The sequence below is a fragment of the Nocardia sp. NPDC003979 genome (assembly GCF_053605015.1).
The window spans coordinates 170,202-400,887 of the sequence record NZ_JBSGIJ010000005.1; the positions used below are offsets into that span (position 1 = coordinate 170,202).

Annotated in this window: 195 protein-coding genes and 3 pseudogenes (2 of these 198 only partly in view); 103 read left to right on the forward strand and 95 right to left on the reverse strand. The window is 66.7% G+C overall.

Going from position 1 to position 230,686, the window contains the following annotated elements; genetic code table 11:
* The 9 genes from ACWEVR_RS13215 to ACWEVR_RS13255 form a co-directional block, all read left to right on the forward strand.
* A protein-coding gene (locus ACWEVR_RS13215; protein ID WP_067636798.1) for a YceD family protein crosses the window boundary here: on the forward strand, nucleotides 1-222 show its 3' portion. 465 nt of this gene lie to the left of the window's left edge; the window shows 222 of its 687 coding nt (coding positions 466-687); the start codon falls outside the window, past its left edge; it ends in the stop codon at nucleotides 220-222.
* Nucleotides 223-224: 2 nt separating this feature from the next.
* Nucleotides 225-407, forward strand: a complete 183-nt coding sequence (gene rpmF, locus ACWEVR_RS13220) for a 50S ribosomal protein L32 (RefSeq protein ID WP_022565580.1) — start codon at nucleotides 225-227, stop codon at nucleotides 405-407.
* Nucleotides 408-429: 22 nt separating this feature from the next.
* Nucleotides 430-1,149 carry a ribonuclease III gene (rnc, locus tag ACWEVR_RS13225; protein WP_225279164.1) on the forward strand — a complete coding sequence of 240 codons (720 nt, stop codon included), beginning with the start codon at nucleotides 430-432 and terminating at the stop codon, nucleotides 1,147-1,149.
* A 1-nt stretch (nucleotide 1,150) separates the two neighbouring features.
* Nucleotides 1,151-2,059 (forward strand): bifunctional DNA-formamidopyrimidine glycosylase/DNA-(apurinic or apyrimidinic site) lyase, encoded by a 909-nt coding sequence (mutM, locus tag ACWEVR_RS13230; protein ID WP_452467132.1) that lies wholly within the window; start codon nucleotides 1,151-1,153, stop codon nucleotides 2,057-2,059.
* Nucleotides 2,060-2,121: 62 nt separating this feature from the next.
* Nucleotides 2,122-2,703: a dihydrofolate reductase family protein gene (locus tag ACWEVR_RS13235; protein ID WP_067636794.1), complete on the forward strand. Its 582-nt coding sequence runs from the start codon at nucleotides 2,122-2,124 to the stop codon at nucleotides 2,701-2,703.
* Nucleotides 2,704-2,705: 2 nt separating this feature from the next.
* A complete protein-coding gene (locus tag ACWEVR_RS13240) occupies nucleotides 2,706-3,734 on the forward strand; it encodes a PHP domain-containing protein (protein ID WP_452467133.1) in 1,029 nt (342 codons plus the stop codon).
* Nucleotides 3,735-3,820: 86 nt separating this feature from the next.
* Nucleotides 3,821-5,365, forward strand: coding sequence for a substrate-binding domain-containing protein (locus ACWEVR_RS13245; protein ID WP_452467134.1), 1,545 nt, complete (start codon nucleotides 3,821-3,823; stop codon nucleotides 5,363-5,365).
* A gap of 372 nt (nucleotides 5,366-5,737) precedes the next feature.
* The gene (locus ACWEVR_RS13250) at nucleotides 5,738-6,901 is read left to right on the forward strand and encodes a glycosyltransferase family 4 protein (RefSeq protein WP_452467377.1); all 1,164 of its coding nucleotides are present in this window, start codon (nucleotides 5,738-5,740) and stop codon (nucleotides 6,899-6,901) included.
* The gene (locus ACWEVR_RS13255; RefSeq protein WP_452467135.1) at nucleotides 6,898-9,036 is read left to right on the forward strand and encodes an amylo-alpha-1,6-glucosidase; all 2,139 of its coding nucleotides are present in this window, start codon (nucleotides 6,898-6,900) and stop codon (nucleotides 9,034-9,036) included. Before ACWEVR_RS13250 ends, ACWEVR_RS13255 begins: the two co-directional genes overlap by 4 nt.
* A gap of 44 nt (nucleotides 9,037-9,080) precedes the next feature.
* Here ACWEVR_RS13255 and ACWEVR_RS13260 read toward each other — a convergent pair whose 3' ends face one another.
* From ACWEVR_RS13260 to ACWEVR_RS13275, 4 genes are all read right to left on the reverse strand, one after another.
* Nucleotides 9,081-9,950, reverse strand: coding sequence for a potassium-transporting ATPase subunit C (locus ACWEVR_RS13260; RefSeq protein ID WP_452467136.1), 870 nt, complete (start codon nucleotides 9,948-9,950; stop codon nucleotides 9,081-9,083).
* Nucleotide 9,951: 1 nt separating this feature from the next.
* On the reverse strand, nucleotides 9,952-12,078 hold the full coding sequence (gene kdpB, locus ACWEVR_RS13265; RefSeq protein ID WP_452467137.1) for a potassium-transporting ATPase subunit KdpB: 2,127 nt from the start codon (nucleotides 12,076-12,078) through the stop codon (nucleotides 9,952-9,954).
* Nucleotide 12,079: 1 nt separating this feature from the next.
* A complete protein-coding gene (gene kdpA, locus ACWEVR_RS13270; RefSeq protein WP_452467138.1) occupies nucleotides 12,080-13,750 on the reverse strand; it encodes a potassium-transporting ATPase subunit KdpA in 1,671 nt (556 codons plus the stop codon).
* A gap of 82 nt (nucleotides 13,751-13,832) precedes the next feature.
* On the reverse strand, nucleotides 13,833-13,961 hold the full coding sequence (locus ACWEVR_RS13275; protein WP_281201968.1) for a hypothetical protein: 129 nt from the start codon (nucleotides 13,959-13,961) through the stop codon (nucleotides 13,833-13,835).
* Nucleotides 13,962-14,061: 100 nt separating this feature from the next.
* Between ACWEVR_RS13275 and ACWEVR_RS13280 the strand changes: the two genes are divergently transcribed.
* The 7 genes from ACWEVR_RS13280 (at nucleotide 14,062) to ACWEVR_RS13310 (ending at nucleotide 20,596) form a co-directional block, all read left to right on the forward strand.
* A complete protein-coding gene (locus ACWEVR_RS13280; RefSeq protein ID WP_452467139.1) occupies nucleotides 14,062-16,584 on the forward strand; it encodes an ATP-binding protein in 2,523 nt (840 codons plus the stop codon).
* A 4-nt stretch (nucleotides 16,585-16,588) separates the two neighbouring features.
* Nucleotides 16,589-17,329 carry a response regulator gene (locus tag ACWEVR_RS13285; protein ID WP_452467140.1) on the forward strand — a complete coding sequence of 247 codons (741 nt, stop codon included), beginning with the start codon at nucleotides 16,589-16,591 and terminating at the stop codon, nucleotides 17,327-17,329.
* Between the two features lie 149 nt (nucleotides 17,330-17,478).
* Nucleotides 17,479-17,925 (forward strand): OsmC family protein, encoded by a 447-nt coding sequence (locus ACWEVR_RS13290; RefSeq protein WP_067636773.1) that lies wholly within the window; start codon nucleotides 17,479-17,481, stop codon nucleotides 17,923-17,925.
* Nucleotides 17,926-17,941: 16 nt separating this feature from the next.
* Nucleotides 17,942-18,220 carry an acylphosphatase gene (locus ACWEVR_RS13295; RefSeq protein ID WP_067493403.1) on the forward strand — a complete coding sequence of 93 codons (279 nt, stop codon included), beginning with the start codon at nucleotides 17,942-17,944 and terminating at the stop codon, nucleotides 18,218-18,220.
* A gap of 25 nt (nucleotides 18,221-18,245) precedes the next feature.
* The gene (locus ACWEVR_RS13300) at nucleotides 18,246-18,950 is read left to right on the forward strand and encodes a hypothetical protein (protein ID WP_452467141.1); all 705 of its coding nucleotides are present in this window, start codon (nucleotides 18,246-18,248) and stop codon (nucleotides 18,948-18,950) included.
* Nucleotides 18,950-20,113 carry a glutathionylspermidine synthase family protein gene (locus ACWEVR_RS13305; RefSeq protein ID WP_452467142.1) on the forward strand — a complete coding sequence of 388 codons (1,164 nt, stop codon included), beginning with the start codon at nucleotides 18,950-18,952 and terminating at the stop codon, nucleotides 20,111-20,113. Before ACWEVR_RS13300 ends, ACWEVR_RS13305 begins: the two co-directional genes overlap by 1 nt.
* A 27-nt stretch (nucleotides 20,114-20,140) precedes the next feature.
* Entirely contained in the window at nucleotides 20,141-20,596 is a 456-nt protein-coding gene (locus tag ACWEVR_RS13310) for a DUF350 domain-containing protein (protein ID WP_067636770.1), read from the forward strand.
* 130 nt (nucleotides 20,597-20,726) lie between these two features.
* Here ACWEVR_RS13310 and ACWEVR_RS13315 read toward each other — a convergent pair whose 3' ends face one another.
* Nucleotides 20,727-21,194: a DUF1707 SHOCT-like domain-containing protein gene (locus tag ACWEVR_RS13315; protein WP_452467143.1), complete on the reverse strand. Its 468-nt coding sequence runs from the start codon at nucleotides 21,192-21,194 to the stop codon at nucleotides 20,727-20,729.
* Nucleotides 21,195-21,438: 244 nt separating this feature from the next.
* On the opposite strand from ACWEVR_RS13315, the gene smc reads away from it, so the two are divergent.
* Complete coding sequence (gene smc, locus ACWEVR_RS13320) at nucleotides 21,439-25,167, forward strand: chromosome segregation protein SMC (RefSeq protein WP_452467378.1); 3,729 nt, start codon at nucleotides 21,439-21,441, stop codon at nucleotides 25,165-25,167.
* Between the two features lie 3 nt (nucleotides 25,168-25,170).
* Here smc and ACWEVR_RS13325 read toward each other — a convergent pair whose 3' ends face one another.
* Nucleotides 25,171-26,073 (reverse strand): NmrA/HSCARG family protein, encoded by a 903-nt coding sequence (locus tag ACWEVR_RS13325; RefSeq protein WP_452467144.1) that lies wholly within the window; start codon nucleotides 26,071-26,073, stop codon nucleotides 25,171-25,173.
* Nucleotides 26,074-26,196: 123 nt separating this feature from the next.
* Here ACWEVR_RS13325 and ACWEVR_RS13330 point away from each other — a divergent pair, with 123 nt between their 5' ends.
* Nucleotides 26,197-26,973 carry a TetR/AcrR family transcriptional regulator gene (locus ACWEVR_RS13330; RefSeq protein WP_452467145.1) on the forward strand — a complete coding sequence of 259 codons (777 nt, stop codon included), beginning with the start codon at nucleotides 26,197-26,199 and terminating at the stop codon, nucleotides 26,971-26,973.
* Between the two features lie 4 nt (nucleotides 26,974-26,977).
* Here ACWEVR_RS13330 and ACWEVR_RS13335 read toward each other — a convergent pair whose 3' ends face one another.
* A complete protein-coding gene (locus ACWEVR_RS13335) occupies nucleotides 26,978-27,367 on the reverse strand; it encodes a DUF2237 family protein (RefSeq protein ID WP_019048221.1) in 390 nt (129 codons plus the stop codon).
* Nucleotides 27,368-27,522: 155 nt separating this feature from the next.
* Between ACWEVR_RS13335 and ftsY the strand changes: the two genes are divergently transcribed.
* From ftsY to ffh, 6 genes are all read left to right on the forward strand, one after another.
* Nucleotides 27,523-29,085 carry a signal recognition particle-docking protein FtsY gene (gene ftsY, locus ACWEVR_RS13340; RefSeq protein WP_452467146.1) on the forward strand — a complete coding sequence of 521 codons (1,563 nt, stop codon included), beginning with the start codon at nucleotides 27,523-27,525 and terminating at the stop codon, nucleotides 29,083-29,085.
* Between the two features lie 295 nt (nucleotides 29,086-29,380).
* On the forward strand, nucleotides 29,381-30,745 hold the full coding sequence (locus ACWEVR_RS13345; RefSeq protein ID WP_452467147.1) for an ammonium transporter: 1,365 nt from the start codon (nucleotides 29,381-29,383) through the stop codon (nucleotides 30,743-30,745).
* Between the two features lie 5 nt (nucleotides 30,746-30,750).
* Nucleotides 30,751-31,089, forward strand: a complete 339-nt coding sequence (locus ACWEVR_RS13350; protein WP_067493492.1) for a P-II family nitrogen regulator — start codon at nucleotides 30,751-30,753, stop codon at nucleotides 31,087-31,089.
* Nucleotides 31,090-31,166: 77 nt separating this feature from the next.
* Entirely contained in the window at nucleotides 31,167-33,599 is a 2,433-nt protein-coding gene (locus ACWEVR_RS13355; protein WP_452467148.1) for a [protein-PII] uridylyltransferase, read from the forward strand.
* Between the two features lie 133 nt (nucleotides 33,600-33,732).
* Nucleotides 33,733-34,047 (forward strand): hypothetical protein, encoded by a 315-nt coding sequence (locus ACWEVR_RS13360; RefSeq protein WP_225279181.1) that lies wholly within the window; start codon nucleotides 33,733-33,735, stop codon nucleotides 34,045-34,047.
* Nucleotides 34,048-34,102: 55 nt separating this feature from the next.
* Nucleotides 34,103-35,656: a signal recognition particle protein gene (gene ffh, locus ACWEVR_RS13365; protein ID WP_452467149.1), complete on the forward strand. Its 1,554-nt coding sequence runs from the start codon at nucleotides 34,103-34,105 to the stop codon at nucleotides 35,654-35,656.
* A 177-nt stretch (nucleotides 35,657-35,833) separates the two neighbouring features.
* On the opposite strand, the gene ACWEVR_RS13370 is transcribed toward ffh, so the two are convergent.
* The gene (locus tag ACWEVR_RS13370; protein ID WP_452467150.1) at nucleotides 35,834-36,625 is read right to left on the reverse strand and encodes a 3-oxo-5-alpha-steroid 4-dehydrogenase; all 792 of its coding nucleotides are present in this window, start codon (nucleotides 36,623-36,625) and stop codon (nucleotides 35,834-35,836) included.
* 100 nt (nucleotides 36,626-36,725) lie between these two features.
* Between ACWEVR_RS13370 and ACWEVR_RS13375 the strand changes: the two genes are divergently transcribed.
* The 7 genes from ACWEVR_RS13375 to trmD all read left to right on the forward strand — a co-directional run bounded on the left by ACWEVR_RS13375 (nucleotide 36,726) and on the right by trmD (nucleotide 41,605).
* Nucleotides 36,726-37,526 (forward strand): nuclear transport factor 2 family protein, encoded by an 801-nt coding sequence (locus ACWEVR_RS13375; RefSeq protein WP_452467151.1) that lies wholly within the window; start codon nucleotides 36,726-36,728, stop codon nucleotides 37,524-37,526.
* Between the two features lie 162 nt (nucleotides 37,527-37,688).
* Complete coding sequence (locus ACWEVR_RS13380) at nucleotides 37,689-38,783, forward strand: metal-dependent hydrolase family protein (RefSeq protein WP_452467152.1); 1,095 nt, start codon at nucleotides 37,689-37,691, stop codon at nucleotides 38,781-38,783.
* Between the two features lie 147 nt (nucleotides 38,784-38,930).
* Nucleotides 38,931-39,515 (forward strand): Uma2 family endonuclease, encoded by a 585-nt coding sequence (locus ACWEVR_RS13385; protein ID WP_452467153.1) that lies wholly within the window; start codon nucleotides 38,931-38,933, stop codon nucleotides 39,513-39,515.
* Nucleotides 39,516-39,713: 198 nt separating this feature from the next.
* A complete protein-coding gene (gene rpsP / locus ACWEVR_RS13390; RefSeq protein WP_067988968.1) occupies nucleotides 39,714-40,154 on the forward strand; it encodes a 30S ribosomal protein S16 in 441 nt (146 codons plus the stop codon).
* The gene (locus tag ACWEVR_RS13395; protein WP_056811833.1) at nucleotides 40,154-40,396 is read left to right on the forward strand and encodes an RNA-binding protein; all 243 of its coding nucleotides are present in this window, start codon (nucleotides 40,154-40,156) and stop codon (nucleotides 40,394-40,396) included. The genes rpsP and ACWEVR_RS13395 overlap by 1 nt, the downstream gene beginning before the upstream one ends.
* Nucleotides 40,397-40,921, forward strand: a complete 525-nt coding sequence (rimM, locus tag ACWEVR_RS13400) for a ribosome maturation factor RimM (RefSeq protein WP_067496205.1) — start codon at nucleotides 40,397-40,399, stop codon at nucleotides 40,919-40,921.
* A gap of 3 nt (nucleotides 40,922-40,924) precedes the next feature.
* The gene (trmD, locus tag ACWEVR_RS13405) at nucleotides 40,925-41,605 is read left to right on the forward strand and encodes a tRNA (guanosine(37)-N1)-methyltransferase TrmD (RefSeq protein WP_357394914.1); all 681 of its coding nucleotides are present in this window, start codon (nucleotides 40,925-40,927) and stop codon (nucleotides 41,603-41,605) included.
* Here the strand turns inward: trmD and ACWEVR_RS13410 are convergent.
* Nucleotides 41,602-41,970 (reverse strand): VOC family protein, encoded by a 369-nt coding sequence (locus tag ACWEVR_RS13410; RefSeq protein WP_067496209.1) that lies wholly within the window; start codon nucleotides 41,968-41,970, stop codon nucleotides 41,602-41,604. The genes trmD and ACWEVR_RS13410 overlap by 4 nt on opposite strands.
* 135 nt (nucleotides 41,971-42,105) lie before the next feature.
* Complete coding sequence (locus ACWEVR_RS13415; RefSeq protein WP_452467154.1) at nucleotides 42,106-42,945, reverse strand: LuxR C-terminal-related transcriptional regulator; 840 nt, start codon at nucleotides 42,943-42,945, stop codon at nucleotides 42,106-42,108.
* A gap of 84 nt (nucleotides 42,946-43,029) precedes the next feature.
* On the opposite strand from ACWEVR_RS13415, the gene ACWEVR_RS13420 reads away from it, so the two are divergent.
* The 16 genes from ACWEVR_RS13420 to ACWEVR_RS13495 all read left to right on the forward strand — a co-directional run bounded on the left by ACWEVR_RS13420 (nucleotide 43,030) and on the right by ACWEVR_RS13495 (nucleotide 59,273).
* Nucleotides 43,030-44,643, forward strand: a complete 1,614-nt coding sequence (locus ACWEVR_RS13420; protein ID WP_452467155.1) for an AMP-binding protein — start codon at nucleotides 43,030-43,032, stop codon at nucleotides 44,641-44,643.
* The gene (locus tag ACWEVR_RS13425) at nucleotides 44,643-46,256 is read left to right on the forward strand and encodes an AMP-binding protein (protein WP_452467156.1); all 1,614 of its coding nucleotides are present in this window, start codon (nucleotides 44,643-44,645) and stop codon (nucleotides 46,254-46,256) included. Before ACWEVR_RS13420 ends, ACWEVR_RS13425 begins: the two co-directional genes overlap by 1 nt.
* A gap of 88 nt (nucleotides 46,257-46,344) precedes the next feature.
* Complete coding sequence (locus tag ACWEVR_RS13430; RefSeq protein ID WP_452467157.1) at nucleotides 46,345-47,493, forward strand: alpha/beta hydrolase family protein; 1,149 nt, start codon at nucleotides 46,345-46,347, stop codon at nucleotides 47,491-47,493.
* 65 nt (nucleotides 47,494-47,558) lie between these two features.
* Nucleotides 47,559-49,943: a Tex family protein gene (locus tag ACWEVR_RS13435; protein WP_452467379.1), complete on the forward strand. Its 2,385-nt coding sequence runs from the start codon at nucleotides 47,559-47,561 to the stop codon at nucleotides 49,941-49,943.
* Between the two features lie 21 nt (nucleotides 49,944-49,964).
* Nucleotides 49,965-50,855: a hypothetical protein gene (locus tag ACWEVR_RS13440; protein ID WP_452467158.1), complete on the forward strand. Its 891-nt coding sequence runs from the start codon at nucleotides 49,965-49,967 to the stop codon at nucleotides 50,853-50,855.
* Between the two features lie 160 nt (nucleotides 50,856-51,015).
* Complete coding sequence (rplS, locus tag ACWEVR_RS13445) at nucleotides 51,016-51,357, forward strand: 50S ribosomal protein L19 (RefSeq protein WP_019048201.1); 342 nt, start codon at nucleotides 51,016-51,018, stop codon at nucleotides 51,355-51,357.
* 86 nt (nucleotides 51,358-51,443) lie between these two features.
* Nucleotides 51,444-52,208 carry a signal peptidase I gene (lepB, locus tag ACWEVR_RS13450; protein ID WP_370465683.1) on the forward strand — a complete coding sequence of 255 codons (765 nt, stop codon included), beginning with the start codon at nucleotides 51,444-51,446 and terminating at the stop codon, nucleotides 52,206-52,208.
* 19 nt (nucleotides 52,209-52,227) lie between these two features.
* On the forward strand, nucleotides 52,228-52,932 hold the full coding sequence (locus ACWEVR_RS13455; protein ID WP_452467159.1) for a ribonuclease HII: 705 nt from the start codon (nucleotides 52,228-52,230) through the stop codon (nucleotides 52,930-52,932).
* A gap of 46 nt (nucleotides 52,933-52,978) precedes the next feature.
* Nucleotides 52,979-53,284, forward strand: coding sequence for a DUF2469 domain-containing protein (locus tag ACWEVR_RS13460; RefSeq protein WP_011210678.1), 306 nt, complete (start codon nucleotides 52,979-52,981; stop codon nucleotides 53,282-53,284).
* A gap of 96 nt (nucleotides 53,285-53,380) precedes the next feature.
* The gene (locus ACWEVR_RS13465; RefSeq protein WP_452467160.1) at nucleotides 53,381-53,737 is read left to right on the forward strand and encodes a YraN family protein; all 357 of its coding nucleotides are present in this window, start codon (nucleotides 53,381-53,383) and stop codon (nucleotides 53,735-53,737) included.
* A complete protein-coding gene (locus tag ACWEVR_RS13470; protein WP_452467161.1) occupies nucleotides 53,737-55,245 on the forward strand; it encodes a YifB family Mg chelatase-like AAA ATPase in 1,509 nt (502 codons plus the stop codon). The genes ACWEVR_RS13465 and ACWEVR_RS13470 overlap by 1 nt, the downstream gene beginning before the upstream one ends.
* Nucleotides 55,242-56,408, forward strand: coding sequence for a DNA-processing protein DprA (gene dprA, locus ACWEVR_RS13475; RefSeq protein WP_452467162.1), 1,167 nt, complete (start codon nucleotides 55,242-55,244; stop codon nucleotides 56,406-56,408). Before ACWEVR_RS13470 ends, dprA begins: the two co-directional genes overlap by 4 nt.
* Before the next feature lie 498 nt (nucleotides 56,409-56,906).
* Nucleotides 56,907-57,830 (forward strand): tyrosine recombinase XerC, encoded by a 924-nt coding sequence (locus ACWEVR_RS13480; protein ID WP_452467163.1) that lies wholly within the window; start codon nucleotides 56,907-56,909, stop codon nucleotides 57,828-57,830.
* Nucleotides 57,831-58,153: 323 nt separating this feature from the next.
* Nucleotides 58,154-58,519, forward strand: coding sequence for a YidH family protein (locus ACWEVR_RS13485; protein WP_067636537.1), 366 nt, complete (start codon nucleotides 58,154-58,156; stop codon nucleotides 58,517-58,519).
* Nucleotides 58,516-58,827 carry a DUF202 domain-containing protein gene (locus ACWEVR_RS13490; protein WP_452467164.1) on the forward strand — a complete coding sequence of 104 codons (312 nt, stop codon included), beginning with the start codon at nucleotides 58,516-58,518 and terminating at the stop codon, nucleotides 58,825-58,827. Before ACWEVR_RS13485 ends, ACWEVR_RS13490 begins: the two co-directional genes overlap by 4 nt.
* A gap of 77 nt (nucleotides 58,828-58,904) precedes the next feature.
* Entirely contained in the window at nucleotides 58,905-59,273 is a 369-nt protein-coding gene (locus ACWEVR_RS13495) for a hypothetical protein (RefSeq protein WP_452467165.1), read from the forward strand.
* Between the two features lie 17 nt (nucleotides 59,274-59,290).
* Here the strand turns inward: ACWEVR_RS13495 and ACWEVR_RS13500 are convergent, their stop codons facing one another.
* Genes ACWEVR_RS13500 through ACWEVR_RS13510 form a run of 3 tightly spaced genes read right to left on the reverse strand, consistent with a single transcriptional unit; the run spans nucleotide 59,291 to nucleotide 60,669 of the window.
* Nucleotides 59,291-59,812, reverse strand: a complete 522-nt coding sequence (locus ACWEVR_RS13500) for a DUF1990 family protein (RefSeq protein ID WP_452467166.1) — start codon at nucleotides 59,810-59,812, stop codon at nucleotides 59,291-59,293.
* Nucleotides 59,813-59,863: 51 nt separating this feature from the next.
* Nucleotides 59,864-60,400: a M23 family metallopeptidase gene (locus ACWEVR_RS13505; RefSeq protein WP_452467167.1), complete on the reverse strand. Its 537-nt coding sequence runs from the start codon at nucleotides 60,398-60,400 to the stop codon at nucleotides 59,864-59,866.
* A gap of 11 nt (nucleotides 60,401-60,411) precedes the next feature.
* On the reverse strand, nucleotides 60,412-60,669 hold the full coding sequence (locus tag ACWEVR_RS13510; RefSeq protein ID WP_452467168.1) for a hypothetical protein: 258 nt from the start codon (nucleotides 60,667-60,669) through the stop codon (nucleotides 60,412-60,414).
* Nucleotides 60,670-61,496: 827 nt separating this feature from the next.
* Here ACWEVR_RS13510 and rpsB point away from each other — a divergent pair.
* From rpsB to ACWEVR_RS13535, 5 genes are all read left to right on the forward strand, one after another.
* Nucleotides 61,497-62,378 carry a 30S ribosomal protein S2 gene (gene rpsB, locus ACWEVR_RS13515; RefSeq protein ID WP_067496258.1) on the forward strand — a complete coding sequence of 294 codons (882 nt, stop codon included), beginning with the start codon at nucleotides 61,497-61,499 and terminating at the stop codon, nucleotides 62,376-62,378.
* A gap of 108 nt (nucleotides 62,379-62,486) precedes the next feature.
* Complete coding sequence (tsf, locus tag ACWEVR_RS13520) at nucleotides 62,487-63,311, forward strand: translation elongation factor Ts (RefSeq protein ID WP_067496261.1); 825 nt, start codon at nucleotides 62,487-62,489, stop codon at nucleotides 63,309-63,311.
* A 219-nt stretch (nucleotides 63,312-63,530) separates the two neighbouring features.
* Entirely contained in the window at nucleotides 63,531-64,259 is a 729-nt protein-coding gene (gene pyrH, locus ACWEVR_RS13525; RefSeq protein ID WP_067636525.1) for a UMP kinase, read from the forward strand.
* Between the two features lie 49 nt (nucleotides 64,260-64,308).
* Nucleotides 64,309-64,866 (forward strand): ribosome recycling factor, encoded by a 558-nt coding sequence (frr, locus tag ACWEVR_RS13530; RefSeq protein WP_452467169.1) that lies wholly within the window; start codon nucleotides 64,309-64,311, stop codon nucleotides 64,864-64,866.
* A gap of 149 nt (nucleotides 64,867-65,015) precedes the next feature.
* On the forward strand, nucleotides 65,016-65,888 hold the full coding sequence (locus ACWEVR_RS13535) for a phosphatidate cytidylyltransferase (protein ID WP_067636749.1): 873 nt from the start codon (nucleotides 65,016-65,018) through the stop codon (nucleotides 65,886-65,888).
* Nucleotides 65,889-65,893: 5 nt separating this feature from the next.
* On the opposite strand, the gene ACWEVR_RS13540 is transcribed toward ACWEVR_RS13535, so the two are convergent.
* Nucleotides 65,894-66,262, reverse strand: a complete 369-nt coding sequence (locus tag ACWEVR_RS13540; protein WP_452467170.1) for a LapA family protein — start codon at nucleotides 66,260-66,262, stop codon at nucleotides 65,894-65,896.
* Nucleotides 66,263-66,363: 101 nt separating this feature from the next.
* Between ACWEVR_RS13540 and ACWEVR_RS13545 the strand changes: the two are divergent.
* Nucleotides 66,364-66,921 (forward strand): annotated as a pseudogene (locus ACWEVR_RS13545) (23S rRNA (adenine(2503)-C(2))-methyltransferase RlmN); the annotation flags it as partial.
* 55 nt (nucleotides 66,922-66,976) lie between these two features.
* Nucleotides 66,977-68,485, forward strand: a complete 1,509-nt coding sequence (locus tag ACWEVR_RS13550; RefSeq protein ID WP_452467171.1) for a recombinase family protein — start codon at nucleotides 66,977-66,979, stop codon at nucleotides 68,483-68,485.
* 313 nt (nucleotides 68,486-68,798) lie between these two features.
* Here the strand turns inward: ACWEVR_RS13550 and ACWEVR_RS13555 are convergent, their stop codons facing one another.
* From ACWEVR_RS13555 to ACWEVR_RS13565, 3 genes are all read right to left on the reverse strand, one after another.
* Complete coding sequence (locus ACWEVR_RS13555; RefSeq protein WP_452467172.1) at nucleotides 68,799-69,056, reverse strand: hypothetical protein; 258 nt, start codon at nucleotides 69,054-69,056, stop codon at nucleotides 68,799-68,801.
* Nucleotides 69,057-69,154: 98 nt separating this feature from the next.
* The gene (locus ACWEVR_RS13560) at nucleotides 69,155-69,349 is read right to left on the reverse strand and encodes a hypothetical protein (RefSeq protein ID WP_452467173.1); all 195 of its coding nucleotides are present in this window, start codon (nucleotides 69,347-69,349) and stop codon (nucleotides 69,155-69,157) included.
* 109 nt (nucleotides 69,350-69,458) lie between these two features.
* Nucleotides 69,459-69,647 (reverse strand): hypothetical protein, encoded by a 189-nt coding sequence (locus tag ACWEVR_RS13565; RefSeq protein ID WP_452467174.1) that lies wholly within the window; start codon nucleotides 69,645-69,647, stop codon nucleotides 69,459-69,461.
* 381 nt (nucleotides 69,648-70,028) lie between these two features.
* On the opposite strand from ACWEVR_RS13565, the gene ACWEVR_RS13570 reads away from it, so the two are divergent.
* A complete protein-coding gene (locus ACWEVR_RS13570; RefSeq protein WP_452467380.1) occupies nucleotides 70,029-72,911 on the forward strand; it encodes an nSTAND1 domain-containing NTPase in 2,883 nt (960 codons plus the stop codon).
* Between the two features lie 137 nt (nucleotides 72,912-73,048).
* The gene (locus ACWEVR_RS13575) at nucleotides 73,049-73,336 is read left to right on the forward strand and encodes a hypothetical protein (RefSeq protein WP_452467175.1); all 288 of its coding nucleotides are present in this window, start codon (nucleotides 73,049-73,051) and stop codon (nucleotides 73,334-73,336) included.
* A 122-nt stretch (nucleotides 73,337-73,458) separates the two neighbouring features.
* Here the strand turns inward: ACWEVR_RS13575 and ACWEVR_RS13580 are convergent, their stop codons facing one another.
* Both ACWEVR_RS13580 and ACWEVR_RS13585 read right to left on the reverse strand, forming a co-directional pair.
* A complete protein-coding gene (locus tag ACWEVR_RS13580) occupies nucleotides 73,459-73,830 on the reverse strand; it encodes a hypothetical protein (RefSeq protein ID WP_452467176.1) in 372 nt (123 codons plus the stop codon).
* A 355-nt stretch (nucleotides 73,831-74,185) separates the two neighbouring features.
* Nucleotides 74,186-74,716, reverse strand: a complete 531-nt coding sequence (locus tag ACWEVR_RS13585; RefSeq protein WP_452467177.1) for a hypothetical protein — start codon at nucleotides 74,714-74,716, stop codon at nucleotides 74,186-74,188.
* A gap of 610 nt (nucleotides 74,717-75,326) precedes the next feature.
* Between ACWEVR_RS13585 and ACWEVR_RS13590 the strand changes: the two genes are divergently transcribed.
* From ACWEVR_RS13590 to ACWEVR_RS13630, 9 genes and pseudogenes are all read left to right on the forward strand, one after another.
* A complete protein-coding gene (locus ACWEVR_RS13590; protein ID WP_452467178.1) occupies nucleotides 75,327-75,650 on the forward strand; it encodes a hypothetical protein in 324 nt (107 codons plus the stop codon).
* Between the two features lie 38 nt (nucleotides 75,651-75,688).
* The gene (locus ACWEVR_RS13595; RefSeq protein ID WP_452467179.1) at nucleotides 75,689-77,263 is read left to right on the forward strand and encodes a relaxase/mobilization nuclease domain-containing protein; all 1,575 of its coding nucleotides are present in this window, start codon (nucleotides 75,689-75,691) and stop codon (nucleotides 77,261-77,263) included.
* Nucleotides 77,260-78,927: a hypothetical protein gene (locus ACWEVR_RS13600; protein ID WP_452467180.1), complete on the forward strand. Its 1,668-nt coding sequence runs from the start codon at nucleotides 77,260-77,262 to the stop codon at nucleotides 78,925-78,927. Before ACWEVR_RS13595 ends, ACWEVR_RS13600 begins: the two co-directional genes overlap by 4 nt.
* Nucleotides 78,928-79,054: 127 nt before the next feature.
* Nucleotides 79,055-80,407, forward strand: coding sequence for a helix-turn-helix domain-containing protein (locus tag ACWEVR_RS13605; protein WP_452467181.1), 1,353 nt, complete (start codon nucleotides 79,055-79,057; stop codon nucleotides 80,405-80,407).
* Nucleotides 80,385-81,710 (forward strand): restriction endonuclease-related protein, encoded by a 1,326-nt coding sequence (locus tag ACWEVR_RS13610; protein ID WP_452467182.1) that lies wholly within the window; start codon nucleotides 80,385-80,387, stop codon nucleotides 81,708-81,710. The genes ACWEVR_RS13605 and ACWEVR_RS13610 overlap by 23 nt, the downstream gene beginning before the upstream one ends.
* Nucleotides 81,707-85,057 (forward strand): hypothetical protein, encoded by a 3,351-nt coding sequence (locus ACWEVR_RS13615; protein WP_452467183.1) that lies wholly within the window; start codon nucleotides 81,707-81,709, stop codon nucleotides 85,055-85,057. The genes ACWEVR_RS13610 and ACWEVR_RS13615 overlap by 4 nt, the downstream gene beginning before the upstream one ends.
* A pseudogene (locus ACWEVR_RS13620) lies at nucleotides 85,054-85,716 on the forward strand (pPIWI_RE module domain-containing protein); the annotation flags it as partial. The gene ACWEVR_RS13615 and the pseudogene ACWEVR_RS13620, both read left to right, overlap by 4 nt.
* Before the next feature lie 106 nt (nucleotides 85,717-85,822).
* Nucleotides 85,823-87,853, forward strand: a complete 2,031-nt coding sequence (locus tag ACWEVR_RS13625) for an RNaseH domain-containing protein (RefSeq protein WP_452467184.1) — start codon at nucleotides 85,823-85,825, stop codon at nucleotides 87,851-87,853.
* A gap of 70 nt (nucleotides 87,854-87,923) precedes the next feature.
* Nucleotides 87,924-88,055 (forward strand): hypothetical protein, encoded by a 132-nt coding sequence (locus tag ACWEVR_RS13630; protein WP_278262841.1) that lies wholly within the window; start codon nucleotides 87,924-87,926, stop codon nucleotides 88,053-88,055.
* A gap of 64 nt (nucleotides 88,056-88,119) precedes the next feature.
* Here the strand turns inward: ACWEVR_RS13630 and ACWEVR_RS13635 are convergent, their stop codons facing one another.
* The 6 genes from ACWEVR_RS13635 to drmD form a co-directional block, all read right to left on the reverse strand.
* Nucleotides 88,120-88,773 carry a hypothetical protein gene (locus ACWEVR_RS13635; RefSeq protein WP_452467185.1) on the reverse strand — a complete coding sequence of 218 codons (654 nt, stop codon included), beginning with the start codon at nucleotides 88,771-88,773 and terminating at the stop codon, nucleotides 88,120-88,122.
* A 278-nt stretch (nucleotides 88,774-89,051) separates the two neighbouring features.
* Nucleotides 89,052-89,780: a DISARM system phospholipase D-like protein DrmC gene (gene drmC / locus ACWEVR_RS13640; protein ID WP_452467186.1), complete on the reverse strand. Its 729-nt coding sequence runs from the start codon at nucleotides 89,778-89,780 to the stop codon at nucleotides 89,052-89,054.
* Nucleotides 89,755-91,764 carry a DrmB family protein gene (gene drmB, locus ACWEVR_RS13645; RefSeq protein ID WP_452467187.1) on the reverse strand — a complete coding sequence of 670 codons (2,010 nt, stop codon included), beginning with the start codon at nucleotides 91,762-91,764 and terminating at the stop codon, nucleotides 89,755-89,757. Before drmB ends, drmC begins: the two co-directional genes overlap by 26 nt.
* Entirely contained in the window at nucleotides 91,761-95,378 is a 3,618-nt protein-coding gene (gene drmA / locus ACWEVR_RS13650) for a DISARM system helicase DrmA (protein ID WP_452467188.1), read from the reverse strand. The genes drmB and drmA overlap by 4 nt, the downstream gene beginning before the upstream one ends.
* On the reverse strand, nucleotides 95,375-99,355 hold the full coding sequence (locus ACWEVR_RS13655) for an Eco57I restriction-modification methylase domain-containing protein (RefSeq protein WP_452467189.1): 3,981 nt from the start codon (nucleotides 99,353-99,355) through the stop codon (nucleotides 95,375-95,377). The genes drmA and ACWEVR_RS13655 overlap by 4 nt, the downstream gene beginning before the upstream one ends.
* A complete protein-coding gene (gene drmD, locus ACWEVR_RS13660) occupies nucleotides 99,352-102,510 on the reverse strand; it encodes a DISARM system SNF2-like helicase DrmD (RefSeq protein ID WP_452467190.1) in 3,159 nt (1,052 codons plus the stop codon). Before drmD ends, ACWEVR_RS13655 begins: the two co-directional genes overlap by 4 nt.
* A gap of 179 nt (nucleotides 102,511-102,689) precedes the next feature.
* Between drmD and ACWEVR_RS13665 the strand changes: the two genes are divergently transcribed.
* Entirely contained in the window at nucleotides 102,690-103,691 is a 1,002-nt protein-coding gene (locus tag ACWEVR_RS13665) for an ImmA/IrrE family metallo-endopeptidase (protein WP_452467191.1), read from the forward strand.
* Entirely contained in the window at nucleotides 103,688-104,227 is a 540-nt protein-coding gene (locus tag ACWEVR_RS13670) for a hypothetical protein (protein WP_278262833.1), read from the forward strand. The genes ACWEVR_RS13665 and ACWEVR_RS13670 overlap by 4 nt, the downstream gene beginning before the upstream one ends.
* A gap of 122 nt (nucleotides 104,228-104,349) precedes the next feature.
* On the opposite strand, the gene ACWEVR_RS13675 is transcribed toward ACWEVR_RS13670, so the two are convergent.
* The 5 genes from ACWEVR_RS13675 to ACWEVR_RS13695 form a co-directional block, all read right to left on the reverse strand.
* A complete protein-coding gene (locus ACWEVR_RS13675) occupies nucleotides 104,350-105,057 on the reverse strand; it encodes a hypothetical protein (protein WP_452467192.1) in 708 nt (235 codons plus the stop codon).
* Nucleotides 105,058-105,074: 17 nt separating this feature from the next.
* Nucleotides 105,075-106,436, reverse strand: coding sequence for a glutaredoxin domain-containing protein (locus ACWEVR_RS13680; RefSeq protein ID WP_452467193.1), 1,362 nt, complete (start codon nucleotides 106,434-106,436; stop codon nucleotides 105,075-105,077).
* A 595-nt stretch (nucleotides 106,437-107,031) separates the two neighbouring features.
* A complete protein-coding gene (locus tag ACWEVR_RS13685) occupies nucleotides 107,032-107,235 on the reverse strand; it encodes a hypothetical protein (protein ID WP_452467194.1) in 204 nt (67 codons plus the stop codon).
* A 221-nt stretch (nucleotides 107,236-107,456) separates the two neighbouring features.
* Nucleotides 107,457-107,984 (reverse strand): hypothetical protein, encoded by a 528-nt coding sequence (locus tag ACWEVR_RS13690; RefSeq protein ID WP_452467195.1) that lies wholly within the window; start codon nucleotides 107,982-107,984, stop codon nucleotides 107,457-107,459.
* 387 nt (nucleotides 107,985-108,371) lie between these two features.
* The gene (locus ACWEVR_RS13695) at nucleotides 108,372-108,821 is read right to left on the reverse strand and encodes a hypothetical protein (protein ID WP_452467196.1); all 450 of its coding nucleotides are present in this window, start codon (nucleotides 108,819-108,821) and stop codon (nucleotides 108,372-108,374) included.
* Between the two features lie 402 nt (nucleotides 108,822-109,223).
* Here ACWEVR_RS13695 and ACWEVR_RS13700 point away from each other — a divergent pair, with 402 nt between their 5' ends.
* Nucleotides 109,224-109,736 (forward strand): hypothetical protein, encoded by a 513-nt coding sequence (locus ACWEVR_RS13700; protein WP_452467197.1) that lies wholly within the window; start codon nucleotides 109,224-109,226, stop codon nucleotides 109,734-109,736.
* A 188-nt stretch (nucleotides 109,737-109,924) separates the two neighbouring features.
* On the forward strand, nucleotides 109,925-116,377 hold the full coding sequence (locus tag ACWEVR_RS13705) for a helicase-related protein (protein ID WP_452467198.1): 6,453 nt from the start codon (nucleotides 109,925-109,927) through the stop codon (nucleotides 116,375-116,377).
* 258 nt (nucleotides 116,378-116,635) lie between these two features.
* Here the strand turns inward: ACWEVR_RS13705 and ACWEVR_RS13710 are convergent, their stop codons facing one another.
* From ACWEVR_RS13710 to ACWEVR_RS13790, 17 genes are all read right to left on the reverse strand, one after another.
* A complete protein-coding gene (locus ACWEVR_RS13710) occupies nucleotides 116,636-117,679 on the reverse strand; it encodes a hypothetical protein (RefSeq protein ID WP_278262826.1) in 1,044 nt (347 codons plus the stop codon).
* A gap of 143 nt (nucleotides 117,680-117,822) precedes the next feature.
* The gene (locus tag ACWEVR_RS13715; RefSeq protein WP_452467199.1) at nucleotides 117,823-120,144 is read right to left on the reverse strand and encodes a WXG100 family type VII secretion target; all 2,322 of its coding nucleotides are present in this window, start codon (nucleotides 120,142-120,144) and stop codon (nucleotides 117,823-117,825) included.
* A complete protein-coding gene (locus ACWEVR_RS13720) occupies nucleotides 120,141-120,491 on the reverse strand; it encodes a type VII secretion target (protein ID WP_278262824.1) in 351 nt (116 codons plus the stop codon). Before ACWEVR_RS13720 ends, ACWEVR_RS13715 begins: the two co-directional genes overlap by 4 nt.
* A gap of 16 nt (nucleotides 120,492-120,507) precedes the next feature.
* On the reverse strand, nucleotides 120,508-121,104 hold the full coding sequence (locus tag ACWEVR_RS13725) for a DUF3558 domain-containing protein (protein ID WP_452467381.1): 597 nt from the start codon (nucleotides 121,102-121,104) through the stop codon (nucleotides 120,508-120,510).
* A gap of 11 nt (nucleotides 121,105-121,115) precedes the next feature.
* Nucleotides 121,116-121,511: a hypothetical protein gene (locus tag ACWEVR_RS13730; RefSeq protein ID WP_452467200.1), complete on the reverse strand. Its 396-nt coding sequence runs from the start codon at nucleotides 121,509-121,511 to the stop codon at nucleotides 121,116-121,118.
* A complete protein-coding gene (locus ACWEVR_RS13735; RefSeq protein ID WP_278262822.1) occupies nucleotides 121,508-122,290 on the reverse strand; it encodes a hypothetical protein in 783 nt (260 codons plus the stop codon). The genes ACWEVR_RS13730 and ACWEVR_RS13735 overlap by 4 nt, the downstream gene beginning before the upstream one ends.
* Nucleotides 122,287-123,933: a hypothetical protein gene (locus ACWEVR_RS13740; protein WP_452467201.1), complete on the reverse strand. Its 1,647-nt coding sequence runs from the start codon at nucleotides 123,931-123,933 to the stop codon at nucleotides 122,287-122,289. The genes ACWEVR_RS13735 and ACWEVR_RS13740 overlap by 4 nt, the downstream gene beginning before the upstream one ends.
* An 822-nt stretch (nucleotides 123,934-124,755) precedes the next feature.
* Nucleotides 124,756-125,544: an ABC transporter permease gene (locus ACWEVR_RS13745; RefSeq protein ID WP_452467382.1), complete on the reverse strand. Its 789-nt coding sequence runs from the start codon at nucleotides 125,542-125,544 to the stop codon at nucleotides 124,756-124,758.
* A 170-nt stretch (nucleotides 125,545-125,714) separates the two neighbouring features.
* Nucleotides 125,715-126,110 (reverse strand): hypothetical protein, encoded by a 396-nt coding sequence (locus ACWEVR_RS13750; RefSeq protein WP_452467202.1) that lies wholly within the window; start codon nucleotides 126,108-126,110, stop codon nucleotides 125,715-125,717.
* 31 nt (nucleotides 126,111-126,141) lie between these two features.
* On the reverse strand, nucleotides 126,142-128,058 hold the full coding sequence (locus tag ACWEVR_RS13755) for a TOMM precursor leader peptide-binding protein (RefSeq protein ID WP_452467203.1): 1,917 nt from the start codon (nucleotides 128,056-128,058) through the stop codon (nucleotides 126,142-126,144).
* The gene (locus ACWEVR_RS13760) at nucleotides 128,045-129,895 is read right to left on the reverse strand and encodes a hypothetical protein (RefSeq protein WP_452467204.1); all 1,851 of its coding nucleotides are present in this window, start codon (nucleotides 129,893-129,895) and stop codon (nucleotides 128,045-128,047) included. Before ACWEVR_RS13760 ends, ACWEVR_RS13755 begins: the two co-directional genes overlap by 14 nt.
* Nucleotides 129,888-131,300, reverse strand: a complete 1,413-nt coding sequence (locus ACWEVR_RS13765) for a SagB family peptide dehydrogenase (protein ID WP_452467205.1) — start codon at nucleotides 131,298-131,300, stop codon at nucleotides 129,888-129,890. The genes ACWEVR_RS13760 and ACWEVR_RS13765 overlap by 8 nt, the downstream gene beginning before the upstream one ends.
* Nucleotides 131,300-132,394: a lantibiotic dehydratase C-terminal domain-containing protein gene (locus tag ACWEVR_RS13770; protein WP_452467206.1), complete on the reverse strand. Its 1,095-nt coding sequence runs from the start codon at nucleotides 132,392-132,394 to the stop codon at nucleotides 131,300-131,302. The genes ACWEVR_RS13765 and ACWEVR_RS13770 overlap by 1 nt, the downstream gene beginning before the upstream one ends.
* The gene (locus tag ACWEVR_RS13775) at nucleotides 132,391-133,398 is read right to left on the reverse strand and encodes a thiopeptide-type bacteriocin biosynthesis protein (protein ID WP_452467207.1); all 1,008 of its coding nucleotides are present in this window, start codon (nucleotides 133,396-133,398) and stop codon (nucleotides 132,391-132,393) included. Before ACWEVR_RS13775 ends, ACWEVR_RS13770 begins: the two co-directional genes overlap by 4 nt.
* Nucleotides 133,395-136,163 (reverse strand): lantibiotic dehydratase, encoded by a 2,769-nt coding sequence (locus ACWEVR_RS13780; RefSeq protein ID WP_452467208.1) that lies wholly within the window; start codon nucleotides 136,161-136,163, stop codon nucleotides 133,395-133,397. The genes ACWEVR_RS13775 and ACWEVR_RS13780 overlap by 4 nt, the downstream gene beginning before the upstream one ends.
* Nucleotides 136,164-136,220: 57 nt before the next feature.
* Nucleotides 136,221-136,391: a thiomuracin/GE37468 family thiazolyl RiPP peptide gene (locus ACWEVR_RS13785; RefSeq protein WP_452467209.1), complete on the reverse strand. Its 171-nt coding sequence runs from the start codon at nucleotides 136,389-136,391 to the stop codon at nucleotides 136,221-136,223.
* A gap of 671 nt (nucleotides 136,392-137,062) precedes the next feature.
* Nucleotides 137,063-138,541: an AMP-binding protein gene (locus tag ACWEVR_RS13790; protein ID WP_452467210.1), complete on the reverse strand. Its 1,479-nt coding sequence runs from the start codon at nucleotides 138,539-138,541 to the stop codon at nucleotides 137,063-137,065.
* A gap of 71 nt (nucleotides 138,542-138,612) precedes the next feature.
* Between ACWEVR_RS13790 and ACWEVR_RS13795 the strand changes: the two genes are divergently transcribed.
* Nucleotides 138,613-140,196, forward strand: a complete 1,584-nt coding sequence (locus ACWEVR_RS13795; protein ID WP_452467211.1) for a (2,3-dihydroxybenzoyl)adenylate synthase — start codon at nucleotides 138,613-138,615, stop codon at nucleotides 140,194-140,196.
* Nucleotides 140,193-141,392: an FAD-dependent oxidoreductase gene (locus ACWEVR_RS13800; protein WP_452467212.1), complete on the forward strand. Its 1,200-nt coding sequence runs from the start codon at nucleotides 140,193-140,195 to the stop codon at nucleotides 141,390-141,392. The genes ACWEVR_RS13795 and ACWEVR_RS13800 overlap by 4 nt, the downstream gene beginning before the upstream one ends.
* Here the strand turns inward: ACWEVR_RS13800 and ACWEVR_RS13805 are convergent.
* Nucleotides 141,386-142,624: a cytochrome P450 gene (locus ACWEVR_RS13805; protein ID WP_452467213.1), complete on the reverse strand. Its 1,239-nt coding sequence runs from the start codon at nucleotides 142,622-142,624 to the stop codon at nucleotides 141,386-141,388. The two genes, ACWEVR_RS13800 and ACWEVR_RS13805, sit on opposite strands and share 7 nt — an antisense overlap.
* Before the next feature lie 112 nt (nucleotides 142,625-142,736).
* Here ACWEVR_RS13805 and ACWEVR_RS13810 point away from each other — a divergent pair, with 112 nt between their 5' ends.
* Both ACWEVR_RS13810 and pabB read left to right on the forward strand, forming a co-directional pair.
* Complete coding sequence (locus ACWEVR_RS13810) at nucleotides 142,737-143,690, forward strand: ferritin-like domain-containing protein (RefSeq protein WP_452467214.1); 954 nt, start codon at nucleotides 142,737-142,739, stop codon at nucleotides 143,688-143,690.
* Between the two features lie 36 nt (nucleotides 143,691-143,726).
* Entirely contained in the window at nucleotides 143,727-145,874 is a 2,148-nt protein-coding gene (gene pabB / locus ACWEVR_RS13815; protein ID WP_452467215.1) for an aminodeoxychorismate synthase component I, read from the forward strand.
* Here pabB and ACWEVR_RS13820 read toward each other — a convergent pair.
* The 36 genes from ACWEVR_RS13820 to ACWEVR_RS13995 form a co-directional block, all read right to left on the reverse strand.
* Nucleotides 145,763-147,040 (reverse strand): condensation domain-containing protein, encoded by a 1,278-nt coding sequence (locus ACWEVR_RS13820; protein WP_452467216.1) that lies wholly within the window; start codon nucleotides 147,038-147,040, stop codon nucleotides 145,763-145,765. The two genes, pabB and ACWEVR_RS13820, sit on opposite strands and share 112 nt — an antisense overlap.
* A gap of 20 nt (nucleotides 147,041-147,060) precedes the next feature.
* Nucleotides 147,061-147,801, reverse strand: coding sequence for a thioesterase II family protein (locus tag ACWEVR_RS13825; protein WP_452467217.1), 741 nt, complete (start codon nucleotides 147,799-147,801; stop codon nucleotides 147,061-147,063).
* The gene (locus ACWEVR_RS13830; protein ID WP_452467218.1) at nucleotides 147,798-148,892 is read right to left on the reverse strand and encodes a Gfo/Idh/MocA family oxidoreductase; all 1,095 of its coding nucleotides are present in this window, start codon (nucleotides 148,890-148,892) and stop codon (nucleotides 147,798-147,800) included. The genes ACWEVR_RS13825 and ACWEVR_RS13830 overlap by 4 nt, the downstream gene beginning before the upstream one ends.
* The gene (locus tag ACWEVR_RS13835) at nucleotides 148,889-150,034 is read right to left on the reverse strand and encodes a hypothetical protein (protein ID WP_452467219.1); all 1,146 of its coding nucleotides are present in this window, start codon (nucleotides 150,032-150,034) and stop codon (nucleotides 148,889-148,891) included. Before ACWEVR_RS13835 ends, ACWEVR_RS13830 begins: the two co-directional genes overlap by 4 nt.
* The gene (locus ACWEVR_RS13840) at nucleotides 150,031-155,259 is read right to left on the reverse strand and encodes an amino acid adenylation domain-containing protein (protein ID WP_452467220.1); all 5,229 of its coding nucleotides are present in this window, start codon (nucleotides 155,257-155,259) and stop codon (nucleotides 150,031-150,033) included. Before ACWEVR_RS13840 ends, ACWEVR_RS13835 begins: the two co-directional genes overlap by 4 nt.
* Nucleotides 155,256-160,868 carry an amino acid adenylation domain-containing protein gene (locus tag ACWEVR_RS13845; RefSeq protein ID WP_452467221.1) on the reverse strand — a complete coding sequence of 1,871 codons (5,613 nt, stop codon included), beginning with the start codon at nucleotides 160,866-160,868 and terminating at the stop codon, nucleotides 155,256-155,258. Before ACWEVR_RS13845 ends, ACWEVR_RS13840 begins: the two co-directional genes overlap by 4 nt.
* Nucleotides 160,869-160,882: 14 nt before the next feature.
* Entirely contained in the window at nucleotides 160,883-161,914 is a 1,032-nt protein-coding gene (locus ACWEVR_RS13850) for a methyltransferase (protein WP_452467222.1), read from the reverse strand.
* A 16-nt stretch (nucleotides 161,915-161,930) separates the two neighbouring features.
* Entirely contained in the window at nucleotides 161,931-162,215 is a 285-nt protein-coding gene (locus ACWEVR_RS13855; RefSeq protein WP_452467223.1) for a phosphopantetheine-binding protein, read from the reverse strand.
* A 40-nt stretch (nucleotides 162,216-162,255) separates the two neighbouring features.
* Complete coding sequence (locus ACWEVR_RS13860; protein WP_452467224.1) at nucleotides 162,256-163,893, reverse strand: AMP-binding protein; 1,638 nt, start codon at nucleotides 163,891-163,893, stop codon at nucleotides 162,256-162,258.
* Entirely contained in the window at nucleotides 163,890-164,579 is a 690-nt protein-coding gene (locus ACWEVR_RS13865; protein WP_452467225.1) for a methyltransferase domain-containing protein, read from the reverse strand. The genes ACWEVR_RS13860 and ACWEVR_RS13865 overlap by 4 nt, the downstream gene beginning before the upstream one ends.
* Complete coding sequence (locus tag ACWEVR_RS13870; RefSeq protein ID WP_452467226.1) at nucleotides 164,576-165,544, reverse strand: alpha/beta hydrolase; 969 nt, start codon at nucleotides 165,542-165,544, stop codon at nucleotides 164,576-164,578. Before ACWEVR_RS13870 ends, ACWEVR_RS13865 begins: the two co-directional genes overlap by 4 nt.
* 28 nt (nucleotides 165,545-165,572) lie before the next feature.
* Entirely contained in the window at nucleotides 165,573-166,730 is a 1,158-nt protein-coding gene (locus ACWEVR_RS13875) for a cytochrome P450 (protein WP_452467227.1), read from the reverse strand.
* Nucleotides 166,731-166,857: 127 nt separating this feature from the next.
* A complete protein-coding gene (locus tag ACWEVR_RS13880; RefSeq protein WP_452467228.1) occupies nucleotides 166,858-167,619 on the reverse strand; it encodes an ABC transporter permease in 762 nt (253 codons plus the stop codon).
* Entirely contained in the window at nucleotides 167,616-168,380 is a 765-nt protein-coding gene (locus ACWEVR_RS13885; RefSeq protein ID WP_452467229.1) for an ABC transporter permease, read from the reverse strand. The genes ACWEVR_RS13880 and ACWEVR_RS13885 overlap by 4 nt, the downstream gene beginning before the upstream one ends.
* The gene (locus tag ACWEVR_RS13890) at nucleotides 168,377-169,339 is read right to left on the reverse strand and encodes an ATP-binding cassette domain-containing protein (RefSeq protein WP_452467230.1); all 963 of its coding nucleotides are present in this window, start codon (nucleotides 169,337-169,339) and stop codon (nucleotides 168,377-168,379) included. The genes ACWEVR_RS13885 and ACWEVR_RS13890 overlap by 4 nt, the downstream gene beginning before the upstream one ends.
* Nucleotides 169,340-169,362: 23 nt before the next feature.
* Nucleotides 169,363-169,863 carry a hypothetical protein gene (locus ACWEVR_RS13895; protein WP_452467231.1) on the reverse strand — a complete coding sequence of 167 codons (501 nt, stop codon included), beginning with the start codon at nucleotides 169,861-169,863 and terminating at the stop codon, nucleotides 169,363-169,365.
* Nucleotide 169,864: 1 nt separating this feature from the next.
* Complete coding sequence (locus ACWEVR_RS13900) at nucleotides 169,865-170,257, reverse strand: VOC family protein (RefSeq protein WP_446225102.1); 393 nt, start codon at nucleotides 170,255-170,257, stop codon at nucleotides 169,865-169,867.
* Between the two features lie 61 nt (nucleotides 170,258-170,318).
* Complete coding sequence (locus ACWEVR_RS13905) at nucleotides 170,319-172,019, reverse strand: carbamoyltransferase family protein (protein WP_452467232.1); 1,701 nt, start codon at nucleotides 172,017-172,019, stop codon at nucleotides 170,319-170,321.
* Nucleotides 172,020-172,056: 37 nt separating this feature from the next.
* On the reverse strand, nucleotides 172,057-173,382 hold the full coding sequence (locus tag ACWEVR_RS13910; RefSeq protein ID WP_452467233.1) for a ParB/RepB/Spo0J family partition protein: 1,326 nt from the start codon (nucleotides 173,380-173,382) through the stop codon (nucleotides 172,057-172,059).
* 617 nt (nucleotides 173,383-173,999) lie between these two features.
* Nucleotides 174,000-174,374, reverse strand: coding sequence for a hypothetical protein (locus ACWEVR_RS13915; protein ID WP_452467234.1), 375 nt, complete (start codon nucleotides 174,372-174,374; stop codon nucleotides 174,000-174,002).
* Nucleotides 174,375-174,755: 381 nt separating this feature from the next.
* Nucleotides 174,756-175,346, reverse strand: a complete 591-nt coding sequence (locus ACWEVR_RS13920) for a DUF4913 domain-containing protein (RefSeq protein ID WP_452467235.1) — start codon at nucleotides 175,344-175,346, stop codon at nucleotides 174,756-174,758.
* A gap of 53 nt (nucleotides 175,347-175,399) precedes the next feature.
* Nucleotides 175,400-177,124: a type IV secretory system conjugative DNA transfer family protein gene (locus ACWEVR_RS13925; protein WP_452467236.1), complete on the reverse strand. Its 1,725-nt coding sequence runs from the start codon at nucleotides 177,122-177,124 to the stop codon at nucleotides 175,400-175,402.
* A complete protein-coding gene (locus ACWEVR_RS13930; protein ID WP_452467237.1) occupies nucleotides 177,124-177,861 on the reverse strand; it encodes a hypothetical protein in 738 nt (245 codons plus the stop codon). The genes ACWEVR_RS13925 and ACWEVR_RS13930 overlap by 1 nt, the downstream gene beginning before the upstream one ends.
* A gap of 25 nt (nucleotides 177,862-177,886) precedes the next feature.
* Complete coding sequence (locus tag ACWEVR_RS13935) at nucleotides 177,887-179,497, reverse strand: hypothetical protein (protein ID WP_452467238.1); 1,611 nt, start codon at nucleotides 179,495-179,497, stop codon at nucleotides 177,887-177,889.
* On the reverse strand, nucleotides 179,494-180,990 hold the full coding sequence (locus tag ACWEVR_RS13940; RefSeq protein ID WP_452467239.1) for an SCO6880 family protein: 1,497 nt from the start codon (nucleotides 180,988-180,990) through the stop codon (nucleotides 179,494-179,496). The genes ACWEVR_RS13935 and ACWEVR_RS13940 overlap by 4 nt, the downstream gene beginning before the upstream one ends.
* Nucleotides 180,991-181,063: 73 nt before the next feature.
* Nucleotides 181,064-182,707 carry a hypothetical protein gene (locus ACWEVR_RS13945; protein ID WP_452467240.1) on the reverse strand — a complete coding sequence of 548 codons (1,644 nt, stop codon included), beginning with the start codon at nucleotides 182,705-182,707 and terminating at the stop codon, nucleotides 181,064-181,066.
* Complete coding sequence (locus ACWEVR_RS13950) at nucleotides 182,704-183,393, reverse strand: hypothetical protein (RefSeq protein WP_452467241.1); 690 nt, start codon at nucleotides 183,391-183,393, stop codon at nucleotides 182,704-182,706. Before ACWEVR_RS13950 ends, ACWEVR_RS13945 begins: the two co-directional genes overlap by 4 nt.
* A 14-nt stretch (nucleotides 183,394-183,407) precedes the next feature.
* Nucleotides 183,408-184,160: a hypothetical protein gene (locus tag ACWEVR_RS13955; RefSeq protein ID WP_452467242.1), complete on the reverse strand. Its 753-nt coding sequence runs from the start codon at nucleotides 184,158-184,160 to the stop codon at nucleotides 183,408-183,410.
* Between the two features lie 16 nt (nucleotides 184,161-184,176).
* On the reverse strand, nucleotides 184,177-184,620 hold the full coding sequence (locus tag ACWEVR_RS13960) for a hypothetical protein (protein WP_452467243.1): 444 nt from the start codon (nucleotides 184,618-184,620) through the stop codon (nucleotides 184,177-184,179).
* The gene (locus ACWEVR_RS13965) at nucleotides 184,617-184,904 is read right to left on the reverse strand and encodes a hypothetical protein (protein WP_452467244.1); all 288 of its coding nucleotides are present in this window, start codon (nucleotides 184,902-184,904) and stop codon (nucleotides 184,617-184,619) included. The genes ACWEVR_RS13960 and ACWEVR_RS13965 overlap by 4 nt, the downstream gene beginning before the upstream one ends.
* A gap of 12 nt (nucleotides 184,905-184,916) precedes the next feature.
* Nucleotides 184,917-185,465, reverse strand: a complete 549-nt coding sequence (locus ACWEVR_RS13970) for a hypothetical protein (protein WP_452467245.1) — start codon at nucleotides 185,463-185,465, stop codon at nucleotides 184,917-184,919.
* Nucleotides 185,462-186,094, reverse strand: coding sequence for a hypothetical protein (locus tag ACWEVR_RS13975; RefSeq protein WP_452467246.1), 633 nt, complete (start codon nucleotides 186,092-186,094; stop codon nucleotides 185,462-185,464). The genes ACWEVR_RS13970 and ACWEVR_RS13975 overlap by 4 nt, the downstream gene beginning before the upstream one ends.
* The gene (locus ACWEVR_RS13980) at nucleotides 186,094-187,167 is read right to left on the reverse strand and encodes a C40 family peptidase (protein ID WP_452467247.1); all 1,074 of its coding nucleotides are present in this window, start codon (nucleotides 187,165-187,167) and stop codon (nucleotides 186,094-186,096) included. Before ACWEVR_RS13980 ends, ACWEVR_RS13975 begins: the two co-directional genes overlap by 1 nt.
* A gap of 167 nt (nucleotides 187,168-187,334) precedes the next feature.
* Entirely contained in the window at nucleotides 187,335-188,597 is a 1,263-nt protein-coding gene (locus tag ACWEVR_RS13985; protein ID WP_452467248.1) for a cutinase family protein, read from the reverse strand.
* Nucleotides 188,597-189,994 (reverse strand): hypothetical protein, encoded by a 1,398-nt coding sequence (locus ACWEVR_RS13990; RefSeq protein ID WP_452467249.1) that lies wholly within the window; start codon nucleotides 189,992-189,994, stop codon nucleotides 188,597-188,599. The genes ACWEVR_RS13985 and ACWEVR_RS13990 overlap by 1 nt, the downstream gene beginning before the upstream one ends.
* The gene (locus ACWEVR_RS13995; RefSeq protein WP_452467250.1) at nucleotides 189,991-190,161 is read right to left on the reverse strand and encodes a hypothetical protein; all 171 of its coding nucleotides are present in this window, start codon (nucleotides 190,159-190,161) and stop codon (nucleotides 189,991-189,993) included. The genes ACWEVR_RS13990 and ACWEVR_RS13995 overlap by 4 nt, the downstream gene beginning before the upstream one ends.
* A 781-nt stretch (nucleotides 190,162-190,942) precedes the next feature.
* On the opposite strand from ACWEVR_RS13995, the gene ACWEVR_RS14000 reads away from it, so the two are divergent.
* The 3 genes from ACWEVR_RS14000 to ACWEVR_RS14010 are packed head-to-tail and all read left to right on the forward strand — an operon-like array spanning nucleotide 190,943 to nucleotide 193,892.
* Nucleotides 190,943-191,371: a hypothetical protein gene (locus ACWEVR_RS14000; RefSeq protein WP_452467251.1), complete on the forward strand. Its 429-nt coding sequence runs from the start codon at nucleotides 190,943-190,945 to the stop codon at nucleotides 191,369-191,371.
* Entirely contained in the window at nucleotides 191,368-192,534 is a 1,167-nt protein-coding gene (locus tag ACWEVR_RS14005; RefSeq protein WP_452467252.1) for a DUF6545 domain-containing protein, read from the forward strand. Before ACWEVR_RS14000 ends, ACWEVR_RS14005 begins: the two co-directional genes overlap by 4 nt.
* A gap of 2 nt (nucleotides 192,535-192,536) precedes the next feature.
* Nucleotides 192,537-193,892: a cytochrome P450 gene (locus ACWEVR_RS14010; RefSeq protein ID WP_452467253.1), complete on the forward strand. Its 1,356-nt coding sequence runs from the start codon at nucleotides 192,537-192,539 to the stop codon at nucleotides 193,890-193,892.
* A gap of 18 nt (nucleotides 193,893-193,910) precedes the next feature.
* Here the strand turns inward: ACWEVR_RS14010 and ACWEVR_RS14015 are convergent, their stop codons facing one another.
* Together ACWEVR_RS14015 and ACWEVR_RS14020 are read right to left on the reverse strand one after the other, a co-directional pair.
* On the reverse strand, nucleotides 193,911-194,315 hold the full coding sequence (locus tag ACWEVR_RS14015; protein WP_452467254.1) for a hypothetical protein: 405 nt from the start codon (nucleotides 194,313-194,315) through the stop codon (nucleotides 193,911-193,913).
* Nucleotides 194,312-194,983, reverse strand: a complete 672-nt coding sequence (locus tag ACWEVR_RS14020) for a helix-turn-helix domain-containing protein (RefSeq protein ID WP_452467255.1) — start codon at nucleotides 194,981-194,983, stop codon at nucleotides 194,312-194,314. The genes ACWEVR_RS14015 and ACWEVR_RS14020 overlap by 4 nt, the downstream gene beginning before the upstream one ends.
* Before the next feature lie 332 nt (nucleotides 194,984-195,315).
* Here ACWEVR_RS14020 and ACWEVR_RS14025 point away from each other — a divergent pair, with 332 nt between their 5' ends.
* The 4 genes from ACWEVR_RS14025 to ACWEVR_RS14040 all read left to right on the forward strand — a co-directional run bounded on the left by ACWEVR_RS14025 (nucleotide 195,316) and on the right by ACWEVR_RS14040 (nucleotide 198,145).
* A complete protein-coding gene (locus ACWEVR_RS14025; RefSeq protein ID WP_452467256.1) occupies nucleotides 195,316-195,552 on the forward strand; it encodes a helix-turn-helix transcriptional regulator in 237 nt (78 codons plus the stop codon).
* Between the two features lie 134 nt (nucleotides 195,553-195,686).
* Nucleotides 195,687-196,418, forward strand: a complete 732-nt coding sequence (locus ACWEVR_RS14030; RefSeq protein ID WP_452467257.1) for a hypothetical protein — start codon at nucleotides 195,687-195,689, stop codon at nucleotides 196,416-196,418.
* A 120-nt stretch (nucleotides 196,419-196,538) separates the two neighbouring features.
* Nucleotides 196,539-197,645, forward strand: coding sequence for a 23S rRNA (adenine(2503)-C(2))-methyltransferase RlmN (rlmN, locus tag ACWEVR_RS14035; protein WP_452467258.1), 1,107 nt, complete (start codon nucleotides 196,539-196,541; stop codon nucleotides 197,643-197,645).
* 110 nt (nucleotides 197,646-197,755) lie between these two features.
* On the forward strand, nucleotides 197,756-198,145 hold the full coding sequence (locus ACWEVR_RS14040) for a hypothetical protein (protein WP_452467259.1): 390 nt from the start codon (nucleotides 197,756-197,758) through the stop codon (nucleotides 198,143-198,145).
* Nucleotides 198,146-198,555: 410 nt separating this feature from the next.
* On the opposite strand, the gene ACWEVR_RS14045 is transcribed toward ACWEVR_RS14040, so the two are convergent.
* Nucleotides 198,556-199,164 (reverse strand): hypothetical protein, encoded by a 609-nt coding sequence (locus ACWEVR_RS14045; RefSeq protein WP_452467260.1) that lies wholly within the window; start codon nucleotides 199,162-199,164, stop codon nucleotides 198,556-198,558.
* Between the two features lie 890 nt (nucleotides 199,165-200,054).
* Here ACWEVR_RS14045 and ACWEVR_RS14050 point away from each other — a divergent pair.
* A complete protein-coding gene (locus ACWEVR_RS14050; RefSeq protein ID WP_452467261.1) occupies nucleotides 200,055-201,047 on the forward strand; it encodes a hypothetical protein in 993 nt (330 codons plus the stop codon).
* A 234-nt stretch (nucleotides 201,048-201,281) separates the two neighbouring features.
* Here ACWEVR_RS14050 and ACWEVR_RS14055 read toward each other — a convergent pair whose 3' ends face one another.
* A complete protein-coding gene (locus ACWEVR_RS14055) occupies nucleotides 201,282-201,641 on the reverse strand; it encodes a hypothetical protein (protein WP_195029011.1) in 360 nt (119 codons plus the stop codon).
* A gap of 237 nt (nucleotides 201,642-201,878) precedes the next feature.
* Between ACWEVR_RS14055 and ACWEVR_RS14060 the strand changes: the two are divergent.
* The 5 genes and pseudogenes from ACWEVR_RS14060 to ACWEVR_RS14080 all read left to right on the forward strand — a co-directional run.
* A pseudogene (locus ACWEVR_RS14060) lies at nucleotides 201,879-202,448 on the forward strand (radical SAM protein); the annotation flags it as partial.
* A 72-nt stretch (nucleotides 202,449-202,520) separates the two neighbouring features.
* The gene (locus ACWEVR_RS14065) at nucleotides 202,521-202,943 is read left to right on the forward strand and encodes an uL11 family ribosomal protein (RefSeq protein WP_452467262.1); all 423 of its coding nucleotides are present in this window, start codon (nucleotides 202,521-202,523) and stop codon (nucleotides 202,941-202,943) included.
* Between the two features lie 73 nt (nucleotides 202,944-203,016).
* Entirely contained in the window at nucleotides 203,017-204,606 is a 1,590-nt protein-coding gene (locus ACWEVR_RS14070) for a serine/threonine-protein kinase (protein ID WP_452467263.1), read from the forward strand.
* A gap of 77 nt (nucleotides 204,607-204,683) precedes the next feature.
* A complete protein-coding gene (locus ACWEVR_RS14075; RefSeq protein WP_452467264.1) occupies nucleotides 204,684-205,808 on the forward strand; it encodes a serine/threonine-protein kinase in 1,125 nt (374 codons plus the stop codon).
* Nucleotides 205,809-205,851: 43 nt separating this feature from the next.
* Nucleotides 205,852-206,802 carry a LysR family transcriptional regulator gene (locus ACWEVR_RS14080; RefSeq protein WP_452467265.1) on the forward strand — a complete coding sequence of 317 codons (951 nt, stop codon included), beginning with the start codon at nucleotides 205,852-205,854 and terminating at the stop codon, nucleotides 206,800-206,802.
* Between the two features lie 55 nt (nucleotides 206,803-206,857).
* On the opposite strand, the gene ACWEVR_RS14085 is transcribed toward ACWEVR_RS14080, so the two are convergent.
* Entirely contained in the window at nucleotides 206,858-207,127 is a 270-nt protein-coding gene (locus ACWEVR_RS14085) for a DUF2631 domain-containing protein (RefSeq protein ID WP_067636515.1), read from the reverse strand.
* A gap of 95 nt (nucleotides 207,128-207,222) precedes the next feature.
* Between ACWEVR_RS14085 and dxr the strand changes: the two genes are divergently transcribed.
* From dxr to ACWEVR_RS14110, 5 genes are all read left to right on the forward strand, one after another.
* Nucleotides 207,223-208,416, forward strand: a complete 1,194-nt coding sequence (gene dxr, locus ACWEVR_RS14090; RefSeq protein ID WP_452467266.1) for a 1-deoxy-D-xylulose-5-phosphate reductoisomerase — start codon at nucleotides 207,223-207,225, stop codon at nucleotides 208,414-208,416.
* A 62-nt stretch (nucleotides 208,417-208,478) separates the two neighbouring features.
* The gene (locus tag ACWEVR_RS14095; RefSeq protein ID WP_452467267.1) at nucleotides 208,479-209,675 is read left to right on the forward strand and encodes a M50 family metallopeptidase; all 1,197 of its coding nucleotides are present in this window, start codon (nucleotides 208,479-208,481) and stop codon (nucleotides 209,673-209,675) included.
* Between the two features lie 215 nt (nucleotides 209,676-209,890).
* Nucleotides 209,891-211,045 (forward strand): flavodoxin-dependent (E)-4-hydroxy-3-methylbut-2-enyl-diphosphate synthase, encoded by a 1,155-nt coding sequence (ispG, locus tag ACWEVR_RS14100; protein WP_181696838.1) that lies wholly within the window; start codon nucleotides 209,891-209,893, stop codon nucleotides 211,043-211,045.
* 80 nt (nucleotides 211,046-211,125) lie between these two features.
* Entirely contained in the window at nucleotides 211,126-211,980 is an 855-nt protein-coding gene (locus ACWEVR_RS14105) for a GNAT family N-acetyltransferase (protein WP_452467383.1), read from the forward strand.
* A 65-nt stretch (nucleotides 211,981-212,045) separates the two neighbouring features.
* Entirely contained in the window at nucleotides 212,046-213,836 is a 1,791-nt protein-coding gene (locus tag ACWEVR_RS14110) for a penicillin-binding transpeptidase domain-containing protein (protein ID WP_452467268.1), read from the forward strand.
* On the opposite strand, the gene ACWEVR_RS14115 is transcribed toward ACWEVR_RS14110, so the two are convergent.
* On the reverse strand, nucleotides 213,830-214,021 hold the full coding sequence (locus tag ACWEVR_RS14115) for a hypothetical protein (RefSeq protein WP_067496292.1): 192 nt from the start codon (nucleotides 214,019-214,021) through the stop codon (nucleotides 213,830-213,832). The genes ACWEVR_RS14110 and ACWEVR_RS14115 overlap by 7 nt on opposite strands.
* A 210-nt stretch (nucleotides 214,022-214,231) precedes the next feature.
* A complete protein-coding gene (locus tag ACWEVR_RS14120) occupies nucleotides 214,232-214,729 on the reverse strand; it encodes a peroxynitrite isomerase (RefSeq protein ID WP_452467269.1) in 498 nt (165 codons plus the stop codon).
* A 113-nt stretch (nucleotides 214,730-214,842) separates the two neighbouring features.
* Here ACWEVR_RS14120 and ACWEVR_RS14125 point away from each other — a divergent pair, with 113 nt between their 5' ends.
* The 3 genes from ACWEVR_RS14125 (at nucleotide 214,843) to ACWEVR_RS14135 (ending at nucleotide 217,664) form a co-directional block, all read left to right on the forward strand.
* Entirely contained in the window at nucleotides 214,843-216,189 is a 1,347-nt protein-coding gene (locus tag ACWEVR_RS14125; protein ID WP_452467270.1) for a TIGR03118 family protein, read from the forward strand.
* A gap of 129 nt (nucleotides 216,190-216,318) precedes the next feature.
* Nucleotides 216,319-216,783, forward strand: coding sequence for a DUF4254 domain-containing protein (locus ACWEVR_RS14130; RefSeq protein WP_452467271.1), 465 nt, complete (start codon nucleotides 216,319-216,321; stop codon nucleotides 216,781-216,783).
* A gap of 56 nt (nucleotides 216,784-216,839) precedes the next feature.
* Nucleotides 216,840-217,664: a thioesterase domain-containing protein gene (locus ACWEVR_RS14135; protein WP_452467272.1), complete on the forward strand. Its 825-nt coding sequence runs from the start codon at nucleotides 216,840-216,842 to the stop codon at nucleotides 217,662-217,664.
* A gap of 7 nt (nucleotides 217,665-217,671) precedes the next feature.
* On the opposite strand, the gene ACWEVR_RS14140 is transcribed toward ACWEVR_RS14135, so the two are convergent.
* Nucleotides 217,672-218,553: a helix-turn-helix domain-containing protein gene (locus ACWEVR_RS14140; RefSeq protein ID WP_067636503.1), complete on the reverse strand. Its 882-nt coding sequence runs from the start codon at nucleotides 218,551-218,553 to the stop codon at nucleotides 217,672-217,674.
* A 388-nt stretch (nucleotides 218,554-218,941) separates the two neighbouring features.
* Between ACWEVR_RS14140 and ACWEVR_RS14145 the strand changes: the two genes are divergently transcribed.
* The gene (locus ACWEVR_RS14145) at nucleotides 218,942-219,301 is read left to right on the forward strand and encodes a DUF4254 domain-containing protein (RefSeq protein ID WP_067496462.1); all 360 of its coding nucleotides are present in this window, start codon (nucleotides 218,942-218,944) and stop codon (nucleotides 219,299-219,301) included.
* Nucleotides 219,302-219,304: 3 nt separating this feature from the next.
* Here ACWEVR_RS14145 and ACWEVR_RS14150 read toward each other — a convergent pair whose 3' ends face one another.
* On the reverse strand, nucleotides 219,305-220,027 hold the full coding sequence (locus ACWEVR_RS14150) for a GntR family transcriptional regulator (protein ID WP_067636502.1): 723 nt from the start codon (nucleotides 220,025-220,027) through the stop codon (nucleotides 219,305-219,307).
* A gap of 97 nt (nucleotides 220,028-220,124) precedes the next feature.
* Here ACWEVR_RS14150 and ACWEVR_RS14155 point away from each other — a divergent pair, with 97 nt between their 5' ends.
* The 6 genes from ACWEVR_RS14155 (at nucleotide 220,125) to ACWEVR_RS14180 (ending at nucleotide 226,026) form a co-directional block, all read left to right on the forward strand.
* Nucleotides 220,125-221,252 (forward strand): TIGR03364 family FAD-dependent oxidoreductase, encoded by a 1,128-nt coding sequence (locus tag ACWEVR_RS14155; protein WP_452467273.1) that lies wholly within the window; start codon nucleotides 220,125-220,127, stop codon nucleotides 221,250-221,252.
* 8 nt (nucleotides 221,253-221,260) lie between these two features.
* Nucleotides 221,261-221,941 (forward strand): phosphonatase-like hydrolase, encoded by a 681-nt coding sequence (locus ACWEVR_RS14160; RefSeq protein ID WP_452467274.1) that lies wholly within the window; start codon nucleotides 221,261-221,263, stop codon nucleotides 221,939-221,941.
* A 28-nt stretch (nucleotides 221,942-221,969) separates the two neighbouring features.
* Complete coding sequence (locus ACWEVR_RS14165) at nucleotides 221,970-223,049, forward strand: 2-aminoethylphosphonate ABC transporter substrate-binding protein (protein ID WP_452467275.1); 1,080 nt, start codon at nucleotides 221,970-221,972, stop codon at nucleotides 223,047-223,049.
* Between the two features lie 28 nt (nucleotides 223,050-223,077).
* Nucleotides 223,078-224,265 (forward strand): ABC transporter ATP-binding protein, encoded by a 1,188-nt coding sequence (locus tag ACWEVR_RS14170; RefSeq protein ID WP_452467276.1) that lies wholly within the window; start codon nucleotides 223,078-223,080, stop codon nucleotides 224,263-224,265.
* Between the two features lie 67 nt (nucleotides 224,266-224,332).
* Nucleotides 224,333-225,226 carry a 2-aminoethylphosphonate ABC transporter permease subunit gene (locus ACWEVR_RS14175; RefSeq protein WP_452467277.1) on the forward strand — a complete coding sequence of 298 codons (894 nt, stop codon included), beginning with the start codon at nucleotides 224,333-224,335 and terminating at the stop codon, nucleotides 225,224-225,226.
* 2 nt (nucleotides 225,227-225,228) lie between these two features.
* On the forward strand, nucleotides 225,229-226,026 hold the full coding sequence (locus ACWEVR_RS14180) for an ABC transporter permease (RefSeq protein WP_452467278.1): 798 nt from the start codon (nucleotides 225,229-225,231) through the stop codon (nucleotides 226,024-226,026).
* Nucleotides 226,027-226,062: 36 nt separating this feature from the next.
* Here the strand turns inward: ACWEVR_RS14180 and ACWEVR_RS14185 are convergent, their stop codons facing one another.
* Nucleotides 226,063-226,827 carry a glucose 1-dehydrogenase gene (locus tag ACWEVR_RS14185; protein WP_452467279.1) on the reverse strand — a complete coding sequence of 255 codons (765 nt, stop codon included), beginning with the start codon at nucleotides 226,825-226,827 and terminating at the stop codon, nucleotides 226,063-226,065.
* A gap of 105 nt (nucleotides 226,828-226,932) precedes the next feature.
* Nucleotides 226,933-227,526 carry an MmyB family transcriptional regulator gene (locus ACWEVR_RS14190; protein ID WP_452467280.1) on the reverse strand — a complete coding sequence of 198 codons (594 nt, stop codon included), beginning with the start codon at nucleotides 227,524-227,526 and terminating at the stop codon, nucleotides 226,933-226,935.
* Between the two features lie 293 nt (nucleotides 227,527-227,819).
* Between ACWEVR_RS14190 and ACWEVR_RS14195 the strand changes: the two genes are divergently transcribed.
* Together ACWEVR_RS14195 and ACWEVR_RS14200 are read left to right on the forward strand one after the other, a co-directional pair.
* Nucleotides 227,820-229,709 carry a hypothetical protein gene (locus ACWEVR_RS14195; RefSeq protein WP_452467281.1) on the forward strand — a complete coding sequence of 630 codons (1,890 nt, stop codon included), beginning with the start codon at nucleotides 227,820-227,822 and terminating at the stop codon, nucleotides 229,707-229,709.
* A 122-nt stretch (nucleotides 229,710-229,831) separates the two neighbouring features.
* Nucleotides 229,832-230,686 carry the 5' portion of a hypothetical protein gene (locus ACWEVR_RS14200; RefSeq protein WP_452467282.1) on the forward strand. 759 nt of this gene lie beyond the right edge of the window, so 855 of the gene's 1,614 nt are visible here — the first part of the coding sequence; the start codon lies at nucleotides 229,832-229,834; the stop codon falls past the right edge of the window.

The window sequence follows — 230,686 nt, forward strand, 5'->3', positions numbered from 1 at the left end:
CCGGACTGCGCGGGCCTGTGCCCCGAATGCGGTGTGCGGATGGCGATTGCCGGTCCCGATCATGGGCATGAGATACTGGATCCCCGCTGGGCCAAGTTGGCATCGTTCGCCACCGAGGCGCCCGGCACCGGCGATCCCGCCGAGGGTTCCACCCCCCAAGACCGATCCGCTCCCGGGGCAGACGACGCCCGTGTGGTCAGCGAAAACCAAGAGGAGAAGTAGCCGTGGCTGTTCCCAAGCGCCGGATGTCCCGTTCCAACACCCGGTCGCGGCGCAGCCAGTGGAAGGCCGTCGCGCCGACCCTGGTGACCTGCCCGAACCGTGCCTGCGGTGAGAAGACCCTCCCGCACATCGCGTGCCCGTCCTGCGGTACCTACAAGGGCCGCCAGGTCACCGCTGCTGTCTGATCGTCCGATCAAACGTAGCGACGTGACCGATCACGCCAGTCTCCTCGCCGCCCTCGGTGTCGACGTACGACCGGAGCTTCTGCGCCTCGCGCTGACGCACCGGTCGTACGCGTACGAGAACGGTGGCCTGCCGACCAACGAGCGCCTGGAATTCCTCGGCGACTCGGTGCTCGGCCTGAGCATCACCGAACGCCTCTACACCGAGCACCCGGAGAAGTCCGAGGGTGAACTCGCGAAGCTGCGCGCCAGTGTGGTGAACATGCACGCGCTCGCCGAAGTGGCGCGTGGCCTCGGCGACGGCGGACTCGGTCAATACCTGCTGCTCGGCAAGGGCGAAGAGCTCACCGGCGGCCGCGACAAGCCGAGCATCCTCGCCGACGGTATGGAGTCGCTGCTCGGTGCGGTGCACCTCGAGCACGGCATCGAGGTCGCGCGTGGTGTGGTGCTTCGCCTGTTCGCCGATCTCCTCGAGCGCGGTCCACGCATGGGCGCGGGCCTCGACTGGAAGACCAGCTTGCAGGAACTCACCGCCGAACGCGGTCTCGGCGTGCCCGCCTACGAGATCACCTCCACCGGCCCGGATCACAACAAGGAGTTCACCGCCACCACGGTGATCGCCGGGAATCCGTACGGTTCGGGTGTCGGCCGCTCCAAGAAGGAAGCCGAGCAGAAGGCCGCCGGTGCCGCCTACAAGGCGCTCACCGAGAAGACCGCCGCCGCGGACGAAGCCGCCCAAGCCTGACGTGCCCGAACTTCCCGAAGTCGAGGTGGTGCGGCGCGGTCTGGCCGAGCACGCCGTCGGCCGGGTCATTAAGGACGTGACCGTCACCCATCCGCGTGCTGTGCGCAGGCATGTGGCGGGTCCGGCCGACCTGTCCGCGCAGCTCACCGGGCTGCGCATCGACGCCGCCCACCGTCGCGGCAAGTACCTCTGGCTCACCTTCGACGAAGCCCGGCCGCACCGGACCGGCAGCGGCGACACCACGTCGGCGGCCGCAATGGACCTGGCCTTGGTCGTGCATCTGGGGATGAGCGGTCAGATGTTGGTTCAGCCCGCCGCGGCGCCCGTCGAGAAGCACGCCCACATCCGGGCGACCCTCGACGACGCTGCCGAATTGCGGTTCGTCGACCAGCGCACGTTCGGCGGGTGGTCGCTGGCCGGTCTCGTCGAGGTCGACGGGAGCGTCGTCCCCGACACGGTCGCCCACATCGCCCGCGACCCGCTCGATCCGCGTTTCGATCGCGAAGCTGTCGTCGCCGCGATTCGGGCAAAGAACACCGAGATCAAACGGGTGCTGCTCGATCAGACCGTGGTCTCGGGCATCGGGAACATCTATGCCGACGAGGCCCTCTGGAGGGCAGGCTTGCACGGCACCCGCATCGCCGCGAGCCTGACCCGCCCCGCGCTGCGCACCCTGCTCGACGCCGTCACCGCCGTGATGACCGAGGCACTGGCCGTCGGCGGCACCTCCTTCGACGCGCTGTATGTGAACGTGAACGGCGAATCCGGGTATTTCTCCCGGTCACTGGCCGCCTACGGCCGCGAGAACGAACCGTGCGACCGGTGCGGTGCGCTGCTGATCCGTGAGCAATTCATGAATCGCTCGTCGTTTTCCTGTCCGACGTGTCAGCGGAAGCCTCGTCGGCGCTGATCGCCGCGCGATACCGTTTCCCTGACAGATCTGCCGCAGGTGGGGTCCCCAGGAGGACGGGTATGCGCAAGCTGACGTATTTCGTGGCATCGACGATCGACGGCTTCATCGCCGCCGAGGACGGGTCGGTGGACTTCTTCCCGGTTGGCGGTGATCACGTGCCATCGATCATCTCGCAATACCCGGAGACGCTGCCGACCAAGGTGCGCGAGGCGCGCGGGGTCGCGGCGGGCAATATCTACTTCGACACCGTCATCATGGGGCGCAAGGCCCACGACTTCGGGGTGCGCACCGGCACCGCGAGCCCGTACGAGCATCTGCGCCAGTTCGTCGTGTCGACCACGATGCCCGAGCCGCCGGCACCCGGTGTCGAGGTGATCTCGGGCGATCCGGTCGCGGCGGTACGCGATCTCAAAAAGCAAGCAGGCCTGGGCATCTGGCTCTGCGGTGGCGGTGAACTCGCCCAGACCCTGCTGCCCGAGATCGATCAGGTGTTCCTGAAGCTGTATCCGGTGCTGCTCGGTACCGGCAGGCCGCTGTTCGGAGGGGGGATGAAACTGCCCGAGCCCGAACGCTTCCGGGTGATCACCAGCCGGGTGTATTCCGACGGTGTCGCCTTCCTCAAATACGGCCGGATCCGATAGCGATGACGGGCCTCGATCCGGTTGCCGCCCTGCGCGAGATCGCGTTCTGGCTCGAACGATCGCGCGCCCAGACCCATCGCGTGAAGGCCTACCGGCGGGCCGCCGACGTGGTCGAGGGGCTGTCGGAGGTCGAAAGATCCTTGCGCGCGGCCGAACACAGCTGGCAGGACCTGTCCGGTATCGGACCCAAGACCGCCACGGTCATCGAACAGGCCTGTGCCGGTGAGATCCCCGCCTACCTGGCCGACCTGCGCGCCGCCGCCGAACCCATCGGCCCTGCGGGCGAACCCCTGCGCACCGTGCTGCGCGGTGACCTGCACACCCACTCCGACTGGTCCGACGGCGGCAGCCCGATCGGCGAGATGATGCGCATGGCCGCCGCACTCGGCCACGAGTACTGCGCGCTCACCGACCACTCGCCGCGCCTGAAAGTCGCCAACGGGTTGTCCGCCGAACGGTTGCTTCGTCAGCTCGACGTGATCGCCGAACTCAACGACGAACTCGCCCCCTTCCGCATCCTCACCGGCATCGAGGTCGACATCCTCGACGACGGCACCCTCGACCAGCGCGCCGACCTGCTCGAACGGCTCGACATCGTGGTCGCCAGCGTGCACTCGCACCTGCGCGACGACAGCGCGACCATGACCAAACGCATGGTCTACGCCGTGGCCGACCCGAATGTCGATGTGCTGGGCCACTGCACCGGCCGGCTCGTGGAAGGCGGGCGCGGCACCCGCCCCGAATCCCGGTTCGACGCCGAACTCGTCTTCGAGGCCTGTCGCAAGTACGGCACGGCTGTGGAGATCAACAGCCGCCCCGAACGCCGTGACCCGCCCGGTCGACTGATCGACCTCGCCGTCGAGGTCGGCTGCTACTTCAGCATCGACACCGACGCCCACGCACCGGGCCAACTGTCCTGGCAGGGCTACGGATGCGAACGTGCCGTCGCGCACGGGGTGACGGCGGAGCGGGTCGTCAATACGTGGCCGCTGGACGACCTGCTCGCCTGGACGGCGGAATCCGGTGGGTGAAGGTTTGCCCAACAGCTGATGTCGGCGGCCGGGCGACGGGTTTCCCTCTGATACAACTCGATTCGGACGAGTTGCGTGGGGGACTGGTGAACTTTCCGATCGAGATCGTGCTGTCGGTGCTCGGCGTGGTGGTCGCGGTCGCGACCTTCCTGCGGCAGTTCGTGTTCCCCGGTTACAAACGCATCGGGTTCCGGGTGCAGATGGACACCCCGGTGACCGGGCAGATCCAGTTTCCCCCGCCGAGTTCGCCGGGCGAGGTCGATGTCACCGGGGCATTGCGCAATCTGCAGACAGGGGCGCCCGGCGGCGACGACTTGGAATTGCACAAGTTGTCGCTGGCACTGGTGCGCATCGAGAATGTCGGGTCGCTGCCCATCGAAAAGGACGATTACGCCCTTGCCGACCCCGCGCTTCCGAAAGCCGGTCTGCACCTGACATTTCCGGGCCGTCAGGTGGTCGCAGTCGCGGTCACGGAACTGGATGGCGTCTACGCGGGCAGCCTCGGGCCGGAGTCGGGAATAGGTTGGCGCAACGTCGATGCGGGCGACACGCTCGAAGGCATCGTCGACCTGCCGAAGGCGCCGATCGACCGTAAGGGCCACTACAAGATCCTCGCCGTCCTGAACAACAAACGCGGGCTCGCCGCGTTCGACAAGCCGACGCTGACGGGCCTGCGCGGTAGTGCGCAGCGGGCGAAAACGACGCGCAGCGGATCGCGATCGTGGCCCTTGATCGCGCTGAGCGTCTTCCTGCTGATACTCGTCCTGGTCCAGCTCGGCGTCGCGCTGACGCGCACCGACCCACCACCGAGCTACTGCGCCGACGGCAACCTCACCCTCGTCGGCTCCACCGCCATGGAGAAGATGGTCCGCGAGGTCGCCGAAAACTACGAAACGCACTGTTCCGGTGCCGACTTCGCCTTCGATTTCGCCGGTACCAGCGACGGTCTGCGTGTCCTCGACAAACCGGAGCAAGCACCGAACACCGTCGCCATCGGTGAGGGCCCCAAGCGCGACACCTTCCCCGATCTGTTCGAAACACCCTTCGCGGTGGCGCCGTTCGCCGTCGTCACCCACCCGGACCTCGGCATCGCCGATCTGTCGACCGCACAGATCCAGCGCTTGTTCCGCGGCGAGATCGACAACTGGCGAATGCTCGGTGGTCCGGATCTGCCCGTGGTCGTGGTGGATCGCCAGCACGGGTCGGGGTCGCGGTTCGCCCTCGAAGCCCGGCTGCTCGACTGGCAGCGCCCGCTCTACCATCCCGAATTCTGCGCGGGCAGATCGCGACTGGTGCACTGCGAGGTCGGCTCGACCGGGGAGATGGCCGAGGTGGTCGCCGCGACGCCGGGCGCGGTGGGCTATCTCGAGGCGACGACGGTCGGCGAGGGGTTGCGAGCGGTGACCATCAACGGTCAGGCCGCGACCAAAACCCATGTGGCCGAACGCAGCTACCCGTTCTACTCGGTGGAATTCGCCTTCCACGACTACCCGGGCGGCAACATGCCCGCCGGATCGCTAGCCGCGAAATTCGTCGACTATCTCGTCTATGGTGACGGGCGGCTCGTCGTCGCCGAATTCGGCGGCATCGCCTGCCTGGAGTTGGCCAAGCGATCAGAATGCGAACCGTAATCGAAGTGTGCTGATCGGTCGCTCAGTGCGCCGCGGCCGCCGGTTGACCGCGGCGCGACTCGGCCGTGACAATTCTCTGTACGGCGTAGACCGGCCGTGACGGCGGAATCTGCTGTCGCGGCAGGGAATCGCGTACAACAAAACCAGCAACATGCTGGTTTACTTTCCGGTAGCGGGGTACGTTCCTTGACGGCCCCTCTGATCAGGCGGGCACCCCAGCGGTGCGCTCCGCGCCTGGCCAGGCCAACCATGCCCCATGGACGGCGGTGAAGCTCTCGGTCTCCACCCCGCCGAGGCGGCCATCTCTTGTTCGCGCAAGTGTTGCGAGGTTGTGTCCCTGGAAGGAAGGTCATGAGTACAGATATGTCGGCAATGTCGCCGACCGGGTTCTCCAGTTCTGATCTCTATTCGATCGAGCACAATGGTGGCCCACTGCGAATTGCGATGGTCGTGCCACCGTATTTCGATGTTCCCCCCAAGGCGTACGGCGGGGTGGAAGCTGTTGTCGCCGAATTGGTCGATTCCCTGTGTGAGCGCGGCCATCACGTCACCCTGTTCGGTGCGGGTGAGGCCGGTACCAAAGCGAATTTCGTCCCACTGTGGGAACGGATCGTGCCCGAGCGGCTCGGCGATCCGTTCCCGGAGGTGGTCCACGCACTGCGCGTGCGCCGCGCGATCGAGCGACTGGCCGACACCGAGGGCATCGACCTGGTGCACGACCACACGTTCGCCGGACCGCTCAACGCCCCCGCCTACGCCAATCTCGGCCTGCCGACCGTGGTCACCGTCCACGGCCCCGTCCAGGACGACTGCTACCGCTACTACCGCGAACTCGGTGAGGAGTGCTCGCTGATCGCCATCAGCGATCGGCAGCGTGAACTGGCGCCGGATCTGGGCTGGGCCGGTCGCGTGCACAACGCGCTCCGTCCGGATCAGTGGCCCTTCCAGCCGGAGAAGGACAACTACGCGCTGTTCCTCGGCCGCTTCTCGATGGACAAGGGCCCGCACCTGGCCCTCGACGCCGCCCACGAGGCCGGTATTCCGCTGATCCTGGCGGGCAAGTGCTCCGAACCGCCGGAAAAGGCCTACTTCGAGGAATACGTGCGCCCCCGGCTCACCGCGGACGATCATGTATTCGGCCTCGCCGACGCGACCGCCAAGCGTAAACTGTTGGCCGGAGCTCGGTGTCTGCTGTTCCCCATTCGCTGGGAGGAGCCGTTCGGCATGGTGATGATCGAGGCAATGGTCTGTGGCACACCGGTTGTCGCCCTGCGCGGCGGCGCGGTGAGCGAGGTGCTGGTCGACGGTGTCACCGCGCGCATCTGCGAGGATCCCGCCGAACTGCCCGCCGCGATCCACGAGGTCGCCACCTACGACCCGGCCGCCTGCCGGGCGCACGTGGAGGCCAACTTCGGCGCCGACACCCTCGGCCGTGGCTACGAACAGGTGTACCGGGAAATTCTGGCGCGCACCACGATCGGATACGGCAACGCCTTCGCGATGCCGTCCGTCGCGGCGACCACCGGGCGCGCATGAGCCACAGCGACGCGCAGCCGAGCCCGACTCCGCTGAACGCGGGTGAACCGGCCGGGCTCGGCGGCCACGGCGGCAATGTGACCCTGGTCGAGGGCGGCACCTTCTGCCTCTCGGATCGGCTCGGCGACGTGGAGCCGGGCAAACCGCAGGGTTTGTTCTTCCGTGACGCGCGGGTCATCTCGCGCTGGGAACTGCTGGTCGACGGCAAGAAGCCCGAGCCGCTGTCGGTGCTGAGCCCGGAGGCCTTCGCGGCGCGTTTCGTGCTGCGCAGGCCGCCTCAGGCGGGCATGGCCGACAGCACCCTGCTCGTGGTGCGCGACCGGCTCGTCGCCGAGGGCATGCACGAGGTGATCACCCTCGAGAACATGAGCCGCGAAGCCACCGCGGTCGTGCTCGAGGTACACGTCGACGCCGACTTCGTCGACCTGTTCTCGGTGAAGGAGGGCCGTGCGGGCGGGCGCCGCGCGGAGATGACCACCGCCGACGGCGAACTGCTGCTGCACGACCGCGCCGACCTGGCGCGCGGGCTCGCCCTCACCTCGACGGTGGAGCCGATGGTGCTGCCCGGCACCATGATCTGGCGCATCGTCGTGCCCGCCGGCGGTCGCTGGCAGACCGAGATCGCGGCCCAGCCCGCGGGCGCGGCCCAGCGCCCGCCGATGCAGGGCTCGGTGGGTGAACGCTACCGGGCGAGCGAACCGGTGAAGAAGATCCAGGCCTGGCGGGCCACGGCCACCGACATCACCAGCGATTCCCTGATGCTCAACCGGATACTGCGACGCAGCGAGAGCGATCTCGGCGCCCTGCAGATCCACAGCGATTCCGGGACCGGCCGGCCGTTCGTCGCGGCGGGCGCGCCCTGGTTCATGACCCTGTTCGGTCGCGACTCGTTGCTCACCGCCTGGATGTCGCTGCCGCTGGAAACCGACCTCGCCCTCGGTACGCTGCAGCAGCTGGCCGAATTGCAGGGCGAGACAGTGGATCCGCTGGTCGAGGAGGAACCGGGCCGCATCATGCACGAGATGCGGCGTGGCCCGGCCGTCGGACAGGTCCTCGGCGGCCAGATCTACTACGGCACGGTCGACGCCACCCCGCTGTTCGTGATGCTGCTCGCCGAATGTCTGCGCTGGGGCGCCGATCCCGCGTCGATCGCCACCCTGCTGCCCGCCGCCGACGCCGCCATCGGCTGGATCACCGATTTCGGTGACCGCGACGACGACGGTTTCGTCGAATACGTGCGCGCCACCGACCGCGGACTCATCAACCAGGGCTGGAAAGACAGTTTCGACGGCATCAATTTCGCGAGCGGCCAGCTCGCGCAGGCGCCGATCGCACTGTGCGAGGTGCAGGGCTACGTCTACGCGGCGCTGCTGGCGCGCGCCGAACTCGCCGATGCCTTCGACGACGAACCGCTGGCCCGCAAGATGCGCGAACGCGCCGTCGCCTTGCGCACGAAATTCGCCGAGCAGTTCTGGCTACCCCAGTGCGGTTGGTACGCCGTGGCCTTGGACGGGAACAAGCGTCAGGTCGACGCGCTCACCAGCAACGCGGCACACTGCCTGTGGTCGGGAATCGCCACCGACGAGCATGCCGAGATCCTGATCCGGCATCTGTCCTCGCCGGAGATGGACTCCGGATTCGGTTTGCGCACACTGGCTTCCAACATGGGTGCCTACAACCCGATGAGCTACCACTGCGGTTCGGTGTGGCCGCACGACACGGCCATCGCGGTGGCCGGGCTCATGCGGTACCAGCACGTGCCGGGCGCGATCGAACTGGCCACCCAGCTCTCGGCCGGGTTGCTCGACGCGGCAGCGGCTTTCGACGGCCGCCTGCCGGAGCTGTTCTGCGGTTTCCCCCGTGGACGCTTCGCCGCACCCGTGCCGTACCCCACCTCCTGCTCCCCGCAGGCCTGGGCCAGCGCCGCGCCGCTGCTGCTCATCCGCTCCTTCGTCGGCATCGACCCGGACGTCCCCGCCAAGACCCTGACGGTTCGTCCGCGCGTCCCCGCCTCGTGGGGCATCGTGCGCCTGGCCGATTTCCGGCTCGGCACCGACACGATCGACATGGAAGTGCGTGGCACCGAGATACTCACCGCGAGCCTGCCCGAGGGTTGGGAACTGGTGATCGAGTAGCGCGACGATGCGCCGGGAACCCCTGTGGTGCCCGGCGCATCCGTTCAGCGCGACAGCGGGAACTGGTCGTCCAGTGCGAGATTGAGCTCGAGGACGTGCACGCGCGGTTCTCCGAGGAAGCCGAGCGTGCGACCGTGGGTGTGCTCGGTGAGTACCGCGCGCACCTGCTCGGGGGAAATGCCGCGCGCCCGGGCCACCCGGTCGACCTGGATGGCGGCGTATTCGGGGGAGATGTGCGGGTCGAGGCCGCTGCCGCTCGCCGTCACCGCGTCGGCGGGTACCGCCGGGTGGTCCGGTGCCTCACCGCGGAGGGGAACGAGCACACCCGTCGAGTAGTCCTCGCCGGTTCGCGCGCATTCCACCGCGACACCACGGAAGGTGGCGGTGAAGGGGCGCGTCGGACACGGCTCGTTGACGCTGACCACCCGCTCCGGCCGCGACACGTCACCGTCGGCATCGCGTGGACCGAGTACCGAGACAACCGCGCCCACACCGCTTTCCGTGCAGAACTGACGACGGCCGTCGACCCCCTCACGGTCGCCGACCTCCATGGAACGCGCGCAGACGGTGGTGAGCAGGCTGGTCCGGTCGTTCGTGTCGACGATGTCTTCCGGGCCGAGATTGCTCGCGGCGGAGGCGAGCGGGTCGTAGCCCTCGCCCGCCGCCGACGGACGGCTCTGGAAATACTGCCCGAGGGCGGTGCCGTCGGCATCGGTGAACGACTGCCCGATCAGGCTCGAGCCCACCAGCCTCCCGTCCCGCTCGACGAGCGATCCGGCGGCTCGGTGATCCAGACCGGGCAGCTGGGCGATCGTGAAAACCGCAAGGGGATAGATGATTCCGATGATCGCGGTGAGTACCAGCAGGGCACGCAGGGCGGCCAGGTGCTGGCGGAACCAGGTCGAAGTACGCATGTCAGGACATCCCGGGAAGGAGTTGGACGAACAGATCGATGACTTTGATGCCGAGGAACGGCGCGACGATGCCACCAAGCCCGTAGACGGTCAGGTTGCGGCGCAACAGGACCGAGGCGCTGCTGGGCCGGTATCCGACGCCGCGCAGAGCCAACGGGATGAGTGCGACGATGACGATCGCGTTGAAGATCACCGCCGACAGGATCGCCGACTGCGGACTGGCCAACCGCATGATGTTCAGCGCGTCCAAGCCGGGGAACAACGGCACGAACAGGGCCGGAATGATCGCGAAGTACTTGGCGATGTCGTTGGCGATGGAGAACGTGGTGAGCGCCCCACGGGTGATGAGCAGCTGTTTGCCGATCTCCACGATCTCGATCAGCTTGGTCGGATCCGAATCCAGATCGACCATGTTGCCCGCCTCTTTGGCCGCCGAGGTGCCGGTGTTCATCGCCACGCCGACATCGGCCTGAGCCAGGGCGGGAGCATCGTTGGTGCCGTCGCCGGTCATCGCGACCAAGCGGCCACCGTCCTGTTCCTTCTTGATGAGAGCGAGTTTGTCCTCCGGTGTCGCCTCGGCGAGGAAGTCGTCGACGCCCGCTTCGTCCGCGATCGCCTTGGCGGTCAACGGGTTGTCGCCGGTGATCATCACCGTGCGGATACCCATCCGCCGCATTTCGTCGAAGCGTTCCCGCATGCCCTGTTTGACCACGTCTTTGAGATGAACGACGCCGAGCACGCGGGCGGTGCCGCCGTCGACCTCACCGACCATCAGCGGTGTTCCACCGGACGCGGAAATACCGTCGACGATGGTGGACGCTTCGGCCGGTACCGAACCGCCCTGCGCGCGAACCCATTCGGCGACGGCACCGGCCGCGCCCTTGCGCAAGCGGCGCCCGTCGGCCAGATCGACGCCGGACATGCGGGTCTGGGCGGTGAACTCCACCCAGACGGCGCCCGACAGTTCGCCCGCGCCTCGCTCGCGCAGGTTGAACACTTCCTTGGCGAGGACGACGATCGAGCGGCCCTCCGGGGTTTCGTCGGCCAGGCTCGACAACTGCGCCGCATCGGCCAGCTCGTCGTCGAGAACGCCTGGCACGGTGACGAATTCGGCGGCCTGGCGATTGCCGAGGGTGATGGTTCCGGTCTTGTCCAGCAGCAGCGTGTTCACATCACCCGCCGCCTCCACCGCACGTCCCGACATGGCGAGCACATTGCGCTGCACCAGCCGATCCATCCCCGCGATACCGATCGCCGAGAGCAGGGCACCGATGGTGGTGGGGATCAGGCAGACCAGTAGCGACACCAGCACGATGCCGGTGATGCCGTCGCCGTCGAGCGCCAGGGTGTCGGCCACGCCCGGATTGTTGGACTTCGAGAAGATCGCCAGCGGCTGCAAGGTCGCGACCGCGAACACGAAGATGATCGTCAGCGCGGCCAGCAGGATGTTCAGCGCGATCTCATTGGGCGTGCGCTGCCGGTTCGCGCCTTCCACCAGGGCGATCATCTTGTCGATGAAACTGGCACCGGGTTCCTGGGTGATGCGGACGACGATGCGGTCGGAGAGCACGGTGGTGCCGCCGGTGACCGCCGAACGGTCGCCACCGGATTCACGGATCACCGGCGCCGATTCACCGGTGATCGCGGATTCGTCCACCGACGCGATGCCCTCGACCACATCACCGTCGCCGGGGATCACCTGGCCGGCCTCCACCACCACGAAGTCACCGCGACGCAGTTCGGGGGCGGCGACCCGCTGCTCGACGATCGGGGCGCCCGGTGTCCAGTCGGTGAGCCGACGGGCGACGGTGTCGGTCTTGGCTTTTCGCAGGCTCTCGGCCTGCGCTTTGCCGCGCCCCTCGGCGACGGCCTCGGCCAGATTCGCGAAGACCACGGTGAGCCACAGCCAGGCGACGATGGCCCACGCGAAGAACGACGGTTCGGCGACCGCCAGCACGGTCGACCACGCCGCGCCGATCTCCACGATCAGCATGACGGGGTTCTTCCAGAGGGTGCGCGGGTCGAGTTTGCGGATTGCCGCGGGCAGCGCCGTGCGCAACAGCGTCGGGTCGAGGACGGCACGGGCGGGCTGCTCGGTGCGCGGGGAAGCGAGGGTGGGAACGGACATGTCAGTGGATTCCTTCGGCGAGCGGCCCGAGCGCGAGGGCGGGCAGGAAGGTGAGCGCGACCAGGATCACCGTCACCCCGACCACCAGGCCGACGAACTGCGGCCGGTGGGTGGGCAAGGTACCGACCGAGGCGGGCGTGTGGCCCTGCGCGGCCAGCGAACCGGCCAGCGCGAGCACGACGATGATCGGGACGAACCGGCCGAGCAGCATGGCCAGCCCGAGCGCGGTGTTGAACCAGGTGGTGTTGCCGGACAGCCCGGCGAAGGCGGAACCGTTGTTGTTGGCGGCGGAGGTGAAGGCGTACAGCACTTCCGACAAGCCGTGCGGTCCGCTGTTGAGCATGCTGTCGCGCGGCCCGGGCAGGGCCGTCGAGACCGACGTCCCGACCAGCACGATCAGCGGGCTCACCAGGAAATACGTGGCGGCGAGCTTGATTTCGCGCGGCGTGATCTTCTTGCCGAGGTATTCCGGTGTGCGCCCGACCATCAGGCCCGCGACGAACACCGTGACGACGGCCAGGATCAGCATGCCGTAGAGGCCCGAACCCACCCCGCCGGGCGCGACCTCGCCCAGCTGCATGTTCACCATGGTCACCAGGCCACCGAGGCTGGTGTAGGAGTCGTGGAAGGAATTCACCGCACCGGTCGAGGTGAGGGTCGTCGCCCCGGCGAACACGGCCGAATCGGCCACGCCGAAGCGGGTTTCCACCCCTTCCATCGACGCGCCGACCGCGGTGGGAACGGTTCCGTGGTGTTGCGACTGGAACGCGATGAGCAACGAAACACTCACCAGCGCGATGGTTCCCATCACCGCGACGATCGCGTAGCCCTGCTTCGTGCTGCCGACCATGCGCCCGAAGGTGCGTGGCAGCGAGAACGCGATCAGCATCAGCGCGAAGATCTCCACGAAGTTCGTCCACGTGGTCGGGTTCTCGAACGGGTGCGCGGCATTGGCGTTGTAGAAACCGCCGCCGTTGGTGCCGAGTTCCTTGATCGCCTCCTGGCTCGCGACGGGACCGCCGGTGATCGTCTGCACACCACCGCCGAGGGTCTGCGCCACCTGGTCGTGCAGGTGGAAGTTCTGGATCACTCCGCCTGCCACCAGCACGACCGCGACGACGAACGCGAGCGGCAGCAGGATGCGCAGGGTGCCGCGCACCAGGTCGACCCAGAAATTGCCGAGCTCACCGGTGCGGTGGCGGGCGAAACCACGCACCAGCGCGATGGCGACCGCCATGCCGACCGCCGCCGACACGAAGTTCTGCACAGTGAGCCCGGCCATCTGCACCAGGTGGCCCTGGGTCGATTCGCCGGAGTAGTTCTGCCAGTTTGTGTTGGTGACGAAACTGACCGCGGTGTTCCACGCCAGCGCCGGGGTCATCTCGGTGCCCGGATCGTTCAGATGCAGCGGCAGTGCGCCCTGGACCAGTTGGAAGAAGAACAAGCCGAGCACGCCGACGGCCGAGAAGGCCAGCACACTGCGGGCGTACACCGGCCAGGTCTGCTCCACGTCGGGGTGCGCGCCGATCGCGCGGTAGATCAACCGCTCGGCACGGGAATGCCGCTCGCCGCTGTACACCCGGTACATGTAGTCACCGAGCGGCACGTGCGCCAGTGCCAGCGCGAGCACAAGGGCCGCGAGGAAGACGATCCCCGCTGTTGTCGTGGTCACTAGAACCTCTCGGGGAAGAGCAGGGCCGCCACCATGAACACGGCGACACCCGCGGCGAGCACCAGACCGACCAGATTCGCGATCACAGCTTCTCCAGCCCGCGCTGGATCAGGCCCAGCAGGGCGAAGACCGCCACGGTGAGCACCGTGAACACCACCACAGACATGTCCGACCTCCTCGCGCCCCACCGTGGGGCGCCGAGCCGAGTCAAGGCCTTCGGATGGGTGGCGCGGGCATTCCTTACGGATCCTTAGCGCGCTCCGGCGCCGCCTTTGCGGGTTGTTGACGGTGCCCCGGGCGATGATGAACCGGTGAAACGCGGTCGACTACGCATCTACCTGGGTGCCGCACCCGGCGTCGGCAAGACCTACGCCATGCTCGGTGAGGCACACCGGCGGCTCGAGCGTGGCCGCGATGTGGTGGCGGGCGTGGTGGAGACCCACGGGCGAGCGAAGACCGCCCAGCTGCTCGACGGGATCGAGCGCATCCCGCCGAAGGCGGTGCGTTACCGGGGCACCGAACTGCCCGAGCTCGACGTCGACGCGGTGCTCGCCCGCAGGCCCGCCGTGGTGCTCGTCGACGAACTCGCCCACACCAACGCGCCGGGCAGTGCGCACGAGAAACGCTGGCAGGACGTGGAGGCGATTCTGGACGCGGGGATCGACGTGATCTCCACGGTGAACGTGCAGCACCTCGAGAGCCTCAACGATGTGGTCGCCCAGATCACCGGCATCGAACAGCGCGAGACCGTACCCGACGCGGTGGTACGCGGGGCGGACCAGGTCGAACTCGTCGATCTGACGCCGGAAGCGCTGCGACGCAGGCTTTCCCACGGCAACGTCTACGCCGCGGACAAAGTCGACGCGGCCCTGCGGAACTACTTCCGCCCCGGAAACCTCACGGCCCTGCGCGAACTCGCGCTGCTGTGGCTGGCCGACCAGGTCGACGCGGCACTCGCGAAATACCGGGCCGACCACGACATCACCGAGCTGTGGGAAGCGCGCGAACGCGTGGTCGTCGCGGTGACCGGTGGCCCCGAATCGGAGACCGTGGTACGCCGGGCCGGGCGGATCGCCTCGAAATCCAGCGCGGAACTCGTTGTGGTGCATGTGGTCCGGGGCGACGGTCTGGCCGGAGTGTCCACGCAACGGCTGGCGCGGCTGCGCGAACTCGCCGCCGCGCTCGGCGCCTCGCTGCACACCGTCACCGGCGACGACGTGCCGACCGCCCTGCTGGAATTCGCACGCGAGGTCAACGCCACGCAGCTGGTACTCGGCACCTCGCGGCGCTCACGCTGGGCCAGGATTCTCGACGAGGGCATCGGCTCCACCGTGGTGCAACGCTCCGGCAAGATCGACGTGCACATGGTGACCCACGAGGAAGCCAACCGTGGGGTCCGGCGCAATCCGCTGCGCACACGCCAACCGGTTGTCGCCTGGGTGGCCGCCCTGCTCGTGCCCACGCTGGTGAGCGTGCTCTGCTGGGCGGTGCTCGACCGGCATCTGCAACTCGGTGGGCTCAGCGCGATGTTCTTCGTCGGGGTCGTCGCGGTCGCGTTGCTCGGTGGGGTGCTGCCGGCGATCGCCTCGGCCCTGCTGTCGGGACTGTTGCTGAACTGGTTCTTCACCACGCCGCGCTACAGCCTCACCATCGCCGAACCGGACAACTTCGTCACCGTGGTCGTGCTGTTGATCGTCGCGGTGGCGGTGGCGGCGCTCGTCGATCTCGCGGCGAAGCGAACCAGGCAGGCGCGCAAGGCATCCCGCCAGGCCGAGCTGCTCACCCTGTTCGCGGGGGCGGTGCTGCACGGCGCCGATCTGCCGCGTCTGCTCGAACAGGTCCGCGAGGTCTACGGGCAACGCGCGGTGAGCCTGCGCTGCGGTGACGAAGTGATCGCCTCGGTCGGAGCGGACCCGCCGCATCGGATCGCCGACGCGGAGACCGCGATCGAAGCGGGCGACGCGACCAGCCTGCTGCTGCTGGCCGGGCATCCGCTCGATCCGGGGGAGCGGCCGGTGCTCAACGCGGTGGCGAACCAGGCCGTCGGCTTGGTGCGTCAGCAGCGCCTCACCGAAGAGGCGGGGGCGGCGGCCGCGCTGCTCGAAGCCGACCGGTTGCGACGCGCGTTGCTGTCGGCGGTGAGCCACGACCTGCGCACACCGCTGGCCGGGGCCAAGGCGGCGGTATCGAGTCTGCGCAGCGACGACGTGGAGTTCTCACCCGAGGACACCGGCGAGCTGCTCGAGGCCATCGAGGAATCCGTCGACCAGCTCACCGCCCTCGTGGGCAACCTGCTCGATTCGTCGCGCCTGGCGGTCGGGGTGGTCACCCCGCAGACGCGGCAGGTGTATCTGGACGAGGCGGTGCATCGGGCGCTGGTCAGCGTGGGGATGGGCACGAGGGGGCTGCGGCGCGCGGCGATGGACCGGGTGACGGTGGAAGTAGGTGAGATCTCGGTGTCGGCCGACAGCGGATTGCTCGAACGAGTGCTGGCGAATCTGCTGGACAACGCCCTGCGCCACGCCGGACGCGACACGCCCGTGCGCGTGACCGCAGACCGCGTGGGCGACCGGGTCGTCGTCGCGGTCGTCGACACCGGGCCGGGCGTGCCCGCGGGCAGCGAGGAGCACCTGTTCGAACCGTTCCAACGGCTCGGGGACCGCGACAACACCACCGGCGTCGGCCTCGGGCTGTCGGTGGTCCGCGGCTTCGCCGAGGCCATGGGCGGTACCGTCCACGCCGAACCCACGCCCGGCGGCGGACTGACCGTGCTGCTCGACCTGCCTGCCGGTGCGTCTGCTTCGACCACCCCCGCCGCGCGACGAGAAAAGTGAGGACATGAGCAACTCATCGGGGACGGACGCGCCGCAGCCCGGCGAGTCCCGGTCGACGGGGTCCGCCACCCGCGTGCTGGTGGTCGACGACGAACCGCAGATCGTGCGCGCCCTGCGGATCAATCTGTCGGTGCGCGGGTACGAGGTGTTCACCGCGGGCAACGGCGCCGCCGCATTGCGCGTGGCCGCGGAGAAGCAGCCGCACGTGGTCGTCCTCGACCTCGGCCTGCCCGATCTGGACGGGATCGAGGTGCTGGCCGGGCTGCGCGGGTGGACCTCGGCACCGGTGATCGTGCTCTCGGCGCGCACCGATTCGGCCGACAAGGTGGAGGCGCTCGACGCGGGCGCCGACGACTACGTCACCAAGCCGTTCGGGATGGACGAACTGCTGGCACGGCTGCGGGCGGCGGTCCGGCGCGGTGCGGGGGCGGCCGACGAGGCGGAACCGGTGGTCGTCACCGACTCCTTCACCGTCGACCTGGCCGCCAAACAGGTCACCAAGAACGGCGCACCCGTCCACCTGACCCCCACCGAATGGGGAATGCTCGAGATGCTGGTCCGCCACCGCGGGAAACTGGTGGGCCGCAAGGAATTACTGCGCGAGGTATGGGGCCCGGCCTATGCCACCGAAACCCACTACCTGCGGGTCTATCTCGCCCAGCTGCGCCGCAAACTCGAGGACGACCCCGCCCACCCCCGCCACCTGCTCACCGAACCAGGCATGGGCTACCGCTTCCAAGAATGACAGTCGGCTCGTGACTTCGTCGGCACATGGGTAACTCGTCGGGCACGTTCGTCACTCGAGCCCCATTCACGCAGGTCCGGTACGTGACTTTCGCGGCACTTGCCGGTCGGCATGAGTCGCGGGGAGGCGGGCATGCCAGGATCAGGCCTATGGCAGTTGAGCAGAACGCACCCGTGACCACCGCGCCCGTCGAACTGTGGGTCGAGCGCACCGGAACCCGGGCCTACACCGGACGCAGCAACCGTGGCGCCGAAGTACTGATCGCCTCGCAGGGTGTGCCCGGCGCGTTCACCCCCGGTGAGCTGCTGAAGATCGCCCTCGCCGCGTGCACCGGGCTCAGTTCCGACCTGCCGCTCTCGCGTCGCCTCGGCGACGACTTCGACGCGACCATCCGCGTCTCCGGCGACGCCGACCGCGAGAACGAGCTGTACCCGCAGCTCGACGAGGTGTTCGAGCTCGACCTGTCCGAACTCGACGAAGAAGCCCGCGAACGGCTGCTCGTCACCGTGCAGCGCGCCGTCGACAAGGTGTGCACCGTCGGCCGCACCCTCAAGGCGGGCACCAAGGTGACCTTGAACTTCGACATCGACGCCTGACCGGCGAGGAGCCGCTGTGACCGAACCTGTCCGACTGTCCGCGTGGGTCCACGGGTACGTCCAGGGCGTGGGTTTCCGCTGGTGGACCCGCTCGCGTGCACTGGAACTCGGGCTCACCGGGTACGCGCGCAACCACGCCGACGGACGGGTCCACGTGGTGGCCGAGGGACAACGAACCTCGGGCGAGAAGTTGCTGGAACTGCTACGGTCCGGCAAGGCGCCTGGGCGGGTCGACCTGGTTGTGGAAAGCTGGGAGCCCGCGCGCGGTGACATGACCGGATTCGAGGAGCGGTAGAAGTGACTTCGGGGGTTAGGCGGCAGTGAGCACACACAACCCTGGTTCGCCCGACCAGCCGGACGAGCCGGGCGGATCCTCGCCCTGGACGCCGCCCGATCCCGGCGCGGGCTGGACGCCACCCGAGCAACCCGCCCGCGCGACACCGCCCACGTGGCCGCCGCCACCGCAGCAACCTCCGGAACCCCGCCCCGGCCGGATGTCCAGGCAGGAACCAGGCGTCACCCAGCCTCGCCCGCCGACGGTCGCCGAGGCACGGGCGCGCGAGAAGGCACGCAAACAGGCCGAGCAGGCCGAACGGGCCGCCGCCGAAGCCGCGGAAGCCAAGCGCCGCACCAGGAAACGGGTGATGATCGGCGGTGTCGCCGTGGTCGGTGTCGCGGCCCTCGTCGGCGGCGGCTACCTCGCCTACCGGGCGGTCAACGCGCCCGAACAGGTCACCGCCTCCTGCGTGCAGATCGACCAGAACGGCCAGGAGGTCGTCGTTCCGGACGAGCACTGCGGCGACGGCAAGACCAACTTCCGCAGCGACAGCTCCGGTGGCATGGGCAGCCTGATCCTGCTCGGCTGGCCGCAGTACCGCTACCACTACGGCGGCAACGCCACCATCGGCCGGCCGCCGAGCGGAGGGACCTCGGTGAAACCACGCAACGCCGAGATCAAGACCAAGTCCGGCACCACCGTTCAGCGCGGTGGCCTGGGCAGCAAGTCCGGCGGGAGTGGGTCTTAGTGCGACGTGTCGCGAGTACGCCCCGGCCGGGCTGGCAGCAGATCATCGAGAGCCAGGGACTCGTCTACGGCGTGCCCGGCCGCGATGCCAGCGGTCAGCCGCGGCCCTACTGGGACGAATCGGTGCACTACGAGTTCTCGATGGACGAGATCCTCGCGCTGGAAGCCGATGTGGAACTGCTGCAGTCGATGTGCCTGCACGCGGCCGAACACGTGGTGCTCACCGAGCGGTACGCCGATTTCGGTCTGCCCGAATGGAGTTGGGGCCCGATCGCCGAATCCTGGCGGCGCAGCGACCCTTACGTCTACGGCAGGTTCGATCTGCGCTACGACGCACGCCGTCCCGCCAAACTGCTCGAGTACAACGCCGACACCCCCACCTCGCTGCTCGAGGCGGCCATCATCCAATGGCACTGGTTGCAGCAGGTGTATCCCGGTGGCGACCAGTGGAATTCACTGCACGAGAAGCTGGTGGAGCGGTGGGGCGAGCTGCGTGACGTGCTGCCCGGTACCGAACTGCACTTCACCTGGTCGGGCGCCGACGCCACCGGCGAGGACAACGTCACCACCGCCTACATGCAGGAAACCGCCGCCGAAGCGGGCTTCGACACCGTCGCGCTGCCGATCGAGGAGGTCGGCTTCGACACCGACCTCGGCCGCTTCGTCGACCTGGCCGAGGCGCCGATCGAATCGATCTTCAAGCTGTACCCCTGGGAATGGATACTCGACGACGACTTCGGCAAACGTGTCGTCGCGAGCATCCCGCAGACCGCCTGGATCGAACCACTGTGGACCACCCTGCTGAGCAACAAGGCGCTGCTGGCGATCCTGTGGGAGATGTATCCCGGCCACCCGAACCTGTTGCCCGCCTACCTCGACGACCCACACGAGCTCACCGAATACATCCGCAAACCCAAGCTCGGCCGCGAAGGCGCCAACATGACCATCGTCGGTCCCGGCATGGAGACCGCGACCGGTGGGGTGTACGGCGCCGAGGGCTTCGTCTACCAATTGCTCGACCCGCTCCCGGAATTCGACGGCATGCGTCCCGTGCTCGGGGCGTGGGTCGTCGGTGACAACGCCGCCGGGCTCGGTATCCGCGAGACCGCGGGCCTCATCACCGATGACGGCGCCGCGTTCGTCCCGCACCGCATCGTCGACTGACCACAACACTGTTTCGAAAGGACCACGATGACCGCCCTCGCCCTGGAATCGGGTTATTGGAGTGCGCTCGGTGAAGGCGTCGGCGCCATCATCCTGTACTGCCTGATCGGCCTGATCCTGATGCTGATCGGCTTCTTCGCCATCGACCTGACCACCCCCGGCAAGCTGCGCGACCTGGTGATCGCGGGCAAGCCCAACGCGATCATCGTCTCGGCCGCGGGCATGATCAGCATGGCGTTCATCGTCGTGTTCGCGGTGCTGGCCACCGATCCGGGCGCCAAACTGACCCAGGGACTGATCACCGCGGTCGTGTTCGGCCTGGTCGGCATCGTCGCGCAGGTGATCTCGGTGCGCGTGGTCGAGAAGGTCACCGGCATCGACATCGGCCGCACCCTGCACGCCGACACCTACACCCCCGAGGTCCTCGTCGTGGCCGCCGCCCACTTCGCCCTCGGCCTGGTGGTGGCCTTCGCCATCCTCTGACCCGCCTCCCCGGATATTCAGGCCGGACTCAGGTGTGACAAGGCTTGCGTCGGCGGCCAGACGAGGTAGCGGGTCACGGTAGCCCGTGCCCGGTGAGTTACCCATGTCCTTGCGCGCGGCGGTCGTTGCGTCAGTGAGGATTGATGTGCTTCAGCTGCTTTTGCAAGTGCCGTAGGTGGGTGGCGGTGCCCGGCTGGGCTTCCCAGCCGGTGACCACGCGGAACAGCAGGACCGCGCCCCACGGGCCGATCACCCACATCGGCCAGAAGTAGGTGAGTTCACCTGCGGTCAGCGAGATCAGGCCCCAGATGACCAGCACGATGATGCTCACACCGAGCCAGCTGCCCGCTTCGATGCGCTGCCACACGGGGATGCGCGGCGCCTGCTTCGGTGGGGTGGCGGGCTGCTTGTCCGGGAGGGTCGGCAGGTCCGACAGGACGAGGGCGAGGTCGTCGCGGGTGGTGGTCGCGTAGACCTTCGCGACGCGCTGGTCGTACTCGGCCAGATCGAGCCTGCCGTCGGCCAGGTGGGTGCTCAACTGGGCCACGATCGCATTGCGCTCGGCATCGGACGCGCGCGTGCCGGGGGTGATGTCCATACCGACAACCTCTCGTTCACCAAACACAGTGATCTGCTGGTACCAAGCGTCCACCCTCCACTGTGTAATGTCAACCCTTCGTCCACCGACCGGCCGGAGGTTCACGGCGCCACGACGGCGATCGGATAGGCTCACGCGAGCACACGGGCGGCAACACAGCCCGGTGCGATGTTCCAACCGCAGGCCGCGTGTCTTGCCCTCTCGCACCTAGGTCTGGCCAGAACTCCCGGAGAGGCGGGTGGCGTTGCATCTGAAGAGCTTGACGCTGAAAGGGTTCAAGTCTTTCGCGTCCGCAACCACGTTGCGCTTCGAACCCGGTATCACCTGTGTCGTCGGGCCCAACGGGTCGGGCAAGTCCAATGTCGTCGACGCGCTCACCTGGGTGATGGGCGAGCAGGGCGCCAAGGCGCTGCGCGGCGGCAAGATGCAGGACGTCATCTTCGCCGGGACCAGCGGACGTGCACCCCTCGGGCGTGCCGAGGTGACGCTGACGATCGACAACTCCGACGGCGCGCTGCCCATCGACTACGCCGAGGTGTCCATCACCCGCCGCATGTTCCGCGACGGCGCGGGCGAATACGAGATCAACGGCAGCAGCTGCCGCCTGATGGACGTGCAGGAACTGCTGTCGGACTCCGGTATCGGGCGCGAGATGCACGTGATCGTCGGACAGGGTCAGCTCTCGGCGATCCTCGAGTCGCGGCCCGAGGACCGTCGCGCGTTCGTCGAAGAGGCCGCGGGCGTGCTCAAGCACCGCAGGCGCAAGGAGAAGGCGGTCCGCAAGCTCGACGCGATGCAGGCCAATCTCGCCCGCCTCACCGACCTCACCACCGAATTGCGCCGCCAGCTCAAACCGCTCAGCAGGCAGGCCGAGGTGGCGCGGCGCGCCCAGACCGTGCAGGCCGACCTGCGCGACGCCCGGCTGCGCCTGGCCGCCGACGACCTGGTGACCCGGCGCGGCGAACTCGAGTCGCAGCTGAACAAGGAGGCCTACGCGCGCGAGCAGCAGATCAACGTGCAGTCCGAGCTCGACGCCGCCAATGCCGCGCTTGCCCAGCAGGAGTTCCAGTTGTCGCGGCTGAGCCCGAGCGCCGAGGCGGCCGCGCAGACCTGGTTCCAGCTCTCCGCGCTGGCCGAGCGCGTCAACGCGACCATCCGCATCGCCGCCGATCGCGCCCGCAACCTGCACACCGAGGCACCCGTGGGCACCGGCCGCGACCCAGAACAGCTCGAAGCCGAGGCCGACCGGATCGAGGCCGAGGAAGCCGAGCTGCGGTACGCGGTGGAGATGGCCGCCGAAACCCTCGAGGCCGCGCGGGAAGCGCTCGCCGACCGTGAACACGCCGCCAAGGCCGCCGAGCAGGCACATCTGGCCGCTGTGCGGGCCATCGCCGACCGTCGCGAAGGGCTGGCGAGGCTCTCGGGTCAAGTGGAGACACTGCGCACCCGCGCGCAGTCTGTGGACGCCGAAATCGCGCGGCTCTCGGTCGCCATCGCCGATGCCCGGCACCGCGGCGAGGCCGCCCAGGCCGAATACGACACCGTGCAGGACGAACTCGGCGAACTCGACGCGGGGGAGAAGGGGCTCGACGCCCAGCACGAACACGCCGTCGCCGCCTTGGAACTGGCCGACGAACGGGTGCGTGAACTGCGCGAACAGGACCGTGAGGCGAGCAAACTCGTCGCCCGGCTCGGTGCCCGCATCGAGGCGCTCGAGATGAACTTGGCCCGTAAGGACGGCGCCGCCTGGTTGCTCGAACACGGTGTGAGCGGCGTCGGCGACCGGCTGTCGGGCCTGCTGCGCGTGGAAGCGGGATTCGAAGCCGCCCTCGCCGCCTTGCTCGGCCCGCTGGCCGACGCGATCACCGCCGACACCGCCGCGGCCGCCGATGCGGCTGTGCGCGAGCTGCGAGCGGGTGACGGTGGTCGGGTGGCATTCGTCTTCGCTACCGCGAGTTCGGCCTCGTCCGCTGCTGAGAGCGGCTCGTCGGCGGGCGAGACTGTGATGCGCGATCTTGCCGATGCCGGGAGTAGTTCGGTGGGGTCGGGTCGAGGTCGTGCGCTCTCGGCAGACGCTGAGCGTGCGCCGCTGCCCGGAGGGGCCAGGTGGCTCGCTGATGTCGTCGACGGTGCCGCGCAGGTGCGGCCCGCGTTGGCCGCGCTCACCGCAGGTGTTGTAGTCGTCGACGATCTGGCAGCTGCCACGGCGCTGGCCGCTGAGCGACCGGAACTGCGGGTCGTCACCCGTGACGGTGACCTGGCCGGGTCGGGCTGGGTCATCGGTGGTTCCGAGCGGATGCCGAGTCAGCTCGAGATCCAGGCCGACATCGACGCCGCCACCGCCGAATTGGCCGCCGCGCAGCGCCGGGCCGAAGAACTCGAGGCCGCGCTGGCGGGTGCGCTCGCGGAGCAGACCGATCGGAAAGAGGCCGCCGACCACGCGCTGATGGCGCTGCACGAATCCGATCAGGCGCTGCTGGCCATCTACGACCGGCTCGCCCGAGTGGGGCAGACCGCGCGCGCCGCGCAGACCGAGGGCGAACGACTCACCGCCCAGCGCGCCGAGGCCGAAGCGACCAGGGAGAAGTCCCTCGCCTCCCTCGCCGAGCTCGAGGACCGGCTGCGCCACGCCGAAACCGAGCACGACGACAGCGACGACAGCTACGGCACCGCCGGAACCGAGACCGCCGGACGGGCCCGCGAGGAAGCCGCGGCCGCGCTCGCCGAGGCACGGACCATGGAGGTCGAGGCACGGCTGGCGGTGCGCACCGCCGAGGAGCGCGCGGAATCCGTTCGAGGCAAAGCGGATTCGTTGCGTCGCGCCGCACGTGCCGAACGGGAAGCGCGGGCGCGGGCCGAACGGGCGCAGGCCGCGCGCAGGCAGGCGGCCGCCGTCGCGGCGGCGGTGGCCGAGTCCGGTGCCAAGATCGCGAAGGAACTCGAGCAGGTGGTGGCCGCTGCCGCCGCCCGCCGCGACGAATTGGTCCGGCGCCGTGGGGAAGTCGCGTCCGCCGTGGAGCAGGTCAAGGAACGGGCACGCGCCCTCAACACCCAGCTGGCCCAGCTCACCGACGCCGTGCACCGCGACGAAGTGGCCAAAGCCCAAGCGGCGCTGCGCATCGAACAGCTCGAGACCACCATCTCCGAACAGTTCGGCATCGCGCTGGCCGACCTGGTCGCCGAATACGGTCCCGATGTGCCGCTGCCGCCGTCGGCGCTGGAGATGCAGGAATACGAGGACGCCAAGGAGCGCGGCGAGCAGGTCACCGCGCCGCAGCCGATGCCCTACGACCGCGCCACCCAGGAGCGCCGCGCCAAACGCGCAGAGAAGGACCTCGCCACCCTCGGCAAGGTGAATCCCCTTGCGCTGGAAGAGTTCGCGGCCCTCGAAGAACGCTACAACTTCCTGGCCACACAGCTCGAGGACGTCAAGAACGCTCGCAAGGACCTCCTGGATGTGGTCGCCGAGGTCGACGCCCGCATCCTGCAGGTGTTCACCGAGGCCTACGCCGATGTGGAACGCGAGTTCGTCGGGGTGTTCGCCAAACTGTTCCCCGGCGGTGAGGGCCGGCTCGTGCTCACCGACCCGTCCGACATGCTCACCACCGGCATCGAGGTCGAGGCCCGGCCGCCGGGCAAGAAGGTCAAGCGGCTGTCGCTGCTCTCCGGTGGCGAGAAGTCGCTGACCGCCGTGGCGCTGCTGGTCGCCATCTTCCGCGCCCGCCCGTCCCCGTTCTATGTGATGGACGAGGTGGAGGCCGCCCTGGACGACACCAACCTGCGCCGCCTCATCGGCCTGTTCGAACAGCTGCGGGAGAAGAGCCAGCTGATCGTCATCACCCACCAGAAGCCGACCATGGAGATCGCCGACGCCCTCTACGGCGTGAGTATGCGCGGCGACGGCATCACCCAGGTGATCTCGCAGCGGCTCACCCGAGCCGCCGCCCCGGTCGAGGCGTCCGCTCCGGCCTGACGATCACGTCGTCCCGTCCATCTGGGCGGCGATGCGGTCGGCGCCGCCGCGCGCCAGCCAGTCCGGCAGGCTCGTCAGGCCCGGGTGGAGGGCGCGCAGGGCTGCCAGATCGGCGTGCCAGCCACCGGTTTCGCGGATGAGCCGCCAGGTGTTGGCGAGCTGGGGTCCGATCGCCGCGGCCTCGGCTTCGGTGACCTCGCGGTAGTGGATCGGCCGGCCAGTGGCGACCGAGATGGCGGCGGCCGCCTCGATGGGCGTGATCGCCTCGCCGGCCAGCTCCAGTTCACGACCGTGCCAACCGTCCGGGTCCGCGAACGCGAGCGCGGCGAAGGCGGCGATGTCGTCGAGCGCGATCATCTGCAACGGACGGTCGGCCGGGAACAGGTGGCGGTGCTCCCCACCTGCCCCGATGCCGTCCACCGGTGAGCCGTGCATCAGGTAGTTCTCCATGAACCGCACCGGCCGCAACAGGGTGTAGCGCAACCCCGCCGCGCGGATCGCGTCCTCGATCCGGCGCTTGCCCTCCTGCCCCCACGACTCGGCCGGGCCCATGGTGGCGATTCCGGAGAACACGAGCTGGTCGACGTCGGCAGCGCGGGCCGCCTCGATCATCGCGATACCGCGGCGGGCTTCGTCACCCGCAGTCCACCCGCTCGGCCCGTAGTCGGCGGGCGGGACGAGGAATACAGCCCGAGCGCCTTTCGCCGCGACGCGCAGCGAGGCGGGGTCGTCGAAGTCGCCGACGACCAGTTCGGCACCCGCCTCGGCCAGGTCGCGCGCGGCGGGGGAGTGCGGGTCACGCACGAGCGCGCGAACCCGGTGGCCGTCGGCGAGCAGCCTGCGGGCGGTGACGCCACCCTGCTTGCCGGTCGCGCCGGTGATCAGGACGGGAAGTGCTGACGTCATGGCGGAGGAGCTCCGTTTCGTGATCGATCCTGTGTCTACAATCGGGCCGGACGACCCGCATTGCGGACGGTACGGATGCGCCGACCCGGTATGCCACGTCCGAAGTGGGGAAGGCGTAACGAAATGACGGTCCGAGACGGTACGGAACCGGCGGTGCGGGCCGACGCGCGCCGCAACCGGGCACTGATCCTGGCGGCCGCTCAGCGCGCCTTGGCCGAACGCGGCCCCAGCGTCTCGCTGATGGAGGTGGCCCGCCGTGCGGGTGTGGGCGCGGGCACTGTCCACCGCCATTTCCCCACGAAGACCGCGCTGCTGGAAGCGGTCATGCAGGAGCGGGTCGACGGGCTGGCGGCGCTGGCCGCCGAACACCTGACCGATCCGGACCCCGGCGCGGCCTTCTTCGCCCTGTGCACCCATGTGATCGTGACGACGCCGGGCAACAAAGACCTCTGCGACCTGGTGCAATCCGACGACGGCTGGCCTCGCGCGCTGCTGCGCGGCGCGGGCGAGCGTTTCCACCGCGCCCTCGGTGTGCTGCTCGTCGCGGCCCAGCGTCAGGGCGCGGTCCGCGCGGAGGTGACCGTCACCGACGTGCTGGACATCTTCACCGGATGTGTTGCGATCCAACGCCATCGGCAGACCGGCGAACCCGTCGCACCGGCCGTCGCGCTCATCCTCGATGCGCTACGGACGCCGTCCTCGGCCGTAACGGAACTCGCGAAAACCGACCGTGACGAAACGGCGAGAAGTAGCGAAAGCCCGGCGCCGTGCCCCGTCTGCCGAGCACCGGTCCACCGGCCGGCGGTCGGCAGACCGGCTCGCTACTGTTCCCCGGCCTGCCGTCAGAAGGCCCACCGGCTCCGCAGCGCGTCGAACTCCCCGCGGCTGCGCCGCGCGTGAGCGTCTACAGCAGGTCGCTGACGTCGTCGGGGACGTCGACGGCGTATTTGCGCAGGATGTCCATCGAGATGACCTCGAGGGCATTCTCGTGGGTCGCGGCCAGGACCACCGGCGCGGCGACACCGTCCTCGTGGGCGTGCAGCCACCGGACCGCGACCACGCACCAGCGGTCGCCCGGCTGCAGGCCGGGAAAGTTGTTCTCCGGGCGCGGGGTGCTGAGGTCGTTGCCGATGGATGCCTGATGTTCCAGGAATTCCGCCGTCACCACGGTGCACACGGTGTGGCTGCCGAGATCCTCCGGACCGGTGCTGCAGCAGCCGTCCCGGTAGAAGCCCGTGAGAGGATCGGTGCCGCACTCTTCCAGCGGCCCCCCAAGCACGTTTCGATCGGTCACTCCGCCGATCCTATGGGTGAAACGCCAGAAGTTCCGCAGGACAACGAATCTGTAGTGTTTCCGCCGATCGGCGAACACCTCCGAAAAGCACGTCCGACCCGCCGGGACGACGCCGCCGACGTGCCGCGACGAGGCAGCCGAATAGACTCGGCCGAGTGAGTTCGCAAGCGTGGATCCTGATCGCCGCGATCGCCGCCGTGCTGCTGGTGGCGCTCGTCGCGGGTTTCGTCCTGTACAAGCGCCGCCAGATTTCGCTGGCGCCGCCCGAGCCGGACAAGGAGTTGACGGACCGCTCCGGTGGTTACACGGCGTCCGGCGGATTCAGTTTCACCCAGGGCGGGTCGACGGCTACCGCGCCGCGTCCGGAACCCCTGCCGCGCGTCGAGCGCACCGACACCGAGGGGCAACCGCACGTCGGTGACGACGCCGCCGTCCCCCGCGACGCCCCGCGCCGCAATATCACCGATGTGCCGCTGCCCGAGGGCGACGTGTCGGTCGAGGAGCCGGTGGTCGTCCCCGACGACGCCTCCTCGCTCACGACTCCGGTAGCGCCCACCGAACCCGCGCCGGACGCCACACCCACGACGGCCCCGCCCGCCGAGACCGCGCCTACCGACACCGCGCCGACGACCGACGCGCCTACCGAGGTCGCGCCGACCGAGACGCCGAAGACCGCGCCCGCGCCGAAGGTCACCCCGGCCGACACCGCGCCACCTGTCACTCCGGCACCCGAAGCGCCGAGCACCGCCCCGGCCCAGCCCGAGGTCACCACCGAGATCGAGGAGATCGACCCGACCACCGGTCGACTCGTCCGCCTGCGCGGTCGCCTCGCCCGCTCGCAGAACGCCGTCGGCAAGAGCCTGCTCGGCCTGCTCGGCGGTGGCGACCTCGACGAGGACTCCTGGGAGGAGATCGAGGACACCCTCGTCCTCGCCGACATCGGCACCGCGAGCACCGCCGCCATCGTCACCCGGCTGCGCGAGGAGATGGCCGCGCGCAGCGTGCGCACCCCCGAACAGGCCCGCGCCGCCCTGCGCGACGTGCTCATCGAGGCGCTGCGCCCCGAGCTCGATCGGTCCATCCACGCGCTGCCGCACGGCGACAAACCGGCCATCCTGCTGGTCGTCGGCGTGAACGGCACCGGCAAGACCACCACAACCGGCAAGCTCGCCCGCGTGCTCGTCGCCGACGGCCGCCGGGTCCTGCTCGGCGCCGCCGACACCTTCCGCGCCGCCGCCGCCGACCAGCTGCAGACCTGGGGCGAACGGGTGGGGGCCGAAACCGTGCGCGGCAAGGAGGCCGCCGACCCCGCCGCCGTCGCCTTCGACGCGGTGACCGCGGGCATCGACCGCGGTGTCGACGCGGTCCTCATCGACACCGCGGGTCGCCTGCACACCAAGACCGGCCTGATGGACGAACTGGGCAAGGTCAAGCGCGTGGTGGAGAAGAAGGCCGAGGTCGACGAGGTGTTGCTGGTCCTCGACGCCACCGTCGGCCAGAACGGCCTGATGCAGGCGCGCGTCTTCGCCGACGTCGTCGACATCACCGGTGTGGTGCTCACCAAACTCGACGGCACCGCCAAGGGCGGCATCGTGTTCCAGGTACAGCACGAACTCGGTGTTCCGGTGAAGCTCGTCGGCCTGGGCGAGGGCGCCGACCATCTGGCCCCGTTCGAACCGAGCGCCTTCGTCGACGCCCTGCTCGGCGGCACTTCCTAGCACTACGACACTGCCCGCCCGGCCACCGCGAATCGGGCGGGCAGTGCTGTGTCCAGGGCACGTGCGCACCGGCGACCCGCCGCGCGAACGGGCGGCAAACCGCACCTGCGTCCCGACCTCACGGTGAGCTGCCAAGCTGTGGCGAAACTCGCGAAACCTGGTGGCAACACAAGTGGCCGATCCGTTCACGCAGGTGAAACACCACAGCTCAACGGATGAAACACCAAGTCGCGACCCTTCTGTACAGGTCCTTTTTGCCGTCATCGGCGAGGCCCGAGATGAGGAGGAAGACAAGGTGGCATTTCCACTGATCGGTACACCGGACACCGGTGATACCGCTTGGATGCTGGCGTCGGCAGCGCTCGTGCTGTTGATGACGCCGGGTTTGGCGTTCTTCTACGGCGGTATGGTCCGCGGCAAGAACGTGCTGAACATGATCATGATGAGCGTCTCGGCCATGGGACTGGTCACCGTCCTGTGGTGTCTATACGGGTTCTCCATGGCGTTCGGCGAGGACAAGGGCAACCTGATCGGCGACCCGCTCCAGTACTTCGGTCTGAAGAGCATCTTCGGTGGCACCGCCGCCGATTCCCCGGGCATCCCGCTGTTCACCGCGACCCCGGAGGACCCGACGGCCCCGATCACCTCGGGTATCCCGCTCACGGTCTTCGTGGCCTTCCAGCTCATGTTCGCGATCATCACGGTCGCCCTCATCTCGGGTGCGGTCGCCGACCGCCTGAAGTTCGGTTCGTGGCTCGTATTTGCCGGAATCTGGGCCACCGTCGTCTACTTCCCTGTCGCGCACTGGGTGTTCGCCTTCGACGGCTACACCGCCGAGGCCGGCGGCTGGATCGCCAACAACCTCAAGGCCATCGACTTCGCCGGTGGCACCGCGGTCCACATCAACGCCGGCGCCGCCGGTCTGGTGCTGTGCCTCGTCCTGGGCAAGCGCAAGGGCTGGCCCAAGACCCCGTTCCGTCCGCACAACCTGCCGTTCGTGATGCTCGGCGCCGGTCTGCTGTGGTTCGGCTGGTACGGCTTCAACGCCGGTTCGGCCCTCGGCGCCAACGGCATCGCCGGTGCCACCTTCCTCACCACGACCATCGCCACCGCCGCGGCGATGATGGCCTGGCTGCTCGTGGAGAAGATCCGCGACGGTCACCCCACCTCCCTCGGCGCCGCCTCGGGCATCGTCGCGGGTCTGGTCGCCATCACCCCGGCCTGTTCCTCGGTGAACGTGATCGGCGCCCTTGCCATCGGTGTGGTCGCCGGTGCGCTGTGTGCCCTGGCCGTCGGCCTGAAGTTCCGCTTCGGTTTCGACGACTCGCTCGACGTGGTCGGCGTCCACCTCGTCGGTGGTCTGGTCGGCACCTTGATGGTCGGTCTGGTCGCTACCAGCGAAGCTCCGGCGGGCGTCACCGGCTTGTTCTACGGTGGTGGAGTCGAGCAGTTGAAGCTGCAGGCTGTCGGTGCCTTCGTGGTTCTGGCCTACTCGCTGGTCGCCACGGCAATCATCGCCTACGCGATCAAGTTCACCATCGGCCTGCGCGCCAGTGAAGAGGCCGAGGCCGCGGGTCTCGATGAGTCCGAGCACGCGGAAACCGCTTACGATTTCGCTGCTGTGGGTGGCACGGCACGCTCGCTCGTCAAGGAGGCATGACGAACATGAAACTGGTTACGGCAATCGTCAAACCGTTCACGCTCGAAGACGTCAAGACCGGGCTGGAACAGGCAGGCGTGCTCGGCATGACCGTCAGCGAGGTCCAGGGTTACGGCAGGCAGAAGGGCCACACCGAGGTCTACCGCGGTGCGGAGTACTCCGTCGACTTCGTGCCGAAGGTGCGCGTCGAGGTCGTCGTCGACGACGCGTCGGTGGAGAAGGTCGTCGAGGTGATCGTCGAGGCCTCGCGCACCGGCAAGATCGGTGACGGCAAGGTGTGGGTGACCCCGGTGGACACGATCATCCGGGTCCGCACCGGCGAACGCGGTACCGACGCACTGTAATTCGCCGCAGTCGCACGGCGAACGATCGAGCGGCCCCGCTCCTACCGGATTCGGTCGGGGCGGGGCCGCCCGCATGAATGGGTGGTGGGGCAGTGGAACAGCGCAAGGGTGGAACACAGAACAACGCGGCGGCCGACCTGGTGAAGGCCAGAGCGGCGCTGCTCGAGGGAGCGGGCACCCGCAATCCGCGGCTCGACCCACAGGCTCTGCGGGCCGCGCTGGTCGACCTGTTCGACCTGTGGCTCACCAGTAAGGGCAACGAACTCGGCATCACCCCCGACAGCGGGCTGGCTCTGGTGGCCGTGGGCGGCCTCGGCAGGCGCGAGATGCTGCCCTACTCCGATCTCGATCTGGTGCTGTTGCACGACGGGGTCGACCAGTCCGTGGTGGCCGAGGTGGCCGACCAGCTCTGGTATCCCCTGTGGGACGCCCACATCAAACTCGACCACAGCGTGCGCACGGTGCCGCAGGCGCTTCGGGTGGCCGCCGACGACACCATCGCCGCGCTCGGCCTGCTCGAGGCCCGCCACATCGTCGGCGACGAGGATCTGAGCAACCTGCTCATCGGTGGGGTGCGCCGGGAATGGCGCACCGGCATCCGTTCCCGCTTCGACGACCTCATCGCCCAGGCGAACGCCCGCTGGCAGCGCAGCGGCGAGATCGCCCACCGCGCCGAACCCGATCTGAAGAACGGTCGCGGCGGGCTGCGCGACATCCAGCTGCTCGATGCTCTCGCCATCGCCCAATTGACAGACGCCGTACCGGGTTTGGGGCCCGAGGTGCCCGGCGGCGGCCTGAAACAGGCGCACCGCCGCCTGCTCGACGTGCGCACCGAGCTGCACCGCGTGGCCGGTCGCGCCCGCGACCAGTTACGCGCACAGGACGCCGATGAGATCGGCGCCGCCCTGCGCATCGGCGACCGGTTCGACCTGGCCCGCACCCTCACCGATTCGGCACGCACGGTGAGCTATTCGACGGACGTGGGACTGCGCACCGCCGCGAACGCGCTGCCACGGCGCGGACTGGCCCGGCTGCGCCGCCTCCCGGTGCGGCGCCCGCTCGACGAGGACGTGGTCGAGCACGCCGGTGAGGTGGTCCTCGCCCGCGACGCCCGCCCGCAACGCGACCCCGGCCTGATCCTGCGCGTCGCCGCCGCCTCGGCCCAGACCGGGCTGCCGATGTCGGCGACCACCCTCAACCGGCTCTCCGAAGATGCCCCCGAACTGCGCGAACCCTGGCCCAAGGATGCACTCGACGACCTGCTCGTACTGCTCGGCGCGGGTCGAGGCGCGATCGACGCGGTGGAGGCCCTGGACCGAACAGGCCTGTGGGGCAGGCTCTTTCCCGAATGGGGTGCGGTCCGCGACCTACCCCCGCGCGACGCGCTGCACACCTGGACCGTCGACCGCCACCTCATGGAAACCGTCGCCTACGCCACCGGTCTCAGCACCCGCGTCGCCCGTCCCGATCTGCTGATCCTCGGCGCCCTGCTGCACGACATCGGCAAGGGACGCACCGGCGACCACAGCGTGGTCGGGGCCGAACTGGCCACCCACATCGGGCGCAGGCTCGGCCTGTGGCCCTCGGACGTGCGAACCCTCAGCGCCATCGTGCGCCACCACCTGCTGCTGCCCGACACCGCCACTCGGCGCGACCTCGACGACCCGGCCACCGTCGGCCACGTGGTCGACGCGCTCGGCGGCGACGTGGGTCTGCTCGAATTGCTGCACGCTCTGGCCGAAGCCGACTCGATGGCGACCGGTCCCGGTGTGTGGGGCGACTGGAAGGCCTCGCTGATCGGCGAACTGGTGCGCCGGTGCCGGCTGGTGATGGCGGGAGAGCCGCTGCCGCAACCGGAACCGATCGACCCCGACCTGGTCGCCAAGGCGGAAGCCGGCGGTGTGCATGTGACGCTGAGCGCGGGGGAGGGCAAACACACCCACGTAGTCACCGTCATCGCGCCCGACGAGCCGGGTCTGCTCGCCGACGCGGCGGGCGTGCTGGCGCTGCATTCGCTCCGGGTGCTGTCGGCCTCGCTCGGCGGAGTGGGCGAATCGGCGATCAACACCTTCGTCGTCACCCCCAAGTTCGGCGACCCACCCGACGCGGGTCTGCTCCGCCAGGAACTGATCCGGGCCATCAGCGGTGCGCTGGATCTGCAAGCGGCGCTGGCGAAACGCGAGACCGAGACCGTCGGCCGCTACGCGCGTGCCCAGCCACGCCTGATCTGGCAGTCCGCACCCGCACCGGGACAGGTGATCCTGGAATTGCGCGCCGAGGACCGGGTCGGGTTGCTCAGCAGGCTCGCGGGCGCGTTCGCCGCGGCGGGCGCGAATGTGCGCTGGGCCAAGGTGGTCACGATGGGCACGGCCGTGGTCGACGCGTTCTGCCTCGAACTCGGCGACGCCGACAGCCCCGCCCTGCGCGAACGGATCGAAAAGGCCGTTCTGGACGTGGTTCCCCGCCCGGCACCCCCGCCGCAGCCCACCGACATCGGTTCGGACGCCTGAAACGTTAGGACACGGTTTACTCACCGATTGCTATCGGGTTGCTACGTATTGGTTACTCGCTGCCCGATAAGTCGAAACACGACCTATAGCATTCGAAAGGTCCGGCTGTCACTCGTTCGAGGGGAGCTGATCCGTGGCTATCGAAGTCGTCTCCGCATCGATGATGACCAGCGACGCGACCGCGCACATCGCGCGCTGCGTCGGCGGTGACCTGTGGGTGGTTTCGTGGTTGCCGGGCCGCACCCTCACCGGTGCTCAGGCCCTGGCCGCGATGACCATCGCCTCGACCACCGCCCACCACACCGATTCCGCCGAATCCGAGTGGAACCGGATCGAGGCGCTCTCGCGTGAGCTCGGCCTCACCGGGCGCGAGGCGGTGTACCTGGTCAACATCGAGAACCACGAATTGCGCCGCACCGCGCCACCGCACGTGCGCTCCGGGGAATAACACCCATTACCCTGGGAGGGCAATAGAGGTCCCTTTCAGATCAGGAGCGCGATCGGTGTTCGAATCCCTGTCCGACCGGCTTACCGGTGCACTGCAGGATCTGCGCGGTAAGGGGCGGCTGTCACCGGCCGACATCGACGCCACCGCGCGCGAGATCCGCCTCGCCCTCCTCGAAGCCGACGTGGCGCTGCCCGTGGTGCGCGGGTTCATCGCCAATGTGAAGGAACGCGCCAAGGGCGCGGAGGTCTCCGCGGCGCTCAATCCGGCCCAGCAGGTCGTCAAGATCGTCAACGAGGAACTCGTCGCCATTCTCGGTGGTGAGACCCGGCGCCTCAACCTGGCAAAGAACCCGCCGACGGTCATCATGCTGGCCGGTCTGCAGGGTGCCGGTAAGACCACCCTCGCGGGCAAGCTCGCCAAATGGCTCAAGGGTCAGGGTCACCAGCCGCTGCTCGTGGCCTGTGACCTCCAGCGTCCCGGCGCCGTCACCCAGCTGCAGGTCGTCGGTGAGCGCGCGGGCGTGCCCGTGTTCGCCCCGCACGGCGGCACCTCCATCGGCGGTGGCGAGAACCCGCTCGGCATCACCGCCGCCGACCCGGTCGCGGTCGCGGCGGGCGGTATCGAAGAGGCCAAGGCCAAGCAGTACGACGTGGTCATCGTCGACACCGCCGGTCGCCTCGGCATCGACGAAGAACTCATGCGCCAGGCCGCGGGCATCCGCGATGCCGTGAAACCCGACGAGACCCTCTTCGTGCTCGACGCGATGATCGGCCAGGACGCGGTGAGCACCGCCGAGGCCTTCCGCGACGGTGTCGGCTTCACCGGTGTGGTGCTCACCAAGCTCGACGGTGACGCGCGCGGTGGTGCGGCGCTGTCGGTGCGCAACGTCACCGGCGCGCCCATCATGTTCGCCTCCACCGGTGAGAAGCTCGAGGACTTCGACGTCTTCCACCCCGACCGGATGGCCTCGCGCATCCTCGGCATGGGCGACGTGCTGACCCTCATCGAGCAGGCCGAACAGGTCTACGACGCCAAGCAGGCCGAGGAGACCGCCCGCAAGATCGGCAGCGGTGAGCTCACCCTCGAGGACTTCCTCGACCAGATGCTCGCCATCCGCAAGATGGGCCCGATCGGCAACCTGCTCGGCATGCTGCCCGGCGCGGGTCAGATGAAGGACGCGCTCGCGGCGGTCGACGACAAGCAGCTCGACCGCGTGCAGGCCATCATCCGCGGTATGACCCCCGCCGAGCGCGACAACCCGAAGATCATCAACGCCTCCCGCCGGCTGCGCATCGCCAACGGCTCGGGCGTGCAGGTCTCCGAGGTCAACCAGCTCGTCGACCGGTTCTTCGAGGCGAAGAAGATGATGGCCATGATGGGCCGTCAGATGGGCCTGCCCGGCGGGCGCCGCGGCAACACCAAGAAGGGTAAGAAGGGCAAGAAGGGTGGGCGCGGGCCCACGCCGCCGAAGATGCGCGGTGGGTTCCCCGGTATGCCCGCCGGTATGCCGCCGGGGATGGATCTGTCGCAGATGCCGCCCGGTCTCGACCAGCTGCCGCCCGGTCTCGAAGGAATCGACCTGTCCCAGCTGAAGTTCCCCAAGAACTGAGCTGTGTTATCGGAGCGCTGGCGCGCTCGAGTCGGCGGCCCCTGAGGTCCCGACGATCAGGCACCGTGGCTTGCTCCTTCGTCGCCTACGCCACGGCGCCTGATCGTCGGGACGGCCGCCGACCGCCGCTTCGCGGCGTCCCCTCCTCGGGGTCGGGGAGTGCGGGGGCCGGTTTGGTCAGAGCAGCTTGGGGATCAGGGCTTTTCGGTTCGGTGGGTAGTCTGCGAACTTCTCGCGGTACCAGCGGTGCGTGGCGAAGGCGCGTGGCACCAGGTTGCCCGCGGTGATCAGGAAGATCGCCACGCCTGCCAGCGACCAGGTGAGCAGTGCGAACCCGGCCCACGCGATCAGCTCGCCGAGATAGGCCGGGCTGCTGACGAAGCGGAAGCCGCCGCCGTGCGGGACGCGGTACTCGGCGGCGCCCGGGTCGTTCTTGTCCCGCAGATTCCGCACGATCGACTCCGACCGCACCAGCAGCGCGAACCCGCCCAGGTACACGACCAGCCCGATCAGGAAACGCGGGTCGGTGAGCCAGGCGGTGCCGTACTGGTTCTTGTAGTCGTTGCTGAAGAACGCGCCGTTGAGATAGCCGTGCAGCGCCGTCACGAACACGCCCGCCCCGACCACCGACACATTGAAGGTGCTCTTCTTGCCCGGCACCTGCCGGATCGACAGCGGGAAGAACCAGCCGCGATTGCCGTAGTGCAGCACCCAGATGGCGGCCAGCACCAAGGGGACGGGCTCGAAGCGGTCGGGTCCGCTCAGATAGAACACCGCGAACACCACGGTCGCGGGCAACTCCATCAACCACCAGCCCAGCTTCGGGTTCAGATTGAAGCCCACCGCGTTCGAGGCGAAGCGGCCGTACGGGCTCTGCGCGAACAGCCCGCCGACGATGACGAACGCGGCGAAGCCGAACGCGATGGTCAGCACCGTGTCGTAGGTCGTGTTCCCGGTGTACCAGTCCATCGAGATCCTCTGTCCAGGCGTCCGGCACTATCGCCGACGCAAAACTAGAACACGTTCTATCATGGATCGCGCAGGGGGAACGCGACAATGGAGGACGCAGATGCCGGTCGATCGGACCGCTGAAGACCTGCTGGCGGCGGTGCTCGCATCCCCGCGCGCCGTGGCGGCCCACGACAAGACCGCCTGGGTCGGGTTGTTCGCCGAGCAGGCGGCGGTGCACGACCCCTACGGCTCGCGCGCGCACATCGGGCCCGAGGCGATCTCGCGCTTCTACAACGTCTTCATCGCGCCCAACACCATCGCCTTTCGCGTCGAGCGCGACATCGTCGCCGGGCACACAGTGGTGCGTGACCTGCACATCGAGACGACCATGTCGACGGGTGCGACCGTTGTCGTGCCGATGCATCTGCGCTACGACCTGGTGGCGTCCGATGGTGGGTGGCGGATCATCCGGCTCGCCGCGCACTGGGAGTTGGGGGTGATGGTCGCGCGGTTGATGCGGACCGGGTCGGCCGGTGTGCTCGCGGGGGCGAAACTCGGTCCGCAGTTGGTCGGGGAGCTCGGGGTTGGTGGGGCGATGGGGATGATGCGGGCTTTGCGTGGGGTGGGTGGGCACGGGAAGCGGATCGTGCGGGGGTTGTTCGTCGCGGCGGCTCGTGGGGACTCGGGGCGGGTTCAGGAGTTGCTCGGGCGGGCGAATGTGCAGGTGGCGTCGGGGGACACGTTGAGCCCTGCGCAATTCGGGGAGATGGTGCGGTCTATGCAGTGGGACAAGATGATCGCGGCCGGGCGGACGGTGAGTGTCAGTGTGCGGATGGGGGAGTCGGGTGGGGTGGTGTTCGTGGACTTCGCGGCGGGCTCTTCGCGTATAGAGAGTGTGACGATCTACCTCGACGGGTGAGTTATTTGGAGTGAGGATGGTGAGTGTGAGGGGGTAGCAGCTTGTGTGGTGGGGGTGACCGGCTCGAATGGGGTCGTGTAGCGGACTGGGAATGCGGTTTCGGTGGGTTCGGGGTGGGGGGTTGGCGGTAGGTTGGGGGCAGGCTGACGTCTGGAGGTTGGTGTGCATCTGCGTGGTGTGGTTCTTCCCGGTGATCAGGAGCTCGACCTCTGGGTGGTCGACGGTGCGGTGACGTTCGAGCCGGTGGCGGGGGCCGAAACCCTCTGTCGCACAGGGTGGATCGTGCCGGGTCTGGTCGACGCCCACTGTCACGTCGGTATTCGCTACGGCGGTGGGGACGAGACGCGCGAGGGTGCGATCGAGCAGGCCGAGACCGAGCGCGACGCGGGCGCGCTGCTGCTGCGTGACGCCGGCTCACCGATCGACACCCGGTTCATCGACGAGCACGCCGAACTGCCGCGCATCATCCGCGCGGGGCGCCACATCGCGCGGCCCAAGCGCTACATCCGTGAACTCGGCATCGAACTCGACGACGAACGCGACCTGCCCGAGATCGTCGCCGAACAGGCGCGCTTCGGCGACGGGTGGGTCAAGATCGTCGGCGACTGGATCGACCGGTCGGTGGGGGACCTGCGCCCGCTGTGGAGCGACGACATCCTGAAACAAGCGATCGACGCCGCGCACGCCAACGGCGCCCGCGTCACCGCCCATGTCTTCGGCGAGGACGCCCTGCCCGGCCTCATCAATGCCGGCATCGACTGCCTCGAGCACGGAACCGGCCTCACCGACGACACCATCGAACTGATGCTGGCCAACGGCACCGCGCTCGTGCCCACCCTCATCAATATCGACACCTTCCCCGGCATCGCCGACTCGGCGACCAAATTCCCCGTCTACGCCGCCCACATGCGCGACCTGCACCGCCGCGTCCGCGACACCGTCGGCAAAGCCCACGAGGCGGGCGTCCCGATCTACGCAGGCACCGACGCGGGCGGCTCCATCCGCCACGGCCGCATCGCCGACGAGATCGCCGCCCTCACCGGCGCGGGCCTGTGCCCCCACGACGCCCTCGGCGCCGCCTCCTGGAACGCTCGCACCTGGCTCGGCCGCGAATCCATCACCGAAGGCGCCCCCGCCGACTTCGTCGTCTACGCCGACGACCCCCGCACCACCCCCGCCGCCCTCACCGACCCCCTCTGGGTCGTCCTCCGCGGCATGGTCGTCAAAACCCCCAACCCGGTCACCGGCCACCGCTGATCGCAACATGAGGGTCCGGGTTGCGTAACGCGCTGGTCGGCCCGCGTAATCGCTACACTTGACAGTGCCCCGTCGCAGGTGCCGATGCCGTGGGGAACGTGTCGGAGTTCGAGTGGCCATCAATGGTGCACAGGGAGGTCGGACGAAATGACCATGAGCGCCGAGGTTTCGATGATCCACCCGTTGGGCCCGACAACAGTGGAAGACTGGCTTGCCGAACAGCAGCCGGTGGATGGATCGCGACTCGAACTCATCTGGGGGTACCTGCACATGACGCCGCCGCCGGGTGGTTCGCATCAATATGCGTCGTTCGAGCTGGCCGTGATGTTGCGGGATGCGCTGCAGGCATCCGAACGGTCCGACCTCCACGTTCTGCCCGCTGTGGGCGTTCGCATCAGCACGCCGCTGCGGACCGCCGTCATCCCCGACATTTCCGTTATCGCGGGAGAGATCGGTCATGTCAGCTTCGCGGCCGAGGACGTTCTTCTCGCGGTCGAGGTCTGGTCGCCCGGCAACACTCGTGAGGAGCGAGACACGAAGATCGCGTCCTACGCCTCGGCGAGAATCCCGAATCTGTGGATTGTCGAGTTGCCGATCGGAAAACCGCCTCGATTCTGGGGCTACAGCCTGGGCGAGAGCGGATACCGGCAGGAAGTCTTCGCAGACAACGGGGAAACGGTGAAAGCGCCTGGACCGGTGCCGGTCGTCATAGATACCTCACAGTTGCGCTGAGGCGGCGCCGGTCGAGCCGATTTCAGCTGCGCTCGGCCCGTCTGGCACAATGGACCACCGTCCTCCCTGGACAGTGTCAGCCCGTCTCCGGTTACGTACCGCGCGGCGGTCACGCACTTCATGCGCGAAACCGGACCCGCAGACCATGTGGGTCGCCGAATCGCGTGGTGACCAAACTACTGAAAGAGGCAGATCAGCATGGCTGTTCGCATCAAGCTCACCCGTCTGGGCAAGATCCGCAACCCGCAGTACCGCGTCGTTGTCGCCGACGCCCGCACCCGTCGTGACGGCCGCGCCATCGAGTCGGTCGGCAAGTACCACCCGAAGGAAGAGCCCTCGCTGATCGAGATCGATTCCGAGCGCGTGCAGTACTGGCTGTCCGTCGGCGCGCAGCCGACCGAGTCCGTGCAGCGTCTGCTGGAGATCACCGGCGACTGGCAGAAGTTCAAGGGCCTGCCGGGCACCGAGGGCACCCTCAAGGTGAAGGCCGCCAAGCCGTCCAAGCTCGACCTGTTCAACGCCGCGCTGGCCGCCGCCGACAACGAGCCCGTCGCCGAGGCCGTCACCCCGAAGAAGAAGGCCGCCAAGAAGGACGAGGCCGCCGCCGAGGAGACCGCCGCCACCGAGGCTGCCGAGTAATGACTGCCGTTGTTGCCGACGCCGTCGAACATCTGGTTCGTGGCATCGTCGCCAACCCGGACGACGTCCGCGTCGAGCTGCTCACCGGCCGTCGTGGACGCACCGTCGAGGTGCATGTCCATCCTGAAGACCTGGGCAAGGTGATCGGTCGCGGTGGTCGTACCGCGACCGCGCTGCGCACCCTGGTCGCCGGTATCGGTGGCCGGGGCATCCGGGTCGACGTGGTCGACACCGACGCCTAGATGGAACTCGTCGTAGGTCGGGTCGCCAAGTCGCACGGTGTGCGCGGCGAGCTGGTCGTAGAGGTGCGCACCGACGAACCGGATGTCCGGTTCGCTCCCGGTGCGACCCTGCACGGCCGCATGCCGAAGTCCTCGGCGACCCGTGAGTTCACCGTGAAGTCGGCCCGAGAGCACTCGGGCCGGCTTCTGGTCTTCGTCGACGACGTCGACGACCGCACCGCCGCCGACGCACTGCGCGGCATGCTGTTCGTCGTCGACAGCGAGACCCTGCCGCCGTCCGACGACGAAGACGCCTTCTACGACCACGAGCTCGAAGGTCTGCGCGTCGAACTCGAAGACGGCACCGTTGTCGGCAAGGTCACCGAGGTATTGCATTCCGCCGCAGGCGAATTGCTGTCGGTGCGCGCCGCGGACGACGGCCGCGAAATTCTGATTCCCTTTGTCACCGCCATCGTGCCGACCGTGTCGGTCGCCGACGGTCTGGTGGTCATCACCCCGCCCGAGGGCCTGCTCGATCCGGAGTAATTCGTGCAACTCGATGTCGTCACGATCTTCCCGGAGTATCTCGAGCCGCTGCGCACAGCGCTGCTCGGCAAGGCCGTCGACAAGGGCCTGATCTCGATCGGTGTGCACGACCTGCGCCGCTGGACCCACGACGTGCACAAGTCGGTCGACGATTCGCCCTACGGCGGCGGCCCCGGCATGGTCATGAAGCCCACCGTCTGGGGCGACGCCCTCGACGAGGTGTGCCCCGACGACGCGCTGCTCGTCGTCCCCACCCCGGCCGGGGTGCCCTTCACCCAGGCCACCGCCCAACGCTGGTCTACCGAAAAACACCTGGTGTTCGCCTGCGGCCGCTACGAGGGCATCGACCAGCGCGTCTTCGACGACGCCGCCCGCCGCGTGCGCGTCGAAGAGGTGAGCATCGGCGACTACGTGCTCATCGGCGGCGAGGCCGCGGTACTGGTGATGACCGAGGCCGTGGTCCGCCTGATCCCCGGCGTACTCGGCAATCAGCAGTCACACCAAGAGGATTCGTTCTCCGACGGCCTCCTCGAGGGTCCCAGCTACACCCGCCCGGTGTCCTGGCGCGATCTCGAGGTGCCGCCGATCCTGCTGTCGGGCGATCACGCGAAGATCGCCGCCTGGCGTCGCGAGCAGTCGCTGCGGCGGACCCGCGAGCGCAGGCCCGACCTGCTGCCCGACTAGTTCGCCATCACCCGCGTGGTGATGCAGAACGGATGCCCGGCCGGGTCCAGCAGTACCCGCCAGCGCGGATCCTGTTGCACCGGTGCGGGTGTGGCGCCCACCGCCAGTGCGTGCTGTTCACACAGATCCAGGTCGGCGTCGGCCGCGAGGTCCAGGTACACCGCGGGCGTGCCGGGCCATTGCGGCGGGTAGTAGCCCTCCACGTACTGTGCCGCGATCGTCAGTCCCGACGGTATGCGGATACCGACGCTGTGCTCGTCGTTCCACAGGACGCGGCCGCCGAGCAGCCCCAGGTAGAAACGGGCGAGAGACTCGGGGTCGGCGCAGTCGAGGGAGAGGCCGGCCAGCTGAAAAGGCTCCGTCATCGGATCGACGGTACCGGTCGGATTCCGCGCCGAGATTGTTTTGCGCTAAAGACATTTGGGTATCACTTGGGGTTGTTCGTTGTGTGATCGTCCAGAACGAGGATTGCTGGTTCCGTCCGGAAACAGGTGCGTGGCTCAGGGCAGCAGCCCGTACCGCCGTGCGGTCACCACAGCTTCCTGACGGGTGCCCGCGTCGAGCTTGCTCATCGCGTGCCGCAGATAGCTCTTCACCGTCTCCGCCCCGAGTGAGAGCCGAAGCGCCACTTCCTGATTCGTGCAGCCGAGGGCCACCTGGGCGAGCACGTCGATCTCGCGCCGCGACAGCCGAGGGGCTTCGTCGACGGGTGCCCCGGTCATCACGGCGGCCAGTCGTGCCGACACACCCGCCAGCCGAGCACGCAGCGCGGCATCGTCGACGGCGGCCGACATGGCACGCAGTTCGGCGTGGATCTCGCGCAGCTCCTCGGTCGCCGGTGTCGCGGCGACCGGTTCCGCGAGCTCGAGCAACCGCACCCGTCGATCCACCTCGTCGCGCACGGCGATCTCGTTCGCCAGCCGCCTGCCCGCCGCCATGATCACGTCGGCGGTGCGATCACCGAGGGGGCTCGCGCCGCGGGTGGCCGCGTACAGCACCGCGCGCGGCCGGTCCCCGACCACGACCGGCACGGCGATCACCGAGCGCAGCCCCTCGCCCGAGACGGCCGCGTCGTAGTCGTGAGTGATGGTGGGCGCGCGGCGGTAGTCGGCCACGGCCGCCGGTCTGCGGTATTCCATCGCCTGCCCGCCGAGGCCGGATGTACGCAGCACCGACAGCCCGCGCAAACCGGTGGTGACGGTGCCGACGAACTCGGTGAGCAGCAAGGTGTCCTCGTCGACGGGGCCGCCGAACACCACCGGTACGTTCGCCCGGCGCGACACCCAGCGGATTTCGGCGCGCAGGGCGTCGCCGTCGCGGGGACGCAACAGGGAACTCATGGATCACCCCTTTTCGGGGGTAGTGGCGAACGTGAGGTGTGCCACATTCTATGCGAGACCGGCACGGTGTTGAGGAGAACTGCGATGAGTACCGACCTGGACGCGCGGGTGCGCGACCTGCTCGACCGATACGACGGCCCCGATGTGTGCGCGGCCGAGCTGCTGTGTGATGGGCATCCGGGCGATGCGATCGCGTTCACCGTTGTCGAGGCCGATCTGAGCTCCCACGACCTGACCTTCGGTGAGCTGCGCGAGCGTTCGGCCCGGTTCGCCGCCGTGCTGGCGGGCCGCGGTGTCGGCCCGGGCGACCGGGTGGCCACCCTGATGGCCAAGTCCGCCGACCTGGTGGTGGCGCTGCTGGGGATCTGGCGTCGTGGTGCGGTGCACGTGCCGTTGTTCACCGCCTTCGCGCCGCAGGCGATCGAGTTCCGGCTCGCGGCGGCCCGTGCGCGGGTGGTGGTCGCGGACGCCGATCAGGTGCCGAAACTGCTTACCGCCGAAGGGGTTTCCGGTCGATCCCTCGTCGTCGTCGGTGACGAGGTGCCCGGCACCTTGTCGTTCCGGGAATTGCTGAAAGCACACGAGCCCGACGACCCGCGCGCCGCAGCGGTGGCGGTCGGTGGCGACGGTCTGCTGGTTCAACTGTTCACCAGCGGCACGACCGGAAATCCCAAGGGGGTGCCCATTCCGGTGCGGGCGCTGGCCTCCTTCCACGCCTATCAGGAGTTCGCGCTGGATGTGCGTGGTGACGACGTCTACTGGAATGCGGCCGATCCCGGCTGGGCTTACGGGCTGTACTACGCGATCCTGGCGCCGCTGGCCACCGGGGTGCGCAGCCTGTTGCTGCACGCGGGGTTCTCGGCGCAGCTGACCGGGGAGGTGCTGCGCCGGTTCGGTGTCACCAACTTCGCCGCCGCACCCACCGTCTACCGGGCGTTGCGTGCCGAGGGTGTGCGGGAGATCGCGCTGCGCCGCGCCTCCTCGGCGGGCGAGCCGCTCACCCCGGAGGTCGTCGACTGGTCGCGCGACGCGCTCGGTGTCGCGGTGCGCGATCACTACGGCCAGACCGAGCACGGCATGGTCGTCTGCCACGCCTGGCACCCCGACCTCGACGTCGACGCCCCAGCCGGTTCGATGGGCAGGCAGTTGCCGGGCTGGGCGTGCGCGGTGCTCGCCGAGGACAGCGACACCGAGGCTCCGGCCGGGGAAATCGGCCGGGTCGCCATCGACACCGACCACAGCCCGCTGCTGTGGTTCCTCGGCTACCTCGACGATCCCGAACGCACCTCGGCACGGTTCACCGCCGACGGCCGCTGGTACCTCACCGGCGACGTCGGTGCCCGCGACGCCGACGGGTTCTTCCGGTTCAGCGCCCGCGACGATGACGTGATCATCATGGCCGGATACCGGATCGGGCCGTTCGAAGTGGAAAGTGTGCTGGTGATGCACCCACGGGTCGCCGAGGCCGCCGTCGTCGGCATGCCCGACGACCTGCGCGGCGAGGTGCTCGAGGCCTTCGTGGTGCCGCGCGAGGGCGTCGACGGCGACGACGACCTGGTGGCCGAGTTGCAACAGCTGGTGAAGGACGAATTCGCGGCCCACGCCTATCCGCGACGGGTACATTTCGTCGCGAGTCTGCCCAAAACGCCCAGCGGGAAAGTGCAGCGGTTCCTGCTGCGCGGCAAGGAGACCCGGTGATGTCCGAACTCAGTTACGCCTGCGGCCCCGCGAGCACCCCGCTGCTCGGCGACACCATCGGCGCGAATCTCGCCCGGACCATCGCCGCCTATCCCGATCAGGAAGCCCTCGTCGACCGGACGACGGGCCGGCGCTGGACCTATCGCGAAGTGGGGACGGCCGTCGACGCCGTCGCGACCGGACTCGCGGCCCGCGGCATCGGGCGCGGTGACCGGGTGGGCATCTGGGCACCGAACTGCGCCGAGTGGTATCTCGTGCAGTACGCGACGGCCGCGCTCGGCGCGATCCTGGTGAACATCAACCCCGCCTACCGCAGCAGCGAACTCGAATACGTCCTCGGGCAGGCCGGGGTGCGGGCGCTGATCGCGGCCGCGGAGTTCAAGTCCTCGAACTACGTGGCGATGATCGAGCAGGCCCGTCCGAATTGCCCTGCGCTGGAGCAGGTTCTGATCCTCGGCACACCCCAGTGGCGGGAAGTGGCCGAGACGGCACCGGACCCGCAACGCTTGGCCGCCATCGCGGCGACCCTGTCGGCCGACCACCCGATCAACATCCAATACACCTCGGGCACAACAGGTTTTCCCAAGGGTGCGACGCTGAGCCACCACAACATCCTCAACAACGGCTACTTCGTCGGCGAGCTGTGCGGTTACACCAGCGCCGACCGGATCTGTGTGCCGGTTCCCTACTATCACTGCTTCGGCATGGTCATGGGCAACCTCGCTGCCACCTCTCACGGTGCCGCGGTGGTGATTCCGGCGCCGTCGTTCGATCCGGCCGCCACGCTGGCCGCTGTCGCCGCCGAACGATGCACCTCGCTCTACGGTGTGCCGACCATGTTCATCGCCATGCTCGCCGAGCTCGACAACGGTGCGTCCCAAGACCTTTCGAGCCTGCGCACCGGCATCATGGCCGGTTCACCGTGTCCGGTGGAGGTGATGAAGCGGGTGATCGACCGGATGGGGATGGCCGAGGTATCGATCTGTTACGGCATGACCGAGACCAGCCCTGTGTCCACCCAGACTCGCCGCGACGACAGCATCGAACGCCGCACCGCCACCGTCGGCCGCGTCGGACCGCACCTCGAGGTGAAGGTGGTCGACCCCGACACCGGCCGGACGGTGTCGCGCGGCGAACCCGGCGAGCTGTGCACCCGCGGCTACTCGGTGATGCTGGGCTACTGGGACCAGCCGGACAAGACCGCCGAGGCGATCGACGCCGCCCGCTGGATGCACACCGGCGACATCGGCGTGATGGACGACGACGGCTACCTCTCGGTCACCGGCCGCATCAAGGACATGGTGATCCGCGGCGGCGAGAACATCTACCCCCGCGAGATCGAGGAATTCCTCTACACCCACCCCGACATCGTCGACGCCCAGGTGATCGGCGTCCCCGATGAGAAATACGGCGAAGAACTGATGGTCTGGGTGCGCCTGCGCGAGGGCGCCGACCCACTCGACGCCGACACCCTGCGCGACTTCTGCACCGGCCGCCTCGCCCACTACAAGATCCCCCGCTACGTCCATGTGGTGGAGGAGTTCCCGATGACCGTCACCGGCAAGGTCCGCAAGGCCGAAATGCGCGAACTGTCCAAGGATCTCCTCGGCTGACGCGCCCTTTGTTAGCGTGACACGACGGATCGGGTGCTCCTTCCCGCCGCGTAAGGACCTGGGGGACAGAGTGATCCGTTGCGTTTCGATGGTTATGGCGGTGATGTGCGCGCTGGTCGCGTCCAACGGTGCGACCAGCGCCGCCGCGCCCGGCGTGAGCATGCTGCCCGCTCCCGGTGGTGCGCTGCCGGTCGGCACCACCACCCTGCACCTGGTCGATGCGACCAGACCCGACCCGTTCGTACCCGACCGGGACAGGGAACTGATGGTGTCGGTGTTCTACCCGGCCACCGCCACCGAGGCGCACCCACCGGCGCACTACCTGTCGACCGAGCTGATCGTGGACCTCGAGCAGCGACTCGGCGTCGAGCTACCCGGCATCCTCACCCATTCCCGGCGCGACGCTCCCGCTCGTGCGGGCAGCCGGTATCCGGTGGTGCTGTACTCACCGGGCGCAGGCGTGTCCAGGATCCTCGGAACCGGGCTGGCCGAGGACCTGGCGTCGCGCGGTTACGTGGTGGTCACCGTCGATCACACCTATGAAACCGGTCCGGCAGTCGAGTTCCCCGGGGGGCGACTCGTCCGTCCCGCCGAGGCGCCCAACGGATTCGACACCGTCATCCGCGAAAAGTACATCGCCGCACGGTTGTTCGACTTCCGCTTCGTTCTCGACGTGCTCACCCGGCTCGCGGCGGGGGAGAACCCGGACGCCGAGCAGGACCCGCTGCCCGGCGATCTGGGCACGGTTCTCGACTTGGACCGGGTAGGGGCCGTCGGCCATTCCTCCGGCGGCTACACCGCCGTGGAGGCCATGCACACCGACCGGCGCATCGACGCGGCCGTCGACCTGGACGGACAGCTCGGTGTCGACGCGGCGTTCGGCCGCGCGGTCACCGAGGGCACGGACCGGCCGACGCTGGTGCTCACCAGCAGCCAGATCGAGGAGGTCGGTGACGCGAACCCGTCGTTGGATGCGTTCTGGCGCACCGGCACCGGGTGGAAACGTCATCTGGCTGTGACGGATTCGGCGCACTACGACTTCACCGACATGCCCTCGCTCGTTCCCGCCGCCGCGAAACCGGCCGCCGCTCGCTATATCGGCACGATCGACTCCGATCGGATGGCCACCCTCGTGCACGGCTGTGTGGCGGCCATGTTCGACAAGTTCCTGCTCGAGCGGCCCGACACTCTGCTGGATCGCCCGATCACCGATCCCGAGCTCACGACGGTGCGCTGACCTGGGATCGAGCCGGGTGTCGGCGGGGAGCTGTAGTCTCTGCGGCTGTGACGACAGCGCCCGAGATCGCCCGTTCGACGTCGAACGGCACTCCGACCGACAGCACGACCATCCTGGCCAGCGTGGGCAGGCGGATCGCCGACGAATTGGGGGTGCGTGAGACGCAGGTCCGCGCCGCCGTCGAACTGCTCGACGGTGGTTCGACGGTCCCGTTCATCGCGCGCTACCGCAAGGAGGTCACCGGCGGCCTCGACGATGCCCAGTTGCGTCAGCTCGAAGAACGGCTCGGCTACCTGCGCGAGCTCGACGAGCGACGCGGCGCCATCATCGAATCCATCCGCGGCCAGGGCAAACTCGATCCGGCCCTGCACGAGCAGATCATGCTCGCCGAGACGAAGGCCCGCCTCGAAGACATCTACCTGCCCTACAAACCCAAGCGCCGCACCAAGGCCCAGATCGCGCGCGAGGCCGGGCACGAACCCGTGGCCGATGCGCTCATCTCCGACCCGACCACCGACCCCGCGAACTACACCGCCGAGCAGCTCGACGGCGCCCGCGCGATCCTGGTGGAACGCTTCGCCGAAGACGCCGACCTGGTCGGTGAACTGCGCGAAATGATGTGGAACCGGGGCCAGGTCACCTCGACGGTTCGTGCGGGCAAGGAAGAGGCGGGCGCCAAGTTCGCCGACTATTTCGAGTTCAGCGAACCGTTCCACAAGCTGCCCTCGCACCGGATCCTGGCGCTGCTGCGCGGGGAGAAGGAAGAGGTGCTCACCCTGCACCTCGAACCCGACACCGAAGAACCCGAACCCGGGACGCGCACCGTCTACGAGGGCCGCATCGCCAAGGCCTTCGGCATCGCCGATCAGGGCCGCCCGGCCGACTCCTGGCTGCTCGACACCGTGCGCTGGGCCTGGCGGACCAAACTGCAGGTGAGCCTCGGTATCGACACCAGGATGCGGTTGCGTCAGGCCGCCGAGAAGGACGCCGTCGACGTCTTCGCCGCCAACCTGCGCGACCTGCTGCTCGCCGCGCCCGCGGGTACCCGCACCACCATGGGCCTTGACCCCGGCTACCGCACCGGCGTGAAGGTCGCGGTCGTCGACGCCACCGGTAAGGCCGTCGCGACCGAGGTCATCTACCCGCACAAGCCGCAGGGGCAGACCGAGAAGTCCCTTGCCGTGCTCGCCGCGCTGGTCGCCCGGTTCAACGTCGAGCTCATCGCCATCGGTAACGGCACCGCCTCCCGTGAAACCGATGCCCTTGCGACGGAATTGATCTCGCGCATCCCCGAGAACAAGCCGACCAAGATCGTGGTCTCGGAAGCGGGCGCGTCGGTGTACTCCGCCTCGGCCTATGCCTCCGCGGAACTGCCCGACATGGACGTGTCGCTGCGCGGTGCGGTGTCGATCGCGCGCCGCCTGCAGGACCCGCTGGCCGAGCTGGTGAAGATCGATCCCAAGTCGATCGGTGTCGGTCAGTACCAGCACGACGTGTCCGAAACACTGCTGGCGCGTTCGCTGGGCGCCGTCGTCGAAGACGCGGTGAACGCGGTCGGTGTCGACGTGAACACCGCCTCGGTGCCGCTGCTGGCCCGCGTCTCCGGTGTGTCCTCCTCGGTCGCGGAAAGCATTGTGGCCCACCGTGATCAGAACGGCCCGTTCCGCAGCCGCACCGCGCTGCTCGAGGTGCCGCGGCTGGGGCCGAAGGCTTTCGAGCAGTGCGCGGGCTTCCTGCGGATCCGCGGGGGTGAGGATCCGCTCGACACCTCCGCGGTGCACCCCGAGGCCTACCCGGTGGTCCGCCGGATCCTCGAGCGAACCGGTAAGCCGATCGCCGAGGTCATCGGCAACACCTCGGTGCTGCGCTCGCTGCAGCCGGTCGAGTTCACCGACGAGAAGTTCGGTGTGCCCACCGTCAGCGACATCATCGCCGAGCTCGAGAAGCCCGGCCGCGACCCGCGCCCGGAGTTCAAGACCGCCGAATTCGCTGCCGGCATCGAGAAAGTCGCCGATCTGAAGCCGGGCATGGTGCTCGAGGGTGTGGTCACCAACGTGGCCGCGTTCGGTGCGTTCGTCGATGTCGGTGTGCACCAGGACGGCCTCGTGCACGTCTCGGCGCTGTCGCACACCTTCGTCAAGGACCCGCGCGAAGTGGTCAAGTCCGGTGACGTGGTGAAGGTGAAGGTCCTCGAGGTCGATGTCGCCCGTCAGCGCATCGGGCTCACCCTTCGGCTCGATGACGAACCGGGCAAGCCCGCCACGGGGGACAATCGTGGAGGCGGTGCGCCGCGTGGCCAAGGTCGCCCCCAGGGTGGTCGCGGCCAGGGCGGCGGCCGCGCGCAGGGCCGGGGTCAGGCGCAACCGCGCGGCGGCAATCAGCGCAAGCCGGCTGCCGAACCGACCGGTTCGATGGCCGAGGCGCTGCGCCGGGCCGGTTTCGGCAAGTAGGTCGACGACAGGGCGGGCGGCATGCGACGGTGGCTCGAAGACGATGTGATCGCGCACGGCCGCCTGCCCCTGCTCTGTTTCCTGCTGGGGTTCATCCTCGGTTTCGTGGTGATCCGGGTCAGCGTGCGCTTGATCCGCGCGCAGGTGAAGTGGTGGCCGGGCAACCTCAAAGCCGGTGACACCCACATCCACCACATGGTGTTCGGCGTCATCACGGTGCTGCTGTCGGGCATCGGCTTGATCGCCACCGCCGAGGACTCCACCCAGGTCACCTCGAGTGTGCTCGCCGCCTTCTTCGGCATCGGCGCGGCGCTGGTGCTCGACGAGTTCGCGCTGATCTTCTACCTGCGCGATGTGTACTGGGAGGAGCAGGGCCGCACCTCGGTGGACGCGGTGTTCGTCGCGCTGGCCGTGACGGGGTTGCTGCTGCTCGGGGTGCAGCCGGCGACCTTCCTCGACTACGACGATTTCCGGGAGTCGGCCGGTGTGGGGGTGCGCGTCGGCATCGTCGTCACCGTGGCGATCAATCTCGTCCTGGCGGCCGTGGTGATCGCCAAGGGCAAGATCTGGACCGGGTTGTTCGGCATGTTCTTCACGCCGCTGCTGCTGGTGGGCGCGATCCGGCTGAGCCGCCCGGGAGCGCCGTGGGCGCGGTGGCGCTACGGGCACCGACCCAAGACGATGTCACGCGCGATCGCCCGGGAGCGGCGCTATCGTCGTCCGGCGATCCGGGCCAAGATCTTCATCCAGGATCTGATCGCCGGGAAGCCCGACGTCGAACACGCGCGCACCGCCGCCGAGGTCGAGTTGCGGCGCAAGGTCGTCGCGGCCCCGCCCGCGCCGCCGCCGCACCCGCACCTGCTGCCTCGCCGACGGGCCGAAGCCGGTTCCGGCAAGCCCGCCGAGGAGTGACCGGCGCCGCCCGATTTCAGTCGTGACCACCCTGTCTGGCACAATGAACCGGTTGCCTTGGGCGAGTCATGTCCGGGAGCACCCCTGTACTGAGCACGAACCGGTCGAGCGCGAGCCGCCAGGTTCCTCTGTTCGCGCGAAGAATCCGAAAAGGTGGAAAATGAACACCCTTGATTTCGTCGACGAGAAGTCGCTGCGTAGCGATGTCCCCGACTTCCGTCCCGGTGACACCCTGAACGTGCACGTGAAGGTCATCGAAGGCTCGAAGGAGCGCATCCAGGTCTTCAAGGGCGTCGTGATCCGGCGTCAGGGCGGCGGCATCGGCGAGACCTTCACGGTCCGCAAGGTGTCCTTCGGTGTTGGTGTCGAGCGCACCTTCCCCGTGCACAGCCCCAACATCGACCACATCGATGTCGTGACCCGTGGTGACGTGCGTCGCGCCAAGCTGTACTACCTGCGCGACCTGCGCGGCAAGGCCGCCAAGATCAAGGAAAAGCGCTGATCTTCCGGTAGCTCTTTCCGGCACAGAATCTTTGACAGTAGCCCGGCACCCGACTCACGTCGGGGCGCCGGGCTACTCTGTTCGGCGTGGCAGACGAAAGTGGGTCGGTGTCGGTGTCCGATTCGGGCGACGAGGGCAAGCGGCGCAGGAAAAAGGCCGACGACAAGAAGCAACGGCCGTTCTGGCAGGAACTGCCGATACTGGTCGTGATCGCGGCGGTGATCGCCGCCCTGATGGTCACTTTCGTCGGGCGGCCCTACGTGATCCCGTCGCAGTCGATGGAGGACACACTCCAGATCGGCGACCGCATCTACGTGCAGAAGATCAGCTACTACGGTTCCGAGCCGGGCCCGGGCGATGTGGTGGTGTTCGTCGGCCCCGAATCGTGGAACGGGCACTACAAGTCCATCCGCTCCGACAACGCGGCCATCCGCGGTGTGCAGAACTTCCTGTCCTACTTCGGCCTGGTTCCGCCCGACGAGAACGATCTCGTCAAGCGCGTGATCGCCGTCGGCGGGCAGACCGTGCAGTGCTGTGACCCGCAGGGCCGGGTGATGGTCGACGGGAAACCGCTCGATGAGCCCTACATCAAGAAGGACTACCCCTGGTTCACCGACCGTCCGAACGCCGTGTACCCGGCCGGGCGGATGTTCGGGCCGGTGAAGGTGCCCGAGGGGCATCTGTGGGTGATGGGTGACAATCGCAACGAGTCGGCCGATTCCCGCGCTCATGTGAGCGACGATCTGCAGGGCACCGTCCCGGTCGACAACGTGCGGGGCAAGACCGTGTTCAAGATCTGGCCGCCCGGCCGGATGGGCCCGGTGAGCTCGCAGAATCCGCAGGACAACTAGACACGGGGACAATCGAACTGTGGGGCAGGATCGGACCAGCTGGCCGCCGCGGGTGGTGATGCGCCGGGCGGGTGGCCTACGCACGCTGGAGGCGGCGCTCATCCGCGGTGGCCTCGGCCCGGTGGCCGGTGTCGACGAGGCCGGGCGCGGGCCCTGCGCGGGACCGCTGGTGGTGGCCGCGTGCCTGCTGGCGCCCAAGGCCTACGACAAGCTGGCCGGGCTCGACGACTCCAAGAAACTCACCGAGGCGGCCCGTGAGGAACTGTTCCCGGTGGTCAAGCGTCTCGCGCTGGCCTGGAGTGTGGTGGTGGTCCCCGCCTGGGAGATCGACGCCATCGGCATCCACGTCGCCAATATCGAGGGGATGCGTCGCGCGGTCGCCCACCTCGGCCGCACCCCCGGCTACATCCTGACCGACGGATTCAAGGTCCCCGGCCTGCCCGCGCCCTCGCTGCCCGTGATCGGAGGCGACGCGTCCGCGGCGTGCATCGCGGCGGCCAGCATCCTGGCCAAGGTCACCAGGGACCGCATGATGGTCGAGCTCGACGCCGAGCTGCCCGGCTACGGTTTCGCCGCGCACAAGGGCTACAACACCCCCGAGCACACCGCGGCTCTGCGCGCGCTCGGTCCGAGCACCGAACACCGCCGATCTTGGCGGAATGTGCGCGAACTCGAGGTGCCGGACGGTAGCCGGGTGGCTACCCGCGCGGCTCATGCGCGATGATGTGATCAATGAACGCGGCGCTGCTAGCAGGAGGATGTCCCACCCGATGAGTGCTGAGGACCTCGAGAAGTACGAAACCGAGATGGAACTGTCGTTGTACCGCGAGTACAAGGACATCGTCGGCCAGTTCTCGTACGTGGTGGAGACAGAACGGCGCTTCTACCTGGCCAATTCCGTCGAGCTGCGGCCACAGAACGCCGACGGCGAGGTCTACTTCGAAGTGCGGATGAGCGATGCCTGGGTGTGGGACATGTACCGTCCCGCCCGCTTCGTCAAGCACGTTCGGGTGATCACGTTCAAGGACGTCAATATCGAGGAGCTGGAGAAGCCCGACCTCCGTTTGCCCGAATAAGGGGGAGTTGTCCCCAGGGGCGAGTTATCCACAGGTTTTGTGTTTCCGCAGGTCGTGGTCCCGGCGTAGATCCGCGCCGGGACCACGCTTGCATGCGTGACTGACAAACAGGCGCTCGGCGCATACGGGGAGAAGCTGGCCGCGCAGTATCTGTGCGAGGCCGGGATGCAGATCGTCGCCCGCAACTGGCGATGCCGGTACGGGGAGCTGGACCTGATCGTCCAGGACCCATCGGTGACGGCGTTCGTGGAAGTGAAGACACGGTCCGGCCTCGGCTTCGGCAGCCCGGCCGAGTCGGTCACCTTCGGTAAACAGCAGCGGATCAGGCGATTGGCGTTGCTGTGGCTGGCCGAACAGGACGGGCCGTGGCGGCGCATCCGGTTCGACGTGGTCTCGGTGCTCGTCCCGCGCGGCCACAAGCCGGTGATCGAGCACCTGACAGGGGCGTTCTGATGGCCCTCGGACGGGCGCTGTCGGTGGCCGTGACCGGTGTCGACGGGCAGCTGGTGGAGATCGAGGCCGATATCGGCCAGGGCCTGCCGTCGGTGAATCTTGTCGGGCTGCCCGATACGGCCCTGCAGGAGTCACGCAACAGAGTGCGCTCCGCGGTGGCGAATACGGGGGAGAAGTGGCCAGACGGACGGGTGATTCTGGCGCTGTCTCCGGCGACGCTGCCGAAGGTCGGCTCGGTCTACGATCTGGCGCTCGCCGTGGCGGTGCTGGACGCCTCCGGTGCGGTGCCGGGCGACAAGCTCGTGAAAACCGTGCTGCTGGGCGAGCTCGCCCTCGACGGGCGGGTACGCCGGGTTCGCGGTGTGTTGCCCGCCGTGATCGCGGCACGCAATGCGGGCTGCCCGACCGTCGTGGTGCCCGCCGAGGCGGTGGCCGAAGCCGGACTGGTCGAGGGCGTCGAGGTGCTCGGTGCGACGAGTCTGCGCGCTGTGGTCGCCTGGTTGCGGGGTGAAGGGACCCTGCTGGAACCCGACGGTGTGGTGCCGGGCGTCCAGGTGCCGTGTGGGGACCTCAGCGATGTCGTCGGCCAGGACGAGGCGCGCTGGGCGCTGGAGGTGGCTGCGGCGGGTGGTCACCATCTTCTGCTCACGGGACCACCGGGGATCGGTAAAACCATGTTGGCGCAACGTCTTCCGGGGTTGCTGCCGCCGCTGTCGGAGGCCGAGTCGCTCGAGGTGACGGCAATTCATTCGATGGCGGGATCGTTGACGGCCGAACAACCGTTGATGACGCTCGCGCCGTTCGTAGCGCCCCATCACTCGACATCGGTGACCGCCATGATCGGCGGTGGTTCCGGTATGGCCCGGCCCGGTGCGGTCAGCCGGGCGCATCGGGGAGTGCTGTTCCTCGACGAATGCGCCGAGATCGGCACCAAAGTGCTGGAGGCACTGCGTACTCCGCTGGAAGAGGGCGAGGTGCGGATCGCCCGGCGTGACGGTGTGGCTCGCTATCCGGCGCGGTTCCAGCTCGTGCTTGCGGCGAATCCGTGTCCGTGTGCGCCCGCCCGTGATGTCGACTGCATCTGCGCGCCTCTCGCTCGCCGCCGCTATCTCGGCAAACTGTCGGGTCCACTGCTCGATCGCATCGACATCTGGGTGCAGATGCGTGGTCAGGCGGGGGCCGCTTTCGGTGACCAGCATTCCGAGACCAGTGCTGTCGTCGCGGCACGGGTTGCCGAAGCTCGGGCACGTGCCGCGGAGCGGTGGAGCGCGGACGGTTGGGCGACCAATGCCGAAGTGCCGGGTCACATTCTGCGTCAACGGTTCCGATTGCCCGCCGACGCGATCGCGCCGATCGAGACCGCGCTGCGGTTGGGGCGGATGTCGGCGCGCGGTGCCGACCGGGCGGTGCGCGTGGCCTGGACGGTTTGCGATCTGCGCGGTGGGGAGCTGCCCAGCGTGCAGGATGTGCTGTCGTCGTTGAACTTCCGTCAGCGGGGCGGGCAGTGACGGGGCCGAGCGCGGTGGGCACCGTCGACCTCGATGTCGATGAACGTCGGCTGGCGTGGGTGTACCTGTCTCGGGTGGTGCAGGGTCCGTGTGCGCCTTTGTCGGCGCTGATCGCCTCGGTCGGGGTCTGCGAGGCGGCGCGGGCGGTGCGCGAGCACGAGTTGCCTGCCGCATTGCGCGGTCCCACCGCCGCGCGGCGTGAAATAGACTCGGCTGCCAGAGATCTCGAGGCCATACAGCGAATCGGTGGCCGGGTCATCACGCCTGATGACGACGAGTGGCCAGGCTGGCGAATGCTCGGTCTCGACCAGCTCGACACCGACCGCGATCGGGAAGCCGCCGTGCCTCTCGTGCTGTGGGCGCGCGGACCGCTGTCGCTGCGTACCGCATCGGAACGCGCTGTGGCAGTGGTCGGTTCACGATGCAGCAGCGGGTACGGGATGCAGGTGGCCGGCGAGATCGCCTGTGATCTGGCCGGACGCGGCTGGACCATCGTGTCCGGTGCGGCCTTCGGTATCGACGCGGTCGCCCACCGGGCCGCACTCGCCGTCGGCGGGCCCACCGTCGCTGTCCTGGCCTGCGGCGTCGACCGCCCCTACCCCGCCCAGCACGACCGGTTGCTCGCCGCCATCGCCGACAGCGGTCTGGTCGTCAGCGAATACCCACCCGGCGTCGCCGCCCAGAAGCATCAGTTCCTGGCCCGCAACCGGCTCATCGCCACCCTGGGAGATGGCGTACTCGTAGTGGAAGCCGGATTGCGCAGCGGCGCAAGGAACACCGTGAAATGGGCGCGCCGCCTCGGTCGCCCGGCCATGGCGGTTCCCGGCCCGGTCGGGTCGGCGTCGTCGGTGGGATGTCACCGCATGATCCGCGAAGGCGAGGCGTTGCTGGTCACCCGCGCCGAAGACGTCGTCGAGGAAGCGGGCCCCCTGCGCCTCCCCGTCGGCGAAGGCGTGCCCACCGACCCGGCCCACCACCTACGCGGCGCCGAAGCCGAGGTCTACGCCGCCCTCCCCACCATCGGCTCCCGCCAACCCCGCGACCTGGCCGGCCAGTGCGGCCTCGACCTGGCCACCGTCCGCGCCGTCCTCCCCAGCCTGGAACTGGCCGACCTGGTCGGCTGCGATTCCGAGGGGTGGTTCCGCACCCGGCGCCCGGGATAACCGGCTCGTCGAGCTCCGTCCATGTCGGACATCACTACCCGCGGACCAGCCGAGCGACCCTGATTTGCGAGGAATAGGGGTGTACGTCCGGTAGCGGACAGCTGGGCGTTGGTGGTCTCGCCATTCGGGTATCTGGCGGCCCGGGGCGGTGCGGCTGTTGAGCGGGAGGGCGCCAGTCCATGCCTGGATGGATGGGCGCTGGTACCAGTGCAGGGCCTCGAGGGCGAGGGCGGTGCTGCCGCCTCGTCGGCCAGGTGACCGCAGCGTCCTAGGCGCCGATATCCCCCTATCGGGATAGCGGCGGTGCCTGGTCGACGTGTGGGCGCGGGCGGAATGTGGAAGCGCGAGAGCGACGTGTCCGAGGAGGCGGTGCTTGTCGGCGGTGTGATCGCTCGGGTCACCGCCGCTGCCACTCGTCGACTCAGAGGTGTAGGTGGTGTGTGAGGGTGTGCGGCGTGGTGGGTTGCGTGAAGGAGGGGGAGGGGTGACGGTTGGGGGATGGACGTGTTGCCCGAGGATTTGACTGCTTTGCTCGGGGAGTTCGGGCGGCATCTGCGGCTGGGTCGGAATCGGTCGGCGCATACGGTGCGGGCTTACGTGGGGGATGTGCGGTCTCTGCTCGAGCATCTGTACGCGCGGTCGGCGGATGCGGCTTTGCGGGAACTCGATCTGGGAGTGTTGCGGTCGTGGCTGGCCGAGCTGGCAGCCGGTGGGGCAGCGCGGACCACGCTGTCGCGAAGAGCCTCGGCGGCACGGACTTTCACCGCGTGGCTCACCGAGACGGGGCGGCTGGACATCGATCCGGGGCTGCGGTTGCAGGCCCCCAAGGCGCACCGTGTGCTGCCTGCGGTGCTCGGTCGTGAGCAGGCCGCACAGGCAATGGACGCGGCGGAATCCGGTGCGGCACAGCAGGACCCGATGGCCCTGCGTGACCGGTTGATCGTGGAGCTGTTGTATGCCACGGGCATCCGGGTGAGCGAACTGTGCGGCCTCGACCTCGACGACATCGACCGTGAACGCCAACTCGTCCGGGTACTCGGCAAAGGCAACAAGGAGCGCTCGGTGCCCTTCGGTGCTCCGGCCGAGGCGGCCCTTGTCGCCTGGCTGCGTGCCGGCCGCCCCGCCCTGGCCAACGAGCGTTCCGGTCGCGCACTGTTCCTCGGCCAGCGTGGCCGCCGCCTCGACCAACGCCAGGCGCGGACCGTCGTCCACGACGTTGTCGCCGCCATCCCCGGCGCCCCCGACATGGGCCCCCACGGCCTGCGCCACACCGCCGCCACCCACCTCCTCGAAGGCGGCGCCGACCTGCGCGTGGTTCAGGAACTCCTCGGCCACGCCAGCATGGCGACCACCCAGCTCTACACCCACGTCTCCGTCGAACGCCTCAAACGAGTCCACGACCAAGCCCATCCCCGCGCATGATCGCTACGCCGGCGCCGCATCCCGCGATGCCACGTCGACACCCAACCGCGGTGAACAAGCACATTCGACCCGAATACTCGACCTGTCGGTTGCCGACTCTCAGCCTGATCGGCCGTTGGCCGCGAGCGTTGCACATTGTGCGGACGATGAGCTCCTCGGCGATCCAGCGTCGTTGCCGGGCACCGATGGGAAGCGCGTCGGTGAGCACGACACCATCGATGGCGCACAGCACCGACTCGAGGACGTGAAACCGGTCAGGCACACTGGTCGCTTCACCGGGGATGGGCTGTCGGGGGCGCATGATGGGTGGCGGAGGTGATGGGATGACATTGCCCGAGGTCGGGGCCGAATCCGAGGACGGGGAGGGTGAGGTCGACTATCGGTTCACGCTCGCCAACGAGCGGACATTTCTGGCGTGGATCAGGACCGCACTCGGCCTGCTCGCCGGCGGCGTCGCGGTGCACACCCTTGTTCAGCCACCGCGATTGGCGGGGTTCGCCGGTGTGATCACGCTGGCCTGCCTGGTGATGTCACTGGCCGTCGCGGTGGGCGCGTATCGGCACTGGCGTCGGGTGAATCGCGCGATGCTGGCCGGTGGGCCGTTGCCGGGCACGGTGCTGGTGCCGGTGCTGTCGGTCGGCGTCGCGGTGATCGCCGTACTCGTCTGTGTGGCGGTCGTACTGTCGTGACCGCGCCGACCCTCGCCATGGAACGCACCGCGCTCGCGTGGCGGCGCACCGCCCTGGGCGCGGCTGTCTGTGCGCTGCTCTTCGCGCACGAGGCGACCACCGAGGACGGCATGTGGATCGTTTTTCCCTGCGCCGCCGCCACCGCGGCCGTGCTGCTCGCCGGTCTGGGCTGGTATCGCGGTCGGTCGCTCGGCGGGGGCCGCTCGGCGGGCGGACACCGGCTGGTGTCGATCACCACCCTCGTGGTCACGCTCGTCGTCCTCATCGCCGTAGCCGAGGTCCTGGTCGGTGGCCGATACGCATCATGACGCCGATCGAACAACCGCCCAGTCGGCCACAGGAACTCGATCGACGGGTACCGAACAGGCAATTAGAGTCGACTCTCATGACCGCAGGATCACCGGACCAGCCCCTCACCGCGTTGCGGGATCGCCTGCGCACCGCACTGAAGCCCGCGATGAAAGCCAGGGATCGCAGCGCGGTCTCGGCGCTGCGATCAGCCCTGGCCGCGATCGACAACGCCGAGGCGGTCGACGTCGGCGACGCGAAAGCCGGTGCGCTGGAAGACAGTGCCGTCGGCCTCGGCGCCGCCGAAGCCCGCCGCCGGGAACTCACCGAGGACGACATCGTCGAGATCGTCCGCCACGAGATCAACGAAAGACGCATCACCGCAGGGGAATACGACCGCCTCGGTGCGGTGGACCAGCGCGACCAGATGACCGCGGAAGCCGACGTGCTTAGCGCCTTCCTCTGACGACCGGCCCGCGTGGGTCAGTTTTCGGTATTGCTCGGCAATGTGCGGAGGTAGCGGCGGGCGAACCAGTGTTGCAGCAGGCGCGCGACCGGCCCGCCCAGGCGGGTGTACCACGCGGCGGGTGTCGAAAACGCGGTGACCAGCCCGTACACCGTGTCGTCGGCCGGGTCGTATTCGACCGCGAACAACTCCTCGCCCCGTTCGGGATGCCCGGGCAACGTGCCGTAGGCGAACCCGCGGCGGTTCGGTTCGTCGAGCACGTACACCACCCGGCACGGCGCATTGATGCCGAGCGGCCCGGCGCCGAGACGGACCGTCAATTCGGTCCCCTCCCTTGCTGTTTCGGAATCGGCGCGCTGGAAAATGCCGACTCCCTTCTGCATCCCGAAGGCGAGGATGTGAGTCCCGGCCCGATCGAACAGCTCGCGACCCCGTCCTATCGGTCGCCGGAGCCTGAACCGGTGGTAACCGGCAGGCAGCGTGGTCGCGCGGGTCGCGCCGACGTCGGGATAGGTGAAGGGCGTTGATTCTGCGGGCACAGTATCGATTGTGGCCGGTATTCCCTGCGGCTCCGTGCCGGGTCGTCGAGGTCACAGTGCCCGGTTCAGCGGCTCGAGGCGTACCGGGACTTCGTGCAGCAGACCCAAGGGGTCGATGTATTCGCGGCGGCTGTGGATGCTGGATTCGCGGCGGACACCCCAGTGCAGGCAGGCCGGTACCGGGCAGCCCTCGTGCCCGGCAACCAGGGTGCCGATCGGGGTGCCGCGACTTATCCGGACTCCTACTTTTACCTGCGCCTGCACGGGTTCGTATGTGGTGCGCAGACCACCCTCGTGGTCGATCGACACCACAGGTTTCCCGGCGACCGTGCCCGCGAAGACGACGATCCCTTCGCCCGCTGCCAGAACCGATTGACCTTCGGCGCCTGCCAGGTCGACCCCGCGATGACCCGGCAACCAATTGCGCTCCGGTTTGTCGAACCGCCGTTCCACCGCCGGACGTGGGCGCAGCGGCCAACCGAACGGTCCGGTTTCCACCGCCCCGACCGGCGCCGCCCCACCCGCGACCATCGTCAGCACGAGGACGGCACCCGAAATCCAGGCATACGGACGAACCCGGCTCGCCATCGTCGAGCGCCTCAGCGATGGAGTCGTGGTGCGGGCGCGCGCTGAGGCACCAGCACGCGCACGAGTTCGCGCAACGCGGCAGGCAGGTCGGCCGCCGAACCGCTCCCGCCGCGCACCCGGATCTCGAGCTCCGGCGCGGAACCCCGATCCTTCTCCGGCCGCGCCCGCTGCTGGGCAGGCGCCGCCGATCCGAGATCGTGCACGGTCACCCGCACCGGAACCGGCGCCGGAACCAGCGACCCCTTCGGCATCTCCCCGGGCCGCAGCATCGGTGCCTTGCCACAGGCACCGGGTCGCCGCACCGGCACCCGCTCGCCGCCGTCGACCGGACCTTCGACACCGTCACACCCCGCCGGAATCCCGGCACCAACACCTCCCTCGGCGCCCGCCGTGGCACACGGGCTGCCGGCAGCGTCGACCCCGGTAGGCCGTGACGCGATCGGGCCCGGCACCACGATCACAACGACGGGCCCAGGCGCCGCTCTCTCATCAGGCGGAGGCGGTGCGGCAGGCACCGAGCCCGGTGCCGCCGCTCGGGACCGTGGGGAAACGACCTCCCCGTCACCCGGTGGTTGCGCGAGGACAGCACACACCGGTGCTGGATGACCGGCCGCCGGCGCCGCTACACCCACCGCGCAGAGGAGAGGAAAGGTGGTGATCAGGACACGCGTCAATGTGTTCATGGCACAACTGTCGACCCCGCGATCCCTGAGCGGGACAACGATTTCCCGATTGTGGACAACTCCGGCACATGTGGATATCGCGCACTTCACCACGAAAATCCCCGGTCGGCGAGCAGGGCCGATTTCGGCCCTGGCCCGTCGCCGCGTAGACTGAACGAGCGGTTTGTGCTCAGCAGCAACACGTGTGCTCGGCACGGACCGACTTCGCGCGCCACCCGTGCTCGTCCATCCGGTCGTCGCTCGCAACGCAGACGGTCCGCGAGGGCATGTCAGCGCGAGTTCTCCAGCGGATGAACAGTGAAATCGCCGGCTGGTCCCGATCACATCGATCGGGTCCGGTGGTTTCGGTGGCGCCAGGGCAGTCGATCGCCGATCGGCTGCGTCAACCGGCAACGAAAGAGGGTACGGGAGCTATGGCTGTCGTAACTATGAAGCAGCTGCTCGACAGCGGCGCGCACTTCGGGCACCAGACTCGTCGGTGGAACCCGAAGATGAAGCGGTTCATCTTCACCGACCGCAACGGCATCTACATCATCGACCTGCAGCAGACGCTGACCTACATCGACAAGGCCTACGAGTTCGTCAAGGAGACCGTCGCCCACGGTGGCACCGTTCTCTTCGTCGGCACCAAGAAGCAGGCACAGGAGTCGATCGCGGCCGAGGCGACTCGCGTCGGTATGCCCTACGTCAACCAGCGCTGGCTGGGTGGCATGCTCACCAACTTCTCGACCGTCCACAAGCGCCTGCAGCGCCTGAAGGAGCTCGAGGCCATGGAGCAGACCGGTGGCTTCGAGGGTCGCACCAAGAAGGAAATCCTCATGCTCACGCGTGAGATGACCAAGCTGGATCGCACCCTCGGTGGTATCCGCGACATGGCCAAGGTGCCCTCGGCCATCTGGGTCGTCGACACCAACAAGGAGCACATCGCCGTCGGCGAGGCTCGCAAGCTGAACATCCCGGTCATCGCGATCCTGGACACCAACTGCGATCCCGACCTGGTCGACTACCCGATCCCGGGTAACGACGACGCGATCCGTTCCGCCGCTCTGCTCACCAAGGTCGTCGCCTCCGCGGTGGCCGAGGGCGTGCAGGCCCGCGCGGGCCGCGCTTCCGGCGATTCGAAGCCCGAAGCCGGCGCAGGCGAGCCCCTCGCCGAGTGGGAGCAGGAGCTGCTGGCTCAGGCGACCCCGGCCGCTGAAGCCCCCGCCGCCGAGGCCCCGGCCGCCGAGACCCCGGCCGAAGCCGCTGCCGAGGTGAAGGCCGACCCGGCCCAGCACACCCCGGCCGACTTCTGAGCTGATCGGTAGCTCTACGTTCACCTTGCCGGCCCTTCTGAGTTCAGAAGCGGTCGGCAAGGTGGTGTTAACACCCAAGCACCCCACACACGAGGAGGCTCGCCCCCGATGGCGAACTACACCGCTGCTGATGTGAAGCGGCTCCGGGAGCTCACCGGCTCCGGCATGATGGACTGCAAGAACGCGCTGGCCGAGTCCGACGGCGACTTCGACAAGGCCGTCGAGGTCCTGCGCATCAAGGGCGCCAAGGATGTCGGCAAGCGTGCCGAGCGCGCCACCGCCGAGGGTCTGGTCATCGCCAAGGACGGCGTCATGATCGAGATCAACTCCGAGACGGACTTCGTCGCCAAGAACGCCGAGTTCCAGGAGCTGGCCGACGCGATCGTCACCGCGGCCGCCGCTGCCAAGCCGGCCGATCTGGACGCCCTCAAGGCGCTGAAGCTGGACAACAGCACCGTCGACGAGGCCGTGCAGGCGCTGGCCGCCAAGATCGGCGAGAAGCTGGAACTGCGTCGCGTCGTGTCCTTCGACGGCCCGGTCGCCACCTACCTGCACAAGCGTGCTTCGGACCTGCCGCCCGCCGTCGGCGTGCTGGTCGAGTACGAGGGTGAAGGCGACGCCGCCGCCGAGGCCGCTCGCGCCGCGGGCATGCAGGTCGCCGCGCTCAAGGCGAAGTACCTGACCCGCGACGAGGTGCCCGCGGAGACCGTCGAGAACGAGCGCCGCATCGCCGAGCAGACCGCGCGCGAAGAGGGCAAGCCCGACGCCGCACTGCCGAAGATCGTCGAAGGCCGCGTCAACGGCTTCTTCAAGGATGTCGTCCTGCTCGAGCAGGCCGCCGTCACCGACTCCAAGAAGACCGTCAAGGCCCTTCTGGAGGACGCCGGCGTGACCGTGAAGCGTTTCGCGCGCTTCGAGGTCGGCCAGGCCTGATCAGGCCATCCGACGCCCCCGATGCGCTGAGCATCGGGGGCGTTTTGCCGTGTGCCGCCGACGCGCGGACCGACCCGGCGCGGGCCGCGCGCGAGGGGGTCTTGTGTGGTGGCGGTAACCGGATAAGGCAGGATGGATGCCGCTCTGCCTTGCTGTGCGGCCTGCTCCGCGCGCCCGCAGTTCGAACCGATCTCACCTCGCCGAAGGAGACGAACACCCATGACCGACCCGGGTAACGACCGCCCTGGATATCGCCGGGTGCTGCTGAAGCTGGGTGGGGAGATGTTCGGTGGCGGTGGTGTCGGGCTCGATCCCGATGTCGTGCAGACCGTGGCCGAACAGATCGCCGAGATCGTCGAGACCGGCGTGCAGGTGGCCGTGGTGATCGGTGGCGGCAACTTCTTCCGCGGCGCCGAGCTCGAGGAGCGCGGCATGGAACGCGCCCGCTCGGACTACATGGGCATGCTCGGCACCGTGATGAACAGCCTTGCGCTACAAGACTTCCTGCAGCAGCAGGGGGTGGATACGCGCGTGCAGACCGCCATCACGATGGGCCAGGTCGCCGAGCCGTACCTCCCGCTGCGCGCCAAGCGGCACCTGGAGAAGGGGCGCGTGGTGATCTTCGGTGCGGGCATGGGCATGCCCTACTTCTCCACCGACACGACCGCGGCCCAGCGTGCGCTCGAGATCGGCGCCGACGTGGTGCTGATGGCCAAGGCCGTCGACGGTGTGTTCGACGCCGACCCACGGGTCGACGACAACGCAAGCATGTTCACCGAGATCACCCACAAGGAAGTGATCGAGAAGGGTCTGAAGGTGGCCGATGCCACCGCTTTCAGCCTTTGCATGGACAACCAGATGCCGATGCTGGTGTTCAATCTGTTGATCAAGGGCAATATTGCTCGTGCGGTCGCCGGTGAACCCATCGGCACCTTGGTTCGGTCCTGACCCCGCACTCGCGGACGATGACGATGACGACGCTGTGGAGGAACCGGTCGTGATTGATGAAGCGCTCTTCGATGCCGAGGAGAAAATGGAGAAGGCCGTCTCGGTAGCGAAGGACGATCTGGGCAGCATCCGCACCGGGCGCGCCAACCCGGGCATGTTCACCCGGGTCCTGGTCGACTACTACGGCACGCCGACGCCGATCACCCAGATGTCCAGCATCACCGTGCCCGAGCCGCGCATGGTGGTGATCAAGCCCTACGAGCAGAGCCAGCTCGGCCCGATCGAGAACGCCATCCGCAACTCCGATCTCGGCGTGAACCCCACCAACAACGGTGACATCCTGCGCATCACGGTCCCGCAGCTCACCGAGGAGCGGCGCCGCGAGATGGTCAAGATGGCCAAGGGCAAGGGTGAGGACGCCAAGGTCTCGATCCGCAACGTCCGTCGCAAGGCGATGGAAGAACTCGGCCGGATCCAGAAAGATGGTGAAGCGGGCGAGGACGAGGTCGGGCGCGCCGAGAAGGAGCTCGACAAGACCACCGCCAAGTACGTGGGCCAGATCGACGAGCTGGTCAAGCACAAGGAAGCCGAACTGCTCGAGGTCTGAGCGCAGATCTCGCCAGTCCCGCTCGTGCGGGGGATGAACGGAACGACGAGTTGAGCGACGGGACAATCGTGGCCGAAGACGCCGCCGCCACAGGTGCGGCACCGGAACCGGAATCGCCGCCGGACACGGTCGAGCCGACCGGTGCGGCCGTGGCAGGGGACGAACCCGGCGCGGCCGTGCCGCAGGAACAGCCGAAGGCTCCGGCATCGCGGGCGGGTCGCAACCTGCCCGCGGCGCTGGCGGTCGGCTTGGGCCTCGGGTTGTCGCTGATCGCGATCCTGTTGTTCGTCCCGAAGGTGTTCATCGGCGTCGCCGGTGTCGGTGTCGGCGTGGCCATGTGGGAGGTCACCAAGCGGCTGCGCGAAGCCGACGTCCTGGTACCGCGCATCCCGTTGCTCGTCGGCGGACAGGCGGTGTTCTGGCTCGGCTGGCCGTGGGGTGCGAGCGGGGTGCTCGGTGCGTTCGCCGCGACCGCGCTGACCTGCATGGTCTGGCGCCTGTTCGATCACGGCCTGAGTACCGCGCCACGGAACTTCCTGCGCGACACCGCGATCGCGATCTTCACGCTGTCCTGGATCCCGCTGCTCGCGGCCTTCTCGACGCTGCTGCTGCTCGAACCCGACGGCAACCTGCGGGTGCTCACGTTCATGATCCTCGTCGTCTGCTCCGATGTCGGCGGTTACGTCGCAGGCGTGCTGTTCGGCAGGCATCCGATGGTGCCCGCGATCAGCCCGAAGAAGTCGTGGGAAGGGTTCTGCGGTTCGCTGGTGTTCAGCGTGATCGGTGGTCTGCTCACCGTCACCCTGCTGCTCGAGGCCAACTCGATGATCGGTGTGGTGCTCGGCGTCGGCCTGGTGGTCGTGGCGACCCTCGGCGACCTGATCGAATCGCAGATCAAGCGCGAACTCGGCATCAAGGACATGGGCACGTTGCTGCCAGGGCACGGCGGGATCATGGACCGGCTCGATTCGATGCTGCCCTCGGCGTTCGTGTCGTGGCTGGTGCTCAGCGCGTTGATCTGAGGTTCTCAGGGTTGCCGGGCGGCATGGCGCAACTGCAGGATGCGGATGCCGCCGACCAGCCCCATCACCAGTGCGCCGAGGATCACCGACAGCAGCACCATGATTCCCAGCGGTAGCGAGAAGCTCCAGAACAGCAGCGTCACCTGCACCTTGTCGAGGTTCTGCAGGATGAAGATCAGCAGAATGATCCCGAAGATCGCGGCAGCGAGCAGCGCCATCCACGTGTAGCCGGTGCGCGACCGCACCAGCGCGTCCGGCTTCGGTCGCTTGACGGGTGTGTGCTTGGTCGGCGCATGCTCGGGTTCTCGGCCGGCGGTGGGCTCGGGCTCAGGCTCGCGCGCCGGTGGCGTGCCTGATTCTGCGTTCGTGGACATACCTCGATCATGGCCGACCGCTATCACCGCTGCACGCATCTTCTCGATAACGGCGCCCGGCGTGGCGGCCCGGTCGCGGCGTTTGGGACAATGGAGGAATTATGGCCACCTCCCTGCCCCTCGTGTTCGATGCCCCGCGTCGCGGTATGCCGCCGCGCCACCTCGCCGACCTCGACGCGGACGAGCGCAAGGCCGCGGTGCAGGAGCTGGGCCTGCCGAAGTTCCGTGCCGATCAGCTGGCGCGCCAGTACTACGGCCGCCTGCAGTCCGATCCGGCGCAGATGACCGATCTGCCCGCCGACGTGCGCGAGAAGGTGGGCGAGACGCTGTTTCCGCCGCTGCTCGACGTGGTGCGTCACCTGGCCTGCGACGAGGGCGACACCCGCAAAACGCTCTGGCGCGCCCACGACGGCACGCTGCTCGAGAGCGTGCTCATGCGCTACCCCGACCGCAATACGCTGTGCATCTCCAGCCAGGCGGGCTGCGGCATGGCGTGCCCGTTCTGTGCGACCGGGCAGGCGGGGCTCACCCGTAATCTGTCGACCGCCGAGATCGTCGACCAGGTGCGCGCCGCGGCCGCCGCCCTGCGCGACGGCGAGGTGCACGGTGGGCCCGGCCGTTTGTCCAACATCGTGTTCATGGGCATGGGTGAACCGATGACGCCCGTTTGACAAATGCTCTGACCTGCGGCAATACTGCCTCACCGTGGTTAATGTGCTTTACGCCGAGCGGATCAGTCTCGATCGCAAGGAGAGGACTACCGACTCGATCGAGCGGCAGCATGCCAAGCTGGAGATGCGCCGCGAAGAGGAGTCTCGGTTGCGTCCAGTGACCGTCGTCGGTCACGCGGTTGATCGCTCGGTCTCCGGCGATGTCGACATGTTCGACCGCCCCGACCTCGGCCAGTGGCTGAATGAGGAAAGGCGCGACCGCTGGGATGAGCTATGGGTGACAACCCAGGACCGGCTATCCCGAAATGACGTGCATTTCTTGGCGTTCGTATTCAAGGTTCTCGAGTGGGGAAAGACCCTCGTCGTTCTCGACGACCCTTCGCTCGACCTCCGCACGCCAGAAGGTAGGTTGATCGCCCACGCCAAAGCGCTCGGTCCGGCCAAGGAGCTCGCGCGGATTCGTGCGCGAATTGCCGAGAGCCACGAGACCAGGCGCTACACCCGAGCGTGGCCCGGCGGGGTTCCGACCTACGGCTATGTCACCACGAAGGTGATCTTGGACGGCAATCCCCGGAAGGTGCTTCAGCTCGATGAGTACATGTGTTCGGTTCTTCATGAGATGCGACGCTGGATGGTTGAGGGCGAGGATACGATCAAAGGTGTTTGGGCCAAACTGAATGCTCGAAAAGAGCTCACGGCGAAAGACCGGTGGCGACTGTCGATCGGGCAACCTATCAAGAACGGTGTCGGTGAAGTTTGGTCGCCATCGTCGGTTTCGAATCTGCTGACTTCCCCGGCATTGTTGGGGCAGAAACTTCACAACAGGAAACCGATGTTCAACCCGGACGGTTCGCCGCTTATCATTGCCGACCCGGTTTTCGACAGAGAGGAATGGGCTACGCTGCAGGCGGCGATCATGGCGCGCCGACGTTCGCCTTATCGAAAGTATGGTGCATCGCCACTCTTGGGGGTAACGTTCTGCGGCCGATGCGAAGCCTCGGCAACACATGTTGCGACGTTCCGGAATGAGGATGAGGCACCACGATATCGGTACTACAGGTGCACCAATCAGAAGCTGGAAAGGCCGTGCCCTGGCATCAGCAAGAAGGCGGCTGAGGTCGAAGAGATTGTTGAACGAGTCTTCCTGCAAGAAGTCGGTGACATCAATGTCGCCACCAAATCCTGGATTCCAGGGGAGGATCACGCCGAGGAGTTACAGCGAGTCCGTGCTGCTATTTCACGGCTGGAGAATGAACGTGATACGTCGCTCGGCTGGGATGAGGAGGACGAAGAAGCCTACGTAACCCGCAAGGCCCGTCTCGTAGCTCGTAGAAATGAGCTCAAGGCCAAGCCGAGTCGTCCATCTGGATGGGCATACACTGACACCGGTCAGAAATATCGCGATGCCTGGGAGATGGCGGACGAACAGGGCAAGAGGAAACTCTTGGTCGACGCGGGCGTGCGGTTCATCATCAACGGACCGGATGACTACGACGTCATAGTTCCGGACGACATCGCTGCCCGGCTCCAAGCTGTATCCGCAGTCGCGTAAGCGCGTACTGCACTCACTCCGCATCGCGTACCGAATTGGCAACGACCTTGTGCTCCGACCAGGTCCGGCTGTAGTCGATGGCGCCCAACGGCGGCCCGAATTTGCGGGAGCTCCTCGTGCGGTGCGCGCCCCTGCCGACGGCGGCGAAGGTTCGCTGCGCCGCTTTCGGCGAACGCCTCTGACTCGGCCGTGAGTCCGGTATGCGGTTTGAAGGTGACACGGAGAGTGGGCTGGTAGCCCGGCGGCTTGGTCGGATCGGAGTTGTCCTGATCCGACCAAGCCGACAGCTAGAGCTGGGGTAAGGGTGTGGAAATCAGGAGGTCAGGATGGTGTACCAGCCGGGCGCCCACCCGTTGTATCCGGGAGAGTGGTGGCATCCTCGGACGAGGTGCCAGCCCTGACCGATCTGGTAGCTTTCGAACGCCCGGCATTCGTGCTCGGTGTCGAAGCGGAATTCCAGACCGCCGGTCTGCGCTTGCGCGGTGGCGACGACGGCGGTGCTTTCGATGATGGTGATGCCGAAGGTGGCGCTGAGGGCGATCATGGCGGCTGTGGCGAGGGATTTGAACATTGTGGCTCCTGTGGTGATCGGTTGGTGAGGGTGGGGCGGTGCTGGATCGTGTGATCCAGCACCGCTTTTGGGATCTACTTCGGGAGAGGTACGAAGCTCTAGCCCGGCTGGCACCCGATGTGGGTCACGGTGCCGGGGGTGCAGGGCGGCAGCGCGGAGCCGGTGTTGGTTGCCTGAGCGATCGTGTGCACGATGTCGACGAGGGGGTCCGCGGTGGCGGTGGGCGCGGCCAGGGCGAGCCCGATTCCGGCGGTGAGGATGGCTTTGCCGACAAGGTTTCGTGCGAGCGTCATTTCGACTCCTACGGTGTAGAGGGATGTGCGGGTACGCCGTCGGCGCGGTGGCGTCGGTCGGCGACAGGGGGTGCGGGGGCTGGGCGGCGAGCCCAGCCCCCGCGATCGGTCAGCGGACTTCGCGGCCGTTGACGCGGATTTCCTTGGTGCGGTCGCCGTCGCGGAAGGCAACCTTGGTGGGGTTGCCGAAGGCGTCGGTACCGGTGACGGTTCCCTTGCTGCCAGCGCCGACGGAATCGCGGACGATGCCGCCGAGATCCTTGTTGGCGACGACCTCATCGCCCTTCTTGTAGCCCATCTCGGGTCCTCCTTGCTGGTGACTCCGCGGTGCGGAATCTGGTTGGGTGCCGCCGCTTTCGGTGGTCGGCTCGTTCAGATTGACCGGCGGTCGGAGGGGGCGTCCAGCGTTCGCCGCCTATACATACACGTCCATACGCCCAGGTCAGCGCCATAATGCCGGTGAGCAGCGGCAAGTTGGGACGGCAACGGCGGAACGCGGGCGGGCATGTGCGGGAGGTGACGCGGAGCGGCGATCGCCCTCGCGCGGGGGGCGGTGATCATGGTGTGCGTTCGGTGGATCAAGCCCGGGGCGGTCGTGTTCAATGGCGGGGTGAACGATGGGGGCGGGGACTCGCCGGATTTCGATGCGGCACAGATCGAATCGCGAGAGCAGTTCGGCATGGTGATGCGAGCTGTCAGGGAACTGTCCGGGTTGTCGATCCGTCGGGTCGCCAAGACCTCCGGGGTTTCTCACGGGACGTTGAGTGGGTGGTTCGGCGGCACCGCTGTTCCAGCGAGGGACGCGGCCCCGCATCTCGCGCGGGTGCTCGAGGTTTGTGGTGCCGCTGATCAGTTCGAGGTGTTGTGGGCGGCGGCGAACCGGGTTCGTGACATCCCGCGCCCGACCCGGCCGAAGAATTCGCCGTATCGCGGTCTCGAGTCGTACCGGCCAGAAGACGCTGAGTTGTTCTTCGGTCGCGACGATCTCGTCGCTGAACTCGGTGCGCGGGTTGTCGCGGGGCTCACGGGGGAGGGGCCGCTGCTGATCGGTGTGCCGGGGGCATCGGGGTCGGGCAAGTCGTCGGTGTTGCAGGCGGGGTTGCTGGTTGTGTTGGCGAAGCTGAATCGCCCGGCCTGGCGGATGGTTCCGGGCACCGACCCGGGTGACGCGTTGAGCAAGGCGCTCGAGGCGCTCGGTGATCGAGATCAGGGCGCGGTCCTGATCGTCGATCAAGCCGAGGAGCTGTGGACCTACACCGAATCCGCGAAGAAGGACCGTCCGGCGTGGTCACCGGCACAATTCGTGCAGCGGCTGGTCGATCTGACCGAAACCGGTGTCGTGGTGGTGTTCGCGCTGCGGGTGGACTTCTTCGCGCGCGCCTTCACGATCCCCGCGCTGGAGCGAGCGTTGACCACCGACGCGGTCCCGGTCGGCCCCATGAGCAAAGAACAGTTGAAGGAGGCGATCACCAAGCCCGTCGAAAAGCTCGGAGGTGTCGAGCCCGCTCTGGTGGAGGTGCTACTCGACGAGCTCGCCGTCGCCGGTGGTGGGGCGCACGATCCCGGTGCTTTGCCGTTGCTCTCTCATGCCCTGGACCGGACTTGGGCCAAGCGCAGGACGATGACGCAGCTCACCGTGGCGCACTACCGCAGTACCGGCGGGATCCGGGAGGCGATTGGGAGATCGGCGGAGAACGTCTGGGATGAACTGGACGCGGATCAACGCAGGGCAGCAGAGCGGCTGTTCGCCCGGGCAGCGCGCCGCGGTGACACCGGGTTGGTTCGGATCCTGATCCGGCCGACCGAACTGGATTGGCCCGATGTCGGCCGCGAAACAACTGAGCTGGTGATCGGCGAGTTCGTCACCGCTCGACTGTTGACAACGACCGATGACGGTGTGCAGATCACCCACGAAGCGTTGCTGCACGCGTGGAAACGGTTGCGGGACTGGATCGACGAGGACGCCGCAGGCCACGCGCTGCACCTGCGATTGGCTGAACTCACCCGCATGTGGGACCCGGCCGACCCGTCGACCTTACTCAGTCCCGCGCGCACCGCGGAGTATCAACGCTGGCAGACCGACCCAGGTCAGCGCCGTTGCCTCACTGTGGCCGAGAGTGAATTCGTCGCGGCGAGCGCCGCCCACCATGCGGCAGAGCGCGAGCGAGAACATCAACAGGCTCTGCGCGAACGCCGCCAGGTCCGCCGCCGCCAGATCTGGGCCGGTGCTGTGCTTCTCGTCGTCGTGCTGTTGGTAGGTACGGTCGTGCTGGTAGTGCGGGCACGATCCGAAGCGGTGGTTGAACGCCAGGCGATTTGGTCGGGGACGTTAGCCCAAGCAGCCGAACGCCACGGCGCCATGAGGGACCCCGATCCGTTGGACCTGCAGCTCGCTTTGGCCAGTTACGAGGTGTCTGCGCGCGAAGACGTCGCGAACCTGATCGAGCAGCGATGGGATGGGGCGCGTCGATGGCGTAGCGGCATCAAGGTGAATGCCGCCGCAGTGACCCAAGATTCGTCGCTTCTGGCGTTGACCGACGGCACCACGATCAAGGTCACCGACCGCCGCCGCCCGCGAGACGGCACCCATTACGCCCAGGTCGATGCGCCGGTGCTGGGCGGGCGAATCAGTGCGATCGCGTTTCGGCCTCGCACCCATCTGCTGGCCGCCGCTGCGGGGACCGAAGTGGTCCTGGTCGATGTCGATGCACCCGAACAAATCCTTAGATTGCCGGGGCCGACCGGGTCTGTTCGTGATCTGGCGTGGGATCCGACGGGGACCGAGCTGGCCGCTGCCAGCGACGCCGGGGTGATCCGTTGGCGCTTCGACGGTCGGACATGGCAGCGGGCTGATGCCCTCAACGCCGCGCTCGCGGTCGACTACAGCGCGGACGGTCGGCAGCTCGCTGCGGTCAGGTCAGATGCATCGGGCGTCGAACTCTGGGAACGCGATCATGCGACGGGTCACCTACGAGTGCTCGCCCCGATCGTGTTGGCCGTGCCGGGCGACACCATGCCGGACAGTGCGGGCGGGTCGCCTCGGCCGCAGGGAATCACGGACATCTCATTCCCAAGATTGTCCGAAACACCCTTCAAGCCGGTGCTCGTCATCGTGACAGCGCGTGATTACACCGAGCTGGTCACTGACCAGCAGGAGGTAATTGGTGTGCTTATGGCGGGTGTGAGCACCAGACTGGCAGCGGGCGCCCCCGGATTCGCCGCAGGGATCACTAAGGGCGCGGGCCGCATCAGTGTGTATGAGTTTTTCGGTGTCGGCCTCTCAGACCCAGTGGATTCGGTGTCGGCGGGCAGCAGTGAGTACGAACTCCAGGCCGCGGGCGCCGCAACTTCCTCGATTGCGGTCGCCGACGAGGGCGAGACGTTCATCGTGACCACGCAGGACGGGATGGTCTACGAGTGGCAAGAACCCATGCCACCGCCTGATCCAACTGTGTCTGTCGAATCGGTACGCGCGGCGATCTGCGCGGACTCGGCAGGACTGATCACGGCGGAGGAGTGGCAGACCATGCTGCCCGAAGTACCGTTTCAACCGTTCTGCTGATCCCGCAACTACGCTGAAAGACCGGCTGCACCTTGGTGACGAGGTCCGCAATGGGTGTTCGACAACGGTACCGCCTTCGTTGGGTGCGGAGACGGTGCCTACCCAGGTGGTAGGGAATTGCGCGGGAGCGCCATGCTGTGTCGTTTGCTGAGCACCTCGATCACACCGCGGGTGTGATGGACGGAATGTGCGCAGCGGGCAGTGCGGTCGACTGGTTCATCGGCGATCTCGCGGCACTGGGTAACGGCCTTGCCGTCGAGGCCGAGCAATCGGGCGATTGCGACCACGGTTCGATATTCCTCGGGTCCGTCGTGCATCGCCAACGGTGCTGGTCGCGTGGCGGCTTCCCAACGTTCTGCGAAGGCGTCGAATTCGTCGCGGTCGAACTCCTGGGCGGGAGTGCCTCCACCCAGGCCCGTGCGTGAGTGGGTTGTTGGGTTTCGGAAAGTCGGGACGGCCCAACCAGTTGTTGCGAATCGAACCGTAGTTGCGTCCGTGTAGAGCGGCCCATTCCTTCAATGTGATCAGTGTTTCCGCGCGCTCACTGTTATCGGCCGGTCTCGGGCTCGTCCGCGTCGTCGTCGTTGTACCAGTCGTCGGGGACGCCATCGGTCCACACCACGGCCTTGGCGAGGTGGTCCCAGGTTGCGTGCGCGAGAGCTTGCGCGCGTTGTTCTGTTTCGTCTTTCTTGTCGAGGCGAGCGCCTGCTGGGATGCGCCAGAGTTCGGCGCGGAAGTCCCACGCGGAGCCGGAAATCTGCGCCGAGGAGCTGACCTCCTCTGCTGCCCAGGCGCGTGCTTCGTCCTCGGAAGTGAAGTCGGTTTCCTCCATCAGCCACCGGTTCTGGCCGGGCGGGACGCTGGAAAGGTTCACGTAGAAGCGATCGTGATTTGCGATTGCTGCGATGGGCGGGTGCATCGGTATGCCTTTCGTGCTGTGCGAGTGGGATCGAAGAGTTCGGGGGCGTGGGGCCCAAAGTTGCTGGTTGCTGAGGTCGTGCCGCCTTCGTCGGTCAGGATGCGATTCAGAATCCAGCCGACGGCATCGGTGCGATACAGGCACTCCGGGGGCGACCGGCCGTCCACGAGCGGTGCGAGCGCTTCGAATTCCTCGGCCCGCTCGCTGGAGAGCACCCCGAACAGTCTGGTCCCTCGGCGGTGTGGTGGTGTCGGTGATGCGCGCCATGGTGAGGATTCTCCTTCTTGGTGAGTGCCCAGTGCTCGAATGCGCCGTACCGGACCGCCTGGGCGTGGGTGTTGGTACGGCGCATTCGTCAGCTTCGTGCCCGGGTGCCGGACGGTGTGTTTATGTCGGCAGCGTTCCGCGTCGACTTCGCGTCGGCGGATCGACCCCCGGAACCGCTGGGGGCCGGATCGGATTGCGGTGTGGCGCGCGGCGCTACCGAGACCTTCGGCGAGGCGGCCCCGGCGTCGGCCTTCTCTGTCGACGGCGGAGTCAAGGGTGCCTTGGCGGCGGTAGTTGATGTCGGGGACGGGCGGGGTTGAGGTCTGGTCTTCGCTCGCTTGGTCACGGCGCGGATCGCTGCGGTGGGCTTGAGGCCGATCCGTTCCAGGGCGTCCGGTTCGGCGCCAGCGTTTGTGGCCGCCGCGTAGGCAGCTGCCGCGGCGGCTTCGGCGGACTCCTCTTCGGCGATCAGCCGTGCCGTCTCGGTCTCGCGGTTCTCGGATGCGCGCTGCCATTCGCCGACCTTCACCGCGAGTTCGCCGATGCGTGTCTCCATGTCGTCGTCGATAATCGCGCGGCGATATGCGCTCAAGGCGTGGGTTGCCGTCTTCTTCACCATGGGTCGTGCCTCCTTGCCCGTGATCACTAATGGACCGACAGCACCTAGTGTATCGAAAGTATCGAAAGGTGGACCGTGGCGGTCGCGGGCGCGACATGGCTCGCTCGGTGAGCGTTGCCGGGCCGGTCTCGCCGCCTGTTTTGTTGGGGACTGGTGTGTCGTCGGAACCACGCGATGTGGGTGGACTCCGGCCGGGGCGCGCGGGCGGGCGGTCTTGTCGCGCAACGCTCCCGCGCATGGGTATCGGCGCGTTCGCTGGGGCGTCCGGTCGTGAGCCGCAGGGCCTTGACCGGCGATTCGGGTGAGCAAGATATCCCAAAAGTGGCCACTTTTGGGTTGCGCCCAGGGGTGGGCGCAAGACACACTCGAAGTGGTTCGAATGTATCGAAAGGCTCTAGAGCATCTAGAGGCTCCGATGTCTCCAGCCCTGCGGGATGGAGACATCGGCATGTCCGGCAGGGGGCTGCCGGACCGGAGAGCGCCGCTGGGCGCTCGGTAGACGAAGGGACGAGAAGTGTCTCCGAAGAGTGGGCAGGGCCATCGGCCCCACGCGGCGAAGCCGCGGTCGATCAGTCGACGGTCGACGTACGCGCCGGCCGAATGGGCGCTGGTGACCGCGGCGGCGGCCACGGTCGGACTGCGGCCCGGCGCGTTCATCGCCAAGGCCGCCGTCGGTGCGGCGCGTGCGTTCGCGGCGAAGCGCAACGGAGCGGCAGTTCGCACCAGCGGCCAAGTGGAGATCCTGATCGCCGAGGTGCGCGAGCTACGCCGATTGCTCGGCAACGTTGCGGGCAACGTGAACGATGTCGCTCGCCACGCGAACTCCACCGGCGAACTCGGCGACAACGCCGACGCCGTGCTGACCTACACCCGCAAGATCAACAGCCGGATCGATGTCTGGTTGGTCGAACAACTTCGGCACGGCGCGGTGTGATCGGCAAAGCGATCCGGGGATGGGACGGGCAAAGACTCGTGCGGTACTTGTTCTCGCCGGGCAAGTACAACGAACACACCAACCCCCGCGTGATCGCGGCGTGGCAGTCCGACCCCGACGCCCTACAACCGCTGTGGGTCGGGCCTGGCGACTGCGACTTCGCGCCAGGCGAGATCAGCAAACTCGCCCGGCAGGTCACCGTGCTCTCGGACGCGATCGGGCTGCCCACTCAACAGCCCGAGCCCGGCCAGCCGGGCTACACCAAGCACGGCTACATCTGGCACCTGCCCGTTGCCATCGGTGCCGAGGACGGCGAACTCGACCAACAGACCTGGCGCCGCATCGCCGAGGACATGCTGCACGAGACCGGCATCGCGAAAGCGGGCGACGCCGGGGCGTGCCGGTGGATCGCGGTGCACCACGGCAAATCCGTCGACGGCAACGACCACATCCATATCGCGGCCGTGATGGTCAGAGCCGATACCGGCAAACGGTTCTATCCCGACAACGACTGGAAAGCCGTGCGCCGAGTCGCCCGTCGCTGGGAAGAAGCGCTCGGGTTGCGGCTGACCGCCATCGACGATCCGATGGCGGTACCGACCCCGACGCGCGGCGAACAGGAGAAGGCCCAGCGTCGTCAGGCCGCCGGCGACGAGGGCATGCTGCGCGCGACACCTGGTGCCGCAGCGCGGACCCAGTTACGCCAGTTGATCACCGAGTCGGCCGCTATCGCGACCACCACCGACGAGTTCCTCGCCCGGCTCCGCGGCGCCGGCGTGCTCGTCGACCTCAAGTACGACGGCACCGGGCAGATCACAGGATGGGCAGTCGCGGCTCCCGGCGACGTGTCGGCTAAGACCGGCGCACCCATCTACTTCGCACCCAGCCGACATCTCGGTGCCGACATGTCCTGGCCACGAGTCACCGCCCGCTGGACAACGCATGCCACCTCCGGCGCCGCACGCACTGGGACCAACGACGAGATAGTCCGCGAGGCGCACACGGTGCTGGCCGACAGCGCCGACCGCGTGCGGGCGGTCACCACTGCCGTGCGCGGCGAGCGATCCGATATCGCGACGGTGGCCCGCGAGTTGCACGACGTCATCGGCAGTTGGGCCTCCATCGCCGATGGTGCCGCGCGCCAGGGCCCTCTCTCACAGGCGACGTGGACCTTCGACCGCGCGGCGCGCACACGGCACGGTTTGACCGCGGTCCCCGCCGGGCGGCTCGCCGCCGAACTACGTGCGATCTCACGCGATCTCGCTGCGGTTCGGATGCTGACCGGGCGTGGTCTGCAACGAGACCCGAGCGTGCAGCTCGGCCTCGCAGTTGCCGACCTGCTCCTCGAGATCGCTGCATGGCATCAACAACACCGGCGCATCACCGCCGCCCGCAGTGCCCGCGAAGCCGCACACCTCGTCCGCGCCCACGGTGAAGCCACCGGCACCGTCCCCGACCAACTCCCACCGCAGTGGGTGCCAGCGAACACGCACACCTCCACCGCGCCGCAGCGTGGCCCCGCTGCTCGACCAGGCGTCCGCCCCGAACAACCCGCAGTACACGGGTTCCGTGAATCACCGCACCACCCAACCAGGAAAGAACACCGACGATGAACGAGCCGATCATTGAACCGCCCGTGATGGGCATCCCCCGCGAGGACACCATGCGTATCGCCTTGGCAGTACGCAGCCTGTCCGGCGTACTCCGCCAACTGCGCGAGCAGCGTGGTCGCTCCGCGTGGGACGACGCCGAGAACGTCGCCCGCAAGAACGCGGTCCTCGATCGCCACGCGGTCACCAAGTTCAGCCCTACCGATGCCGACGAATGGAATGCCGCAGAGAAGGACGGGCGCATTCGCGCCGAACGCCACCCCGATACCGGAATGACCATCCGGGTAGCCCCGCTCTCGCACGGGCGGTTCGGAGTCCAGGCCGGATGGATGGACAACCACGCCGAGGCCGTGTTCGGCTCCGAAGAACTCGCCAACCGAGTCATCGACTGGCTGCGAAACAACGGCTCCGCCGAAGCGGTCGACGATCTGCGGCGCAACGCCGACGAACTACACGCCACCTCCCGGGCTCGACACCAGACCCTGCGAGACGTCGAGCTGGCACAGGCGCGCATGTGGGCCAAGGAACACGAAACGGACTGGTACCGCTGGTGGGAGCAGAGCTACGCCGCTGCCGACACCATCGACGGGCGACGCCTCGACGAAAACGAGATCATCCGCAAATGGGTCGACGCCACCGGCGGCAGGACAGACTCACTCGTGGGAGTGGCACGGAAATGGCTCAAGCAGCACGACCCCGAATGGGGCCACAACTGGGAGACCGAATACACGAACTGCGACACCCGTGACGGCCGCCGCAGTCTCGAAGACGAAGTAGTCCGACGCTGGCGCTCGCAATCTCGCACTGCCTCCGGGCGCGGAACCGACACGGGCAAGGCGACCGCCGAGTCCGGTGAACAAGAACGCGATCGGCAGAATCAGCGCACCCCGACGCCGTTGGCGGACCGACTGCGCGGGCGTGTGCCCGATCAGATTCTCGATGACCCACGCTGGCACGTCGCCGAGGACCAGTACACCGTGCTCACCGCGCAGGGCGCCGATCCGGAGATCCTGATCGAGTCGGTCGCCACCATCGACTTCGACAGCGGCCAGATCCGTGCTCCCAGCGGGTACGCCGCGTGGGTGATGCGCGAAGCCGTGAAGAACCGCGATGCGGGCAACACCCACGCTCGCAGCGAAGAAGACGCCCGACTTTCGGTAGCCGAGGAATGGCTCACCACCGCCGATCCCGAGTCCCCATTCGATCGAGCACGCGCCGCCCAGCTGGTTGGCGAGATCAACGACCAGTTCGATTCCCTACTGGCACGCAAGTATCCGGGCATCCTCGATGGCGACGCCGACGAGGCTCAGTTCGATCGAAACGAACCAACCGCCGACGATGCTCATACTTACGAGAACGCGAGTGCCACGCCCGCCACCGACGTGAACGGCAACACCATCTTCGTCGTGGACGGTGAAGGCACGGCCATCCCCGTCTCGTTCGTCGAGGCACCGCAACCGGAGGTCGGGACGCACTCAGAAACAGTCGATCGCCGCGCCGACGCCGGTCGCGAAGGTGGCCCGGCATCCCTCACCGTGCCGGCAGCGGCCCACGCCCCCTTGACCCCGCCTGAGCAGGACCAAACGAACACCAAGTCCCGTCGGCCAACCCCACCACCGGCCAGGCCAGCAGCAGCTGCCGCTCGACACCGGCCCCGGACACACTGACGGTATCGGGCTCGGTGTCGATGCGAACGCAAGTGACCAGGGACGTTCGAATGGCCGAATTGGTGATTGCAGCCAAATTCTCAACTCCGAGCGAATCGCCGTCGTCAACCGGTCTCCCGTCCAGCATATGGTGAGCTACCAGCTAGTGCAGGTTGAGCAGGGGGCGGCCACGGCGGGCATCCTTGCAGTCGAATCATTGTTCGCCTTATATGGACAGGTGGCGTCGTCTCTTCGTCGTATCAATTCCGCGCGCTTGCGGGCGTGTCGGGATGCGATGGGTTTGAGCCGGTCGGCCTTGGCGCAACGGTGTGGGGTGTCGGAGCGGTTGATCTACTTGTATGAGACTGGTGCGCGTTCTCCATCGCCCGCGCGACTGGCGGAACTGGCCGCAGCGCTGGATTGCGAGATTGCTGCCCTGATGGGCGAACGGTCAGAACGCGGGACATTGGTTGACCTGCGATACGCCGCAGGCTTGACACTGGCCGAGTTGGCGCGAGTGTTGCTGCGGTCGGATGCTGGGCGTGATCTCCGGGTATCGGCATCGAAACTGTCGGAGCTGGAGCGGGGTCGGCCAGTGCGCGATCGCCGGTGGCGGGATGTGAATGAGACCGGCCGCCTGCTTGCACCGCTCGCGCGGGCGTTCGGCGTGCCTGCGCGAATGGTGCTCGACGCGTGGATGCGCTCGCGTCCTGATGAACCCGCGCCTGCGAGCCCGCCGCCGGCAACGCGCCCACCGTCACGGTCAGCAGTAGCAATGTGGGAGTCGTTGAACGAGCGCCAGCAGCAGTTTCTCGCGGAGATCATGCGCGATGATCGGATGACCGAGACCGAGATGTGGATGCGCAGATTGCAGCGCTTGCCAGTGCCGCCGCCTCGGGAGTGGCGCAAACTGCCGCTGGCTCTGGATTCGTCATCTGCCGGTGTCGGCTACACCCGGCTGCAAGAGCGGCTGCGGTCGCGTGGGGTGCACGATTCGGGGGTCGGGTCGACGGTGTACGCGCTCGAGCGCCGGGGTCTGGTGGTGGTGTCGGAGGATGTTGTGCAGCATCCAGTGGCCGGTTCAGTTCGGCGGGTGATGGTCGAGATGACTCGTCAAGGCCGGGCCGCGGCTCGGGCTGGTGTAGGCGAGCCTCGGGAGCCCGATCCCGCGCCGCATCTGCTCTCGGAGTGGCTGTGGGGTGTCCTGGTGCGCGTTGCTGCGGCTGAACCGGACGGTCTCGCCGAGGATCGGCTGGCTGGGCGCTCGGTGTTCTACCTCGGTGTCGGATATCGCGGCAGGTCAGGCAGCAGGCCGAGTCGGGGGTTCGTGGATTCGGTTCCAGTTGTTGCTGCTGGTGGTACTCATGTGGCCGAATATCGTTGGCAGTTGACCGATCTCGGTCGCAGACACGTGGTCGAGTACCTCGACACCTATCGAAACGTGTATCCGGCCGTCGATACTGCTGGGTTGGCGTCGTTTGATCGCGACCGCCCGATCTGATCGCCTGACCTCCCCGGCGAATTCGGTGACTTCTTGTCGGTGCCCGGGCGTAGTGTGCCCGCTCGTGACCAGAGTCCTGAGGGATCAGACGCAGACAGGAATCGACGACATCACGGTGCGCTCGCGCGTCCTACGCGCGGCACTACGCGCCGCGGAAGCTCAGACGGTGCCAGGTATCGGTCCGGTAGACCGATTGAAGGTGCTCAGAGAGTGTCACGGTGAGGTACTCGCTGTCCGAGGTCCGGGCAGTCCCTTGTCATTCGCGGATTTCCGGTGGGCTGTCGCTGAGGACCTGGCGCGTCTGCTTCCCGAAGGGGTGGCGTCGGGCGAGTTCGAGCAGCTGTCCAGTATTGACCAGGGGCAGATAGACCCGGCGGCATTCGACCTCGCTCTCGAAGAGCAGATGGTCCTGAAGCATGTGCTGAAGAAGGCGCGTAGCTCCGGCCGGCTGTCCAGTAGGTCCGAGCTGCAGTCGGAGATCGAACAGGAGATGGTCTACACCTATCTGCGCAAACCGGGGGAACAGCGCACTTACGAGGCGGGACGCCGCGCATTGATCGAGCACCCGTACTACCCAGCCGAAGACCTGTGCGATCTTCCGATCCCGGTCTCGGTCGGGGAGTACTACCAACCGGTTCCCTACGGTTCGCAGTATCGCGGCTGGTGGTTCCCGTGTCCGATCTGCCGTTGGCCGATGCGCATCACCGCGGGCGCCGACCGCCACGTCCGCCGCGCCCAGTGCTGGCATCAGCCACACACCGACATGGGCGCCATCTACCTGATCGACTCAACTCTCAAAGAGCGTGCGCCTGAACTGATTCCCGATCACGCCGTCGACTCTCCGGAAGGACCGTTGTCGATACTGCATCCCGATACGGGCACGATCCCGGTAGCGCTCCCCGCTGAGGGGTATCGGGCCCTGGTCCGTGGAGTATGGCGGTACACCACGATTCCTGGAATCCCGGAGATTGCCCTGTATCTCGCGCTGAAGGCGCGGGGTTTGCAGGTCGAGTTGTGGCCCGGGCTGGATGCCTACGATCTGCGCGTCGTAATCGGGGAGAAATCGTCGGAACGGGTATACGCGGTCGACGTCAAGGATTTCACCAGTGCGAGGACCCTCGGTGAGTTGATCCATGCTCAAGAAGGTGATGCGGGAGGTGCCAACTGGCTGGTCGTTCCCGACCACCGCGCCGCTCAGCTGCCGTTGCTGTCGGGAGTATGCGAGCGGTACGGGCTACAGGTGGAGACGGCAACCGGTTTCGCCGAGCGGGTCTGTGCGGAGGCGGGGGTGATTTGGTCGTGAGTGAGCCATCGGTTCAGGAGACGGCGGTACTGGCGGCTCTGGCATTGGCTGCGCACTATTTTCCACAGTCTGTCGCCGGGGACGACAGGGTTGCGGCGCCGTTCGATCAAGCAGCGTTTCTGTTGTCGGGCAAGTTCCGGGCGTGGAACCGGTGGTCGGAATTGCCGCATGAGGAGAGACAGCGTATCGCGGGGGTGTACAAGATCGCTCCGGTTGCGTTGTCCGATCCTGCGAAGTTTGCGATAGCCGCGCGGATGACTCTGGCGCCGCTGACCGTCGACAGTGATGGCGACCCGCCGCTGGCCCTGTTCGAACTGGTCGGGGACTCGCCATATACAGCGACTGCTGCGGTCCCGCGCGTCGGCGGCGATCTCTTCGGATTCGTCGATCGCCGTATCGCACGGTTTCGCCGACCCAGCGCTCGCCCGAAGCCGATCCCGTTCGCCGGCCCCGGAATCTGGACCGCCGCTGAGGTCTTCGACAAAAAGGCCGGGCTGATCCGCGGACAGGTGACTATCCCGGAGTTTCCTCAGTTCACCGAGGCATTCGGCCACGACCGGCTTCCGGCGGTCGTGACTGCACCCTACCTGTCCGAGGTGTTGATTCCGACTGCGGAACTCCTTGGTCTCGCGACCAAGATCGATACTCGGCTCCATGAGCCGTACCTGTTCGATGTCCTGAACGGTCTTTTCACGGCGTTGCAAACCACCGACACCGTCTCTGCAGCCGACATGCTAGCCCTCGCGTCGGGAAGCACGCAGATACTCAACGCCCCCACTGGGACTGGCAAGAGTGTCCTCGTGCGGGTCCTGGCCGCATGGTTCGCCAAGAACAACCTTCGCGTCGCGGTAGTGCTGCCCGACATCACCGCCTGCCTGTCCACCACGGACAAGATCCAGAAAGATCTGGCCTGCCTGTACCAGATGCAGGAGTTCGACCACGAACCGACATGTGCGCACCTGATGTCGTCAGGCGGAATGCTGGATCGCGCGGACACGTTGGCGTCGTTGATCACCGAAGACGCTGATGCTCCCGGGCAATGGGGCGGGCGGGCAGACCGAGACCTCAACGCCCTGTCATACGGATGTGCTCTGGAATCACACATCGATGCCGCAGCCCCATATCCCCCCGGACGAGAACCCTGCCTGTCGCTGCACACGCAGGGCGTCGGCGCCGCGGCCTGTCCTTGGATTCCGACGTGTGGAAAGTTCACCCCTGTCTACCAAGCGTGCGAGGCAGATGTCGTAGTCATGAACCATTTCATGTTCATGCAAGGCAACCTCCGCATCGGAGTGAATCTCGATGGACGGCCGATTCGGCGGATGACCGCCGCTGAGTTCGCATTGCGGACCTGCCATACCGTTCTCATCGACGAGATCGATCAATTCCAGTGCCGTGCCATCGACAAGTCGACCAGCGATATCTCGTTGCATTCGAGGCGGCATTGGTCAGCGGTCCCGCAGGAGTTCGATGTCGATGCGAAGCGGATGCCGATCGCCGACGAGCACGACCTGCTGCCGTCGGTCAGCCAGGTTCGCCTGATGGCGGAATTCCTACTCTTGAGCATCTGCCAGAACGCCTTGAGCTTGCATGCGACCGAAGACGAAAGAGCCCGCCACCGAGTACCTGATCAGACCAGTACACGCTGGCACCTCGCCCGGGGTCGTGACCGCCGACTGATCCGCTTGCTTTTTCCGGACCTGGACTGTAGCTCCGATTCTGAGGTACCCGAGGACCTCTTCCCCAAAATCGATGCCTTGCTCCCTGGCCGGTACGGCGAACCCGGTTCAGCACCCCCGGGATCGGGGTTGCGCCTGCAGCCGGAGTGGCCACAAATCAGAGAATCCCTCAGCGCCCTCGTCGCGCCGCGCGGGAGGCACCTGCTCGATGCGGTGAAGATGGAGCTACACAAGCTGCTCGACGATCGGATCAAGGACCCGCACGACAGGGCAATGGCGGTCAACCTGCTCGTCACCCGCACCGCGATGGTCGAACTGGATGAAGCCTTGGCCGAACTCCAGCAGAAGGCGCACGGCCACCGCGGATCGGGTTTGCAGTCTGCGCACAAGATCGTCGAGAAGCTGCAGTCCTCGGCGATGATGACGGCATTTCCACAGGGAATGCTGGGCCGGTCGATCACCGGCTACCGAGTCACTGGGCTCGACGACAGAGAGCGCAACGCCGAACTCGTCGCACAGACGATCGCCGGCGACCCCCACACATTCACTGCCGAACTGGGCGGTCTGGTATCGCTGACACTCGCGGGTCATGAGCGACCCGTGATGGGCTTGTCCGCCACTGCCTACTTCCCGCAAGCAGTTCGCGAACATCTGCACGCCCCGGTGAAGTGGTGGATGACCGATGCGCAGGCCAAGTCGATCCGGGCCAAGCGTCACCGCATCGACTACAGCGAGGATCATCCTCTCGTTGGCGAACCGATCCACATCTCCGGCATCCACGCCAGCCGCAAGAAGGACGCGTTGATCGAGCTGGGCAGCCAGCTCTACGATCTCAAGATCCATCGTGAGCTGGAAACCGCGCGGAAGAAGGACCCGGGCCGTGACCACGTCTTGGTGGTGGCGAACTCGTACGAGCAATGTGGATGGATTGCCCAGGGCATTGCACGAGCAGGACGGTTCGGCGGAGGTCTGTGTGTGGCGGTTCGCACTGAGGACCGCAATCGCACGGACCTCGACTTGCCCAAGTCCAGCATCGCGACCCGGTTGACCAAAGAACAGTTCGAAGAGTTCCCTAGTCACGGCAATATCCTGGTCGTCCCGCTATCCGTCGTCGCCCGCGGACTGAATATCGTCAGCGGCACCCGATCTGCGGTTAGATCGGTGTACTTGTGTGTCCGACCGCTGGCCGACCTGAGCGAACCTGCCGAAATGTACGGCAGCATCAATGCCGCGGGTATGAACGCTCTGCCACCGGGCGGCAGCGCCGACCCTGTCGCCGCCCTGCGGCATGCGGCCGAAGCGGCCTCCGACCGTGTGACGCTGCTGCTGCGCAATCCACCCCAGTTCACCTCGATGTACAAGACCCTGCAGGAGGAGATCGTCGCGGGAATCGTCATCGATCTGATCCAGCTCGCCGGACGGGCGCGACGAGGGGGCACCGAAGCAGTACTGCATCTGGTCGACTACGCGTTCGAGGCCGACGCCTGGAGCGCGGATCTTCCCAGCATCTTGCGTCGCATTCACGCCAAATGGCCACCGGACGTGCGGCAAAGAATGAACGATCTCTACGGGGAAGCGCTCAATGCGTTCCTATCCTATGCGGGGATAGACCCCGCAGCCCCGGTCATCTCCGCCCTGCCACACATTGACCCTGAAGAGGAATCGTGACTCGATTCGATCGTGCACCCGGCAAGTACCTCGACTCGTTGGCGTTCCGGTGCACCCCAGAACTCGTCGGCGACGCAACCGTTCACGTCCGCCACCTCGACCCCGAAACCGCGAAGCTGTGGAACGACTTCGACAACCAGTGCAAACAACGGTACGGAAACGAATCCGCGCAAGCCCCCTACTCGATCGCCACCCTCGTGCTCAGCATGATCAGCGGCGGATACGTCCATTTCGACCCTGCCCGCCGCGACCCGTTCCTCGCATCACGCCAGCCACTGTCGCCCAAGTCGCTGCGGCGCGCGTTCACCCTCACCCACGGACTCGCGCTCGGCGTAGACGTTGACAGTATCGACCTCGCTCAGCCGCCGGAGCTCGCCTCACGTATCGCCGACACCATCGAGGTCAGCCATCATCTGGCCGAGCACCTCGTACCGATCGCTGGCGAGCAGCCACAGGTTCCGAACTGGGTATACCGTACAGTCGCATGGGATCTCGCCGAACGCCTCGCCGCAGAACCATGGGCGATATCTGACAACCGCAAGATCGCATTGCGGCCCGACACCACGGGCGGGCTGGTCGCCCTCGACCAGCCATGGGAAAATGACCAACGCGGACGATTCGCGCTCTCCCGCACAAGTTTGCAGCTGATTACCGTCCCACATCTCGTGCACCCGGTGCTCATCGCCACCTCACGAGTCACCCGGATATCGGACTCGCTGATCTTCTGCCGCACCGCTCTGGCCGACCGCGGTCCCGGGTCGCCCCGTGCTGGAGGTATCGCTCAACGGTCGCGGCGGCGCCCGCACTGTCAACCATCTCGCGTTGCAGGCACTGAGCCGCCTCGAGATGAACCGCTCCATTCTCGACTCCATGGCAACGCGATCGAAGCAGGAACAAGCCTTGCGCGCCAAGGCGAAGGAAGAGGACAAGCGTGTCCGGTTTCCGCGCGAGCGCCCCGATCGGATTTGGCCGATCCTACCGAAGAATCGGCAGTTCCCCATCGGCGTCGGCGTCGGCATGCACCACATGAGGATGCTCCGACAACACTTCATCGAGATCTTCGGTGATGCAGCACAGCAGCCAGAGATGGTCGAAGTCGGCAGTCCCATGCCGCATCGGCCCAACGACGCGGAACGAATCTCCACCGACGAGTACAGGCGCCGCAAAGAAGAGAAGGACAGGGGCGAATACGAGGGTCCCCTTCGTCCGAAGGGGCCTCTCCTGCCGACCCCTGAAGACATACTCGCAGCTGTCGAAGAAGCAGGTTTCGACACGCTACGAATCGCGTGCCTGTGGTATCGGGACGAGGCACGGATGCGGATGCTGAACCGGCTGGTCAAGGCATTCGGTGTCGACACCGCGGCGCTGGATCCCTCCGATGCCTCGGTGCTCGACCTACATCGAGGCCGTATCACTGCAACCTTCCACCGTGCGCCAGACTTGCTGGAGCCTGGACCGGTCAACGGCCGAACAGCCGCTCTGGAATCCAGCGGAGTCCTAGTCGCCGCTGACGGCGGTACCCTGGTCGGCGCCTGGTGCGAAACTGAGTACCCGTCGGCAGGACAGGACTCCGAAGGTAGCAAAGACGCCGCTGTACTCGACGATCTCGACGCGAAACAACAGACCCGCCGACTGTTCGGAGAACGCGATATCGCCAACCAGTACCTGCTCGGCGTCGATCCCGACGGCAACATCATCACCCCGAAGGCCGATGACCACCCCGCGATGCTGGCGCTTCTCGACCTCTACCGCAGTCTCGGCATTGTCGACCAGAGATTTGCCAACGCGCTTCCCGAGAGCACAATCGACTACCCGGTTGACCAGATCGCGCATGTCGGTTTCCATATCCGGCAGCAAAATCGGCGCCCCGGTGAGTACGGCCAACCGAAAGTCGTCATCACGGCTGCGGCCTTCGTCCCACCCACCGTGGCGGGTGGTGTGTGGACGATGCTCGGTTGGTCCTCGACCCGACCCGAATGGCAGCCCTATCGACTTGCCCAGACCGCCTTCCACGCCACCGCATACCCCCAACCCAACCGAGAGAAAACGACATACCGGCAACGATGGGACGGCGCCGCAATGCAGATCGAATGCGCCCTCAGCGATCTCGCAGAGGAACTTGCCGGGACCTCGTACGTTGTCACCGTCGATGAACAGGCCAGTCGTCGTATGTGGGATGGACTCCACAACGTACACCAAGGCACGAACCCGGAGTACGGAGATACCCGCTACCGCCATCCCGGAGCATCCTTGCCGGATGACGAACGACCCGACGCCGTCATCCGGATAAACCTCGATCGAGAACGGGTCATTCCGGCGGTCGGAACCACCCAAGTGTTCAAAGAGCAAGGTAAGGAACCGAAGACATCCCGCACCACCAGAAAGCTGTACCGGGTCACCACCGATTTCGGCACACCGGTGTGGGTCCTGTCCAACGTTCCGCTAGCGTTCGACGGCCAGAGCGGAGGTCGGTTCGGTGAGCACTACACGCGATGGGACTCCGCGCGGTCGGTGTACTCCGACAATCCGAAGGAACGCCGGAAGAGCGAGATGCCACAGAACTGGTACTCCATGACAACCACCGAGATCTACCCGATGTTCGCGGCGCCCCATGTCGATCTGCAGGCGCTGGCCATCACCACGGCCAACCTGTGCCACCAAACCATGGCTTGGACCGACCGGGCTCGATACCCCGCGCCGCTGCACGCTGCCAAGAAGATGGACGAGGACCATCCCCAATACCGCCGCTCCGCGACCCCCGCCGAACCAGAAGGTGAGGAGGCCGAAGACGATTGAACCGCCTGGTGATGTGTCGACCTGCACCCCGTAGGCGGGCCGCGCCCGCACCGGATTAGGTTTCGAGGCGATGCCGACGGGGTTCGTCAACCAGCAGCTCGCCCGGAACCTGGCCCGTACGACTGTGGAGGGCCAGGAGAACACGGTGCAGGCATTCACCGCCTACGTCAACGCGTTCCCGTGGCAGTGGACACGGCGATGATCGACGAATGGCCCGGTGGGGTGCGCCCGGACTGCGCAGTCTGGGCGCACCTCAGCAGATCGCGCTAGATTCCGCGAACCTGGCGCAGCCGACTCCAGGCGACCCGCTCCATGACGTATCCCAGAGAACCTGGTTTGGACTCCCACGCTCCACCGCCCAGGAGTGATCGTCGCCCGGTCACGAGGTGTGAGCACTCGTAGATGAACGACTCCCAACCGAGCGGCGAGGTTGGGAGATTCGCGTCTTCCTCAGTGCCGAGTGACCATTCAGGCTCGCGGGCCACCGCAATCCACAGATCGAAAGCGCCCTCGGCAGCGAGGCGGATCGCCGGGGACTCGATCACCACCCGGAACCAACTGTCGATCTCGTCCAGGCGTTCGGCATCTGCGATGCGCTGGCGCTGTGCGGCCTGCCACAGCAACTGGTCGCCAAGTCGCTTGCGCAGACCGGCGGCCCCGCTTCCGCTGCCGTGATAGTGAACGAGGTCCGTCGCGGGATCGACCCACGCGTACACCCCTCCGGCTGCGGGGATTTCGACTGGTTCGGTGACCTTGCGCCAATGAAGCTGGGTGAGTTCGCGGACCGCGACGAACTTGATCGCCGGTATGCGCGCTGTTCCCGCGAACTCTTCGAACTTCGAGAACACGTCGTTCCTTCTACCTCTCCTCGACGAGCGACTGAGGCCGTTCCTCAGCCCTGCGGGAGCAGGCGTGAACAAGCTAGCAGTGCACTACGACATTGATCGTTCTCGCGGGCGGATCTGCGAGGACGATCTCGAATTGCCCGCGCCCGTCGTCGCCCTCGGCTATCACCACAAGACCCCTACCGCGGCGGCCGATAGCCTCCGGCCACAGGCCCGGAACCCTCCGGCTGGGCACCACGTCGCGACAGTTGGTTACGAGATTCCGCCGGTCTTCCCATATGCCGAGTGGAACTATGAGGTGTGTCGAGCAAGTCCGAAGCGCCTCCGACCGACTACGTGAGTTCGTTCGCATTTCAGACGCGTTCGTACACAGTTTGCTCAGCCGATCGGAGTTGCTGCTCAATAGCTTCGGTCAGCGTGGGGTTCTCCACGATCAAGCCGAACTCGATGTTGTGATGTTCGGCACTGTGGGAGAAGTTGGCGCTGGTGACCAGCAGTATGCGGTGGTCGATGGCGATGAATTTGGCGTGGTTGGTGACGTAGCGGCCGTCGTAGTCCTTGGTGCGGAAAACGATTGCTGGGGCGAGGTGGCGGGCGACTTCCTTCGTCGTCGGAGATCTCGATTTCGGCGCTCGGTCGGCGGCCCGCGCGTCCATGTACACCTTCACGTGCACCGACGGGCGACCAGCGGCGCGGCGTAGTGCATCCCACAGCCCCGATGATCGTTGGAAGTTGAAGGTCGAGCAGATCACGGAGTTGTGGGCGCCGTCGACATACTCGACGATCGATGGGGTGAGTCGGCCGGTGTCGGCCAGCGGACCGGGCATGGTCCAGAGCTGGCCGAGCTTGGTTACCGTCGATCGGGCTCCCTGTATGCCGCGCAAGACCGCGACTGATTGTGACGGGTCCAGCTGCCGGAGCAATGTGGTGGCTTCGGGGCGGCGGTCGACCGTGAGTGCGGTGAGGGCGGTGCGGATGGTCGCGCCGGCGGCGAGTCGGTCGGCGATGTCCTTGGCTTCGGTGCCGGTGAGGTAGCGGCCCAGCAGACGGGCGATCTCAGCGGGGGAGTTGGAAGAATCCAAGGGTGCTCCCCGGTAGGTCGATGAGGAACCGGCGGTCGAGGAACCGGTTGGCGCGTTCACACGAGGTTTCCGATGCCATGACGCAGCAATGGCAGGCGGCGCCGTGGAGGAAGTCCTCTGGCGGACGGGGTGTCCGGTTGGAGCAGATCGGATCTGACGGGCAGCGCATCGCGCGGCGTAGCGCGTTGGTGACGACCCGCTCGAGCAACGCTGGTCGGCTTTGCTCGACGAGGCCGCCGAGGGTGCCGTCGCTGTCGGAGGCGGTGGTACAGATGAGAAGTCCTGCGGCGGCCGGGCGTTCGGGGCTGGCTTGCCAGGCGTAGAGGCGTTCACTCAGGCTGGCGGCGTTGTAGCCGCACGTCATTGCCAACTCGCGGATGAGGATGTGGGCGAGGCCGTGGACGAGCCAGTAGCGCGGCGGCTTGAGCCGGCTTTCGTGGTGGACGTCGGCGGCGGTGTCGGAATGACGGCGTTCGAAGTTGAGTTTGTGGGCCGCCGTATGTGCTTTCCAGACCTTGCTGCCGTACGTCCGCTTCTCCCATGCGGTGACAGCGTCCTCGTCGAGTTGCAGGAAGATGCCTTCACCGAGGTCCTCGGTGGCGACAGTCCATTTCGGTCTGGCCGCGCGAGCGATCGGGACGAAGCGTCGGTCGACGTCGTCGACCCGGTCCAATTCGTCGATGCGGGTGAAGCCGAGCAGGGCGTTGACCTTGCGCAGTGATTCCACGGCCAGCACTCGGGTGATCTGTGGTGGCAACGTCTTCCCACGATCACGTCGGGCGAGGGTGAGGCCGCTGACTTCGTCGCGTTGGCCATTGGCGTACGCGTCGTTGAGCAGATACTTCCATTCTGGGACGAGAAGTTGGATGGGGTCCCACTCGCGCGTTTGGTCGTCGGCGTCCTCAGGCGCCTTGTCGGCCAGTTCGACGACAGCGGCGAACTCGTCATCCGACAGGGCGAACGCCGCTGGCACCGACTGCTCGATGAGCGCTTTCAACACGTCGACATTGCCGTGGAACTTGGCCAGATTGGAGCCCAACGCGATCCGCAGGAGGGTCGCCAGGTCTCGGTAGTGCTCCTCCGGCGAGGTCACCGGCATCACGACCACCGACTGGGTTACCGGGAACCAGAGGTTGGATGCGCCGATCAGCATCAGCCGGGTCTCGGCGCCGCACTTCTCGAACGCGTCCAGGTGCGGGTGCCTGCCACGGCACTTCGGCAGCTTCTCACGCCCGGCTGCCCCCTGCGCTTCGCTCATGCTGCGGGTCTTGCCGCACGCGGTGCAGTCGATGCTGGCCGCCGCGCCCTTGCCCGCGGTGCGGGTCGGCATCTTCAACCGAGGCACTTCCGCCTCCGTGCATGGCCTTCCTCGGTGCACCCATTCGTTGTAGGGGAATTCGTCGAGGTGGCCGTCGGCACAGGCCAGCAGGTAGCGGGCGGCGACAGCATCGCGGCCCTTGGCCTTGCGGGTGCCCTTGCGCCCGGTGCAGCCGGTGTGTTCGAACGCGGCCTGGTCGGACCGAAATGGGTGCGTGTTGTGGTATTTGAACAAGGTCAACGGACCGAGAAGGTCGCAGCCGGTGCAGCGCAGCCACTGCGGGAAGACCCGAGCGGGCACACCGAGATCGTTGCCTTCGGTGGACATGGCGAGCTTTTGCGCTTGCCAAGGATGCGGCCGCAATTCAACGTCACGTGACTTCATCAACTTGGCCACGGCTTCGCGCAGGCGAGGAGCGTGAATGGTGCGGGAACCGTCGCGACGGTCGTAGATCCGGTCCCAATCATCGAGTCCGGTCGGCATGATTGTGAAGTTCGGCAGGTCCATCACCGCGCCGGGACCGTAGGTGTAGAGCAGCGAGGACGGTCGTGCGGAACCGACCTTGGCGCGATTGTGTTTGGTGCCTTTGGCTTTGAGCTTGTCCGCGTCATCCAGCGGCGCGACGGCCTGACTCGGGTCGTAGAGGTAGTCGGCGTCGATGCTCACTTGGCGTCCTTCTCGTTGGCCTCGGGCATTACCCATTTCGGTGCGGTCAACGGAGCTTGGTAGTACAGGTTCCCTTCGATCGGGCTGACGAGCAGGTTGATCTCGGGCTGCACCTCACGCATGGAATTCGCGACGACGAAGGGCTGCACGTCGCGGTTGTCGGCGAGGGCCTTGCCGTGCTCAGGGCTGATGATCAGCGGCGCCGAGGTGGATTTCCCGACGCGTTCGTAGACCAAGGTCTGCATCTGCTCCACGACTTGCGCTCGGCGTTTGAGCCACAGGTCGCGGCGCATGGTGAGCCGTTCTTGGGCGGACTGGGTAGCGTCTTCGCTGCGCGCTGCCCGGCCCATGCGCGCCACTAGGGCCTCGATCAGGTTGTCGACGAACTTCTGTTCTGCCTCGATCCGGCCGGCGCCGGTCTCCTCCGACAGGCCACCTGCCTTCCCTGCCTGCAGGACGCGAGCAGCGCTGACAAGAACGCCGTCGATGCCCCGCAGTATCGAGGTCATCGAGTACGGCGTGACAGACAAGGCTTCGACCTTGGCGTAGAAGGTCTCGTGGTAGTGACGGAACTGCTCGTAATGCGCGAGATCACGTGGTCGAGCCCAATTCCCCAGCGTGACGACCAAACCCGGTCGATTGTTGTCTCGCCCCACGCGCGAGGACGCCTGGATGTACTCGGCGGTGTTCTTCGGTTGACCGACGACCATCATCAACCCGAGCCGAGTCACGTCGACTCCGACCTGCAGCATCGACGTGGCGAGTACCGCGTCGAATGGCTGGCGTGGCCGTCGTTTGGTGTGCACGGCACCCGAGCTATCGATGTCCGGATCGAACGGAATCGCCATCTCATCGAGGGTTTGGGTGATGTTCGCGCCAGCGACTCGGGCGGTGAGCTCGGTGATATTGAGCTGGCCGATGGTCCCGTAGCGCTTGGGCAGGCCGCGTGACCACGGGCGCCCCTTGGCGAGCAGATCTTGCACGTCGTCGTCGAGATAGCGCTTCATACCGGCCAATTCGCGGGTCGCGCTGAAATACCCGACCAGCGTCATGTACGGGTCGGCCGCGGCTCCCGACCGATCGAGCAGCAGTTGCCCCGCGGCCATCAGGATCTCCGCGACGCGGATCTCCGCGGTTGTCAATCGGACACCAGTGGTGGAAATGCCGATGTAGCGACGACCAGGGTTCTCGTCATCGATCGGGATCTCCTTGGAGAAGTAGGTGCGCCCCGCGTCGAGCACCTGGGGCGGGAAGATCGTCACGTCACGGCCATAGATCGCCTTTACCTGGTCGGCGGCATTGCGGGCGGTCGCGGTCGAGGCGACAACCAGCGGCTGCACCGGGCGGCCGTCGGCGGTGCGCCACGACGAGACCACGTCGATCCCGGCCTCGAACAACCCGACCGTTGTGCCCAATGCGCCCGTGATCAAGTGCAACTCGTCCTGGATGATCAGGTCCGGCGGACGTAACCGGGTCGCCGGTCGGATGGTCGCCCCCGAGCCGGGATGCTTGCTGCTGTCCTTGATCACGCAACCCGCGTAGTCGGTGTGCACATAGCCGTGCAGGTCGCACCGTTGCCTGACGTATCCGAACAGCGAGGCAGCCTCACCCTCGCGGGCGAGCCGCGCGAACTTGTCGACGGTCGCGATCACGAACGCCGGCGCGAGGCGGTAGATCTCCTCATCCACGGTCAACACGGGCAAACCGTCCTCGGCGGCACCGCCCTTGGAGAACGGGCAGTCGCTGAGCTCGTCGCCGCAGTACACGAACACCCGCTGCTGTGTGGGGTCGGGATGGATGTCGCGAGCGGTGATCCGATCGCCACACCACGGGCAGCGTTGGATCTGCAGCACGGTCAAACGGTGACCGCGCCCCTCGTTCACCTTCTTCAACTGGGTTTCGGCCTCTTCGAACCGCTTCGGGCTGACGTCGGTACCTACCCACAGGCCAATCCGGAACGGCTCAGACCCCCACGTGGCCGCATCGGCGCGCCGGGCCATCTCCGCCGCGCACACCATTGCTGTCGCACGCTGAAACTGTTGTGCGGTCAGCAGTCTGAGCGTGTACCGCATCAGCACGGCAACGCCGCCGCCACCCTCGAGCGGGCCTTCGAGGGTTTCGAGCCTGCCTTGACGTCGCCTGATCGCGAAGGTGTAGGCCGCCAAACCGAGGTAGGCCTCGGTCTTGCCGCCGCCGGTCGGGAAGAACAGCAGCTGCGCTTTCGCCAGCTCGCTCGAGCGCCGGTCCGCGCCGGGGTCGGTCAACATCGGCAGCTGCATCAGAATGAAGGCCAACTGAAAGGTGCGCCACGAATGTGCCAGCGGTCCTTTGTCTTTGACCTTCTCACGGGCTTGTGCGATCGATTCCTCTGGGTGCTGTGCGCGGCGTTCGGCCACCTGGGATTGGATGCGCTGGGAAGCCATGACCGTGTTCATGAAGCGGAAGCACCGCAGCGCTTCGGCGTCATCGAGCAGGTGCTGTAGCCCAGTCCGCAATTGGGCGTGCACATTACGTGCCTCAGCGACGGCTTCGAGCGCGTCCGCTCGCAGGTGTTCGGGCATCTGCTCCGCCGCGGTCTGCTCGCCGTCGAGCCACGCCGCGTAGCCTGTCACGATCGGCTCCAACCCTGCCCGCAGCTCATCGATTCCGGCGGTCGCGAGCTGCTCCATGTCCAGCAGCGCGGCCGCGATCTCCTCGGCCCTGGTCTGCGGGGTTTGGCAGGTCGGCAGCCACGTCGTCCACACCGATCGCGCGCGCCGCGAACCCTGGGCGACATCCCAATCCACCGAACACGTTCGGCCGACCGCGAACTCGAGCCGGTCACGGTATTGCAGGTTCAGCAACCGCAGCTCGTCGTCGAACTCGTCGTCGTCCTCGAGCAGCAGATCGCGGATAGGAAGGAACACCTCGTCGCCGCCTGCGGTGACGGCGAGCTTGGTCTGGAACAGCCATGCGTTGATGGGGATCTTGCCTGGCGTCTCCGCGTCGTTGCACAGGGCGATCTCGATCAATCGGCGACCACGCTCGGGGTCGTCGTAGCGGTCGACCCGCAGCACCACGGTGTCGCGCAGGTGGAATGCGGTGGTCTCCTTCGGGACCAAATTCGTGACGTTGATGACCGTATCGATCGTGATCGGCGTCCGCTGGAATCGAGGAGCCGTTCGCTTACCGTCGTCATCGACCTCGGTAGGCAGCGCCTCGTAGGTGCCCCACGACGCCGTCACGGTGAACGATGCGAGATCCATGGGGATTTGCAGCCGCAATCCCATCGAAGCGGGGATGATCAGGCCACGACGTTGCGGGCCGTCCTCGACCGTGTCCTCCTCGGCGGTAGCCGCCGCATCGTCCACCGCCGTGAGCGGGACGCCACGACTCTCGAGCGCGTCGAGTTCGTCACCGACGTCGGTCGCGGGGTCCTCGTCCCAGCCTCGGTCTGTGAGGCGGGCCGGCGCGATCCGGCCGATCAGGTACGCGGAGTCGGGCGGACCAGCGAGGATCTCGTTCGGACCGCCCGCTGGGCCGAGAAGTTCGCGTTCAAGGATGTCGGCGAGGTTCTCCCGAGCGGTGACTGATCGGCCGTCGGGGTCGCGGGCGAGGAGGTAGGGGGCGGTCATTCGTCGTCCTTCTCGTCAGCGGGTGGGGCTTCGCCCTGAATGGCGGCGCGGCGGTGGTTTTCCTCAAGGAGGCGGTCCAAGATCTCAACCCGTGCAGTGGGGGAAACCGTCCAGCGCAGCATGTTCCGGTAGGTGTGGAAGCCATGGTCGAGGGGGACGTCGTCCCAGCCGTAGGCCGCCAGCACCGCATGGTCCAGTTCGACGTGGATCTCGCGCAGACGGGTGATGTCCGGGTCGGAGGTTATGTCGGGGTCGTTGGCGAGGTTGTAGAGCTTGGTGAGACCGAGGTCGCGGCGGAGCATCATCTCACGGCGCTCAGAGTCGAGGGTTCGACCGACAGCATGGAGGAGATCGGTGGGAGCCGGACGGGGAAAGGTATCGAAGACGTCGGAGGGCATATAGCGAACGGTTCGCATTGTGGGGCCGTAGGTTAGTACCCAGACCTGGTGAATGTCCGATGCCAACAACGCTTGCAGCGCGAATGAGTCTGTTGCGAAGACAATTACGCTGTTGCTGACCACTTGGTGGGTGGTAATGCGGCTAGGCATGAGGGTCTTGCTGGTCTGCGCGATTACGATCACTTCGTCTAACCCTGCAATGGCTTTCCTCATAGCCGGGCGCTTTTCGCCGAATTGCCACCAGTAGTCGCGGTAGACCTTGCGGTTGTTGGTCATCCGCTCTGGTTTCACTCGGTTTGAAACTCGCTCGAACGGCAGGTTGAATCTCGCCGCTTCGGCCTCGGGTCGGGTATTGAAGTCGATTACCCATCGAGATGCGGAAGCATCTGGCCGCGAGTTGAGGTCTTCACCGTTGAGGAAGGGAAAGAGTACCGTGCTGCTTTCCGGCTCTGCGGCAATCCAGTCCGCCGCCTCGTCGGGTTCCAACACGAAACCCATGCCGAGGACATCGCACCCCTTAAACGCCATCCTGCTGTTTTCAGCCAGTCGCACCGGGTTTCCGTCTACGCGGCCGGCGGGTTCCAGCATGGTCGAGATCCGTCGGGCGGTGATGCCGTCGGCGATTCGAGGAATGTCGTCACCAATGGTTTCCCTGGTGCCCCACACTGCGGCGAACTTCAAATCAGCGCTGGCTGAGGGCCACACGCGGCTTTGAATTGCCCGGGTGATTGTCACATCGTCGGCGACGATGGTGTCGAGACCGACTCCTCGGGTATCACCTTGGGCAATGGTATTTGTTGCGATCAGGCCGAGGTTGCCGCGTGGCGTGAGCAGAGACGCAGCGCGTATAAGGAAGTAGGCGACGATGTCCGCGTTGCCGCGTTGCCCCCCGGCGAGGACGTTCACGAACCAGTCCCGGACTTCGGTGCCCATGGTCCCGGTGAGCTTGTAGCTACCGAGGAACGGAGGATTCCCCACGATCGCGTCAAACCCGCCGTGGTCGAAGACATCCGGGACGGCCAGAATCCAGTGCAACGGCTTCCACCGCACATAGTCGGTCTTCACCGAAGGCGTCAGCCCTGCTGCCTGAATCTCGTCAAGCGCAGTCCGATCCGCATCGTCACCGTCGGCTGGGTACGCCTGACCAACTGCCAGTCGAAGGCTCTCGTAGGCCTCCGTGAGGGCCTTCCCCGGCTTACCTCCGAAACGCAGCCCCGCCGCCACCACACCATCAGCGATATCGGCAAGCTCGCGGGTCAACTCCTGAGTTCGCAGCAGCTGCCGCCGTTTGGCCGTCGCGGAACGCTGTGGGTCAGTGACGCTGACTTCGTGCGCGAGATCTCGTCGTATTGCGGCCACTTCGCGAAGTCGATCGTCGACGTCGATATCGGAGAACATCAACTGCGTGGCATCGGGGTAGATGTGCTGGTGTTTCAACTGCTCGACGCTGGTCAGCCCCAAGAGCGCGTTGCCATGGAAGATCTTGTCGTCGACGAATGAGAACGGCAGTTTCGGGTCCAACGACACCAGCCACAGCGACAGCTTGCACATCTCCACGGCCATGGCGTTGATGTCGGCGCCGTACAGGCACGAGGCCACCACATGCCGGATGGCTTTGGTCCGCAGGTCATGTCCGGTTGCGGAGCCCTCCCGTTCCCATGTCTCGAGCAGTCGTTTGGCGAGGTAGCGTGCGGCGGCGACGAGGAACGCGCCGGAGCCGCAGGCGATGTCGGCGACTTTCAACCGCAGGATCTGATCTGACGACAGGGGTTTCCATTTGTCCTGGTCGGCGGTTTGATGCGGCCCAGGGGAATAGACCAGCGGCTCGAGCGCGTAGCGCACGACCTCTTCGGCGAGATCCCTTGGTGTGTAGTGGGCGCCAGCCGAGGCGCGGGACGCGGTTTCCACGACGAGAACGCCGCCGGGGTGGACGACGAAAGGACGGTCACGCAAGTCACGTCGAATGACACCGACGAAAGGACGTAACCGATCCCGCAACTCGGCGTCGGTGGTGACCGCACGCAACGCGCGGTCGGCGTCAGCGACCGCGGCGCCTGCTTGGATCGCCTTGGCGAGAGCGGCGGCGGTGGGACTGACCGCAGCTTGTTGGTGAGCTTTTGTCCAGGCGATCAGGGCGGTAGCCATTTTCGCCGGGGCCGGGCTGCCTATGGCGAGGGACTCGAGGACGCTCAGCGGGATCTCGGGCTCATGCCCCGCCTTGCCGATCAGCCCGACGGTCACCTCGTTGACGTCGGCGCAGGAATAGCCGAGCAATCCTTCGTAGATGTACCCGATCTGTTCAACATCGATGTCGCGGAATGAGATTCGGCTCGCAACACCCTTGACGGTGGCGACCTGGACCGAAGCCAGCACAGCCAACATGACCCGGTCGCTCACCGCGATGAGCAAACCCCGCTCGTCGCGCGCGGTGAGGAACTCGAACCGGTTCGGGTCGAAGAGCGAGCCGCCGTAGGACGGAATCCGCATGTCCTCGAAGGTGGCACCTTGATACAACGCCGTTGATGTGGCGAGCAGTCGATGCCAGGTCAGATGGGTGGCGTCGAGGGCTTCGGTCCCCTCGTCGCGAGCGCGGGCGTCGAGCAGGTCGAGTTCCTCGCTGAGACCGTAACCGCGAGTGAATAATTCGCTCTCTGGCAGCAGTTGCCGTTGCTCGGCGAACAAGAGGAAGACCACGCGCATCATCATCGTGACGGCGGCCTCGTATACCGCGCTACGATCGGCGGGGAGCGGGTCGGGTTCGCCGCGTTCGACGACGGTCAGCGCCGATTCGGAGAGGGCTTGGACGAGTAGTTCGACGGCCTGGCGGACCTGGGTGCCGAGGGCCTCAGTGATTTCCTCGGCGGATTTCACCGATTCGGCGAACAGATTCGGCAACCGGTCCTGGGCAACCCCGGCGACGAGCTGGCGACGGGCGAGCAGCGCGAAGAACGCGTTGCGGGTCGCTGGTTCCTCGATCCAGGTGTGCGCGTCGACGATTCCAGAGGCGACAGATGCCTGCGGGCGGGCGCACACGACGCCCCACCAACGGCCGTCGGTGACCACGCCGATCTCCACACCTGCCTCGCGCAACAGGTGAGTCATGCGGTCGATCGCACTGTCGGACCAGCCGTCGAGGCCGGGATCGCGCAGCGAATCGACCGGGTCGACAACGAGAACCAACGCGCCAACGAGGTCGCCGTGGACCAGCGCACCGGCAGCAGTGACGATGACGCGGTGGTCGGGAGAGCGGACGGTGTAGGTGCGTCCGGTGTCGTAACTCCCCGACCAGCCGACGACCTCGCGCAGGACCGTGTCGACCCAGGTGTCGCGTTCGGCGCGGTAGAGGTCCAGCGCCGACTCGTCGCGGTGGGTGTCCCAGTTCTCCCAAGCTTTCTCGAACGCGGGTTTCGCTTCGGCGAGTACGGCTTTACGGTCGGCGGTCAACGGGGGCATGCCTTGCGGCCACACTCGTTTGACGGCGGGCACGGAGAGGAACGGGCCCTCGGCGTCGACGAGTTCGAGCCAGCCTCGGTGAAGGTCGGTACTGGTCGGCGGCTTGCGCCTGGACTTGGTGGTCATCGCAGGGCTCCCGGCTCGGCGTCGGCGGGCGTGAGCGCGAACACCACAGCGGCGGCCGACACGTGTGGCTCGATGTCGCGGTAACGGTCCCGGATGGCCTCGACTTCGCGGCGTTCCTCGTCGGCGAGACTTGCTCGGCGGTCTTCCATCGTGCGCAGGTCTTGGCGTCGCTGGCGTTGCTGGTCGCGGACGATCTCAGGCATGTCCAGGGTCATCAGATCTTCCTCGGCTTGGATTTCGCCGATGAGGCGCTGCGCGGACTCGGTCAGGGTGGAGCGGAAGTTCGCGAAGATCTGCCGAGCGCGGGCGATGTCATCGTTCTCGCGGGTGCGTAGCGCTTCCGCGACGCGCTTCTGGCGGGCATGAGCGCGAGTGTTGATCGCGTCCAAGAGTTGCCCACGCATCCGCGAGCCCTCGGTATTCCACAACTCGGCCAGCGCCACCCGCACGTCTTCGCTTGCCAGCGTGAGGTTCTCGGCATCGAGTGCTTCGTCGAGAACGTCTTCGACCTTGGTTTCGGCCATCGCGCGCCCGCGCAGCCGGACACCGGTGAGGAATACCTCCTCATGCAGGCGTAGCCCGCCCCGGCCGACCAGGACCAGACGTGAGACCGCGGCGACACACGACTGTGGCAGATCCTCGACGACGACAGCGGTGACCCGGTTGACCGGGGAATCGACGCCGAAGAGCGCGCCACGCAGAATGCGTGCCGACCGCTGCAAGAGCGCGTGCCCCAGGTGGATGTGCACGAGGTCTTTGCGGCCTTTGGCGGCGTCATCGTCGAAGGTGATCGGTCGGAGGACGTCGGGTTCGAGCGCCGTGGTCAGTCCCCGCAGCGCGGGCTGCCACGCCGGGCCCAAGGCCGGGACCTCGAAGACCTGGGCGTCGGTCCGGTCATCGCCGACCTCGATCAAAAGTGGCTGTTTCGTGTGCTCGAGTGCGGTGTCTACGACGCGGCGGGCATTGGCAGGAGTGAGGTGCATTCTGGATTTGATCTGCGGGTACCGCTGAGCCAGTTCGGTGAGTCTGGCACCAAGTCGGCGTTCGCCCGCGAGGGCGCGAGAGATCGCTTCGTCACCGCTGTCCGCCGCGGCTTTGGCACGACGTCTTGTGCTCGGGCTGTACCGGTCCTGCACCTCGGCGGCCACTACCTGGTTCATTTTGCCGAGGTCTTGGCGGGCATTGCCGACCTTCTCGGCGATACGACGCATGAAATCGAGGTCGGCGGCGTAGGTGGCGGAATCGGCGTCAGGGGCGAAGTGGAAGATTTCAGGCTGCTCGCGTTGGCCGTATCGGTCGATGCGGCCGATACGCTGTTCGAGCCTGGACGGGTTGAACGGCACGTCGTAGTTCACCAGGCGGTGGCACTGATCTTGCAGGTCGATGCCTTCACCGGCGGAGTCGGTGGCCAGCAGTACCCGCACCGGGAACTTCGATGGATCGTCGGTGAACTGTTGCCGCACCGTCTCGCGGTCCTCGGCGGGGGTCGAGCCTTGAATGACCGCGACCCGGCCGCGATAGCCCTTCTGGTCGAGGACGCCCGCGATCCAGCTCAGCGTCGCGGCGTACTCGGTGAAGACAACAACGCGCTCATTGGTCCAGTTCTTGCCGTCCGGGCGGCAGATGGCGTCAAGGAAATCGATCAGCGCGGTCAATTTCGAGTCGGGACGGTGTTCGTAGCCGCTGCCCCACGCGACCAGGCCGGCGATCTCGGCCGGGGTGGCCGCGATGAGCGGGTCCGAGCCCTTGCTCTTGCGCAGGGTGTCGAACTCTGGCTGGTCCTGCTCGCCTTCTTCCTCGTCGGACTGGCCGAGGGACAGGACCTCTTGGAAGTATTCGGCGTCGTCTTCGGGGATCTCCGGCAACCGACCGGTGGCGGCGGACTTGTCGTAGAGCTCCAAGGTCTTGGCGAAGGACCATGGGCTGGAAAGGAACCGCTTCTTCAACAGCATCGCGACGATGTCAGCGGACTGACCCGCTCGACCGTTCTTGCGGGCGCTGTCGGACAAGATGCGTTCGAGCAGGCTGAACTTCTCCTGTTCGATCTCCGCTGGCGTGAACGGGATGTTCCGTAGCACACGGGTTTTGAAATCCAAGCTGGTGATGTCGGTCTTGAGTCGGCGGACGATGATGTCGCGCAAGGCACGCTCGTCGAGGGTGGCGCCACGGGTGAACCGGCGCCCATCGATCATCTCGAGCAGCGCGGTGAACGATTCGGAGTAGCCGTTATGGGGCGTCGCGGACAGGAATAGACGGTGCTCGCAGCGTTGCGCCAATGCTCGGGTCGCGATGGTGCGTTTGCTGTCGATCGCGTAGCCACGTCGACCGCCGACCGGGGTGGGGCTCGCTGGGGCGACATGGTGGGCTTCGTCGACGATGAGCGCGTCGAAGGCGTAGCGTCGCGCGCTGCCCGAATCGCGGACATCGGCATAGATTTCGCGCAGTAACCGCTGTGCCCGCAGCGACGGCAACCACGCCATGCTGACGATGACGCGGGGAAACAGACGAAACGGGTTCGCGTTGAGGCCATGGCTGCGACGTACCTGGGCGATGAGTTCGCTGTTGACGATGACGAAGTCCAGGCCGAACTTGTCCCGCATCTCGTCTCGCCACTTCACGGACAGGCTCGGTGGGCACACCACCATCACCGAGCGTGCGCGATGGCGCAGCAGCAGTTCCTGGATAACCAGGCCCGCCTCGATGGTTTTGCCAAGGCCGACGTCGTCGGCCAACAGCAGGTTCGTTCGTGAGGATTGCAGCGCGCGGCTCAATGGCTCGAGCTGGTAGGCCTCGATGTTCGCGCCACTTCGGAACGGGGCTTGGTAGGAGTTCGCGTCGGCGGAGGTCACCGCACCCCAGCGCACCGCGTCGACGAACGCGGCGAGCGTGTTCGGGTCATCGAATCCGGTCGCGGTGATCGTCTCGGGCAACTGTTGTGGCGGTGCCACGGAGTGGCCGACCTCGAGTTCCCACACGACAGCCAGTTCTTCGCCGAGGCGGTCTTCTTCGAGAGATTGCAGTTGCACGACATGCGTCAGCCGCGCGGCACCTTCGTCGGCTGGGCTGCGGGGTAAGCCTTGCGGTCTGACCTCGGTGACCGCCCAGGTCGACCCGCGAACGGTGACGACCTGTCCTGGCTCAGGCACCTTCGGCATCTGTCCCACACCCTTCGTTCCAGTTCGACCGCTCCACCGTATCGACTGTTTGCGATTTTCGCAATTGGTGCTAGGTTGGGGCTGTGTCTGAGATTCCCGACCGCGTGCGCGAGCTTATTCGCACGTCCGGCCTGAATCAGCGTGATTTCGCTGGCCGAATAGGATTGGACGATTCCAAGTTGTCCAAGTCGCTCAGCGGCGCACGTCGTTTCTCCTCGCTCGACCTCGCGCGCATCGCCGACGCCAACGGTGTGACGGTGGACTGGCTCATGGCCGGTGTGGAGCCGGCCCTGGCGGTCGCCGCGCGAACCACCGGCGGGAGCGCCGGGGAAGCCGTTCGTATCGCCAAGCAGTACAGCCGATCACGCGACGACCTCGCCCTGTTGGGATATCCACAACCCTGGCGACCAGTGGAGGTTGTCGAGTCCGGCGGGTACGTCGAACACGGCAAGCGGCTCGCGGCCGCTGCGCTGACCCGACTCGCCGAATGCTCGCGGTCGGTGACCGAGCCGGATCTGGCGACGTTGATCGAAGACGTGTTCGGTGCCGACGTCGCCGTGGCCGCACTGGGCTCGGGCTTCGACGGCATGGCCGCCGCCTCCGCTGATGTCCGGATCATCTTGCTGGCGACCTCCCACGTCCCAGCACGGCAGCGGTTCACCCTCGCACACGAACTGTGCCACCTGTTCGCAGGCGACGACCAGGGTCTGCACCTGGACAACGATGTCTTCGACAAGGCGCAGCGCAGGCAACCAAGTGAGCAGTGCGCCAATGCATTCGCGGCCGAGTTCCTGATGCCTGAGGATCTGTTACGCACCCGCGTCGATGGCGGAATCACCACAGAATCGTTCGCCGAGCTGGCCTGCGACCTCATGGTCACGCCCTCAACGCTCGCGCTTCGTTTGCAGTCGCTTCGGTTCATCGACGCCGGCGTCGCCGAACCCTGGAAATCGATGACCGCCGCCAACGCCGCCGCGCTCGCGGGTCAAGACGACGTCCTCGCGATGCGGGTTGCCGCCGCGGCCCAGATCAGGCCGCCACGGCTGTTGATCCGTGACGCCTTCGCCGCCTACCAGAGCGGCAATTCCACTCTACGGCCATACGCTAACCTCCTGGAGTTGGACGTCGATGAGCTGCGCCAGTCGCTGGAGGCGCAAGGGGGGAGCTTCGAAACCTCGTGAGCGAGTTCGTCTTTCCTGACAACACGGTGCTCTGCAACTTCGCGGCTGTCGACCGCGTCGGTCTGCTTCGTGCCATCCTCAACGGCGACGGGCGATGGGCTGAGGCCGTTGCCGAGGAGGCGCGGCGATCGGCGGCGTACTTGCCCAAGCTGGCGGCGGCACTGAGCGGGGGCTGGCTAGGCGAACCCATCGAGATCGATGACGAGGCCGAGGTACGTCGGGTCGAACAGATTCGCCGTGCGGTGTTCGGCGGTGGCGAGGACAAGCCGCTGCAACACCTCGGCGAGTCGCAGACGTGTTTTCTCATCGCCGAATCCGGGCGGTTCGTCGGAGCGTGGTGGATCTCCGATGATCGCGAAGCGGTGCGGTACGCGCAGATGCGCGGGATCACCACGCGCGAGACCATTCATCTGATGAACGCCGCTGTCGTGGAAGGGTTGATCAGCGACCGGGACGCTTTCGAGGCCATGCGGCGAATGGTTGAGCTCGGCCGCTACGTCCGACTCCCGAAGAACGCCGCTGAACTGCGGCGTTGATGGTTGCGGGCATCATCTCGGCGCAGCGCGACCCCCAGCCGCCGCCTTTGCATCCTCAACGTACCGATGCGGGCTTCATGGCTGCTTTTGAGCAGAGGAACGATGCCTAACGCCAGCGGAATTCACTCGGGGTGCTCGGCCTCGGCGCTGCTCACGGTGTCGATGAACGTGCGCCCGTCGCGGTCGATGGTCGTGACGTTCTGGCGGTAGGTTTTCGTCTCGCCGGAGGGCCTACGTTCGAGCACGTCCACAAGGTAGTGGTTGGGTTGCTGTTGGGTGATCGTCAGGCAGTGGACCGTGGAGACGGGGATGGTGTCGATGCCCTTCTGGATCGTTGCCGCCGAGGGCATCGGGGACTCCGGGAGCACCAAGGCGCGGACCTGATCGCCCGAGCGTGCTCCGTAGTACGCGTGCTGGAAGGCGAAAACCGCCGCAGCGCCACTGGCAGTGCCGCCGGGCCCGTTGCCGCGATACACGTTGCCCTCCACGGTGTTCGGGCAAGGGCCGCCCGACAGAAAGTTCGTCGTGGTCGTTGTCGCCACCGTCGGGGTGGCACTCGGCAGGACGGGAAGTGCGGTGTGTGTCCGCCCAGCAGTGCTCAGCCCCAGCGCCAGCGCGCCGAGACCGAGCGCACCCACGGCCGCCGAGATCCCCAGCATCAGATTCCTGGGACGGCGTGTCGGCTCGGGATCTGTGTCGTTGGCGCCCCGCGTCGCCTCGACGGGTTGCGTGGGTTCGGGCACCGGCGTGGGTTCGGAGATCTGTACAGGCGAGAGCACTGGTGTCCAGGGCCCAGAGGCAGGGGCCGACCGATCGGTGGTGGCGTTCATTCTGATCTGCTCCTTGTTCAACGCCCGCGACCGCTGCGATGCGGTGCTGGGGTGGTTGTGGTTGGCGCTGCCGGGGGCAGCGTGGTGCCGGCGAAAGCCGTTGTCGTGGCGATCGGGGTCAACGGTCCGCTGGCGGCCCGCAGCGACTGTTCACCACGGCGCGCCGCTTGTGGAGCGGCAAAGGGTGGCCGTCGGCCATCACCGCGCGCTGCGGCAACATCTGCGCCCTGACTGCGAGATGGCGAGACTGCCGGTTCGGGTGCGCTGGCTTGGTGTACGTAGCGCATGGCCGCCTCTACCACCGCTCCGGTCTTGCGGGGATCGCCGTTGGGAAGCGAGGCCCATTGCGGCGAGCCCAGTTCCGGGATCTCTCCCCTCCGTTGGGCGCTCTGCAAATACGGGGCGGCCCAGTTGCGCACTGTTTCGACGCTCAGGTGGTCTGCCGCGCCGGGGTGAGAAAACCCCGGCTGCACAGCAGCCGCCTCCTGTTCTGCCACGACGTCGGCGCGCAGCACGCCGGACAGCGATTCGAGCTTGTCGGGGCGGAATCCGGTGAACCGAACGTTTCCGGCTTCGACCACGGGGACGCCACGAAATCCCATGCTCAACAGACGCTCTCGCGCATCGGTGTCCTGGCCGAGATCGACGACCCGATAGGCGAACCCGAGGTTGTCGAGCGTGCGTTTGGTGGCGTCGCACTGCGGGCATTGAGGTTTGGTGTAGACGGTGATCTCCACGCCGTCGTGTGGCGTTTCGGTTAGTGGCATGGCTGGCTCCGAAATCTGTTGGTTGTCTGTCGCGCGGGTCGCCGCGGTTTCGATCGCGGAGTCGGCCCCGATCTCTGGGGCCAACACCCACCGCCACCCGGTCTCGGGGTCGAACAAGCGCCGAAACGCGCCTTTCAGGGTGTTCTCGGCCTCGGCGAGGATTGCCTGGGCAGTCGGGAAGCCTTGGTCGAGCTGGATTTCGGTGACCGGCACGAGTTCATCGAAGTCGTGACCGAGGTCGAAATGGTCGCTGAGGTCATTGCCGGTGGCAGCCTCCACGACCACCACTTCCCGCACCAGGCCGATCAAGAGCCTTTTGACGTAGGCGGCGTGGCGGTAGCCAGCCTCGTCGCGGTCGGCCACGATCACCACCCGCGCCGCACCGGCGAGCTGGCGGGCGTGGGCGTGCCGAAAGGCACCCGCCCCCATCGCGTTGCAGGTGGCGACCAGGCCCGCCCCGCGCGCCCGTTCCACGTCCTTTTCGCCCTCGACGAGGAAGATTTCGTCACCGTCGGCGATGGCCTGTGCCACTTCGGGAAGGCGGTAGAGCACCGGGGCGAAACCGCCCTTGTGCCACCGGCCGCCGGCGTCGACCCTGCGCTGGAAGAACATCTTGTGGATGCCACGTTCGTGTGGGACATGTATTCGCACGACTTCGCCGAGCGGAAGGCCACGCTGGTCGGTGTAGAAGTAGGTCGCGGCCTGGTAGCGGGGGCCGACGACTTTGCCGAGACGTCGCTTCTTCGACGGTTTCGCCGGATGACGTGCACGCCGCTGATCCGGTTGCGACTCGGGTCGAGGCGGTCGAGGGCGAGGTGGTGTGCCAGGCTCTCGGACCCATTGCCTGTCCCAGATCGCGTTGCCGGGCAGTCCGATGGTGGCCAGGACCTGCGTGTCGGGGCAGCCGGTGAAGCACCGCACGATGGTCTTGGCCTTGTCCTCGTTGTGGATCAACCCCAGGCTCGGGTCTGTGTCTTCGTGCGCAGGGCAGCGGTACATCGTCCATTGCCCGCGCTGAGACGATGGGCCGGGCAGGCGGTTGTGCTCGAACGCCCACTCGTCGAGAGCGCGTGTGATTCGGGCGAACGAAGCACGCGAGGCGGATGTACCGGCCACGGCCTACACCTCCACAGTTGCTCGGGTATCGAAAGTATCTAAAACAGCTAAACGTCGTCGTGAAGGGCTTAGCCCCCACCGGGCGATCGGCTCAGTGGCGTTTGGTCTGCCCCAGCAGACTCGCCAACGTCATCCCCACTGCTGCGCCCGCCAGGCCGCCCGCGACTCCCCGCGCCACGCGGCCCGGCCTTCTGTGTGCTCGGGATGACCCCGGGTTGGGGCGTCGGTACTTCACGGCGATCACGATGACCGTGATCAGGATGGCAACGGCCGGGTATATCAGCAGGATCGACATGGCCGACCACCTCTTCCTTCGTTCATCGCCCGGCCGATCGCCGGAGCGTGATTCTAATGTATCGAAAGCATCCAAAGGCATTGCCGAGGGTTCGCTGATCGGATGAGATCATGCGCAGGCGCACTGGGCCTGGCGAGCCGCATCGGGCCACTCCTGGAGGAAGGTCAACGCCGTGGTGCCGAGGGAATTGCTGGCGAAGCGGGCGTTGTGCGACCGGATGTTCATCGGCCGCGCCGTGCGACGGCGGCCGGTGGCACTGCTGCGGTGATCGGGGCGGTGCGGAAGGTGAACGGGTCGCTGGCGATCATGTGCGCGTCGGTCCCTCGCGCACTGGCGGCGATCAGCTTCTCGATGTGGCGGGCATGGCGTCGGGCAGTCGAATCGTGGTCGTCGCGGTGGCGAGATTGCCCCTGGGGCAAGCTATCTCGCCGCTCTCCGGCGTCCAAATGTGTATCTGGGGCATCGGCCCGATCGAAATCGTCGTAGTGCGCACGCCACCGTGGGTCGGCGCCGAGTACGCCGCGATGCTCGCGCAGGTAGTGCGCGAGCGCGTTGTCCGCGCGGGCCACGGCTTCGGCGGAGCCGTCGTCGGGGCTGATTCGCACAAGCGCGCCGTGCTCGTCGATGTCGATGTAGGAGGTGGCGTTCGCGGCGTTGTGTGCGTGCTCGAGTACTGCCTCGAGGTAGCGGGCGGTCATGGTGACCGATTCCGGGGTCCTGCGGTCAGTGGAGATGAGTGGATCGGGCATCGGATCTCTGTCCTTTGTCGAGGGTTGGCCGGTTGCTGGGCTCGCGCTCAGAAGCTCTGGCATCTGTTGATGCTAGAGACTCGATTGTATCGAAAGAATCTAAACATTGATCCGGTTGATCGATGTTCGCCAGGTTCGTCCTGGTCAACGGCTTGAAACCCGGTCTTTGCGCTCGGTCGTGCGAGTCGGGCCGCCGGCGGGTTCGGATGCATGGGTGGGGCGCGCGGATGCGTTCGACGGCCGGCGATGTGTTGCTCTTGTCGGACTTGCTGGTGCGGGCGGTCTCGTCGGGGTGTCGATCCGATGGTGTACCGGCTGGAAACGCCCTCGGCGCTCCAAGTTCTTACAAGAACGTGGAGCGCCCGGGAGTACGTGCGGTTTCTTTCGCTAGGGTGCCGCGACCGTGTCGGCGGACTCGATCGGGGTGGCGGGTGTTGTCTCCCGTCGGGGGAGTTGGTCGGCCAGGGCCTCCTCGGCCCAGTCCGACCACGCCGGGTAGAGCTCGGCCTCGGCCCACCAGGTGGCTCGTGCGTCGGCCATGATCTTCGTGTCGCCGCTGTACGAGCGGCGGGGTCGGGTGCCTGCCTGCTCAGGTGGAACGCGTCGACCGGGAGGGAGGCGGTCGGGGGCGGGTTCGTATTCGGTCAACCCCAACTCCGCGCGCTTGCGCGCGGTCTTCGACGCGAAGGCCGCATCGAGCCATCCTGCCCAGGTGGGGAACTGGCGAATCTGCTTCTGCCACTGCTTCTTCGCCTCGGACCAGACCTCGTTGCTACAGGAGAAGTTCGTCCTGCCCTTGGTCTGCTTCTCCGTCTTGTCAGACTGTGCGTCGGCCACGGTTCCCTTCCCTCTCGACGGTAGAACGCGCATCCCGGTCCGGTCGGCTTCTCACCGCAATTCCGATGGTTCCAGTGTATCCAATAGCCCGATCACATCTAAAACGCCGAGCGCCACCGGGTGGTCTGAAGCGCTCCAGATGTTATCGAGTCTTTCGATACATTAGAGTGTATCGAGTTCAGCTGGGGCGATCGTCCCAGGTGGATGCCCTCGACACATCAGCAACAACGGAACCATTGGGGCTGGTGAGATGCGCCGCCCCGCCGTCGAACACGGAGGCGACCATGGCGCGGCGACCGCGAAGAATGCAGATCAGCGAAGACCAGCTGAGCCTGGAGGCGCTATGGGGCGACCCGAACCCGACACCCTCGACCGTCGACCACCGAAAGGACAATGAACGCGATGATCATCGACCAGGTCAGGACCTACTACACGACATACCTGCCGCGAACGACGCAGCTGCTGGAGAACCCGCAGACGCACTTCCAACAGCTGGCAGACCAGATCAGTCAGCGAATCGAGCAGATCTCGACCCGGCTGGAAACCGACGCGATCACCCCCGGACAGCACTACCTGGAACGGGTGGGGACACTGAACACGGTGCGCGCCCAGGCGACGGAGATGGCCTTGGCCGAGCTGCTGTACTCGATGCCCCCGGAGAACCAGGACGACCCGCAACCGAGCCGGACCGAGCGCGACCTGCTGGTGATGCAGCAGGAGGAGCGAGCGGTGGAGCAGCGCCTGGAGATGGAGCCGGGCAGCCCGGAGGCGAGCGAGTGGGATCGCCGGTATCCGCATCTGGTCGAGGAGGTCCACTGGATGCTGAGCGATCACGACGAGTTGACCGCCCAGCAGAAGCGCGAACAGCTGGCGCTGATCCTGGAGAGGCAGGACGCCGCGCGGCCGACGCGGTAGAACTCGGCTCCAGCACGCAGGACACCATCGTCACCGTCGGTGAACGGGACTACCTCATCGACGGCGTGCAGGTGTGGGAAGCCACTCGCGGCGAGTCCACTGGCGGTGACGCGCAGCGGACTCGCCTCCGCGAGGTTGGTACCGCGACCAGCGGCGGCGAAGCCGAGCGTCTGGCACGGGCCGATGCGATGTTCAGTTCGGTCGAATTGGCCACGCTGCGGTGCACGATCGAGGACGAGGCGTACTCCTACGGTGGCTACAACCGGCCACCCGACATCTTCAACCCCTCCACCGCCCCGCGATACCTCACCGAGGGGCCGCTGAAAGCGCTGTCGGCGGGAGAACGATTCGGGCCGACCTGGTTGTGGGTCGAGTGCTACCTGCGCGCCCACCCCGACCTCTACGACGAGACACCCGTCTCAGTCCAAGCCCGCCAGTACGACCGCGCGCACGCCGCAGGGCCGATGGTCAGCGCCGCCGTCGAGCACCTCCGCGCGGGACGTTTCGAACAAGCCCGCACGCTGCTCGACCAGGCTCAGCTCACCAACCCCGCCGACGCCAGCGACTACGTCGAGATGCGCTCACGCATTGAGCGCTTGGCGGGGTTCGTCGACAAACTCGGGCTATCGGCCCACGAACGGTTCGACGGAGTGCACGGTCGACGGGCACACATCGTGGTCGGTGAACACACCTTCCTTCTCGAACCCCAACGCGGCCAGTGGATCGTCCACCCCGCCGCTGCCGATGCGGCGCCGATCACCGAAGCGCTACCCGTGCGCGAAGTCATGCCTCGGATTCGTGCCCATCTGGCTGAGCACCCCGCGCCGACGATCCCCGCCACGGCTGAAAACGTCAGGACCGAAACGAATCTCGATACCCCGAGAACTGATCCGCCAGAACCCGCAGCCCTGGTCGAGGACGCGACGACTCCGTTGCGGATCCTCATCGAGCACACCGCAGAAGGCACGCTGGTCCGCAACACCGACAAAGCGAACCTGCAACTCCGCCAAGCCCTGCACGACGCCAAATTCCAGTGGTCACGCCCCCAGAAGTTCTGGTACCAGCGGCGGGCGACCGACCTCGCCGTGCGCACCCGCCGCGTCGGGTACCTGCGAGCCTCGCTCACCAGGTTCGGCCTACCCTTCACCGAGACCGGCGCCGCGACCACCTCCGACACCGCCGCCCTCGCCTCCGGTCACGCGGACACAACACGGCCGACCGAGCACGCAACACCTGTCGAATCATCGGAGGTTCAGCAGGGTTCGACCGCGCTGGCATCGCCATCAGCAGGCTCCGACGGTGCGGACCCTGCCCCTACCCTGTCCGAGCCGCAGGCACCGAGGGCCGTGCCGGTCACCACCGACCAGTCGCCAGCGACACAACCCCGAACCGAGGCGGCTACAGCAGTAGGGGCCGCTGTGTCCGGCCCGCTGAACGCGGGATTCCGGCGCAGTGAACGGCTTCCTGCACCCGATGTGGACGTCCCCAGATCACCGCAGCGGCGAATCGAGGCGAATCTCGCGGCGATCCAGACACTCCAGGTTCTCGAACGTGACAGCCGTGAACCGACTCCCGCCGAGCGGGAATCACTGGCGAAGTGGACCTCGTGGGGTGCGGTGCCGCAGATCTTCGATAAGGAACGGGACGAGTTCCGCGTCGATGCCGAATCGCTGCGGAACCTGATCGGCAAGGAAGGCTGGAAGCAAGCCAACCGCACCGTTCTCAACGCGCATTACACCGACCCGATGATCGTGCAGGCGATGTGGTCCCACCTCCAGACCCTGGGGCTCACTACCGGCCATGTGCTCGAACCTGGCTGCGGCGCGGGCGCATTCATAGGCCGCGCCCCCGAATCGGTCCGCATGACCGGCGTCGAGCTGGACGCCACCACGGCCCGGATCGCGCAGGCCCTCTACCCGCACGCCGACATCCGCATCGAGTCCTTCGCCGAAACCCGCTTTTTGGAAGGATATTTCGATGCCGCGATCGGCAACGTCCCCTTCTCCTCGACGAGGCTGCGCGACCCGGTCCACAACACCGGCGAGCACGCCCTGCACAACCACTTCATCCTGAAATCGCTGGCGTTGGTCAAGCCCGGTGGTGTGGTCGCGGTGGTGACCAGCTCGTTCACGATGGACAGCCAGAATCCGGCCGCCCGCCGCGAAATCGCCGCCAAGGCCGACTTCCTCGGCGCGATCCGGCTGCCCAACGGCGCGCATCGACGGGTGGCGGGCACCGACGCGCTCACCGACATCCTGATCCTGCGCCGCCGTGATGGCGAGGCACGCCAGTTGAATGGACCGTTCGAGCTGGCGGTCAAAGCCGAGCTTCCGCTCACACGGGGACAAGGAGAGACCGAAACAGTCCTGGTCAATGAGTATTTCCTCAATCACCCGGAGATGGTGCTCGGCTCGTTGCATGCGGGCACCAGCATGTACGGCGGCCTGGCGGTGGAGGTGCTCGGGCACGGTGACCTGGAGCAGCAGCTCGGGGCCGCGCTCGAGCGCATCGTCTCCCAGGCACTGTCCGAGGGCATCAGCCACTGGCCCCGTGACATGGCTCCCGGCGAGCGGCGCGTGGCGGCCTCGGCGCCGGGAGACCCGAAGGAATTCCCCGGCCACCTGCGAGCCTCGGCACGCGGGTTCGAGGCGTTGAGCAGCGACCATATCTACGAAGAGCTGTCGGTCCCTACGACCCAGGCCGAGGAGCTGCGCGCACTGCTGGGTCTGCGTGACATCGCGGTCGCATTGCTCGAGAACGAGGCCGCCACGGCTGAGGACTCCGCCGAAATCGAGGCACTGCGCGCGCAGCTCAACCAGCGTTACGACCGCTACGCCGGGCGGTTCGGGGCGATCAACCGGTGCACCTGGCATCCGACCGGCCGTGTCGATGACGCGGGCGAACCGGTGATGTCGGTACGTCGGCCCCCGGTCATGCGGTTGTTCCGCGATGACCCGCACGCCCCGGTCGTGCTGGCGCTCGAGGACTACGACACCAGCACCGACACCGCGGTGAAGATGGCGATCATGCGCCAGCGTGTGGTCGCGCCGCGCAGCCCGCGGCTGGGCGCGGACACCGCCGAGGACGCGGTGGCGATCTGCCTGGACACCCACGGTCACATCGACCTGCCGGTCATCGCCACCCTGCTCGGCGTCGAAGACGAGGAGGCCCGCGTCAAATGCCGGGGTCTGATCTACCCCGACCCCGCTGAAGACGGACGCTTCGTCCCGGCGCCGGAATACCTGTCCGGCAACGTCCGAGTCCGGCTCGAGCGGGCCCGCGAGGCGGCCGTTACGGATCCGGAAACCTATGGCGACAATGTCACCGCCCTGACTGCGGTCATCCCGCCTGACCTCGGCCCTGCCGAGATCGACGCCCGCCTGGGCGCGGTGTGGATCGAAGCGCCCGATGTGCAGGCGTTCCTGAACGAAATCTTGAACGACGACACGATCACCGTCGAGCACACCAAGGCGGGGGAGTGGAAGGTCACCGGCGGTCGTCGTGGCGTTCTGTCGACTCAGGAATTCGGCACCTCCCGCGTCCCGGCGCCCAAACTCGCTCAGGCCCTGCTGCGCCAATCCCCGATCCGTGTCTACGACCCGGACGAGAACGGTGAGGCGCGCATCCCCAACCCGACCGAGACCGAAGCCGCCAACGAGAAGGCCGAGCAGCTCAACGAGCGGTTCTCCGAATGGGTGTGGGAGAACCCGGTCCGGGCCGCCCGGCTGAGCGAGGAATACAACCGGCGCTTCAACAATCTGGTGCTGCGCAACTACGAGGCCGATGGCAAGATGCTGAGCCTGCCCGGCCTGTCGCGGGTCTACACCCCGCGACCGCACCAGCGTGCCGCGGTCGCGCGCATGATCGCCGAGCCGAACGCCGGACTGTTCCACGCGGTGGGTGCGGGCAAGACCTTGGAAATGGCGATGGGCGTCATGGAGCTCAAACGGCTTGGGCTGGTGAACAAACCGGCGATCATGGTGCCCAATTCGATGCTCGACCAGTTCGCCCGCGAATTCCTCCAGGCGTATCCGCAGGCGCGCATCCTCGCCGCCGGCACCGAGGATCTCGCCGGGGAGAAGCGGCGGCAGTTCGTCGCGCGCGCGGCCACCGGCGACTGGGACGCGATCATCCTGACACGCGGCAGCTTCCAGCGTCTCGAGGTGAGCCGCGAGACCGCGCACTGGTACTTCGATCGCGAGATCGCGCCGCGCCGTGCCTATCTGGCCGAGCTCATGGCCAGTCGAGCCAAGCGCACGACCATCAAGCGCATCGAAAACGCCATCCTCAAATCCGAGGAGAAGCTCAAGCGCAAGCTCGGGGGGCCCACCGATCCTGGCATCACTTTCGAGCAGACCGGCATCGACTACATCGTGGTCGACGAGCTGCACGACTTCAAGAATCTGGCCACTGACACCCAGATCGAGTCCGCGGCCATCGCGGGCAGCCAGCGAGCGCAGAAGCTGCACATGGTGCGCGAATATCTCGCGAACAAGCACAACGGGCGGGCGATCACCGGTGCCACCGCCACCCCGCTGGCGAACTCGATCACCGAGGTGTATGTGGTGCAGCGTTACCTGCGCCCGGACCTGCTCGAAGAGGCAGGAATCCGCAATTTCGACGAGTGGGCGGCCACCTTCGGCAAGACCAAGACCGAGCTGGAGATGTCGGTCGACGGAAACTCCTGGAACCTCAAGACCCGGCTCGTGGGCTTCCGCAATGTGCCTGAGCTGCAACGCATGTTCCACGTCGCGGCCGATGTGAAACTGCCCGAGGACCTGAATCTTCCGGTGCCAAAGCTCGCCCGTCGTGCCGATGGGCAGCGTGCACCGGAGATCATCTCGGTACCAGCTACCGACACCCAGCTCGAATACGTCCGCGATCTCGGGCACCGAGCCATGCTGGTGCGTTCGCGCACGGTCGACCCAGCGCGCGACAACATGCTCAAGATCTCCTCCGACGGTCGTGCCGCCGCTCTTGACCTGCGCCTTGTCAAGTCGCTCGGTCTCGGCGCTCGCTCGGTCTCGGCGCACGAGGACCGCCCGATGTTGGACGTGGCGGAGGGAGGTGCCATCGCCGGATACCTCCACGCGAAGTCGCCGAGTCCGGCCACGGCGAGGTACGTCGCGCTGTATTCGGCGATGTCGCGCCACGAGCCGGACGACGAGGTCGGTGAGGATCAGTTCGGCCTCAAGCTCGAAGCGGCAGCGGACTGGATGTTCGACAAATGGCAAGCCGCCAAGGACCAGGTCTTCCTCGGTCGCGACGGCCAGCCCCACCCTCGCCGCGGCGGTCTCGTCGTGGCGTTCTGCGACCTGGGGACGCCGGGCGAGGACTGGAATGCCTACGACGAACTCAAGACCAGGCTCATCGCACGGGGCGCGCCGGCGGACCTGTTCGCCTACATCCACGACGCGAAGAACGACAAGGCCAAGGCGGCGCTGTTCACCAAGGCCCGCAACGGCAGCATCCAATTCCTGTTCGGCTCCACATCCAAGATGGGCGTCGGCGTGAACATCCAGGATCGAATGGTCGCCATGCTGCACGTCGACTGCCCCTGGCGGCCAGCCGACATCGAACAGCGCGACGGGCGCGGCATCCGCCAGGGCAATCAGAACGCTGAGATCGCTGTTGCCCGCGCCGTCACCGAGGGCACGTTCGATGCCCGCATGTGGGCGGCCCAGTCGAGAAAGGCGGCCATGGTCAACCAGTTCCTGAAAGGCTCGCTCACCGCCCGAGAGATCGACGACATCGGCGACGCGGCGCTCAACGCCAACGAGGCCCTCGCTATCGCCAGCGGCAACCCGCTGGTGCTGGAGAAGGCCGAAGTCGACATCGAGGTCACGAAACTCGATCGCTTGCGCCGAGCCCACCAACGCAGCCAGTCCATGCTGCAGATCCGTATCCGCGATGCTGACAACGCCATCCCCGCCCTCGAAAGCGAGATCGATGCTTACACCCGAGCCATCGCGCACCGGACACCGACCAAGGGTGATGCGTTCGCCGCCAAGATCGACGGTCGATACTTCGACCACCGCGGCGAGGCCGGTGACGCACTCGCCGCACGACTGTCCAAGCTGACTCAGGACCCCCGCTCGGTCTGGAAAGTCTTCTCCGACCAAGGGGTAGCGGAGATCGCCGGCTTCGTCCTCGATGCTCGCACCGTACCCACCGGCCGAGAAGTCCATGTCGAGGTGGTGTTCTCCGATATCAGCAGCGACCTCTACGTCACCGTCGACAAGAAGACCCTGGAAAGGGGCGGTGCAGGACTGATGATCAGGCTCGAGAACGCGGTCAACGGCCTGGACAAGCGACTCGACATCGCGACGAGCCGACTGGCCACCGAGCGCTCCGAACGCGAACGCTCCGCACAACGCTTGGGCAAGCCGTTCGAGCACGCGGAGCGCCTCGATGGACTACGGGAACGGCAGAAGGCGATCAATCAGGAACTGCTGGGCAGCAAGGACTCGCAGCCGGAGGCAGGACCGACCGGGGCGTCGGAGTCACCCGTAGAACTCGAGCGCATCCAGTCGGCCGCGGTGCACGACTTTGCGAGAGTGGCGGGTCGGGTCGACGGTACTGCGGTAGACAACGGTGCAGGCACCGGCTCGATTCCCGCGGGTCGAGGACGGGGGCGGTGAACTCAGCCTCCGTTATGGCGATGATGTCCGCTGCCTGCGAGGAACGTGCTGGACGCAGCCGGCGAGCGCGCGAGCAAACGAGCACAGTCCCGTCGTGAGGATGGCCGATTCGGCAACCCTCGACACCTGAAGACCCTCACCAACTATCGAGGAAGGTGAGGGTCTTCTGGGGTATCGGAAGGCTTGACCTTGATGATTGCTTCCGACGATGAGCCTACGCCATTCGGACTCGAAGCGCAGATCAGAGGTGTGCGGGTGCTATCGCATCACTGCATTGTACCCGTCTATGAGCGACTGAGAATCGCCTACTCGTCCTAATAGTTCATTCAGATCGGGTGTTAAATTGGGGCTGGTGGAATCTCCGGACCCCGACAAGTCCTTCCATGGTCTCAGCTTTCCATCCTCAAACAATTCACTGTACTGTGCTTGAATTTCTGGCGAAATATTCATTCGAGACAGTATGTAATAGTGAGCTTGGGTAAATGCGAGCAACGGAAATCTGGAACCGATACATTCCAGCGATACCCCGAACGTGTCAGCATCCTGCGCGAGGTTCCCGCGTACCCCCTGTGCTCGGTCACCCGGCTGCGTTAATGCCTCTGCTTTTCGTTGACACGCGGACTTCTGGGTATTGTCCCCGATCGAGTCGGACATCCCCAATGATGTCCCACGATCTATGACACCGGTCAGTGCACCTGCCCACGTGAGATTCCGCGCTGCGCCTGGAGCATGGGGATCGCTGGCATACTTTTCGGCGTACTGAAGTGCCAGTTCCTGGGCGTCGCGTATGAGCCGCTTTCCCGCTATCTCGTCCGTATTGGCGAGTGCGAACATTCGGACGGCGCCGCTGAACGAGTTGTCACGGTCGGGGTCCGGCCAGGTCGAGCCCGGAAGCGGCTCCGGGGGGAAGCCTGGCAGTACATCGGTACGGTAGTCGCCTACCATCGCACCCAAGTACGGCGACAGACTCACTGCGAGCGTGCGCGCTGCCTCCGGGTTGCGCGCGCCCGCCGTCTCGCCATCGCCGACATCCTCGAATTTCTGCCACTGCTCTTGAGGGGAGAGCCATTGACCGACCGACCACATGGTCGCTCCGGATCTCTGCGCGGTCTCAACGTCGTTGGCATCGTAGGGATCGTCCACGCGAGCCTCACCCTCGTCGAAAGCGAAGACAGCAGCAGCCGCCTTGCCGTCGTCGGACCAGTTGCGGGTGAACGCGTCAGTGACTGAGGCCGCGTCGAGTGAGGTTGAGGTAGGTGGTGGCTCGGTGCTGTCCCAACATCCGGCAACGAGGGCCGCCACGGCACACATCATAGGGATGAGGACATTTCGACGGTCGCGGCGCCACGTCGCCAGTGTCCAACGGTTCGTCGTCGCAGCCTCGCCGCGCTCGAATCCCCACCGCGTGGGCGTGCGCACGGCATGCCCCTTCGCTCTGCGGTACCTCATGACGCAGCCCCCAAGGTTGCCCGGTTGTATGCGTTGACAAATACTTGTGGGTCGCCGACTCGTCCCATGAGCTCATTCAAATCCGGCGTGAAATTCGGGCCGGACGAGTCTCCGGTTCCTGACAATTCCTGCCAGGATTTGAGTGTGCCGCCGTTAAAGAGCTGCGGATACTCGTTCCGAAGGTCTTGCGAAATATCCATACGGGTAAGCACTTCATAGTTTCGCAAAGTGAAGTTCGGTGGGCGAAGCTCAACATCGCCAGTCGCGGTGGGCGCAGCGCCGATGATCGCATCTTTCAACGGATTTCCACCGCCGTCGGCGACCCGGTTGAATCCCTCGGCGATCAATGGGTTCGCACCTGCGCCAAGTCCGGTTCCTGTCGCCAAGAACTGTGTTCCGGCCTTCAATGCGTCATAAGCGGCAGACTTGCGAGCGTAGGCTTCCTGGGCGATATCATTCTTGTTGTCGACAGAGGCTTGTAGCCCATCTTGCAGGCCGCGATCGGATATTCCATTTAGCGCACCTGCGAACTCGAGATTCCTTTCGACACCGCTGCGCTGAGGGTTCTGGGCGTAGTCGGCCTCGTATCGCAGCACCTGTTCCATGGCGGCACCAGTGAATTGCTTTCCCGCCACCTCATCGGTATTCATGAGCGCGAATACTCGCCGCGACCCGTCGAAGGTCAGGCGGTTATCCGGGTCGATCCAGCTCTTCCCGTCGGGCATGGTGTCGAACCCCGGAAGGTCAGTACGGTGATTGTCGCCTGCGAGCGCGCTGACGTAGGGGGACATGCTGGTCGACAGCCCTTGTATCAGGGCGGGGTTGCGTTCTCCAGCTGATTGGTTGTCGCCGACGTCGGCGAATTTCTGCCACTGCTCATCGGTGGAGACCCATTCGCCTACCATGCTCATGATGTTGCCGGTTCGGTGTGCGGTTCCGACGTCGACCGGGTTGTTCGGGTCGGTGACGACGGCGTCGCCGTCGTTGAAGGTGAACAGGGTCGAGGCGGCTTTGCCGTCGTCGGTCCAGTCGTGGACGAGCATGTCGGTGACGAAGTCTTTACCCTGGCCGCCGCTGAGGACTTGTTCGACGGCGATCTTGTCGTCGCCGACGGCTTGCATGATCGGTTCGGTGACCGGGGTGCCGCTGAAGGGTTGTCCGTCGACGGTGAGGGCGGTGAACGCTTTGTCCGGGTCTTGTTCCCATGCGACCTGGGCGTTGAGGTATTGGCGGCCGACGTCGAGCAAGTTCCGGTCCAGGGTGCTGCCCTGCTGGTAGCGGTCATCACCTGCGGAAACGATAGCCGCGATGGCCTGGTTGTCGGCCACACCGTTGAGCTTCACCGTGTCATATCGGTAACCCTGGCCCACCTCGGTCCCGGTGACGACGAGGTCGTCACGGGTCAGCGACTCACGAACCTTGGTCGGTAGTTTGTCGAAGCTGCCGTTGCCCGCCGGTCCGGCTTTCACGCGTTCGTTGGACACCAGGTTGAGGCTGTTCGACAAGGCCTGTTTGCCTTCGGGTGGCAGCTTGTCCATGATCTGCTGGATTTCCTGAGGGCTCTTGCCGTCGAGTCCGCGCGCGAGTTCGGTCATGTACTGCATGGTGGAGGCCGGGACCGTGATGTCCTGGCCGGCCTGCAAGGCGGCCAGTTGGTCGGCCGGCAAGGTGCCCGCGTCGACGAGTCGCGCGACGTCGGCGGGGCTGAAGGTTCCGTTGACCAAGTCGGTGGCATCGGCGCTACCCTGGCCGGTGCCCAGTGCTGCCGCGCTGGTGAACATCGCGGGCAGTCCGGCGGCCTTGAGTTCGAGTTGCTGGCGCAGGCTGTCGTCGGCGGATTTCGCCGCCGCCGCACCATCATTGAGGTCGACCGCCAGGCGGAGGATCGCGAGTTGGTCTGTCTCGGGGAGTTCTTTGAACGTCTTGCCGTTGACCATCATCGAGGTGATCCGGCTGCAGAACAAGCTGACCGAGGTGTCGCCGGAAGGGTTGTACCCCTTGTCGCGGAGTCCGGCCAGACCGCCCTTGGCGCGTTGCAGGGCGGCTTCGATGCCGTACCAGTTCTCGTTGAGAAGAGTCGACAGACCCCGTACCTGATCGGTCATGTCGGCCAGGTGCCGTCGATCCTCACCGGCACGCTGCTGGGCGGCGTCGGCGGCCGAACCCTGCCAGTAGCCACCATCGGTGGTGCGGACCAGGGCGTTGGCGTACCGGTCGAAGACTCCGTCGAGGGCGTTGGCGAGGTTCGTCCATTCCCCGGCGACCTCGACAAGGTCGTGCGGGCGCCAACCGTGGAGTTGATCGAAGGTCAAACTCATTGCGCAGCCTCCGAAGTCCAAGCGCCCGTGGTGTTGTTGTACAGCGCCACGAGTTGATCGCGGGCGGACTCGTCCTGGTCCTTGAACGTCGTCGCCGTGTGTGACATCGCTTGGGCGACGCTGACCAGGCGGGCCTCGGCCCCTTCCCGCAAGGCGTCGTGCAGCAGGGTCGTCGTGATCGTGATGGCCTTCTCGTGCGAGGCCATCACCCCACCGGGGCGCCCCGTACCGAATGCCTGCACCGCACCCTTACCGCAGGCGACCGCGCCCGCTTCCTGCGCCAAGCCCTGCACGACGCCGCTGAGCCGATTCAGCTCGTCGATATCGGCTTTCAAACTGTCCGCCACCGTTCCCCCTTCATCTCTACTTGTCCGGCAGTGTTGCTTCGACCGCTGCGGCGGCCTCAAGGATGTGATCACAGGCGCGCCATGTGGTCTGCGGTGAGTCGGACAAATTGACCTGGATTACTCCGTCTGGACCTGACATCGCGATATGACACGCACCAGCGGTCGTAGAGGAGTACGAGATCGCTGGACGGCCACCGACGACGATGTCTTGGGAGTCCTTGAACTCCTTGGCCCGGAACTCGTCCAACGTGATACCAGAAGACCACACGGTCAGGCCGCCTACACGGCTCATTCGATCGCTGAATCGAGCCTTCTCGAGGCGGTCGAATTCGCAACCGATGAAGGCGTAGTCCTCGAAGACGTAGTCGTTGCGTTCACGGGTTTCGACCGCGAAGCCGAGCGTTTCCGGGACTGAATCCGGCACTGTGAAGCACGGATCGTATTTGACGGTGATTCCGGCCCGGGATGGCTGATGTGGTGCCGGTTCTACGGTGACCCGCATCGGTACCGCTGTAGTCGATGGAGTATCAGGCGAACCAGACGGCTGCGGGCCGCTGGTTCCGCAAGCGGCGAGAATGTATGTCGCGCAACAGGCTAGGCCAACAACCATCATGTTGCGTGTGATCACGACGGGCTACCTATCATGCTCGCCTGGTGTTGGAGTCGTCGCTGGTTCAACTCATCAACTTCGGTCGTCATCTTTCCAGCGATCAGAAATCCTTCTTGGACTTCGAAAATTCCATTGATGAGCTGGTCCAGCACGTGCCGGCCCTCGGTGGCCTTCCAGATGAACCCGGCGCGGAGTTCTTTGGATGAGTCGAATCCGCCGAAGCTTCCGACGCCCTCGGCGTCGCGTAACGATTCGCGTATCTCGATGATCTCGTCAATCATTTGGTCGTACCATTCGACGATCGCGCGTACTCCGTCAGGGTTGTACTCGAACGTGCCGTTCGTGGCGACTTCTTTGAACGCTCCGATTTGCGCCTGTCCGTAGTCGATTTTGGGTAGTTGTCCGCTCATGACACATTCCTTCCTTGATGGCCTGACCTGAGACCGGCGTGGCGACGGAGTTCCCGCACGATCCGGTCGGCCGAGGCGGCTGTGACGATGGTTTCGTGGTTGCGTATCTCGACCAGGTAACGGCCGGAGGCGAAGTGCCCGGGTGGGATATCGATCCAGGACAGATAGCGAGGTGGCCACGGATGCGCGCTGGTCGGATCGCGTTCGATCACCAGTTGCCCCTCGGCGCTGCGACGTAATCGGGCGAGTCTGCGGATTCTCTCGTCTACCGGCAGCCTCCCGTCAGCGGTCCTGAGCTGGCTGGTGGGTGATTCATCGCCACGGACTCGTGGCGTGTAGCCGAGCATCGACCCGGCGCCACCGGGTGCGGCGCGCGGCATGGTTGCCACGACGTGCGCGGCGGCGGCGAACGGGTCTGCCAAGGCGAGGCGAAGTGGTCCGCTGTGCTCGCGGGGGCCTGGCTGTTGGTGCAGGATGACCGCTACCCGGTCGCCGATAGCGGCGTGGGTGCGGATCTCGTTGCCGTCGGCGGTGGTGCCGAAGCAGCGGATCCGGCTGTCGGGGTGGGCGAGGGTTTCGAAGACCGGACGTAGAGCCGCGACAGCGGGTGCGGGGAACCGCCGCTCGAATTCTCGTGTCTGCCGGGCGTATTCGACCGTGGTTGTCGCGGTCTCGGTGATACGTAACGGGTCTGGGAAGTCGAACTCGTCACCACCGGCAGCGGTCCGCCACAGCCAGGCGAACTCATCGGTGGTGAGATCGATGGAACTCGACCTCACCGCGGACCAGGCTCTGGCTCGACCACACTGCCAGCGGCGCCAGCGTCGGTACTTGGTGGAGCCCAATTGTATTCGCTGAGCAGGGCCGCGATTTCCGCCGAGACCGCGGAAGGCTCGGCATCGGTCTCCGTGCTCGGTGACCGATCAGGCGGTGCGGGCTCCGAAACCGCGGCGGGGGCGACGGTTGGCGGCGCGTCGCCGGCGCTGTTGTACGGTCCCGGTTCTAGCGATGCTGGAATCGGGTGTGGGCTCGGCGGTGCCGATGGCGGCAGTGTCGGCAGCGTGGGGTGCGCCTGAGTTGGGTTCGGCGCGGCGGCGATAGCTTCGCCGCCGATGACCGAGTCATAGGTGGTGATGCCCTCGAGCCAGTCGGGCTGGACCTGCCTCAGATACTCCGGGGCGGTATGTTCGTCGTCTGGTTCGCCGCGTCGCTGTCCCGCTCCCGAGCCCATCGGCCCCATCATGGGTGACATCGACGGTCGCGCCGCTGAACCGCCGACGGCAGCCGACACGGCACCACCGGGTGACGGTTGCCCGGGAATCGAGGCACCTGGCGCGCCTCCCAGTGGTCCGCCCGCGCCGGGGGTCGCGCCGGGAGAACCACTGCCGAACGGTGATGCCGTTCCACCTGGTGGAATCGAGCCTGGTGAGACGGTCGTCGGTACGGTGCCCGCTGGCGTGGTCTGCGCAGGTTCGGTCGAGGGGTCGCCCTCGGAGCCCATACTGGACTGGTCTGACGCCGCATCCGACGAACCGTCCGCATCGGCCTGATCGCCGGTGCCGGCGGGCGTATCGTCTTCGGTGGTAGGTGTCGTGGGCTGGTCGTCTTCCGGTGTGCCGGTCGAGGGGTCACCGGTCCCGGTCGGCTGGTTCGTGTTTGCTGGTGCGCTCGAATTCCCTTGGCCGCCACCGTCTCCAGCCAGTGCGGTGGGGACGAAGGTGTAGGCGGGAACACCTGATCCGGCAGGCGGGTAACCGGGCTTATAGATCGTGTTCATCGCGGCGACGTTCTCGGCTTTGACCCGGTTCTCGGCTTCGCGGTCCACGGTGACGGTCTCGGGGTTGGCGATGCCGGGGATCAAAGATTGGATGGGGTCGTCCGGGTCGATGACGACCATCGGCGTCGGCGGTTGCTGCACAGCCTTGCGGACCGCTTCGGCGGTGTAGTAGAGCTGTTCGGCGCGACCTGTCACCGCCGAGAACACCTGGGAGATCTGGTTGGCGACCTGACCGAGCCGGATCGCCGCCGCTGCCGCCGCGTCTCCGGCCTGCCCGGTAAGCGCGCCCTCGTTCAGTAATGCCAGCACCCGCGACTGCATACCGACCGACACCGACCCCAGGTCGGTGGTCGCCGACTTCCAGACCGTGCGCATCGTCGCCAGGCCGGTGACATCCATCCCGCCCTCCCCGTGCACCGAGCTGTAGAGCTGCTGGGCGGGTATACCTTCGAAACGCTCCTCGGTGACGGCGTAATCCGAATCCGTGCCCGCGCCCAGACCGATGAGTGCTTCGGTGGCGGCCTTCACTCGCTGCTGAGTCGCGCCCAACTGTGCGACGACCTGCTGCTGTGCCGTGCTCGGTATCCCACCGACACCGAGAATGATCGGCAGGACACCACCGTTCTCGCCGGAGTCATCGCTCATCAGCCCGCCCCCTCACTCTGTCTGTGCTCACCTGCCTGGAAGATGCTTCCATAGACTTGGACGCACCCGCGCCCGCTTCGGTTCCCTCGATCCACAATCAATTCCACCGCGCCGCGTGGTGAGCGCTCTCGATCGCGGTCCGAGTCAGCTTCGCCTGCGCGGCGACCTGCCCCACCTCATCCACCATGCTCCGCGCGTCGCGCAGGTACGCCGCGAGCGCTGCCACTGCGGCAACGGCGCCGTGGCGATGGGCGTGCTCGTCGACCTGCCCAACATCGCTCGGTCGATCGCATCGCGCGACCGCAGTGGCCCGTCGGGCGAGCTATCCCAACACCCCCCTGAAAGGACACATCCCCGGGCTCGTGGATCCGGCAGCGAACTCGCTGGCCGGGGCACTATTGGTTGCCCGAAAACTGCTGATCAGCGATTTTCAACCAATCCGAAATCGGTCAGGCTGCGCCGTCTGCCCCGCGAAGATTGAGGCTAGACACTCCCAGTTAGTTTGCTCGGTTTCGATGCCGGATGATGCTCATGATGCGCCCTCCCGCCGCCCGCGACGAGTAGCCCGCCACTGCAAGCATCAGTACAACCGTCAGGAGCGACAAGATTGAACCGTGGCCGCCGGTGAGCTCCCCGACGACACCGAGGCTGGTCAAGGCTATGCACGGGATAAGGATCCCTGCGACGAGCAATGTACTTGCAGCGCCCAGACCCATCCGGTTAACGCGCGCATTGAGCCCGGCCAGCACCTTCCAGCCCGAACCGTCTGACGCCGACATCAGATGCCCTTCCGTTGATTCCTGGCTGAATTCGTTATGGTTCTCAGCGGCTGACTGCCTTCTTGTATTGGGCGATTGCCAAGGGGACGAAGACAATCAAAATGACCGCGGACCACAGCAGCGAGGCGACCACCGGATGCTGCATCGGCCACGCGGATGAAGTTGGCATGGCTGGACTTGTGTTGCCGAACAACTGGCGTGAAGCTTCGACGACTGCTGAGACCGGGTTCCATTCGGCGATCGCTTTGAGCACTGTCGGCAGGCGATTGGGGTCTACGAAAGTATTAGCGACGAAGGTTGCGGGAAATATGATGATGAAGACCGCGTTGTTGTAGACCTCGGGAGTCCGGATCGCGATACCCACCAGTGCCATCACCCACGAGAGCGCGTACGCGAACAGCAATAGAATCGCGAATCCGGCTAACGCTTCCAAGAGGGAAGTCCGGATTCGCCACCCTACGAGCAGCCCGGTTAGCGCCATCACTACGAGGCTGATGACATTGATGAATACGTCACTTACTGTGCGCCCCAGCAACACCGCGCTCGGCGACATGGGCAGAGAGCGGAACCTGTCGATGATCCCGTTCTTAATATCTTCGGCCATTCCGAGCCCGGTCCATGTACTACCGAAGATCACAGTCTGGCCGAAAATTCCCGCGATCAGGAACTCGCGATAGCCAACGCCCGGCATGTCGATCATGCTCCCGAGCACATAGGCGAACAGCAGCACGAACATGATGGGAGACAGTGTTGTGAATACGAGGAGGTCGGGCACTCGTCTGATCTTGATCAGGTTTCGCTTGGCGATGGTCGTACCGTCCATCAAGACCATGGTGACGGCATTCACGGTGCACTCCTTCGAACCTCGAGCGTCGGCTCGATCTCCACGTTACGTTCACGGCATGATCGCAGTTTCACTGACCGAAGTATGTCCGATGGCACCGACAAGTGCGGGCCTCGGAGACTGCCCCCGGGTGTTACCGGTGTTCTCGTTGCGACATGCTACGCCAGCGGAGACGGTGTGCCATGTGGTTTTTTGCCCCGCCGGTCCTCGTAGGCGCGACCGAGGCTCGGGAGTGTGGACGGATCGGCCGGACCGAACACCGTGGCCTCTACCTGGAACCAGTCCATGACATGCGGGGGTGTGCCGATGGGCCCGGTACGCCCGTCAGGCAGGCGCGGAAGCTTGTCCAACGCGATATCGTCGGGCGAATCTACCAGGTAGACCGCACCCCAGATCCCCCTTCTCTCGTCCGAGATCCAAGTCTTGAGCCTCACCCCTGGCAGCTGTGCGTAGTCGGCCGCAGCTTTGGTTGCCACCCACTCGCGTAGTTCGGCGAACGTCAAGTCCGGTCGGTCGAGTTTCTGCAACTTCCAGGCGAGCACGCAAACATACATATCGCTCCTTCAGCGGTCGGTGTCCCAGAGTTCATGGGAAGGGATGCGGGTGCGGATTCACCTCATCGGGCAACAGCGGCCGCGATGCCCCTCGGAGCAGCGGTGCGTTGAGTACGCGGGGCAGTCCATCGAGACGCCGGTTGAGGTGTCCGAATGTCATGGGCACCGTTCCGGGTATCAGCACTTTGACGCAAGCGAGACCGCCGTGGCGATGCTCGGCTGTGGTTTGGTCGACGAAGAGCACGTGCAGTCCGTGCTCGGCCAGCCGGTGAACCAGCGCGGCCAGGTCATCTGCGAGGTCTGTATTTCGGAACATCTCGTCCGTGGTTGCCGGCACCGCTGATTCAGTCGTAGTTGTCAGGAAGTCCAGCCTGCGGTATGCGTCAGGATGTGTGTACAGCGTGGTGTGATCGTCCATCGTGACAACGAGGTTCGGGTCGTTCACCATGAGCGCCGCCTTGTCCCTATCCGTAGGGGCGAGGTTGGAAAGAGATTGAACGATCGGCCCCAGCTCGTCGAGTGCGTTGAGAACTGATTGCTCGGGATTCAAGCTGGACGCTGCGGTGCAGGTCATCTTCGGCCATACGTCACGCGTGTTCACCGCCAGTGCCAGTGTGCTGGGAATCCCATGTTCCATCGTGGTGTCGAATAGTTGGAGGTCGTATCCGGTCTGGACTCGAATCGCGGTGGCGGTCAGCTTGATATCGAGGTTGGTGGTCGCTTCCAGGTCGAGTCGGGGAGCGGCGAGTCGGCTATACCAGGTCATCAGGAAGGCGTCCCGCTCGATGATCTCAAGGATTCCGTGCAGCACTGCTTCTTCGATGCTGCTACCAAGCGCGCATCCATTCGACAGGTCGTAGCAGAACCCGCGTTGCTCATCGGTGTGCTGGTGTAGTCGGTAGTAGGCCAGCGTTTCCGGCACAAGTATGGGTTCGTCACGTGTCAGCGAGTACCCCCAGACCCAATGGCATACAGCGGATGGCGTGAACGGCCGGAACCGAAATCCCGGCGTGCTGTAAGCCGCCTTCGAGTGGAGGCCGAGCGTTTCTGGATTCACAGCTCGATCGGCGACATCGGAGTAGGCGGCAGTGACCACGGTTCGTTTACCCCCAGGGCGTGTACCGCCCAGCCGCTCAAGGGCCTCCAAGATGGCGACCAGCTCGGCACGCCGGTAGCTTCTGGTGCGCCCGAATCCGTTTTCATCCCGTCCGTCGGCCAGTCGGATCGGTGCGTTGGCCACGACCAGGCCTCCCATGGTTCCACTGACGATCTCGCGGATGATCCCGCACTCACGATCGACGTAGAGATCTTTCAAATTGGGGAGTTCCTCGGCGATCGCGCGTGCCCGGTACATGTCCAGTGCCAACTTGGGCCGAGGGTCGCTGCCAAGCTCGTATTCGACCGGTGAGTCAGAGGGGAGGCTGCCGCACTCTTCACACTGTGGGTTGGGCAAGAACTGATGGCGGCTGACCGACAGATCGTCGAGATGCACGATCAGAATCGCGCCCTCGGTTCGTGCCGGCCGACCGGCTTCGAGCCGCTCGAGTTCGGAAGTGATCACGGCCGTCACGGTGGTGACAGCAAGGTCGGTCATCCAAGCTGATGACTGTTGGGCCAGCTCGCCATGGTATTTGCGACGAATCGCGTCGTATGAAGACGTCGAGCGGCGCGCCTGCCTGCGGCGCCATTCGAGGCAGGACCCACAGCCTGGACGGTCCGACTGCTCCAGCGGTCCGATCACGATCTCGCCCAGCTCTGCGCGAACAGCGAGTTGCAGGATCTCGGACCTCCCCAGCGGTTCGGCCCCGAAACCGGTGACAACCACGCGAAGGGGTGGGGCCTGTCGGGCGTCCTCATTCTGCAGAAGAGTCGCCCTGATTCCGTCGGCCAGGATCCCTTCACCAACTACCTCGACCGCAGTTGCGATCGGCTGCTCACGTGTCGTCATCAGATGCCTCCTGCCGGACGAGCACTCGCGCGACCGGAAGTACGTCGAACGCTTCAGAATCGGCATCCAGCAACGCCGCATGGACCGTGCTGCCATTGCGAGACAGTCGCTCGACGAGGTCGGACCGTGTCAGAGTTCGTTCCGATACGTCGAGATAGCCATCAATATCAGGAAGTGCTGGGAGCGTATCGGTCTCCGCGGGGAGGTAGGCCGGCTCCTGATTGGTGCGGCTTTGCCAAGCGGCAGCTGCGAGCAGCAAGCCATCCGCTGTTGCGGCGGCCGTTGATATACCGCACCCCACGGCACAAGTGACCCCGTCTACAGCAATGCCGACAGCCGGCACTCCCAGCTCGTCGTAGGTCAGGTCCACGATGTCCACAGATGCCACCGCCCCGAGCATTGCCCAGACATAGTGGATCGTTGGATCATCGGACAAATCGGCAACGCGAATTCGTTTGCGTGGCAGAGGATTATGGCGTAGCTCGGTGACGGTCTGCTGTTTGCATATGCTGAGTAGCCCCTCGACAACGGCGGTATCGAGGTTGTATCCGGATCCGATTCCTGGACGCAGCCGGGGCACCCCCGCGCGCCAGATCAAGTTCGGTCCATCGAAACGTTCCTGCGTCATCAACGAGTTGACCAGGTCATAACATGGAATAGGTTCCTCGCCAGGAAGCCTACTTCGATCTGAGACGAGCGCGCTGTAACCGGTGATCGCCTCGACAGCAGCAGCATGGCGAGCCGCGAAGGGATCTATCCCTGTGCCGCACACCGTAATCCGTCGGTTTCGGGCCTTCCTGCCCGGTACGACGTACTCGGTGCGAGAGACACGTAACGGGAGTTGTGTCAAGTCCGCCTCGTCTGGCTTGCGGAATACTCCGAAGTAGAGATCCGTCAATCTGGCCGCTCGACGCGAGAACTCTCCTGCGCTTATCGGTTCGGCTGCCAACAGAGACTCGAATCGCTCTGTCTCATTGCGGAAGCCGATACTGGAAACGGAGGTTGTCCGACTCGCAACTGCTTGGTGACCGCTGGTTGCGAGTGTCTCACAGTCGAATCGGAGGACCTCTCGGGCCACTGTGACGTCTGCGCTGGTGTAGGCCTTGCGCACATTGTGTGCGATTACATTTGCCAACACGATCCGCTCGGTGAAGGTTAGTGACGCCTCATGGTCGTTTGGCTCGAGGGCCTGGCACACCTCGGAGAAGTTGATCGTTGAGGGGGCTATCCATACGGCGGACCCGTCCAATACCACTTGTGTCAACGCCACATCGCCTGCGCGGCAAACGCGTTCATACGTAGCGATACTGGCAAATTGATCACGCAGAACGATGTGGACCACATGATCGCTAGGAGTCGCAAGCTGGTCGCCGACGATACCGGCATCGTCGTGGACACGAATCGATCGGATGCCGGAGCCGTTGAATGAATCGCGTAGACAAGCTGCCAACTGAGGCTTCCCGACGATGATGGTGTCCAGTTCGCACCACCGGGCGTATGCCGCTCGGGGGTCTGACCGGGTGTAGCCGATCAGTTCGACGACCGCATCGTTCTGAGGCGCAGTCGAATCGTTCGGATCGAGTTCGCTTACCATCCCTCCCGCCACTAGAGCACGCAGTAGGCGTTCGACGAAGTCCCGCTGTTCACCTTCGAGACCGTCGAGGAACTCCACTCGCGAGTGTTCCCCGGTCAGATGCGGCAGCAGTCGTTCCATCCAACGGTCTGCTGCGGGGAGTGTGATCGTCGCAAAACCGCGGTGTGTGAGCATCGCGAGTTCTCCGTCGGCAGCAAACCAGTAGGCGTCATCACGAATCTTCAATAGGGGTGCTTCAGCCAAGGTTCCTGCCTCTCGTGTACCACCGGGGGGCGGTTTGAGATGGCGATCCGATTCCGAAATCGCCGACCGCACATTCGTCTACTTGGTCGGTGCCGGTTGCCCAGTTGAACGCCGCGGCGTCACCTACGCCTAGCGCCACCGCACCGATCCCCATGGCGGTGGCAACGAGGTACATCGTCTGAGTCAGAGTGCCGGCATGCTTCAGAATCAACGCGTACGGGATCTGTTCGTAGGTCCACATCAGCCGCCCAGGTCGAGCCGCGATCACCATTAGCACCTGTGGAGGCTGTCGCTCGATCATCGTGACCGAACCTGCGCGAAGCAGCCGTTCGACCGCAGGGTGCTCGCCTTTGACGACCGGTTGCAGTTCGTGGCGGACCGAATCGTAGTGGTACATGCCGCTTTCCAATCCGGTGACATTACGTACCACCGGATAGAGCTCCAGCTCGTATACACCGCCACCTGACGGATAAGGTCGCGACATGACCTCTTTCCCGTCGAAGAAGTTGACGCCTCGCGAGCGTGCCGACCGGTACAAGAGTTCGCCGAGCTGGTCGGCAGTTATCGGGTGCTGGTCGTCGAACGCCCGGCAGGAATAGCGTTCCTCGATGGCCGCGGTCAGCGGGGGATCGGACTGTCGCAACTGGTCAAGCTCCGGCTCGAACAGGGCGATCGGAGTGCCTGGGTACGGTTCACGCCGTGCCGGCAAGGGATCGAACCTGCCTCGTGCCCAGTTCGTGGCTGAGAAACCGTCCCATTCCCACCCTCGATTGCCGAAGGTACTGCGATGGTGGAACCATAATTCGTGGGCGCTCCACTGGCGCAGTGAGAAGGTCTCGTCCTCTGTGTCCGCCTCGACGAGATGGCTGGTCCAGGACAGATCGTCGAGTATCCGCTCACGCAGTGGTGCAGAAAGTTCGGCTCCGTTATTGCCGAGCCCGAGCACCGCCGACAACGTACGGTCGTCGAGGATTTCGACATCACACCAGGACCGCGGGTTCTCCAACAGAAGACGTCCACGATGTCGGCGGATGACGGTGAACTTCGACAGAACCGGTTGGGAGGAACCGGTGCCTGCTTGTCCGATCGGCCAACCGTGTGGCTCAATCTTGTACATCGGTTTGTCTTCCCAGCAGACGGTGATCGACAACCACCCACCCTGTCTGAGGATGCCGATGAAGGCCGAGAGCTCTTGCGCATCATGGTTTTCGAGTAATTCGTCGATCCGCCGTGGACCGCTCGCCAACTCCTTCAGCACCTGACGCTGTTCGGGCGAAATCACGCCTAGCGCGGCAAATCGGGGCGTTGCGACCAAGGTGACGGAGCTGTCGGCCTTACTGGCGAAGCTGTAGACGGCGGGGCGAATCGAGTATCGCTCGGTACAGCCATCTGCGGGCATGCTCATCACAACCGATCCTCGAAGAAGCGCTGAAAATAGTCATCGGACTGGACCAGACGGACGCCGTCCAAACCCGTGATCGCCTCCATCGTGGAAGCAACGAGATAGCAAAGGAACCACCGCTCGACCAAGGAGATACCGGCTCTGGCGCCGTGCGCGTAGGTCAATGCCAGCATTACGCGATATGCGGCGAAGTTGACATTCCCGGTTTGGCCGTACCATCCCTGTTGTGTCATAAGAGCTCGATGAAACGGGCTGGTCAGCTCAGCCAACGCAAATGACCCACTGTCCTCTGGAGGAAGGGGAAAGTCGATCTCACCGGCCGCGACCAGCTCGAGCGCGCGTTCGCGGAAAGGGACAAGGGTAGCAACCCATTCGTCGGCGATAGGTGAAGACTCGGTGCCCTCGTCCAAACCTCGCAAGATCAGCTCTGCCCGGTGGACCAGGCCGGGTCGTTGCGCGTCGAACAGATTCGACCAGCCGTCGATGTACCGGTCACTGTCTCCTGCCGCATATCGAAACTTGTCCGCACTGGACCGGTATGACGTCCAGCTGAACTCGTACCCGCCGGCGAGAGCTCGGGCGGTCGCGAGCCACACATCGAAAAGCACGCCGATACGCGATTGCCCGTGTCGGACCCGCCGGCATACATCCGACACCAAACTATTGGTCGCGCAGTAAAAGTCCTCCAAGAGCTGTGTTGCAGCCACACCCCCGAACCCGATGAGTGGCGGCTCGTACTCCGCGTCGTTGATCGAGTTGTCCTCATAGAAGGGCACCAAAGGCCGAGGGTCGTTGTCGAGGTGCGCTTTTCGCTGATGGATCGCATACCACTGCGCCAGATCTGGTTGCGCCCTCGACGGGTGCCGTGCGAGATGCCCCCCGATCAAATCCAAGGCGGCTGGCTTGAACTGCCCAGAAAAGGACTCGGCGTCGCAGTGGATGTTCAGCCTGAGGTGAACTCCTCGCCTCCAGTGCCTCAGGAAGTAGGCCGGTACATCGAGGGACTCGAAGAGCGGCTGCACTCCGTCGCAGACCAAGGCGTCCGCGTCGGGATCGAAATGTGCGACATGCAGTGTCCGCCACCTAGCACCGCTCACGTCCGGACCCTTTCGTCCTCACAGGTTGCAAGAGCCCGCTGCGCGAGGAAGCGTACGTACTGCTCCTCTGCTAACGAGACCCCCACACGGTTACAGAACAGATGTGCGCAGGCGTCTAGTATCGGGAGGACGAAGTTGAGTTCCGGCTTGTCGGATCCGTCTTGCCACGGTACTTCGACGACACTGCCTGGATCGTGCACCAGCGCACGACAGATCGAGTTCCTGAGGCTGTCGACCGATGCGATCCAGTCCTCCAGCAACTGCCATCCCGTGGATGCACCGTGCACCGCCGCGAGTACCCGTCGCGTAATGGCCGTCAGCCCGTCCTTTTGGCGTGAGAAGCGCACTTCGAAGTCGGCATGTTCGCCGTCCGCAAGCTCGAATCGATGGCGACGGAATTCGGTCCACTCGGTGATTGCGCGGACGTCCGGGGTTGCCGCCAACCATGCCGCCAAAACAACCGCGAGGCAGACCGTCAGGCGGCGGCCGAGGCCGTTGGATCGCACAACCTCCAGCCCGAGACGACTGGATTCCGCGAAGTGTCCTTCGATCGCTGCCATCAGTACTCCGGTTCCGTACCGGTCGTACTCAGGCGAGTAGTCGATGAACTGCACAGAGTTGTCCGGGTAGGGATCTGTGTGGAAGTCGGTCATCCCTTCAGCTGCCGCGAGATAGCTGCTGATCTCTCGATATCTCTTAGCTGGCCAGGTTTTTCGGCTCGGCTCTCGATCGAAGAACGTCTGCGCGCGCTCGCGAATCAGCTCAGCTATCCGATCGGCGTACTGTGGTGCGGTCGGCCGCAGTCGGAGGCGGACGTGCGGCCCGCCATCCCAATACCGAAGGAAGAACCAGTCTTCCACCGGAGTGGTACCGAGGTCTGTGATCAGCGGTGCGACCACATCTGTGACGATCCGATCGAGCTCCGCACCGTAAAATAGGTGCGCACTGACCCATGTGTGCGCAGTGCGGTTCTGTCCCTTCGGTTTCTGCAAGTTTTCGGTCATACCCTCGCGCCGTCCGGATTCACTTCGAATACCAGCTCGGAGACGTGCGCATGCTCGTCGCCCGCATCAATCTCCAACGGGTCCGGTAGCGCTTCCTCGAACAGGACCTCGCCATCAGCGCGAAGGTGTCGGGTGAAATCCAGAACCGAGAGAACGTTTCTCAGGTCCAGGTAGAGCGGCTTCCGATCCTTCGGGAAGATCCCGGGCAAACTCATGTCTGTTGTCGTTCCAGCAGGCCGTGCGAAGGTGCGTTCCGGCAGCCCGCTCACACTCGCCCAAGTCCAGAAGCGATCCAGGAACACCGCATCGGACTCGCCGGATCGCTGACGCGGGATCTCGGAAACAGGCAGGATCGTAGCGGCCCGGAACAAGACGACCGAACCCACTCGTACACGCGGGATTCGACGCTCTGGTTCCACTCCACTGATCTGGCGGCGAAGCGTCGTGAACGCGGACGGCCGCAGAAACCGGCTGGGCCCGAACAACCAGGTTGTCCACGCGACCAAACCCGGAAGCAGAAACGGAGCCATCATCCCGTTATGGACAGGGACAACCCGCTTGTTCAGCGACACCGACCACAGCTCTACTCGATCAGTCGAACTATCACGACGCACAACCAAATCCGCCAGCCGCAGCACCTCCCGGTTGCGCCTGCTGGTCACAACCCTCGGATATTCGATCTCGAACTCGGCAACTGCGGTACGTCGATTGGTCGCACCGCGAAAGGTGCCCATGAACTCCGCGACTACCGCCTCGTCGCCGATCTGCGCGGGCGACAGGGCAGTCGTCGCGGCGCCTGCGCGATCCAGTAGGTGGTGGATGCGTGAACGGTTTCGGCCGAATCCCGAGTGCGCTTCGTTGAGTACTACCAGCCCATCTGAAGGACCGCCGACTGACTGGACGTAATAGGTCATCGACGTGCGTTCATTGATCCACTGAGGCCAGCCGAGGGTGACACGATCGATCTCGTCCGGCGAGAGCGTGACTTCGCCACCGCGGGTGGGAGCGGTGCTCAACAGTTCGGTGACCTGTGCCCAGTACGTCCGCAGCTTCCTGGTCTCTTCTCGATGGAAGACAGGGTCTTGACCTATGATGTCGATCCAATGTTGCTGCGTAGGCGCTTTCGAGGCTAATGAGACGTCCGCGAGTGCCCCCGAAGCGCCGAACCCCTGGCCCGAGCTGCATACGGCTCGATAGAACTCCAGGAGAGGTACCTGCTCGTCATCCTGATACTGCTCCGCGTAGAAGCCCGCAACCGCGGCCTTGACGACCACAGCAGTGTCGAAGACGCTCATCATCCGATCTGCTCTGTCGAGATCCGCCAAGACGGTGTCCTCGATCGGTGCGGAGGGTATGAGAACCGGGTCCAGCAGCAGGCCTGTCTCGTGGAATGGGAAGTGCGCCATGCGCGCGGCCTCGGTCGAGGCCCCGTCCAGCCCACCGTCGTCGGAGCCGAGTATCGAGGTCAGATGCGTCAGCTCACACTTCAGCTGCGACAGTCGGAGTATCTGCGCCTCGACATTCGCCAGGGATACCCGCTGCACCAGAAGCTCTTTCAGCCTCCGCACGGTGTCTGCGACAGCGTGTCCGCCGAGTTCGTCGTCCAGCCATGCGCTCAGTGCGGCAACGGGTTCGTGTGCGGTGTCAGGAATCGGTGCGCATGCCTCGAGAATTCCTATTTCGACGAGCTTGCCCACATACCGAGTTACTCGGTCCCACTCGGAGCTTCCCGGCAATGCCAACAGGCGGCACATCTCGTCTGCAGACTTGCTCCCAGCCTTGGAGAATATCTCCAAGCAACTCACTATCGACGGGCTCGCCTTGATCGAGGCGAAGACTTCGATGCCCGTCAGACGGTCGTAGTTCAGGTAGTGCAAATTGTCATCCGACAGATAGAGACTCGGATTGACTCGTACCGGTAGTAATCGCTTGAAGTCGGAGTCGCCGGCTACCCAGCTTACAATCGACTCGGAGACCAGTGCATCGAGATCGGAAACGAATTCGATTGCTTCGGAATGCTTGCCCCGCTGTGATCTATTCGGTGAGATCCATGCAACAGTTCCGACAACGCCGAGTGAACTGAAGAGGCTTGTCTTCGCGGTCGCACGTGAGAGGTATCTCGTCAGACGCAGGACAGTCGCTGTGCGTAGCGGCTTGCCGGTAGCGATCCATTTTTCCAACTCGTTCGACAAGGCCGGACTGCTGATGGCGACACCGCGGCGGAATCCGGGGTCTGCACATGTGGACCTGAGCGCATCAATCTTGGCCCGACTTTCCTCTGTGAGAGTTGTACCGAACCGAACTCTCGCCTCGTCCCGGAGTCCTCTTGAAGCAATCCACTGAGTAATCCGCCGCCGGAGGTCGTTCGATATGGATGTATCCTTCGCATCCCACTCGTTCGACGTCGGTCGGCGATCGTTGTGTATCGCGCGACGGAGGCCCACCAAAGCGGGCTTCGCGGGATCACCGTTATCCAAGCTACCGATCACTTCGTAGAGCTCGTCGGCAATATCCATTGCCGACTGTCTAATCTGTAAATCCAAGCTCTTCAGCATATCCCATTCAGCACGGGACTCGTCGAATCGCAGCATTGAGAGAGAATGTGCTGGCATCCCCGCGACCCGCACCAGGGCGGGATCGGCGGGACGCACCGCGTCAACAGACATCAGAGGCGTTGACACTACGAACCCCTTGTGGTCGGGCGCAAAGCGCGAGTACGAAATGTCGATGCGCACATCGAAGAGTGCGGCCCCGAAGCTTGGCACGCCACCCATGGTGGAGGGCCGAAACCCGAAGCCGCACAATCCGATTCAGGCCCTCGATCAGCCGGAACAGCAGGTGGACGAGCAACAGCAGCACGAACACGGAACCGAACAGCAGCTCGCAGGTGTCGTCTCGCTGGCCCCGAGACCTGTTGTCAGAGTTTCGATTTCGAGGTCATCGATATCCAGCCCCTGAATATCGACTGGGAGATCGTTCACATTCAAACCCATTTAGTTCACCCCCTCTCATGACTCGACCAATGGGATCAGCCGACACCGTGGATCGCAGGAAGTGAGCGCAGTAGCTTCGCTGATGTTAATTCCGGCGAAGACGCAGCTCAAACTGCCTGCTGCCTCGATGGCGAGCAGCTACTAACTTCAATACGCCAAGGAAACGATGGTGCCTGCGGTACTTGAAAGCACCCGAGAGTGCAATAACTGAAGGATCGAATCGAAAACCATCCCCTTCGTAATATTCACCCTAGGCAAGATCCGATCAAATTCGACGATACCTCAGGCGATGCATTCGGTCAACCATTCGGCTGGGGCAGCGCACCGCAGACTCAGGTTTGTCAATCCCCCTACCGGATTTCGAATTTGTTCGTGTATCGCCTCATTTCGCCGACTGGGCCACCCGGCCAGCGGCGCGAGTCGCGGCGGACTGCCCTGAGCCGGGTCGTGGTCTTGCCAGTGCCTTTCTGGATGTGACGGCAGTTCATCACGCACGCCGCGAAGCACTGCTCGCGGCGTGCTTGGCGAATTCGGCGGTGCCGCCGCGGCATTGCTGAGGTTGGCTCGACACGGCCCTGTCGGGCAAGGCGACCAGGCTGCGACGGATGGCTGCACCCCGCTCGCGGATGGCCTCGCCGTCGCTGCGACTCCGGAAAGCCGGGGGCGGACCATCACCAATCCCCGGTTCGCACCACATGCCGACGCAATTTCCCGGTGGGGGTGCGGGGGAGGGCGTCGACGAAGGTGATGGTGCGGGGGACTTTGAAGGGGGCGAGCCGGCTACGGACCAGGGCGGTGAGTTCGTCTGCGAGGGCGGTCCGGTCCCGGGTGGCCGTGACGACGAAGGCACGCAGGCGGGTGGCACCGCGGGGATCCGGGAAGGCGGCGACCGCGGCCTCCCTGACGTCGGGGTGGCCGGTGAGCAGGTCCTCGATTTCGGCGGGTGCGATGTTGATACCGCCGACGATTTCGATGTCGTCCACCCGGCCGGTGTGTACGAAGCGGCCGTCGGACCGGCGGATGCCGGTGTCACGGGTGGCCAGCCAGCCCGCCTTCAGTGCCGCGGCGGTAGCCTCGGGGCGGTCCAGATATTCGGTGAGCAAAGTCGGTCCGCTGACGTGTAGCCGACCTTCGGTGTCGTCGGGAGCCGGGTGGCCGTCGCGGTCGCGGACTTCGATGCGGTAGCCGTGCAGCGGGCGGCCGACGGTGCCGGGCATGTTGTCGGACAATGTATTCGCACACCAGGCCCCGCCGACTTCGGTGGAACCGAGTTCGTCGAGAACGGGCGCGCCGAACAGGGCGCGACCGCGCTCGCCTAGCGTGGTGGACAGGCGTTCGCCGGCCGAGACGACGACCCGAACCCGCTGGAAGGCATCGGCATCGGCCTCGGCGACCAGATGCGCGAGCGCGGACGGCACGGCGTGCAGCACCGTGACGCCGTAGCGGTCGGCGGCCTCGGCGACCTGCGCGGGACCCGGCTTCGCCGCGAGCAGCACCGCGGCCGAGCCGGAGTAGAGCGGATAGATCAGTGAATTGCCGAAACCGTAGGCGAAGAACAGCTTCGACACCGAGAACGTGACATCGTTGGGCTCGATCCGGAGCATCCGGCGGCCGACCGCTTCGAAGTGGTGCGCGAGGTCGCCGTGGCAGTGCACCGCCCCCTTGGGTGCACCGGTGGTTCCGGAGGTGAACTGGACATACAGCGGCGTCGTTGAAGCAACCTGAGCCGCAGGGGCCTCCGGTGCTCTTCGGGCTTCGTGTTCGAGTTCGTCCAGTCCGATGGTGGGTCCGCCGACGCCGCGCCCCACGGTCAGCAGCGGCCGCACCGACTCGGTGAGCGCCTGCAACTCGGGTTCGGCGAGCCCGGGGTTGACCAGGATCGCCACCGCGCCGAGCCGGCCGATCGCCAGGAAGGTCGCGATCCAGCCGATGCCGTCGGGCGCGCACAGCAGAACGCGCATGCCCGCGCGCACCCCGCGCCCTGCGAGCACACCGGCCATCCGCGCCGCGAGCGCGTGCAACTCGCCGTGCGTGCAGTGGCGGCCGCCGAGGTAGTACGCGGGCAGGTCGCGCCGGTCGGGTGCCGCGGCGCGATCGGCCAGTGCAGCAATGGAATTCGCGGAATCGTTCGCGCCGCGTGAGCTTGGCATACTCTCGGAGCGTAGCGGCGGGGCTCGATATTTCACCTGATTCGACGGCATATTCGAGATCGAGGAGACGAATGATGTTGGCAGGCTGCACGCCCTGGCCGGTGGAGTTCGAAAAGCGCTATATCGATGCCGGATATTGGGGCACGGAAACCCTGGGGAGTCTGCCGGAGCGCTGGGCGGCGGCCGGTCATGCGCACCCGGCGATCGTGGACGGCGATCAGCGCATCGGCTATCCCGAGTTGGCCGAACGTGTCGGCCGGATGGCCGGTGGCCTGCGGGGATTCGGTGTGCGGGCGGAGGATCGGGTGGTCGTGCAGCTACCCAATTCCGCCGACCTGATCCTGCTCATCCTCGCGCTGTGCCGCCTCGGCGCTCACCCGGTGCTGGCGCTGCCGCCGCATCGCAAGGCCGACCTGGACCATGTGATCGCAGTCTCCGAGGCGCGCGCCTACATCACCGCTGGCGAGGTCGCCGGATTCGATCATCGAAGGCTCGCGAGGGAATTGCTCGGCACAGTCGGTCTGGTCGCCGTCGCGGCCGATGATTCCATGGAATTTCAGCGCCTGGCCGACCTCGATGGGCCGCCACCGCAGGACGCGGCCGAGCCGGCAGACGTCGCGCTGTTCCTCCTCTCCGGCGGCACCACCGGGCGCCCCAAACTCATCGCGCGCACCCACCGCGACTACATCTACAACCTGCGCACCAGCGCCGCCAACGCCGAGCTCGGCCCCGCCGATGTCTACCTTGCCGCGCTGCCCATCGCGCACAACTATGCCCTGGCCTGCCCCGGTGTGCTCGGTACCCTGGACGCCGGTGGCACCGTGGTCATTCCGCCGACTCCGAGCCCAGAGGATGCGTTCGAGTCGATCGCGCGCGAACGCGTGACGGTGACCGGATTGGTCCCGCCGCTGGCGATGGTGTGGGCGCAGGCGGCCGCGACCGGCGAGCTCGGCAGCCTGCGCCTGGTACAGGTGGGCGGCGCGAAAATGACCGCCGAGGCGGCGAAAATCATCGGCTCGGCGCTGGGTTGCCGGTTGCAGCAGTCCTTCGGCATGGCCGAGGGCCTGCTCAGCCAATCGGGTCCCGGCGACACCGCAGAACAGCTGCTGATCGCGCAGGGCCGGCCGATCTCACCCGGCGACGAGGTCCGCGTGGTCGACGACGCCGACCGCGACGTGCCCGACGGAGAGATCGGCCGGTTGCTGGTGCGTGGGCCCTACACCATTCGGGGGTACTACCGCGCCGACGCCTACAACGTCACAGCATTCACCGCCGACGGCTACCTGCGCACCGGTGACCTGGTGCGCCGCTTGCCTTCCGGACATCTGGTGATCACCGGCCGCGCCGACGACGTGATCAATCGCGGCGGTGACAAGATCGCGCCCGACGAGCTGGAGGAACAGCTGCTCGCCCATCCCGGCGTACTCGATGCGATCGTCACCGGCATGACCGACGCGAGCCTGGGCGAACGTGTCTGTGCCTGGGTGGTGCCGCGCGAGCCCGGCCTCGAACTCCGCGAGCTCACCGGCTTTCTGGTGGCCCGCGGCGTGGCCGGATACAAGCTGCCCGAGCGTCTGGAACTGCTGCACGCCTTCCCTCGCACCAGTGTCGGGAAGGTCGATAGGCACCGCTTACGGAAGCTGGCCGACCGGTGAGCCGCCAGTTGGTCGTTGTTGGCGCGGGCCCCGGCGGGCTGAGTACCGCGCTGGCCGCGCACGCGCTCGGCGTCGATGTGGTTGTGCTGGAACGGGATCCGGAGGATCGGGCCAGGGCAGGCAGCCGCGCGCTGTTCCTGCACCGGGATTCGCTGCGGCTGCTCGAGCGGGCCAGCGCGGGGCTCGGGCGGCGATTGGGCGAGCGTGGGCTGGTGTGGCAGCGCCGGACCACGATGTACCGGGGACGCACGGTGTACTCCGAGGAGCTGCCAACGGCGGCGGTGGACGGGCTGCCGCCGTTCACCAGCCTGCGCCAGATCGACACGGAGGCGATCCTGCGCGAAGCGGTGGCCGCGGCCGGGATCGAGGTGGTCTATGGCGTGAATATCGTTTCCGTGCAGCCGGAGCCGACCGAGGTGGTGGCGCGCAGTGCCGACGGGAGCTGCTGGCGCAGCAGCTACCTCGTCGCCGCGGACGGTTCCCGCTCCGAGGTGCGCGAGAGCCTAGGGATCGCCCTGCTCGGCGCGCGCTCCGACAGCTACCACGTGGTGATCGATGTGGCGGGCGAACCGGCGCGCAAAGAGCGGATCTTCCACTACCACCATCCGAGACTGGACGGCAGGCACGTGCTGATCGTGCCGTTCGCGGGCGGCTGCCAGGTCGACCTGCAGTGCTCGGCCGACGACGATCCGGATCAGTGGTCGGGGGTGGACGAGGTATCCCGCTGGCTACCACTGGTTCTGGACGACGACGGCTCTCATCGGGTGCTGTGGCGCGCCCGATATCCGTTCCTACAACGGGTGGCCGCGTCCATGGCCGATCCCAGCGGCCGTGTGCTGTTGGTCGGTGAGGCGGGACACCTGTTCGCGCCGTTCGGCGCGCGCGGCATGAACAGCGCAATCGCCGACGCCGATGCCGCGGCCTGCGCGGTGGCCTGCGCACTGGCGGCCCGTACCCCTGGGCGCGCCAAGGCCGCGGTTCTCGACTACTCCCGAATCCGCGGGGCTGCGGCCGAATTCAACTGCGCGGCTGCGGGTGCGGCGCTGCGCCATATGCGCCCGGCATCGGCCGCGGAACGGCTCGCCCAATCCGGCGCGGCGCTGCTCGCACCACTGGTGCCGCGTCTGGGCAGCTGGCTCGAACACGCGCCCTACGGCCCGCGCGTGGCCGCCACGATCGGTCCCAGCCGCTATTGACCCAGGTGTACGGGCAGGCTCGACAGCGACCGCAGCGTGAACATTTCCCGTCGCTGCGGCGCACCGGCCGCCCGCAGCTCGGGGAAGCGCGCGAACAGCGCCGGGAACACCGTGCACCCTTCCATCCGGGCCAGTGCGGCGCCCATGCAATAGTGCACGCCGCCGCCGAACCCCACGTGCCGGCGACCCCGCCGATCGATATCTAAAGTGGTTGGGGTGGTGAAGATCTCGGGATCATGATTGGCTGCCCCGACCATCGCCATGAGATGCGAACCGGCAGGCACGATGGTCTCGCCGATCCGGTAATCGGCGACGGTGAACCGCGGCGTGTACTGAATCGGGCTGTCCAGCCGCAGCAGCTCCTCGACCGCCGGGGCCGCGAGTTCCGGGTCGCGGGCCAGCCTTCCCCGCGCCTCGGGCGCATCCAGCAGCGCCGCGACCCCGTTCCCGATCAATCCAGCGCTGGTCTCCAGCGAGGCGACCACCACGAACATCAGATTCACCAGCACGTCGTTGAGGCTCAGCCGTCCCCCACGGTGCGCGTCGAGAACCGTACGCAGCAAACCGTTTCCGGTCCGCCCCGCGCCCGAGACCGCGTGCCGGGCCAAATAGCGGCCGAACTCGGTGGCGGCCGTCGCGGCGGCGACGCGGCGTTCCGGCGCGACCAGTAGATCCGGATCGTCGTTGGCGATCAGATGCTGGGCCCACACCGCCACGTCGGCCGCGTCGGCTTGGGGCAGCCCGAGAACATCGAGAATCACCGCGATCGGCAGTGGTTCGGCCAATACGGTGACCAGATCGACGGTTCCGCCCGCCCGCGCCATCTCGTCGAGCAGCCGGCGCGTGTGCCGCTCCACCAGCGGCGCAAGGGCTTTGATCTCGCCGGGCCCGAACGGCACGGCGAATTCGGCGCGCACCCGGTCGTGCGCGGGCGGATCCAGAAACTGGAAGTGGCTGAACGCCTGCTCGCCGAGGGTGCCCTCGGTGCGCTCGCTCGCGTACTTCTCGTGCAACCCCGAACGCCGCGGATCGGTGCTCAGCGCCGGGTCGCGCAGCACGGTGAGGACATCGGCGTAGCGCGTCACCAACCAACCCCCGGACTCCACCCGCACCACCGGCAGCTGCTCGCGCAACGCGGCGTAGAAGGGGTAGGGGTCGGTGCGGAATCCGGGTGTCCGCACCGTGTCGAAGAACGCGGACGGATCGATCGTGATACCGGTGCGTGCGGTCATGCACGCCACGATATCCATCCCTGACATCGGCCTTCCCGAGCTCGCCCGGCGTATCCGGGAATTCGGTGGCGGAGCCTCGATGCCGGCCGCAGCGCGCCGTAGGGTGGAGATCATGGCCGGACTGACCTTCGACGACGGCTCCTCGTCCCGGCTGCTGATGGACTACGAACCACACCATCCGCAGTTGCGCACTCTCTATGAGAACGCCCAGCAATCGCAGTGGAGCGCCGTCAACGACGTGGACTGGACCCAGCAGGTCGAATTCGGCCGGCCGTTGTCCGACGACTCCGCCTTCGCCATGGCGGGTTTCGAGAACTCGCCACTGGCCGCACGCGGGCGCGGTATGTGGGATGTGTTCCGCTGGGAGGTGCAGTCCTGGCTGGTCAGCCAGTTCCTGCATGGTGAGCAGGGCGCGCTGATCGTCGCGGGCCGGCTGGTGGAGCTGGTGCCGGACTTGGACACCAAGCTCTGCCTGGCGACCCAGGTCGTCGACGAGGCCCGGCACGTCGACGTTTTCGCTCGCTACCTTCGCGAGCACGTGCCCGAGCCATATCCGCTGTCCGGCCCGCTCGAGTCCCTGCTCGGCGACATCCTCGACGACTCCCGCTGGGATATCACCGCGCTCGGCATGCAGATCATGGTCGAGGCGCTCGCGCTTGCCTCGTTCCGTTTGGCGGACCGGACTTTTCACGATGGGTTGATCCGGCAGATCGCACGGCTGGTGGCGCGTGACGAGGCCCGGCACGTATCGGTCGGGGTGCTGTCGCTGGAACAGCTCTATCGCGAGCTGACCACGGCCGAACTGGCCGACCGGGAGGAACTGGTACTGGATGCGGCAGAGTCCACGCGCCGGCGGTTCCTCCTCACCGATATCTGGGAGCGCCTGGATGTGGTTGCGGCCGAAGGCATTTCCTATGCCGAACACGACGAGGTGATGGTGCTCTACCGCAGGGCGATCTTCTCCAGGGTCATTGTCGCGCTGGGGCGGGTCGGGTTGCTCACCGATCGGGTTCGCGAGGGTTTGGACAAGCTGGGACTGTCCGGGTTCGCCCAGGTCAGAGCCTGAGCTGTGCGAAACCGACATCGAGGGAGGGCTTGTCGAATGCGCATCTTACTGATCGACAATCACGATTCCTACACCTACAACCTCTTTCAGCTCATCGCCTCGACCTACGGCGTCGAGCCCGCGGTGTTCACCAACGACGATCCGGCCCTGCGCGCGGTGGACGCGGCCGATTACGACGCGGTGGTGCTTTCGCCGGGGCCGGGCCGGCCGCAGACCGCACGCGATGTCGGTGCCGGGCCCGATCTGGTGCGCGAGCTCGGTCTGCCGGTGCTCGGGGTGTGCCTGGGTCATCAGGTGCTCGGCATGGTGACCGGCGCGTGCGTCCAGCCCGCGCCGCAGCCGCGCCACGGCTATCTGGAAAGCGTCACCCACGACGGCATTGGCCTGTTTCACGGACTGCCGCAAGGGTTTACCGCTGTGCGCTACCACTCGCTGTGCGTCGCCGATCCGGTGCCGGACGAGCTGGAGGTCACCGCGCGCGGTGCCGACGGCGTCATCATGGCGCTGCGGCACCGCAGCAGGCCCTGGTGGGGCGTGCAGTTCCACCCGGAATCGGTGGCCACCGAATACGGCGCCCGGCTGCTGGAGAACTTCCGGCATCTGGCGATGAACGGGCATGCCGCGGACCAGGCGAGTCACACCGGCTGGCGGGTGCACGCCACCCGGGCCCGCACCGGCTCGGCCGGGCCGAGCGCCGAGCGTTTGTTCGAGGAGTTGTTCGGGTCGCGACCGTTCGCCTTCTGGCTCGACAGCAGCCGGGTGGAGCCGGGCCTGTCACGGTGGAGCTTTCTCGGCGACGCCGGCGGACCCTGCGGTGAGGTGCTCACCGCAGAGGCCGGACGAAATGCTGTGCAGTGCCAGAGATCCGACGGGTCAACGGTCGAATACGCCTCGATCTTCGACGCGTTGCGCACGCGGCTCGCAGACCGGGCTGGGGTGGTGGATCCGTCCCTACCGGTCACGCCGGCCGGGGGTTATGTCGGCTGGTTCGGCTACGAGATGAAGGCCGAGTCCGGCTCCCCGAATCGGCACGCCGCAGCGACGCCGGACGCCGTGTGGATGTCGGCGAGCCGACTGCTGGCGGTGGACCATCAGGCCGATGCATGGTGGGTGCTCGGCCTGTGTGACGGTGATCCCCAGCACTGTGCCCAGGTGCGGGCGTGGGTCGAAGAAGCCACCGCCGTCGTCGAAACCTCCAGCGGCCCGCCGGATCCCGTCGCGCTGCCCACCGCGGCCGTGGACCCTGAGCCGTGGCTGAACCGCTCGCGCGAGCACTACGTCAAGGAGATCGCGCAGTGCCAGCAGGCGCTGCGGGTAGGGGAGAGCTACGAGATCTGCTTGACCGCCGAACTCGAATTGCCTTTCCAGGGTGACCCGTTGACGGTCTACCGCCGCCTGCGGCGGCTCAACCCGGCGCCCTACTCGGCGTATCTACGCGCTGGTGACGTGCATGTGCTGAGCTCCTCACCGGAGCGGTTCTTGCGCGTGGACCGTGACGGCATCGTCGAGTCCAAACCGATCAAGGGCACCGCGCCGCGGGCCGCCGACCCGGTCCGGGACGCTCACCTGCGCACCCAGTTGGCGGCGTCGGCGAAGACTCGCGCGGAGAACCTGATGATTGTCGATCTGGTCCGCAACGACCTGGGCCGGGTCTCGGTGGCCGGCAGTGTCGAGGTACCCGAGCTCATGCATGTCGAGACCTATGCCACCGTGCACCAACTGGTTTCGACGGTCCGCGGCCGCCTGCGCGCCGGGCAGACCGCGCTCGACGCGGTGCGCGCCTGCTTCCCGGGCGGTTCCATGACCGGCGCGCCGAAGGAACGCACCATGGAGATCATCGGCCGGCTCGAGGACCGGGCGCGCGGGGTCTACTCAGGCACCCTGGGTTTCCTCGAGCCGGGCGGGGCGGCCGACCTCGATATCGTCATCCGCACCATCGTCTTGACCGAAGGCTGCCTGACTATCGGGACGGGTGGGGCCATCGTGCTCGACTCCGATCCGGACGACGAGTTCGACGAGATCCTGGTGAAGGCCGCCGCGTCACTGCGGGCGGTGGCGCCGGAGGAGGTGGGTCAGCCCGGCAGCATTGTCCCCGAGGGTGATTCGGCCAGCCCCGCCGCGACCTCGGCGAAGCGGTCGACGAAGCCGCGGACCCAGGCGTCCTCGAAACGGTCGCTGGCGTAGCCGACGACCACCTCGAACCCGCCGTCGCGATGCGGCATCACGACGAAGTCGAGGTCGAAGCGGGCGCCCATGCCGGCGGGCGGGTCCACTGGCTCGACGGTGAGATCGGAGGCGCCGAGCGTGGTCTGATGGGTAGCCTCGGCGAAGACCTGGAACACCACATCGCGCACTGCTTGAGCGCGAATCGTGTTGAGGGGCAACATTTGATAGGGCAGCGCCTGATGCACCAGCGCACCGACCACGGTCTTGCGCGCGGCCTCGACCACCTCGCCGGTGCTGCGCGCCTGCGGGAAACGCACGCGCAGCAGCACCATATTCGCGAGGTAGCCGACGGTGGTGTCCATTGCGCCGGGGGCGCGGTTGGCCAGCAGGGAGGCGACCGCGAGATCACGCTGCCCGGTGTGGGCGTGCAGGACCGACATGAACGCGCCCAGTAGCACCGCGAACGGGGTTGTCCGGTGCGCCCGGGCGGTGGTGGTGATGCCCGCCCTGGTCTGGCGGTTCAGACGGGTGCGGGCGAAAGCGATACTGCGCGTGCGGTTAGGGTCGCGCTCGGGGAGGCGCGGCACGCTGAGTCCGTCGAGTTGGGTGCGCCAGTACTCCTGTAGCCGGGCCAGTCGGTCGCCGCTGAGCTCCTCGGTCTCCGCGCGCACGAAATCGGAAAACGCGGCACTGACCACGGGCAGATCCCGGCCCGAATAGGACTGTCCCAGTTCCCGGCTGACGATGCCACAGGACCAGGCGTCGGTGATCAGGTGGTGCTGGTTGAGGCATAACACATAAGTGCGCGGGCCCAGCCGCCACAGCCGGGCGCGCAGGGTCTGCTCGGTAACATCGAATCGGGTGGCCAGCTCCGCACGCAGCGCTTCGATGACTGCGCTCTCTGGATCGGCGCTGTCGGTCAGGTCGACGACGGGTAGCTCGATCGCGAAGGGCGCGGCGACTTTCCGGACCAACCATCGTCCGCGCCCGGTGAAGGTGGTGCGCAGCGCCTCGTGCCGTGCGATGACCTGCTCGAGTGCGCCGGCGAGCCGGTCTCGGTCGAGATCGCCGCTGATCCGCAGGATGATCGGGCAGTTCAGCGCGCCGCCCGCGCCGAGATAGTGGTCCATCAGCCACAGTTGGCGCTGGCCGACCGACGCGGGCCCGGCTTCGGTGGTGGACATGAGGCCCTACCTTTCTGGATTCATGGTGCGAGGGCGAGCGCGGCGAGATCCCGCACCACCGTGGCCCGGCGCGGCACGAGGTAGAAGTGGCTGCCCTCGTAGGTTCGCTGGTCGAAGCCGCCGGTGGTGGTCGACTCCCACTCGCGGGCCTCGGCGGCGGTGACCTCGGGGTCGTTGTCGCCGATCATGGCGACGACCCGGCCGGGCAGCCGCGGGGTGGGCAGATAGCTGTGCCGCTCGCTGAGCCGGTAGTCGGCGCGCAGGATCGGGAGCATGAGATCGCGCAGTTCCGCCAGATCCGCGATTTCGGTTGGCAGACCACCGAGTTCGCGGACCCGGCCCCACAGTGTCGCGTCGTCGGTGCGATGCCAGGCGGTGCGGCGCGCCCGGGCTGGACCGGGCCGACCGGACACCGCGAGTGTAACGGGGCGCCCGATCCGCCGCGCGACTTCGTGGGCGATGGTCGCACCCATGCTGTGCCCGAACAGGACCAGCGGATCGGGCAACATATCGAGCGCGCGGGTGATAGGCACGGCCAGCTGGGCGACGTCGGTGGCGCAGGGTTCCCGGATGCGATCCGCGCGGCCGGGGTACTGGACGGCGAGGAGTGCAAGCCCCTCGGGCAAATGGCGACGCCACGGGTGGAAGAAGGCCGCCGAACCGCCCGCGTGCGGGAAGCACACTAGCCGACCGCGCGGGGCGGGATCCTCGAGTCCACGCAGCCAATCCGCGTGCGTGGAGGCAGCTGCGTGCGCCGTCACGGCTGCCCCGTTCCGGCGTCGAACACCGCGCGCAGGTCGGTGGCTGTCAATTCCGCGCCGGGATCCAAGCTGACGAGCTCCGGCGGGCCGAGGCGTTTGGCCAGGTCCTGCCAAGCTTGGCAAAGACTCAAATGGTAGCGGCCCCGGCGCATTACGTCGTGTTCCTCGACGACCGCAGCGCGCAGGTCGTGCAGCGCATGCCGGACCGCCTCCGGCCAGAGCGTGACCACGCAGTCGCTGAAACTCGGTGTGCGGTCGGGGCCCAGCACCGCAGTCGCCGCGGGCGGATCGGCGGCGCAAGGGATTCCGGGTGCGGCGGCCGCGGGCAGTCGCGGGCGGCTGGCCCACACGGTCGGGCCGTGCGTGGTGACCAGATGCAAGGTTCCGCCCTCGACCGTCAGGCTGAGCCCGTGCAGCAACTCAGCTGGATTGTCCGGGTGCACCGGATCCAGCTGATGCTGGATTCGCAGCGACACCGGCACGCCCGCGATCGCTCCGCTCAGCACTCGCAATCCGGGTCGGCCGGTGTGCGGTTCGGGCGGCGTGGCCAGCGGCCCGAACCACCACGGTCGGACGCCGCCGAGTAGCCCGCCGATCAGATCCAGCAACCCGAAGGCGACCGGGAAACCGGCGGCGGCGTCGATGAACAGCGGCTTGTGGCGCTGCAGCAGTTCCGCGGCCGCGCCGCGGAACCTGCGGATCGGCTCGAGGTGCTCATAGAAGGTGTTGAGGCGGTACTGCACGCCGTGTTTGCGGGCCAGGCGCAGACAACCGGCCAGTTCGTCATGGTGAACCGGATGTTCTTGCAGCACATGTACTTCGCGCTCTAGCAGCGCTTCGGCCAGCCGGGTTCCGGGGCCGCCGAGCAGCCCGGAGCGCACCACCACGCAGGCGGCGTCGATGTCGGCGGGCAGCTGGTCCACAGCGGTGTAGAGCGGGACACCGCGCTCGTCGGCGATGCGGCGCGAGCGGACGCTGCCGCTCGCCAGCACGCCCGCGAGCGCGAAGGATTCGGGGTCCGACGCGATGGCGTCGAGGTAAACCTGTCCGAAGGTAGTGCCGCACACCAGGAGTCGCAGCGGATCGGTCACAACATGCCCTCCTCGACGGCATCGGCGTCCGGGTCGGTGTCGTCCAGGGCGATCTGCTCGGTTGACTCCCAAATGGTGCCCCCCGCGTGCGCGACCGCCGCGTCCAGGTCGGTGTGCGGATCGAGTACATCGGCGGCGTGGTGGCAGCCGGGCGGTACCCGGCCGGCCAAGACGGCGGCGGCGGTCTGGGCGACCGTCGCCGCGGTGGCGACGGTCGCCGACGGGACCCGGACGACAACGGTGTGCCGCAGCACATTCCGGGATTCTCCGGCAATGCTGCGGGCTTGGGTCCGTAGCACGTGGTAGGGCCGTCGGCCCGCGAGGTCCAGCTCGGCGGCGCGCCGCAGTGCCGCTACGTCCTCCGGGCGCGGGTCGGTGGTCCGCGCGCCCAGACGGCTGAGCAGTGACCGTACGGCCTCGCCGGGGAACACGACGTAGGCGTCGGCTTCGGGAATGTCCAGCGCGCGCAACGTGCGGACGAGATCGGCACTGAGGAAGGCGTGCACGTCGACTCGCTCACGAAACGGCGGCAGGTCGACGGCGCGGTGCACACCCGACGGGCTGGGCGCGGTGGCCCCGGACCGCCACGCCAACCCCGCACCCGAGTCGCGTCCGAGTCCGCCGAGATAGTCCGCGGCACCGCCTGCGGCGAACCGGTCGAGCCCGCCCAGATGCGTGACGGCCCGCGCGACCGCACCCAGCCCAGATGCGGCCCGGCGCACCAGCAGCTCCGAGAGCCCGGGCGCCATGCCCGCCGCCCGGACCACGACCGCCGCGCCCCGGACCGAGACATTGTGATCGCCCGCGTCGACGAGGTCCACGCCGCATCGCGCCGCTACGAGCGCCACCGGCTCGCTGGTGCGCGAGGACGGAGCGGCGCAGTTCACCACCAGCCGTGATCCAGCGCAGAACGCCTGCAGCACACCTGGTTCCGCGATATCGACTGGCCGTGCCTCGATGCAGGCCGGCAGGTCGGCGGTGCCGATGCTGCGGGCGGCGGCGCGTACCGGCAGCCCGGCCCGCGAGAGCGCACCACAGACCTCGCGCCCGACCGCGCCGGTGGCGCCGAGCACCGCGACCGTCATGTGGCGTGGGATGCCTGGGGAGACCCGGATGCCGGACTCATCGCGCGCGTCGGTCATCGCGGTTCCGCCGGACTCGGATCGGCCAGCGCGGCAAAGTCGTCGAGTAGTTCCGGGACCGTCAGCGCGGGGTCTGCCTCGATGACGCGCAGCTGACCGAGGCAGGCCTCGCTCCAGCGCTCGGCGGACGACGGCTCGCGCACTACGAGCACCATGTCACCGGCGTACGCGTCGGGGACGTAGGCGCCAGCGGCCGCCACACCTTGCGCGTAGCGCTCGCGCAAAGCCCCGGTATGCAGCGTGGATTCGGGTGCCAGCTCGGCGAGCAGGGCGGCCAACTGCTCCTCGGACGCGTCCGCTGCCAAGCCCAGCACTTGTTCCAGAGCAACGGGTTCCGGCTCGACCAGTACCAGCGTGCGTACCTCGCCGCCACGCTCGCCGAGCAGCCGGGCGACCTCGGTGGCCACCGGCGCACCGGCAGCGCAGCCGATGATGTCCACCGGCCGGCCCGGCGGCAGGCTGCCGTCGAGCAGCCGCACATAGTCCAGCGCCGCGCGGTCGATCAGCCCGGCCGTCGGAAGACCCTGTGGCCCAGCTGGATCCGTCAACCCTAAACCCAGGGCGGTGCCGGTGCCCCGCATAGTCATGATCGCGCCCTGATAGCCGCCGAGCAGTCCCGTGCCGTCGTGCACGAACAGCCGCACCGGGCCCGTGGACGTCACATCCAGCTCGACCATCGCGCACATCTCCGCCGACTCCGCGCTCGCCGCCGGGCCTTGGCTCGCACCCGAGGTGAGTTCGGTCGCGAGCTCGGCGACCGTCGGGCCTTCCAGCATGACCCGCAGCAGCTCGTCGAACGGTGTGCCCGCCGCCACGGCGACACGATCGCGCAGTTTACCCGCGATCTGCGCGGCCAGTAGGGAATCGCCGCCCAGGGTGAAGAAGTCGGTGCCGCGGCCCACCGCGTCCAGTCCGAGCGCTGCCGCCCAGATCGCGGCCAGCTCGGTTTCCAATTCGCCGACCGGCGGCGTGTCCATGGTGACGGCGGGTTCGGCTGTCGCGCCGGCCCATTCGTGCAACCGCGCCTGGTCGATCTTGCCGTTGCCGGTGAGCGGCAGCGCGTCGATGATCTCGATGCGCGCCGGCACCATGGCGCGGGGCAGGCGCTGGGCCACCTGCTCGGCCAGCCACGCCGGATCCAACTCCGCGATATCGGCTTTGAAGCGTGCGGTGAGAGCCGCGATGCCGACCCGCGCCATCGGGTCGTCCTCAGTCGGCGTCAGGCACACCGCGTCCGCGCCCGCCGCCGTCAGCAGCTCGCGCCACTCGGTGACCGGCAGGAAAGTGCGGTCGCGGCCGCGCCGGGAGTCCTCGAAGTCGGCGCTGGCCGGGTCTAGGCGCAGCATGAACTCCAGTGAGGTCAACGCCTGCAGGTGTTCCCGCACGGCCTCGAGCAGCACCAGCCGACCGCCGGGTACGAGCAGTTCCCGGATCCGGCCGAGCGCGGCGTCGACGTCACGCAGCGCGTGCAGCACATCGCCGCAGACCACGACATCGAAAGAGTTCGGAGCGAATCCCTGGGTCCGTGTGTCGCGCTCCAGATCCAGCAGGGCGGTGCGCAGCCGCACGCCCGGCGTCGGCTCGGCGCCGAACTGCTCCTCGGCGCGCGCGAGGTAGAATTGAGAGATGTCGGTGAAGGTGTAGTCGACATCGCGATCCGCCAGCGCGGCAAGAAGTTCCGCGGTCGTGCCCCCGACGCCGCCGCCGACCTCCAAGACCCGCAACGGCCGGTCACGGCGGGCGGCGAGCCTGGCGATCCAGGCCGCAGCGGCTCGATTCGCGTAGCGGACCGCAGGATTGTCGTTGTAGGCGGCCCATGCCGTGGTCACGTCCCCTTCGGGAAACAACAGCGCCACCGGATCGCTTTCCTCGCGTAGCAGTGTGACCGCGTGCTCGCAGCTGCGGCGGAAGTAGTCGACGAGCTCGCGCCCGTAGTCGAGCGCGGCACGCTGGTCTTCGATCCGCGCCCACAGCTGCGCGAGTTCGGCGCCGAGTTCCTCCGCCGATCTGCCAGTGCGATCGGCACTCTCGGACACGACTCCGGCGGCGCGCAGCGCCTGCAGCCAGCGTCGCAGGAGCCGGGCGTGCCGGGGCGCGGGTGGCGCGCCGCCGTCGGCGGTCATCCGTTCGGCGTGCACAACCCCGGTTCGGACCAGGGCGGCCAGCATGGACAGCAGGGCGGCGCGGTCGAGCAGGTCGGTCAGGGTGACCAGGCCCGCCGCATCGATCCCGAGCCCGATCCGCGCCTGGACCAGTGCGGCGTCGAGCTCGTTGCGGCTCAGATCCGCTGGCTCGGCTGGCACTTTTGTGGCCACGGCGAACGCCACCAGCTTGCGATCGAGCTGCTCGCCGGTGACGACCACCGCGGCGTCGGCCACCGCCGGCACCTCGGTCAGCGCGGTCACCACCTCCGCAGGCTCGATCCGATGGCCGCGGATCTTCACCTGGTTGTCGGCGCGGCCGATGAACTGGGTCAGCCCGTCTGGTAGCCAGCGGGCCAGATCGCCGGTGCGATAGAGCCTGTCGCCGGTGCGCGGATGCGGCACGAACCGCGCAGCAGTGCGCACCGGATCGCCGAGATAGCCGTCGGCGACGCCGATGCCGCCGATGTACAGCTCACCGGTGACCAGGTCGGGGGCGTCGGCCAGCCGGGGATCGAGAATGTGCAGGTTCTGATTGGTCAGCGGCGCGCCGTACGGGATGCTCGGCCACTCCGGAGGTACGACGTCGATCGGATAGGAGACCGACCAGATCGACACCTCGGTCGCACCGCCCAGCCCGATCACGGTCAACTCGGGCAGGCGGTCGCGGATCGCGTCGGGCAGGCCGACAGGGATCCAGTCGCCGCTGAGCATCGCCAGGCGTAGCGTATCCAGGCGTACCTGTGGCTCGGCGCGGAGGTAGTGCTGCAGGATCTGCAGCTGGGCGGGGACCGAATCCCACACGGTCACCTGGTATTCGGCGACCAGGTCGGCCCAGTGTGCGGGATCGGCCCCGCGATCGGGGGCGGGCAGCACCAGGGCGCCGCCGACCGAGAGCGGCCCGATGATGTCATACACCGACAGGTCGAAACCTAGCTGGGCGAGTCCGAGCACGCGGTCGCCGGGACCGACGCCGAAGCGGCGATTGATATCGGCGATGGTGTTGAGCGCGGCCCGGTGCGAGATCATCACACCCTTGGGCTTGCCGCTGGAGCCGGAGGTGAAGATCGTGTATCCGAGCGTGCGCGGGTCGACGACCCGGAGTGCGGATTCCGGCAGCTCCGCGACGGGGGTCAGCACCGAGATGTCGAATTGTTCGAGCTGCTCTGGCAATCCGGGTTCCGATGGGCTGCCGGAGATCAGCAGTACACGCACGTCGGCCGTGTCGAGGATGTCGGCCGCCCGCAGCACGGGCTGCGCAGGATCGATCGGAAGGTAGGCCGCACCGGCCAGTAGCACGCCGAGCACCGCGGCGATCTGGTCGACGCCCTTGCCGATCCGCACGGCGACCAGCTCGCCGGGGCGAATATCTCTGGTGCGCAAAGCCTGTGCCACCGCGAAGGCGCGGGCGGCGAGTTCACCGTAGGTCGCGCGGTCGTCGGGGGTGAAAATCGCCGGGCGGTCGGGCTGTTCCTGCACGCGGGCCAGGAAGTCCCGCCACAGCAGTCCCTCCGGCATCGCGGCGAGGGTGTCGTTGGTGTCGGCCCGTCGTCGCAGTTGGGCCTGGGGCAACGCCGTCGGACTGGGAGTGGACCAGCTGTCCGGCCGGGTGCGGAGCGCATCGAGCAGTGCGGCGAACGCGCCGAACATCTCCTCGACGAGCCCGTCCGGGAACAACCCCTGGCGGAAGTCCCAGTTGACCTCGAGGCCACCGGCGCGCTCCATGGCCTGGCAGTCGATCCAGACCTGCGGCGTCTGGGTGATGCCGTCCAGCAGCTGACCTTCCGGTTCGCCTGAACCTGAAGGGCTTTCGGTGACAAGCCCGATAGTGCTGGTGAACACGATGGGCATAAGCGCCGCGCCGCGGCCGCGCCGACGGGCGATCTCGCGCATCACCTCCACACCTGAGAAGCTCCGGTGGTCGAGATCGGCCCAGAGTCGTTGCTGCAGACCCACGGCGCGTCTCGCGAACGGCACGGTGGCATCCCGACCCACCTCCAGCAGGCTCAGCGAGGTGAAATCGCCCACCACATCGCCGATGGCCGGATGCAGCGGCAGCCGGTTGAGTAGCGTGAGATCGAGGGTGAACCGTGGTGTCCGGCTCCAGCGCCCGATCACCTCGGCGAACGCGGCGAGCACCACACCCGCGGCGGTCACGCCGTGTTGCGCTGCCGCGCTGCGCAATTGGGTCCACGACTCGGGGGACAGGCGCAACTGGGTGCGCTGAAAACGCACGGGTGCGTCATCGATGGCAGTTCCGGGCAGCATGGGCAGCTCCGGTGCGCCGGAGAGTTCACCGATGCGCTCGAACCAGTAGTCGCGATCGCGCCGGTAGCCCGGCCCGTCGCGCATGCCGCGCTCGGCGAGCACGTAATCACGGAAGGTGACCGGCGGCGCGGGGAGAGCGGCAGACGGATCTCGGTGCAGCCGATCGGTCTCGGCGAGCAGGGCGCGGAAGCTGACGAAGTCGGCGATCAGCAGATCGATCGACAGATGTAGTACCGAGCGGCGCTCGCCGCGCACGATGCGCAGCTCGAACAGCGGCCACTGCTGCGGGTCGTGCATGCGATGTGACATCTGCGCCGCGGCGTCCGCGCTGGCGCGCCGCTGCTGTTCGGGGTCAAGGCCGCGCACGTCGACCACGGCGATCTCGTAATCCGGCACCTCGGGCAGCACCCGTTGATATCCGTCGGTGTGCACCACCGCGCGCAGCATGTCGTGCCGGTGCACTGCCGTGCGCCAGGCCCGCTGGAAACGAACCGGGTCGAGATCCTCGTACTCGATTTCCATATAAGCGTGGCAGGCGACCTTGCCGTAATCCAGGCTCGCGTGCCGGCCCAGCAGATAGGCGGCCTGCACATCGGTCAGCGGAAACGGCTCGAAACGGGCGGTCGGTGCCGGAGTGATCGACGGAACCGATTCCGTGGCAAGGTACTCCAAGAGCTCGGCCCGCCGGGCGGTGATCGCCTGCTTGCGTTCGGCGGTCATCACTCCCTTGGGCGCGCGAAACCGCAGTGCCGCGTCCTCGACCCACAGCCGCACCCCGAGTGCGGCGAATTCGTCGACGAAGTCCTCGATGCTCACAGCGTCCCTTCCTCTACCTCGGCCTCGTCCGTCCAGACACTCGCCCGGGCCTGTATCACCTCGGCCAGACCGCGCACCGTCGGCGCGACGAAGAACGCGCGCAACGGCACCTCGACGGCGCTGGCTTCGCGGACCCGGCGCATGAGCCGCGTCGCGGCCAGACTGTCACCACCCAGGACCACGAAATTGTCGTCGCGTCCGACCGCCGAGAGCTCGAGAATGTCGGCGAACAGGGCTGCCAGCTTTTCCTCGAGCGGGCCCTCGGGTGGACCGCCGCCTGCTGCGGCAGCCGGGGCCGCAGCGGCAGCACGATCGGCAGCGCGGGTGCCGGCAACCGCGCGTGCCGAGGTTGCCGGGCCGGACCCGCCCCAGTACTCGGACTCGGTCAGCCACAACAGGATTCGCTGCTCCTCGGCGAACATCTCGTCGAGCATGCCGGGTGCGAACAGGTCCTCGACGGCGTCCCACACCAGTGACAGGCCGCCGTCGACCTCCGTCGCCTGATGGTCGAGCCAGACCTGTGGGGTCTGCGACAGGCCCCAGACCCGTTTCCCGAAGGCCCGGTCGAGACTCCATCCGCCGCCCATGCCGATGGTGGAGGTGAACACGATCGGAGCGCCCGCGGCCGCGACGCCGGAGCGGCGGGCCTGCTCGCGCAGCACCCAGGTGGCTGGGACATCGCTGTGCTCGAGATCGGCGGCCATCTGGGTTTGCAGGCGCCGGGCCCGCCCGGCCCAGTCGTCGCCGGGAGCGGGCGCGCATTCCAGCAGCAGCAGCGAGGTGAAGTCGCCGACCACTGCGTTGACGTCGGGATGCACGGGCCGGCGATCGAACAACGTGACGGTCAACGTCATTCGCGGTTGCCCGCTCCACGCTGCGAGCACCTCGGCAAAGGCGGTGGCCAGCACCGAGGAAGGGGTGAGCCCGTGCCTTCGCGCAGTGGCGCAGATCCGCTGCCACTGCGCGGCGGGTACGAAGGTTTCCCGGCGGGTGAAGCGCGGCATGCCGATTTCGGCCGGGTCGGTGGCGAGCGGCAGATCCGGTGGCGGCGGCAGTTCGGGTACCCGGCGCTGCCAGTAGTCGCGTGCGGCCTGCTCCCGGTCCGGGTCGGGGCGCACGCCGAGCACGTAGTCGCGGAAGCTGATCTCGACTGGGTCGAGGGTGGCTCTGGAGTCACGATAGAGGGTGTCGAGTTCGCGGTAGAGGATGGCGATGCTCATCGCGTCGGTGACGAGATTGTCGAAGCTGATGCCGATGCGGGTGCGCGTCCCGTAGCGCACCGCGCGGATGTCGAACAGCGGCCATCGTCCCGGGTTGAAGACTTGCTCGGACATCTCGGCCCGTAGAGACGCCAGTTCGGCTGTGCCGTCGGTACTTTCGGCCTCGATCTCGGGGATCGCGAACCACCGGGTATCGCGCAGGATCCGTTGTCCGCCCTCGTCGTCGAAGACCGCGCGCAGCATGGTGTGGCGCTCGATGAGCCGGTTCCAGGCCAGTTCCAGCCGCAGCACGTCGACGTCGGTGCCGTCGTATTCGGTGTACCAGTGGCAGCCGACGCCCCCGAGTACGAATTCCGGGGAGCGGCCCAGCCAGTACGCGCGCTGCACCTCGGTGGCGGGGAACGGATCGAACCGGGTCGCGGGGTCGCCGGGGATCAGCCGGGCCGGCTCGCGCTGCGCGCTTTCGGTGACGGATTCGGCCCGCAGTGTTGCGGCGAACTCGTGCAGCACGGGCGCGGCGAACAGCGCACCGACACCGGCGTTCGGGTAGCCACGGGTACGCAGCAGGCTGACCACGCGAGTGGCGGCCAGGCTGTCACCGCCGAGGGAGACGAAATGGTCTTCGCGCGAAGCAGATTCGAGGCCAAGTACCTCGACCCAGCTCGCGGCGACCTGTATCTCGACCATGCCGTGCGGTGCGGTACTGGTGGGTTGGGCGGCGAGCCCACGGGCGGAGGCGCGGGCGATCAGCCCGCCACGGTCGACCTTGCCGTTGGCGGTCAGCGGTAGCTCGTCGACCACGCGCAGCACCGCGGGCACGGCATACGGCGCCAGTCGCGCCCGCGCGTATTCGCGCAAGCCGTCGGCGTCGAGCTTGTCGCCGGCGACTACGAACGCGGCTAGCTGCGTGCCGGTATTGCCGTGTGTGGCTCGCCTATTCGCCGAAACTGGACTGAAGGCGACGGCGACGGCGGCGGTCACCGCCGGATGTGATAGCAGCGCGGATTCGATTTCGCCGAGCTCGATGCGATGCCCGCGCACCTTCACCTGATGGTCGGTCCGGCCGAGGAATTCCAGCAGGCCGCCCGGCCGATAGCGGCCGAGATCGCCGGTGCGATACCAGCGCTCGCCCGCGACGGTGACGAACTTCTCGGCGGTGCGCGTCGGATCGCCGCGGTAACCCTGCGCGACACCCACGCCGCCGATCCACAACTCGCCCGGTACCTGATCGGGGCGGTCACGGCCCTGCTCGTCGACGACGCGGAACCGCTGATTGCGCAGCGGCAGACCATAGGGGATCGAACGCCATCCGGGCGGCGCACCGCCGGTCGCGTCGAAGGCGTTGGACCAGATCGCGGCCTCGGTGGCCCCGCCCATGGCGATCAGGCGGCAGCGTCCCGCCCCGCCCACGGCGAGGCGGTGCGGCAGCTCTAGCGGCACCCAGTCGCCGGAGACCATGGCCAGCCGCAGGGCGGCGGGTAGTGCGGGGGTCGGCACATCTGCGGGCGCTCCCTCCAGCAGCATCTCGAGCAGGGCGGGCACGGTGTTCCAGATCGTGACGCCGTGCGCCTGTGCGAGATCCCACCAGCGCCGGGCCTCGCGTCGCTCGGATTCGTCGATCAGCACCAACGCCCCGCCCGCGCCGAGTACGCCGAACACGTCATAAACCGAGAGATCGAAATCCAGCGCTGAGACCGCGAGCACCCGATCCTCGGGGCCGACCGCGAATCGTTCGTTGATGTCCTCGATGGTGTTCACGGCCGCTCGGTGCGTCTCCTGCACGCCCTTGGGCGTGCCCGTCGAGCCGGAAGTGAAGATTACATAGGCGGTTTCGGCAGCGTCGACCGCTCGTGGTGCGGGCAGCGGCGTCGTGCCGGACACCTCGAATTCCGCGTCCACGATGGTGCACACGCCCGCGGTTTGCAGCACCGCCTCCCTGCGCCGGGTCGGCTGATCGATACCGATCGGCACGTAGGCGCAGCCGGCCGCGAGCACACCGAGTACGGCAACGATCTGATCCGGGCCCTTCGGCAGCTGCACCGCCACCAGCGCACCGGGTTCGGCCTGAGCCGCGATCGCGCCGGCCAGGTGCAGCGCACGCCCGGCCAGCTCGCCGTAAGTCCAGCGCCCGCTGCCGGGTTCGCCGTCGAGCCCCCACAGCAAGGCGGGACGATCCGGCGCGCGGCGGGCATGGTCGAAGAAGTTCTCGTGCAACACCTTTGCCGACATCGGTGCAGTCGTCTCGTTGACAGCGGCGCGGGACGCTTGCGTGTCGACGGGCAAGAGCGCCGGGACCTGCGCGGCCCAGGCGAGATCGTCGGGTCCGGTCAGAAGGGTGATCAGCTGCTCGTAAGTCTCGGCCATGCCTTCGATGACACCGTCGTCGAAGAGTCCCTCGACCGCGTCGAAGTTCACGACCAGTCCGCCGGCGGCGTCGAGCACCTGGTGGTCGAGCCAGATCTGGGGCGTCTGGGAAATCGACCAGCCCGGATCGCCGAGCCGCGTCCGCACATCGGGGCCGAACAGGTCGCCCATGCCGACCGCGCCGGTGAACACGACTGGAGCGGGCAGGGCGGTATCGGGCCGGAGCCGGCGCAGATCGCGTAGCACGTCCACGCCCGAGTACTCCGAATGCGCGGCGTCGGCGCGAAAACGCGCCTGTATTGCGGCGACTCGCTCAGCGAAACCGACGGGCCCGGACATGTCGGCGTCGAGCAGCAGCAGATTGGTGAAGTCGCCGATCAGGGCGTCGAGGCCTGGCTGGTCGGCGGCGCGATCGAACAGCGGAATATTGAGCAGGAAGCGCTGCCTGCCGCTCCAGGCGGCGAGGACCTCCGCGTACGCGGTGATCAGCACCATCGGCAGGGTCACGCCGCGTTCGATTCCGCGCTCGGCCAGGCGGTTGCGGGCGGGGGCGGCGATGTGGACGCTGTGCCTGCGGAAGCGGACCGGGCGGATCGTTCCCGGGTCGCAGGCCAGCGGCAGATCCGGTGGGCCCGGGAGATCGTCGAGCCGGGCGGCCCAGTACTGCTGGTCAGCGGCGCGGGCCACCGCACGCTGGGCCTCCCGCGCGGCTAGGTACCCGGCCACGTCGACCGGCAAGGGCGCGAGCGCGCCCTCGGGTTCGGAGTAGAGCGTGGCGAGCTCGGTGAGCATGATGCGGATACTCAGGACGTCAGCGGCGATTAGGTCGACATTCAGGTGCAGCCGAGATCCGTCGGGTACCAGTGAGAGCCGCAGATCGATCAGTTCCGCCGCATCGACATCGAGGCGACGGTGCGCCAGCTCGGCACGGAGGGACAGCAGCTCAGCCACACGCGCGTCGTCGTCGTGCTCGCGCAGATCCGCGACCGTGAGCCCGGGCCACGGCGACCGGTCGAGCACCTGCTGGGTGCCGTCGTCGAGCACGCGGGTGCGCAGGCCCGGCTGACGGGCGAGTAGTGCCCGCACAGCGCGCTCGAGCCGGTCGGGATCCAGCGCGGGACCGTCGAATTCGACGTAGTAGTGCGCGCTGACCCCGCCCAGTTGCTGGTCGTCGGCGCGGCCGAGCCAGTAGGCGTACTGCACCGGGGTCAGCGGAAATGGAGCCGTCGAGTCGGAAGCTCGGGGGAGCGGCCCGTTGCCGACGTGCATGGCAGTCGGGTCGAGCAATGGTGACTGATCGGTCGGTTCGCCCCCTCGGCCGGTGAGCAGCCTGGACCAGGCAGCCAGCGTCGGATCCTCGATCAGCTCGGCGAACCGGACGTCCCAGCCCCGCATACGCCAGTAGCCGACCAGGCTCATCACGTCGACGGAGTCCACGCCGAATCGTGTCAGATCCTCTGCCGCAAGTGCTTTGGTGAGATCGACCGCGCAGCGCTCGGCGACATCAGCACGCAGCGCGTCGATATCCATCGGCGGCCCGCCGGTCCGTTCGCCCAGGCTCTGTGCTTCGTCCGGATCCGGTCGGTCCCGGACTGGACCGACCGGCGTGGCAGGTGCGAGCGCAACCCCCGTCGGCGCCTGCGCACCGGCGTCGCTATGTATCGGCGCGAAATCCGAACGCCGATAACGCTTTAGCGCCTCCGTGCGTATGATCGACCCGCCGTCGCGGCGTGCCAGCTCGCCCGCCGCCAGCAACACGACGTGCTCCGGGGCGATCCGATGCCCCGCGATCATCGCGCCCCGGATGGCGCGTGCCACCGCCCGCGACGCGGCCGGCGACAGCGGCGCCGCGATCTCGGCGAGCAGCACGAGCCCGCCACCGAACACCGGCTGCACGAGGCAGCAGCCCAGTGCCGCGATCTCCTCGACGCCGACTACAATGGCGGTTTCGACTGCTGTGCAATCGATCTCGGCGCCACCAACGTGGATGATCGCCAGATCGTCGAGCTCGGGAACGGTCGTCACGAAAGCTTCCTCTCTCAGACCGGCCGTGCCTCCACGATCGGAAACACGTGGGTCGGAACAACTCTGGTCAACTGCAGGCCCGCCTCGGAGAACAGCTTGGCGAGCTCGTCGACACTGCGCGCGTGCCCCGAGACCATCGCCAGCATGAGTAGGTCGTAGATCCGTCCGTAGGTGGTGCTGATATCGGAACGGTCGCCGGGCTCCAGCACCGGATCGCACAGCAGGAACCGGCTATCGTCGGTCATGGCCTCGCGCACATTGCGCAAGATGGTGACGGCTTCGTCGTTGTCGAAGTCGTAGAGCACCCGCTTCATCGTGTAGACCTGCGCTCCAGCGGGAATCGACTTGAAGGCGCTGCCGCCGACGACGGTGCAGCGGTCCTCGACGCGCGCCGCTGCCAGCACCGCGTCGGCCCCGGAGACCACGTGCGGCTGATCGAACAGGGTGCCGCGCATGGTGCGGTAGCTGCGCAAAAGGAAGCTCAGGAACGCGCCGTTGCCGCCGCCGATGTCGACCACCGTCTCCACGCCGGTCCACGGGTAGGCGGCGATGATCGCGCGTGCCTCGAGCTTGGTGAAGGTCTGCATGGCGCGGTCGAAGCGGCGACTGTAAGCCGAATGGGTGGCCAGGTAGTCCCAGTACCCCTGCTCGTGCACCAGGTCGAACGCAGCGGTGCCGGTACGCAGGCTGTAGTCGAACCGGGCCCAGGCCTGAATATCGGCGCTGAGCAGACGGTAACCGTCCCGCAGCGACAGCATGGTGTCGCTACGCAGCAGCTCCGCCATCGGGGTCAGCCCGAAACGGCCGGGCTCCACCTCGGTGAAGATGCCCTTGCTGGCCAGCGCGAGCAGTGCGCGATACAGGGACGGCGCATGACTGTTGGTGGCGGCGGCGAGTTCCTCGATGCTCTTGCTGCCGTCGCGCAGCTGATCGGCCACCCCGAGTTCGCCGACCGCGCGAATGGTGAAGGGGATGACGTAATCGGCGAGCTCGGTGAAGCGTTCGATCGCCTCGACCGAGGTGGTGGGGCGTGCGGGAATGGTCACGGTCCGGCCTTTCTGCTCATCGACTTCCGGGGACCAGCACGTCGAGCTCGACGAGCTGCCCGACGCAGTAGTCCTCGATATCGGTGACGGTGCGAATATTGCTCGCACTCTGTTCGTCGATCGGGGGTAGGTCGAAGGCGTCCTCTAGAGCGAACGCCAGCTCGACCAACCCGAGCGAGTGGTAGCCCAGATCGTCGACGAGATGCGCGCCGGTGACATCATCGGTACGCGGGGCTGGCGCGAGCGCCTTCACGAATTCGCGGATGGTGGCTCTGACTTCGGCTTCTGATCGTTCTTCCACCTCACCGAGGCTACTGCCAGGATCGGTCGAAATCGCCTGTCTACGAGGCCGTTTGCCGGAATACGAACCACTTCCACAGGGCACGCCGGCGGGGTTTTCCGCTCGTGGTTCGCGGGATGGTCCCCGGCTCCGCGGCCACCACGATCACCTCGGCGCCGCCCGCCGCCGCGCGCAGAATGCGAGCGCTCGCTTCGGCCCACTGCGGGGTGGCGTCTTCGAGCACGGCGACTGCGGTCGGGTTGCCATGATGACTGCCGAGGGCGACGGCTAGCCGGGTCAGGTTCAGCCCGGCAGCACCCAGTGCCGCCTCAAGATCCTCGGCGTAGACCAGGCGGCCGCGCACCTTGAGTGCGTCGCCGAGTCGGCCGATCACGAAAAGTTCACCACCATCGATGAATCCGGCGTCGCCGGTGTGCAGTGTGCCGTCGTCCAGGCGCGTGGTCGAGGCGGTCGAGGCGGCTGACACATAACCCGCGGCGACGGCGGGGCCGCGCACCACGATCTCACCGACGTGCCGCTCCGGTAGTTCCCGGCCGTCCGCTCCGGTCACCGTGACGCGGGTATCGTCCAGCGGCGCACCGCATCCGGCGATCCGGCCGCCGCCCGGCGCCGCCCGCACCTGCTCGCCGACGGTCAGTGTTGCAGGGTCGGCCCGGAACTCCCGGCGCGCCCGCCCGAGCGGCACGCCGGTGGCTGCGAGGGTGGCCTCGGCCAGGCCGTAGGCAGGCAGCAGCGTGCCCGGGCGCAGCCCGAAAGGTGCCAGCGCCAATTCGAATTCGTCCAGCACCGCCGGGTCGACGCGTTCGGCCCCGATCACCGCCGCGCACCAGCCCGACAGGTCCGTCGCGGCCAGGTGCGCGGTGAAACTCTGATCGCGGAGCCGCCGCAGGATGTGGGTGAGGCCGAAGGTGGGCATCGCCGTCAACCGGGCGCCGCCCTGGCCGAAGCAGCGCAGATAGCGTTCGGGCCGGGTGATGAAGTGCTCGGGTTGCATGAGCCACAGGTCCGCGCCGGTGACGATCGGGGTCAGCAGGCAGCCGATCAGGCCCATGTCGTGATGGACGGGCAGCCATGACGCGCAGGCGTCTTCGGGCTGCCAGTGCAACCAAGTACGGATGGCGGCGATATTGGCCGCGAGTGCGTCGTGCGGGACGCGGATGCCGCGCGGGTTGCCGGTCGATCCGGAGGTGAACTGTAGTAGCGCAGGCGGTTTCGCAGCGGCGGCGGACATCGTGACCGACGCGAATGCCGGAGCGGCCAGAAGTTCGTCGATCGACAAGCAAGGCGCCGCGGCCGCGACCACCGGGCGCAAGTGCTCGAGCAGGTCGGCGTCGGTGAGCACGGCGGCGGGCTGGGCGAGTCGTAGCAGTGCGGCCAGATGGTCGTCATAGGTATCGGCCGTGCGGAACGGGGCCCGGGGTGGCACCGGAGCCGGCGTAGCCCCGGCCAGCAGCGCCCCGAAGAACGCGGCGACGAAGCTGGGCCCAGACCGCGCCACGATCACCACGACATCGCCGGGATCGACGCCGCGGTCCCGCAATCCCGCCGCCAACGTGCGAGTCAGCCCGGCCAGCTTCGGATAGGACCACAGAGTCCAATCGTCGCGATCGGCGAGATGGATACCCCGCCCGGTGTCTTCGATCTCCGCCCGTGCGATCCAGTCCAGCAGTCCGGTCACACTCGCTCCAACGCGATCAGTTCGAAGCTCAACTGCCCACCCGGCGTCGGTGTGGTGCAAGCACGGACTGTGCGTGGCCGCCAACCCTCTTGCCCGGCAAGCGATTCCAGCAGCGATCGATTGCCCAGGTCGCAGAAGCCCAGCAGCAGCAACCCACCGGGCGCCAGATGCCGGTCGGCGTCGGCGAGAAAACGGCGGTGGGTGCGGTAGCCGTCGTCGAAGAACGCCGACGCGAGATCGTTGTCGGCCGGGGACGACTCGGGTACGCCGTCGATGAACGCGGAGTTCCAGAACACGACATCGAATCGATCCTCTGCCGTGAGCGGTGCGAACAGATCGCCGACGGCGACCTCGACGCCTTCGGCGACCCCGTGCCGCTGGGCATTGCGCCGGGTGTTCTCGGCGGCGGCCGGGCTGACATCGAGTGCGACTACCCGCGCGCACCCCCGTTCGGCAGCCAGCACCGCCAGATAACCGGTGCCACAACCCACCTCGCAGAACGAACCGCCGACCGGATAGGGCAGCCACTCGGCGTACAGCGCGGCCGAACTGGTCAGCGAGGGCGCGTAAACACCTGGTAGCAGCTCCCATTCGGCCCCGAGTAGCCCGAAAGTGGTCGGCGCGGTGACCTCCTGGTGCGAGCGCAGCAGGTCTTCGGCGGCGGCCACCGCCCGGGTACTGTTCATCGAGCAGACTCCTGCTGCGCGCGAGGGGCTGGGCGGCGGCGCAGTGCCCGTCGTACCACGGCGACCTGCTCGTCGAGCGCGCGCCGGGAGATCTCCGAGCCACGCACCATGGACTCGAACGCGTGGAAGGTGCCCGAGTAGTGATGTAGTTCGACGGGCACCCCCGCGGCGATCAGTCGCATCGCGTAAGCCAGCTCTTCGTCACGGCACACGTCGATCTCGTTGACCATCAGATACGCCGGCGGCAGGCCCGAAAGATCTTGCGCGCGCGCCGGAGCCGCGTAGGCCGACACCTCGCTGGTGCCGTACAGCGGGCCGAGATAGTGCCGCCACATCAGTTCCGCGCCGGTGCGATCCCCACCCGGGATGTCCTCGAACTGTGTCATCGACGGCGTGTCGAGGCGGTCGTCCAGGGCGGGGTAGAGCAGCAGCTGGAACATCGGCTGCGGTCCGCCGCGGTCGCGGGTGAGCAGCGAGATCGCCGCGGCGAAAGTCGCGCCGGTGCTGCAGCCGCCGACCGCGATCCGGTCTGCGTCGGCGCCGATGAGCGCGGCGTTCTCCGCGGTCCAGCACAGGGTGGCGTAGGCATCCTCGATGCCTGCTGGGAAGGGATGCTCCGGCGCGAGCCGGAACATACTGGTCACCACCATGGCGCCGGCCCCCTCGACCAGGCGCAGCACGCGGGCGTGGTCGGTGTCGAGATCGCCGAGCACGAAGCCGCCGGGGTGGTAGTAGACGATCACCGGCAGCGGGCGCAAGGTGACCTTGGGCCGGTAGATCCTGGTGAGCTGGCCGGGCGCGCCCGGGCCGCCCGGGATCTCGAGCTCCTCCACCTGGATCGAGTCGGGAGTCGGTGGCACGCCCGCGAACTCCTTGAAGGCCAGCGTCGCCTCGCGTGCGGCGACGGGATCGGTGAGATCGGTGCGGGGCATCATGGCGGCGGCTCGTTGCAACTGCGGGTCCATCGGGAACCTTTCCGTATCGGGCCTGGTTTCAGGCCGCGCCGATCGCGACGGGTAGTTCGGCGTAGGCGCGCATGGAGGCGTTTGGCGCGCGCACCGCCACGCCGTCGGGTTCGAAGCGGATGAGGCGGCGGGCCAGCGCGTCGAAGACGACCTCGCCCTCGGCGCGGCCGAGCGCGGCGCCGACGCAGCGGTGCGGGCCGCCGCCGAAGCTGACATGGAGGTTGGGGGAGCGCGTCACATCGACCCGGTCCGGATCGCGGAAGACGCGTTCGTCGTGGTTAGCGGAGCCGAGCAGCAGGAACACCACGCGCCCTGGCTTGATCGTGCTGGGGCCCAGCGTGATCGGCTCCCGCGCGATGCCCGCGCCGTATTGGCTGGGCGCCTCGTAGCGCAGGAACTCCTCGACCGCCGTCGGCACCAGGGCGGGATCCTCACGCAGCAGCGCGAGCTGATCCGGGAAGCGCAGCAGCGCCGCGCAGCCGTTGGAGATCATGTTCACCGTGGTCTCGTAGCCGGTGAAACACACGAAAACCACGTTGTCGATGGCCTCTTCGAGGCTCAGCCGTTCGCCCTCGGCCCCGCCGAGCACATTGGTCAGTAGGTCGTCGCGGGGTGCACGTCTGCGCTGCGTGAGTTCCTCGGCGATGATCGAGCGCAGCCAGGCCAGTGAGCTCGCCGCTGCGCCCCTGGTGCGTTCGGGCATGGCGAAGGGGGTGAAGGCCCGGCTCAGATCCGCGGCCCGCCCAGCGATCTCGTCGCGCACCTGGTCGGGCAGGCCGACCACGCCGCACACCGTCCCGACCGCCAGCGGCAGCGCGAGGTCGTTCACGATATCCATCCGCCCGCGTTCCAGGCCCGCCGCGAGCAGGCGCTCGACCTGGCAGGCGATGTCCGCACGCAGGCGCGCCACCTGGCGTGGTCCGAACGCGGGCGCGACGAGCTTGCGGATACGGGTGTGGTCGGGCGCCTCGCGCGTGGACATGATCCGGCGCGCGAGTTCGAACGCCACCGGATCCTGTACGGCGAATCGGGGATCGGACTCCGGAAACTTGTGACTCACCCGCGGGTCCTTCAGCAGCGCCGCCACTTCGGCGTGCCGGGTGACGCCGTACGCGGCCGGGCTGACCCGGCACACCGGGCCGGCGTCACGCAATTGCCGATAGGTCGGGTACGGATCCTCCAGCACCGCCGGATCCAATGGCCGCAAGCTCGGGAGCAGCGTGGTTATCCGTTGGGGGGGCATAGTTTTCGAGTGTGGTCGACGCGGGATACCCGCCGCAACGGCTCGGCCCGGGCAGCACGGGAATAGCGGCTCAGCGACCGCGGCGACCGAACAGCGCAATGGCCAGCGGAGCCGCCACCACCGTGACCGCGCCCGCCCACAGCAACGTCCACAGCACCGGTCCCGCCACCGGACCATCACCGGCCAGCCCGCTCATCGCCGCACTCGCCACGCTCAACGGGTTCGCGCGCACGATCGGCTGCAGGGCGCCCGGAAACGCTTCGACCGGGGCGAAACCCGTGGACAGGAACAGCAGCAGCGTGAGCGGGCCGTTCAATGCGGCGCTCACACCGTCGGCGGTCCGCGCCCGCAGTGCGATGAGGACGGCCAGCCACAGGAACATCCAGCCGACGACGAGCGCGACCAACCCGAATCCCACGACCCCGGCCAAACCACCCCTGAACCGGAAGCCGAAGGCCGCGGCGACGAGGGTGATCAACGCGGCCACCGCCACGATGCGAACCAGATCCGCGGCCACCCGCCCGAGTAGGGCGGCGCCGCGGTGCACCGGCAGCGAGCGGATCCGGTCAATGAGGCCCGATCGGAGATCGTTGAACAGGCCGAGTCCGGTATTCACCGCGCCGAAAGCGGCCGCGTACAACACGATCAGCGGCGCCAGCCGATCGATATACGCACCGCCGCTGACACCGGCCACCATCTCGGAGAACGCCGCCAGCATGATCAGCATGAGCAACAGCGGGAACAGCAGCGTGCCGATCACGGCGCGCGGGCTGGCCGCGAACCGTCGCAGATTGCGCTCGGCAAGCACGAAGGTTTCGGTGGCAAGACTCATTTGGGCACCATCGCTGTGCGCAGCGAGCGCTGAAACAGCACCACGAACAGCAGCCCGAGCACGGCGAGCCAGGTCAGCGCGGCCGGGAGCGCGGGCGTGCCGGGTTCCGCATCCGCGAGTCCGCGCAGCGCTTCGACTACCGCGGTCACCGGCGAATTCCGGATGACAGGCTCGAGCCACCCCGGGAACGCGGCGACCGGCACGAACGCCGAAGACAGCATGATCAGCGGCAGATAGGGGATCTGCAGCAGCGCGTTGACCGACTCCGGGTCGTCGGAGCCCGCGCCGAGGGCGGACGCGCCGGTGGCCAGGACCAGGGTGAAAAGCACTGCTAGCGCGCCGAATCCAGCGGTTGCGAGCGCGGTGCCGTGGAACCGGAACCCGGCGACCATACCGGCGAGCGTCACGACCAGCACCGACCCGACGACCCGCAGCCCATCGGCGGCCAGCCGCCCCGCGAGGATCGCCGGCCACCCGACCGACATCGTCCGGAAACGCACGATGACCCGCTCGGCGACGTCCGAGGACACCGCGAACCCGGCGGACATGGCAGTGAACATCCCGGCCTGCACCACGATCGCGGGCGTCAGGTACTGCGCCGCGTCCAGGCCGCGGTACTCGAGCATGCGCCCGAGTACCGCCGAGAAGCCGATGAAGAAGACCAGCGGAATCACCACCGCGCCGAAAACCGTGGCGGGCGTGCGCAATCGGCGGATATTGCGGCCCGCGAGCAGCGCGGCCTGCGCCGGAGCCGCGGTCACCATGCGGCACCGCTGTCGGCTGTCGCGTCCTCGGCATGCGCGCCCGCGCCGGTGAGCGCGAAGAACACCTCGTCGAGACTGGGCTGGCGCAAGGTCAGCCCGCTCGGTTCGATGCCGGCCCGGTCCAAGCGCCGCGCGATGTCGGCCGTCACGGCCGCCGAGGCGTCGGGGACGACTACCTCACCGCCCTCAATCCGGGGGCGCAGCTCCGCGAGCAGCCGCTCGACGGTCTCTCGCTGCTCTTCACCCGCCACCCGCACCGCGCATACCGTCTGTCCGACAGCGGCTTTGAGCTCGGCGGGTGTGCCTTCGGCTTTGACCCGCCCGTGGTCGATCAGCACGACGCGGTCGGCGAGCCGGTCGGCCTCCTCGAGATACTGGGTGGTGAGCAGCACCGCCGTGCCCGTCGCCCGCAACCCGTCGACCACCTCCCACAACTCGTGGCGGCTGCGTGGATCCAGCCCGGTGGTCGGTTCGTCGAGAAACAGGACCGGACGCCGCACCACCAGGCTGCAGGCGAGGTCGAGGCGGCGCCGCATGCCGCCGGAGTACTTGCCGACCGGGCGGTCGGCGGGATCGGTGAGGGCGAAGTCGGCAAGCACCTGGGCCGCGCGTTCTTTGGCGGCGCGCCGGGACAGCCCCTGCAGCCGGCCGAACATGATCAGGTTCTGCCGGCCGGTGAGTACCTCGTCGACCGCCGCGAACTGTCCGGTGAGCGAGATCGAGGCCCGCACCCGTTCCGGCTCGGCGAGCAAATCGTGCCCGGCCACCGTCGCCGAACCGGCGTCGGGCCGCAGCAGGGTGGCCAGCAGATGCACCAGGGTGGTCTTGCCCGCCCCGTTGGGCCCGAGCAGGGCGGTCACCGAGCCCGGCGCTACAGTGAAGGAAAGCTCCTCGACCGCCTTCCGGTCGCCGAATGCCTTTCGCAGACCGTGTATTTCGATCGCATGGTCGGTCACTATCGCCCCCCTTGCCGGTGGAATCAATGAAGCGGGATTGCCGTGCCGAGTTCTACCGCGGTCGGGAGCAGCCGGTAGCCGCCCCACGCGTGCGGTCGTGGAATGAGCTGGCCGTTGAACCGGAGCCGGACGACGGCGAGGGGGTCGCCTTCGGGGTTGTCCCGGCCCGGCAGCCAGGCGCGCAGCTGGGCGTGCCGGTCCAGCTCGTCGAAGAGACGGTCGGAGTCGAGCGGATCCAGACGAGTTGCGACGCAGGCGATACGGGCGCGCTGCGGACCCCGCGGCGCGTGCACACAGAGCACAGCCGCGGATTCGAGCGCGAGATCCAGGCCGAGGTCGGAGCCGTGCGCCGCGCCGAATACGACGCCGTGGTCGACCCGGCTCAGGCGGATCCAATGCGCGTCAGCCTTGCCCGCGGCATCCACCGTGCTCAGGACCGCCTCCAAAGGTGCACCCGGACCACCGGATTCGGCTCCGGCGCGCAACCAGGTGCGCACCGGAGCCAGTAAATCCTGGGTGGACATGTCAGAGTCCGGTGGGCGGTGCCGCAGTCGGGCTGGACACGTCGACGAGCACGCCGTTGGGATCGGTGACCAGCATGCGCCGCTGGCCGTAGAACAGATCCCGGGGCTCTTCGACAATCGGGACGCCGAGCTCCTTGGCCCGGGCAAAGACCGGTTCCACGTCGTCGACGACGACGGTGAGGTAGGAGCCGGTGGCCTTGCCGCGGGCCTGTTCGGGCACCAGCTCATGATCACGGGCCATGATGCCGATGGTGGCGTCGGAATCCTGGTCGCTGAGTTGCACGAACCAATCGCTGTCGTAGCCGACCTGGAAACCGAGTAGATCTACATAGAAGTCACGCGTTGTCGGGAGTTGGTCACTGCAGATGTTCACGAAGCTCCGCGAGATCGTCATATCGGCCAGGTTAGCAAGTGGCGGCGAAATTCCAGCGGGTCAACGAATTCCCGGCCCGACATCAGTTCGTCCTGGTCCCGGCGTTTTCCGGACGTTCGACCAGCATCGGTCCGAGCACGAGTGCGTCCATTTCCGGGCAGCGTTGGAATGTCGAAATGGCATCCGCAGCGGTGCGCACGATGGGCTCGCCCGCGAGGTTGAACGAGGTGTTCACCACCAGTGGCACCCCGGTCAGCCGCCGGAAATTCTCGATCATCGACCAGTAGCCTGGATTGGTGCGCCGGTCCACCAGTTGCGGTCGCGCGGTGCCGTCGACGTGGGTGATCGCGGGCACGATGGTGCGCATCGAGGCGCGCACCCGCCCGGCAGCCAGCATGAAGCGGGCGGGGGAGCCTACCGGTGTCTCCATTACCTCGTCGATGCGCTCGGCCAGCACGCTCGGCGCGACCGGACGCCACATCTCCCGGCCTTTGAGAACGTTCAACCGGCGCAGCGTGGTCCGGCTGCGCGGGTCGGCGATGATGCTGCGCGCACCAAGCGCGCGCTCGCCGATCTCGGCCCGTCCGCGCGCCCAGCCGAGGATGCGGCCCGCCGCGAGCAGGCCCGCCACCTCGGCCGCCAAATCGTCCTCGGCTAGCTTGCGGCCGGTCAAACCGGCTTCGGTGAGGGCGGTTTCGGCTTCGTCGCGGTCGATGTCGTTGGACCAATAGGGATGATCGATGACGGTGGGCGCGAACCCGTCTTGCTCTGCAGCGACCACGAGGGCGGCGCCGAGCCCGACACCGGAATCGGTGGGTACCGGCGGCACATAGACCGTGTCGAAGGTGCCCGCGCGGATCAGCCCACCGATCATCGAGCAGTTCATCGCCACGCCGCCGGCCAGCACCAGCGCTGATTTCCCGGTGCGCGCTGCCTGTTCGGCGAGCGCGGCCATCGCCCGTTCCAGGCCGTTCTGGATCGAGGCGGCGAAATCGGCGTAGGCGATGGCGTCTTCGCCGCTGTCGGAACGCTCGGCGTAAGGGTATATCTCGGCGAAGCGGCCCAGCATGGCCTTCTCGAAATCCGGGAACTGGCTCAACATCGGCCCGCGCACGGCCCGGCCGTCGTCCTCGGCGATCTCCAGACGGCGGCCGTCGATAACGAGTTCGTAGCCGTCCTCGGTGACGCGCACCGGCGAATCGTCGCACGGGCGTCCATAGGCCGCCAGGCCCATGAGTTTGCCTGCGCCCCAATCACCGAACCCGGACCAGCGGGTCGCGGCCGCGTAAAGGAAGCCCAGCGATTGCGAGATCGGCCATTCCCGCACGATCTCGATGCCGGCCGGGGTGGCGGTCGCGATGGTTGTGGCGGTGCGCTCGCCCGCGCCGTCCACCACCAGGACCGCCGCCTCCTCGAGTCCGCTGCTGTAGTAGGCCGAGGCCGCGTGCGCGATGTGATGCGGCACCCAGCGCACCGGCGGCGCGGGGCGGGTGCGGCCGGGAAGGATTGTGCGCGTGAGGGCTTCGTCGCCGAAGCGCTTCATCCGGCCCATCGCGGTGTCGCGGAAGTCCCAGCCGATCGCCAGCACGTCGACCTCGTCGGGGCCGATGCCCTCGGCTTGCAGGCAGGCGGCCACCGCGTCGGCGGGGCTCTGGGCGAGCGCCCGCTTGCGCCGGCTCACTCGCTCCTGTTCGACCATCATCCGCAGCGCACCGTCGCGCAGCAGACAGGCGGAGGAATCATGGAATCCGATATTGATACCGACGACGTATTGCACCGACATTGCGACCTCCATGGCCTTCGACGCTGATTCCATGGAATCAGCAGGATTCGATGTGATGGTTGGGCTCTTCGGGCTCTTCTAGGCGGGCCAGTTCATAGGAGCTCGGTTTGTGCACCCCCCACCGGGCGAGGCGGCTGACGTGCCTGCGGGCAGAGCGCCGCCACGGACGATTCAGCGGTGCCGCGAATTTCAGATCGATTTCGCGATGGGCTAGCGCGATCGCCCCGGCCAGGTCGCTCGGCGCCAGCTCTGCGCCGGCGAGCTCGGCGCACGCGAGCTCGGCCTCGGTCGGTTCGCGCTCGATGTCCTTGACGGGTATCGAGCGGGTCCACCGTTGGGCGACCGTCCGGGCCGCCTGCACCGCGTCGGCCGAGCGGGCGATCGGGGGATCGAGCGCGAGATCCATGAGCAATTCAGTGGCGAAGCGCCCGGCGAGGCCGCGCTGCACGAGCAACTGGCAGGCGATCGCCCGGGCCTGCGCCGAGGCAGCGTGCAGCGCGCTCACGTCTGGACCCTTGAGTAGTTCGAGGTCCGGGACCTGCGGCGGAGCGGGCGAGGGCACCGGGGTCAAGTATGGTGTAGGCGCGTTATTCCGGGAACCAGCACCAGGTTCCGGCTTCGGATCGGGGCTACGTGGGGGCGCCGCTGGCTCGTGTTCGAGCTGGCGCAGCACACTGCGGATCGAACGGCTGTGCTGCTGGCTCAACGCCACACACCGCTGCTGCTGCGCGGGATCGGATAGATTCTGCAGGACGGTCAACGCATCGATCACCGTTAGCGAGCCCTCCTCGATCTCGTCCTGCAGCGAGATCGGGAGGTCCAGTAGTCGTAGTCGTTTGGACACCTGCCCCTGGCTGACGCCGGTGCGCTCGCAGATCTCGCGCTGGGTGAGCCCGAGATCGCGCAGCACCGCCAGCATCCGCGCCTCCTCCAACGGCACCAGCTTGGCCCGGTGCACGTTCTCCACCAGCGAGACCACCACGTTGTCGGCCTTGGCGACGACGTCGTCGCGGACGATGGCCGGCACTGTGCCCAAGCCCGCGAGCCGCGCAGCCGCGTACCTTCGGTGCCCCGCAACCACCACGAACTCCGCCCCGGGCGGCAACTGCGCGTCTGGCCGAGCGAGCCGGAAGGCCGCCGCGCGTCCCACGATCAGTGGCTGCAGGATGCCTTTGTGCCGGATCGAGATGACCAAACCCTCGAGTTCATCGATGCGGCGGCGGGTAACCAGCGGGTTCTCCACCAGCATCGGGCCAATGGGTAAGTGTTTGAGTTCACCGTAGCGTCGCCCCGGGTCCGGTAACCGTGGGTATTCGCCACCGTGTGGAAAGCCAGTACTGCATGCTGGTCCGGCTTTGTTCATCTACTAAGCCTCCGAACTTGCACCTTGCACCAAGGTTGATCGGGGCGCGCCGGAGCTCTGCTGAACGCAGGCACTTCCCCCCCGAAGTCGATCTCAGGATAGCCGAATTCGCGCTCGTCGAGGTGGCATTGCGGCACAGCGGAACTCGTAGTCGTGTGAGCATCTCGCGAGCAAACCGCGATCGAACATCGTTGCGCGACAGCGGAATTTGCCGTGCTGTCATAGAGTTGCGGTGCGCCGTTCAGGCAATGGTATTCCGCGTTCGATCCTCGAGCCAACATGTTTCGATCACACTGTGTGCTTTCGCCGGCCGTCCGAGCTGGTCCGTCCGAGACTAGAGATGTGGGCACCAGCCCGCGTGTGAGCCGCCCGTTATGTCCGAGCCCCACGTCGGGGACGACTTCGACGAGGTCGAGCTGACCGCGGTGCGCGCACGGATCGAGGACCTACGGGCAGGTTTCCCGGACTTCACGACCGAGATGACGCCCTGGACCAAAGATCTACGGCGACGTGACCGTGCTCGGGGACTATCCGGAGTCGCAAACCGAGTGGCGTACCGCGCTCGAACGCTACCCCCGATCTACTCGACGATCGCGTCGCTGCCGAGAGCTCACCCGTCAGTAAAGCCTGTCGCTGTGCTGGTCGGGAACCGACGAGCCGCGATGGGTCAGATTTCCGGGATCGCTGATCTCGCGAAGTGCCGGCATGGCGAGCATATTGCTGTCGGCTGAATCGCGTACCTTGGTGTATGGGTGCGCCGTCCGGGAGTCAATAGTCGACGTCACCGGTAGCGACACCGACGAATAGCTTGCCGGGCCTGCCGAACAGCGAGGTATTCCTCCGGGCGCATAGTTGACCGCCGATGCCGAGGTTGTCGATGTCGTGCTGATCGGCGGTCGGTCCCCGGTGAGCAGGCGCTGATATTGGTCGTTGTATCCAGCCGCGCCGCGGGTGTAGAGCGCGTCCAGTTGTCGCCGCCACGACTCGGCCAAGGAGTCAGGGGCAGCAGCCTGCGGAGGACGTCGGCCAGGCGTACCTCCCGGACGTCGTCGGTTGCCAGGGGCTTCTACCACGGCGTCGTCTGGGCCGACTCCGAGAGCGAGCAGGCCGAGAAGGTAGGTGGGCCGACAGTGGACAGCACCCCGATCCGCACACCGAAGTACAGCTCACCAGCGACTGGCCGTTCGATGTCTTCGGGCAACCAGATGCCGCACCATAAATCCAGTTCGGCTCGTTGATTCCACGAACTCGCAATTTCCCAGGCGGACATATATTGCGTACGCCCAGTAGTGGCAGGTCATCGGCGTCCGCGGCACATGCTGGTGGTTCGCTTGGGTCATGCCCATGGACTTCGAGGTTGGGGCGTGCAGGGATCACGGTTTGAAGGCCGCTGGGATCACCGGGACGAACTTTGCGTCAAGGTCATGATTGTCGGGTGTACAGGCGTAGAACGGGCCGGCTGGGTTGGTCAGGGTGTTGAGCAGAGGATAGAAGAAGTCACGGAAGTACACGGCCATGGCGGCACCGGGCTGGACGACCGCTTCGAGCCACGCGCGGCGTAGCGACCACAGCACTGTGACCGCCTCGGGGTGCTCGTACCATTGTGAGCACCAGCAGATCGCGCCGTTGGCAGTGCTTGTCGCCGAGCGCGGTAGTTTGCGTTGGGCCCACGTACCGACGTTGGTGATCACCCAGTCCAGCAGAACTTCCATGTCGATCTGGTCCGTCGCCGAGTCAGGGAGAGTAGTTGCTGGGGTTGCCGCCGTTTCGGCTGTGCTCGGTGATGCGACGGTGACTGTGTTGGGTGGGGCGCTCGCGGTCATCCGGTCAGCGAGTACTCCGAGCGCTGTTTCGAACTCGTCGAGTCCCTGGGCGGAGCGGGCGGCGGTAGCGTCGACACGCTCGACTTTCATTGACAGCAACCGGTTTTGGGTGCGCATCTCGACGATCGCTTCGCTCAGCATCGCGAGCTGTTCGCACAGTTCTTCGAGACGCGTGTCCGGAGCCCCGTCAGTGCTCACGCCGCACTCGCCTCCGCGTTGTCGTCGAGTCTCCGCCGCAGTACCTTCGCGACAGGGTTGGCCGGACCTAGATGCTCGATCGCGGCGTTCTGTACCTCCTCGGTGGCCTTGACCCGGACCCGCTCGATGTCGCCTTTATCCGGCTCGGTGTACCAGGGAATGAGGTCGATCAACACCGGTCGCGACGACTGCCGGATCAGCAGTGCGTTGTGTTTCTTCATCGCGGCGATGTCTTCGACGGGCATGATCGGCTCGAGTGATCCGCGGTCGTTGGAGGTGGTGACACCACCGGGACCGTGCGAGCGGCGGCGCTCGCGGGGCTTGTACTGGCCGACCAGACCGGAGATCTTGCGCAGGAACGGTTCGTCCTGCAATCCGGCGCCGAGAATGCGCATGGTCGACGCGCCCCACAACGCAGCTGCTTCGTCGGCGCCCCATGTGGAGATGATCTGTGCTTCGGATTGGAAGATGGCGGTGACGCACATCGACTTCGAGCCCAGATGCGAAGCAAGTTTCGGCAGGCGCTTGATCCGGCAGATGTTGGCGCATTCGTCGAGAACAAGTGTCAGAGGTGGGTCGACGCGTCCGCCATGGGCTGATGCGGCGAGGTCGCCGAGTTCAAAGATCTTGGCGACGATCGCGGCGATCACCGCGCCCGCGCTGCCCGATCCTTCCTGAGTCATCAGGTACAGGGTTGGAGCCTTGCCGTCTTCGAAGGCGAACAGCGACCACAGGTCGAGTTCGGTGATCTTTTCCGTGGTCTGTTGTTCCCACGTGTGTGGCGGGGTGATCCACCGCAGCGTTTCTTCGTCCTGAATCGATGCGAGTGCGGTCTGGGCTTCACCGTAGACACCACCGCGGGTCTCGGGCGGCAGGTCTAGCACTGCGGCGAACGCGTTGCCCGCGCGGCGATTTCCGTGCTGGTGCAGGATGTCGATCGGCTTGTCGGAGTAGGTGTCGATCCAGTCCAGGACATCGCGCATGGTGCGCCCGCTCAGCGCGGCGGCCAGCAGCGCCCAGGCGAGCAAGTTCTTTCCGGTGGGGGCGAAAAACGGGTCTTCGCTCTGTGCGGAGCCTCCGGCGCGGTTCTCCTCGATGAAGTGCTCGGCGATCATCTTGGCCTCGCGCAACGTCGTGATGCCGGAAAGGATGTTCCACCACCATTTTTGGGGAGCGTAGGCGATCTTTCCGGGGTCGAAGACGTAGACCGGTCCGACGGCCTCGCGCAGGGCTGCGGTGAGAATCCACAGGTCGGGTTTGTTCGAGGTGGCGATCACCGCGCCGGGCGCGGACAGGATGCGGGGGACCGCGACAGCGGAGGTCTTGTTGCTGCGCGGGCCCATCAGCACGATGGTGAAGTCCTCCCAGGAGGCGTAGATCAGCTTGCCCAGCAGCCGACCGATCAGCGGGGCCAGTTCCCGCATGGACACGCCTTTGGCGGATTCGAGGGAGGCACGCAGGCCCACGCCGCGTTGAGCGGCTTGCTTGGTGAGCATGTCCGCGATCTGGCGCTTGTCGCGCAGCAGCCTGTCCGGCGTCTCACGCGGCCACGCCTTGCGCACCGCCCACCCCAGCACGCTCAACATCAGGACGAGCACGGCCGTGACCAAGCTGATCACCAGCCACGACGTGCCTTGTTGGTGGATTCGGGACACGCCGTAGCCGATTCCGGCCACAGCGAACGCCGCGATCCACACCCAAGCCAGTGCGGAATCTTGCATCACGCACCCCTTCGCAGGGCGCCGACGTTCACGACCTGCGTTGCCACGCCCGCGTCCTGGGCTGCCAGCAGCAGCTCGGCCCGCAGTGCGGCGGCCACACCCGCGCTGCGGGTGCCGGGCACTTCGACGACGAAGATCTCCCGGTGCTGGGCGAGCGCACGCGATCCCAAGACCGGCAGTTGGTCGGTGGGCGATCCAGCGTCGCCGTGTGGGCCCAAGGCGGCCAGGATCGGGCCGTAATCCAGCGGCAGCATGGCCTGGCGGACCACGGCCCAGATCGCGGCGCGCTCTCCGGCCGGTGCCTCGCCGAAGGTCTCCAGATCCGCGGTGGGGTCGAGCTCCCCGGCCGCGTCCAGCAGGCGATAGGGTTCGTCCAGGTCAGCGGCGTGTATCCAGTCGAGAACGTCGGTGAGGGTGCGCCTTCCGCGCGCGGCGGCCAGCAGCAGGTTCGCGGTGAGCAGCGACGCCTCCGGAACGAAATACAGCGCGCCCTCGTCTCGGATCACCGAGAACAGAGCTTCGGCGATCCGGTCGGCATCGGCGGCGTCGGTGATGTCGGACAGCAGGTCCCATCGGAAAGTTGTTGCCGGGCCGAGCATTTCGGGGTTCCACACCAGAGCGCGCCCCCACCAGCGGTGCGGCAGTGTCGCCACATGCTCGGTCACCCTGACGATCATGGCGGTGGTTCCAGAGTCGGGATCGTCGTTCCAGCCCGGTGCGGAGATAACTTCCCGCATCACGATCCTTTCCCGAGTCGGTCGTTCATGCCGCACGGCTACTCCGTCCAGAGACGGTGCCGTCGAGTCCGGCGAACGCACCATCTGTGTTGAAAAGTTCGAGTTCTTCCGGCGTCAGGTCCACATTCACCGGCAACCCCATGCGCGAGCCGGACTTGATGAGGTACTTCCCACGGCCGGGATGGCGTTGACCGGGCACCCACGTCGGCGGTGCGGACCAGCGCGTGACCAGGTCCTTCTCGCCGGAGGTGAACGGTGAAATTTCGTGTAGCCGTGCCATTTCGGCGTGGTCGAGGCCGCCGATGACTTTGATGTCGTTGCGGGCGATCATGCCCTTCGCCTTGGCGCGGTCGGCCGCGGTGGGTAGCGCCTCTAGGTCGGTGATGGTGTGGGTCGATTGGGCCGAGACCACCCCGCGTTTGCGGTTGAGTCGGGTCATCCGGTCGGATTTCTCGACCAGACCGGGAGCCGCGCGCAGTGCCCGCCACAGCTCGTCTTGGGGTTGGAAGACGTTGCGTCGTTGCCCGGCCGACTGTTTGCCCTCGATCAGGCCCGCCGACCACGCCCACGCGCACATCATCGCGGCGGCCACCACATCGTCGCCGTCGTCCTCCACGGCTCCCAGCGACAGCGAGATCGCTGGCAGATCGGCATCGAGACAGAAGCTCGACGGCCGGTCGAACATGCCCTTGATCGGGCCCTCGCACAGCAAGACCAGCGTGTTGCGCAACTCGCGGATCTCGCGCCGGTACTCGTGTTCGTCGCGGGCCGCCACCACGCGCAGCAGCGGTTCGCTGGCGGAGTCGAGGATCTGCACCAGCTCGGGGATTGTCGGGTCGGGCCGACCGTGGCGGTGGTTGGCGGCATCGGCTTGGTCGACGGTCATGGCCAGCAGCAGCCGTTCGGTGGCGGTGAGGTCCTGCCCGCCGACGATGGTGATCAGCGACTCCAGCAGGTCCAGCCGCCTACCGCGGGCTTGGGAGACCAACTGGTCGCGCTGGGTGCCGACCGCGGCGTCGATCGCGCCGCGCAGGGGCCCGAGGTCGAGGGGATTGAGGCTGTGCAGGCCGCGCCCGATGCGGAACACCTTGCCGTCCAACGCTTCCACGATCGGGGTGTACTCGTCTTTGATGTCGCCGGGGATCACCGCCGCGAAACCGAACGCGACGAATCCGACCATCAACCGCTTGATCGCGGTGGACTTCCCGATGCCGGGCTGTCCTTGGACCCACAGGCCGGTGTTGGTGACCAACCCGTCCACGAGCCACTGCGAGGGATCGAGCCCGATCGGTTCGGCGGTGTGGAGGTGGCGGCCGAACGGGACGCCACGCACCCGGGCACCGGAGGCGGCGGCGAACGGAAACAGACCTTGGATCTGACTGGTGGTGCCCGCGAACAGGCGTCCCGCGTCGACGTTGTGAGCGTACCCACCGAAGGGCCGGTTCTCGCCGCGCGCATCGGGAATCGGCGGCAGAGACGCGAAGGGAGCGAACGGATTGAACGGTTCCTGACCAGGTTCGTCAGGATCACGGGATTCCTGTTTGCGGTAGGCCGGGATAACTCCCAGTCTCGCCAGCCAGCGTTCGGCCACACCGGCGCTGGCCGCTGCCCGATGCAGCTGTGCGGTTTCGGTCATGCCAGCCACCTCTGTGCGGCGCTGCGTGAGAGTCCCGAGGTCGGTTCGACGCCGTAGCCGAGGGACGACGCGAACGCGGCGGCCTGTGCGCCGCGGGCCCGACGGAATCGCAGTTTGGTGCCGCTGATGCGGTCCTCGACATCGGCGCAGGCGGCCGCCAGAGTTTCCTCGCTGCGCACCGTGGTCGTGACATACATCGTGAAGCGGCCGAGGCCCGCGCCCATCGACTCCTCCTGCGCGGCTCGACGCGCGCGTACCCGATCGTCGTACTCGCGCTGGGTCTCGTCCTTCTTGGTCTTGGTGTTCCAGACCTGGCGGAGTTTGCCGCCCTGGATCTCGCGCTCGACGATGTCAGCCGCCGCGGCGGCGCTGTAGGGTCGGTAGACCAGCGAGAACCGTCGGTAGTACCGTCCTGGGCTGACCAGTTTGAGCAGGATGTCATGGCGCACAACGCTGTTGGGTGGCTTCTTGAACACCCAGGTGACTGAATAGCCGGAGTCGTGGTAGTAGACCTCCTTGGTGCTTTCGGTGCGCAGGGCGCCCGCGTCGGCCCAGGTCAGCAGGTCATCGTCGTTGTCCGCGGTGTCGGAGGCCGAGATCCGGACGGCCGGGTCGACCGCGGCGCGGATGTTGCGGATCACCGATGCGGTGGACGCGCGGTCGGTCACGGTCGCTCCGGCCGCGGCGAGTGCGGATTCGATGCGGGGCAGCCACCGCACCACTTCCGCCGCGCCCTCGGACAGGGTGGCGGGTTGCGGCGATGCCTTGGACAGATCGAAGTTCACCGTGACCCGCATCTGAATGTCGGCGGTGGTCGAACGTGACTGCTCGACAGCCTTTTTCATGATCGTCTTGGCGAGCGCGGGTGCGTTCTTACCGTCGCGCTCCATGCGGCCCAAGGTGTAGGCACGCTGGTCGACACCGCCGGTCGGGCTGGATTCGCAGGTGAACACGACCGAGGAGATGATCGGGGTGAACCCCAGATCGGCCAGCCAGCTGCCGTAATTGCGCACCCAGGCGTTGGTGTCGGCGCTGTCGGCCAACGTGATACCGACCGGGGAGACCTTCAGCACCGCCGACAGAATGCCGGTGCGCCGATTCCAGATCAGGCACTGCGTGCCGCCGCGACCGTCCTCGACGGTCAACGGCATCAGCGGGGCCAGCACGCCGGGCAGGTTCTGCCCGCGCGGGACCTCGTCGAACACATCGGCGGCGTAGGCGTCGCTGTTGTGCCGGCTACCCCACCACGCCCGGATGTTCCAGGTCAGGTGTTCGACAACGGTTCGTTGCGAGTCGCCCACCGGCACAATGGTCAGCGCCAGCACGGGGATGGCGATGAACAGCCCGAGGAAGGCCAGCATCAGGTCGATGAAGGTGGTGAAGGCCAGGCCCACCACGGTGGCTCCGATGATGGCTGTGCCGCTGGTGCCGAGACGGCCCAGGCCGAAGCCCTTGACCTCGCGGAATCCGCCGTATCCGGGTGTGTCGTTCATTGGGTGTCCCTACCGTGTGCCGCCTGATGTGCGGTGTGCTGATGTGTCCTGGTCGAGAGAGATGCGCGGGCGCTCATGGCCGCTGCGGTCCGAGGTCGTCACCGGTCATCTCCGAGCCGATGTCGTCGGCGGCTTCGGCGGCCGAACTCGCCGCCGAGAGCCCTGCTTGGACCGCCATAGAGGCCCCGCCGGTGGCCGCCGCACCTGCCGCGGCCGATCCGCCGCTGGCGGCTGCGGTGCCGCCAGTCTCGGTGGTACCGGCCAGGTCGATGCCGCTGCCGCCGCTGTCGCTGGGTGTGGTGGGTGTGCCAGAGGCGTCGGGATTCTCGGGCTGCGAGCCGGGTCCGGCTTCGAGTTCGAGCCCGGAACGGCCGGTGCCGAGCGCTTTCGGGGAGGACCCGGACTCCAATCGAGCCTGTCCACCGCCGGACGGCAGAGCGGCTGTGCCCCCGTTCCCCGGTGACGGGTCGGTCTCGCCTCCACCGGGGCCGGACGCGGACATGAAGCTGGCGAATCCACCTCCGCTAGAGGAAAAACCGTCACCGCCCATCGCCGCGGCGGCGCCGAGTGCCCCGCCCGCGAGACCACCGACCGCAATGCCGAGGGCGCCGGAGCCACCGGAGACGTGCATGCCCATGAAGTCGAAGAATTTCAGCAGCGCGGGCAGGGCGATCACCGCCAGCGCGACCACCATCAGTCCGGTGACCAAGGTGGTCAAGGACTGCTCTTCGCCGATCAGCGCGAAGCCAAGAGAGTAGATGTAGGCAGCCATGGGTTTGTAGAGGATCAGCGCCACGCAGGTCGCGGCGATGCGCGGGAACCATTGCCGTCCCCATGTGGTGAGCTGTCCAGCCGCCGCGAAGAGTATGAGGTTGTACAACACGACGATTCCGGCTTGGCGGACGAAGCCCATCACCCACTGGATCGCGCCGAGGAGGAACGCGACGATACCCAGCAGCAGCACGCCGCCGGAGTTGCCGATGGTTGAGGTGCCCAGCATGGCTTGGACTCGCTGGCCGAACTGGTTGGCGTCGGTGTCGATCATCTGGTGGGCGAAGTCGTCTCCGGCGTGGATCGCGCCGGAGAGCACGATCAGGGCCATCGAGGAGATGACTATGTATTTCACTCCGCCGAGCAGGATCTGCGCGCCCGGCTCGGTGCGACGGGTCACCATCATCACCATGGAACCGGTGAAGATTCCGGCCATCATGATGAAGAAGACGACCTGCTGCACCGGTGCCTTGTCCGCCATCACGCCCGCGTAGGACAGGCTGATCGAGTCGGTGCCGATCCACCAGGTCATCGACTCGACCAGCAGGTCACCGCTGAACTTGCCGATGGATTCGGCGGCCTTGCCGAAGGCCGAGTCCACCGCCTTGCCGACGGTGTTGTCGGCAAGGCGGCCCGGGTTCAGGTCGATCGTGGTTTGTGTTGCGCCGTTGTTGATTTGGGCTCGGAACGCGGTGTCGTCGTTGGGGTAGAGGTAGCCGGTGTCGGGTTTGTCCGCGCATCCGGGGAACTGGGGGTGCTGCGAGCACCAGATCACGCCGTCGGCGTCGCGCCAGCTCTTCTGCTCGGCGCTGAGTTCGGAGAGTTTCTGTGGCATGTTCGGTGGCGCGGGCTCGGCCGCGACCACCGCCACGGGGCCCACGAGCAGCGCCAGCAGCATGCCCACGAGCGCCAGGGGCCGCAGGATCGACCAGGTGTTCGTTCTCATCGCCCTGCCCTGTCCTGGAAGGTCGTGAATCCGGTCAGGCCCGTGGAGTTCGGTAGTTCGGGTAGGCCGGAATCGAGCTGGTAGATCCAGTCGTTGCCGTCCCAGAGCGCGGCCCGGCGGACGAAGTCGAAGCCGCCCTTGGTCGACGGGACCGCGAAGTAGATCCGCGCGAACATCGGTGTGTAGGTGGCGAATTGGAACGCGACCGGCTGACGGAAGGCCGCGTCGAATTCGTCGGCGGACAGGTTGCGGGTCTGGGTGACCGCGTTGCGGACCTGCTGTTGCTGGCCGAGGTCGCCGCGCACTTGAGTGCCGAGCAACTGCTCGTAGCGGGCGTCGGTCAGCACTCGGGTGGCGATCTGCCACGCTGCCAGGAGTGCGCCCTGCGGGGTGTGGGAGTAGCCGTGCGCGCGCGGACCATCGACCTGGGCGGGCCCGTCTTCGCCGAATGGCAGGCGGATGCCGTTGATCAACTTCCATTCCAGCTCGCGCGGTGGTGTCGTGGTGGTGAGCGCGTCGGGTGCTGGCGGTGTCGCGACATCGTGTGGTTGGTCGCGTAACACGACGACGGCGACGATGGAGGCGACGGTGACCAGTACCGCGGTGACGGCCACCGGCAACCAGCGCCGCGGCGAGCGTGGGTGGCGGTGTGCGGGGTGTTCGGCGAATTCTCGGGTGGTGAACATCAGGGTTTTCCTTGCTACAGCGGGGTGAATCCGGTCAGGTCGGCCGTTTCTGGCAGCGCCGGGGCGCTCAGCTCACTGCTGTAGCGCCAATCGCCGTCGCGCCACACCACCGCTTGGCGGGTGATCCGGTAGGAGCCGGAGGCGCGGGGGTAGGCGTAGTAGATGGTCGCGGCGTCGTCGGTGTAGTCGCCGATCTTGAATCCGGCGGGCTGCACAGTGCTGGCCTGCACGGCGGCCGGGTCCGGCCGAGGCTGGCTGGCACGGGCGGTGAGGATCTGGTGCCGGTCGGCGTCGGAGATCGCGGTCTGGATGTCGAGGACGCGGGCGAAGTCGGGGGAGTAGAGCAGTCGCATGCCGATCTGCAGTGCCGCGACGGTCGCGCCTTGCGGGGTGTGGGCGTAACCGGAGGCGATGGCCCCGTCGATGCGGGAGGGTCCATCCGATCCGGTGAACGGCAGTGGCACGCCGTCGACGCGCTGCCAAGACAGCCCCAGAGGCGCGGCGGTCAACCAGTCCGGGTCGGCGGGGGAGCGGGTGAGCGGAATCTGGGGGACCAGCGATCCCTTCGCGGCGGCCGTCGCGACCGGCGTCGCGGCTGTTGCGATTGCGTCGCCCGGTGTATCGGCCTCACCGTGGACGCCCATGCCGACAGCGGCGAGTGCACCGACAACGGCGAGCGCCGCCGCGGTGATCGACCCGAACAGGTACGCGCGGCGCACTTTCGCCAAGCTGGCGGTGTCGCGAAACTCGGAGGTAGTCAATGACATTGGTGTTCGATCGCTTTCAGAGAAATGTGTTGATGACGGTGTAGGCCGACCCGGACAGCACGGTGGCGACGAGCACGACCGGCAGCGAGAACAGGGCCTTCTTGGCTTGCTCGGATCGCCCGCGAATCCCCACCATCAGCACCGCGGCGCTGATCAGCACGCCACCGACCGCGCAGGCCAGCGCGAGGGTGCGCAGCCAGCCGAGCGAGTCGGCGATGAAGGAATCCAGATCCTCAGGGGCGTCGGCGGGATCACCACCGAACCGGTCCCATCGCACGCCGCCGGTGGCGGGGTCGCGGAGGGGAATTTGCTCGCCGGTGCCGCCACCGCCCGGACTCTGGGGACTGAGCTGCTGACTGGTCGGAGGGGCCGGGGTCGTCGGCGGCTGAGCGTGGACGGCTCCGGCACCCACAGTGGTCAGGGCTGCCGTGAGCGCGAACGCCCCGAGCGCCTTGTTCACTGAAACGCCTCGATGATTCCGCCCGCGCCGCCGGTGATGACGATGCCGAGGATGACCATCGGCAGGTGCCCGAGTGCGTTCTTGGCTGTGTCGCTGCGACCGCGCAGGCCCACGAACAGCATTCCGGCCACCGCGAGCAGTCCGGCGAAAGCCAGTGCGTAGCAGATGGATTTGGCGTAGCCGAGCGTGTCGTTGACGCGATCACCCAGCTCACCGGGTAATTCCTTGGCGGGAGGGTTGGGGACCTGGGCCAGCCAGTCGGCGGCCAAAAGCAGTGTGGACATGGGCTTTTCCCTCTAGTTATCGGTTAGGACACCCGCGTGACGTGCGGGTTCGTGCTCGTCGGCGGGCGCCGGATCGGAAATGGCTTGGGCGGTGGAGGTTTCGTGTTCGAGGGCGGTGACGACCGTGCGGTTCAGCTCGTCACGGAACTCACGTACGACTTCGGCCCACCGATATCTCTTGCGGTCGGTGGCGAAGACGCCGGTGGCCAGCAGGCCCCAGGGGTTGTCGCTGGCGGCCAGTGGTGCGAGCCAACCGAGTCGCAGCACCGGGGTGTCGAGGTTGGCGGCGGCCATCTTCAGGCGGCGCCGCACCACCGAGGGCCAGCGCCCGTCGCTGTCGGCGACGACGACCAGGACCGGGCGCACGGGCATCTTCTGGGCGGTAGCGATGGCCCAGCGCACCGCGACGGCCGTTGCGCGGGTCACCAGCACGTCGACGTGCTGTGTGCCGTTGGCTTCGATGACGCCGACATCGACGCCGCCGAGCAGATGAGCCACCGTGGTCGTGCCGACGCCACCGGCGATGCCGCCGATCACCGGGCGCCGCGGTCGCGCGCTCATCGCGCGCCCACCTGGGACACCCGCCAACCGGCGCCGACCTTGACCAGTGCGAGTCCGATCACCAAGTGACGCTCCGGCAGGGGCCCGTTTGCCGTGCTGACCCTCTGGGTGACCTCGAAGAGCCGGGTCGCGGAGTTCGCGGTGTTCGCGGGCGCGCCGACCTCCGCGCCGGGGCGCACGCCGCCAGCGGGCACGCTCAGTACCGCTGAACGTGCGGTCAGGTCGAGCCAGTCCGCTCCCGGGCCAGATATCGGTGGATAGTCGCGCAGCAGCTGTGTGAGCCGGGGTTCGAGCAACGGGGCCGCGCGCAGCTTGGCGTCGTGCGGAGACAGATCGCGGGTGGTGTCCCACCCGTACCAGATTCGCGCCACGGCGACCGCGACAGCTTCGACGTCGGTGTCGTCGACCGGGCCGATCTCGACGGGAATAGCGGTCGGAACCGCCAGTGGTGTCGAGGCCGGTGTCGCCGGAACTCGCGAGGTGGTGTGGGTCGGGGTCGTGACGGATGTCGTCGGTGTCGCGGTGGTTGTCGGCGCGTTGTGGTCGGCTTGGCCCGTGGAGCATGCCGCCACTGCCAGTACCGCCCCGGCCACGGCGACCGCCTGCATCGTCCAAGTAGTTTTCGGCATCATTGTTTTTGAATTCCTGCTCCGAATCGCCTTATTTCGATTCCCGGCCCCAAATTCGATAATGGGGAGATTTTCACCTGATCCCCCGATTGGGGGGCTTCGACCATTTGTCCGCCGCCGAGCGCGATGGCGACATGTTGCGGATTTTCGCCACTCGGAAAGACGATGTCCCCGGGCTGGATGTCGTTCTCGTCTACGGGATCACCGCGTGTGTCATTGAGGATGGAGGTGGTGTAGTGGGGAAGTTGAATAGATTTGCCGCTCGCCTGCCCTACGGCGTACAGGACGAGCCCCGAGCAGTCGAAGCCGACCTTCTCGTAGTCGCCGAAGGAATCGGCGACACCGCCGTCACGAATTCCCTGTGACGGCCCGTCGAGATCGCCGCCGCCCCACGCATACGGGGTGCCCAGCCAGCACAGTGCCGCCGCGGCCACGTTCGTGCCGAAGGCCGCGCCGGGGCGGAACTGGCTGCAATGGGTGAGTTCGACGGTGCCGAGCTGGGCGTATTTGGCCATCTTGGCTTTGACCCCAGGCGCGTATCCCTCGGTCTCCCCATTGACAACCTGGGGCCCGCCAGCGGATATCACACAGCCGTATCCGCAGTTGTAGGCGGCGAGCACGACGTCGATCAGGTCGCCCTTGATCCGTCCGCTGGCCAGGTCCTGCTTGGCCTGCGCGACGGTGTCGCAGTCGAACTTCGCCTGCGCCATGATCGCGTCGGCCGGATCGAAGGCAGAGATCACGCCGTTTCCATCGGCGTCTACGCCATAGGACGGCCAGGTGTAAGGCATGAACTGCGACAAGCCCTGGGCGCCGGCCGGCGAGACCGCGTTGGGGTTCCAACCCGACTCCTGCTCGATCTGGGCGGCGATCAGCGGGGCCGAGATCTCCTCGCACAGAGTGCCCGCCCGGATGACCCACGCCTCGAATTCGGGCGGAACCATCCCAGTCGCAAGTTTTCCTTGAGCGAAACTCGGATTGTCCCGGTCGCTATCGATGAATATCGCGACAACCAGCACCGGAATCATGACGAGCGCCATCAACAGCGCTAGCAATTTCGATACTGATCTCATCGAGATACACCTCCTTGGGCATGTTTCGTGAAGGCCTGTATTCACTGGGAACGCGGTGAAGTGGTATTTATGCGGCATCGGGGTGCCGAGAGAATTGCGGTCGCTAAGTTATTCCGCTTGCGCCCGGCGCGCTGATACCGGGCGTAAGCGGAAAGGAGGTCACCGAATCAGAGCCCGGCCTGGATCTTCGCGGTCAGCCATTTCACGATCCACTGCGTGGCGGTGTCGCCGCTGGCGTTGACCGTATAATTGCTCGCATAGGACCGGTGCGCGTCCAGAAGGAGGTAGGACACGGCCTGCGATGCCTGCTGAACGAGTTCGTCGGGTTTGGTCAGGCTGACCAGCGCATCGAACTCGGGCATATTGATGACCTGGGCGACGTCATCGAGCATCGTCGAGGAAAACACCATCTCCGCCAGGGTGAGCGGCAGCGAGTACGGTGAAGTCGCCGCGACCACACCGAGTTTCGTCAGCTCGGTGATCACAGAACTGGCGGCCTTCGCGATGAGCTGCGGATCCGCCTCGGCGACATTCTTGACCAGCTCCAGGCCGCGACCGATCGCATAGTTCGGCAGATCCTCCGGCGTGATGTTGAGCAGCGGCACCACCGCGGCGACAACCTTGGACTTACCCGAGAGCGAGCAAATCGTGTCGTTGGGCGCGCACATCGTGGTCACCCGCTCAGCGAGCACGCCCATCCCGCCGTCGCGCTGACCGAGGACACCCTCACCGCCCGGGTCGGCACCGACCAACGTCTCGGCCACCGGCGAGGACTTCGTGTTGACCGAGTGCGTCGACGGAGCACTATCGGAACCAGCCGCGACGGTCGACGCCGAACGTTTCGGGTCCGACAGCAACCCACCGGCCAGAATGCGCGAGGGGTCGATCACACCGCGGCGGTTGCCGACCTCGGACAGGAAGTCGCCCGCGATCAACGCGCCCTGGCTGTAGCCCAGAATGACGAACTTCGACAACGGGCACGCTTGCGACAACTCCGTGGCACGCGCCTCGAGCGCTGACTTGCCGTTTGCGCGAGACTGGCTCAGTGTCAAAGGATTTCCCGTCGCGATGCCCGCGATCGGCCCGCCCACCTGCGCCACGTACGGCACCTGTTCGGCGCGCACTGACGTCGCGTCGGAGGACCCGGCCACCTGCTTCGGTACCGCCTGCGCCGCAGCGGGCGGTGCGGAATTCAAGGCCGCCAGGAGCGGCCCGGTGATCTGGCCGAGCATGCCCGGTACGACGTTACGGTCGGCGTCGGCACTGGTCTCCCAGGTGCCGGGGACCGCCAACGTGATCACATCCGAGCAGTCGGTCGCCGTCGGTGCCGGTTCGGGATCAGCCCAGGCGGGCACCGAGGCAGCCGATGTCAGCACCACCGCCAGCGCCGCCGTGCACGCGGTCCGCCGCGCGATCGTCGCGGCCGACATCACCGCACCAGTCCCTGCACAGCGGTGAGCGCACCGTTCGCCACCTCGGTCAGCGGACCGAGCTGGTCGGACTCCAGCGGTGCCTGCTCGCCGATCGTCGAGGTGACCGCGTCGACGACGCCCGAGGTTCCCGGCGTCGAACGGGCAGCGGCGAGGACATCAGAGGTCACCTCCGCGAACGCGGTGTCCACCGGCGCGGCCATCGGCTCGTTCTGCCACGCCTGCACGCCACCCTCGAGCGCGGAGGCGACCGCGTGAACCGCCTCGACCCCGCCGGGTTGGGCCTGGACCCAATCCACCGCCGACTCGCTCACCGATCGTGCGGAATCGGCGCCAGCGCGCAGCTGATCGTGCAGCGACTGATCGTGCGCACCGGGACCGGGGGATTCTTCCGGCGGAGCGACGAAATCTGAGCCATCACCCGCCGTCGCGACTCCGCCGACGAGAGCGCCGACCGCTCCGCCAGCCACACCACCGACAACCGCGGCGGGAACACCGAGAAACGCGGCGCCGACCGCTGCGCCCGTCGCCGCACCCAGCGCGGTTCCCGCCACGGCGGAGGGGACGATACCGACGATGGGCACCGGCACCAGGGTGCCTGCCGCGGCACCGGTCACACCGCCGATCGCAGCTCCGACGAGACCGCCGCCGACGGCTCCGATCGCCGCAGCGGGAACTCCGAAAGTGATTGCTCCGATGCCGAGTCCGCTCGCACCACCCAGAACCATCGCAGTGGACATGATGTCGGCGCGGGAGGCGTTGATCCCCGCCGATTGCAGGGCGGCGTTGGTGTCGCGCTGGGCGAGGGCCACGTGGCCGTTGACCTTCCACGCCACATCGGCGGGCACCCAGTCCGGGCGGTCGATGGTCAGATCGCCGAGACCGAGTTTCTCCGGGGCAGGAGGAATGATCACCTTCGGAGGTTCGGCTGGGATCGGCGCGGACTCCACCACGACCGGTTCCGGCGCGGGCTGGTGTAGTCGCTGCGGGCTCGATTGCTGCTGAGGTAGCACAGGGCCAGTTCCCTGACCGGTGGACGGTCGCGGGTCGCGATACTGACTCGGATCACTCGGCAACGCGGGCGCGGGAATCACACTTCCCAACGGGGACTGCTCGGCAGGAGGCGAGACCGGAGCGGTCGGTCGCGCCTCGAAACCCGGCTGCGTTGTCGCAGGACCAGCGAGCCCGGGCTGCTGCGTCGGCGCGGCTTGGGCCAACGCCGAGTTCGAGGCCAGGACAATCGCCGCTGCCACCGCCGAGGTCATCGCGACCCGCACAAGGCCGGTGCCCGGTCCGAGCATGCCCGTCATCGGGGCGTTCTTCGCTCCGTGCGCGACGGCGCAATTCCAGATCGGCGCGGTGCGGTTGGCTTCGGGTTCGACAATGTTCGCGGTCATGCGGCAGCCTGCTCGGGCACGCTCGACAGGACGCGCGGGGACGACTTGCCCACGATGCTCGCGGACGCGCCGACTCGGCGTGCCGCAATTACGAACTCCTCGACCTCAACGGCGGGCAGATCGTAGAAGAATCGTGCGCCGCCGGGAAATTCCACGTGCACGGTCATTGTCGAGATTGTGGACATGTTGATGCTCCATTCAAAAGGCAAGTGGGCATGGCGATTCCAGGCTTTGACGTGCACTGATTTGGTGCTGCGGGTCATCCGGTGACCGCGCGGGAATCGCTATCGCCGACGGCCTGTCGCGACGTGCGGGCGCTGCCTAGTCGGCAGGCTGTCCACTAGATCGCTCCCACATCGGCGCCTCACCCTCACTTGCAGTTCAGCGACCGATTTCCGGCCGCGAGATGAAAGTAGAAGGCGCGGGGCAAACGGGCAATGCACAGCTCAGAGTGGTAAATCGAAGTATTGGCAACTATTCGGCACGGGCTACTACGACCACCTTCGATCAGGCTCGATCACCTTCTGTTGCGTGAGATAGATCACGTGCCGGTGGTTTTAGGAACCGAAATCAGCCCTGGGGGCGGCCAACGGCCCCGGTTATGCGTAATCAAGACCGTGGCCGATTGTGTGACGTCTCGCACGCTGATTCACTGTTGTCGTCTCGCCCCTACGGCGGACATTTCCAGGTCGTCGCTGTGGTCCGACGGTCGAGTCCGCTCGTCGGGTTGCTCCATGACCAGGCTCTTTCTGTGGACATGTCCTGATGTGTCAGCTATGTGCCAGCTATTATGTTGGCGAGCTATTAGTTGAACGATCGCTACCATAGACGTGCGCCGCTGGGCGCACAGATGGGGATCGTGTACAGAACTTGGAGGTCCGGACTGCGGTGGATGAGAGCCGGTTACAGAGAATCTTGGACGGAATCCCACTGACACCACCGTGGACGGTGGGGGAGTTCGCAAGGTACCTGTCCGGTCGCCTCGGTAAGCGGATCGTTTTAGCCCCATGGCGAGTGAACGTGCCGTCGGTGTCGCGATGCGGCGCCCTCTGGGTCACGCAGCAGGAGCTCGTCATCAAGTACGACCCCGCGCGATCGGCTCGCGGGCAGCGGCAGGAGATCATGCACGAGGTCGGTCACGTCCTGCTCGAGCACAGGGGTGACGACGAGTTCGAGGTGACGGACTCGTTACTGGCCGATGGCCTGGACCCGCAACGAGTCCGCGAGATCATGCACCGCAGACACTTCGACTCCACCGCCGAGCGCGAAGCCGAATGGCTGGGTACCCATCTGGCGGGAATGAGCCGCGGGCGGCCCGATGACATCAACGGCGCGCGCCACCGCGCGGCATCGGTAATCGAACTGATGTGGCGATGAGTCCCGACCCGAGCCCGTTACTCGTCGCCGAAGCCACCTCCTCACTGTCCGAACCGGTCGCGGCGGCGCTGCTGATCTGGATCGCCGTCGTGGTCGTGGCCCGCATGACGGTGCTCATCGAACGCCTGAGCCTGGACTGGGCACTGGCGACGCTGGCGGTGTCGTTCTGGTTTACCGCGCTGCTGCGGGACGGGGCCGTTCAATCGGTGCTGACACGCTGGATCGCACTCGCTGACATCCGCCTGGCTACCCACGCGGCCGCACTGTGCGCGGCTGGCGCACTCGTGTGGATCGGCCTGTTGTGGCACGCGCGAAAGCCCGTGCGCGACACCACCGTCGCGATGATCTGGGTCGGCGTCGCGGTGCTCGTCGTCGCGCTGGCGTGGATCTCGGCCCCTGCGCGCACGGCCAACATCGCGGTCGAGGAGCTTTCGGGTTGGCGGCCCGGGGTCTATCTGACGACCTATTCGCTGCCAACCGTTCTCGCCGAGCTGATGATTCTGGTCACCGCCATGAGCTTGGTGTGGCATTGGCGCCAGAGCCTCGCGCGCGCGGTGTTCGCGGGTGTCCTGATCGTGTGTATCGCGTTCTCCCAGATCGATGCCTGGACCCGAATCCTTACCGGTTGGATGATCACCGCCGGAGTGCTGGACGACCTCGCCGTCGACCGGGCGGTCGCCAACGATCTGTTGTTCCTGGCACCGGTCGCGCTGGTGATGCTGCTGGCGTTGCCCTCGATCGCCACGTCCCTGGCGATCCGGCTGCGCCGAGACCCCGCCTCGCGCAACATCGCGGTCCTCGAGCCGATGTGGGCGGACATGATGGACGCTCGACCGGAAATGCGTCTGCACGTCACGGCGCGCAAGGCGCTGCCCCAGGTGACCGAACACCGCATGCGCATCGAGATCGAAGACACGATGATCTCGGCCGCGCCCTACCTCGCGGGCCTTGGCCCGAACCCGGACCCGTCCCAGGTGTGCCAGGCGCTGCGCGCCGCCCTCGACGCAGGCGAAGGCGACCACCCCTACCAGGGCGCGACCGCGCCGGAGTGGGTGGGAAACGAGGCATTCGTACTCGAGATCGCCCGCCAATGGAGCCGAACCCGTCCCAGCCCCGACCGAGCCACCGAACCGCACCCGCATCCCAGAGAGGTAACCGTATGACCATGGCGAAACCAACTGCGGCACAGAGTATTCCGCATCCGCCGCGGCGCGTACCGATCCTGGGGGATGTGCTCGGCATGGATCGCCGCCGCCCCAACCAGAAGACGTTGTGGCAGTTCAGCCAGCTCGGGCCGCTGTATCGGCGCACGTTCATCGGCGGCACCCACCTCACCTTCGCCGGATCGTCGGACCTCATGCGCGAGGTCATCGACGAGAAATCCTGGCAACGCCATTTCGCCCGCCCATACGAAAAGCTGCGCGCCATCGCCGGGAACGGCCTGTTCACCGCCTCGAACGACTCGCTCGAGTGGAAACGCGGACACGAAGCGCTGATTCAGGGATTCGTGCCCGCCGCCCTCGCCGACTACCACGACGCCTTCGTCCACGTGGCCGAGCAGACCGCGCAGTGGCTCGGGCAGGGTCGCACCGTCGACGACACCGCCGCGATGATGGGCGATGCCGCGCTGGAGGCGATCGGGCTGGCTGGTTTCGGCTACTCGGTCGGCGCGTTCACCGACCGCGAGAACGGCCGCAATCCGTTCGCCGACGCGCTGACGCGAGTGTTCGCCTACGCCCAGGAATCGGCAATCCCCGTGGTGGGCAAGCTGACCGGCGGCAAGCGCGCCCGCCAAAACGACCGCGACGTCGCGTACATGAAGAACGTGGTGCGCGAGGTGATCGAGGCGCGGCGACAGTCCGGGCAGCGGTACCCGGATCTGCTCGACCGCATGATGTACCCCGTCGACGGGGAGGCGCTGCCCGACGACAACCTCGTCGAACAGGTATTGACGCTCTTCGTCGCCGGGCACGAGACCACTGGCAACCTGTTGGCCTTCGTGACGCACTTCCTGGCCGATGACCCGGAGCTGGCCGCGCGGGTACGCGCCGAGGCCACTGCGCTGACCACGAACGGTCGCATCGCCTACGAGGACGTGGCCAAGCTCGAGGTCACCGACGCGGTGATCGCCGAAGCGCTACGGCTGTGGCCTGTCGCGCCAGGATTCTTCCGCGAAGCGCGCCAAGACACCACGCTCGGCGGATACCTCATCGCCGCGGGCGAATGGGTGTTCGTGCTGCTGTTGGCGGTGCACCGCGATCCGGCCGTGTGGGGGAGCGACGCGGGCGAGTTCCGCCCCGATCGTTGGTTGGGTGGGTTCCGGCCCAAGCCCTGGGCATATCGACCGTTCGGCACCGGCCCGCGCGCGTGCATCGGGCAGGCGTTCGCGCTGCACGAAGCGAAACTGCTGATTGCCTCGTTGGTACGCGATTACGAACTCACCGCGCACAGCGAGCTCGATGTCGAGGAGAATCTGACTCTGCGCCCGGCGAATCTCGAGATCGAGTTCCGCCGCATCTGACGACGCACCGCGGTATGGCTACCGGGTGCGGGGAGGCAGCGCGCGCAGATCAGCGATCAACTCCCTGAGCTTGTCGCGTGTCAACGCCCGCGCCGCGACGTGCTGCACGCCGCGATCACGCGCCAGGGTCCACAGCTGCAGCCGCAGGTCGATGTCGACGTCCTCGTCACCGACCGGAAGTAGGTAGGCCACATCGGTGACACCGCACAGTGCGCACAGCGCTTCCGCGAACTCGCGCGTCACCTTCAGGACCGAACCCGTGCGTAGCGCCTCGATTTCGTCGGCAGCCACCGTACGCCCCAGCGCCTCGGTCAGCGCGGCGGCGACCTGCTCGTTGCTCATCGCCGGTTCGCCCCATCGGTGCGAATAGGCGATCATGCGGTCGATCTTGTCAGCCAACGACAGTGCCATGAGAGTCCTCACCGGTTGATCCGTCGGGTTCCCGAAAGCGTCTGCTCCATCTGTGACCACCGCTGCGCGAACTCCTCGGCGCGCTCGGACTCCGACTCCGGCAGCCGCCCCAACAGCCAGCGCAGATACAACAACTCCGTGTGATCATCGGCCGTGGGTGCCTGCGGCTCGCGGCGCAGATAGTGGCCCAACAGCATCTCGATGGTGGCCGCGCTCAGCGTTCCGTCGAAGCGCTGGTGCTCGATATCGGCGATAGTCCACGCCCTCAGCATGCGGTCAGCGATGGTGTTCATGCCTTCGACCAGCGGTGCGAGACGCTCATCATCACCTGCGATCTCGGTCACTCTCTGCGCCATCGTGACCGTGTCCTGGAACAAATTGGCCGGGATCGGAACGTACAGCACATTCGAAGTCGGACGGGGCGCGTCGGCGCCGTCGATGACCTCCGGGGGCAGGCGCTTGGTGAAGGCGTTCGATGCCGAGCCGTCCTTCCATCGCAGCACCGCGTCCAGCCTGGGCAATGTGTCGTTGCGGATTCGCCCGGCCTGGCCGCTTTCGATCTTGTCGATCGTCCTCGGGTTCAGCCCGACGGCCGCATGAACCGCCTGCTTGGACAAGCCCAGCTCTTCACGCCGTGCCTGCGCTACCTGGCCTAGGTACTCGGGGTGTCGTGTAGTCATCGCCTCGACTCTGTGTAGAAGGGCTCGCAGAACGGGCTGCTGCACCCATATTACTGCCGATACTACATGACATGAGTCGGTACTTACTAGTCGGGAGTTTCGTAGTGACCTGCACCGTCTTCAGCGGTTGGAACCGGTTAACTACATGGAGAGAGTACTGTAAGTGTGTACTAGCAGAGTTGAAAATGCGCACTAAACTGCGTATGCTGCTGCTGCGGTGCAAGGTAGTCGCATGTCAGACCGTGATGTGGCGCCTGTGTAGTGGAGTCTGCTCAGTACCGAGCTAGCTCACAGGCGCTACCCGGCTACCAGTTCAAGTAAGGAAACAGGCAATGGACAACACCAACGACATCTGGCTGACGAGCAAGGAAGTCGCGCTTCGCCTCAAGATCGAGGTCTGCACGCTGGATAGCTGGGCCTACACCGGCACCGGTCCCGACTTCATCAAGCCGGGACGCATTCGGCGCTATGCCTTGGCCGACATCGTCGCGTGGGAGGACCGACTACGAGCCGAAGCGAAACTCCGGCGGCAGATCGCCCAGGCGAACGTCCGGCGTCACGTCGCATAACCGCTCGCAAGCCGGGATGTCGGCAGAGGCTCACCTGATCGATGCGGGGCTTCGCGGGCACACCACTCGGCGCACAAGACTGCTCGAGATAGCCCTCGCTATCGTCGCCAACATCCACACAACGCAGGTATGAAATGAACACCAACCCCGACGGCAACGTTTCACTGTTCGAGCCCACTCGGCGGAAGTCGAGGCCGATCGGCGCTGTCGCCAGCAGCAGAATCGTCCTCGTCGTGCCGACGTTGGAGATGCCGCGCCATCACCCGGATGCTCTTGCGGCGGCAATCCTCCTGATTCAGGGCATCGAGCCGGATGAGCTTGTCCACCTGGGGGATCCTGGCGACGCGTCGTACGTAGAAAAGTGGTACATCGACCCCCTGCGGCGGTCCTACCGCGGACCAATAGGCTTCCAATTCTCTGTGAGCTTGAACGTGAGCAAGTACGACATCACCGCGTTGCCGCCGGTCTATGAGCTCGACGCAAACTGGATCGCTGTCGACCGGCCTGCCGTACCGGCCGCAATCGGGCCAGGTGAAACGGCCCTTCGAGCTGCTGTCGCCGCGGATCGATCGGTGGTCACGGCCGCTACCAAACGCTGCGGAGTTGGTCGACAGATCCGGGTCTATCCGGACGGGAGTCAGAAGGTCTTGATCGGACTCGAGGTCGGCCACATGACAAATTCGTCCTCCGCACCGCTGGGTGCATCCGCGAAGGCGCACAGGGAATCGGTGGCGGTCGCGGCGTTTGAGCTCCGTGCCGATGGATCGAGCCAGCATCACATATTGCGCTATTCGCCCGGTGGATTTTATGTTCCTCCAGCTCTTCAGCAGCTGGCCAGTGCTCGCAATTACAGGACCGCGGCATAATCGACAATTCAGCCCAAGAATGTGGCGTCGATGCTGGGAACGCGCCCGACCTCAATACAGGCATTCGCGTGACGACGCTCTCGGGGAGGCTGGCCCTTCGTGTGAGACAATAGGGGCACTATGACGTCATTGCCCCTGGTAGTCAACGCCCCGTCCCGCGGTCTTCCTCCCCGTCACCTCGCTGACATGTCCACGGAGGACCGCCGTGCGGCCGTTGCCGCCATCGGCGAGAAGCCGTATCGGGCGAACCAGCTGTCGAACCATTACTTCGGACGTCTGACCACAGACGCCGAAGCGATGACGGATATACCAGCATCGGTCCGTACTCGTCTGACCGATGAGTTGATGCCTCCACTGTTCACCGACGTGCGCGCCATCTCCTGCGACAGTGGTACGACCTTGAAAACCCTGCTTCGGGCACATGATGGGTCGCTCGTCGAGACCGTGCTCATGCGATATCCGGATCGGGCGACCCTGTGTATTTCCAGCCAAGCAGGTTGCGGCATGGCCTGTCCTTTCTGTGCGACCGGGCAGGGCGGACTGACCCGCAATCTTTCTACCGCTGAAATTGTCGACCAAGTTCGTCGCGGTGCGGCCGCAATGCGCGACGGTAAAGTCGGCGGTGGGCCAGGTCGACTCTCGAATATCGTATTTATGGGTATGGGTGAACCTCTCGCGAACGTGGGCAGAGTGATCGATGCCATTCACCGAATCTCCGATCCGGCTCCGGCTGGCCTCGGAATATCGCAGCGCTCCATTACGGTTTCGACCGTCGGCGTAGTACCGGCGATCAAGCGGCTGTCGGAACAGGGCTTGCATGTGCGCCTGGCGGTCTCGTTGCATACTCCAGACGACGAACTGCGTGACACTCTGGTGCCGATCAACGAGCGATGGAAAGTCGCCGAAGTCCTCGACGCCGCACGAGCTTACGCCGACCGGACCGGGCGAAGAGTGTCGATCGAGTACGCGCTGATCCGAGATGTCAACGACCAGCCATGGCGCGCGGACCTGCTCGGCAAACTGCTCCGCAAGCACCTGGCCCAGCTCGTCCACGTCAATCTGATTCCGCTCAACCCGACCCCCGGCAGCAAGTGGGATGCCAGTCCCAAACCTGTCCAGGACGAGTTCGTCCGACGGGTGATCGCTTCGGGCGTGAGCTGCACCGTACGCGATACGCGTGGCCAGGAGATCGCCGCCGCCTGCGGTCAACTCGCCGCCGAGGAGTAGGGGTTGGAACGGGCGGGTGTCGAGCCGAATCCTGGTGCTGAACGAGACTTGCGCCGCATTCGTATAGTTGGCGTCTTCGCCGTATGCGGAGTCCTCGGGAGTGGTGACTGATGCCGGAACACCAGCAAATGCAGCCGCCGGACTATCACCGATGCATCGAAACGGTCCTAGACTCGCCCTCTGCCTGTCACCAGCTGCTGAAACAGCTTTCGCAGGCGCACTCGCCACTTGCCCGGTGGAAGGGGCAAAAGCCGACGCCGTATGGCACGGAAGTAGATGAGCTGGTGCCAGCCGAGGTTCGGCTCGCGGCGCTACAAGCGACCTACGACTCCCACCTCGAAATGGAGCAGCAACTTTGGCGTCGCCTCTACGACGTCATGGGCATCCCACCGATGCAATACAGCGCGGTCGAGCTGATCGAATGCGTGCGCCAGACGATCGAGCAACTGCACACGCGCATCGCGCAACTCGAGGATCAAGGCGCCGACGAGGGGCAGTGACCATGAACTCGCCACCTCGATCTTGTGACAGAGACTATCCCGCGCGGCCAGGCAGTACGGTTCAGTGAGCACGTAAACAGGGCGTCCGGTCTGCGCGTAGATCAGGATTGTGTTTCGGCGGTGGCCGCGCGGCGTGGGAATGAACATCGATGTCAACACCCAACACGCGAAGCGTCGGCGGCTCAGAACTCGGGCGGCGCTCGAATCCTGTGTGCGCCATGAGCTGATGCTTAGTTCGGTGATTTCGGCGGTCGCGAAAGACAGTCGGTGCCACCATATAGAGTCCTCCCCATGACAGACATGGGGGATTCTGGACCCTCAGACTGCGGCTCGGTCGTTCTCCGAACATCAATGGGTCGTGGAACATCCGGTACGTGTGACGGAGCTGCCCGGATTTGTGGCGCGGACTGTCACTGCTCCCACAGGATGTAGTGCATCGAGATCACGCCGCCTTTCGGGTACGAGACGAGTTTGACCACCTGTAGCGCCACCATGTTCCCCTCGGCGGTCCGTAGGCAATAGGCCTCACCGGACTCGACCAGATTCTTCGATTCGGAGCCGTCGTCGAGGCGTTTGGAGCACTTGGCCTGATCGGCGCCGGAAGAGATCTCGGCGATCGCTCCACTGGAGGGGTACAGGTACTGCAACGTCGAGGTCGACGGCGACGAGAAGGAGAGGTCGTTGTTCGGGACTGCGATACCGACAGATCCGGATTCCAGGTCCACGCTCTCCCCATCGGTGAGGGTGAAGTCGCCTTGTTTTGGTTGGGCACTCTCCCTGTCCTGGGACGGTTTCGGTTCGGCCTGACCGACGTGGGTTGTCGTAGTGACGATGACCGGTGTCTCACCACCACTTGTATCAGCAGTGCTGGGAGTCTGGTTGGTGGCGCACTGCACGACGATCGCGAGGATCGCGATCGGGATTGCGACAACCGCGGCTATCCCGCTGATCTTCGGCCAGTCGGGGCCGGTAGGCCCGCCGCCACTGCCGCCACCGAAAGGTGTCGGGTCAGCCGTCATTGTTCTGTTCTCCCCCTGGGTATTCCGTGAAGTCGGCTAGGTGTCGGAGCCGGACTGTCACCGGTGCTCTCTGTCGATCTGGTCAAGTACCTCGCGAACTAAGGGCAGCAGGTTCGCACGGACAGAGTACCGCTCGATCGCGGCCGCTTGGCGGTTGTCGGGGTGCTTCTTCTCGATGAGCCATCAAGGCTGCAGCGGCCGCAGCAGCATCGACCGGAATGCATACTGCTGTGCCGATTTCACGCCCGCGCCGGTCAGTTCCTTGATGCGCGGATGTAAACGCTGTCTCCCTCAGCGAACCCGCAGCGTCTGCGTGCCGATCCCAGGTAGAACCTCGAGGAATCTCTCGATCGCGAAACGGTCCAATCGCCTACATGAGCCACCGGGCGCGGGACCAGCTGCTCTTCTGGAAGTACTCCTGAAGGGCGTTCCGCCAGGGCGATTTGGGCAGCCAGCAGACTCAACTGCATCCGGAACTGCGGATCGTTCAGATACTGCTCGCCTGCAGCGACCAGATGACGAACCTGTTCACGGGCGATAATCGAGGCGTCGAGGTCCCCCCGATGTCATGACGACAGGCTAGGGGCGTTCTCCAAGGCGCCACTGCAGGTACAGCCGATCCAGGATTGGCCGAATCGTCTCGACCAGCCGGATCGCTTTCGTCACGCCCGCACATTGCCGCCGGGCGCTCGGTTCTACCTGTGGCGAAGCATGCGAAGCCACAGCATTGGGCGATCGGCCCGTCAAACGCCGTTCGTGTCATCTCTGCAGGCGACGGCTCCTGTAGGCCCGGTGGCCGAGCAGGCCGATATCCTGTCAATCCGTGCCGAAGCGCGGTCGATTCGTTCAACTTGGCTGCGACGGCGGCGTGAGGCAGGGGTAACCAGGGCATGGTCGGCATTTCGATGTCGCCGGAGTTTACGGTGCGATACGACGCGTATTCATTTCCCACTTCAATCGTGTCTAGGGGCACGCTGCAGTTCAGCACCGACCACTTGGCCCATGCGCTGTTCACCACCGGGCGTGCGCCTGCGGATCAGTTCCGGTACGGCAAAGCGTCGACCTGGGAGTGGTTGCATCGAGCATCGCTTATCCCGGCTTACATTCGCCGTCAGCCTGGCGGTGCACTAACACGTTCCCGGCTGGCAGCCGACCTTGACCGATCGGAATTGGTGGGTTTGTCCTACGCGCTCGGCACGGCGATGACAGGGGTCTTTTGCGACCAGGTGCTGGGCGTGAGTCATCTACTACACCTCGATCGCTATGCTTCGACGTACGGAGTCGTTTTCGGCTCCGGACGTAAGCGCGCGGACTTGATCGGATGTTCTGCGTCGGGGTGGGTGGTGGCGGAAGCCAAAGGCCGCTCCCGGGCAATGGAACACGCGTTGCGGGCCAAGCTTGTTGCGCAGAAACGCTCCGTGATTTCTGTTGCGTCCGCGGCGCCTTGGCTTGCGTTAGGGTGCGTCGCTTCGTTCCCCACTGGGCGAGAGATGATCGTTGAGGCTTTCGATCCTGACGAACCATCCGAGGAGGCGATAGCTCTCGATCGGCTGACTCGTGACCGCTACCTCTACGCCTATTATCGGCCATTCATAGAAGCGATCGAGGCTGGTGATCGCGGGGATCGCCTGTCGAACAGTCCATTCGAGCAGGCTCATTTTGGTGCGTTCGGCATCGAGATCGGCTTACTGCCTGAGATCGCTCAACTGGTTAGGGAAGTCGTATCTCCGTTTCGCGTCACTGGGCTCGGCGAGCGCATTGACGAACGACTTGATTCGGCTCAGGAACGCGGTATCGAGATGTTCCGCGACGGCTCGATGGTTCGGACGGACTGGGCAGATGCCATTCGGGACCAGACAGGCAACAACCGACCCATCAGGTGAAGCGGTAAATGCATGGAATTCGGAGTACGTCGAAACGCTGAGCTGTGAAATGACTGCGAGCGGTGGGGTCGGGTTCGGTTGGGAGATCGTGTCTGTGGCGACAGGACATAGTTGTCACCGGCCAGGGGGCTGACCTTATGGGTCAGTCCGGCCTACAGGTCGTGGATGTCACTATGTGCGGGTCTTAGTTGTCACAAGAGGTGTGAATTCCGGCTTCGCCGCACTACCTTGTCGTCACCGGGGCTCGGGTGGTGGTGGGTTGCCCTCGAAGTAGCCATAACCGGTCGGGTCTACCGGCCGCGGCGGCAATTCGCGCAACACGTTGACGATCTTGCGCCACCGGCTCCGCTCGGCTGTCAGGGCCATTTCAGCACCCTGCCGAGTCGCGATCGCGATCTCGGTCTGGCCGGGATTCGGGTCGCGTTCACGAAACTGCGCGATCTGGCGCTGACCTTGCTCGATCTCGCCTTCGATCGCCGCTACTACCGCCTCGGCGGCAGCTATCAGCTCCGGAGTGATCGGGAGCGCACTCGCGAACGTCTCGCTCGCGGCCGTCAAGTCCTTGCCCTGTCCAAACATCTGCTCATTCTCCACCGATGATCGCAATGTGACGGGATTCCTCCGGGGTTAAGGCCCGGCCGAGCGGCACCCGGTGACAGTCGCAACCTGCAAGTGACTGATACAACCTGTCGTCACACGTGTCTGACCTGGCCCGTGGTGGTTGCCGAGGATGGAAATGCTCGAACGTATGTTCGCACGTTCGTAGCGTCACAAGGCTGTCGTCTCTTCAAATTCGGACTAATCGCTGGTCAGGGCATTTGTAAAACGGGGGGCATGGGCGAGCCGCTGGCCAACTACAAGCGGGTAGTGAACGCGGTGCGCCGCATCACTGCCCCAGCACCCGACGGTTTGGGCATCTCGCAACGTTCGGTGACGGTCTCGACCGTCGGGCTGGCGCCCGCCATCCGCAAGCTGGCCGACGAGGACATGTCGGTGCGGCTCGCCGTCTCCCTGCACACCCCCGACGACGAACTGCGCGACACCCTGGTCCCGGTGAACAACCGCTGGCCCATCTTCGAGGTGCTCGACGCCGCCCGCTACTACGCCGACAAGTCGGGCCGCCGCGTCTCCATCGAATACGCCCTGATCCGCGACGTGAACGACCAGCCGTGGCGCGCCGACATGCTCGGCAAGAAACTCCACAAGGCCCTCGGGCCCCTGGTCCACGTGAACCTGATCCCCCTCAACCCGACCCCGGGCAGCGAGTGGGATGCCAGCCCGAAGCCGGTCGAGCGCGAGTTCGTGCGCCGCGTGATCGCCCAGGGCGTGTCGTGCACGGTGCGCGATACCCGCGGCCAGGAGATCGCCGCGGCATGCGGGCAGCTGGCCGCCGAGGGCTGATTCTGAAGCTGTTGCGGCCCAGGCGTTATCGTCGCGGGACCGCAAAGATGCGCGTGTCCGAGATCGTTGACTATGGCGCGCGAAACAGCCTCTGTCACAGTCACTCTCGAGCTCGAGGCCGGTAATGCCTCGTTGATGACGCTCGGGAAGATGCTCGGGCCGACCGGTGTCCCACCGTTCGAGGTGAAACGGAAATACGATGCGGCGACGGTGGATCGGCGTGGGGAGATCATTCCCGCTGTCATCACCATCGATGCGCGCAAGCGGTGGACGATGCGGCTCAAGACGCCGCCGACGGCCTCCCTCATCCGGGCCGCGCTCGGGCAACCGGGTTCGCCGCAACCGGGACACAAGCCGGTCGGTGCGCTCAGTCGCGATCAGTTGCGCCGCATCGCGATTCGTAAGCTGCCCGACCTCAACACCACCGATGTCGACGCGGCGATGCGCATCGTGGCGGGTACGGCGCGGTCGATGGGGGTGCGGGTCGAAGAGTGACCCGGACCCTGATGGCGTGGTGTGGCCTGCACTAAGTTGGATCGGTAATCGATCGGTTCGACAACGGGGGATCATGCTTGCGACGGGGGACGTTTTCGCCGGGTACGCGATCGAACGACAGCTCGGTCGTGGCGGGATGGGTTCGGTGTACCTGGCCAGGCATCCTCGGCTGCCGCGCCAGACCGCGCTCAAACTGCTGAATCCGGAACTGTTCTCGGACAACGAGATCCGGGCCAGGTTCGAGCGGGAGGCCGATCTGGCCGCGCAGCTCGAACACCCGAACATCGTCACCGTGTACGACCGGGGCGTCGACGACGGGCGGCTGTGGATCAGCATGCAGTTCGTCGACGGTGTCGATGCCGCCGCCATCGAGCATCCTGTTCCCGCTGCCCGCGCGCTGCACATCATCGAGGGCACCGCCGCCGCACTCGACCACGCGCACGGCAACGGCGTGCTGCATCGCGACGTGAAACCGGCCAATATCCTGCTGGCCGCCGCGAACGGTCCGGAGCGCGTGCTGCTCACCGATTTCGGTATCGCGCGCCCCCGCGACGATGTCCACCACCTCACCCAGACCGGAACCTTCACCGCCACCTTGGCTTTCGCGTCTCCCGAACAGCTCACCGGCGCGCCGCTGGACCATCGCGCCGACCAGTACTCCCTCGGCTGCACGCTGTACTCGTTGCTCACGGGAGAAGCTCCGTACGAGGCGGCGAATCCGGTGCTCGTCATTCAAGGTCATCTGCAATCCCCACCGCCCTCGGTACGCAGGCACCGACCGGACCTCCCCGCCGCGTTGGACGCGGTCCTGGCGCGGGCACTGGCCAAGCGCCCGGCGGACCGCTTCGATTCGTGTGCGGAATTCGCAGCCGCCGCCCGCCGTGCTCTCACCGGGACGGGCGGGCAACCGACGGTATTCGCATCTCCTGCGCACCAGCAGTATCCACGCCCATCGATACCCGCGCCGCCGCACCCGCGACCGGCGCCGGTTCATCCCGCTCGCCCCGTTCCGGCCCGGCGCGGGCGTGGCGTCGTTCCGCTGATTCTGCTGACGGTGTTCGCCGCGATCGCAGGTGCGTCGTACTGGGTGTGGCAGGACGACAGCACCTGGGTGTCGCAGATTCTCAATCGTTCCCGTGCCCATCGCGACATAGCCGCGATGTCGGCGGCGTTCCCGCAGATGCTGCCGCCCGGTGAAGCCGATGGGACATCGCTGTCGAACCCCTACCTAACCGGAGTCGGTGCCGGTGGCCGCTCCTGCGAGGCTTATGTCAATACCACCACGCGCAACGAACTCCAGTGGGAACTGACATTTCAAGAGGCGCATGCCAAATGGTCCTGCAAACCCGCCGACATCAACGCGACCAGCTTCGCCTTCTACGCGTTCCCCTCCGAGGAGTCGGCGAAGACGGCGGTCGCCCGATTCGAGCGCGAGACCAAAGATGTGGGCAGCGGATCGTCCGGCACACGCACCGACGACCACCGGGCGCGCTTCTTCAAAGACCAGTACGGCAGAGACAGCTACAACATGACCGTGGTCGTCTCCACATTCAGTGACCCCGGCCGAGAACGCTGGGTATTCCTGTTCTCCCGGGATTCGGACGTGCTGGCCGAGGACCTGCCCGAACTGCTGAAGGAACTGACCACCTTCCCGATGAGCTGAAGGATGCCCGCGACGGCACGAACACCGTTTTGGTAGGGTCCAGCGCGTCGGACGACGAGCGAGATTCGGGGGTCAGAGTGGTTTCTGACGGGACGGTATTCGCCGGCTACACGATCGACCGGCAGTTGGGTCGCGGCGGGATGGGTTCGGTGTACCTGGCCAGGCATCCTCGGCTGCCGAGGTGGACCGCGCTGAAACTGCTGAATCAGGAGCTGTTCTCCGACGCCGAGATCCGCGCCAGGTTCGAGCGGGAAGCCGATCTGGTCGCCCAGCTCGACCACCCCAATATCGTGACGGTGTTCGACCGCGGTGTGGAGAACGACCAGCTGTGGATCAGCATGCAATACGTCGACGGGATCGACGCGTCGATGCTCGATCCGGCGACGCTGCCACCTGATCGGGCGTTGCAGATCATCCGGGAGACCGCCGCCGCCCTTGACTTCGCGCACCGTGCTGGCGTGCTGCACCGCGATGTGAAACCGGCCAATATCCTGCTGGCCAGGTCCAACAGCCAGGAGCGGGTGTATCTCACCGACTTCGGCATCGCGCGTCTGCGCGACGATTCGGGTCACCTCACCGAGACCGGCTCGTTCACCGCGACGTTGGCCTACGCGGCACCCGAGCAGCTCACCGGTGTGCCGCTCGACCATCGCGCCGACCAGTATTCGCTGGCCTGCACGCTCTACACCCTGCTCACCGGCACCGCACCGTTCGAGGCGCCGAGCCCGGCCGCCGTCATCACCGGGCACCTGCAGTCGCCGCCACCGCCGGTGAGCCCGCGCCGGGCCGGGCTGCCGCCGAATCTGGATGCCGTGATGGCGCGGGCGCTGGCCAAGCGACCAGCCGACCGGTTCTCCTCCTGCGAGGAGTTCGTCGAGGCCGCCCAGCGGGCCATGCGCACGGGGACGACTGGTGCCCGCCCGATCGCCCGCCCGCCGTCCGGGGCGCACGCGCAGCCGTTCATGGGGATGCAGCCGATGCGGCCGGTGAACACCTCAGGTGCCGCGATCCCGGTCGCACCGGTTCCGCCGATGGCGCCGCGACCGGCGACCCCCGCCGCTTGGGCCCAGCCCGCGATGCGCGCGCCCATGCCACCACCGCCCGCGCGCGGCGGTTGGGGGTCGATGTTCGGGGTGCTGCTGGTGGTGTTCGCCATCGTGATCGGCATCGCCGTGCTCATCGCCGTGCTGACGAACCTGTGATCGGCGCGCCGACCTGTTCGGCGCGTGCCATATTCTGATCCGAATGAGCGACTTCGACGTCACCGCCGCCGACTCCATCGACCTCACCCGGTTACGTCGGTTCGTCGCCGTGGCCGAGGAACTGCATTTCGCGCGCGCCGCGAAGGCGCTGCGGATTCCGCGTCAGGCCTTGAGCGCCACCGTGATCGAGCTCGAGGGCGAACTCGGCACGCGGCTGTTCGTGCCAGGTGCGTCGCCGACCCAGCTGTCCGAGGACGGCGCGACCCTGCTCGAACATGCGCGGGAGCTGATCCGTGCCGACGAGCAGGCACAGCGCGAGCAGAAGCCGGAGGGGCCCGCGAGCCTGCGCGTCGGTTTCGTGCCGGGGGTGACGGTGTCGAAGTGGGCCCGCGTGTGGGGCGAGCGGCTGCCCGACCACCCCCTCGAGGTGCTCGGCGTCGCGCAGAGCGAGCAGGAGAGCGCGCTGCGCGAGGGCCGGGTGGATCTGTGCTTCGTGCGGTTGCCGATGGACCGGTCCGGAATGAACGCGATCCCGCTGTGGGAGGAGACGCCGGTCGCGGTCGTACAGAAGGACGACGCGCTGTCGCTGCTCGATGCGGTGAGCCCGGCCGATCTGGCCGACGAACAGCACCATGACAGCGGCGATCTGGATCAGGCCGCGGACGCCCTGGCGATGGTCGCGGCCGTCGGGGGAGTGACGATCGTGCCGCAGTCGATCGCCCGACTGCACCATCGGCGCGACCTGGTGTACCGCCCGATCAGCGACACCGAGTTCACCCGGATCGCACTGGCCTGGCCCGCCGACGGCGATTCGGAACTGGTCGAGGAATTCGTCGGCATCGTGCGCGGCCGTTCGGCCAACAGTTCACGCGGCGCGGAACCGGCCAGGCCCGCGCCCGAGCGTGCGCCCAAGAAGCAGGCGCCGAAGAAGCAGACCGCGCAACGCAAACCTGCCAAGACCGGACGCAAGCCCGGCGCACGACGCGGGCGCTGACACGACAATGCCTGCGGCGCGATCGAATCGCGGCCGCAGGCATCGGTGCGGGTGTCTACCTCGGGATGCGCTTGGTGAGCGAATCGAGGACGAGGATCGCCGCGAGCAGACCGGCGAACCCGATGAGGAAGATGTCCTCGACGTGGCCCTGGTGGTTACCGATGGTCATGCCGAGCAGCGCGATCACGACGAACCAGCCGGCGATGCGGAAGGTCTTGGGCGACTCGCCGCTCCAGCCCCACGCTGCCGAGGGCACCTCGGCGGGGTCGACGCTGGTGGCGACGGCGCGCTCGGTGCTGGCTTTTTCGAGGTCCGTGGCGGCCACGATCGCTCCTTAGGGCTCGAGTTCTGGTTGGGCGAGTGTGCATATCGTGGCATACGACCGTTCGTCGTAGCCAGCAGCCCTGCCACAATGGGCCCGTGTCCCACCACGCACCCCGTGCCGCGCACGGCAATACGACGTCGACCGACCGGGTGAAGGTGCTGCTCCTGGGCAGTACCGGTTCGATCGGCACCCAGGCGCTCGAGGTGATCGCCGCCAACCCGGACCGCTTCGAGGTGGTCGGGTTGGCCGCGCGCGGCGGCAATCCCGCACTGCTCGCCGAGCAGATGGCCGCCACCGGCACCCGCAATGTCGCCGTGGCCGATCCCGCCGCCGCCCGGCAACTCGATCTCGACCTCGGCGGGCCGGGCGCGGTGACCGAACTCGTGCGCCGCACCGAGGCCGACGTGGTGCTCAACGCCCTGGTCGGCTCGCTCGGCCTGGAACCGACGCTGGCCACCCTCGAGGCAGGCACCCGGTTGGCACTGGCCAACAAGGAGTCCCTCGTCGCGGGCGGTTCGCTGGTCACCCGGGCGGCCGCACCCGGCCAGATCGTCCCCGTCGACTCCGAACACTCCGCCCTGGCCCAATGCCTGCGCGGCGGTCGCGCCGAGGAAGTCGACCGGTTGGTGCTCACGGCCTCCGGCGGCCCGTTCCGCGGCTGGACCACCGAGATGCTCGAATCGGTGAACCCCGACGAGGCGAAAACGCATCCGACCTGGTCGATGGGCCCGATGAACACGCTGAACTCGGCCTCGCTGGTGAACAAGGGCCTGGAACTGATCGAGACCCATCTGCTGTTCGGGGTGCCCTACGACCGCATCGATGTCACCGTGCACCCGCAGTCGATCGTGCATTCGCTCGTCACGTTCACCGACGGTTCCACCCTGGCCCAGGCGAGCCCGCCGGATATGAAGCTGCCCATCGCCTTGGCGCTCGGCTGGCCCGACCGCCTCCCCGGCGCGGCCACGCCCTGCGATTTCGGTACGGCGTCGACCTGGACGTTCGAGCCCGTCGACGACGCGGTCTTCCCCGCTGTACGTCTGGCAAGGCAAGCCGGTGAGGCGGGCGGCAGCGTCACCGCCGTCTACAACGCAGCCAACGAAGTAGCAGTCTCGGCCTTCCTGGACGGCGCGATCAGCTTCCCGGCCATCGTGCGCACCGTCACCCGCGCGGTCGAGGCCGCGGACCGCTGGCGTGCCGAACCCGATACCCTGGACGACGTCCTCGCGGCCGACCGCTGGGCCAGGGAGTTCGCCGCCGAGGCCATCGCCGAAGTACCGACGCCCTGACCTGACCGACTCAACGGGACCCCCACCGCGGCGCCAGCCGCCGAGAACAGAGAAAGGGCCAGATGGTATTCGCGTTCGGGTTTGCCCTGTTCGCCGTCGGTATCACGATCTCGATCGCGTTGCACGAATGCGGGCACATGTGGGCCGCGCAGGCGACCGGCATGAAGGTACGCCGCTACTTCATCGGTTTCGGGCCCCGTATCTTCTCGTTCCGTCGTGGTGAGACCGAATACGGCCTCAAGGCGCTGCCGCTCGGCGGCTTCTGCGATATCGCGGGCATGACGGCCCTGGACGAGCTGGAGCCCGAAGAGGTGGACCGGGCGATGTATCGCCAGTCCACCTGGAAGCGGCTGGTGGTGATGTTCGGTGGCATCGCCATGAACTTCCTGCTCGGCTTCATTCTTCTGGTCGTGTTGGCGGTGGGCTGGGGTCTGCCGCAGCTCGAGCAGCCGCCTGCCACCGCACTCGGCACCATGAGCTGCGTCGCCCAGGAGACGCCGGACAAGAAGCTCGCACCGTGCACGGGTGACGGTCCGGCTCAGCGCGCCGGTTTACAGCGTGGCGACGTGGTGAAGGCGGTCAACGGCGTCGAGGTGACCACCTGGGCGCAGTTCCAGGCCGAAACCCAGAAGCAGTCCGGCACGTTCACCTACACCATCGAACGCGACGGCGACACCCTCACCGTGCCCGTGACCCCCGAGCGGGTGATGCGTTCGCCCAAGGAGGGTCCGGCCCGCGAGGTGTCCGCGGTCGGTGTGGGCCCCGATTACGCCGAACCGCAGCAGTACGGCGTGGTCGAGGCGATTCCGGCGACCATCGTGTTCACCGGCGACTTCTTCGTCGAGACGGTGAAGTCGCTGGCCAAGATGCCGCAGAAGGTGTCGGCGCTGTGGGAGGCCGTCACCGGCGGCGAGCGCGACCCGGAGACCCCGGTCAGCGTCTACGGCGCCAGCCGGATCGGTGGCGAAACCGCCGAGCGTGGCCTGTGGGGCATGTTCATCCTGGTACTGGCCAGCCTGAACTTCTTCCTCGGCGCGTTCAACCTGCTGCCGTTGCTCCCGCTCGACGGCGGGCACATCGCGGTGGTGCTCTACGAGAAGGTGCGCGACGTGGTGCGTTCCTGGCGCGGCAAGGCCCCCGCGGGCCCGGTCGACTATCTGAAACTGCTCCCCGTGACGTATGTGGCCGTCGTGATCGGCGGTGCGTTCATGCTGCTCACCCTCGCCGCCGACATCGTCAACCCGATCCGCCTACCGTAATATCGGCGGCTGGCGCCGCGGGTGTGCGGCCTGTTTCCTCGATCTTCCCTCCCGGCGGGCACTCCTTCGTCGCACCCTCTGGTCAGTCCAGATCGAGGCGGCCGCACACCGGCTCGTGTTATGCCCCTCACACGGCCGTGTCGAGGCGCGCGACTAAGCTCGGAAGCAATCAGCCCAGGTCGATTCGAGATCCGTAGGAAAGAAGGCAGCCGACCGTGACCAGCACTATCGGATTGGGGATGCCCGCCGCTCCCGCTGCTGTTCTCGCACCACGGCGCAAGACCCGTCAGCTCATGGTCGGCAATGTCGGCGTGGGCAGTGACCATCCCATCTCGGTGCAGTCGATGACGACCACCAAGACCCACGACGTGAACGCCACCCTCCAGCAGATCGCCGAACTCACCGCCTCGGGCTGCGACATCGTGCGCGTGGCGTGTCCGAGGCAGGAAGACGCCGACGCCCTGGCGACCATCGCCAAGAAGTCACAGATCCCGGTGATCGCCGACATCCACTTCCAGCCCCGCTACATCTTCGCCGCCATCGACGCGGGCTGCGCCGCGGTGCGGGTGAACCCGGGCAACATCAAGGAATTCGACGGTCGCGTCGGCGAGGTCGCCAAAGCCGCGGGCGCGGCGGGCATCCCGATCCGCATCGGCGTGAACGCCGGTTCGCTGGACAAGCGGATGATGGAGAAGTACGGCAAGGCCACCCCCGAGGCGCTGGTCGAGTCGGCGCTGTGGGAGGCGAGCCTGTTCGAGGACCACGGCTTCGGCGACATCAAGATCTCGGTCAAGCACAACGACCCGGTCGTGATGGTCGAGGCCTACCGTCAGCTCGCCGCGCGCAGCGACTACCCGCTGCACCTCGGCGTCACCGAGGCGGGACCGGCGTTCCAGGGCACCATCAAGTCGGCGGTCGCGTTCGGCGCCCTGCTCAGCGAGGGCATCGGTGACACGATCCGCGTCTCGCTGTCGGCGCCGCCCGCCGAAGAGGTGAAGGTCGGCGGCCAGATCCTGCAGTCGCTGAACCTGCGTCCGCGCAAGCTCGAGATCGTGTCGTGCCCGTCGTGTGGACGCGCCCAGGTCGATGTGTACACCCTGGCCGACGCCGTCGCGGCCGGTCTCGACGGCCTCGAGGTGCCGCTGCGCGTGGCCGTGATGGGTTGCGTGGTGAACGGGCCGGGCGAGGCGCGCGAAGCCGATCTCGGAGTGGCCTCCGGCAACGGCAAGGGCCAGATCTTCGTCAAGGGCGAGGTCATCAAGACCGTGCCGGAAGCGCAGATCGTGGAGACCCTGATCGAGGAGGCGATGCGGATCGCCGAGGAGATGGGCACCGAGCCCGGCGCGCAGCCGGTGGTCACCGCGGGCTGATCCCTCACGGTCCGGCGACGGATTCAGCTCGACCCGTACCACTGCGCCCGCTTTCGTGGCAGGCTGGTGCCGTGCGGAGTCTGCTGGAGCCGACGCGACGGTCCAAGGCCACCCCCGCGCGTCCGGTGACCGTGCGGGACCTGGCCGAGGTGCTACGGGTCCTCGACGCCGACCCGGTCGCCTCGTGCATGATCGCGGCCCGTGTCCAGGAATTCGGGCTCGACACCCGTTCCGGCGTGGGCGAGTTGTGGAGTCGCGGCGGCCCGGGCGACTCCCTGTGCTTCTCCGGTGCGAACCTGGTTCCGCTGCGCGGCGATCAACAGGCCCTTCGCGCGTTCGCCGATCGGGCGACCAGATGGCCGCGCGTGTGTTCCTCCGTGGTCGGCAGGCAGGAGCTGGCGCTGCCGCTGTGGGAGATGCTGGCGCCGAGTTGGGGACCGGCCAGGGAGTTACGCGCCGACCAGCCGCTGCTCGCCCTGGCCCAACCGGCCCTCGCCCGCCCGGACAGCGCGGTGCGACGAGTGCGGCCCGACGAGATCGACCGCTACCTCACCGCCGCGATCTCCATGTTCATCGAGGAGGTCGGCGTCGACCCCCGCGCGGGCGACGGTGGTCGCGGTTACCGCCGCCGCATCAAGAGCCTCATCGAATCCGGCCGGGCCTGGGCACGTTTCGACGACGGCGAAGTGGTGTACAAGGCCGAGATCGGGTCGTTGTCGCGGCGCACCGGCCAGATCCAGGGCGTGTGGGTGCATCCCGAGCATCGCGGTAGCGGGGTGGGGACGGCCGGAACGGCCGCCGTCGCGAATGCCGTTGTGTCGACAGGCCGTACGGCCAGCCTGTACGTGAACGACTACAACCAGATCGCCCGACGTGCTTACAGCCGTGTGGGTTTCCGTCAGATCGCCACCTTCGCGACCGTCCTCGTCGATTAGTTTTCCGCCGCTGACCCGGCGTTGTTGCGTCGTCGGCGCCCGGTTCGCCGTTACCATCTGTGCCGATGAGGACTCGGATGTTCACCACCTGTGCGGTGCTCGCGCTCGCGCTCTCCTCGGGCGCGTGTTCGACGGGTCCGCAGGGTCCGGTGCCTGCTGCCCAGGATTTCGCCGAGGCCCTGGCCGACCGCGATCTGGTCACCGCGGGTGGTCTCACGACCGCGCCCGAGAAGGCCACGGCCGCACTCACTTCCACCTGGGACGCGCTGCAGGCCGAGAAGCTCACCGTCCGCACCGGCGACGCGCGCGTGCAGGGCGACACCGCCACCGTCGACTACACCTACGAGTGGACCCTGCCCAAGGGCCGCCACTGGACCTATTCGGGTGAACTGCAGATGGGCCGCAGCGACGGCCGCTGGTTGGTGCGCTGGACCTCCACCGACATCCACCCCAAACTCGGCGACACCCAAAGCCTGGAATTACGAACCCAACCCGCGCCGCGCGCACGGGTCAACGAGTCGGCGGGCAGCGATGTGCTCGTGCCGGGCAAGGTGTCACGGGTGCGGTTCACGGTCGCCGACGCCCCGGACCCCGACCGGGTCGCGGGAGCCCTTGCCGCTGCGCTGAGCCGCATCGATCCGGTGGCCTACACCCCGCAGGCCATTCTGTCGGCCGCACGCAAAGCCGATGGGGCGTACACGGTCGTCCTGCTCAGCGAGTACGAGGCCGAGACGCTCGGCGGCCACCTGATCGGTCTGCCCGGCGTGACGCTCACCCAGGAGTGGGACATGGTGCCCACCGATCGCAAGTTCGCCCCCGACCTGCTCACCCAGGTGCGCAAGACCGTGATCGCCGAGGTGGACGGCAAGGCGGGCTGGAGCGTGGTCACCCGCAACGCCAACGGCGCGGATCTCGATGTGCTGCACGAGGTCCCGGCCCAGCCCGCACCGTCGTTCGCGCTCAGCATCGACCGTTTCGTGCAGAATTCGGCGCAGCACGCGGTCGACCTGCGCACCGAGCAGACGATGATGGTGGTGATCAGGCCCTCCACCGGCGCGATTCTCGCGGTGGCCCAGAACAAGGCCGCCGACCGAGACGGCCCCGTGGCCACGAGCGGCCAGTACCCACCCGGCTCGATCTTCAAGACGGTCACGGCGTCGGCGGCGATGGCGGCGGGTCTCGCGACGCCCGAGACAGTGCTGCCCTGCCCGAGCCGGACAACCATCGGGGAGCGGACGATTCCCAACTACAACCTCTTCACGGTGGGTGACGTGCCGATGGCCACCGCCTACGAACGCTCCTGCAACACCACCTTCGCGGGGCTGGCCAGCAGGCTCGAACCCGACGCGCTCACCCAGGCTGCCGCCCGCCTCGGCATCGGCCAGGACTACCGGGTGGCCGGGTTGCCGACGCTGTCGGGGTCGGTGCCGCCCGCCGACGGGCTGGTCCAGCGCGCCGAGGACGGCATCGGCCAGGGCCGGGTGGTGACGAGCCCGTTCGGGATGGCACTGATGGCCGCGGCGGTGGCGCACGGGTCGGCGCCGGTGCCGTATCTGATCGCGGGCAGGCCAACCGAGATCGTCGGTGAGCGGCCCGAACTCGCGCCCGAGGTGGTGGATGGACTGCGCGAGATGATGCGGATGGTCGTCACCGGCGGCACCGCCGAACGCATCCGCGATCAGGGCGAGGTGTACGGCAAGACCGGTGAGGCGGAGGTCGACGGCGGATCGCACTCGTGGTTCGTCGGCTACCGCGGCGACATGGCCTTCGCGACATTGCTGGTCAAGGGTGGCAGTTCCGACAACGCGGTCGCCGTCACCCGCGACATGTTCGCGGCGCTGCCGCCCGGTTACTGAGCGCGATACGGCGGGACGACGTAGGCGTCTTTGTCGGTGTGCTCGACCGCGTCGCGGTGGACCACTTCATAGCCGGGAGCCGGTTTGGGCGGCGCGGATTGGACTCGGGCGTCGAGCAGATCGATGGCCATGGCACCGCCGAGAATCATTCCGGCGGTGGTCAAAATCAGGGTGGAACGGCTCATATTCGTCTCCCTCGTCCAGGGTTTCGACGTGTTCCGAATGGGAGAACCGTAGAACGCGGAAGCGCTCGGCAACAGGCGGCGGCAGTAAGCGACACACAATTGTTGCCATATGTGCGGGCGTGTTCGAACATAATCGCTATGCGACCGTGACGATCCGCCGTCGCGATCGAACATGCTGCTCAGCGGGTACGTGCAAATGAAATTGCATTGTCACGCACGTTGCAGAGTCGCGCTCAGATGATGTTGCAGGGATTCGCCGACAGCGGCCATCCGCAGCGTGTACTCGATGGTGTCGCCGGTCACATGGAAGGAACGGCCTACCGCCGTCACCGATTTCGCCGACCCGCTCAACCCGATATTCGTCGAATTCAATTCGAGCCGAATTCCGTCGACGGTTTCGGTGAGTGTTCCCTCGCAGATCTCGGTGATTCCGGTGGGGTGGGCGAGCACCAGTTCGACCTTGCCGGGTGCTGGGGCGCGCAGATAGCCCGTCTCCGCGTGCAGCGGGCGGCCGTCGTCGGCGGCTTTGGTCCGCTGTCGGTAGGTGAGGAACGGGCGGCCGAGATGGCCGAAGGTGATCTCCTCCATGTAGTCGAAGGGATCGATGGTCGGGTACTCACCGTGACCTCGCCCGCGCCAGGTACCGAGCAGCGGTGCCAGGGCGGCGACGGCGGGATGCGGGGCGATGGGCGCGCTTGGTTCGACCACGCGCGACAGCCTAGACCTCCACCACAGCCATGTTCACGGCACACCGTCACACGGGTCGGGATAAGGTCAGCGTCGCCTGAACGCCGTCCGGCGCAGGTCGAAAGGAATGAACGTTGAACGGACATGTGAGGGGCACCCGCCGGGTGCTGTCCGGGCCGGTGCGCGGTGCGGTTCTCGGCGCGGTGCTCCTGGTCGCTGCCGCGTGCTCGGGCACCGATCCGGCGGGCGACGGTGTCGCCGCCCTCGACGGCAACCGGTACAGCCAAACCGATCTGGCCGCCAGCTCCGACTCCTATCACGCCCAATTCACCATCGCCGAGATGGTCGACGCCTGGGGGCTGGCGACCCGGCCCAAGGGCGCGGGCGGACATTTCTGGGTGGGCGCGGGTGGAAAGTCGTTCCAGTTCCTCGGTGATGTCAGCGAGTCGACGGATGCGGCACTGCAGAAACTCACCAGGGACCAGTTCGAATCCGTCGCGATTCCCGGCACCGATGCCGACCCGTCCGACAAGTCGGCGGGCAAGACGACCGGTGTGGTGTTCAACCCGGCCCCGATCAATTCCGATCTGTTCGCGGTGCGCGACCAGTGGGTCGATTTGAACGGAATGCCGGTCCCGCTCGGCGGTTCGGCCCGGTTCATCGTCGGCACCGATTCCGGCAGGATCAACGCCTGGACCGAGCAGGCGCCCGACGGAGCTGTCATCCGCCGCAACGGCGGCGCCAACCAGGTTTTCGACGGTTCGGCCCAGGGCATGTCGTTCCTGGGGCTCGCGCTCGCACCCTCCGGTGACAAACTGCTGGCCGCCGACTTCGGCGCCGACCCGCAGATCCGCACCTTCGACAAGTTCTGGCAGCCCGTGACGACCACCGGCTTCGCCAACCCGTTCGCCACCGGCAAGCCCATCGACCCCGCCAGTCCGGAGAAGGGCAACAAGGCCGTTCCCGGCGACCCGGCGCCGTTCAACATCACCACGGTCGGCAGCCGGGTGTTCGTCTCCTACGCCGTGACCAAGGCCGACAAGAAGGATCCCGAGGCCTTCGACAAGGGCGAGGAGGTCTCGCTCGACGCCAAGGCCGACGAAGCAGCCGACGGCACCCCGGACAAGGGCAAGGTCGCCGAATTCGATGCCGCGGGCAAGCTGGTGCGCATCATCGACGACGGCGGGCGCCTCAACGCACCGTGGGCGGTGACGATCGCGCCGTCGAACTTCGGTGCGCTCTCGGGCAAGTTGCTGATCGGCAACTCCGGTGGCCTCGGCCGGGTCCTCGCCTTCGACGACACCACCGGCACCTTCGTCGACTACCTGCGTGACAGCGAAGGCGAGCCGGTGCAGATCGAGGGGTTGTGGGCGTTGACGTTCGGCAACGGTGAGAGCGCGGGCGACGCCGACGCGCTGTACTTCACCGCGGGCCCACGTGAGGAGAAGGACGGCCTGTTCGGCAGTCTGCGCGCGCTGTAGCGCGGCGGGCACACGCCAGGCGAACAGGACAACCTGGATGTCCGCAGGCCTGTTCGCTTCCGTCTGGCATCGTGGTAGGGGACAGTGGTGGCGGAGTGTTTGCCGGGGTGGCCGAGCCGGAGGTGCCAGATGACGGTGATGCGCTGTGAGACGCGGTTTTCGGTCGACCGAAACAGGTTGCCCGGGCGTGAGCTGATGCTCGCCGCGTTCCGTGGACTGGCCGAGGACTACCACCCGGTGTTGCACGCGGCGGCCGAGCTCGCCGTGCTGCACCAGGTGCGCGACCGCACGCCTGCCTTCGAGGCACCCGGCCTCGACCGTCGCCGGGCGCAACTGATGCGCGCGATCGACCGCTGGGTGATCCTGGCCGCCCCGCTGCCCTCGGCCACCGCGGCCGAGCACTGCGAAACCCTCGGCATGCTCGTCGACCGGCTCGCCGCGCACAGCGCGCGGCTGTTCGTCACCATGGCCGACGCCACCGATGCGCAGTTCTACGGCGAGTGGGCCCGGCTCGACGACCTCGCCGAGAGCTACCAGCGCCTGATCGACGATCTGTGGGCCGGTTCCCGCTGTCTTCCCTCGATCGTCCACTGACCGGTGCCCCCGGAATTGCTGGCTCGGTAGAACTTTCGTACGACGTACCATTTGTTGTGCGCACAGACGAGGAGCAGGCGCAGACCTGCGAGTGGTCCCGCGAGGTGTACGCCGAACCGCGACCCGCTGCCGCGGTGTCGACCGTGCTGCCGATCCGTCCACGCTCGGATTCGGTCGACGGCACACCGCTGTTCTGTCTCGCCGGTGAGTCGGGCCTGGCTTGGCCGTTCGCCTGCCTGCTCGCCCACCTCGAGCCGGAGGTACCCGTCTACGGGCTGCAGACGCTTGTCGACCTGCCGACGATCGGCGACTACGCGCAGCACTTCCTGCCCGAGATCCGCCGGATCGCTCCCAAGGGGCCATACCGGTTGCTCGGATGGTCGGCGGGCGGCCTCGTCGCGCAGGAGATGGCGGTGCGGCTGGGGGAGGACAACCAGGTTGTCCGGGTTGTCCTCCTGGGCACGGATGCCGGTGTCGGACCGCTGTCGCCGACGGCGCCGGGCAGATTCGTCGAGCGGCTCATCGGCGTCGCGGACAACGAATCCTGTCCGCACAACCATGAAACGGGCATTGACACGTCAGCGGCCGAATTGACCGACAGGCTGGCGGGCACGATCGCGATGACGGGCGACGAATTGCGGCACCTGATCGATCACTCCGACGCGCTCGCACGTGCAGCGTCGACCCACCGCCCACAAAGCCTGCCCGGCGAACTCGTCCTGGTCGTCCCCGAGCGCGATCGACCCGATGCGGCTGCCGCGGTGGAGGACTGGCGGCGCCTGGTGACGGGCAACCTGACGGCCCATGCCGTCGACGCGACCCTCGACGATCTCCTCGCACCCGAGGTCCTCGCCCGGATCGCCGGCCTGCTCACCGCATAAGTCGTGGCTACCGTGCCCGATCCACCCCGGCCGCGATCTCGTCGCGAGCCCGCTGAATCAGCGCGGCGGAATCACGTGGGCTCAGCGCCATGGCCCGCAACTGGTCGAAGATCACGCCGAATCGGCGGATCTCCGAATGACCTTCGACCAGATCGTGCACGGACATGCTCTCCACGTACACCAGTTCGGGGTCGACCGGATTGCGGAAGTCGAGCAGTGTGAACGACCCGGCCATGCCGGGATGCGCGCCCGCCTCGAACGGCAGGACCTGCAGGATCACGTTTTTGCGCTTGGTCTCCTCCAGCAGCCGGTCGAGCTGGCCGACCATGGTCACCGGACCGCCGACCACCCGGCGGATGGCGGCCTCGTCCATCACCACCCACAGCTCGAGCGGATCGTCCTTCGTCAGGTTCACCGCGCGATCCATGCGCGCCTTGGCCCGGCTCTCCATCACGGAGGCATCGAGGCGCGGCATCGACGTATCGATCACCGCCGCCGCGTATTCGAAGGTCTGCAAAAGGCCGGGCACAGTGGAGGTCTGGTACTGTCGTGCCGAAAGTGCTTCCGCCTCGAAGTTGATGTAGGTGGCGTAGACATCGGACAGCGCGCCTTCGTACGCGTGTGACATACCCGGTTTGAGCGCGTCGCTGAGCAGGCTCATGGCCTCCTCGCGCATTTTCTCGCTCACCTGGTACAGGTCGAGCATCGCGCTGAGCGTGCGCCGCTGCGGGCGCGCCTGCGCCATTTCGATGCGGTACAGCGTTGTCACGTTGATGCCGGTGCGCGCGCTCACGTCCTCTTTGCTGAGCCCGGCGGATTCGCGCAGCTCACGCAGCATCGCGGCGAGCCTGCGAAGCCGGACGGTGAGTGTGGTTCGCTTGCCTGCCATGGGTGCCCCTTCGCCTGTGGCGCGTCACGTGAATCGCATTATTGCGCTGCTCGTCCATGCTGTCACGGGTTCGGGAAAGAATGCCGGTCGGCCTGTTCGCTGATGGTCAAGTGACTCGCGATTCTGTCAGGGCGGCTTTACTGCAGGAGTGACAACGCAATCTTGCGTTTCCCGTTGTGAGCGAGCATGATCCAGTTAGCCTGGTTGCGAGCAAGCCGAACAGAAGACCGGGATAACCGAATCGAGAGCCAATCATGTTGGTAGACAAATCTTGGGTGTCGGGTGAATTCGGGGCGTTGCGATGAGCGCGCCGGTGATGGGTGGGGTACTGCCGACGGCGCCACAATTGTTGTGCGCCTTCCAGGGGCGGCGTTTCCAGGATCGCGAATTGCTGCGATCGGCACACGCGCTCGCTGAGCTGCACGAACGGCGGGCACAGGTGCGTGACGCCGCATTGATCGCCGAAATAGATTGCCGTCGAGGAGAACTCGTCGACGACATCAACGACTGGATTGTCGCCGAGATTCCGGTGAATCGGACGGGTGCCTCGCTGCACACCGAAAGTCTCGGCGCCGTCGTCGACAGGATGGCGCGAAGCTGGGTGGATGCCAACCAGGCCATCGATCTGGACGGCGCGCGAAGCGACAGCACGCACAAACATTGGTATCACCTGGCCGAGCTGGTCGACGGCTACACCGACCTCGTCACCGATGTGATCGGTGGCAGGCGAAGGCTGCCCGAGCAGTAGGGGCTACGCAGGTTCCGGTGACAGCCTCGCCTCGAAGGCGACGCGGTCACCACGATAGAGCGAGCGCACCCGTTCGATGGGTGCGCCGTCCGCATCGACACTTCGCCTGTGCAGCAGCAACATCGGTAGTGCGGTCGTGCTTTCGAGCAGGCCCGCCTCCCGTGGCGAGGCGAGAACGGTCTCGATGCGTTCCCGTGCACCGGCAAAGCTCACGCCGGTGGCGCGGATCGCGGCGTAGAGCGACGTGGTCGGGTCGTAACTGCCACGAAGCCCGCCGAAGCGATGCAGTGGCAGATAGGTGCTTTCCAGGCCGATGCGTTCACCGTCGGCGAGCAGGACGCGTTCGAGGTGCATCACCGGCGTGCCGGGTTCCACCTCGAGATCGGTCGCGGTCTGCGCGTCGGCGGGAACGTCTTCCCAGGCGACGACTATGCGGCCGGGTACGCGGCCGAGACTGATCGCGCCCTCGGTGTAGGAGCGCAGCGACAGCGGCTGGGTTAGCTTCGGCCGCGATACGACAGTTCCGCGTCCGCGTCGGCGAATCCTGCCCTCCACCAGCAGTTCCCGCAGCGCGTGGCGCACCGTCTCGCGCGCCACTCCGAAGCGGGTGGCGAGATCGCGTTCCGAGGGCACCGGGTCGCCCTCGTCGAGTTCGGCGAGGATCGCGTCGATCTCGGTGCGGACGCGGAACACCTTCGGGACGCGCGTGGTGTGCGGTGAATCCATGTCGCTCAGCGTACCCGGATTGGTCTATACCAAAAGTTAACGCGGTGTTCGCCCTGGCCACACCTATCGGTCTAGACCATTTGCCACTATCGGTGCCATGCGATTGGTCATCATCGGTGGTGGGATTCTCGGCACGGCGCACGCCTGGGCCGCGATAGCCCGCGGCCACGAGGTCGTCCACCTGGAACGCGAACGCGAGGCGCGCGGCGCGACGGTCCGCAATTTCGGCCTGGTTTGGGTATCCGGGCGGTCGGCAGGCGAACTCGAGCTCACGCTGCGCTCGCGCGAGCTGTGGGAGGAGATCGGCGGTCGGGTCGCGGGCGTCGGTTTCCGGCCAGCCGGGTCCATCACCCTGGTCCGTACCCCGGCGGAGCTGGCCGTCGCCGAGGCCGCCGCGGCGGGGCCGACCGCGGCCGATCGCGGTTTCACCCTGCTCGAACCCGAGCAAGTGCTGGCGCACAACCCGGCGCTGCGCGGCAAATACCTGGCCGGCCTGCACTGTTCGACCGACGCGGCGGTGGAGTCGCGGCAGGCGTTGCCCGCGTTGCGCGCCCACATGGCCGCCAGCGGTCGCTACACCTTCCACGAGTCGACCGAGGCCCGGTCGGTCACCGACACCGGCGCCGGTGCGGTGGTGCTCGACGATCAGGGCCGCCGTCACGAGGCCGACCTGGTGGTGTACTGCCCCGGCGCGGCGCATTCCGGGCTCACCCGGGAACTGGCCGGTGTGCTGCCGGTGCGCCGGGTGCGGTTGCAGATGATGCAGACCGAGCCGCTCGGCGAAGCGCTCACCACGGCGATCGCCGACGGCGACAGCTTCCGCTACTACCCGGGTTTCGCCGGCCCGCAGGTGGATTCGCTCGCGCGCGAACAGTCGCAGACCGCCACCGCCGCCGAGCACAAGATGCAACTGCTGTGTGTGCAGCGGTTGCACGGCGGGCTGACCATCGGCGATACCCACGAATACACCGAACCGTTCGCCTTCGACGTCGACGAAGCGCCCTACGACCACCTCACCGAGGTGACCGAGGAACTGCTCGGTCGCAAGCTGCCGCGGGTGGTGCGCCGCTGGGCGGGGGTCTACAGCCAGAGCGTCGACCCGGACGCCATCGTCACCCGGGTGCGGGCCGACACCAATGTGTGGGTGGTGACCGGCCCGGGCGGTCGCGGAATGACGCTCGGCCCCGCCCTCGGCGAACAAACCGCCGACGAGATCGGACTGTGAGGATCACCATGCACCACAACGACATTCAGCTCGCCGTGCTCGACATGGCCGGTACAACCGTCGCCGACGGCGGATTGGTGCTTCGCGCCTTCGAGGAGGCGGCGACCGCGGTCGGGATCGAGTCCGACGGCCCACGTCGCGAGGCGGCCCGCCGATACGTGCTCGACACCATGGGGCAGTCCAAGATCGAGGTCTTCCGTGCGCTGCTCGGTGACGAGGACGCGGCCCAGGCCGGTAATCGCGCCTTCGAGGCGGCCTACGACGCGCTCGTCGGCGAGGCCGACATCGCGCCGATACCCGGTGCGGTAGAGGCGATCACGGCCCTGCGCGACGCGGGTGTCCGGGTGGCGCTCACCACCGGGTTCAGCCGCGGCACCCAGGACAAGCTGCTGTCCGCGCTCGGCTGGGCCGAGCTGGCCGACCTCACCCTCGCTCCGTCCGACGCCGGCCGTGGCCGTCCCTACCCGGACATGGTGCTCACCGCGGCACTGCGCCTGCGGGTCGACGCGGTCGACCGGATCGCCGTCCTCGGCGACACCACCAGCGATATCGCGACCGGTCTGGCGGCCGGGGCGCGCATCGTCGCGGGCACCCTGACCGGCGCGCACAGCGCGGCACAGCTGCGAGAGGCGGGCGCGACCCACGTCATCGACTCCGTGGCCGACTTCCCCGCCCTGCTCCTGGCCTGAACTTCCGTCGCGGCGACCGCCGCGGCGAATGCACCTCCGTGAAACGAAAGTTGTTGTCATCGTGCGTACTTTCCTCACCAGACGCCGCCTCGCGCGCACCGCGTTGCTGCTGGCGGGCGTCACCGTCGTCGCGTTCTCCTCGGCGTGTGGCGGCACCGGAACCGAGTCGGCCGACGGCCGCACCGTCACCGTGTACTCCGCCGACGGCGTCGGCGGCTGGTACAAGAACCGCTTCGACGAGTTCACCGAGCAGACCGGGATCGCGGTGAACCTGGTCGAGGCCGGGTCGGGCGAGGTGGTCAACCGGGTCGACAAGGAACAGTCCAATCCGCAGGCCGACATCGTGGTCACCCTGCCGCCGTTCATCCAGAAGGCCGAGCAGTCGGGTCTGCTGCAGCCCAGCGGTATCGACACCGCCGCGATCCCGGCCGCCGACAAGGATCCCGACGGCAACTACGTGACGATGGCCAACAACTTCCTGTGCTTCATCGCCAACCCGTCGGTCGATGCCGGCGCGCTCGCCTGGGACGACCTGCTGAAGCCGGAGTTCAAGGGCAAGCTGCAGTACTCGACGCCCGGCCAGGCCGGTGACGGCACGGCGGTGCTCGTGCTGCTGCAGCAGTTGCGCGGCAAGCAGGGTGCGCTGGACTACCTGGCGGCGTTGCAGGCCAACAATGTCGGCCCGTCGTCGTCGACCGGCAAGCTGCAGGCCAAGGTCGACAAGGGTGAGTTGCTCATCGCCAACGGCGACGTGCAGATGAACCTCACCACGGTGAAGGAGAAGGGTTCGAAGTTCAACGTCTTCTTCCCCGCCGCCGACGGCAAGCGCTCCACCGTGGCGGTGCCGTACATGATGGGCCTTGCCAAGGGCGCGCCGCACAAGGACGACGCCACCGAGCTGATGCGTTTCCTGCTCGCCCCCGAGGCCCAGGCCAAGCTCGGCCCCGAGGCGTTCGCGGTGTCACCGCGCACCGACGTCCCCGCCCCGGCCGAGGGTGGCCCCGCGGCGACCATGCGCGGCGTCGAGATCGTTCCGGTCGACTGGACCAAGGTGCTCACCGAGCTGGATGCCGATCTCGCGGCATACCAGAAGGCAACCGGCAGCTGAAACACGCTGCGCTGTAAAGGAGTCCGCAATGTCCGAGGGTGACGTGCGCACGGGGTCGATCGTGTCGGCCGAGACCGCTGCGACCGAACCGGCGATCGTGTTCGACCGGGTCGGGGTGAGTTATGGCAGGGGTCGCAAAGCCGCTGTCGCACTGGCCGACTTCAATCTGCGCGTCGCCGTCGGCGAGACCGTGGCGCTCCTCGGTCCGAGTGGGTCGGGCAAGTCGACCGCACTCAAGGCGCTGGCCGGCTTCGTCCGTCCCACCTCGGGTTCGGTGCGGTTGGCCGGGCGCGATGTCACCGCGCTCTCGCCGGCCAAGCGGGGGATCGGCGTGGTCGTGCAGTCCTATGCGCTGTTCCCGCACATGAGCGTGCACAGCAATGTGGCGTTCGGGTTGAAGTCGCAGCGGGTGCCGCGTGCCGAGATCGGTCCGCGCGTGACCGAGGCCTTGGAGATGGTCGGCATGGGTGGCTATGCCGAGCGTCTACCGAGGGAACTGTCGGGTGGTCAGCAGCAGCGGGTGGCGATCGCCCGTGCGCTGGCCATCCGGCCGAGGGTGCTGCTGCTCGACGAACCACTCGCCGCCCTCGACGCGCAGTTGCGGCACTCGATGCTCGGCGAACTGCAGCAATTGCGGAAGGCGTTGCCCGACACGGCGATGCTGTACGTCACCCATGATCAGGCCGAGGCGCTCGCGCTGGCCGACCGGATCGCGGTGATGCGTGATTCCCGCCTCGTCGACATCGACACCGCCGAAAACCTCTGGCAGCGACCACCTTCCGATTTCACCGCCGGGTTCCTCGGTGGGGCGAACCTGGTGCCGTGCACGGTGAAGCACGTCACCGGGACCGCGGCACTGGTCACCGCGGGAACCTCGACACTGCGTGCCCAGGCGCCGGTGCCCGGTGTCGGGCAGGACGAATGGAAGCCGGACGACGCCGCGCTGCTGTGCGTGCGCCCGCACACCATCACCCTCAGCAAGACCTCCGATCGAGATGCGTTGCGTGCCACGGTGCGTAGCGCGGTGTGGCGTGGGGCGTCGACCCGGGTCGAGTTGGATGTCGACGGGTTGCCGTCCGTGCTCGCCGCCGACGTGCCGGGGCATTTCACCGCTGCGGTGGGTTCGGTCGTCGGGGTCGTCTTGCCCGATCCTGCCGGTGTGTTGATCGCGAACACGGTCGGCGCGAGTTCTCGCGGTGAGGGATCGGCATCATGATGTCAGTTGGATTCTCTGCGATGATCGGACACGACTTCGGTCTGTGCTACGACGGCGAGGTCTGGTGATGAGTGCGCCGGTGCTGGATCCGCCCGGAGCCGTCGAGCCGGAAGCCGTTGGTACGCAGCGCTCGTGGGCGCCCGTGCTCTGGGTTCTGCCGCCCGTGCTCATCGTGCTCGGCATCGCCGGCTATCCGATTCTCCGGGTCCTCACGGAGTCGACGCGCACGCCCACCGGACGCGGCACCGAGGTGTGGTCGACGGTCCTCGGCTCGGCGGCGTTTCGGGACGCGTTGTGGCGCACCATCTCCATTGCCGTGTGCTCGACGCTCGGCTGCCTGGTGCTCGGCACGTTCCTGGCGATCGTGCTCGCGTTCGTGCCGTTTGCCGGGTCGGGGGTGGTCGGCCGACTCATCGACACCATCCTCACGCTGCCGTCGTTCCTCATCACCCTGGCCTTCACGTTCCTCTACGGCACGGCGGGGGCGGTGAACGCGTTGATCGCCGAATTGACCGGGGCGACAACACCGGTGATCGATTTCCTCACCACGCCGCTGGGTGTGATCCTGGCCGAGATCACCTTCTTCACCCCGTTCGTGGTGCGCCCCGTGCTCGCCGCGTTCGCGCAACTGCCGCGTGAACAGCTCGATGCGGCGGCCAGTCTCGGTGCCTCGCCGTGGCGGGTGCTGCGCCAGGTGGTGCTGCCCGAAGCGTGGCCCGCGCTGGCGGCAGGCGGCAGCCTCGTATTGCTGCTGACGCTCAACGAGTTCGGCATCGTGCTGTTCACCGGCGCCAAGGGTGTCATCACGCTGCCCGCGTTGATCTACACCCGCGGCATCGTCACCTTCGACCTGCCCGGCGCCGCCGTCCTCGCCACCGTGCAGGTGGTGCTGTCGCTCACCCTGTACCTCACCTACCGGCTCGTGTTCGCCCGGTTCATCGCCCGTCCGAAGGAGGACTGATCGTGCTCGTCTGGACTCCGCGCGGGAAACTGTTGGTACTCACCGTCTTCGGGCTCGTGGTGACGGTGGTCTTCGTCGCCCCGATCGCGACGGTCGTTCTCGCCGCGCTCGCGGGCAGCTGGACCGGCCCGCTCCCGGCGGACCTCGGTTTCGCCAATCTCGGCAGCGCTGTGAGCGGTGAACAGGCCGCGAGCTTGTCGGTGAGCCTGCAGACCGCGCTGATCTCGGGCGCGGTCGCCCTGATCGTCGGCACCTGGGCCGCCCTCGCGGCCCGTGAAGCGCCCACCTGGTTGCGTCGCCTCACCGACGCCGTCTTCCACCTGCCGGTCGCGGTGCCCTCGGTGGCCATCGGTCTCGGCGTCCTCATCGCCTTCAACGAACGTCCGCTGCTGCTCGGCGGCACCAAGTGGATCGTCATCCTGGCCCACACTGTCCTGGTCCTCGCCTACGCCTTCAGCGCCATCTCCGCCGCCCTCGACCGCCTCGACCCCGCCTATCGCCAAGCCGCTGAATCCCTCGGCGCGGGTCCGGTTCGCGTCCTGACCCAGATCACCCTCCCCCTCCTGCTTCCCGCCCTCGGCGCCGCAGCGGGCCTCTCGATCGCCCTGTCCATGGGCGAGCTCGGGGCCACGATCATGGTGTACCCCGCCACCTGGAAAACCCTGCCGGTCAGCATCTTCGCCCAGACCGACCGAGGAGAGGTCTTCGACGCCGCCGCCGCGACAACAATCCTCGTCACGGTGACCCTCGTGGTACTGGTCGTCCTCGGCCGGTTGCGCGGCCGCGCCGCCGTGCGCTGAGCGGTGCGGCCGCGCACTGCCTCGGTCGCCCCGAAGCTAGAGCAGTGCGGCGGCATCCACCGCAGTGAGGCCGCCGTCGATACGTAGGTCGTGGCCGTTGATGTAGGAGGCCTCGGCGGAGGCCAGGAAAGCGAAGGCGGCGGCGATATCGTCCACGGTGCCGACGCGGCCGGCGGGGGAGAGGGCCGCGACCCCCGCCTGTGCCGACTCGGAGAGTTCGGCGCGGAAGGCCGGCGTGTCGATGTAGCCCGGACTCACCGAATTGACCCGGATACGGCGTGGCGCCAATTCCGCCGCGAGCGTGCGCGTCAGATTGTGCACCGCCGCCTTGCTCGCCGAATACAACGCCGCACCCGGCACCCCACGGTGCAGGCCGAACGACGCGTTGATGACGATGGCACCGTGGTCGACCAGCACCGGCAGCGCCTTCTGAATCGTGAAGAACGCCCCCTTGAAATTGCTGTCGATCACCTGCCCGAACAGCTCGTCGCTCACCTGCTCGATCGCCTGGAACGACCCGATCCCCGCATTGGCGAACACCACATCGAGCCGTCCGAACCGCTCGGAGATCGTCCCCATCACAGCATCGAGATCGCCGAGATCGGCCATATCCCCAGCAATCCCGACCGCCCGATCACCCAACACCTCGACCGCCGCATCCAGCCGCCCCTTATCCCGACCGGTCACCACAACCCGCCCACCCTCCTCGATCAACCGCCGAGCAGCAGCCAGCCCCATTCCACTGCTACCCCCGGTAACCAGAGCGATCTTCCCGTCGAACCGAAACCTGTTGTGCGTCATGCACTCACCTTGCGCCTCCGCCGAACAGGCAAACAGTGCGCGTTTATCAGGGGTGTGCCACCACCACCCTGACTGTCAGGCACGACGGCTTCGTCGCGGCCGGTGTCAGGCGGATTCGGTGAGGTGGGGGAGGGTGGACAGGCGGGCGTGGGTGGCTGTGCCGGGTTTCGGGTTGTAGAGGATCACGGACCAATTGGGGTTGTCGGCGACGGTGAGGGTTGTGGCGTCGAAGAACAGTTCGCCGGCTTCGGGGTGGAGTAGGGCGTTGACAGCTTGCGCTGGGACACCCACCTCGTGCCGGTCCCACAGTCGTGCGAATTCGGGTGACGATGCCACGAGTTCTTCTGCCACACGGTCGAATTCCTCGTCGTGCGGGGCGAGCGCCGCGTCGGCACGGTAGGCCGCGACAACACCCGGTGCCGCAGCGGCCCAGATCTCGGGCAGACCGCGATAGCGGGGACTGGTGAAGAAGGTGACGAGGCAGTTGTGTGGTTCCCCGTCGTCGCACCCGAAGATCCGACCGGCAAGAGTGTTGAACGCGAGGATGTTCCAGTAGCGGTCGCGCACCACGGCGGGCCCACGCTCCCACCCGTCGAGAAGCGCTCGGATTTCCGCGGTCACCTCCGCGCCTGATCCATTCGCAGGCGGCGGGTTGAGTCCCGCGAGCAAATACAGGTGCGCGCGTTCGGACTCGTTCATTCGCAGAACCCCCGCGACGGCATCGAGAACATCCCCGAAGACCGAAATGTCACGTCCTTGCTCGAGCCACGTATACCAAGACACCCCGACCCCTGCGAGCATCCCCACCCCTGCATCCCGTACGGCAGGAGCTGCGAACGACCCGGGCTACTTCGAGACTGACAGGCGGAACCTGGAGCGAGGATCCTGATGCTGATGACCTACCCGACACCGAAAAGACGGATGATCTTGGCCGTGCTGAAGCAGTTCAGGCCGCGCGCGAGCGTGTCGGTAGCGCAGGGCATGCTTGACTCGTGAACCTGGATGAGTTCTTCCGCCAAGATGCCGGTCCGCGCATCGCCAGAATTGACGATGTCCCTGCGCTCGCTGTCATGGACAGTGCGGCCCGCCGGGAGCGGTGGGCCCGATCGAGTCTGGCTCCGACCTTGGAGAAGGTCTCTCGGCTGATCGCAGACCTCGATCTGTCTGCGATCACCAGCAGTGACGACTTGGTGGTGCTGTCGTTCCTAAACGGCGTGACCGAGGAGGCGCGATGCCAGGCGATCGCTCAACTGCGTCGCGGAAACGCAATACTGCACCCTGCGCCTCTGCTGATCGCCGCCAAAGAGATCATCGAGTATGCAGATGCGACCTCCGAGATCGACGATCCAGAGATCGTTTCTGATGACGAACTTTTGGCGATGCTGCTCACGATCGCTGACGAGGCAAACGAAGCGGCCATGCCTTCGTTAGGGGCCAATTTCGATTCTGCACTCGCGGACCTGACGGTCAGCCGGGTTGCCCAGGCTTCGCTACTGTTCCCCGAACCACTGGAGTTTCTTTCGACCTCAACCGCCAGTACCTGGCAGCGAGCGTGGTCGACCCGTACAGCGTCGAAGACTATCGCCGATCTCGCCGAGAGTCCTGCATCTCAGTGGAAACGAATCACCGGGGTTGCATTAGATGATTTCTTATCGTTGGGATGGTTGTTCTACAACCTCTGGCGGCACGAAGGTTTCGCGCGGATCGACACCGCATTTTTCGAGAAATCAAGGGTCGCGCCGGAAGCCGTAGCGTTCCTGATCGAGCACTGCACGCTGCCGCTGGCCGAAATGCGGGCACTACTGACCCGGGAGCGAGGTTCCGGCGCGTCCCTCTGGACTCGCTACAAATTGCAACAGTACCCCTTTGTACGGCTCGATGACGGCGCATTGCTACCAGTGCGTTTTCAGTTCGTCATCCAGCGAATATTCGGCGATCACCTGTATCTCGAATCACAGGCGATGCTGCGTCAGAGGGATCCCAAGCAGGCAGATCACTACGCCGCCGCGATGCGCGACATCTTTGAAGAACGAGTCGGTGAGGTTCTGGATCGCATCTGCACTTACGACACCAGCGGACAGACCGTGCTCGTGGGCGAGAAAGTCATGAAAATGGCGTGGCGCACCAACAAAGGCAAGGTGCCCAAGATCTGTGACTTTGCACTGTTCCGGGACCACGGGTGTGTGCTAGTTGATGCCAACATGCGCAATCTACCTCAGCCCTTTTCTGAGGGCAGTGGAACCTTCGAAACCCTTCAGGAGGAGATCCGCAGTCGATTCACCACGACGAAGTTCAGACAGCTTCTCAGCACGGTCGAGTTGTTCGTGGACCGAGGGTGGAACAAGCTCGCCACGAAAGTAACGAGCCGCACCCGGTTCGTTCCGTTGGTCATCGTTCCCGATGCCGGAATTCCGAGCGACCTCGCCACCGAGAATTTGGTCTTCACCAATGCAGCTCCGTCCGTCCATCGATTCAACGAGAATCCGAACTTCTACCGGGTGCATGTTCCGGCGATCGTGACCTGGCGGGATTTACTGATGCTTGACGGGTTGGCGGAGCGAGGCGTCGATGTCGTCGCGCTGCTCAAGCGGTGGCGGAATATCCACCCGCTCGGGGGCGAGCTGGGACGCGAGCCGCTACCGGTGCCATTGCGCGAGTACGTCGACCGCAGGTACCCAGGTAAGGCGGTATTGAGCCAAGCCGAACACCGGCGCGGGTTCGATTTCTTCGAGCACCTGCGCGAACACGTATCGCAACGTGTGATAGACGCTACACCACCGCAACAGCGAGCAGCGCTAGCCAAATATGCTGACCGACTGCGCACACACAGACCTACCTGGGAGAATCGACATGAGTTCGCTCAACCTGACGAGGACTCGTAGGCGCAAGTAGCATGCTGCCTGAAATCTATGTAAAACGCGAGCCGCAGATCGTGGAGACAACATCGAATCCCAACAACGAGGCTAATGCCACCAGTGCCGCACACTTCTGATTTACTATCCCAATGTTCGAAGATGATGGAGTAGGAAAGGCGATCACGCAAAGGATCGCAGCGCTGGTCGCGGCCGATGGTGAGTGGCGTGACAACTTATGGAGGGTAGGTACACTCGGCGCGCTGGAGGAGTGCTTATCACTAGCTGGGTCGGGAGCGTCGTTAGCCCGTAAGCAGTATGTGATAAGCACCGCTCGCCGCGTCACCGAGCAGGACCCAGCGATCACCGGAAAGCGTAGAGGGCAGATTCTTGGCTCGCTTCCAAAGAAGGCCGATGCCTTCTCTCTCGGAAGTTCTTCATACTTCATTATGAAGCATGAAGTAGAAAAAGTTCGCGTCGATTATTTTGAGCTATTGAACTCGCACATTGAAAGCATCGATGAGTCGGAGGATCCCAAGAAGGCGAGAGTCGATATAAACTCCATAGCTAGTTATATTGCGGGCGCCCTACGAACCTATGGCTTCTCGGATAGATGGATAGCTAAAACCTGCAGTTACTATCTCAAGCACTCCTCCGAGAGGAGCTCACTCCGCGCGCTCATAGGTAAAGCAAGCGAGGTCTTTACAAACGGCACAGGAATCTACACCTACCTAGTTCCCTTAATTCCAAGAACGGCATGCGATTACGGGAGCGGCCCGCCATGGCTGTCGAAAGAAGAATTCACCGTCCAGTTTGCGGAGTACCTTCCAGACGCAGAGCCTCCGGACCACGTGGGTGGGCTCGTGTTGCAAATAACCGCACTAGAAAAACACAGTGCATACGATCTATTTGTCAGAAGGCTTTCCTCAGCGGCAATGCGGAGCCGCATCGGAGCCGACAAACGGGCACTAGATTTGTCGGATACGTACTGGGTTGTTCCAGGGGAC

What these genes read in the sequence shown, in the direction of transcription:
- ACWEVR_RS13315 (WP_452467143.1), bottom strand. Translation starts at nt 21,194, where the DNA reads ATGGACATCACCCCCGGCACGCGCGCGTCCGATGCCGAGCGCAATGCG.
- ACWEVR_RS13925 (WP_452467236.1), bottom strand. Translation starts at nt 177,124, where the DNA reads ATGCAAGATTCCGCACTGGCTTGGGTGTGGATCGCGGCGTTCGCTGTG.
- ACWEVR_RS13700 (WP_452467197.1), top strand. Translation starts at nt 109,224, where the DNA reads ATGATCATCGACCAGGTCAGGACCTACTACACGACATACCTGCCGCGA.
- ACWEVR_RS14065 (WP_452467262.1), top strand. Translation starts at nt 202,521, where the DNA reads ATGGCGCGCGAAACAGCCTCTGTCACAGTCACTCTCGAGCTCGAGGCC.
- ACWEVR_RS13990 (WP_452467249.1), bottom strand. Translation starts at nt 189,994, where the DNA reads ATGACCGCGAACATTGTCGAACCCGAAGCCAACCGCACCGCGCCGATC.
- ACWEVR_RS13395 (WP_056811833.1), top strand. Translation starts at nt 40,154, where the DNA reads ATGACTGCCGTTGTTGCCGACGCCGTCGAACATCTGGTTCGTGGCATC.
- ACWEVR_RS13740 (WP_452467201.1), bottom strand. Translation starts at nt 123,933, where the DNA reads ATGAGCGATGACTCCGGCGAGAACGGTGGTGTCCTGCCGATCATTCTC.
- ACWEVR_RS14080 (WP_452467265.1), top strand. Translation starts at nt 205,852, where the DNA reads ATGAGCGACTTCGACGTCACCGCCGCCGACTCCATCGACCTCACCCGG.
- ACWEVR_RS14020 (WP_452467255.1), bottom strand. Translation starts at nt 194,983, where the DNA reads ATGACTACACGACACCCCGAGTACCTAGGCCAGGTAGCGCAGGCACGG.
- ACWEVR_RS13730 (WP_452467200.1), bottom strand. Translation starts at nt 121,511, where the DNA reads ATGAGCGGACAACTACCCAAAATCGACTACGGACAGGCGCAAATCGGA.
- ACWEVR_RS13775 (WP_452467207.1), bottom strand. Translation starts at nt 133,398, where the DNA reads ATGACCGAAAACTTGCAGAAACCGAAGGGACAGAACCGCACTGCGCAC.
- ACWEVR_RS14070 (WP_452467263.1), top strand. Translation starts at nt 203,017, where the DNA reads ATGCTTGCGACGGGGGACGTTTTCGCCGGGTACGCGATCGAACGACAG.
- ACWEVR_RS14010 (WP_452467253.1), top strand. Translation starts at nt 192,537, where the DNA reads ATGGCGAAACCAACTGCGGCACAGAGTATTCCGCATCCGCCGCGGCGC.
- ACWEVR_RS13415 (WP_452467154.1), bottom strand. Translation starts at nt 42,945, where the DNA reads ATGAGTTCCCTGTTGCGTCCCCGCGACGGCGACGCCCTGCGCGCCGAA.
- ACWEVR_RS13820 (WP_452467216.1), bottom strand. Translation starts at nt 147,040, where the DNA reads ATGTCCACCACCGAAGCCGGGCCCGCGTCGGTCGGCCAGCGCCAACTG.
- ACWEVR_RS13870 (WP_452467226.1), bottom strand. Translation starts at nt 165,544, where the DNA reads ATGGACCCGCAGTTGCAACGAGCCGCCGCCATGATGCCCCGCACCGAT.
- rimM (WP_067496205.1), top strand. Translation starts at nt 40,397, where the DNA reads ATGGAACTCGTCGTAGGTCGGGTCGCCAAGTCGCACGGTGTGCGCGGC.
- ACWEVR_RS13410 (WP_067496209.1), bottom strand. Translation starts at nt 41,970, where the DNA reads ATGACGGAGCCTTTTCAGCTGGCCGGCCTCTCCCTCGACTGCGCCGAC.
- pabB (WP_452467215.1), top strand. Translation starts at nt 143,727, where the DNA reads ATGCGCATCTTACTGATCGACAATCACGATTCCTACACCTACAACCTC.
- ACWEVR_RS13570 (WP_452467380.1), top strand. Translation starts at nt 70,029, where the DNA reads ATGGTGATGCGAGCTGTCAGGGAACTGTCCGGGTTGTCGATCCGTCGG.
- ACWEVR_RS13795 (WP_452467211.1), top strand. Translation starts at nt 138,613, where the DNA reads ATGATGTTGGCAGGCTGCACGCCCTGGCCGGTGGAGTTCGAAAAGCGC.
- ACWEVR_RS13935 (WP_452467238.1), bottom strand. Translation starts at nt 179,497, where the DNA reads ATGACCGAAACCGCACAGCTGCATCGGGCAGCGGCCAGCGCCGGTGTG.
- ACWEVR_RS13480 (WP_452467163.1), top strand. Translation starts at nt 56,907, where the DNA reads ATGGACGTGTTGCCCGAGGATTTGACTGCTTTGCTCGGGGAGTTCGGG.
- ACWEVR_RS13940 (WP_452467239.1), bottom strand. Translation starts at nt 180,990, where the DNA reads ATGAACGACACACCCGGATACGGCGGATTCCGCGAGGTCAAGGGCTTC.
- ACWEVR_RS13600 (WP_452467180.1), top strand. Translation starts at nt 77,260, where the DNA reads ATGAACGAGCCGATCATTGAACCGCCCGTGATGGGCATCCCCCGCGAG.
- ACWEVR_RS13970 (WP_452467245.1), bottom strand. Translation starts at nt 185,465, where the DNA reads ATGAGCGCGCGACCGCGGCGCCCGGTGATCGGCGGCATCGCCGGTGGC.
- ACWEVR_RS14050 (WP_452467261.1), top strand. Translation starts at nt 200,055, where the DNA reads ATGGTCGGCATTTCGATGTCGCCGGAGTTTACGGTGCGATACGACGCG.
- rpsP (WP_067988968.1), top strand. Translation starts at nt 39,714, where the DNA reads ATGGCTGTTCGCATCAAGCTCACCCGTCTGGGCAAGATCCGCAACCCG.
- kdpB (WP_452467137.1), bottom strand. Translation starts at nt 12,078, where the DNA reads ATGTCCGTTCCCACCCTCGCTTCCCCGCGCACCGAGCAGCCCGCCCGT.
- ACWEVR_RS13510 (WP_452467168.1), bottom strand. Translation starts at nt 60,669, where the DNA reads ATGCTGCGGCCCGGGGAGATGCCGAAGGGGTCGCTGGTTCCGGCGCCG.
- rplS (WP_019048201.1), top strand. Translation starts at nt 51,016, where the DNA reads ATGAACACCCTTGATTTCGTCGACGAGAAGTCGCTGCGTAGCGATGTC.
- ACWEVR_RS14110 (WP_452467268.1), top strand. Translation starts at nt 212,046, where the DNA reads ATGAGGACTCGGATGTTCACCACCTGTGCGGTGCTCGCGCTCGCGCTC.
- ACWEVR_RS13905 (WP_452467232.1), bottom strand. Translation starts at nt 172,019, where the DNA reads ATGTCGGTGCAATACGTCGTCGGTATCAATATCGGATTCCATGATTCC.
- ACWEVR_RS13255 (WP_452467135.1), top strand. Translation starts at nt 6,898, where the DNA reads ATGAGCCACAGCGACGCGCAGCCGAGCCCGACTCCGCTGAACGCGGGT.
- rpsB (WP_067496258.1), top strand. Translation starts at nt 61,497, where the DNA reads ATGGCTGTCGTAACTATGAAGCAGCTGCTCGACAGCGGCGCGCACTTC.
- ACWEVR_RS13805 (WP_452467213.1), bottom strand. Translation starts at nt 142,624, where the DNA reads ATGACCGCACGCACCGGTATCACGATCGATCCGTCCGCGTTCTTCGAC.
- ACWEVR_RS13995 (WP_452467250.1), bottom strand. Translation starts at nt 190,161, where the DNA reads ATGACCGTGCACGTGGAATTTCCCGGCGGCGCACGATTCTTCTACGAT.
- ACWEVR_RS13865 (WP_452467225.1), bottom strand. Translation starts at nt 164,579, where the DNA reads ATGAACAGTACCCGGGCGGTGGCCGCCGCCGAAGACCTGCTGCGCTCG.
- ACWEVR_RS14190 (WP_452467280.1), bottom strand. Translation starts at nt 227,526, where the DNA reads ATGAACGAGTCCGAACGCGCGCACCTGTATTTGCTCGCGGGACTCAAC.
- ACWEVR_RS13955 (WP_452467242.1), bottom strand. Translation starts at nt 184,160, where the DNA reads ATGTCATTGACTACCTCCGAGTTTCGCGACACCGCCAGCTTGGCGAAA.
- ACWEVR_RS14185 (WP_452467279.1), bottom strand. Translation starts at nt 226,827, where the DNA reads ATGACGCACAACAGGTTTCGGTTCGACGGGAAGATCGCTCTGGTTACC.
- ACWEVR_RS13540 (WP_452467170.1), bottom strand. Translation starts at nt 66,262, where the DNA reads ATGTCCACGAACGCAGAATCAGGCACGCCACCGGCGCGCGAGCCTGAG.
- ACWEVR_RS13310 (WP_067636770.1), top strand. Translation starts at nt 20,141, where the DNA reads ATGACCGCCCTCGCCCTGGAATCGGGTTATTGGAGTGCGCTCGGTGAA.
- ACWEVR_RS13560 (WP_452467173.1), bottom strand. Translation starts at nt 69,349, where the DNA reads ATGACGCTCGCACGAAACCTTGTCGGCAAAGCCATCCTCACCGCCGGA.
- ACWEVR_RS13235 (WP_067636794.1), top strand. Translation starts at nt 2,122, where the DNA reads ATGCGCAAGCTGACGTATTTCGTGGCATCGACGATCGACGGCTTCATC.
- ACWEVR_RS13790 (WP_452467210.1), bottom strand. Translation starts at nt 138,541, where the DNA reads ATGCCAAGCTCACGCGGCGCGAACGATTCCGCGAATTCCATTGCTGCA.
- ACWEVR_RS13350 (WP_067493492.1), top strand. Translation starts at nt 30,751, where the DNA reads ATGAAACTGGTTACGGCAATCGTCAAACCGTTCACGCTCGAAGACGTC.
- ACWEVR_RS13325 (WP_452467144.1), bottom strand. Translation starts at nt 26,073, where the DNA reads ATGACGTCAGCACTTCCCGTCCTGATCACCGGCGCGACCGGCAAGCAG.
- ACWEVR_RS13920 (WP_452467235.1), bottom strand. Translation starts at nt 175,346, where the DNA reads ATGCTGAGCGAAGCGATCGTCGAGATGCGCACCCAAAACCGGTTGCTG.
- ACWEVR_RS13675 (WP_452467192.1), bottom strand. Translation starts at nt 105,057, where the DNA reads ATGAACGCCACCACCGATCGGTCGGCCCCTGCCTCTGGGCCCTGGACA.
- ACWEVR_RS13385 (WP_452467153.1), top strand. Translation starts at nt 38,931, where the DNA reads ATGACCATGAGCGCCGAGGTTTCGATGATCCACCCGTTGGGCCCGACA.
- ACWEVR_RS14040 (WP_452467259.1), top strand. Translation starts at nt 197,756, where the DNA reads ATGCCGGAACACCAGCAAATGCAGCCGCCGGACTATCACCGATGCATC.
- ACWEVR_RS13440 (WP_452467158.1), top strand. Translation starts at nt 49,965, where the DNA reads ATGCGACGGTGGCTCGAAGACGATGTGATCGCGCACGGCCGCCTGCCC.
- drmD (WP_452467190.1), bottom strand. Translation starts at nt 102,510, where the DNA reads ATGCCGAAGGTGCCTGAGCCAGGACAGGTCGTCACCGTTCGCGGGTCG.
- ACWEVR_RS13240 (WP_452467133.1), top strand. Translation starts at nt 2,706, where the DNA reads ATGACGGGCCTCGATCCGGTTGCCGCCCTGCGCGAGATCGCGTTCTGG.
- ACWEVR_RS14140 (WP_067636503.1), bottom strand. Translation starts at nt 218,553, where the DNA reads ATGGCAGGCAAGCGAACCACACTCACCGTCCGGCTTCGCAGGCTCGCC.
- ACWEVR_RS13355 (WP_452467148.1), top strand. Translation starts at nt 31,167, where the DNA reads ATGGGTGGTGGGGCAGTGGAACAGCGCAAGGGTGGAACACAGAACAAC.
- ACWEVR_RS13725 (WP_452467381.1), bottom strand. Translation starts at nt 121,104, where the DNA reads ATGATGGTTGTTGGCCTAGCCTGTTGCGCGACATACATTCTCGCCGCT.
- ACWEVR_RS13555 (WP_452467172.1), bottom strand. Translation starts at nt 69,056, where the DNA reads ATGTTCAAATCCCTCGCCACAGCCGCCATGATCGCCCTCAGCGCCACC.
- ACWEVR_RS13585 (WP_452467177.1), bottom strand. Translation starts at nt 74,716, where the DNA reads ATGGTGAAGAAGACGGCAACCCACGCCTTGAGCGCATATCGCCGCGCG.
- ACWEVR_RS14170 (WP_452467276.1), top strand. Translation starts at nt 223,078, where the DNA reads ATGTCCGAGGGTGACGTGCGCACGGGGTCGATCGTGTCGGCCGAGACC.
- ACWEVR_RS13460 (WP_011210678.1), top strand. Translation starts at nt 52,979, where the DNA reads ATGAGTGCTGAGGACCTCGAGAAGTACGAAACCGAGATGGAACTGTCG.
- ACWEVR_RS13330 (WP_452467145.1), top strand. Translation starts at nt 26,197, where the DNA reads ATGACGGTCCGAGACGGTACGGAACCGGCGGTGCGGGCCGACGCGCGC.
- ACWEVR_RS14025 (WP_452467256.1), top strand. Translation starts at nt 195,316, where the DNA reads ATGGACAACACCAACGACATCTGGCTGACGAGCAAGGAAGTCGCGCTT.
- ACWEVR_RS13250 (WP_452467377.1), top strand. Translation starts at nt 5,738, where the DNA reads ATGTCGCCGACCGGGTTCTCCAGTTCTGATCTCTATTCGATCGAGCAC.
- ACWEVR_RS13605 (WP_452467181.1), top strand. Translation starts at nt 79,055, where the DNA reads ATGGTGAGCTACCAGCTAGTGCAGGTTGAGCAGGGGGCGGCCACGGCG.
- ACWEVR_RS13965 (WP_452467244.1), bottom strand. Translation starts at nt 184,904, where the DNA reads ATGTCCACACTGCTTTTGGCCGCCGACTGGCTGGCCCAGGTCCCCAAC.
- ACWEVR_RS13745 (WP_452467382.1), bottom strand. Translation starts at nt 125,544, where the DNA reads ATGGTCTTGATGGACGGTACGACCATCGCCAAGCGAAACCTGATCAAG.
- ACWEVR_RS13430 (WP_452467157.1), top strand. Translation starts at nt 46,345, where the DNA reads ATGGTTATGGCGGTGATGTGCGCGCTGGTCGCGTCCAACGGTGCGACC.
- ACWEVR_RS13985 (WP_452467248.1), bottom strand. Translation starts at nt 188,597, where the DNA reads ATGTCGGCCGCGACGATCGCGCGGCGGACCGCGTGCACGGCGGCGCTG.
- rlmN (WP_452467258.1), top strand. Translation starts at nt 196,539, where the DNA reads ATGACGTCATTGCCCCTGGTAGTCAACGCCCCGTCCCGCGGTCTTCCT.
- ACWEVR_RS13755 (WP_452467203.1), bottom strand. Translation starts at nt 128,058, where the DNA reads ATGACGACACGTGAGCAGCCGATCGCAACTGCGGTCGAGGTAGTTGGT.
- ACWEVR_RS13690 (WP_452467195.1), bottom strand. Translation starts at nt 107,984, where the DNA reads ATGCCCGATCCACTCATCTCCACTGACCGCAGGACCCCGGAATCGGTC.
- ACWEVR_RS13705 (WP_452467198.1), top strand. Translation starts at nt 109,925, where the DNA reads ATGTTCAGTTCGGTCGAATTGGCCACGCTGCGGTGCACGATCGAGGAC.
- ACWEVR_RS13930 (WP_452467237.1), bottom strand. Translation starts at nt 177,861, where the DNA reads ATGCGGGAAGTTATCTCCGCACCGGGCTGGAACGACGATCCCGACTCT.
- ACWEVR_RS13765 (WP_452467205.1), bottom strand. Translation starts at nt 131,300, where the DNA reads ATGAGCATGCCCGCAGATGGCTGTACCGAGCGATACTCGATTCGCCCC.
- ACWEVR_RS13880 (WP_452467228.1), bottom strand. Translation starts at nt 167,619, where the DNA reads ATGAGTCTTGCCACCGAAACCTTCGTGCTTGCCGAGCGCAATCTGCGA.
- ACWEVR_RS13485 (WP_067636537.1), top strand. Translation starts at nt 58,154, where the DNA reads ATGACATTGCCCGAGGTCGGGGCCGAATCCGAGGACGGGGAGGGTGAG.
- ACWEVR_RS13980 (WP_452467247.1), bottom strand. Translation starts at nt 187,167, where the DNA reads ATGAGATCAGTATCGAAATTGCTAGCGCTGTTGATGGCGCTCGTCATG.
- ACWEVR_RS14045 (WP_452467260.1), bottom strand. Translation starts at nt 199,164, where the DNA reads ATGACGGCTGACCCGACACCTTTCGGTGGCGGCAGTGGCGGCGGGCCT.
- ACWEVR_RS13260 (WP_452467136.1), bottom strand. Translation starts at nt 9,950, where the DNA reads ATGCGTACTTCGACCTGGTTCCGCCAGCACCTGGCCGCCCTGCGTGCC.
- ACWEVR_RS13370 (WP_452467150.1), bottom strand. Translation starts at nt 36,625, where the DNA reads ATGGACTGGTACACCGGGAACACGACCTACGACACGGTGCTGACCATC.
- ACWEVR_RS14165 (WP_452467275.1), top strand. Translation starts at nt 221,970, where the DNA reads ATGCACCTCCGTGAAACGAAAGTTGTTGTCATCGTGCGTACTTTCCTC.
- ACWEVR_RS13900 (WP_446225102.1), bottom strand. Translation starts at nt 170,257, where the DNA reads ATGACGATCTCGCGGAGCTTCGTGAACATCTGCAGTGACCAACTCCCG.
- ACWEVR_RS14150 (WP_067636502.1), bottom strand. Translation starts at nt 220,027, where the DNA reads ATGGATTCACCGCACACCACGCGCGTCCCGAAGGTGTTCCGCGTCCGC.
- ACWEVR_RS13945 (WP_452467240.1), bottom strand. Translation starts at nt 182,707, where the DNA reads ATGAGAACGAACACCTGGTCGATCCTGCGGCCCCTGGCGCTCGTGGGC.
- ACWEVR_RS13565 (WP_452467174.1), bottom strand. Translation starts at nt 69,647, where the DNA reads ATGGGCTACAAGAAGGGCGATGAGGTCGTCGCCAACAAGGATCTCGGC.
- ACWEVR_RS13655 (WP_452467189.1), bottom strand. Translation starts at nt 99,355, where the DNA reads ATGACCACCAAGTCCAGGCGCAAGCCGCCGACCAGTACCGACCTTCAC.
- ACWEVR_RS13835 (WP_452467219.1), bottom strand. Translation starts at nt 150,034, where the DNA reads ATGACCGACGCGCGCGATGAGTCCGGCATCCGGGTCTCCCCAGGCATC.
- tsf (WP_067496261.1), top strand. Translation starts at nt 62,487, where the DNA reads ATGGCGAACTACACCGCTGCTGATGTGAAGCGGCTCCGGGAGCTCACC.
- ACWEVR_RS14130 (WP_452467271.1), top strand. Translation starts at nt 216,319, where the DNA reads ATGACGGTGATGCGCTGTGAGACGCGGTTTTCGGTCGACCGAAACAGG.
- ACWEVR_RS13290 (WP_067636773.1), top strand. Translation starts at nt 17,479, where the DNA reads ATGGCAGTTGAGCAGAACGCACCCGTGACCACCGCGCCCGTCGAACTG.
- ACWEVR_RS13975 (WP_452467246.1), bottom strand. Translation starts at nt 186,094, where the DNA reads ATGCCGAAAACTACTTGGACGATGCAGGCGGTCGCCGTGGCCGGGGCG.
- ACWEVR_RS14005 (WP_452467252.1), top strand. Translation starts at nt 191,368, where the DNA reads ATGAGTCCCGACCCGAGCCCGTTACTCGTCGCCGAAGCCACCTCCTCA.
- drmA (WP_452467188.1), bottom strand. Translation starts at nt 95,378, where the DNA reads ATGACCGCCCCCTACCTCCTCGCCCGCGACCCCGACGGCCGATCAGTC.
- ACWEVR_RS13750 (WP_452467202.1), bottom strand. Translation starts at nt 126,110, where the DNA reads ATGTATGTTTGCGTGCTCGCCTGGAAGTTGCAGAAACTCGACCGACCG.
- ACWEVR_RS14095 (WP_452467267.1), top strand. Translation starts at nt 208,479, where the DNA reads ATGGTATTCGCGTTCGGGTTTGCCCTGTTCGCCGTCGGTATCACGATC.
- pyrH (WP_067636525.1), top strand. Translation starts at nt 63,531, where the DNA reads ATGACCGACCCGGGTAACGACCGCCCTGGATATCGCCGGGTGCTGCTG.
- ACWEVR_RS14160 (WP_452467274.1), top strand. Translation starts at nt 221,261, where the DNA reads ATGCACCACAACGACATTCAGCTCGCCGTGCTCGACATGGCCGGTACA.
- ACWEVR_RS13375 (WP_452467151.1), top strand. Translation starts at nt 36,726, where the DNA reads ATGCCGGTCGATCGGACCGCTGAAGACCTGCTGGCGGCGGTGCTCGCA.
- ACWEVR_RS13470 (WP_452467161.1), top strand. Translation starts at nt 53,737, where the DNA reads ATGGCCCTCGGACGGGCGCTGTCGGTGGCCGTGACCGGTGTCGACGGG.
- ACWEVR_RS13895 (WP_452467231.1), bottom strand. Translation starts at nt 169,863, where the DNA reads ATGTCCACCCAGGATTTACTGGCTCCGGTGCGCACCTGGTTGCGCGCC.
- ACWEVR_RS14155 (WP_452467273.1), top strand. Translation starts at nt 220,125, where the DNA reads ATGCGATTGGTCATCATCGGTGGTGGGATTCTCGGCACGGCGCACGCC.
- ACWEVR_RS13505 (WP_452467167.1), bottom strand. Translation starts at nt 60,400, where the DNA reads ATGGCGAGCCGGGTTCGTCCGTATGCCTGGATTTCGGGTGCCGTCCTC.
- ACWEVR_RS13630 (WP_278262841.1), top strand. Translation starts at nt 87,924, where the DNA reads ATGCCGACGGGGTTCGTCAACCAGCAGCTCGCCCGGAACCTGGCCCGT.
- ACWEVR_RS13715 (WP_452467199.1), bottom strand. Translation starts at nt 120,144, where the DNA reads ATGAGTTTGACCTTCGATCAACTCCACGGTTGGCGCCCGCACGACCTT.
- ACWEVR_RS14175 (WP_452467277.1), top strand. Translation starts at nt 224,333, where the DNA reads ATGAGTGCGCCGGTGCTGGATCCGCCCGGAGCCGTCGAGCCGGAAGCC.
- ACWEVR_RS14030 (WP_452467257.1), top strand. Translation starts at nt 195,687, where the DNA reads ATGAACACCAACCCCGACGGCAACGTTTCACTGTTCGAGCCCACTCGG.
- ACWEVR_RS13580 (WP_452467176.1), bottom strand. Translation starts at nt 73,830, where the DNA reads ATGCACCCGCCCATCGCAGCAATCGCAAATCACGATCGCTTCTACGTG.
- ACWEVR_RS13910 (WP_452467233.1), bottom strand. Translation starts at nt 173,382, where the DNA reads ATGAACAAAGCCGGACCAGCATGCAGTACTGGCTTTCCACACGGTGGC.
- ACWEVR_RS13420 (WP_452467155.1), top strand. Translation starts at nt 43,030, where the DNA reads ATGAGTACCGACCTGGACGCGCGGGTGCGCGACCTGCTCGACCGATAC.
- ACWEVR_RS13810 (WP_452467214.1), top strand. Translation starts at nt 142,737, where the DNA reads ATGGCCGGACTGACCTTCGACGACGGCTCCTCGTCCCGGCTGCTGATG.
- ACWEVR_RS14115 (WP_067496292.1), bottom strand. Translation starts at nt 214,021, where the DNA reads ATGAGCCGTTCCACCCTGATTTTGACCACCGCCGGAATGATTCTCGGC.
- ACWEVR_RS13285 (WP_452467140.1), top strand. Translation starts at nt 16,589, where the DNA reads ATGAGCAACTCATCGGGGACGGACGCGCCGCAGCCCGGCGAGTCCCGG.
- ACWEVR_RS13495 (WP_452467165.1), top strand. Translation starts at nt 58,905, where the DNA reads ATGACCGCAGGATCACCGGACCAGCCCCTCACCGCGTTGCGGGATCGC.
- ACWEVR_RS13425 (WP_452467156.1), top strand. Translation starts at nt 44,643, where the DNA reads ATGTCCGAACTCAGTTACGCCTGCGGCCCCGCGAGCACCCCGCTGCTC.
- ACWEVR_RS13680 (WP_452467193.1), bottom strand. Translation starts at nt 106,436, where the DNA reads ATGTTCTTCCAGCGCAGGGTCGACGCCGGCGGCCGGTGGCACAAGGGC.
- ACWEVR_RS13785 (WP_452467209.1), bottom strand. Translation starts at nt 136,391, where the DNA reads ATGGGTTTGAATGTGAACGATCTCCCAGTCGATATTCAGGGGCTGGAT.
- ACWEVR_RS13950 (WP_452467241.1), bottom strand. Translation starts at nt 183,393, where the DNA reads ATGTTCACCACCCGAGAATTCGCCGAACACCCCGCACACCGCCACCCA.
- ACWEVR_RS13685 (WP_452467194.1), bottom strand. Translation starts at nt 107,235, where the DNA reads ATGTCGATCCTGCTGATATACCCGGCCGTTGCCATCCTGATCACGGTC.